At 47.0% G+C, this 230,686-nt stretch carries 181 protein-coding genes and 1 tRNA gene (1 of these 182 cut by a window edge); 81 read left to right on the top strand and 101 right to left on the bottom strand.

All coding sequences use genetic code 11. The features are described 5' to 3' along the window. From ACLHR0_RS28115 to ACLHR0_RS28100, 4 genes are all read left to right on the top strand, one after another. Positions 1-120, top strand: the final stretch of a protein-coding gene (locus tag ACLHR0_RS28115) for a CoA-binding protein (RefSeq protein ID WP_436491111.1). It extends 258 nt beyond the left edge of the window; the window shows 120 of its 378 coding nt (coding positions 259-378); its start codon lies off the left edge, out of view; its stop codon occupies positions 118-120. A 205-nt stretch (positions 121-325) separates the two neighbouring features. Beyond that, positions 326-799: a ribonuclease H-like YkuK family protein gene (locus ACLHR0_RS28110; RefSeq protein ID WP_079470056.1), complete on the top strand. Its 474-nt coding sequence runs from the start codon at positions 326-328 to the stop codon at positions 797-799. A gap of 153 nt (positions 800-952) precedes the next feature. Further along, a complete protein-coding gene (locus ACLHR0_RS28105; RefSeq protein ID WP_436491109.1) occupies positions 953-1,426 on the top strand; it encodes a hypothetical protein in 474 nt (157 codons plus the stop codon). A 37-nt stretch (positions 1,427-1,463) separates the two neighbouring features. Then, on the top strand, positions 1,464-1,838 hold the full coding sequence (locus ACLHR0_RS28100; RefSeq protein ID WP_436491107.1) for a hypothetical protein: 375 nt from the start codon (positions 1,464-1,466) through the stop codon (positions 1,836-1,838). 63 nt (positions 1,839-1,901) lie between these two features. Here ACLHR0_RS28100 and ACLHR0_RS28095 read toward each other — a convergent pair whose 3' ends face one another. The 5 genes from ACLHR0_RS28095 to yihA form a co-directional block, all read right to left on the bottom strand. Continuing rightward, positions 1,902-3,461, bottom strand: a complete 1,560-nt coding sequence (locus ACLHR0_RS28095) for a SusD/RagB family nutrient-binding outer membrane lipoprotein (RefSeq protein WP_436491105.1) — start codon at positions 3,459-3,461, stop codon at positions 1,902-1,904. A 26-nt stretch (positions 3,462-3,487) separates the two neighbouring features. Continuing rightward, complete coding sequence (locus ACLHR0_RS28090; protein ID WP_436491103.1) at positions 3,488-6,838, bottom strand: SusC/RagA family TonB-linked outer membrane protein; 3,351 nt, start codon at positions 6,836-6,838, stop codon at positions 3,488-3,490. Between the two features lie 19 nt (positions 6,839-6,857). Next, positions 6,858-7,835: a FecR family protein gene (locus ACLHR0_RS28085; protein ID WP_436491101.1), complete on the bottom strand. Its 978-nt coding sequence runs from the start codon at positions 7,833-7,835 to the stop codon at positions 6,858-6,860. 73 nt (positions 7,836-7,908) lie between these two features. Beyond that, the gene (locus ACLHR0_RS28080; protein ID WP_429044620.1) at positions 7,909-8,496 is read right to left on the bottom strand and encodes an RNA polymerase sigma-70 factor; all 588 of its coding nucleotides are present in this window, start codon (positions 8,494-8,496) and stop codon (positions 7,909-7,911) included. Positions 8,497-8,613: 117 nt separating this feature from the next. Beyond that, positions 8,614-9,222, bottom strand: a complete 609-nt coding sequence (gene yihA / locus ACLHR0_RS28075; RefSeq protein ID WP_429044616.1) for a ribosome biogenesis GTP-binding protein YihA/YsxC — start codon at positions 9,220-9,222, stop codon at positions 8,614-8,616. A gap of 86 nt (positions 9,223-9,308) precedes the next feature. Here yihA and ubiE point away from each other — a divergent pair, with 86 nt between their 5' ends. From ubiE to ACLHR0_RS28050, 5 genes are all read left to right on the top strand, one after another. Beyond that, the gene (gene ubiE / locus ACLHR0_RS28070; RefSeq protein ID WP_370910931.1) at positions 9,309-10,055 is read left to right on the top strand and encodes a bifunctional demethylmenaquinone methyltransferase/2-methoxy-6-polyprenyl-1,4-benzoquinol methylase UbiE; all 747 of its coding nucleotides are present in this window, start codon (positions 9,309-9,311) and stop codon (positions 10,053-10,055) included. Beyond that, positions 10,028-10,726, top strand: coding sequence for a porin family protein (locus tag ACLHR0_RS28065; RefSeq protein ID WP_429044613.1), 699 nt, complete (start codon positions 10,028-10,030; stop codon positions 10,724-10,726). The genes ubiE and ACLHR0_RS28065 overlap by 28 nt, the downstream gene beginning before the upstream one ends. Before the next feature lie 66 nt (positions 10,727-10,792). Next, positions 10,793-12,136, top strand: a complete 1,344-nt coding sequence (locus ACLHR0_RS28060) for a dihydroorotase (protein ID WP_436491097.1) — start codon at positions 10,793-10,795, stop codon at positions 12,134-12,136. Positions 12,137-12,260: 124 nt separating this feature from the next. After that, on the top strand, positions 12,261-13,589 hold the full coding sequence (locus tag ACLHR0_RS28055; RefSeq protein ID WP_429044610.1) for a MutS-related protein: 1,329 nt from the start codon (positions 12,261-12,263) through the stop codon (positions 13,587-13,589). Positions 13,590-13,676: 87 nt separating this feature from the next. Next, a complete protein-coding gene (locus ACLHR0_RS28050; protein ID WP_436491095.1) occupies positions 13,677-15,215 on the top strand; it encodes a YifB family Mg chelatase-like AAA ATPase in 1,539 nt (512 codons plus the stop codon). 55 nt (positions 15,216-15,270) lie between these two features. On the opposite strand, the gene ACLHR0_RS28045 is transcribed toward ACLHR0_RS28050, so the two are convergent. Next, positions 15,271-17,397, bottom strand: coding sequence for an elongation factor G (locus tag ACLHR0_RS28045; protein WP_436491093.1), 2,127 nt, complete (start codon positions 17,395-17,397; stop codon positions 15,271-15,273). Between the two features lie 150 nt (positions 17,398-17,547). Here ACLHR0_RS28045 and ACLHR0_RS28040 point away from each other — a divergent pair, with 150 nt between their 5' ends. From ACLHR0_RS28040 to ACLHR0_RS28030, 3 genes are all read left to right on the top strand, one after another. After that, entirely contained in the window at positions 17,548-19,323 is a 1,776-nt protein-coding gene (locus tag ACLHR0_RS28040; protein ID WP_370910938.1) for an ABC transporter ATP-binding protein, read from the top strand. A gap of 44 nt (positions 19,324-19,367) precedes the next feature. Next, complete coding sequence (locus ACLHR0_RS28035; RefSeq protein ID WP_429044601.1) at positions 19,368-19,805, top strand: DUF983 domain-containing protein; 438 nt, start codon at positions 19,368-19,370, stop codon at positions 19,803-19,805. 436 nt (positions 19,806-20,241) lie between these two features. After that, positions 20,242-20,721 carry a hypothetical protein gene (locus ACLHR0_RS28030; RefSeq protein WP_370910940.1) on the top strand — a complete coding sequence of 160 codons (480 nt, stop codon included), beginning with the start codon at positions 20,242-20,244 and terminating at the stop codon, positions 20,719-20,721. 14 nt (positions 20,722-20,735) lie between these two features. Here ACLHR0_RS28030 and ACLHR0_RS28025 read toward each other — a convergent pair whose 3' ends face one another. From ACLHR0_RS28025 to ACLHR0_RS28010, 4 genes are all read right to left on the bottom strand, one after another. Beyond that, positions 20,736-23,192 carry a TonB-dependent receptor gene (locus ACLHR0_RS28025; protein ID WP_436491090.1) on the bottom strand — a complete coding sequence of 819 codons (2,457 nt, stop codon included), beginning with the start codon at positions 23,190-23,192 and terminating at the stop codon, positions 20,736-20,738. Between the two features lie 72 nt (positions 23,193-23,264). Next, positions 23,265-23,621 carry a hypothetical protein gene (locus ACLHR0_RS28020; RefSeq protein WP_429044594.1) on the bottom strand — a complete coding sequence of 119 codons (357 nt, stop codon included), beginning with the start codon at positions 23,619-23,621 and terminating at the stop codon, positions 23,265-23,267. 43 nt (positions 23,622-23,664) lie between these two features. Continuing rightward, a complete protein-coding gene (locus ACLHR0_RS28015; RefSeq protein WP_429044591.1) occupies positions 23,665-25,248 on the bottom strand; it encodes a DUF1501 domain-containing protein in 1,584 nt (527 codons plus the stop codon). 18 nt (positions 25,249-25,266) lie between these two features. Beyond that, positions 25,267-26,901 (bottom strand): DUF1800 domain-containing protein, encoded by a 1,635-nt coding sequence (locus ACLHR0_RS28010; RefSeq protein WP_429044588.1) that lies wholly within the window; start codon positions 26,899-26,901, stop codon positions 25,267-25,269. A gap of 708 nt (positions 26,902-27,609) precedes the next feature. On the opposite strand from ACLHR0_RS28010, the gene ACLHR0_RS28005 reads away from it, so the two are divergent. Next, positions 27,610-27,828 carry a hypothetical protein gene (locus ACLHR0_RS28005; RefSeq protein WP_436491087.1) on the top strand — a complete coding sequence of 73 codons (219 nt, stop codon included), beginning with the start codon at positions 27,610-27,612 and terminating at the stop codon, positions 27,826-27,828. A gap of 58 nt (positions 27,829-27,886) precedes the next feature. Here the strand turns inward: ACLHR0_RS28005 and ACLHR0_RS28000 are convergent, their stop codons facing one another. Next, on the bottom strand, positions 27,887-29,065 hold the full coding sequence (locus tag ACLHR0_RS28000; protein WP_429044583.1) for a thiolase family protein: 1,179 nt from the start codon (positions 29,063-29,065) through the stop codon (positions 27,887-27,889). Between the two features lie 157 nt (positions 29,066-29,222). On the opposite strand from ACLHR0_RS28000, the gene ACLHR0_RS27995 reads away from it, so the two are divergent. Then, positions 29,223-29,296, top strand: a tRNA-Lys gene (locus ACLHR0_RS27995). 82 nt (positions 29,297-29,378) lie between these two features. Here the strand turns inward: ACLHR0_RS27995 and ACLHR0_RS27990 are convergent. Continuing rightward, complete coding sequence (locus ACLHR0_RS27990; protein WP_370910951.1) at positions 29,379-29,729, bottom strand: winged helix-turn-helix transcriptional regulator; 351 nt, start codon at positions 29,727-29,729, stop codon at positions 29,379-29,381. A 107-nt stretch (positions 29,730-29,836) separates the two neighbouring features. On the opposite strand from ACLHR0_RS27990, the gene ACLHR0_RS27985 reads away from it, so the two are divergent. Further along, positions 29,837-30,607, top strand: a complete 771-nt coding sequence (locus ACLHR0_RS27985; RefSeq protein WP_429044580.1) for an SDR family oxidoreductase — start codon at positions 29,837-29,839, stop codon at positions 30,605-30,607. 71 nt (positions 30,608-30,678) lie between these two features. Here ACLHR0_RS27985 and ACLHR0_RS27980 read toward each other — a convergent pair whose 3' ends face one another. Continuing rightward, on the bottom strand, positions 30,679-31,128 hold the full coding sequence (locus ACLHR0_RS27980; RefSeq protein ID WP_436491084.1) for an SRPBCC family protein: 450 nt from the start codon (positions 31,126-31,128) through the stop codon (positions 30,679-30,681). 281 nt (positions 31,129-31,409) lie between these two features. Between ACLHR0_RS27980 and ACLHR0_RS27975 the strand changes: the two genes are divergently transcribed. From ACLHR0_RS27975 to ACLHR0_RS27965, 3 genes are read left to right on the top strand one after another with little or no spacing between them, the layout of a single operon-like run. Further along, positions 31,410-32,381, top strand: coding sequence for an aldo/keto reductase (locus ACLHR0_RS27975; protein WP_436491082.1), 972 nt, complete (start codon positions 31,410-31,412; stop codon positions 32,379-32,381). Positions 32,382-32,423: 42 nt separating this feature from the next. Further along, the gene (locus ACLHR0_RS27970; RefSeq protein WP_429044572.1) at positions 32,424-33,236 is read left to right on the top strand and encodes a helix-turn-helix domain-containing protein; all 813 of its coding nucleotides are present in this window, start codon (positions 32,424-32,426) and stop codon (positions 33,234-33,236) included. 17 nt (positions 33,237-33,253) lie between these two features. After that, complete coding sequence (locus tag ACLHR0_RS27965) at positions 33,254-33,664, top strand: SRPBCC family protein (protein WP_436491080.1); 411 nt, start codon at positions 33,254-33,256, stop codon at positions 33,662-33,664. Between the two features lie 45 nt (positions 33,665-33,709). On the opposite strand, the gene ACLHR0_RS27960 is transcribed toward ACLHR0_RS27965, so the two are convergent. The 3 genes from ACLHR0_RS27960 to ACLHR0_RS27950 are packed head-to-tail and all read right to left on the bottom strand — an operon-like array spanning position 33,710 to position 35,327. Further along, positions 33,710-34,429 carry a hypothetical protein gene (locus ACLHR0_RS27960; protein ID WP_436491078.1) on the bottom strand — a complete coding sequence of 240 codons (720 nt, stop codon included), beginning with the start codon at positions 34,427-34,429 and terminating at the stop codon, positions 33,710-33,712. A gap of 1 nt (position 34,430) precedes the next feature. Beyond that, positions 34,431-34,931, bottom strand: a complete 501-nt coding sequence (locus ACLHR0_RS27955) for a hypothetical protein (protein ID WP_436491076.1) — start codon at positions 34,929-34,931, stop codon at positions 34,431-34,433. 9 nt (positions 34,932-34,940) lie between these two features. Further along, positions 34,941-35,327 carry a hypothetical protein gene (locus ACLHR0_RS27950; RefSeq protein ID WP_436491074.1) on the bottom strand — a complete coding sequence of 129 codons (387 nt, stop codon included), beginning with the start codon at positions 35,325-35,327 and terminating at the stop codon, positions 34,941-34,943. Between the two features lie 187 nt (positions 35,328-35,514). On the opposite strand from ACLHR0_RS27950, the gene ACLHR0_RS27945 reads away from it, so the two are divergent. Further along, complete coding sequence (locus tag ACLHR0_RS27945; RefSeq protein WP_436491072.1) at positions 35,515-37,470, top strand: sensor histidine kinase; 1,956 nt, start codon at positions 35,515-35,517, stop codon at positions 37,468-37,470. After that, a complete protein-coding gene (locus tag ACLHR0_RS27940; protein ID WP_436491070.1) occupies positions 37,451-38,086 on the top strand; it encodes a response regulator in 636 nt (211 codons plus the stop codon). The genes ACLHR0_RS27945 and ACLHR0_RS27940 overlap by 20 nt, the downstream gene beginning before the upstream one ends. A 71-nt stretch (positions 38,087-38,157) precedes the next feature. On the opposite strand, the gene ACLHR0_RS27935 is transcribed toward ACLHR0_RS27940, so the two are convergent. The 7 genes from ACLHR0_RS27935 to ACLHR0_RS27905 all read right to left on the bottom strand — a co-directional run bounded on the left by ACLHR0_RS27935 (position 38,158) and on the right by ACLHR0_RS27905 (position 49,840). Beyond that, positions 38,158-38,709, bottom strand: coding sequence for a ferritin (locus ACLHR0_RS27935; protein ID WP_370910957.1), 552 nt, complete (start codon positions 38,707-38,709; stop codon positions 38,158-38,160). Positions 38,710-38,928: 219 nt separating this feature from the next. Next, complete coding sequence (locus ACLHR0_RS27930) at positions 38,929-39,666, bottom strand: protein phosphatase 2C domain-containing protein (protein WP_436491067.1); 738 nt, start codon at positions 39,664-39,666, stop codon at positions 38,929-38,931. A gap of 87 nt (positions 39,667-39,753) precedes the next feature. Further along, positions 39,754-41,055 carry a RagB/SusD family nutrient uptake outer membrane protein gene (locus tag ACLHR0_RS27925; protein ID WP_436491065.1) on the bottom strand — a complete coding sequence of 434 codons (1,302 nt, stop codon included), beginning with the start codon at positions 41,053-41,055 and terminating at the stop codon, positions 39,754-39,756. A 19-nt stretch (positions 41,056-41,074) separates the two neighbouring features. After that, the gene (locus ACLHR0_RS27920; protein ID WP_429044547.1) at positions 41,075-44,227 is read right to left on the bottom strand and encodes a SusC/RagA family TonB-linked outer membrane protein; all 3,153 of its coding nucleotides are present in this window, start codon (positions 44,225-44,227) and stop codon (positions 41,075-41,077) included. Positions 44,228-44,395: 168 nt separating this feature from the next. After that, positions 44,396-46,882, bottom strand: coding sequence for a glycoside hydrolase family 9 protein (locus ACLHR0_RS27915; protein ID WP_436491063.1), 2,487 nt, complete (start codon positions 46,880-46,882; stop codon positions 44,396-44,398). A gap of 65 nt (positions 46,883-46,947) precedes the next feature. Continuing rightward, positions 46,948-49,332, bottom strand: coding sequence for an ABC transporter permease (locus tag ACLHR0_RS27910; RefSeq protein WP_436491061.1), 2,385 nt, complete (start codon positions 49,330-49,332; stop codon positions 46,948-46,950). A gap of 139 nt (positions 49,333-49,471) precedes the next feature. Further along, complete coding sequence (locus ACLHR0_RS27905) at positions 49,472-49,840, bottom strand: hypothetical protein (RefSeq protein ID WP_370910963.1); 369 nt, start codon at positions 49,838-49,840, stop codon at positions 49,472-49,474. A 58-nt stretch (positions 49,841-49,898) separates the two neighbouring features. Between ACLHR0_RS27905 and ACLHR0_RS27900 the strand changes: the two genes are divergently transcribed. Further along, positions 49,899-50,294 (top strand): SRPBCC domain-containing protein, encoded by a 396-nt coding sequence (locus ACLHR0_RS27900; protein ID WP_079469530.1) that lies wholly within the window; start codon positions 49,899-49,901, stop codon positions 50,292-50,294. Positions 50,295-50,350: 56 nt separating this feature from the next. On the opposite strand, the gene ACLHR0_RS27895 is transcribed toward ACLHR0_RS27900, so the two are convergent. After that, positions 50,351-50,989, bottom strand: coding sequence for an SMI1/KNR4 family protein (locus tag ACLHR0_RS27895; protein WP_429044533.1), 639 nt, complete (start codon positions 50,987-50,989; stop codon positions 50,351-50,353). Positions 50,990-51,028: 39 nt separating this feature from the next. Further along, complete coding sequence (locus ACLHR0_RS27890; RefSeq protein ID WP_429061769.1) at positions 51,029-51,856, bottom strand: metallophosphoesterase family protein; 828 nt, start codon at positions 51,854-51,856, stop codon at positions 51,029-51,031. A 212-nt stretch (positions 51,857-52,068) separates the two neighbouring features. Here ACLHR0_RS27890 and ACLHR0_RS27885 point away from each other — a divergent pair, with 212 nt between their 5' ends. After that, entirely contained in the window at positions 52,069-53,586 is a 1,518-nt protein-coding gene (locus tag ACLHR0_RS27885; RefSeq protein WP_436491057.1) for a malate:quinone oxidoreductase, read from the top strand. 211 nt (positions 53,587-53,797) lie between these two features. Further along, complete coding sequence (locus ACLHR0_RS27880; protein ID WP_436491055.1) at positions 53,798-55,159, top strand: alpha-L-fucosidase; 1,362 nt, start codon at positions 53,798-53,800, stop codon at positions 55,157-55,159. A gap of 236 nt (positions 55,160-55,395) precedes the next feature. Here the strand turns inward: ACLHR0_RS27880 and ACLHR0_RS27875 are convergent, their stop codons facing one another. After that, complete coding sequence (locus ACLHR0_RS27875) at positions 55,396-55,791, bottom strand: DUF1634 domain-containing protein (RefSeq protein ID WP_436491053.1); 396 nt, start codon at positions 55,789-55,791, stop codon at positions 55,396-55,398. A 3-nt stretch (positions 55,792-55,794) separates the two neighbouring features. Continuing rightward, positions 55,795-56,631 (bottom strand): sulfite exporter TauE/SafE family protein, encoded by an 837-nt coding sequence (locus ACLHR0_RS27870; RefSeq protein ID WP_436491051.1) that lies wholly within the window; start codon positions 56,629-56,631, stop codon positions 55,795-55,797. A 144-nt stretch (positions 56,632-56,775) separates the two neighbouring features. On the opposite strand from ACLHR0_RS27870, the gene ACLHR0_RS27865 reads away from it, so the two are divergent. Further along, positions 56,776-57,612 (top strand): CvfB family protein, encoded by an 837-nt coding sequence (locus tag ACLHR0_RS27865; RefSeq protein ID WP_370910970.1) that lies wholly within the window; start codon positions 56,776-56,778, stop codon positions 57,610-57,612. A 45-nt stretch (positions 57,613-57,657) separates the two neighbouring features. Here ACLHR0_RS27865 and ACLHR0_RS27860 read toward each other — a convergent pair whose 3' ends face one another. The 15 genes from ACLHR0_RS27860 to ACLHR0_RS27790 form a co-directional block, all read right to left on the bottom strand. Beyond that, on the bottom strand, positions 57,658-59,115 hold the full coding sequence (locus ACLHR0_RS27860; protein ID WP_436491049.1) for an ATP-binding protein: 1,458 nt from the start codon (positions 59,113-59,115) through the stop codon (positions 57,658-57,660). 51 nt (positions 59,116-59,166) lie between these two features. Further along, positions 59,167-60,588, bottom strand: a complete 1,422-nt coding sequence (locus ACLHR0_RS27855) for a DHA2 family efflux MFS transporter permease subunit (protein WP_436491047.1) — start codon at positions 60,586-60,588, stop codon at positions 59,167-59,169. Continuing rightward, the gene (locus tag ACLHR0_RS27850; RefSeq protein WP_370910973.1) at positions 60,585-60,932 is read right to left on the bottom strand and encodes a hypothetical protein; all 348 of its coding nucleotides are present in this window, start codon (positions 60,930-60,932) and stop codon (positions 60,585-60,587) included. The genes ACLHR0_RS27855 and ACLHR0_RS27850 overlap by 4 nt, the downstream gene beginning before the upstream one ends. Then, entirely contained in the window at positions 60,925-61,881 is a 957-nt protein-coding gene (locus tag ACLHR0_RS27845) for a DnaJ C-terminal domain-containing protein (RefSeq protein WP_429044511.1), read from the bottom strand. Before ACLHR0_RS27845 ends, ACLHR0_RS27850 begins: the two co-directional genes overlap by 8 nt. A gap of 167 nt (positions 61,882-62,048) precedes the next feature. Next, on the bottom strand, positions 62,049-63,281 hold the full coding sequence (locus tag ACLHR0_RS27840; protein WP_436491044.1) for a DcaP family trimeric outer membrane transporter: 1,233 nt from the start codon (positions 63,279-63,281) through the stop codon (positions 62,049-62,051). 25 nt (positions 63,282-63,306) lie between these two features. Further along, positions 63,307-65,010: an aspartate-alanine antiporter gene (gene aspT / locus ACLHR0_RS27835; RefSeq protein WP_436491042.1), complete on the bottom strand. Its 1,704-nt coding sequence runs from the start codon at positions 65,008-65,010 to the stop codon at positions 63,307-63,309. 232 nt (positions 65,011-65,242) lie between these two features. Continuing rightward, a complete protein-coding gene (locus ACLHR0_RS27830) occupies positions 65,243-65,581 on the bottom strand; it encodes a DUF6686 family protein (protein ID WP_429044502.1) in 339 nt (112 codons plus the stop codon). Positions 65,582-66,020: 439 nt separating this feature from the next. Then, positions 66,021-67,613, bottom strand: coding sequence for a RagB/SusD family nutrient uptake outer membrane protein (locus ACLHR0_RS27825; protein WP_436491039.1), 1,593 nt, complete (start codon positions 67,611-67,613; stop codon positions 66,021-66,023). Positions 67,614-67,637: 24 nt separating this feature from the next. Then, positions 67,638-70,853 carry a SusC/RagA family TonB-linked outer membrane protein gene (locus ACLHR0_RS27820; RefSeq protein ID WP_436491037.1) on the bottom strand — a complete coding sequence of 1,072 codons (3,216 nt, stop codon included), beginning with the start codon at positions 70,851-70,853 and terminating at the stop codon, positions 67,638-67,640. A 36-nt stretch (positions 70,854-70,889) separates the two neighbouring features. Further along, entirely contained in the window at positions 70,890-71,837 is a 948-nt protein-coding gene (locus ACLHR0_RS27815) for a FecR family protein (protein ID WP_436491035.1), read from the bottom strand. 90 nt (positions 71,838-71,927) lie between these two features. Further along, complete coding sequence (locus ACLHR0_RS27810; RefSeq protein WP_370910981.1) at positions 71,928-72,482, bottom strand: RNA polymerase sigma factor; 555 nt, start codon at positions 72,480-72,482, stop codon at positions 71,928-71,930. A gap of 177 nt (positions 72,483-72,659) precedes the next feature. Continuing rightward, positions 72,660-73,511, bottom strand: a complete 852-nt coding sequence (locus ACLHR0_RS27805; protein ID WP_436491032.1) for a DUF4249 domain-containing protein — start codon at positions 73,509-73,511, stop codon at positions 72,660-72,662. 10 nt (positions 73,512-73,521) lie between these two features. Next, positions 73,522-76,164, bottom strand: coding sequence for a carboxypeptidase-like regulatory domain-containing protein (locus ACLHR0_RS27800; RefSeq protein ID WP_436491030.1), 2,643 nt, complete (start codon positions 76,162-76,164; stop codon positions 73,522-73,524). Positions 76,165-76,214: 50 nt separating this feature from the next. Beyond that, the gene (locus ACLHR0_RS27795; protein ID WP_436491028.1) at positions 76,215-77,192 is read right to left on the bottom strand and encodes a FecR domain-containing protein; all 978 of its coding nucleotides are present in this window, start codon (positions 77,190-77,192) and stop codon (positions 76,215-76,217) included. A gap of 98 nt (positions 77,193-77,290) precedes the next feature. After that, positions 77,291-77,821, bottom strand: coding sequence for an RNA polymerase sigma-70 factor (locus ACLHR0_RS27790; RefSeq protein WP_370910985.1), 531 nt, complete (start codon positions 77,819-77,821; stop codon positions 77,291-77,293). A gap of 85 nt (positions 77,822-77,906) precedes the next feature. Here ACLHR0_RS27790 and ACLHR0_RS27785 point away from each other — a divergent pair, with 85 nt between their 5' ends. Then, complete coding sequence (locus ACLHR0_RS27785) at positions 77,907-78,965, top strand: quinone-dependent dihydroorotate dehydrogenase (protein WP_436491025.1); 1,059 nt, start codon at positions 77,907-77,909, stop codon at positions 78,963-78,965. Here the strand turns inward: ACLHR0_RS27785 and ACLHR0_RS27780 are convergent. The 3 genes from ACLHR0_RS27780 to dnaB form a co-directional block, all read right to left on the bottom strand. Then, positions 78,942-79,646 carry a 16S rRNA (uracil(1498)-N(3))-methyltransferase gene (locus ACLHR0_RS27780; protein ID WP_436491024.1) on the bottom strand — a complete coding sequence of 235 codons (705 nt, stop codon included), beginning with the start codon at positions 79,644-79,646 and terminating at the stop codon, positions 78,942-78,944. The genes ACLHR0_RS27785 and ACLHR0_RS27780 overlap by 24 nt on opposite strands. A gap of 53 nt (positions 79,647-79,699) precedes the next feature. Beyond that, the gene (locus ACLHR0_RS27775) at positions 79,700-81,058 is read right to left on the bottom strand and encodes an MATE family efflux transporter (RefSeq protein ID WP_436491023.1); all 1,359 of its coding nucleotides are present in this window, start codon (positions 81,056-81,058) and stop codon (positions 79,700-79,702) included. Between the two features lie 267 nt (positions 81,059-81,325). Next, positions 81,326-82,894, bottom strand: coding sequence for a replicative DNA helicase (dnaB, locus tag ACLHR0_RS27770; RefSeq protein WP_429044472.1), 1,569 nt, complete (start codon positions 82,892-82,894; stop codon positions 81,326-81,328). Between the two features lie 472 nt (positions 82,895-83,366). On the opposite strand from dnaB, the gene pheT reads away from it, so the two are divergent. From pheT to ACLHR0_RS27735, 7 genes are all read left to right on the top strand, one after another. Next, on the top strand, positions 83,367-85,796 hold the full coding sequence (gene pheT / locus ACLHR0_RS27765) for a phenylalanine--tRNA ligase subunit beta (protein ID WP_436491021.1): 2,430 nt from the start codon (positions 83,367-83,369) through the stop codon (positions 85,794-85,796). A gap of 9 nt (positions 85,797-85,805) precedes the next feature. After that, entirely contained in the window at positions 85,806-86,114 is a 309-nt protein-coding gene (locus ACLHR0_RS27760; RefSeq protein ID WP_079469556.1) for a hypothetical protein, read from the top strand. Positions 86,115-86,131: 17 nt separating this feature from the next. Then, positions 86,132-86,425: a cell division protein ZapA gene (locus tag ACLHR0_RS27755; RefSeq protein WP_142683921.1), complete on the top strand. Its 294-nt coding sequence runs from the start codon at positions 86,132-86,134 to the stop codon at positions 86,423-86,425. A 171-nt stretch (positions 86,426-86,596) separates the two neighbouring features. After that, positions 86,597-88,162, top strand: coding sequence for a ribonuclease Y (gene rny / locus ACLHR0_RS27750; protein WP_370910991.1), 1,566 nt, complete (start codon positions 86,597-86,599; stop codon positions 88,160-88,162). A 126-nt stretch (positions 88,163-88,288) separates the two neighbouring features. Further along, positions 88,289-88,900 (top strand): 3-keto-disaccharide hydrolase, encoded by a 612-nt coding sequence (locus ACLHR0_RS27745; protein WP_429044463.1) that lies wholly within the window; start codon positions 88,289-88,291, stop codon positions 88,898-88,900. 12 nt (positions 88,901-88,912) lie between these two features. After that, the gene (locus ACLHR0_RS27740; protein ID WP_436491018.1) at positions 88,913-89,701 is read left to right on the top strand and encodes an SDR family oxidoreductase; all 789 of its coding nucleotides are present in this window, start codon (positions 88,913-88,915) and stop codon (positions 89,699-89,701) included. A gap of 23 nt (positions 89,702-89,724) precedes the next feature. Beyond that, the gene (locus ACLHR0_RS27735; RefSeq protein WP_436491016.1) at positions 89,725-90,546 is read left to right on the top strand and encodes a purine-nucleoside phosphorylase; all 822 of its coding nucleotides are present in this window, start codon (positions 89,725-89,727) and stop codon (positions 90,544-90,546) included. Between the two features lie 89 nt (positions 90,547-90,635). On the opposite strand, the gene scpB is transcribed toward ACLHR0_RS27735, so the two are convergent. The 3 genes from scpB to ACLHR0_RS27720 form a co-directional block, all read right to left on the bottom strand. Continuing rightward, positions 90,636-91,865, bottom strand: coding sequence for an SMC-Scp complex subunit ScpB (scpB, locus tag ACLHR0_RS27730; protein ID WP_436491015.1), 1,230 nt, complete (start codon positions 91,863-91,865; stop codon positions 90,636-90,638). Positions 91,866-91,981: 116 nt separating this feature from the next. After that, positions 91,982-92,866: an ATP synthase F1 subunit gamma gene (gene atpG, locus ACLHR0_RS27725; RefSeq protein ID WP_429044454.1), complete on the bottom strand. Its 885-nt coding sequence runs from the start codon at positions 92,864-92,866 to the stop codon at positions 91,982-91,984. A gap of 168 nt (positions 92,867-93,034) precedes the next feature. Then, complete coding sequence (locus tag ACLHR0_RS27720; RefSeq protein ID WP_079469564.1) at positions 93,035-93,616, bottom strand: DJ-1/PfpI family protein; 582 nt, start codon at positions 93,614-93,616, stop codon at positions 93,035-93,037. 218 nt (positions 93,617-93,834) lie between these two features. Between ACLHR0_RS27720 and ACLHR0_RS27715 the strand changes: the two genes are divergently transcribed. Then, positions 93,835-94,353, top strand: coding sequence for a hypothetical protein (locus ACLHR0_RS27715; protein WP_436491014.1), 519 nt, complete (start codon positions 93,835-93,837; stop codon positions 94,351-94,353). A 77-nt stretch (positions 94,354-94,430) separates the two neighbouring features. Here ACLHR0_RS27715 and ACLHR0_RS27710 read toward each other — a convergent pair whose 3' ends face one another. The 7 genes from ACLHR0_RS27710 to ACLHR0_RS27680 all read right to left on the bottom strand — a co-directional run bounded on the left by ACLHR0_RS27710 (position 94,431) and on the right by ACLHR0_RS27680 (position 107,784). Continuing rightward, positions 94,431-95,939: a TlpA family protein disulfide reductase gene (locus tag ACLHR0_RS27710; protein ID WP_436491012.1), complete on the bottom strand. Its 1,509-nt coding sequence runs from the start codon at positions 95,937-95,939 to the stop codon at positions 94,431-94,433. 9 nt (positions 95,940-95,948) lie between these two features. Then, the gene (locus ACLHR0_RS27705; RefSeq protein ID WP_436491010.1) at positions 95,949-97,298 is read right to left on the bottom strand and encodes a RagB/SusD family nutrient uptake outer membrane protein; all 1,350 of its coding nucleotides are present in this window, start codon (positions 97,296-97,298) and stop codon (positions 95,949-95,951) included. 10 nt (positions 97,299-97,308) lie between these two features. After that, on the bottom strand, positions 97,309-100,860 hold the full coding sequence (locus ACLHR0_RS27700; RefSeq protein ID WP_436491008.1) for a SusC/RagA family TonB-linked outer membrane protein: 3,552 nt from the start codon (positions 100,858-100,860) through the stop codon (positions 97,309-97,311). 277 nt (positions 100,861-101,137) lie between these two features. Next, the gene (locus tag ACLHR0_RS27695; protein WP_429044442.1) at positions 101,138-102,301 is read right to left on the bottom strand and encodes a FecR family protein; all 1,164 of its coding nucleotides are present in this window, start codon (positions 102,299-102,301) and stop codon (positions 101,138-101,140) included. Between the two features lie 103 nt (positions 102,302-102,404). After that, complete coding sequence (locus tag ACLHR0_RS27690) at positions 102,405-102,992, bottom strand: RNA polymerase sigma factor (RefSeq protein WP_429061800.1); 588 nt, start codon at positions 102,990-102,992, stop codon at positions 102,405-102,407. A 129-nt stretch (positions 102,993-103,121) separates the two neighbouring features. Beyond that, positions 103,122-104,735 (bottom strand): RagB/SusD family nutrient uptake outer membrane protein, encoded by a 1,614-nt coding sequence (locus tag ACLHR0_RS27685; protein WP_436491006.1) that lies wholly within the window; start codon positions 104,733-104,735, stop codon positions 103,122-103,124. A 40-nt stretch (positions 104,736-104,775) separates the two neighbouring features. After that, positions 104,776-107,784, bottom strand: coding sequence for a SusC/RagA family TonB-linked outer membrane protein (locus ACLHR0_RS27680; RefSeq protein ID WP_429044435.1), 3,009 nt, complete (start codon positions 107,782-107,784; stop codon positions 104,776-104,778). A gap of 262 nt (positions 107,785-108,046) precedes the next feature. On the opposite strand from ACLHR0_RS27680, the gene ACLHR0_RS27675 reads away from it, so the two are divergent. From ACLHR0_RS27675 to ACLHR0_RS27665, 3 genes are all read left to right on the top strand, one after another. Then, positions 108,047-109,414, top strand: a complete 1,368-nt coding sequence (locus ACLHR0_RS27675; protein ID WP_429044432.1) for a 3-keto-disaccharide hydrolase — start codon at positions 108,047-108,049, stop codon at positions 109,412-109,414. Positions 109,415-109,528: 114 nt separating this feature from the next. Continuing rightward, positions 109,529-111,319, top strand: a complete 1,791-nt coding sequence (locus tag ACLHR0_RS27670) for a DUF885 domain-containing protein (protein WP_436491004.1) — start codon at positions 109,529-109,531, stop codon at positions 111,317-111,319. A gap of 360 nt (positions 111,320-111,679) precedes the next feature. Next, positions 111,680-112,036: an MmcQ/YjbR family DNA-binding protein gene (locus tag ACLHR0_RS27665; protein ID WP_370911006.1), complete on the top strand. Its 357-nt coding sequence runs from the start codon at positions 111,680-111,682 to the stop codon at positions 112,034-112,036. Here ACLHR0_RS27665 and ACLHR0_RS27660 read toward each other — a convergent pair whose 3' ends face one another. From ACLHR0_RS27660 to ACLHR0_RS27640, 5 genes are all read right to left on the bottom strand, one after another. Further along, positions 112,037-112,819 carry a sulfite exporter TauE/SafE family protein gene (locus ACLHR0_RS27660; RefSeq protein WP_429061803.1) on the bottom strand — a complete coding sequence of 261 codons (783 nt, stop codon included), beginning with the start codon at positions 112,817-112,819 and terminating at the stop codon, positions 112,037-112,039. A 274-nt stretch (positions 112,820-113,093) separates the two neighbouring features. Continuing rightward, the gene (locus ACLHR0_RS27655; protein ID WP_436491002.1) at positions 113,094-114,431 is read right to left on the bottom strand and encodes a Gfo/Idh/MocA family protein; all 1,338 of its coding nucleotides are present in this window, start codon (positions 114,429-114,431) and stop codon (positions 113,094-113,096) included. Positions 114,432-114,919: 488 nt separating this feature from the next. Then, the gene (locus tag ACLHR0_RS27650) at positions 114,920-116,287 is read right to left on the bottom strand and encodes an alkaline phosphatase family protein (RefSeq protein WP_436491000.1); all 1,368 of its coding nucleotides are present in this window, start codon (positions 116,285-116,287) and stop codon (positions 114,920-114,922) included. 127 nt (positions 116,288-116,414) lie between these two features. Beyond that, positions 116,415-117,626 (bottom strand): metabolite traffic protein EboE, encoded by a 1,212-nt coding sequence (gene eboE / locus ACLHR0_RS27645; RefSeq protein ID WP_436490998.1) that lies wholly within the window; start codon positions 117,624-117,626, stop codon positions 116,415-116,417. Next, on the bottom strand, positions 117,626-118,780 hold the full coding sequence (locus ACLHR0_RS27640) for a 3-dehydroquinate synthase (protein ID WP_436490996.1): 1,155 nt from the start codon (positions 118,778-118,780) through the stop codon (positions 117,626-117,628). Before ACLHR0_RS27640 ends, eboE begins: the two co-directional genes overlap by 1 nt. Before the next feature lie 606 nt (positions 118,781-119,386). On the opposite strand from ACLHR0_RS27640, the gene ACLHR0_RS27635 reads away from it, so the two are divergent. Next, positions 119,387-121,375, top strand: coding sequence for a tetratricopeptide repeat protein (locus ACLHR0_RS27635; protein ID WP_436490994.1), 1,989 nt, complete (start codon positions 119,387-119,389; stop codon positions 121,373-121,375). 12 nt (positions 121,376-121,387) lie between these two features. Continuing rightward, the gene (locus tag ACLHR0_RS27630) at positions 121,388-122,026 is read left to right on the top strand and encodes a response regulator (RefSeq protein ID WP_370911013.1); all 639 of its coding nucleotides are present in this window, start codon (positions 121,388-121,390) and stop codon (positions 122,024-122,026) included. Between the two features lie 57 nt (positions 122,027-122,083). Here ACLHR0_RS27630 and eboC read toward each other — a convergent pair whose 3' ends face one another. From eboC to ACLHR0_RS27600, 6 genes are all read right to left on the bottom strand, one after another. After that, positions 122,084-122,962, bottom strand: coding sequence for a UbiA-like protein EboC (gene eboC / locus ACLHR0_RS27625; RefSeq protein WP_429061813.1), 879 nt, complete (start codon positions 122,960-122,962; stop codon positions 122,084-122,086). A 96-nt stretch (positions 122,963-123,058) separates the two neighbouring features. Then, positions 123,059-124,045 (bottom strand): TatD family hydrolase, encoded by a 987-nt coding sequence (locus tag ACLHR0_RS27620; protein ID WP_089892383.1) that lies wholly within the window; start codon positions 124,043-124,045, stop codon positions 123,059-123,061. A 21-nt stretch (positions 124,046-124,066) separates the two neighbouring features. Then, positions 124,067-124,966 carry an EboA domain-containing protein gene (locus ACLHR0_RS27615; RefSeq protein ID WP_436490991.1) on the bottom strand — a complete coding sequence of 300 codons (900 nt, stop codon included), beginning with the start codon at positions 124,964-124,966 and terminating at the stop codon, positions 124,067-124,069. A gap of 436 nt (positions 124,967-125,402) precedes the next feature. Then, positions 125,403-126,938, bottom strand: a complete 1,536-nt coding sequence (locus tag ACLHR0_RS27610; protein ID WP_436490989.1) for an FG-GAP-like repeat-containing protein — start codon at positions 126,936-126,938, stop codon at positions 125,403-125,405. A gap of 111 nt (positions 126,939-127,049) precedes the next feature. Then, a complete protein-coding gene (locus ACLHR0_RS27605) occupies positions 127,050-128,828 on the bottom strand; it encodes a RagB/SusD family nutrient uptake outer membrane protein (RefSeq protein WP_436490987.1) in 1,779 nt (592 codons plus the stop codon). A gap of 32 nt (positions 128,829-128,860) precedes the next feature. Next, positions 128,861-132,097 (bottom strand): SusC/RagA family TonB-linked outer membrane protein, encoded by a 3,237-nt coding sequence (locus ACLHR0_RS27600; protein ID WP_436490985.1) that lies wholly within the window; start codon positions 132,095-132,097, stop codon positions 128,861-128,863. A gap of 602 nt (positions 132,098-132,699) precedes the next feature. Between ACLHR0_RS27600 and ACLHR0_RS27595 the strand changes: the two genes are divergently transcribed. Beyond that, positions 132,700-133,074, top strand: a complete 375-nt coding sequence (locus ACLHR0_RS27595) for a transmembrane 220 family protein (RefSeq protein ID WP_370911020.1) — start codon at positions 132,700-132,702, stop codon at positions 133,072-133,074. A 230-nt stretch (positions 133,075-133,304) separates the two neighbouring features. On the opposite strand, the gene ACLHR0_RS27590 is transcribed toward ACLHR0_RS27595, so the two are convergent. Further along, on the bottom strand, positions 133,305-135,542 hold the full coding sequence (locus ACLHR0_RS27590) for an alpha-L-rhamnosidase C-terminal domain-containing protein (RefSeq protein ID WP_436490982.1): 2,238 nt from the start codon (positions 135,540-135,542) through the stop codon (positions 133,305-133,307). Between the two features lie 136 nt (positions 135,543-135,678). Between ACLHR0_RS27590 and ACLHR0_RS27585 the strand changes: the two genes are divergently transcribed. From ACLHR0_RS27585 to ACLHR0_RS27565, 5 genes are all read left to right on the top strand, one after another. Continuing rightward, a complete protein-coding gene (locus tag ACLHR0_RS27585) occupies positions 135,679-136,218 on the top strand; it encodes a DinB family protein (RefSeq protein WP_436490980.1) in 540 nt (179 codons plus the stop codon). Positions 136,219-136,285: 67 nt separating this feature from the next. Continuing rightward, complete coding sequence (locus tag ACLHR0_RS27580) at positions 136,286-137,026, top strand: 3-oxoacyl-ACP reductase family protein (RefSeq protein ID WP_370911023.1); 741 nt, start codon at positions 136,286-136,288, stop codon at positions 137,024-137,026. Between the two features lie 286 nt (positions 137,027-137,312). Continuing rightward, complete coding sequence (locus ACLHR0_RS27575; protein WP_429044384.1) at positions 137,313-137,765, top strand: MarR family winged helix-turn-helix transcriptional regulator; 453 nt, start codon at positions 137,313-137,315, stop codon at positions 137,763-137,765. A 61-nt stretch (positions 137,766-137,826) separates the two neighbouring features. Beyond that, positions 137,827-138,261 carry a DoxX family protein gene (locus ACLHR0_RS27570; RefSeq protein WP_370911025.1) on the top strand — a complete coding sequence of 145 codons (435 nt, stop codon included), beginning with the start codon at positions 137,827-137,829 and terminating at the stop codon, positions 138,259-138,261. Between the two features lie 30 nt (positions 138,262-138,291). Then, positions 138,292-138,879, top strand: coding sequence for a YceI family protein (locus ACLHR0_RS27565; protein ID WP_370911026.1), 588 nt, complete (start codon positions 138,292-138,294; stop codon positions 138,877-138,879). Positions 138,880-138,949: 70 nt separating this feature from the next. Here ACLHR0_RS27565 and ACLHR0_RS27560 read toward each other — a convergent pair whose 3' ends face one another. From ACLHR0_RS27560 to ACLHR0_RS27545, 4 genes are all read right to left on the bottom strand, one after another. After that, positions 138,950-139,474 (bottom strand): hypothetical protein, encoded by a 525-nt coding sequence (locus tag ACLHR0_RS27560; RefSeq protein WP_436490977.1) that lies wholly within the window; start codon positions 139,472-139,474, stop codon positions 138,950-138,952. Beyond that, the gene (locus ACLHR0_RS27555; RefSeq protein ID WP_436490975.1) at positions 139,471-139,935 is read right to left on the bottom strand and encodes a hypothetical protein; all 465 of its coding nucleotides are present in this window, start codon (positions 139,933-139,935) and stop codon (positions 139,471-139,473) included. The genes ACLHR0_RS27560 and ACLHR0_RS27555 overlap by 4 nt, the downstream gene beginning before the upstream one ends. A 100-nt stretch (positions 139,936-140,035) precedes the next feature. After that, positions 140,036-141,319, bottom strand: a complete 1,284-nt coding sequence (locus ACLHR0_RS27550) for a DEAD/DEAH box helicase (protein ID WP_429044374.1) — start codon at positions 141,317-141,319, stop codon at positions 140,036-140,038. A gap of 120 nt (positions 141,320-141,439) precedes the next feature. After that, positions 141,440-141,964: a YceI family protein gene (locus tag ACLHR0_RS27545; protein ID WP_370911031.1), complete on the bottom strand. Its 525-nt coding sequence runs from the start codon at positions 141,962-141,964 to the stop codon at positions 141,440-141,442. A 160-nt stretch (positions 141,965-142,124) separates the two neighbouring features. Between ACLHR0_RS27545 and ACLHR0_RS27540 the strand changes: the two genes are divergently transcribed. Continuing rightward, complete coding sequence (locus ACLHR0_RS27540; RefSeq protein ID WP_436490973.1) at positions 142,125-142,880, top strand: DUF4184 family protein; 756 nt, start codon at positions 142,125-142,127, stop codon at positions 142,878-142,880. Here the strand turns inward: ACLHR0_RS27540 and ACLHR0_RS27535 are convergent. Next, positions 142,856-143,530, bottom strand: coding sequence for an SMI1/KNR4 family protein (locus ACLHR0_RS27535; protein WP_436490971.1), 675 nt, complete (start codon positions 143,528-143,530; stop codon positions 142,856-142,858). The genes ACLHR0_RS27540 and ACLHR0_RS27535 overlap by 25 nt on opposite strands. A 36-nt stretch (positions 143,531-143,566) precedes the next feature. Here ACLHR0_RS27535 and ACLHR0_RS27530 point away from each other — a divergent pair, with 36 nt between their 5' ends. The 9 genes from ACLHR0_RS27530 (at position 143,567) to ACLHR0_RS27490 (ending at position 158,568) form a co-directional block, all read left to right on the top strand. Next, a complete protein-coding gene (locus tag ACLHR0_RS27530; RefSeq protein WP_429061824.1) occupies positions 143,567-144,097 on the top strand; it encodes a DUF1697 domain-containing protein in 531 nt (176 codons plus the stop codon). Positions 144,098-144,169: 72 nt separating this feature from the next. Further along, positions 144,170-144,646, top strand: coding sequence for an RNA polymerase sigma factor (locus tag ACLHR0_RS27525; RefSeq protein ID WP_370911035.1), 477 nt, complete (start codon positions 144,170-144,172; stop codon positions 144,644-144,646). A gap of 4 nt (positions 144,647-144,650) precedes the next feature. Beyond that, the gene (locus ACLHR0_RS27520; protein ID WP_436490968.1) at positions 144,651-145,181 is read left to right on the top strand and encodes a hypothetical protein; all 531 of its coding nucleotides are present in this window, start codon (positions 144,651-144,653) and stop codon (positions 145,179-145,181) included. A 61-nt stretch (positions 145,182-145,242) separates the two neighbouring features. Continuing rightward, complete coding sequence (locus ACLHR0_RS27515; RefSeq protein WP_436490966.1) at positions 145,243-149,292, top strand: hybrid sensor histidine kinase/response regulator; 4,050 nt, start codon at positions 145,243-145,245, stop codon at positions 149,290-149,292. Between the two features lie 223 nt (positions 149,293-149,515). Continuing rightward, a complete protein-coding gene (locus ACLHR0_RS27510) occupies positions 149,516-152,638 on the top strand; it encodes a SusC/RagA family TonB-linked outer membrane protein (RefSeq protein WP_436490964.1) in 3,123 nt (1,040 codons plus the stop codon). Positions 152,639-152,656: 18 nt separating this feature from the next. Beyond that, a complete protein-coding gene (locus tag ACLHR0_RS27505) occupies positions 152,657-154,330 on the top strand; it encodes a RagB/SusD family nutrient uptake outer membrane protein (RefSeq protein ID WP_436490962.1) in 1,674 nt (557 codons plus the stop codon). Between the two features lie 121 nt (positions 154,331-154,451). After that, positions 154,452-155,978, top strand: a complete 1,527-nt coding sequence (locus tag ACLHR0_RS27500) for a glycoside hydrolase (RefSeq protein WP_436490961.1) — start codon at positions 154,452-154,454, stop codon at positions 155,976-155,978. A 3-nt stretch (positions 155,979-155,981) separates the two neighbouring features. Next, positions 155,982-157,787 (top strand): beta-galactosidase, encoded by a 1,806-nt coding sequence (locus ACLHR0_RS27495; RefSeq protein WP_436490960.1) that lies wholly within the window; start codon positions 155,982-155,984, stop codon positions 157,785-157,787. 97 nt (positions 157,788-157,884) lie between these two features. Further along, complete coding sequence (locus tag ACLHR0_RS27490; RefSeq protein WP_436490958.1) at positions 157,885-158,568, top strand: hypothetical protein; 684 nt, start codon at positions 157,885-157,887, stop codon at positions 158,566-158,568. On the opposite strand, the gene ACLHR0_RS27485 is transcribed toward ACLHR0_RS27490, so the two are convergent. Next, entirely contained in the window at positions 158,546-161,068 is a 2,523-nt protein-coding gene (locus ACLHR0_RS27485) for a TonB-dependent receptor plug domain-containing protein (RefSeq protein WP_436490956.1), read from the bottom strand. The genes ACLHR0_RS27490 and ACLHR0_RS27485 overlap by 23 nt on opposite strands. Positions 161,069-161,078: 10 nt before the next feature. Continuing rightward, positions 161,079-161,993 carry an SAM hydrolase/SAM-dependent halogenase family protein gene (locus tag ACLHR0_RS27480; RefSeq protein WP_436490954.1) on the bottom strand — a complete coding sequence of 305 codons (915 nt, stop codon included), beginning with the start codon at positions 161,991-161,993 and terminating at the stop codon, positions 161,079-161,081. Positions 161,994-162,081: 88 nt separating this feature from the next. On the opposite strand from ACLHR0_RS27480, the gene ACLHR0_RS27475 reads away from it, so the two are divergent. The 3 genes from ACLHR0_RS27475 (at position 162,082) to ACLHR0_RS27465 (ending at position 164,710) form a co-directional block, all read left to right on the top strand. Beyond that, complete coding sequence (locus tag ACLHR0_RS27475; RefSeq protein ID WP_436490952.1) at positions 162,082-162,903, top strand: DUF6597 domain-containing transcriptional factor; 822 nt, start codon at positions 162,082-162,084, stop codon at positions 162,901-162,903. Between the two features lie 61 nt (positions 162,904-162,964). Further along, positions 162,965-163,507: a GNAT family N-acetyltransferase gene (locus ACLHR0_RS27470; protein WP_429044340.1), complete on the top strand. Its 543-nt coding sequence runs from the start codon at positions 162,965-162,967 to the stop codon at positions 163,505-163,507. Positions 163,508-163,612: 105 nt separating this feature from the next. Then, on the top strand, positions 163,613-164,710 hold the full coding sequence (locus ACLHR0_RS27465; RefSeq protein ID WP_436490950.1) for an acyltransferase family protein: 1,098 nt from the start codon (positions 163,613-163,615) through the stop codon (positions 164,708-164,710). Between the two features lie 11 nt (positions 164,711-164,721). Here the strand turns inward: ACLHR0_RS27465 and ACLHR0_RS27460 are convergent, their stop codons facing one another. Beyond that, positions 164,722-165,618 carry an alpha/beta hydrolase gene (locus ACLHR0_RS27460; protein WP_429061841.1) on the bottom strand — a complete coding sequence of 299 codons (897 nt, stop codon included), beginning with the start codon at positions 165,616-165,618 and terminating at the stop codon, positions 164,722-164,724. Between the two features lie 291 nt (positions 165,619-165,909). Here ACLHR0_RS27460 and ACLHR0_RS27455 point away from each other — a divergent pair, with 291 nt between their 5' ends. The 6 genes from ACLHR0_RS27455 (at position 165,910) to ACLHR0_RS27430 (ending at position 169,435) form a co-directional block, all read left to right on the top strand. Further along, entirely contained in the window at positions 165,910-166,383 is a 474-nt protein-coding gene (locus ACLHR0_RS27455) for a carboxymuconolactone decarboxylase family protein (protein ID WP_436490947.1), read from the top strand. 36 nt (positions 166,384-166,419) lie between these two features. Further along, on the top strand, positions 166,420-166,758 hold the full coding sequence (locus ACLHR0_RS27450; RefSeq protein ID WP_429044330.1) for a YciI family protein: 339 nt from the start codon (positions 166,420-166,422) through the stop codon (positions 166,756-166,758). 61 nt (positions 166,759-166,819) lie between these two features. Beyond that, on the top strand, positions 166,820-168,070 hold the full coding sequence (locus tag ACLHR0_RS27445; protein ID WP_436490945.1) for an RNA polymerase sigma factor: 1,251 nt from the start codon (positions 166,820-166,822) through the stop codon (positions 168,068-168,070). After that, positions 168,054-168,635 (top strand): Crp/Fnr family transcriptional regulator, encoded by a 582-nt coding sequence (locus ACLHR0_RS27440; RefSeq protein ID WP_370911052.1) that lies wholly within the window; start codon positions 168,054-168,056, stop codon positions 168,633-168,635. The genes ACLHR0_RS27445 and ACLHR0_RS27440 overlap by 17 nt, the downstream gene beginning before the upstream one ends. 76 nt (positions 168,636-168,711) lie before the next feature. After that, a complete protein-coding gene (locus ACLHR0_RS27435) occupies positions 168,712-169,119 on the top strand; it encodes a DUF4267 domain-containing protein (protein ID WP_436490943.1) in 408 nt (135 codons plus the stop codon). After that, on the top strand, positions 169,109-169,435 hold the full coding sequence (locus ACLHR0_RS27430; RefSeq protein ID WP_429044318.1) for a hypothetical protein: 327 nt from the start codon (positions 169,109-169,111) through the stop codon (positions 169,433-169,435). Before ACLHR0_RS27435 ends, ACLHR0_RS27430 begins: the two co-directional genes overlap by 11 nt. Positions 169,436-169,487: 52 nt before the next feature. On the opposite strand, the gene ACLHR0_RS27425 is transcribed toward ACLHR0_RS27430, so the two are convergent. The 4 genes from ACLHR0_RS27425 to ACLHR0_RS27410 form a co-directional block, all read right to left on the bottom strand. Next, positions 169,488-171,242, bottom strand: coding sequence for a SusD/RagB family nutrient-binding outer membrane lipoprotein (locus ACLHR0_RS27425; RefSeq protein WP_370911055.1), 1,755 nt, complete (start codon positions 171,240-171,242; stop codon positions 169,488-169,490). A 17-nt stretch (positions 171,243-171,259) separates the two neighbouring features. Further along, positions 171,260-174,808: a SusC/RagA family TonB-linked outer membrane protein gene (locus ACLHR0_RS27420; protein ID WP_370911056.1), complete on the bottom strand. Its 3,549-nt coding sequence runs from the start codon at positions 174,806-174,808 to the stop codon at positions 171,260-171,262. Positions 174,809-175,123: 315 nt separating this feature from the next. Beyond that, positions 175,124-176,275: a FecR family protein gene (locus tag ACLHR0_RS27415; protein WP_436490940.1), complete on the bottom strand. Its 1,152-nt coding sequence runs from the start codon at positions 176,273-176,275 to the stop codon at positions 175,124-175,126. Between the two features lie 72 nt (positions 176,276-176,347). Continuing rightward, complete coding sequence (locus ACLHR0_RS27410; protein ID WP_429044305.1) at positions 176,348-176,935, bottom strand: RNA polymerase sigma-70 factor; 588 nt, start codon at positions 176,933-176,935, stop codon at positions 176,348-176,350. A gap of 210 nt (positions 176,936-177,145) precedes the next feature. Between ACLHR0_RS27410 and ACLHR0_RS27405 the strand changes: the two genes are divergently transcribed. The 5 genes from ACLHR0_RS27405 to ACLHR0_RS27385 all read left to right on the top strand — a co-directional run bounded on the left by ACLHR0_RS27405 (position 177,146) and on the right by ACLHR0_RS27385 (position 184,588). After that, positions 177,146-178,111: a phosphatidylinositol-specific phospholipase C gene (locus tag ACLHR0_RS27405; RefSeq protein WP_436490938.1), complete on the top strand. Its 966-nt coding sequence runs from the start codon at positions 177,146-177,148 to the stop codon at positions 178,109-178,111. A 194-nt stretch (positions 178,112-178,305) separates the two neighbouring features. Further along, positions 178,306-179,058, top strand: a complete 753-nt coding sequence (locus ACLHR0_RS27400) for a CHAP domain-containing protein (RefSeq protein ID WP_429061847.1) — start codon at positions 178,306-178,308, stop codon at positions 179,056-179,058. A gap of 176 nt (positions 179,059-179,234) precedes the next feature. After that, positions 179,235-182,063, top strand: coding sequence for a S8 family serine peptidase (locus tag ACLHR0_RS27395; RefSeq protein ID WP_436490936.1), 2,829 nt, complete (start codon positions 179,235-179,237; stop codon positions 182,061-182,063). Positions 182,064-182,071: 8 nt separating this feature from the next. Continuing rightward, positions 182,072-183,742, top strand: a complete 1,671-nt coding sequence (locus tag ACLHR0_RS27390) for a hypothetical protein (protein ID WP_436490935.1) — start codon at positions 182,072-182,074, stop codon at positions 183,740-183,742. A 189-nt stretch (positions 183,743-183,931) separates the two neighbouring features. Then, positions 183,932-184,588, top strand: a complete 657-nt coding sequence (locus ACLHR0_RS27385; protein WP_429044294.1) for a GIY-YIG nuclease family protein — start codon at positions 183,932-183,934, stop codon at positions 184,586-184,588. Between the two features lie 10 nt (positions 184,589-184,598). Here the strand turns inward: ACLHR0_RS27385 and ACLHR0_RS27380 are convergent, their stop codons facing one another. Beyond that, positions 184,599-186,236 (bottom strand): serine hydrolase, encoded by a 1,638-nt coding sequence (locus ACLHR0_RS27380; protein ID WP_436490933.1) that lies wholly within the window; start codon positions 186,234-186,236, stop codon positions 184,599-184,601. Positions 186,237-186,328: 92 nt separating this feature from the next. Beyond that, complete coding sequence (locus tag ACLHR0_RS27375; protein WP_436490931.1) at positions 186,329-186,670, bottom strand: DUF6249 domain-containing protein; 342 nt, start codon at positions 186,668-186,670, stop codon at positions 186,329-186,331. 104 nt (positions 186,671-186,774) lie between these two features. Between ACLHR0_RS27375 and ACLHR0_RS27370 the strand changes: the two genes are divergently transcribed. From ACLHR0_RS27370 to ACLHR0_RS27355, 4 genes are all read left to right on the top strand, one after another. After that, entirely contained in the window at positions 186,775-187,362 is a 588-nt protein-coding gene (locus tag ACLHR0_RS27370; RefSeq protein ID WP_436490930.1) for an RNA polymerase sigma factor, read from the top strand. Next, entirely contained in the window at positions 187,359-187,679 is a 321-nt protein-coding gene (locus tag ACLHR0_RS27365; RefSeq protein ID WP_436490928.1) for a hypothetical protein, read from the top strand. The genes ACLHR0_RS27370 and ACLHR0_RS27365 overlap by 4 nt, the downstream gene beginning before the upstream one ends. Positions 187,680-188,027: 348 nt before the next feature. Continuing rightward, positions 188,028-188,900: an alpha/beta fold hydrolase gene (locus ACLHR0_RS27360; protein ID WP_436490926.1), complete on the top strand. Its 873-nt coding sequence runs from the start codon at positions 188,028-188,030 to the stop codon at positions 188,898-188,900. Positions 188,901-188,917: 17 nt separating this feature from the next. Then, the gene (locus ACLHR0_RS27355; RefSeq protein ID WP_436490925.1) at positions 188,918-189,046 is read left to right on the top strand and encodes a hypothetical protein; all 129 of its coding nucleotides are present in this window, start codon (positions 188,918-188,920) and stop codon (positions 189,044-189,046) included. Positions 189,047-189,197: 151 nt separating this feature from the next. Here ACLHR0_RS27355 and ACLHR0_RS27350 read toward each other — a convergent pair whose 3' ends face one another. Continuing rightward, positions 189,198-194,780, bottom strand: a complete 5,583-nt coding sequence (locus ACLHR0_RS27350) for an alpha-2-macroglobulin family protein (protein ID WP_436490923.1) — start codon at positions 194,778-194,780, stop codon at positions 189,198-189,200. 272 nt (positions 194,781-195,052) lie between these two features. Beyond that, positions 195,053-196,543: an ATP-binding cassette domain-containing protein gene (locus tag ACLHR0_RS27345; protein WP_436490921.1), complete on the bottom strand. Its 1,491-nt coding sequence runs from the start codon at positions 196,541-196,543 to the stop codon at positions 195,053-195,055. Positions 196,544-196,619: 76 nt separating this feature from the next. Here ACLHR0_RS27345 and ACLHR0_RS27340 point away from each other — a divergent pair, with 76 nt between their 5' ends. Beyond that, positions 196,620-197,081 carry a GNAT family N-acetyltransferase gene (locus ACLHR0_RS27340; RefSeq protein WP_436490919.1) on the top strand — a complete coding sequence of 154 codons (462 nt, stop codon included), beginning with the start codon at positions 196,620-196,622 and terminating at the stop codon, positions 197,079-197,081. Between the two features lie 227 nt (positions 197,082-197,308). Here ACLHR0_RS27340 and ACLHR0_RS27335 read toward each other — a convergent pair whose 3' ends face one another. From ACLHR0_RS27335 to ACLHR0_RS27315, 5 genes are all read right to left on the bottom strand, one after another. After that, complete coding sequence (locus ACLHR0_RS27335) at positions 197,309-198,136, bottom strand: DUF6048 family protein (RefSeq protein WP_436490917.1); 828 nt, start codon at positions 198,134-198,136, stop codon at positions 197,309-197,311. Beyond that, positions 198,099-198,575, bottom strand: coding sequence for a DUF6452 family protein (locus ACLHR0_RS27330; RefSeq protein WP_436490915.1), 477 nt, complete (start codon positions 198,573-198,575; stop codon positions 198,099-198,101). Before ACLHR0_RS27330 ends, ACLHR0_RS27335 begins: the two co-directional genes overlap by 38 nt. Positions 198,576-198,599: 24 nt before the next feature. Next, the gene (gene uvrA / locus ACLHR0_RS27325; RefSeq protein ID WP_436490913.1) at positions 198,600-201,479 is read right to left on the bottom strand and encodes an excinuclease ABC subunit UvrA; all 2,880 of its coding nucleotides are present in this window, start codon (positions 201,477-201,479) and stop codon (positions 198,600-198,602) included. A 380-nt stretch (positions 201,480-201,859) separates the two neighbouring features. After that, positions 201,860-203,122 carry a beta-ketoacyl-ACP synthase II gene (gene fabF, locus ACLHR0_RS27320; protein ID WP_429044265.1) on the bottom strand — a complete coding sequence of 421 codons (1,263 nt, stop codon included), beginning with the start codon at positions 203,120-203,122 and terminating at the stop codon, positions 201,860-201,862. A gap of 261 nt (positions 203,123-203,383) precedes the next feature. Next, positions 203,384-204,457: a fatty acid desaturase family protein gene (locus tag ACLHR0_RS27315; RefSeq protein ID WP_370911077.1), complete on the bottom strand. Its 1,074-nt coding sequence runs from the start codon at positions 204,455-204,457 to the stop codon at positions 203,384-203,386. 271 nt (positions 204,458-204,728) lie between these two features. Between ACLHR0_RS27315 and ACLHR0_RS27310 the strand changes: the two genes are divergently transcribed. The 4 genes from ACLHR0_RS27310 (at position 204,729) to ACLHR0_RS27295 (ending at position 211,600) form a co-directional block, all read left to right on the top strand. Next, complete coding sequence (locus tag ACLHR0_RS27310; RefSeq protein ID WP_370911078.1) at positions 204,729-205,745, top strand: LacI family DNA-binding transcriptional regulator; 1,017 nt, start codon at positions 204,729-204,731, stop codon at positions 205,743-205,745. A gap of 221 nt (positions 205,746-205,966) precedes the next feature. After that, a complete protein-coding gene (locus tag ACLHR0_RS27305; protein WP_436490910.1) occupies positions 205,967-208,261 on the top strand; it encodes a GH92 family glycosyl hydrolase in 2,295 nt (764 codons plus the stop codon). Between the two features lie 243 nt (positions 208,262-208,504). Beyond that, the gene (locus tag ACLHR0_RS27300; protein ID WP_436490908.1) at positions 208,505-210,787 is read left to right on the top strand and encodes a GH92 family glycosyl hydrolase; all 2,283 of its coding nucleotides are present in this window, start codon (positions 208,505-208,507) and stop codon (positions 210,785-210,787) included. A gap of 96 nt (positions 210,788-210,883) precedes the next feature. Continuing rightward, complete coding sequence (locus ACLHR0_RS27295) at positions 210,884-211,600, top strand: GNAT family N-acetyltransferase (RefSeq protein ID WP_436490906.1); 717 nt, start codon at positions 210,884-210,886, stop codon at positions 211,598-211,600. A gap of 68 nt (positions 211,601-211,668) precedes the next feature. Here ACLHR0_RS27295 and ACLHR0_RS27290 read toward each other — a convergent pair whose 3' ends face one another. The 8 genes from ACLHR0_RS27290 to ACLHR0_RS27255 form a co-directional block, all read right to left on the bottom strand. Next, positions 211,669-215,082 carry a ThuA domain-containing protein gene (locus tag ACLHR0_RS27290; protein WP_436490904.1) on the bottom strand — a complete coding sequence of 1,138 codons (3,414 nt, stop codon included), beginning with the start codon at positions 215,080-215,082 and terminating at the stop codon, positions 211,669-211,671. A gap of 9 nt (positions 215,083-215,091) precedes the next feature. Further along, a complete protein-coding gene (locus tag ACLHR0_RS27285) occupies positions 215,092-215,835 on the bottom strand; it encodes a ThuA domain-containing protein (RefSeq protein WP_436490903.1) in 744 nt (247 codons plus the stop codon). Positions 215,836-215,968: 133 nt separating this feature from the next. Beyond that, positions 215,969-216,691 carry a 3-keto-disaccharide hydrolase gene (locus ACLHR0_RS27280; protein ID WP_429044246.1) on the bottom strand — a complete coding sequence of 241 codons (723 nt, stop codon included), beginning with the start codon at positions 216,689-216,691 and terminating at the stop codon, positions 215,969-215,971. A gap of 29 nt (positions 216,692-216,720) precedes the next feature. Continuing rightward, positions 216,721-217,134, bottom strand: coding sequence for a c-type cytochrome (locus ACLHR0_RS27275; RefSeq protein ID WP_370911085.1), 414 nt, complete (start codon positions 217,132-217,134; stop codon positions 216,721-216,723). A 54-nt stretch (positions 217,135-217,188) separates the two neighbouring features. Then, positions 217,189-218,244 carry a sugar phosphate isomerase/epimerase family protein gene (locus ACLHR0_RS27270; protein WP_370911086.1) on the bottom strand — a complete coding sequence of 352 codons (1,056 nt, stop codon included), beginning with the start codon at positions 218,242-218,244 and terminating at the stop codon, positions 217,189-217,191. Between the two features lie 3 nt (positions 218,245-218,247). Next, on the bottom strand, positions 218,248-219,411 hold the full coding sequence (locus ACLHR0_RS27265) for a Gfo/Idh/MocA family protein (protein ID WP_429044241.1): 1,164 nt from the start codon (positions 219,409-219,411) through the stop codon (positions 218,248-218,250). A 23-nt stretch (positions 219,412-219,434) separates the two neighbouring features. Then, positions 219,435-220,718 carry an MFS transporter gene (locus ACLHR0_RS27260; RefSeq protein ID WP_370911088.1) on the bottom strand — a complete coding sequence of 428 codons (1,284 nt, stop codon included), beginning with the start codon at positions 220,716-220,718 and terminating at the stop codon, positions 219,435-219,437. 359 nt (positions 220,719-221,077) lie between these two features. Beyond that, positions 221,078-221,260 (bottom strand): hypothetical protein, encoded by a 183-nt coding sequence (locus ACLHR0_RS27255; RefSeq protein WP_429044238.1) that lies wholly within the window; start codon positions 221,258-221,260, stop codon positions 221,078-221,080. A 443-nt stretch (positions 221,261-221,703) separates the two neighbouring features. Between ACLHR0_RS27255 and secA the strand changes: the two genes are divergently transcribed. The 4 genes from secA to ACLHR0_RS27235 all read left to right on the top strand — a co-directional run bounded on the left by secA (position 221,704) and on the right by ACLHR0_RS27235 (position 227,409). After that, positions 221,704-225,027, top strand: coding sequence for a preprotein translocase subunit SecA (secA, locus tag ACLHR0_RS27250; RefSeq protein ID WP_429044233.1), 3,324 nt, complete (start codon positions 221,704-221,706; stop codon positions 225,025-225,027). An 86-nt stretch (positions 225,028-225,113) separates the two neighbouring features. Further along, a complete protein-coding gene (deoC, locus tag ACLHR0_RS27245) occupies positions 225,114-225,779 on the top strand; it encodes a deoxyribose-phosphate aldolase (protein WP_370911090.1) in 666 nt (221 codons plus the stop codon). 30 nt (positions 225,780-225,809) lie between these two features. After that, complete coding sequence (locus tag ACLHR0_RS27240) at positions 225,810-226,250, top strand: SPOR domain-containing protein (RefSeq protein ID WP_436490899.1); 441 nt, start codon at positions 225,810-225,812, stop codon at positions 226,248-226,250. Further along, on the top strand, positions 226,234-227,409 hold the full coding sequence (locus ACLHR0_RS27235; RefSeq protein ID WP_429044228.1) for a M20 metallopeptidase family protein: 1,176 nt from the start codon (positions 226,234-226,236) through the stop codon (positions 227,407-227,409). The genes ACLHR0_RS27240 and ACLHR0_RS27235 overlap by 17 nt, the downstream gene beginning before the upstream one ends. A 143-nt stretch (positions 227,410-227,552) precedes the next feature. On the opposite strand, the gene ACLHR0_RS27230 is transcribed toward ACLHR0_RS27235, so the two are convergent. The 5 genes from ACLHR0_RS27230 to ACLHR0_RS27210 form a co-directional block, all read right to left on the bottom strand. Continuing rightward, positions 227,553-228,212 carry a hypothetical protein gene (locus ACLHR0_RS27230; protein WP_436490897.1) on the bottom strand — a complete coding sequence of 220 codons (660 nt, stop codon included), beginning with the start codon at positions 228,210-228,212 and terminating at the stop codon, positions 227,553-227,555. Between the two features lies 1 nt (position 228,213). Then, positions 228,214-228,585 carry a GntR family transcriptional regulator gene (locus ACLHR0_RS27225; protein ID WP_429044223.1) on the bottom strand — a complete coding sequence of 124 codons (372 nt, stop codon included), beginning with the start codon at positions 228,583-228,585 and terminating at the stop codon, positions 228,214-228,216. 12 nt (positions 228,586-228,597) lie between these two features. Continuing rightward, positions 228,598-229,413: a hypothetical protein gene (locus ACLHR0_RS27220; protein WP_436490895.1), complete on the bottom strand. Its 816-nt coding sequence runs from the start codon at positions 229,411-229,413 to the stop codon at positions 228,598-228,600. 7 nt (positions 229,414-229,420) lie between these two features. Continuing rightward, a complete protein-coding gene (locus ACLHR0_RS27215; RefSeq protein ID WP_429044218.1) occupies positions 229,421-230,254 on the bottom strand; it encodes an ATP-binding cassette domain-containing protein in 834 nt (277 codons plus the stop codon). Between the two features lie 341 nt (positions 230,255-230,595). Further along, on the bottom strand, positions 230,596-230,686 hold a 91-nt coding region (locus ACLHR0_RS27210), incomplete at its 5' end, for an IS3 family transposase (protein ID WP_436491133.1).

Here is a 230,686-nt window from a genome sequence, read left to right as displayed (position 1 = left end):
CGCCGTATCATCTTTAACCCGGGAGCAGAAAATCCCGAACTGGAAGATATTGCCAGGGAGCATAATATTCAGCCGGTGGAAGCATGTACCCTTGTAATGCTTAGTACGGGGCAGTTCTAGCCGTTTTATTTTCTGAATCTTCTTATTTTTTTAATGTACAGCTGTTGGCTATTGCTAACAGCTTTTTCGTATATTCGTAAATATTGCTGTTATTCCCCAATGAACGCATCCCATATTGTTGACCCAATTAGCGCATGGAATTACTTCAGCAGGCAGGCATTATAGCATAACCCAAATACGCATGTTCACCCTTAATTATACATGTATGCAATGGAGAAGATTTAATGGAGAGGTTATCCACCTTCCGGTAAAGGAAGAAGTAAGACAAGCCATCGTTCGTGAAACCGCAAAGGGGTTTCGCCTGAAAGTGTGCATTGGTACTGATTCCCAGGTAAAAGGAGTAGATACGGAATTCGCTACGGTGATAGTATTCCTGCGGGAAGGCCACGGCGGATTTATGTTTATTCACAATGAAAAAACAAAAGACCGCTATTCTATCAAAGAGCGCATGCTGGTAGAAGTAGCGAAGAGTATTGAAATTGCGTATGAATTGTGTGACCTGTTTACAGAATATGATGTAGACATGGAAGTGCATGCAGACATCAATACGAACCCTCAGTTCAAAAGCAACCTGGCCTTGCGGGAAGCAATGGGCTATATCCTGGGTATGGGCTTTGCCTTTAAAGCCAAACCGGAAGCCTTTGCCAGCAGCAGTTGCGCTAATAAAATAGTGAACTAAGGCGCCTCTTTTTTTTGTACCTCTCTCAGATTTTTTATGACGTGTCGCCACGTCAGGTGGCATTTTCTCCCCTTATCGAGCTATACAATCCCTCCTTCTGTTGTAACTTTTTCCTGGTTTCTACGCTATACATTCAGTAAAACAGCCTCCTATATGACACTACCAAAATCATTGGCAGCCATACTGTTGCTGGCGTGCCTCTGCGTTCTTTCCTGTAAAAAAGATAAAGTGGAAGCTCCCGATACTACGTCGTTGTTTGTGTATGACGCAGGCTCGAGCATTCCCAACGCCGAATTCAAAACGCTACAGATCACTGCAGATGGCAGCTATATTATTACTCAAAAAAATAGTGAAAAAAGTACAAGGAAATTACCAAATAACGTGCAAGACAGCCTGAAACCTTATCTCACCAACTTTCCCCGGGCAGCTATAAAAGCCGATCCTAATACTTACTCATCACGTGGGGCAGCAGATGGCATCTTCCGGGCATTTATATATGTACAAAAAAATCCAACAGACACTACCGCCATTTATTTAGATATACCCGGTGGTCCCGCTCCCGCCTACTTCGCGGAATTTGAGAGAAAGATCAATCAAACGATTATCAATAATAAAGTATTTAACTGATCATCCATCTATAAATCATTGAACCAATCACCCCGTTATGAGAACTTATTATTCCCTCCTTGTCCTGTTTTTAATAACTGCTTTTTCTGCCTGTAAAAAGAAAGATGCTCCACTGCTTACTTCTATAGAAGGGAGATGGCGGCTGGCAAAGGTAGAAGGATGTTTCAGCGGACAGGGTGCGCCTGTTACCAATAAGCAGGAAATAATATTCAAGGGTAAACAATACGAATTATTTGTTGATGGTGTAAGAGAAACCGCCGATACGTTTCACCTTAAACAGGTTAACAATCAAAATGTGCTGACAATAGGGAAAAGCAATGAATTCTTTGTCACTTTTACGAGCGATGCAATAATTCTGACCGGTAACATTTCTGATGCCTGCACCATGACTTACGGCAAGGTAGCCTATTAATACAGCAATTATTATTAAGCAGGGGGATGAAAACGAATATCGCTTTCATCCCCGCTTTATACTTTAATCCTTCAATAACCACATCACGCTATTCACATTATCACTGCCGCTAAACTGCCGCTGTATGGCCTCGTTGAGGTTCGCATTGTTATAACTCAGTTCATTATCAGGATAAAGCCATCTTACCGGAAACTGCGTAGCAGGCGTATTCAGGTTGGTGGTAGTATTCAATTTGAATACGGGATAACCTGTTCTCCGTTGCTCATACCACGCATTATAATTGGAGCCCTGCAGGAACCCCGCGAGATACTTTTGTGTAATAATCTGCGATAACTGTTGCTGCATGCTGCCAGTGAGTACCACCGATGCTACATACGACTGAATATAACTATCATCCATTTTCATGTTGTGGTGATAATCTTCTATGTCCGGTGTATAGGCGGCGGTGAATTTCATGGAATTGGTAATACCTGCAGCATAATAACTTTGCGCCGGCGTGCCGGTGATCCATCCCCGCAGGGCTGCTTCTGCCAATACAAACTGTAATTCCGAGTAGCTGAAAACGCTTACCGGTTCTGCATTCACCATGTTTACATAACGGCTGTTCAGGTCGGAATAATCTTTTGACAGGCGTATAGATTGCAGTGCAGGGAATGCATCAGAAGGCTCCGCACCTACATAAGCGTCATAATCATCCGCTGTTTTACCGGCTGCAATTTTTACCGGTGAGGGCTTTGCATAGTAAAACAAACGACGATCGTGCAATGTTTTCAGCGGATCTATCAGCGTGGCTGACAACATGGTGTAATTTGACTTTACAAAAGAGTTGCCGGAGCCCGCCGGCACATCGGACCAAGGGTAATTCTGGCCTGCTGCTGCCGTATAGGTAAGAGCAAAATTATCAGCATAAGAACGCATTAAAGGCCTGTTGGCAACTATCTCTTTAAACCGCTCCACTACTTTCAGATCCGCATCGCCTGTTTTCCTGTACAGGTTCATCAGCACGTGCAGTTCAAAACTGTTGGTCAGCCGGCGCCAGTTATCCACTTTGCCGTTATACACCGGATCACCGCTAAAATCTTTCCCTGCTGCAAAAAGAAGATTGGCGCTATCCAATTCATTGAGTATGCCGAGAAATACTGCCTTCTGCGTATCGTAGCCAGGTTGGATAACGTTTTCTGATTCTCCTTTCACCGCCTGTGAGTAGGGAATATCGCCTACCTGTATAGTGCTTTGAAAAAATTGCCAGGCTCTTATAAAATGTCCCAGTGCATTGTATGATTTCCGGAGTTCTTCATCAGGTGCATAGCCTATCATGGGCGGCACATTACGCAATAATGCGATCCTGTTAAAACTGGCTCTTCCGAATTTATTATACTGGAAATTTTCCTGTCCTTCTCCCCAGGTAAGATATTTACCCAGCAGATAAGGTTGCATAAAACTTTTGGCGGTACTGATATCCGACCTGGTAATACTCAGGATCATATTGGTGGCCAGCATGGCGGAACTCACCTGTGTAGTTTTATTTGGGTTGGTATTGATTTTATCAAATTTTGAGCAGCCTGTTACCATTGCGGCAGTAAGAGATACGGATAATATATATTTCAGTGATTTGTGTTTCATGAGATTTTCTTTGATGGTGAAAGATATCAGAACCCTACTTTGAAATTAACTCCCACCATCCGTTGAGATGGTGAATTCAGGTTTTCATCATCCACATCGGGATCTGAAAATTTGAAGTTTGTAAACAGGAACAGGTTCTGTGCAGTTAAAGAAACAGATGCATTTTTTATACCGCTCTTTGCCAGCATGGTGACAGGAAACCGGTATCCGACAGATATTTCACGCACCTTTACAAATGTTTTCTTTTGTATGCCGTAATCGCCTCCCCTGAAATTTTGCGCGTAGTTTTGGTAAGATACTTCTGTATCATTCACCGCATACTTGCGGGTATCGCTGGTGATGTTGCCAAAGTTGTCGTAGGAAACACTTCCGGAGAGTACTTTTACGCCTTGTCCTACATAATTGGTGAGGCCGTTCACTACTTCATCGTAGCGGTATTGGTTATCAGATTCGGGATTGGTACCGGAATCCCACATCTTATCGTAGATATAGTTATACATCACCCCGCCAACGCGGCCATCGATATTAAGTGATGCTGTAAAATTTTTATAGGAGAAGGTATTGATAAAACCAAAACTGAAACTGGGATCACTGTAACCATATTTTTTTTGGTAATCGCTTTCCACGGGATAGCCGTTGTTGTGGATTACATTGCCATCGGGGTCTCTCAGCCAATAGTAATCTGTATAGGTATCGAGTCTTTCTTTTTTCTTCACCCAGGGATTTTGCGCAGAGTACACCGGATCGAGGTTTACATAGTAGCGGTGCTGGTTAGACCAGTTGATGGTGGATCCCCATTGGAAATTCTTTTTCTTTAATACCGTTCCGCCGAGCGTAATTTCCAGTCCTTTTCTTACATAGGTTTCGGCAGTATTTACCAGGGTATTCAGGAATCCGGAGGAGCCGGGAATAGATACAGAAGTTTGCTGGTTGTAATAGTATTTATTGAAGTAAGCGACGTCGATATTCAAACGTTTTTTGAACAGGTAGGCGGCAGTACCAATTTCCCAGGTACGCTGTGAACTTGGCAGCAGGTTAACGCCCAGCAGGTTACTGGGGTAGCTCGCGGAGTTTGCGCCGTTCCACGCGCCGGTAGTGGTAGTATAGAGACGGTTGATATCATATACGCCTGCGGGTGTTTTAAAGGTAGCCCAGGAGCCGCGTATTTTCCACATATCTGTAAATGCAGGCATTTTGAATAATTCGGACAATACTACACTGGAACCGATGGAAGGATAAAAATACGCCCTGTTTTCTTCCGGTTGTGCGGAGTTCCAGTCGTTACGGCCGGTAGCATCAATAAACACGGTATTTCTCCAGCTTACAGCAGCCCTTCCATACAAACTGTTTACCTGTCTGCTGCTATAGGCAGGTGTGAATGTAGGCGGTTCTACGGAGCCATTAAGCGAAAAGAAAGTAGGGCTTGTTAACCCGTTTTTGGTGGAAGCTTTCAGTCCTTCGTCTACCCAATAATAAATTGTTCCGCCCACCATTGCTTCGAAGTTCCAATCGCCTGCTTTTTTATTGTAGCTGAGCATGGCGTCGTCGTTGGTACTCCAGCCCCAGGTGTTGTTGATGCTGTACAATCCCCTGGCATTCCATCCGCCGCGGGTGGAGTAGATATTAGCCGTTGGATTGGTAAAGGTTTCTTTATTATGATACACATCATAGCCGATACGCACCAACAGGCTAAGGTCAGGGGAAAATTTATAGTTAGCGGTGAGACTTGCGTTAGTGGTATTTTGCTGGATCGCATTTAATTTTTCGTAGGCAATCAGGTAGGGATTATCATACCAGTTGGTGTACATCCAGTTTTGTGTTTGATTGGGTGTTTTCCAGTAGTCGCGGTACTGGCGGATATCGTATTCGGGACCGGTCCACATGGTTAGCTGGTAAATGTATCCCTGGTTACCATAGCCGGTGCCCCATACCTGTGGCGCCATTCTTTTGCTTACGCCCATGTGCCCTTCGAGGCTGAATTTCTCTGTCGCCTTGAGCTCACCGCCCAGGGTGAAGTTGTACATATTCAGTTTCGCATTAGGAAACTGTCCTTTGTTATAAATATGGTTCAGGGAAGCGCGGAAACTACCGTATTTCCCACTTTGTGATACGTTGATATTATTATTGGTGATTACGCCCAGTTCCATAAAATTCTTCAGGTTATTTTTTCCTACCGAATTCAGTGGCCGGTTATCCTCAAACTGTTTGGTGACCGGGTTCCAGTCCCTTGCAGTGTTGCCTGCATCCAGCCGGGGGCCCCATACATAATCGTTGTCAATTTTTCCGTTTTGTCCACGGCCGTACGAAGTTTGTGTTTTTGGAATGGCCAGAAAACCGCTCTGGATCATGGTGTTGCTGTTCACGTTTACAGACAGGGCTTCGCCGGTTCCTTTTTTAGTGGTGATGAGGATCACGCCGCCGGCAGCCCTGGAGCCGTACAATGCGGATGCAGTAGGACCTTTCAGGATATCCAGGCTTTCAATATCATCGGTAGGGATATCGCGTAACGACATGTTGCCATACGGCACCCCATCTACCACCAGCAAGGTACCTTCCCCTCTTAACTCAATAGCGGGTTTAGCAAAAAACTCGGTGGAGTTTTTAATAACCAGACCGGATACCTGGCCGGTGAGGGAAGTGGCCAGGTCCACTCCTTTTACCGTTTGTACGGCCTCGCCTTTTACTCTTTGTACCGCGTATCCCAGGGCTTTTTCCTGGCGTTTGATACCGAGGGCGGTTACTACCACCTGGTCGATGCTGATGGCCTGATCGATGAGAACGATGTTAATGGTTTGTTCCCCTTTAATGGTGTATTCTTTTGGTGTGTAGCCGATGAAGCTGAATAAAAGAACATCGCCATCTTTTACGTTATCGAGGGCGAAGTTCCCGTCTTTGTCCGTCATCGTAGCCTTGGAGGAGCCTTTCACCTGGATAATCACGCCTGGTAAGGCATTACCGGTGGAGTCCTTTACAGATCCCCTGATGTTTTGCTGTGGTGCAATGTTGCCGGCGGCAGCCATCACAGACCGGGTATTAGCAGCATCTTCTGCTTTTACCACGTAAAGCTTTCCATTGATTTTGCGGCATACCAATCCTAATGGTGCGATACATTTATTGAGGTTGTTCTCAATGTTATCTGCCTGAAAAATGTCCGTATTCTGCAGGAGGATATTTTTCCCTTTCAGCAGGTTGGTGTTGTAACTGAAGCGGACATCGAACTTTGCTTCCAGTTCATTGATCACCGAAATAAGCGGCACAGTGGTTACCTTGTTTTCGCGGGTTGCTGCTTTTAGTATCTGTGCTTTTGACCATTGCAAACAGCATAGCAAAGCGGTAACCATTACCAGTTGGAAACTGATTGATTTAAATTTTTTCATAACTGAATTTTGGTTGTCTCTAAAGGATTTTTTTGTTGTTCACCCGAATAGTCTTGTGTTGTAAAGTAAATTGTAAATTAAAGGATTCTTCTATCGTAATAATGGCCTGCTGCAGGTTATCGGACGGGAGATAGCCTGTAAACAGCAGTTCCCCGGTTCTTTCCTGGTCAAATACTATTTCATAATCATATTGTTCCCCAAGTTTTTGCATCACTATTTTCAGTGGTTCACTTTTGAATGCGAGCAGGTTGTATTTCCAGGATGTCTGGAACAAGGTATCTACCTTTTGCCTGGTGAGCATTTTAGTGACCGCATTATAGCTGGCCATTTCGCCGGGACTGAGCAACAGGACGCCGGCGCCGGCGTTGACTTTCACGCGTCCTTCGTTCAGCACTACCACTGCGTTTCCATTTGCCGTATTTACATTAAAGGCAGTGCCCAGTACGTTTACATCCACGCCGTTTTCCGTGTGCACAACAAAGGGCATTGCTGCCTGGTGAATCACTGTAAAAAAAGCTTCTCCTTTCAGCCATGCTTCCCTGGGCTGATTTTTACGGGGAGATGTGTTTACGGTGAGGCTGCTGCGTTGATTGAGACTGATCACCGTACCATCTTCCAGCCGGAAGGTTTGCACCTGGCGGGTGTTGTTTACAAAATGGCGTTTATCATTTTTATCTCTGTAAAAAAATAACAACAGGGTAGCCAGGCCAATGAGTGGTACCAGGGCTGCCGCCACTCTGAAGCCGGTTCTTTTCCATAACGGGATCACCGGTTTGGACGGTGTATGTTGCAGGATGGCAGCAAAAACCTGACCGGCCCTATCCGCCGGCATTGCGGGCCAGTTTTGCTGCAGCAACAACTCTTCCACCGCAGGTAAATACTCCGGCGATGGGTGGTCCTGTAACCAGGCGAGGAGCTCCAAACGCTCTTCCTGTGTACATTTCCTTTCCGTTAATTTAATAAAGAGAGCAGTGATCCGTTCCTTATTTTCTTCCATTGTTCCTGGTTGACATAACAATAGTACGATCGGGCGGATTTAAAAGACGACCGGACTTAAAAATATTTTTTTCTCAGCGAAGGATATGGCAAAAGGCGGCAATAATAACAGAGATATCGGCATGTTGATAAAGGTAGTGCCTTACAAAGCGGGAAGCCTTTACGAGCTGGTCTCTCACGGTGTTGACAGAGATGCCCAGCTGATCGGCTATTTCCTGGTTGGAACAGCCCTGTACTTTGCTCATTCTGAAAATCAGCTGCCGTTGTGCAGGTAACTGGGCGATGGCATTCATTTTAATGGTTTCCAGCTGCCGGGTGTAGAGCATGTCGTCCATAGCGCCGGTATCTTCTGTATACATCTGCAGAAAATATTCGCGGAATTTCTGATCATGCACCGCCTTTCTCAGGTAGTCGAATACATAGTTTCGGGTGGTGGTGTACAGGTAGGCTTTGAGAGATAATCCGGGATTCAGGGTATCTCTTTTTACCCATATCTTCATAAATACTTCCTGAACGGCGTCGGATGCTACTTCCGGCAGGCCGCAGAGTTTCAGGGTGTAGCCATAAATATGATCCCGGTATTTTTCATACAGTACCCTGAACGCTTCCTCATCCTGCGCTATTATCTTTTTACACAGTATTTCATCTGTTGCATCCAGCATTCCAACAAGTATTTGGGTAAAAAAATGCCATCACTGATTAAGATAAACAAATAAAAATAAAAAATTACCCCAGATTACTGAGGTAATAATAGTGTGCAGAAAAGATGATGCAGCGGATCAGGCGATGGCCCGGAATTGTGCGTTGAGTTCATCGATATAGTTGAGGATGGCATCCCGGCCGGATTTCTTTACGGTAGATGTAACGAAGTTGGGGGGCAGGAACTGCCAGGTTTCCCTCATTTTATTGAGAAAAGATTTTACGTTTTTGCTGACTTCTGCCTGGGTACTTTTATCTGCTTTGGTGAATACCAGGCTGAAAGGGATATTCCATTCTCCCAGTTTGGTAATAAAATCGATGTCGATTTTCTGTGGCTGATGGCGGCTGTCGATGAGTACAAATACGCTGACGAGGTTGGGCCGTTTGCGCAGGTAATTTTCGATCATCTGTTCCCATTGGCGGCGTTGCGACAGGCTTCTTTTAGCGAATCCGTAGCCGGGCAGATCCACGAGGTACCAGGCGTTATTGATGGCAAAATGATTAATCAGCTGTGTTTTACCGGGGGTTCCCGACGTTTTGGCTAATTTTTCATTATTAGCCAGAATATTGATCAAAGAAGACTTACCTACGTTCGACCGGCCGATGAATGCGTATTCAGGCCATATGGGATTGGGGCATTTTTCCCAATCGGGACTACTGATAAGATATTCTGCTGACTTAATAACCATAATGATATTGCTTTGTTCCATTAAAAATCCCGTATCCCTGTTTTTGCATACTGTCACATGACTACATTTCTTTAACTTTGCGCACTATGTCAGAAAATGCAAATGTTCAGAAGATCGTTCCCTTTGAAGGGTCAAAATTAAGCAAGAAGGAGCAGATAGCGACCATGTTTGATGATATTGCTTACCGCTACGACTTTCTTAATCACTTTATGTCGCTGGGGATCGACATTATATGGCGTAAAAAAGCCCTGGGGTATTTGAAATCGCTTCAGCCCAAACTCATGTTGGACGTGGCTACCGGCACGGGCGACTTTGCTATTATGGCGGAAAAGCGTCTTCATCCCGACAAAATTGTGGGCATTGATATTTCTGAAGGGATGTTGAGTCATGGCCGTGAAAAGATCCTGAAAGCGGGGTTAGGCGATAAAATTACCCTGCAAACGGGCGATAGTGAGACAATAAGTTTTCCCGACCAAACGTTTGATGCCATAACGGTGGCATTCGGTGTGCGTAATTTTGAGCACCTGGAAAAGGGGCTGTCTGAGATGTATCGTGTGTTGAAGCCCGGAGGCAAGTTGGTGATACTAGAGTTTTCGAATCCCACAGTTTTTCCTATTAAACAATTATATAATTCGTATTTTCGTTATATCACACCGCTGATCGGGAAATGGATAGCTAAAAGCCAGGCGGCTTATAGTTATCTGCCGGAATCTGTGAAAGCGTTTCCGCAGGGTGAAGCAATGCGAACTATTTTAACCAATACCCGTTTCCAGGCCGTTACATGCAAAACGCTAACATTCGGCATATGTTCCATTTACTGCGCTACGCGCTGATATTCATTGTATTCGGGGTGCTTCCTGCAAGGGCGCAAACCCAGATGAATATGTTGGAACACGATGCAAAACCCTATTACTTTGGTATTACGCTGGCGGCAAACCAGTCGTATTTCAAACTGGAGCATTCTCCTGCCTTCCTGGCCGATGATTCTATTATGGTAGCGGAACCGCTGAAAACCATGGGATTCAACCTGGGACTGCTGGCCAATGCCAGGCTCAGTGAGCATTTTGACCTTCGCTTTAACCCGCAGCTCATTTTTGCATCCAAAAACCTTTACTACCGCGAAACTTATCCCAAGCCACAGGATACTGACAAGAAGATTGAGTCGATATTACTGAGCTTCCCGCTACAGATTAAATTTAAATCGGACCGCATCGGCAATATGCGCGTTTATACCATTGCGGGCCTTAAATATGACTATGACTTGGCCTCCAACGCACGTCTGCGCAGAGCAGAGGACCTGGTAAAGATCAAAAAGAGCGACTACGGTTACGAAGCCGGCGCTGGCTTTGAGTTCTATTTCGAGAGCTTCATCTTTGCCCCGGAGTTTAAGATCAGCAATGGTTTTGGCAATGTGCATGTGAAAGACCCTAACCTGCGATATTCCAATGTGGTGGAAAAATTACAGTCGAGGATGATTGTGTTTTCGATTCACCTGGAAGGGTAACCGGAGAGATTGCCTCCCAACCACACCGATTAACCATCATTACGCTGATTTTTTTACCTTTGCGCCATGCAAAATTACCTCATCAGGAATATAGCCGTGGTAAACGAAGGGCGCACCACGGTACAGGATGTATGGATCAAAGACCACCGCATTGAAAAAATAGCGCCTAATATCACTATCAGCGGTAATTACACGGAAATTAACGGGGAAGGCAAGCACCTGCTGCCAGGTGTTATAGACGACCAGGTACACTTCCGGGAGCCCGGCTTAACCCACAAAGCCACCATTTATTCCGAAGCACGCGCTGCGGTAGCCGGCGGTACCACCAGTTTTATGGAAATGCCCAATACCAAACCGGCCGCGCTCACCCAGGAACTACTCGAAGACAAATACACCATTGCACAACATCATTCACTGGCCAATTACTCCTTCTTTATGGGGGCTGCCAATGATAATGTGGAAGAAATACTGAAAACAAACGCCAAAAAAGAAAGCGTTTGCGGCGTGAAAATATTCATGGGATCTTCTACCGGGAATATGCTGGTAGATAATTATCTCACCCTGGAAACGGTGTTTTCCAACAGCGAACTGCTGATTGCCACCCATTGCGAAGATGAAAAGATTATCCGCGCCAATATGGAGGCTTTTCAACGGGAAAAAGGAGATCGCCTCACCGCTGCGGATCATCCGCTGATACGCGATGTGGAAGCCTGTTTTGAATCATCCCTGGTAGCCATACAGTTTGCGCAGAAACACAATGCCCGCCTGCATATCCTGCACATCTCCACAGCGAGGGAGCTTCAGCTGTTCAGCAATATGCTGCCGCTGGCAGAAAAAAGGATTACGGCGGAAGTGTGTGTACACCATCTCCACTTCACTGCCGATGACTACGCACAATACGGCAACCTGATCAAATGCAACCCGGCCATTAAAGCGCCGGAAAACAAAGCCGCACTCTGGCAGGGACTCCTGGACGACCGGCTGGATATCATTGCCACCGACCATGCACCGCATACCTGGGAAGAAAAACAACTGCCTTACCTGCAGGCGCCGTCCGGTGTTCCACTGGTGCAACACAGCCTCCTGCTAATGCTGGAATATGCAAAGAAGGGAAACATCACCCTGGAAAAAGTAGTGGAAAAGATGAGCCATGCTCCTGCTATCTGTTTCCAGATAAAGGAAAGAGGATTTTTGAGAGAAGGGTATTATGCCGACTGCGTAATCGTAGACCTGCAGCACCAGACGAACGTAAATAAAGAAAACATATATTATAAATGCGCCTGGAGCCCGTTTGAAGGCCATACCTTCCCTGCGGCCGTTACGCATACCTTTGTAAGCGGACACCTCGCTTATGCGGATGGCGTTTTTAATGAGAACATATTGGGTCAGCGACTGGCTTTCAGCCGGTAGTTTTTGCCTCCGTAAATGCAGCGGCAGCCGCTGCATTTACGGAAATGCCGGTACGGCCTTTCAATTCTTATGGAATTTTTCTATCCTTGCATCTTCCACCGTATATTCACCAAAAAGATGCTGCATGCAACTGGACAAAACATCCTACTACGACCTGTCTATCTTTAACCGCGACGAAGAATTTTCCCTGTTCCACCGCCTCGATTTTACTACCACTGCAGGCGGCCGTGAATACCTGCGGCAGCTATACAGCAATCCTTTATCCGATATCAACACTATTAAGAACCGGCAGCGTGCATTGCAATATATACTGGAACAGGAAAGCAACTGGCCTTCCATTATTTCCAACGGTACCATTGTAGTGGTGGAGAATTACATGGATGCCCAGATCGAACCTATTTCCAGCACAGAAGGACTTGCCTTATATCTTCATGCAGCACTCAACAAAACGCTGTATGCGCCTGATTATGGCTATATCAAATTTTCGTTTACACAACTGGTGATATTACTGAAAGGATTTCGTTCGTTTATCAACGTTTTCAATTCAAACGAGACCCCAACAGTGCTGAAAGTGTTGCTGGACAGGGCGCAACAGCTACTTGCCAAAAAAGAATTCTATGAAATTTTAAAGGCAGATGAAGAGGGAAAACTGAACTTTGTGGAGATCCTCCGTTATGATAATTATATCCGGAAGCGACACAGAAAAGTAATCCAGGAGCTGGTAACCCTTTACCAGCAGCTGGATGCGTACTATGCGATGGCCAAAGCCATGAAGCACTATAACCTGCAGTTCCCGGTTTTCTCCGGCGGCACCACACCTGTTATTAAAGCCACACAACTCTATCATATCATCCTTCCTGAGCCGGTGGCTTATGATGTAAAACTGGATGAAGCAGCTCATTTCATGTTCCTTACCGGCGCTAATATGGCCGGCAAAACCACCTTTATCAAAGCCGTGGGCGTAGCCGTATTCCTGGCACATATAGGCATGGGCGTGCCCGCTGAAAATATGGAGCTGAGCTTCTTTCACGGCATCTTCAGTAACATCCAGGTACAGGATAATATTTTTAAGGGAGAAAGTTATTTCTATAGCGAAGTACAGCGTATTAAAAACACTATCCTGCAAATCAGCAATGGTAAAAACTGGCTGGTGCTGATCGACGAAATGTTTAAAGGCACCAATGTGGAAGATGCCAGAAACTGCTCGCTGGCAGTGATCCGGGGATTTTTGAAAAGTACCAACTGCCTGTTTATCCTTTCTACTCACCTTTATGAAGTGGCGGATGAACTGAGCACAGAAAAACGTATCCAGTTTAAATATTTTGAATCTACCGTTATTGATGACGACCTGCATTTCACCTACCTGCTCAAAGATGGAATTGCCAAAGAAAAAATAGGTTACCTGATCCTGAAAAGAGAGAAGGTGCTGGATCTGCTTACGCAGATAAAATAAAAAAGGAAAGCATTTAACTGCGGGCGATGTAACGATGTTTCCAGCAGTTAAATGCTTATATTCGTATCTGTTAACCCAGATATCGATATGATTGTTAAAACCTACGGCAGCGCCATCCTCGGCGTAAATGCCATCACCATTACCATAGAGGTAAATGTATCTTCCAAAGGCAACAAATTATTTATAGTAGGACTACCAGATAATGCGGTAAAGGAAAGCGAACGGCGTATTGAATCCACTATTCAGTGCATGGGCCTGCGTATGCCCAGAACGCGCACAGTGGTAAATATGGCGCCCGCCGCTATCCGCAAGGCCGGCGCTGCGTATGACCTGCCCATTGCCGCGGGTATTATTGCTGCCTCCGGACAGGCCTCTCCCGTTCATCTTGAGCATTACCTGATGATGGGCGAGTTGTCGCTGGATGGTACCATTCAACCGATCAAAGGTGCGCTGCCAATAGCCATGCAGGCACTGAAAGATGGTTTCAGCGGCTTTATACTGCCCAAACAGAATGCGCTGGAAGCCGCCATGGTTAGTGGTTTAAAAGTGTATGGCATTGCTCATATTTCGGAGGCCATTAATTTTTTAAATGACCCGGATTGCCTCATACCTGTAACGGCTGTCCGTGACGAATTTTACGCCACGCAGGACCATTGGGGTATTGATTTCAGCGAAGTAAAAGGGCAACAACATATTAAACGTGCCCTTGAAATAGCCGCCGCGGGTGGGCATAATGCCATATTGATTGGTCCGCCGGGAGCAGGAAAAACTATGCTGGCAAAACGTTTGCCCACCATCCTTCCACCGCTCACATTGCAGGAGGCGCTGGAAACCACTAAAATCCATTCTGTGGCAGGGAAGCTCCCCGAGCACACTTCGCTGATCACGCACCGCCCGTTCCGCTCTCCGCATCATACCATCAGTGATGCGGCATTGGTGGGTGGTGGCAGCATTCCCCAGCCGGGAGAAATTTCATTGGCGCATCACGGCGTATTATTCCTGGACGAACTGCCGGAGTTTAAACGCAAGGTGCTGGAGGTGATGCGGCAGCCGGTAGAAGAAAGAAGAGTGACTATTTCCCGTGCCAGAACAGCCATCGACTTTCCAGCCAGCTTTATGTTGCTGGCGTCTATGAATCCCTGTCCGTGCGGGTATTTCAACCATCCGGAAAAAGAATGTTCCTGTGCGCCCGGGCAGGTACAGGAATACCTGAATAAGGTATCCGGTCCGCTGCTGGATCGTATAGACCTGCACGTAGAAGTAACGCCGGTAAAATTTGCGGACCTGTCGTCCTCCAGTGCGACGGAGAAAAGTACGTATATACGTAACCGTGTGATTGCTGCGAGGGCGATCCAGGCAAAGCGGTTTGCTGGTCATGACGGCGTGTATTGTAATGCACAAATGCATAGCCGGTTGCTGGCCACGGTATGCGTTATCAGTGATAAATGCCGGGAGCAGCTGGGGCAGGCGATGCAAAAACTAAAGCTCTCCGCACGTGCATACGACCGGATACTGAAAGTAAGCAGAACGATAGCCGATCTGGAAGGCAGTCACAGTGTAGAACCTGCACATATGGCGGAGGCCATACAGTTCAGGAGCCTCGACAGGGAAAACTGGGGGAACTGAGCATCGGGCAATGGCCGCTGCCAGCGGTAACGATGGTGGCGCACACATTATCCCGTTAAACGCCCAGGTCTTCCTTGTAACTTTCGCTCAGCTTACGCTGCATCTCTGCAGGAACGGGTGCATATTCCGCAAACTGGGATTTCAGCTTGGCTTTGCCCTGGGTAACATTGCGCAGTGCAGCAAACAGTTTATCTATTTCTGCCTGTGGGGTGCGTGCTTTGATCACCTGGTAACCATTCAGTGTATCCATTCCCGTTATGATGCTGCGATGTGTTTGCAGTTCGCTCATTATGTCGCCCATCATAACATCGGGGGCTACGGCTTCCAGGTCGTACACCGGTTCCAGCAACTGCGGGGCGGCCTGGTGGAATGCTTCGCGAAAAGCCATCATACCGGCTATTTTAAAGGAGATGTCGTTACTGTCTACCGGATGCATTTTACCATCGTATACGCTTACACGTATATCGCGTACATATGATCCGGTTAGCGGGCCTTCCTGCATTTTTTCCATCACTCCTTTGAGGATAGATGGCAGGAAACGGTTGTCGATAGCGCCGCCTACGATACAATTGTTGAATACCAGTTTGCCGCCCCAGTTCAGCGCTATTTCTTCCGAATCGCGCACGGTGTGTTCCTTGTAGGGCGGCATACCCTCGTACCAGGGTTCTATTTTCATGTATACCTCTCCAAACTGGCCGGCACCACCGGATTGTTTTTTATGGCGATAGGAAGCCTGGGCAGGCTTTTGGATGGTTTCGCGGTAAGGTATTTTGGCGGCGTGAAAAGCCACCTGCATTTTATAAATATTTTCAAGGCGCCATTTGGTCACCAGCAAGTGCAGTTCTCCCTGCCCGTGGAGGATCACCTGTTTTAGTTCGCGGTTGAACTCCACTAGGAGGGTTGGATCTTCCATGTGTATTTCCGCAAGCACTTCGCTGAGTTTTTCATCGTCGCCTTTATTTTTTGCTTCAATGGCCACCCTCACTTTAGGGGCGGGAAAATCGATGGGAACAATTTGCCCGGGGAAATTCTTTTCAGCCAGTGTATGATTGGTGAGGGTACTTTTCATTTTAAGCGTGCAACCGATATCCCCGGCCTGCAGGCGTTCTATGTTATTGCGGTTCTTTCCGTCTGCGATAAACAGCTGGCTGATACGCTCGGTAGTATTGCCCTGTTCGTTGATAAGCTCCATACCGCCTTTTACTTCTCCCGACATTACCTTAAAATAAGTGAGCCTGCCGATATGCGGCTCCTGTAAGGTTTTAAAAACAAATAATCCTGCCGGACCAGCAGGATTACAGGGAACAGGTTTACCTCCGGTAATAACTTCGGCAGGCATTTCCGCTGCACTGGGGGCTACATTATCGATAAATCCCATGAGGCGGCCGCTGCCCATATTATTTTTGGCGGATAAACAGAAGAGGGGGAATACGTGGTGATTGAGCATGCCTATTTTGATGCCTTGCCGGAGTTCATCTTCATCCAGGCTTCCTTTTTCAAAATACAGTTCCATGAGGGTATCGTCGTTTTCTGCTGCTTTTTCCACGAGTTCGTTGTGCAGCTGGTCGGCTCTTTCCTTTTCGCTGTCGGGGATGGGGAGTTTTTCGGGTTTGCCGCCTTTTTCGGGAAAGCGGTACATGGTCATTTTCAGGAGATCGATGATCGCATTGAATCCGGGGCCGGCATTTACGGGGTACTGCATAATAGTAACAGGCTGACCGAATACCCGGGAGGCGTCTTCCACGGTTTTATTAAAATTGGCCAGTTCAGCATCCAGCTGGTTAACGGCCAATATGGTGGGTTTCCGGTATTTGTCCACATAATCCCATACCAGTTCTGTACCTACTTCCACTCCATACTGGGCATTGAGCAGGAGAACAGCAGTGTCGGATACGCGGATGGCTGCAATTACTTCCCCGATAAAATCTTCCAGTCCGGGTGTGTCTATAATATTTATCTTATAATCTTTCCATTCGGTGTGCAACAGGGTGGCATATACGGAGTTTCCCCGTTCGTGCTCAATATCGTGGTAGTCGGACACGGTATTTTTCTCTTCAATTGAGCCTCGTTTACTGATGATGCCGGCTTCAAATAACATGGTTTCGGAGAGGGTAGTTTTGCCGCTTTTGGGTGCACCTAACAGTACGATGTTTTTGATGTGTTTTTCATCATACGTCTTCATATGTGGAGATTTATTTAGATAATAGATACTCACCTGTGTCTTTACAAAGAACTTACTATTAAGTTAACGTTTTTTGACTAAAATAGCCAGTACTTTTCCCCGGAATATGTGACAACATACAGTAACTTTGCACCTCAGGAAAACGGACATATGAAACTATTACTGCATTATTTGAAGAGATATAAATGGTTGGTCGTATTAGCAATGGCTCTGGCCAGTATTAACCAGCTTTTCTCACTGATGGACCCTATGATCTTCGGATGGATCATTGACAGGTTCGCTTCTCATCCAAAAACTTTTAAGGGTGGCACTATATTCCGGCCGGAGAACGAGTACCTCACAGGGGTACTGCTGCTGGTTGGCGCTGCGATAGGCGTTGCAATGGTATCCAGGATTGCTAAGGCTTTCCAGGACTATTTTGTGAACGTAATTGTTCAGAAATTCGGCGCCCAGGTATATACGGATGGCTTGAAACACTCACTCCGGCTGCCATACCAGCAGTTTGAAGACCAGCGCAGCGGTGAAACGCTGGCTATTCTCCAGAAAGTGCGGGTAGACTGTGAAAAATTCATCACCGCCTTTGTGAACGTGCTTTTTGTATCGCTGATAGGTGTATTGTTTGTGATGGTATACGCCACCACCGTACACTGGAGCCTTCCATTCGTATATCTGACCGGCTGTATTTTACTGACTATCCTGATGAGTTTACTGAGCAGGAAAATTAAGGTGATACAGAAGACGATCGTAAAAGAAACCACCGCGCTGGCAGGATCAACGACAGAATCGCTCCGGAACATTGAACTGGTAAAGAGTTTGGGCCTCTCCAACCAGGAAATCAGGCGTTTAAACTCCACTACCATGAAGATCCTGTTGCTGGAACTGAAAAAAGTGCGGAGCATCCGCAGTATCAGTTTTGTACAGGGTACTTTTGTGAACCTGATGCGTTCTGCTATCCTGTTCCTGCTGCTGTTCTACATTTACCGCGATGTAGTGAGCATCGGGCAGCTGATGACCTTACAACTGTATTCCTTCTTCATTTTCGGACCATTACAGGAACTTGGTAACATTATCCTGAATTACCGCGAAGCGCAGGTATCGCTGCTGAATTTCCAGAGCATCCTGAATACGCCGGTAGAGGAAATGCCCGCTAATCCCATCAGGGTAACGCATATTGATGAACTGCAATTCAAGCAGGTAGGATTCAAGCACCTGACTGCAGCCACCAAAGCACTTGATAAGGTGAACTTCTCCGTAAATGTGGGGGAAACCATTGCGTTTGTAGGACCATCTGGCTCCGGTAAAACCACGCTGGTAAAGCTGCTGGTAGGATTATACAAACCAAATGAAGGGCATATCTACTACAATGGTATTGATGCCAATGAAGTAGATATGGAAGACCTGCGTCACCAGGTAGGTTTTGTGACACAGGATACCCAGCTGTTTTCAGGTACCATCCGTGAAAACCTGCTGTTTGTAAATCCGGGCGCCACTGATGCGGACGTAATGGAAGCACTGGATAAAGCTTCGTGTTATTCTTTACTGGCCAGGGCCGACAAGGGCCTTGAAACGGTAATCGGCGAGGGCGGTATTAAAATTTCCGGTGGGGAAAAACAACGTTTATCCATAGCCAGGGCGTTGTTGCGCAGACCGCGTTTACTTGTATTTGACGAGGCAACCTCCGCGCTGGACTCTATTACAGAAGAAGAAATTACTAAAACCGTACGTGAAGTAACGGCCAGCAAACAGCATATTACCGTGATGATTGCACACCGTTTAAGCACTATTATGCATGCCGACCGTATTTACGTGCTGGAAAAAGGACAGATCGTGGAAATGGGTAAACATGCAGACCTGGTAGCTGAAAAAGGACTTTACTATGCGATGTGGAGACAACAGATCGGCGAGCGCAAAACGGAAGCGGTGTAAGCTGCCACTTTCAGTTGCTGAAAGTAATTGATTAATTTTGCAGCATGAGTACACAACAGCCCAGGCGCCCTAACTATTTTGTCAGCATGCTGACTATGAAATGCCCGAGATGCAGGAAAGGAGATATGTTCAGAGATCAGAATCCGTTTCACGTGAGGTTTTCGAAGATCTTTAATATGTATGATCACTGCCCTGTATGCGGACAAAAATATGAGTTGGAAACTGGCTTCTGGTTTGGAACGGGCTATGTTAGTTATGCTTTATCGGTGGCATTCAGTGTGTTTAACCTGATCTGGTTCTGGTTATTTTTTGGATTAACCTGGAGAGATAACAGCATTTTTATCTGGCTTGCCGTGAATGGGGTCCTGCTGGTACTTATACAACCATGGCTGATGCGGCTATCCAGGGCTATTTATCTTTATTTCTTTGTGTATTATGATGACGATACAGAGAAACTGGAAAAGCCGACACATCAACATTAAAAAAAATAACTGAAAAAAATATGGGGCTGTAAAAACAGCCCCTTTCTTTTTCAACCAAAATCTGAACCAATGGTGGTCAGAAAAGTCTTAATAACAAAAACCAATTTTTGAAAACTGAGGGGACTGTTCCTCCTGGCAGGACATTCAATCTGACACTTACATAATTAACGATCCTCTAAACTACAAAATCTATCAATATTTCAATTAAATATTTACATCAATGGTAAAACCACCGTGTATTTATACTGAAAAAACGATTTTACTTATCAAGCCCGTCAGGACCGGGTTTACATCCCCCGCAGCAAATTAATATAAATTAGAAAATATCATAACGTTATTATTAAAAATAATGTATAAGTAAGCCTTATATATTAAGCGGGGTCATGATGAGTTCCGTAAAAATTTAATAGCTTTATCTTTCAAACAGTTACTTATCGTGCAAAGAACCTTATTACTGCTCCCTGTTTTACTACTTGGCTGCAAACAGCCGGCTACCAAAACCCCGCAGGAAGCAACTCCGGCCAATGTTACCGGAACCCAAACAATACCCGTCCCTTTTAGCCTTATAAGTGGAAATATAAACAGCGACAGCGCTGTGTTTGAGGCAGCAGGCATTACGGCTTCCATCGCCAATTCGGGAACGGGCATGCAAACCATCCATATTACGCGGGAAGGCAAACGGCTGATCAACTACATGCGGGCAATTGATTCTGCTGCTGCAACCATACCGGTGCCTCAACTGATGATAACGGGAACGGATACTGCGGTTGGATTTAATACCGAACCCGCGGCCAACCGGAAGATCTTCTTCAAAATAAAAAATAACAGGGCTACCTATACTAAAATGGGAAACGCTCCGGCAGGACCGGCGCCTGACACCATAAAAAAAGCCCCTGCTGACGCAGGAGCTCTTTAAAAGAAACCTTAACACTATTTGAAATCAATCGGAATTGCAAGCTTCACACTGAAATTCCGGCCAACGTTATATACGCCTGATCTGCCCGTTACTTCATTGATGGGTGCATACTTCAACCTGCTCAGGTGATTCTGGTAAGCCACATCTGTTAAGTTATTGACAGCGAAATGCAGGGAGAACAAAGTTTTATTCTTCTTATTTACAAAATCACTGCCTAACCCTGCGTTAAACAAAGTATAACCGGAAGTAGGCGTTTCTGTTTCGTAAGCTGAAAACACATCGTTCTGCGCAAAGTTCAGGTCCATCTGCACACCGATATAAGCATTATGCAACGGACTTTTTCCCACTTTTTTAAATCTTCCTTTTAATTCAGACAGCCAGTGTGCCGCCGGAATATTAGGCAGGTATTTCGTAGAGTCGCTGCTGTTAGCAGTAGTAGCCCTTACGTACGAGAAAGTATTCTCAAAATGGAGCCAGTCGATCGGATGCGGGTGAATATCCACCATCAGCTCTCCGCCATACAGGTTGGCATCTGTTTGCTGGTATTTAAATGCCGCATATCCTTCGTCATTATCCGTTGCCGGAATAGAGTCTGTACCGGCTGCATTAAACAGTTTGCGGGAGAATATGAAGTTATTGATATGATTGTAAAACAGGCTGGCCGACAGGGAAACGTGCTGAGTATTGAAATCCACTCCTGCATCTACCTGTGTGCTTACTTCCGGTTTCAGGTCCTGGTTACCATATTCGTATTTGATGGTTCCTTCATGCACGCCGTTAGCAGACAATTCTGCCACATTAGGCGCACGGAAACCTCTTGCTGCATTGAGCTTCAGCACTACCTGTTCACTGGCTTCATAGCTGAGGCCCACGCTACCGGATACGTTATTGAAGTTGCGTTTGAATGCATCAAATTTTGAATCTCCTGTATTGGATGGTTTGCCATCTGCATCCAGGAACAGTGATTTGGCGTTCATGGAACGGTTATCAAAACGCAGTCCGCCGCTCAGTGTGAGTTTATTAAAAGTTTTGCTTGTTACCGCGAAAGCGCCAAAGTCGAACAGATCGTATGCAGGGATCAGGAATTCTTCTCCCTTGTTCTGATTTGTTTGTTGCATGCCATTCACCCCTACAGTTGTTTGCCAGCCGCTCATTTCAGGCAGGTAATATTTCAGCGCGTAGTTGAAAGTTTGCAGGTGCAGGTACAATTCCGGTGTGGAAGGTTCCAGCACGTTACCGAATTCGCGGCGTTGGTTCAGCTGATAACCCAGCGTAAGACCAATGCGGCCACCATTATGCAGATACAGGTTGTTGTCCCATACTATTTTCTGATGGTTGATCTGTTGCTTGGGTACCGTCATGCTGTACGATTTATTATCGCTGCTGGTGGCGGGTACTTCTTCTTCTGTGCCGTTGTTGTTGATGAGTTTCAGGAAATCGCCGTTGCTGTTGCGGTCACCTTCCACCAGCCCGAGGTGCTGGTTAAAGGACGTGAAGCTCAGGTGAGAGTAGCCCCATTGTTTATTGATCCCGATATTAGCGCCGAAGTTGGTGTTATTAAAGCGGGAATTAAATACGTAATCGTCGTATTTATTCTTGTAGTCGTGCGCTTGTTTCTGTGTTACGAAAGCGCCCCAGCTAAAGCCGTTGTTATTACCGGCAATGTCGGCATGATAGGCCATCAGTCCGTTGTTGGTCTGATAGTTGGCTTCCACGTTGCCTTTAATTTTTCCCAGGGGCAGCGGTGCAGGCGGCACAATGTTCACCACACCGGCCAGTGCATCTGAGCCGTAGATGAGGGAGGCAGGGCCTTTCAGCACTTCAATCCTGCTTACATTGTAATCGTCGATTTCAATTCCATGTTCATCGCCCCATTGCTGGCCTTCCTGGCGTACGCCGTCGCCTACCACCACTACGCGGTTGTAGCCAAGGCCACGGATAAAGGGTTTGGAGATGGCCGGGCCGGTAGAAAGTTGTGTAACACCGGGCACTTTGGCAATAGCGTCTATAATGTTGGTAGAAATATTATCGTCGAGATAGTCGCGGCGGATTACGCTGATGGGCGTTGGTGTTTTCCTCGCAGATGTTGCCAGGTTGGCGCCGGTGATTACGATTTCATTTTTTTCTATCAGTGTTTCCCCGAGTTCAAAATCCCGGGTAGTAGCGCCGGAAATAGCTACAGGAGCACTGAATGCGGCGTAACCGATGTAGTGTACATCTACTACATACTTTCCTTTTGGAAGATTTTTGATGATATAGTTTCCCTGTGCATCAGCGGCAGCGCCAACGCGGAGATCCGGCAGGTAAACAGTAGCGCCGGGTAACGGTGTATGGGTTAATTTATCCACCACTTTACCGGTTAATGAATTTGAGTATTCCCCTTCTTCGGGGTTAGTGCCGGCATAGGCAGCAGGTAACGCCAGTAACATTACACTCCAAAGGCCGAGTATAAATACACGCAAATAATGCATATCTGAAAAATATAGAATCAGTAATTAAGAATAAACAACATGTACCGATGGTTCACGTTGCAAAAAAAGAAGTTATGCCAGCTGTGCGGGCGGCGCTCTGGGAGTAAGATTAAAATAAGGGACGTGCGTGGTTTCCGGTAACGTAAGCGGAGAAAATACCCAGATTACTTTTTGGACCGGTGCTATATATAAAGTAACAAATGACTCATAAGGTTCTACCCCTATCTGCAGAAAATCACAGTGCCGGTGATGTTCAGATATCGTGAGGCCATCGTGTTGATGGAGGGGATCTGTTGTATCGTGGTGACCTGCAAATTCGTGTATAAATTCCCTTGGGATGGTATTTAGAGAAAATACACCCAGGAGAATAATCGCTAATATTTTATGCAGATAGCTCTTGTACACGGAGGCAAAGGTAGCAAAATCCATCTATTTGCAACAGCGTTGCACGAATATTAATGAAATTATAAGGTCAGTTTACTTTCAGCATAGGTCTTACCTGTTGTACCGGGCCGTTCTGGAAGCGGGCGTAGTAAATACCATTGGGCAGGCTATGCGCATCGAAGGTGAACGTATAGGTGCCGGGCGTATGTACTTTATTGACCGGTACGCTGATGAGGCGGCCGGTGGTATCAAAGATCTGGACCAATGTATTGCCGCTGCCGGTGATATAGGTAATAGTGGTATAATTTGAAAATGGATTGGGAGAGTTGGTAATCAGCTTCTTATCATCTGTATTCAGGTCGGGCAGACCGGTGATGGTACCACAGGCCACGCCGCTGATAAGGGGCAGGCGCTGGTAGTCTTCCCGGAGAATAGTTTTCAGCACGGTTTGATCCACGCAGAACCATTGTTCCAGGATAGATGCATAAATAGAGCGGAAATCGTACTGCATGGGGATGTTATCAATTACAGAAGAAGCGTCCGGCAGTGCGGGTGAATTTCCGAGCACACCCTGGTTCACGTAATCTCCGAAAATGATAATGGGAGCGGCAGCGCCGTGATCCGTACCCATACTGTAGTTCGATTTGATGCGGCGGCCGAATTCGGAGAAGGTCATGCCCACTACCCTGCGGGAAGCGTGCAATCCTTTCAGGTCGTCCATAAAGGCTTTGATGGCATCGGAAACGCCACCGAGCAGGTTAGCGTGACCTCCTTTGGTGGTATCACCACCTTCTGTTTGGTTGGCATGCGTGTCAAAGCCGCCGGTGCTTACCATGTAGAGCTTTGTTTTCAGTCCGCCGGCTACCAGGCGGGCAACGATTTTCAGTTGTTCCGCGAGGCTGTTATTGGCCGGGTAAGCGCCCTGTGAGGTCACTTTTTTCGCGGCTGCGGTGATGGCCTTTTCGTAGCTATTGGTTTGTTTGGCGATGAGGCGAATATATTCCAGTTCTTTTCCCCATTTGGTATTGGGAACAGGATCTGTTACACCATCGATCAGGTTATAGAAATCCGTAGCGCTGGTGATAGCGATGCCCATGCTGGCGTTGGGGCCCTGGAAGGCGGGCGATACGATAGAACCTATCTGTACAGCCAGCGGATCGGGCGCCTTATCGTTGGGATATCCATCCGGGAAACCTTCAAATTGTGTATCCAGGTAGCGTCCTGCCCAGCCGGTGGTGAGCACTTCGTTGGAATTAGACCCTGTGAGCCAGATATCGGTAGCGCGGAAGTGTGAGAAATTGGGAGAAGGGTATCCGACACTTTGAACGATACTTACTTTTCCGTCGTTATACAATTTCTGTATGCCTGTCATGGCGGGATGCAGGCCTGATTTAATATAATTATCGAGGCGGAGTACTTTTCCTTCCTGGATAGCGATATTGGAACGTGCGGCCTGGTATTTACCGTATACATCCAGTGGGATGACCATGTTGAGGCCATCATTACCGCCGGTCATCTGGATCATAACCAGTACGTGATCATTATCTGCCGAGGCGGTGCTCAGTGCGTCCAGCATCGGGGATGAACCGAAAGCTTTGATAGAAAAGCCATTGATTAAAGTTGGCAGGATAGCAGCTGGCGCTGTATATTTCAGGAAGTCTCTTCTTTTCATAAAAAGGTTTTTCTGCTATCAGGATAATTGATATTCAGACAGGTCCATAATGTATTTATACAGGGCCTGGAGGCGGCTTTCCACATTATCTTTCAGGGTGGCATCCGAAGGCGAGGCTTTCCATGCGTTCCAGGCCTGCGTCCAGTAGTAGTTGCTATCAGGGCTTTGGTCGCTCAGGAGGATTTTATTTTTCAGAAATCCTTTAAGGTTATCGGAAACGCCTACACGATAAAGTATATCCAGGGAATCGTTGACCAGTGCCACGGGGTCTTCCGGGTGAGGAAGGCGGCTGGCAAAAGCGAGTGTGTCTATACGGACGCCGTTATAACCGTTGCTGCTGACGAGGCCATCGCTGAAGCGGTTACGTTTGGGCAGTGTATCTGTATTGATCCACAGTTCATGAAACGAAGGGGCCTGGTAGTATGCGTCCCATCCGGCTACCAATGGGGGATCTCCGAAGTTTTGCAGCATCGAAGCGGCCCTGTCGTGGACCACAGCCCATGCTTTATATTGATTGGTATAATCCGAAGGGAAGGTGATGCCATATTCGCGGCAGATACCGATGCAGAAGTCGGCGGGACTTTTAATCAGGCAGGCCATGTTCAGCGGATCAAAGAAATGTTCGCTGGTGAACAGTGCGTTGAGCGTGACTTTAATATCATAGCCGCTGCTGCGGAAAATATCTGCCAGTGGTGTAATTACATTCTGTTCCGTGGCGGCATCAATATCATAATACACAAAGAAGCGGTATAGTTTACGGCAGATAAATTTTGCGACTTCCGGTTGCAGGAAGATGATCGTGAGGAGTTCATCCAGTTCTTTAGCGCCATCCTGGCCTGTTTTACCAGAGATAACTTTATTGAGATAGAATCCTGAAAATTCTTTGTTGGTAAGATCGTGTTGTGTGGTATCGAATAAGCTGACGATGTTGGTTCTATCTACCCGGAAGCCGGTGAGTACACGGGCGGTGGCCCTTACATCATCTTCTGTATAATGGGAATCGGGGCCTTTTCCTACGGTAAAAAGTTCGTGCAGTTCGCGTGCATAATTTTCATCCGCGGCGCCCTTGGAGTTGAGGTATCCGTTGAGATACACCAGCATGGCCGGATCCAGGGTTATTGCCTTTGTAAGATCTTTAAAATTACCGAGGGCATGTTTACGCAGGGTAAGGTTATATTGGTAGATAAACCGGCTATCGCCAACCATGCCAGTTTCTGTAACGAAATGATTGTGCCAGAAGAGCACCATCTTTTCGTGTATGCTTGCCTGTTGGTTAATCATCTGGCCTGTCCACCATGCTTTATAGGAGTCAATTCTCTTTCTTTCCAGCATTTCATCACCGAGGGGAGCTTTTACCCATGTGGCACCGGGCGTAACGCCGGTGTCATCGATACCGTAGTTGTTAACGGGAGGAGCAGGATCTGGCTGCGCGGTGAGCAATGTATCTACTGCCTGCTGCATACTGAGGCTGCTGAAGGCATTGACGTTTGCGGGTGTAACCCCGAACAGGGTGCGTTTCAGCAGGTGAATGCGTTGTAAAGTATCCCAGGCGCCGGTATACGGAGTAATGCCGGTGGCGGTACGGGCGACAGTAGTGGCAGTCCGCTGTTGCTGGCGGTCAGGTGATAAGGTTAGGAATTGTCTGCGATCCATAAGGCGATATGGTTGATGGCTTAGGGGCCGATTATAGCGCCAAATTAACAAAAAGTTTAATCTAATTAAAAAGAAAGTGAGATTATATTAATAAGAAGTTTCACAATGATATTTTTTATATCATATTGATATCTAAATTATCATTTTAATATCTATCTAATTACTTTGATATCAATTTGTTACAAAATATTTTATTTGCCCGATGCACCAAAATCTACTACATTTGAAAATGTATGTTTAATACCTTAATAGCCAAAAGAGAGCTGCCCGTTCCTGGAAAGAAAGACAGCTCCTTTGGTTTTTGTCTTACAAACAAAAAAATTTACGATGGATTTTTTTAGAAATCCGGCGATTGGCCGGTTGTTACATCAATCAGTTTTCCCTTCACCTCTTCTTCCTTCCTCTTCATCTGACTATTTTAACAGCTGTTAGTACCCGCTATTAAATGATTGCATCTCCACATCTTTTTTACCGGTACGCCGGTAATGGATGTTTTATGTTCAAAATGAAAATCTATCTATCAAAAATTCGCCGCTCATATCAATTCAACACTTTTAAGATCAGTGATTTACACATTACGATACAAATATAGTTAATAATTGTTACAGTGGCACATTTTTGTAACATTTTTAATCCTAATCCATGCAATTATATAATAAGCGGGTAATCAGAATAATCCGTAAATCGCTAAAACTAACGCAGCAGGAAATGAGCAATTTGTTAGGTGTATCGCGCGCCTGCTTTGTGACCTATGAGAATGGAAGAGCAAAGGGAAAGCGTTCTTTTTTTTATGAGAGAATGATGTCCGAATTTGGCATTGACCTGCGACAGCCGGCCGATTCGCGTCGTATTGTATTTGTAGACGCCAGTAAGATTCCACAACCGGTATACTGGTATTTAAGTGAACTGGAAATAACAGGAGAATAAAAAAAGAAAGGAGCCAATGGCTCCTTTTTTAGTATAAAGGTGAGTTGACCGGTATTTATCAGTTGATATTTTCTATGATACCTGCAATGCCTTGTCCCCCGCCAACGCAGGCGGTAACAATGCCATATTTTTTATTCAGCCGTTTTAAATCGCCCAACAACTGCACGGTTAATTTTGCGCCGGTACATCCCAGTGGATGCCCTAACGCAATAGCGCCGCCATTGATATTCACAATATCCGGGTTGATGCCCAGTTCGCGGATAACCGCAATAGACTGTGAAGCAAATGCCTCGTTCAATTCAACCAGGTCGATATCCTGCAACGATTTCCCCACACGTTGCAACACCTTTGGTATGGCGGCCACAGGTCCTACTCCCATGATACGCGGATGCACTCCTGCAGAAACACAACCCACCAAACGCCCGATAGGCTTCAGTCCCAACTCATTCACCATCCGCTCGCTCATTACCACCACGAAGGCAGCACCGTCGGAAGTTTGTGAGGAATTACCTGCTGTAACGGAACCTCCCGCGGCGAAAACAGGTTTCAACTTTGCCAGCGCTTCCAGGGAAGTATCGGCACGCGGCCCTTCATCGGTATCCACGATGTAGGAACGTTTTTGTTTCTTTCCTTTTTCATCTACATATACTTCTTCTACTGAAACAGGGAGTATGCCCGGCTTGAAATAGCCGTTCTGAATAGCGTTCAGCGCTTTCTGATGTGATTTATAAGAGAACTCATCCTGGTCCTGGCGGCTTACCTTAAATTCATTAGCCACTGCTTCAGCGGTGAGTCCCATTCCAATATAATAATCGGGATTAGTGCTGGCCACGGTGTAATTGGGGACTGTTTTCCAGCCGGCTACCGGCACCAGGCTCATACTTTCGGTACCACCTGCAATGATACAATCGGCCATACCGGTTTGTATTTTCGCGGTGGCAATCGCAATTGTTTCCAGGCCGGAGGCACAGTAGCGGTTCACCGTCATTCCCGGCACATCAATGCCCAGGGCTCTAACTGAAATCATACGGCCAATCTGTAAACCCTGTTCTGCCTCCGGTACCGCGTTTCCCACAATGAGATCGTCGACCCGCTTAGGATCCAGCTGTGGCAAGGATTTCAGCAATCCCGTGATTACGTCTACAGCCAGGTCATCAGGTCTGTAAAAGCGAAATCCGCCTCTTTTGGATTTTCCCACCGCAGTGCGGTATCCGGCTACTATGTACGCTTCTTGCATGAAAAAAAATTTATAATGAGCTAACGGTTAGATTATCAACATAATGGATATTTATCCACATTTCGTCCTTCTTATCAAATTTAATTAAATAAAGTACACAAATATTCAGAAGATCCGTTAAATTTGCGCTCACGTTTTTTAACAAAGACGGTGGAAAGACTCCCTAGCTCAGTTGGTTAGAGCTACTGACTCTTAATCAGTAGGTCCTGGGTTCGAGCCCCAGGGGGGTCACGAAAAATGAACAAAGAAGCCTTCAAGTCGCAAGATTTGAAGGCTTCTTTGTTCATTCAACTTAACAGCCCCGCAATCCTACCTATCTGCCAATTATCGTCTTCCTATGCTCCATCCCCCAATCGGAAAGATTATTAATCACTGTCTGCAGCGTTTTACCGTATTTTGTAAGTTCATACTGAACGGTTACAGGCTGTGTATCCAAAACGGTTCGTTTTACCAGTTTATTGATCTCTAACTCTTTCAATTCCTTGCTCAACATCTTGTTGGAGATGCCATTTACATCATTCAAAATATCAGAAAACCGTCTTTTATTGTAATAGCAAAGAGCCGTAATAATAGATATTTTCCATTTTCCATTCAGCACATCCATTGCATCATGGACCGCCATGATTTCTTTCCTGAATTCTTGTTGAAATTCGTTGTCACCCATATGTTACCTGGTTACTCAAAAGTTACTGTTACTTTTTGTTACTTAATATCAAATATAAACAATCACTCCTTAGTTTTGTGGTGTAACCAATAAAAGAATCAAAGAAGATGGGAAAATTAAAGAACAAAGTAACAGTAGTTACAGGGGGTAATAGCGGAATAGGGTTCGGCATTGCGGAAGCCTTCCAACAGGAAGGTGCTGTGGGTGCAATCACAGGAAGGAACCAGGCAACCATTGAAGCTGCGGTTAAAACGCTGGGCGAGGGTTTCATAGGTATCAAAGGGGATGTAACAAACCTGGATGACCTGGAACATGTATTCGAGGAAACGTTTAACAGGTTTGGAAAAATTGATACGCTGGTGGTCAACGCAGGCGGGGTTGTAGATGGCAGCCCTATGGCAGCCGTTGCCGATGTTACGGAAGACAACTATGACCAGTACATGAACTTAAATCTGAAGAGTGTTTACTTCACTGTTCAGAAATCACTCCCCTACCTGAATGACGGAGCCTCTGTTATTCTTATTGCCTCCAGTGCTGCACACCGGGCCGCACCAGGCATGACGATATATGGAGCCGCAAAAGCTGCAGTTATATCATTAGCCAAGGGCTTGTCGCTGGATTTATTATCAAGAAATATCAGGGTAAATGCACTTTCGCCGGGTTCTATTGACACGCCGGTATTTGGTAAAATAGTGCCGCAGGAACAGGTAGAGCAGGTTAAACAAATCTGGAGAGATCTGACTCCTGCAGGGCGGCAAGGCCTTCCATCCGATATAGGAAAGGCGGCAGTATTTTTAGCATCGGATGATTCCTCTTTTATCGTCGGTACCGAGCTTCTTTCAGATGGCGGGATGACAAATATCAGCCTGATGAAATAATGCTTAGCAACAAAAAAAAGCCGCATAAATCATGAAATTTACGCGGCTTTTGTTTTCCGTCCGGAATATAATCAGGCATCCGGTATATTAGGTTCTACCAGTTTCGCTAATTTTTCCAGAGATTCCTGCCAGCCCAAGTAGCACATTTCTACGGGTATAGCGGCAGGTATTCCTTCCTGCGTAATTTTTATTTCTGTACCCACCATTGTTTTGTTAAGCCATACGGTAGTGATCATTTCGCCGGGCAGGTTGGGATCGTCAAATTTATCAGTGTACTTCAAAAATTCATTGGGTTTGATTTCCAGATAGGTTCCGCCGAATGAATGGCCATTGCCGGTGGTGAAATTCTGGAATGACATCTTAAAAGAACCACCTGTCTCCGCCTTCATTTCATGTACGGTACACAAAAATCCGTAAGGAGGCAGCCAGGAGGCGATTGCCAGGGCGTCAGTAAATGCGCGGAATACTTTTTCCGGAGATGTTTTAAGAACTCTGTGCAGTGAAACTGTATTGTTTGACATAAGATATATTTTGTTCCTACTCATCTGGCTTTTCGGTCCCGCCCGTTTTTTGTGGTTGCTGCTCCACTTTTATTTATGTTGTTTGATTACTTCGTTAAAACAAAGATGATAAGAAATGAGGATTCGGGCAGGGGGAGTATACGACAATCCAGAGGGTTATTTGCGACCTGAACATCTCCCCGAAAAGGTGAGCCATACAGACAAGTAAATTGAGCCATAAAAGCAAGTGGTGGTAGCCTGCAAAGCCGATCTTTGTGCTGTTAATCAATAAAACAGCAATCATGACAACAATAACAAAGATGCCCTTAGGCAAAAATGGACCACTCGTGTCTAAACTCGGATTAGGCTGTATGCGGATGTCGTCCGTTTGGGGCAGCAAGGCAAATGATGAAAGCGAGAGTATTGCTACCATTCAGAGTGCATTGGACAACGGCATTAATTTTCTGAATACAGGAGACTTTTACGGCAGCGGCCACAACGAGCTCCTGGTAGGCAAAGCCATCAAAGGCAGACGCGACGACGCCTTCATAAGTGTGAAATTTGGCGCTATCTTCTACGGCAATCAAATGCTTGGACTTGACCTGCGCCCCATAGCCATCAAGAATTTCATTAACTACTCCCTGGTACGTTTAGGTGTAGATACCATAGATCTTTATCAACCTTGCAGACTCGATAACAGTGTTCCGGTAGAAGATGTGATTGGAACTGTAGCCGACCTGATCAAAGAAGGAAAAGTGCGTTATCTGGGCGTTTCTGAAATCACTGCAGATCAACTCCGCAAGGCGAATAGTGTTCACCCGGTAACAGCATTGGAAATAGGTTACTCATTGGCAGACCGCCAGATAGAAAACGACCTGCTTCCTGCCGCAAAAGAGTTAGGTATAGGAGTGGTGGCGTTTGCCAATACTGCTGAAGGACTACTCACCGGCGAAATGAAAGCGCCTCTTCCGGCCAATGACTACCATCTTCACTTCTCGCGTTTCCAGGGAGAGAACCTGATAAAGAATTTGGAGAAAATCGATCTATTGAAGCAGATGGCAAAGGATAAAGGATACACACCAACCCAACTGGCGATTGCCTGGGTAAATGCGCAGGGTGATCATATCATGCCATTAGTAAGCATGAGCAGGAGATCACGGCTACCGGAAAACATACAGGCCATGGATATCAGGTTCACCGCCGATGAATTAAACACGCTTAATACCCATTTTTCGCAAGGAGCAATACTTGGAGGTACCTACCTCCAGCGATAGTGAAATGACACATACACCCCGCCTGTTTTATATCTTTACATCATGATGAATCCAACTGAAATAATCCCGGGAGTCATCTTTTTCTCTTACCACTCCGCCATGAGAAAGGAGAAGATTGCATTCCTGGAACATAACACGCTGGTATTGCAGGTTTTAGGCCGGTTCACATTGGAAACTGCCACTCAAAAGATCTCCATGGAGGCCGGGGAAATGTTGCTGATACGAAAAAATCAACTGGGAGAAATTACCAAGATGCCTTTGGATGGCCAGGATTATCAAACCATTGTGATTCGCCTGACGGAAGACTTGCTCAGGAAAATCGCGCTGGAGGAACAAATAGAGGTAGCGCAAAAATATACAGAAGCTTCCAATCTTCTGATCCCGGGGAACGATTTTTTGCATGCTTTCTTTCAATCCCTGATGCCCTATGTTCGTCACCCGGAAAAGAAAATAACGAATGAAGTAGGCATGCTTAAAGTGAAAGAAGCCGTGTATCTCCTCCTGGATATCATGCCCGGACTCAGAGAGTTCCTGTTCGACTTTTCGGAACCTTATAAGATGGATCTGGAAAAATTTATGCTCACCAATTTTCATTACAACGTTCCCATTGAGAAATTTGCACACCTCACGGGAAGGAGTCTTGCGGGGTTCAAACGTGACTTTCAAAAAATATTCGGCATGGCGCCCCGCCGGTGGTTATTGGAAATGCGGCTAAAGGAAGCCCTGCATCTCATAGAAAAAAAGAATAAAAAACCATCCGGGATTTATCTTGACCTGGGATTTGAAAGCCTCTCTCATTTTTCTCATTCTTTTAAAAAGAAATTTGGGAAGGCACCCACCGAATGGTTAATTTAAAGCCGTAAACATAACATATGAACAGACCGGTTATTACAAAGACGATCGAAATAAACGCATCCCCAAAAAAAGTATGGCGCGTTTTCACAGATCCTAAGGTAACGAGGCAAATGGGCGTTGAATATGTTTCTGAATGGAAAGCTGGCAGTTCTTTTGGATGGAAAGGGAAAGACAGCAGCCTTTATACGAACGGAGTAATCCTTGAATTGGAACCGGAAAAATTACTGAAGCATAATTTATTTGACCTCAAAGATAAAAGCAGGTTGCTTTCCGTGATAACGTATGAATTTACAAAAAATGGAGATGGAACCATTCTTTCAGCAAGAGAGGAAATCAATTATGAAATTACGGATTACCTGCTTAAAGAAGCAAATGAAGGTTGGGATGCAGCGCTTCAATTGGTAAAATATGTAGCCGAGAAATTATAACTTAAAAGAAAAGCCTACACAAGTTGGCTTTTCTTTTAAATTACTTTACTTCATTTTAAATTTTGTTTTCAGAAACTGATCAAGATCCGTTACATAGCCATCGAAGAATGATTCCAGGCGCTTCTTATTGCCGGGGTTTACAACTTTGCCATCCGGATCAAAAATACTGTCGGGATAAGCCAGTTTATAATTGATTTTACGTGAAGTTGCCTTACCCAAAAGGCCGCCATGCGGAGCCACGGCACTTTGCGTACGGCCGTCGGTGGGCTGTATAAATTTATACTCATTGAAAGGCACATCTTCCTCAGATACTACATCGTCGCCCGGACTGATACGCAGCTTTGCATCAAAAACAGAAGCGTATATCTTTGAATTGCTTCCGGGACGGATGGAAATATATCCTTCTTCAGGTATCGCAAACAGGAAAATAAGCCCGGTAAGATCAGCAAAACAATTTTGCTTGTTGCCGATCGTGGCAAAATCACGATATACAACAACAGATCCATTATTAAGCACTGTATCAATTTTCAGGGCAGGTCTGTTTTTCAGGTATTCCAGTATGCCCTCCAAAAGCTGCTGCCGGTTTTTGCCCCCATAAGGAAGTTTTACGTCGTACTGGTTATTAAGTGGCCTTATTCTTCCATAGTCCATTCCATTGAACACGCCCTTCTCAATAGCTACTTCAAAGTATTTACCTTGTGAGAACCCCGAAAAGTTTATGGCCAGCAAACTGGCCGCGAGTATTGTCTTGAATACGTAATTCATATCAAAAATAGTTACCTGACCGCGAGCTGTTTATTTTATAGTCCACTTTTGTAACGACCCCGTTTTTATCTACAAATACAGTGGTAGTTTCCACATACTGACTGGCCCAGCGCGTATCTTTAGACTGCACTGTTTCTGAGTTTACAGCCTGTCCGAAAACATTGTAACCCGTTATCGTATATCCGGGGGTATAGCTGCCTCCCCCATAGTTAGACATCTTTTCATATACCACTACCTGGCCCCCATCTGCATCAGGGAAGGCTTTTGCGGGAGCACCCCATTTTTTATAAATATCTGACAGCCTGGCCCCTACCCATGAATTCTTCCAGTTTTCCCGGTTATAAATACCTCTTTGAAAATCAGCGTAATACTTATCATCCTGATAACGCTGTCCCAGCGCCTCTTTCGTCCGTTTGTCCAGTTTCGACTGCGCATAAGAACCGGCTGCAGAGAAAATGAGCGTCAGCACAATGATGATGGATGTATTTTTCAGGAGCCGCATGAAAAAGTATTAAAATTTGTAATTGAGGGTAACCGTTAATACCGTACCTGGATTGGATGATGCTTCCTTTTTCAATTGGCCATCTACATAAATCCCTACCTTCAATGTGGAGGCATTGCTGGTGCCTATTCCATTCATAACGATATTGGCATTGTACGCGCCTGCCGGTGCCGTAAGCTCAGGACTGCTCCAGGAGGTACCACTAAGGTTAGTAGCACTGTGGGCGTCCGCATCGACCCCATAGGCGGCCCTGTCGACTGTGCCACCTCCTGAAGTTTCGGCTTTAAATACTACTTTGTGTGTCGTTGGGGAATTGTTATCATCCTTATCTTTGGAACAGGACGTGGTGAGCATTGCTACGAACAGGATACTTGCAATGGATAATTTTCTGTACATATGCTATGGTTTGAAATGATATTCTTTGAATTTAACCCGGTTTTTATGTCAGTACGCAGAACAAAATTACTTATGAAAACAAGGGCGTCCTATACCGTGAAATGGTCATTTTGCGTATAGCTGTTTTCAGTCATTCTCTTCCCGTATCTTTATTATGACGATAATATGTAACAACTTGCAAATTGTTATGAAATCATTTACACTCGTACTTATTCTTCTGTTGTCGGCAGTCCGGAGTTATGCGCAGCAGGCTCCCGGAAAATTTGACAAGGATAGTCTTGCCCATATCCTTGAACAAGCGGTAAACGATAGCATCAAAGCCCGTGTAAGCTTTCGTTTGTCGGATGAATGGGAAGAGACGGACACTACGCTCTCGAAAAAATATATGCAGTCAGGTAAAAGATTTAGCAAGGGTTATCCATTTCTGCAGGGCGTGACACTGTTTTACGAAGCCAGGAGACTTACCGCCGCGGCGCCGGATTCTGCTGCCAAGATGTTCATGCAGGCGGAAAACATCCTGAAGAAATTTCCGGGCAAAGATGCATTGCTTTTCCGTTCCATGTGCTGGCATGATTACGCGCGGGTATTCCACTTCGAAAAAGATGATCCGGAAACTTATGTAAACCTGCTTGTAAACCGGGCCATCCCGCTGGCCCAAAAAGCCGGCGACCAACTGTACCTGGGAAAGAATTACCTGGATCTGGCTTATGGATTTAAAAACCTGAAAGAATACGCCAAAGCTAAAGCCTATCTGCAACTCTCGATTGAAACGTTACGGAATCAGCAAGGAAATATAAAATACCTGGCTACTGCCTATCATACCTTATCCGAGAATTATTCGTTATCGGGTGATTCCGCGAAAGCCGCTTTGTACCTTGATAGCATGCGGGTGTTACTGGCTCCCTACCCCGAAGCAAATGAGTGGCTGGATTATTATGCCGGAGAAAGTATGCGGCTTACCATCGCGGAAAAATTTGAGCAGTCCCTTGCAGTTGCAGAGAAAGGTATTGCATTGGCCAGGCAACTGCACCAGCCTTATCCTGAACAACGGTTATTGTTACAGAAATTCTATGCATTATACAATAAGAAAGATCTGCAGCAGGCCCGCAGCGTAGCCCTCGATCTGTACAGTAAACAACCATTTATGAACAATTCAGCCAACCGGCTTTTATTGTTCTATGGCCTCGTAGTAACCAATGAAGATCTGAAAAATATTCCGGAGGCCTTCCAGTGGTTGAAACGTTATAGTTACCTGAGCGACAGCGTTGCGCAAAGCAACCTGGAGACAAAAATAAATGCCCTGGAAATAAAATTCAGGAATGCAGAACATCAACGGAAAATTACGGAACTGAACGCGTCCAACGACAAGGCAAACTTCGCATTAAAACGAACTATCCTGCTAAGCTGGTCGTTAGGATTGGTAAGTATTCTTTTATTTATGATCTTACTACTGGCTTACTTCTTTTATAAAAATAAAAAGAGAACTGCCATCCAGCAGGAACAAATAAAGGTTTCGCATGCCATGCTGCTGGGTCAGGAAGAAGAACGCAAACGGGTGGCACGGGATCTTCACGACAGCCTGGGAGGACTATTGGCTTCCACAAAAATCAATCTTTCCAAAATTGCCGGCGCCGTCAATACCAGTAACCGCCCTGAACTGGAAGGCATCATCGCACAGATGGATACATCAGTGACAGAGTTAAGACGCATTGCTCATAATATGATGCCCGAAATGCTGTTACGACTGGGTCTTGAAGCCGCATTGAAAGATCTTTGCGATTCATTTTCCTCTGAAAAAACAACCATCCGCTTCCTGAGTTTCGGGATTCAGACAAATATCCCGCAGGGAGAACAGCTGATCATTTATCGCATTGCACAGGAATTACTCACCAATGCAGTAAAACACGCCGCAGCAAAAAGTATCCTGTTACAATGCAATCAACGGGATAATAAGTTTTTTATTACTGTTGAAGATGACGGCACCGGTTTCAATGAAGATATGCTGCATGAAAATAAAGGAATGGGCTTCATTAGTATTAAAACCCGTGTAGCGTATCTGAATGGTACAATAGACATCGTTTCCAGAGGAAATCAACCAGGTACTTCCATAAATATTGAAGTGTATGTTGCAACCAAAATATAAGCTGGCCATTCTTGATGATCATCCGGTGGTACTTCAGGGGCTCGTGAATGTTCTTGCCGGGGAAGCGGCATTCGAAATTGCAGGTACGTTTACCCATGCCAGGGATTTCCTACAGTTTTTCAATACCAACCCCGTTCATGTGGTGCTCCTTGATATTATACTCCCGGATGGAAACGGAATGGATATCTGTAAGGAAATTAAAAGAACAGCTCCCGATACCATTGTCCTGGCGCTGAGTAATCATGATCAACGCAGCGCCATTATGAAAATGCTTGAAAACGGCGCAAGTGGTTACCTGCTCAAAAATGCATCTGTAGAGGAATTGGTGCGCTGCATCCATGAAGCCCTGCAACATCAGATCGTATTCAGCAATGCCATCAAAGAAATTATTGCCCGGCCCGGAGGGCAGGCCACAAAAGACGTTCCGGCGATTACTACCAGGGAACTTGAAATCCTGAAACTTATTGCTTCCGGTATCACCACCAGGCGCATTGCAGAAATGCTTTTCCTAAGCAAATTCACCGTTGAAAATCATCGTAAAAATCTGCTTCAGAAATTCCAGGTAAAAAATGTAGCCGGGCTTATCAGCGCTGCAAGCCAACAGGGGCTACTTTAGTTAGCGTGCAATAATTAAAAAGGAGGGATTGCCAATGCAACCCCTCCTTTTTATCATTATGAATAGCTCTGCTATGGATTCTCTACTGTTTTTGTTTCTGCCAGTTCCGCCTCATCCGGTTCTTTTTCCAGATCCCTATCCAGTGCATACAATGCTTCACCGGTTGCCTTTTCTCCACCTGCCACTTTGATCTTATCCAACAGGTTCAGCGCCAGGGTCTCTTCTTCCGTTTGTTCCTTCACAAACCACTGCAGGAAATTCCATGAAGCCCAGTCGCCTTCGTCAAAACTCATCTTCACCAATTTATAGATTCCCGTTGTGTTATTAACCTCCTGCTGAAATACCTGCTCAAAACAGTTTTGTACGCTGACAGGATTTGCAGGCGGTTGCGGAATAGCGGCTATCTCCACTTTACCACCTCTTTCCAGGATATATTCCAGGAATTTCATCATATGGTTACGCTCCTCGTTGGCATGGCGGAAGAGGAAATTGGCAATCCCATTATATCCTTCACTTGCAGCCCAGGATCCATAAGACAAATATATCTGTGCTGCAAACGCTTCCTGGGTCATTTGATTATTAAGTCCTGCTTGTAAGCTGGCTGAAAGCCTGTTCTTGTTCATGATAGTAATTTTTAGGATTTCGCTACGAAAGGCCAAATCAAAAACTACACCACAACGATGTTGCTTTGCTCCTGTGTTTGCTTCATTTGCCGGAAAACGCCATCTCTGTATGGGATTGGCAATCAGCAGGCGGTTGGTGGGTTTAGTTCAGTAAAATATAATGGGACATCTTTCTCTTTATATCCACGGGGAAAAATATGGACGTAATGCGGTATAAGATTATTTTATCATCCTTATCACTGCCAGATCATCTGTATGATTCAATCCAAACTTGTGCTCAATCGCTTTTAATTTCATATTCAGCATTTCTTCATTGCCTCTCCCGGTTTGATCATTTAACAGAAAATCTACCGGATTTATTACCTCGGAATTTTCCGGCGCTGCCACCCTGGTAAATGTTTCTAAACCATCGGTAGCAATGCTGATATCGATGAGTTCATGTAAAAATATTTTCTGCAGCTGACATTCATACCAATGATCAAAATCTTCCGACAGATGATAGCCCAGGTAATCAGGCTTGTTATCCTGATCAAAGGTAATAACGGCGCCGTTAATGTTCACTATACCATCTCCTACTACTAAAACCAAACCTTTATCTGCTTTGGTATCTGCCAACAAAATAATCAATGTGGTTAACAACTCTTCTCTCTCCAGTTGTATTTGATTTTTGATAACTTTTAATTCTGAGAATAATTCTTTTAAGATGATTTTCAGATAGTCATCCAATGACATTTCGGGGTATTCTTTGGAATAAAACGATTTATAGCTTAGCGATTTACAGATTTTTCTCAACAGCTTACCTACCAGTGAAGAAATCAGATAGCTATCCTTTCCCATTGTACAGCCGTCCATAACGGCACAAATGATCTTATTGCTATCGATATGATCGAAGAAGAGATAGTCTTCACAGTGGTTAACATGATAGGCGCCTATCTGAAGGGTTGTATATATTTCCATACTTAAACATCAAGATAACAACTTTGTCCCCCATTTCAAAACGTTTTACAGGTTGCCGCCACCCGCGGCAACCTGTAAAACATTTCATCAAAATGCAGGATCGTCCGGCGTATTCGGATTGTCATTCCGTTCTACAAACGGATATGGAAAATAACTCCGCTTCCGTTCCAACACTGGTCTTCCAAACCGGCGGCTGTCCTCCAGTTCCTGGGCCCCCATAAACAATTCTATTCTCCGGTGCTTATAGATCAACGTCAGCAATTCCGCTTCAGTGACCGCCACTACCGGCGGCAATGCCGCACCAACACCGAACGCATCTTCAGATGCCTTCTTGGTAACAACTTTGTTCAGGTAAAGCAAGCCGTTCACAATGTCATGCTGACGGGCATAAGCTTCTGCTTTAATAAGCAGCATTTCTCCCGGCAGATAGATGGGCACTGCTGTTAAACTACTTCTGAAAAAGCCGTTGATATTAAACTTCGGCTTGGCTGGCCGGGCAATATAAAACGGCACCCGCTGGTCAGCCAGATCCGGCTGTATAGGCACCGGCAATCCCATCGTAGAGTCAACAACGTTATAGATGTTGTTGGTAGCCGTTACCAGCGAAAAGATGGGGTTGTTGATCTGTGGATTAAAAGAAAGCGTAGACTGTACACCCAGGTTTACTTTATCAGCTGCACTTATTGCCGCCGGGTAGTCACCTGCGTAGAGGGCGTACCTTGCTTTCAGTGCATACAGGGTATTAATGATATCCACATTCTGGGGGATATTGGCCAAAAAGCTAGTTCCTATAGGCGTAGCCGTTATAGTGCTGATCGCGTTGTCCAGGGCGGCTACTGCCATTACATAACCCTGCTTGGCCGGAACAAATTTCACCCCACCGGATGACACAGGGGTACCGGTATTTTCCGGTACCTGCTCCCAGAAATTCGCCTGCACGCCCAGGGCGAGGGCCTTAAAAATAGTGGTATAACCAATAAGGCCACTGGCAAAGCTTTTATCGGCAACAACAACGCCGGTACGGCGTAAAATGCTATCGGCTTCATACCTGATCTTATTAGATACATTCCACATACCAGTAACTACCACGTTGGTGGTCAGGATTTTATTCCCTCCTGCGGCGATCTGCCCTTCATCTGCGTTACCCGGGTTGGTTACAAAGGTTTCTCCCAATAGCAAACTGCCGGAAGTAACCGTGGTGTATAACAACCCTGTGCGATCTTTTGCATACCATGCCTGCAGGCCCACTGCTGCATTCGCCAACGTAGCGGGCGAGCTGTAAGCCTGTTCTGATGAAGGTCCCGATGGATCCTGGTAATCTTTCTTACAGGCGGTGAAAATGCAGAACAAAGCGATGGCGAGGATACTATATTGCATATATCGTTTCATAATAGCTCTTTTTTTGTGATTAAAATTTTGCGCGGATAGCCAGGTTATAACTCCGGGGCACCGGCACGGCGCCAAAATCAATTCCGCGCAATACGGTACTTTGTCCTGCCGCATTTAATTCCGGATCGTATCCTTTGTAGTTGTCCCAGGAAATCAAATTCCTGCCGCCAACACTTATCGTTAAATCACTGAGTCCTTTCAGCTTGCCAAAGCTATAGCTGAAGGCAACTTCCCTCAGCTTCACAAAGGAGCCGTCATCAATTCTCCATTCCTGTATATTGTAATTGCCCGCTACAAAACCGCGTGGAAGCAACCCGAGATCCTCCTGTTCAGCTACCTTTCCGTTATCAACACCTTGCCTGGTTCGCCAGTCGGCATTGAATACATCGCCACCCTGCACAGCGTCTATCTGTATATGAAGACCCAGTTTTTTATACTGGAAATCATTGGTAAGTGTGCCGGTCCAATCGGGGTTAGGATCACCTATTTTTTTATTCAATGCCGTAACGCCTGTTGTTGGCGGCAACCCGGTAGCCGGATCACGTGCAACCGTATACGTTAGTGGTGAATTTTGTTTGCCTGCTTCCGTAACCGGTATGCCGGCAGGTGTTTTCAGGAGATTACCACTTTCGTCCCTGGCGAAGAAGGTACCATAGAAAAAGCCGATCGGCTCTCCATTGGCAATGCCCACAGGAGCGCCGCCTACAGTGTTATAGAGGATCAGCGATTGTCCGATATCCACCGCTTTATTGCGGTTACGGTTATAGATAGCAGTCAGGTTCCAGTTGAAATTAGTCGTCTTCACCGGCATTACATTCAACACTACTTCCACACCGGTGTTTTCCAGTGTACCGATATTATCCTGGTAAAAAGAGTAGCCTTTGGTGGGGGCCACTGCGCGGCTGATTAACAGGTTTTCAACACGTTTCTTATAATAGTTAACGGATAAGCCTATACGATTATTCCAGAACGCCAGGTCCGTACCTACTTCCAGTTCCTTTTGCTTCTCCGGTTTCACATCCGGGTTTGTATAGGTGGAGGGCGACTGGAAAGCAGCGGCGCCTATAAAGGCTGTGGCAGCATAGGTATTGTAACGGCCATATGCGGGGATACCGGTTAAGTTACCGGATTCGCCGTAGGCCGCTCTTAATTTCAACAGGTTCCACCATCCGGCCACGGATGATTTTTCCCAGAAATCTGTGCCGGATATCACATAGCTACCACTGAGTTTAGCATATAACTGGTTCCTTTCATCTACCCCAAATACGGATGATCCATCCACACGCAGGGCGCCGGTAAGAAACAGCTGGTTGCGGTATTTAAAATTCTGCTGGATATATTCTCCGGAAACAGATAACTCCGTCCGTTGATCTGCACCGGGAATAATAGTAGTGGCCTTATCTGCTGTTTGCACAAAAGGAGGCAGCCCTCTTCCCTGTTCCAGGGTGTAGTGCATGCGCTGGTATTGCACAGAGTAGCCCACCTGTGTTACCGAACTGAGTTTATCATTGATATCCCAGTTATAGGTAGCATTGAGGTCGTGGTTGATCAGAAAGGAATTATTATTACCGGCGCTGGCATAACCATTCTGCGCAGGGTCCAGGGTAGGACCGCCGCCGTAAAAACCAGGACTTACAAAGTAAGCGAATGCGGGCATGAAGGTGGTGCCTTCCTGGTTATAGTTGTCGATACCGAGCCGGTAATCTACCGTAAGGTTCTTGATTGGCCGCAGCTTGACGCCGGCGCCGGCAATCACCCTGCCTACATGTTGCTGCTGTTTAAAATCCTCCATGATAGACACGGGGTTTACGCGGCCGCGTTCTCCTACTTTCATCAGCTGACCTAAGGCGTTACGCTTTTGTATATCATAGTAGTTACCGATGATGGTTACGCCATTCATAGGAGAATAGAAGGTATTGCCATCAGGTTTTTCATTTGCTTTGCTGTAAACATAGTTCAAACTGGCATTGAAGCTTATCCAGCTGGCCAGCTCCTGATCGAGGTTTAAGCGGAAACTGAACCGGCTGAAATCTGTTTTATTGATAATTCCCTGGTTATAAAAGTAACTGCCGGATGCGTAGTATTTTGTTTTGTCTTTGCCACCGGCCACGGATATATTATTATCCGTTCCTACGCCGGTGCGGAAAATATAATCCTGGTAGTCGTACCTGTTTACCGGTGTTTTACTCACGATAGCAGGAGTCAGGATGTTTTGTGTGGAATCGTCCGGAGATCCGCCAAACTTTACCGGGGCCTGATTCACGTCCAGTTTTTTACGCAGTTGATTCACGGAAAAACTGGTGGAAAAATTAACCACCGGTGCTCCGGCGCTGCCTCTTTTAGTGAAGATCTGTACAACACCGGCGTTGGCGCGGGAACCATAGATGGCTGCCGCAGCAGCGCCATTCAGTACTTCTATGCGTTCAATATCTGCCGGGTTAATATCAGAGATACGGCTTTGCCCTACGTTACCTACGAAGTTATTGCCTGCGCCACCTGCCGGATCGGTTGTTCCTCCAACGCCGTAGCTCGGATCAGCATTGGTTACACGCGTAGTAGAGTTATCAATGATTACCCCGTCGATGATATACAAAGGTTCTGTAGAACCTGATATGGTACTGATACCACGGAGTTTTACAGAGATGCCGCCTGCCGGATCCCCGGAGTTCTGGGAAATCTGTGCACCGGCAGTTTTACCCTGCAGGGCTGCCAGCACGTTACCCGAGCCGCTTTTACTCAGTTCATCAGCTTTCACCGTGCTGATATAGTTACCCAGCTGCCGGCGCGTGGTTCCTTCGGAGGTACCGGTTACCACGATCTCATCCAGTTTGGACACTTCTGCCGACAGTTGAATGTTTTGCGTATAGGTGGTGTTGCCGGCGCTTATTACCAGCACCCGCTCACCGGGTGCGAAGCCAATACCTGAATAACCCAGTGTGTAATTGCCGGGCGGCAGGTTGCCGCTGATGGTATAACGTCCGTCCACATCTGTTTTGGCGCCCAGTTTTGAATTCTTCACTACTACCGTGATGCCGGGAATAGGAGATTGCTGGTTATCCGTTACCTGGCCTGAAATTTTTACCTGGGCATAGGTAGCAACGGCCAGCACGTTCATGAACAGGAATAGCAAAAAGGACCGGCCTTTAGCCATCTTCAATAGAAACAAGCTCATAGAAAAAATTTAGCGGGTTTAAGTTTGGTCGATTACAGTCATGGGTAGCATACTAACTACCGTTTCTAATTTTGGTTGTCTTTGTTTTGATTCAATTCTCGCATTTATGTGTTTATCAATACTTTAAGTTCGCTAAAAATTGGCAGGTCACCAAAAGGACCATTAATGTTATTGCAGCACCTGTGCCAGCGGATTGAAATGATATCCCCGCTGCTTCAGCGCCGTGATCAATGCCCCCAGCTGTTTGTAAAATTTATCTGTTCTGCGGGGATCCGTGCCTATATGCAGCAGCAACAGGAAGCCATTCAAACCGCCGGGACGGTTTGCTTCATATTGCAGAATGGATTGATAAATTTCTGCTGAGGTACGGTATTGCTTTCCCAGCGCCGGATAGGTATAGTCTGCATTGGAACGGGTGCCTGGTGTAAAGTTAATCAGCTGCAAACCCGCTGTGGCAGTCCATACAGCGATGCTGTCATTGTACCATTCATACGCAGGCAAAAACCAGGGGGCAGCTTCTTTTAAAATTCCTGCTGCTGCCATTTTTTTATAATTGGCCTGTAGGTCGTCGAGGAACTGTGTTTTTGTAACCAGCAAACTATCCCTGTTTTGCCAGTCGCAATACAACAGGTGCTGATCGCCGTGCGCTCCTAAGTAATGCCCGTCTGCTTTCAGCTGCCGGATGAGCGCCTGGTTAGCGGGTTGCTGATAAAATCTGCCGGTGAAAAAGAATGCCGCTTTTACATGCTGTTGCTGCAATGTGTTGCGGATTACCTGCGCGCCGTCCGCATATTCATCTCCTGTGAAAACAAGTGTCAATTGTTTTTTGCTGCTATCTCCGCGGATTAATCCACCATGATCGTATTGCCGCTTCCCGGCCTCTTCCTGTGCTTTTGCTGCCAGCAGGTACACCAGGGAAGCCGTGCCATCCATGGTGGGCTCATTGGTGCTGTAATCGCCAACATCATCGTGATACACGGCGAGGTCACTTTGAAACATAGCATATTCATCGGGGTTCGACAACCGGATGCCGATGAGATTTTTGTAGATGTTGGTATACACAGGTCCGTCTACCAGTCCGCCATCTACCGGGTAGTGGCCAACAGCGGAGAAGGCGGCGTGCGGATCAGCAGGTGTATCGCCGTTTGCAGGCAACCCGTATACCATGCTGGTGCCCCAGGGGTTACAGCCAAAAAGCCAGTCGATGTTTGCCTGCTCCAGGGCAGCAAAAGTATTTTTATGACTGAGTTGCCGGTACCAGTAACACTGGATGGCAAAGGCGGTAGTCAGGTTATTACTGCACCAGATAAATGGTATACCGCGATAAAAAGCATTATGCTTTGCTTTGTTCCACACCCGCTGGATACCGGTTTCATAATAACTGGTGAGACGCTCCTTTTCTGCACGGTTGCTTTGCTGGGCCAACGCATAATGCCCCAGGTTGATGAACGGATACCACTGGTAATGATGAGCGGTATCGGCGCCCAGCCATGGCGTTACTTCTTCCTGCGCGGCATAGCCGGTGGCCGCCTGTTGGTATTCCGTTTCTTTTGTGATCTGGTACAGTTGTGCAGCGGCCAGCTCCATGTCATCGGTCCAGTTATCTTCTGCATAAATGTAGGGCGATAGTACCGACGCCGTTTGACATACGCCGGGTTGTTTTCTTCCCATTTTCCAGGCAGACAAAGCCCGGGTTTTCAGCAGCTGCGCATAGGCAGGCGCAGTTGTTTTCAGCAGATCATATCCCAGCGCGAAAGTGCTGGAAAACTTTCCTGCCGTAGAAGCTACGCCGGTGCTTTTGTTTTTGTATTTACCTAAACCTTGCGGTTCTCCTGTGCAAAAATATACGGGTCGTTCAAAGCCTTTGCCATAAAAGTTATCTTCACCGGGCAGGCGAAGACCATGATGATCGCGGTCGTCGGCTAACTGATTAAACATCACGTTATCCGACGGATGCATTTTCAACAGCCAGTCGAGGCCCCATTTTGCTTCGTCCAGCACATCGCTGATATGATTGCTGCCCGGCAGGCCATTGGCTGAGTAGCTATCTCCAAAAACACCCGGAAAATCGCGGTAAGCTGCCAGCAGGTGAAAGGCTGCATTGGCAGAAGTAGTTACATACTGGAGGTAATCGGTGGCATCATGCCAACCACCGGTTACGTCGATATGCGTACTGTCTGGCATAGGACCGTACATGGTGTAGCCGTCGTGCGTGTGACAGGAATCTTTGAGCGTGGGATTGAACCCGCTTCGCTGCTGCCGCATATAACGCAGCAAAAAGTCTGGCGTACGCGCGTACACGTTATCGCCTATACGAAATTCAGGAGAAATGATACTATCTGTTTTCAGGTAATATTTCCCGGGAGATGAATACGCGGAGAAGTCCAGCCGATAGGTTTGATCAAACGGGCCGTAGGCGCCGAAAGGTGTACCTGTACCGGCTGTAAAAACAACTTTACCGGTAACCGCCGACACCAGTTGAAAGGTGCGTGGCTGCATGCTTCCTTTGCCGCCCCAAACGGCTACTTTAACGCCACCGGGAAGATAGCCGAGCTGGTTGATGCGTATCCATGCGGCAGGCGCCTGTGCATGGCTACAGGCAGCTACGCACAATAAGAATAACAGGTATGCCGCAAACAGCCGGACGTTTTTCATTATTCAAAAGCGGGTTGAGGATATTCAATAAAAATACCTTTTTTACCGCACAGGGAAAAGAAAAATTATTCTGCCCGCAGGCTCTTCACCGGGTTCGACAGTGCTGCTTTTGCGGCCTGGTAGCTTACGGTGAGCAGCGCTATCAGTAAGGCTCCCAACATGGTGAACACAAATATCTGCCATACTATGGTGGTGTGGTATTCGTACTGCAGCAACCATCTGTCCAGGCAATACCAGGCTACCGGAATCGCAAGGCAACAGGAAATACTGACCAGTATCACAAAATCTTTCGACAACATTTTCCACAACTGGAATACAGAGGCGCCCATTATTTTACGGATACCTATCTCTTTAGTACGTTGCTCTGCGAGGTAAGAAGCAAGGCCAAACAAACCCAAACAACTGATCATGATAGCAAGTATAGCGAAGAAGGTGGATAGTTGCCCGATGCGTTCTTCTTCACTGAATTTCTTTGCGTATTCTTCGTCGGCAAATTTATATTCAAATGGTGCAGCCGGGTTATATTTCTGCATTACTTGCTGTATCACTGCCATCGCTTTACCAGTGGTCACGTCCGGGTTGATCCGGATGTTTACAAAATTGCCGGGTTCACTCAAAAGGTAATAAATAGCCGGTCTTACTTCTTCATAAGGAGAAGCCATGATCATATTATGCACCACGCCGAGTACATGATACTCGAGGCTATCCTTACGTATAATTTCACCTACAGCATTATCAAATCCCATGTACTTGGCAGCTGCTTCATTCAAAATTATTCCCATAGAATCGGAAGCAAATTGCTCGGAGAAGTCCCGGCCTGCAATAAACTGCCAGTCAACTGTTTTGCCATAACCCATTCTGCCGCCAATTACAGCAAAACCGTCTTCCTGGTCAGATCGCTGTCCTCTCCACTTGTAACCGCCGGCGCCGGCCCATATGTCGGTGAGTGGCCCCTGCGACTCCGATACAGCGGTGACCATACCCGAACCTTCCAATTCATTCTTGATGATCTTATAGTTCCTATAGATCTCCGGGGTGGTCATTTGTATGGAAAGCAGGCCGTTACGGGTATATCCTACAGGACGGTTTTTCGCAAACTGAATCTGCCGGTAAATAACAATGGTGCCGATAATTAAAATAATGGATACGGTGAACTGTACTACGATCAGCGCTTTACGGGGCACAGCAGCAAAGCGGCCGGCGCGGAAAGTGCCTTTCAATACTTTTAGTGGCTGAAACGAGGATAGATACAGCGCGGGGTAGCTGCCTGCCAGTAAGCCGGTGAGCAAACTAAATCCCAGGCCAATGAGCCAGAACACCGGACTGCCCCATAATACCCCAATATGTTTGTTGGCAACCTGGTTAAACCAGGGCAGCACTATTAACACAATCAATATGGATAACACAAAAGAGAAGAATGCCACCAGCACCGATTCACTTAAGAACTGCCAGATCAGCTGCCGGCGCATAGAACCAATGGCCTTACGGATGCCTACTTCTTTTGCCCGCTTTTCAGACCGCGCGGTGCTCAGGTTCATAAAGTTGATACAGGCCAGCATTAACACAAACAAGCCTATCAGGCCAAATAACTTCACATAACGTATTTGCCCGCCGGTATTCACGCCATTTTCAAAAGAAGAATACAGATGCCACTTACGCATCGGGTGCAGGAATAATTCCTCTTTCAGGCCAGGCTCGAGGGTTAAATGCGGTGTTGCTACCTGGCTTATTTTTGCTGATACTTTGTCCATATCCGCGTTATCTGCCAACTGCACAAACAGTTTCGTCATGTTGAAGTCCCACTTGTCTCTCGCGTCGCCTATCCAGGTCCAGTTATTTATAAACAGCGACCATGGCGCAATATAGTCAGTGCTACTGAAAGAAGTATTTTCGGGCAGGTCTTCATATACACCCGTTACTTTCAGCACGAGGTTACGGTTGTTATCCATCTTCACCAGCTGGTCCATTGGATCTTTGTCGCCAAACAAAGCTGTTGCTAACCGGGCAGACAGGAGTACGGATGCTTGTTCTTTCAGGCCACTATAGGTGCCTTTCAGCATTTTCAGGGAAAGCATTTCAGGGCCGCCGGGTTCTGAAAAAATGCCGGTCCGGGTAAATTTTTTTTCTCCTGCAGCAATGGTATGTGTGCCATCTGCCATAATTACCACCTGCTTAAAATCGTCGGGATAGGAGGTCCGCAAAGCGGCTGCCAGGGGAATGGGGGTTGAATTAAAAGCGCCCGCCTCGTCGCCCTTCGACATCCGTTGCCATACCTGGGCAATACGATCGTAATTAGCGTGGTACTTATCGTACGACAATTCATTCCAGATCCATAGTCCTATGAGCATGGTTACCGCCATGCCGGCAGATAAGCCGAAGATGTTGATAAAGGAGGTGCCCCTGTTCTTCAACAGGTTCCTGAAAGCTATTTTCAAATAATTCCTGATCATGGCAAGGCGGATTTGATGGACGCCCTTAAAGACACAAGAAGACCGCCATAGTTGCATGGCCTTATCCACAAAGGGTTACAAGGGAAGTATTCGTCTTCTTTTGTCCGGAAATGGACGGTAAATGCCCGGAAATGAACAATCAGGAAGGTTGCTGGAGAATCACGCACACGTCTTCTGTATCTCTCAGGGCAAATTCCAGTGCTCCCCAGGGTTGGAGTTTGATCTCCGGTAAATTGGGGTGTAGTAACTCAGGGTGACTTCCTTTCACCAGTGCATATGCTGCTTCTATGTCATCGGTTTCGAGTCGTATTTCCGGCCTGTCCTTGATCGCCCATTCATGACTTTCAATCAGGTGAATCACCAGGTTGTCCCGCTTGATGATGCAAAACGGCTGTTCCCCGCTGTCATCACGGTATGCCACAGAAAAGCCCAGCGTATCCACAAATAGCTGCAAACCCACATTCATATCCGAATAAAAGATATTCGGGATCAGTTTGGTTAGTTGCATATGCTCAATTTTTATAGAAAAGTAAATAATAATTCATCAATTCAGTAGCTTTGAAACCATGAAAGATTACAAAAAACATTTTATACTCGCGGCCCCGCCTGAAGAAGTATATGCGGCACTCACCAATCCCGCCACCATTCAGCTGTGGACAGGCGAAGTAGCTGAAATGTCGACAGAGCCGGGTTCTGAATTCGCTTTATGGGAAGGAAGTATTGTGGGTAAAAACCTGGAATTTGAGCAGGACAAAAAGATTGTGCAGCAATGGTATTTTATGGACGATGAAGAGGAAGAAGAGGAAAATCCATCCATTGTCACCATCAAACTGCATCCATCTCCAAAAGGAACAGATGTGGAGTTGAAGCATGTGAATATTCCGGACGAAGCTTATGAAGATATTATTGCCGGCTGGAATGAGCAGTATTTCGGCTCGCTGATAGATTTTTATAAAGATTAAAATAAGCGGGGCCGGCTAAAAATGTGATTTTATCCCCAACATTTTTAGCCGGTTTGTTATCCTCTTGTCTGGTAAGGGAAGCTGCTGTCCAGCCATTCAAAGCTCATTTCTTTCTCTACAATTTCGTGCAGGGCCACATTGGTCAATCTTCCAAAATCATATACTGCCTCTATAATACCTGCCTGGCGTGGTGTGAGGTAAGGTGCATGTGTGCGCAGGAAGTTGCGGCAGTTTTCTTTCATGTTACCATGTGCAATCAGCGAAGGATTCCTGGGATCCAGGTCTGTTACTGCTTCCAGCATTTGTAAAAAAATAAAGTCCTGCAGGTTTTTAGCCAGGATGCAGGCTTCATTGGAATCATGAAACACCTGTACAATGGGCACATCGTCGCCGTTTTGCAGGTTGAAGTAAAAGGCGAACCAATCGCCGGCGCCGCTCATGGCAAAGGGAACGAACTGGTGTACAGGATCTGCAAAGAGCAGCCCTTCGTCCATTTCTTCATCCACCGTAGGCAGGGCCATTATTTCGAGATCGTTGGCGTATAGCAGTAAAGGCGGTGCAGTTTTAATAGCAGGGTATACTTTATCCAGCCAGTCTTCCCCAAACTCACCCCAGTTCAGCATACCATCCTTATATAATTGTTTATAGAGCGTAGGATAGGTAAATCCGTAGTCTTTTTCAAGTTCCTCCAGCATAGATTTTCTTTTAGCATCCCGATTGGACCGGCAAAATAGCTAAACTTTCGGAAAAACCCTTTCGTTCTGTCTTTTCAGCGGGTTCATAATAAAAGAGAGCAGGCTGCCGTCTTCCTTTAACTCCACTACCCGGAAACCGTGATAGCCAACTCCCCAGCTGCCGCCTACGTGACCATCGAACAGGAATGGGATGGGGCAGTTATCGAGCATTTTTACGCTGTCCTGATCATGGTCATGCCCGTTGAAGATGGCCCTGATATTCGGATACTTCCGGATGAGCTGTTGAAAATCCTGGCAATCCAGCCCGTTATCTGTCCATTTTACCGGGGTAATATGTAAGAAGATGAATATATTTTGAGCGGTTTTATATTGTTCGAGCTTTTGCGTGAACCAATCAACATCGGGGCAGATGTATTTTCCTTTCTCATCGGCGGTATTACCGAGGAGAATAACATGGTTACCCATTACCATATCGTGGTTGAGCGGCATTCCCCAGGCCTGTTCCCAGGCAGCAGCCGGCACCATGTCGTGGTTACCATGGGTAACCAGCAACTTGGGATGCAATTGCTTCAATTTGGCGGCTGCAGGCAGCAACAGGGCGGGATCGTTGTGGATAATATCTCCGTTGAGCGTAAAAAACTCGCAGGGATACTGGTGCTGGTATTGGTTAAAAGCGGTTTGCAGATCCAGGAAATACTGGTCGTAATTGGTTTTAGGCTCGCCGTAATGCCAGTCGGACCCGACCGCAAAGCGGAAAACGGTTTTACTGTCGAAGTGCCGGGGCGTTACGGCCTTTACTATTTTACCGCAGGCAGAAATCACTACTGCTGCGGATACTCCTTTTAAAAACAGGCGTCTGTTCATCATAAAATAAAAATAAACTTTCCGGGCAGTCAATTATTTCATTGCCAAATGCTTAACCAAAATATAAATTTATATATACGCAACGAGAAATTCAAAACTTTCAATCCGTTCAGAAAGAATTGTAATAGTATTGTTAAAGTGTAGTAAACAATCAATTTATTCTCCCTGCATAAGTGTTTTGATTGTAACTTTGCACCTCGAATAAAAATGGGGTTATGTTTAGAAGCAAGAGTACAGCTGGAACAGGTCCGGATGTGGTTTTAATCGGCGCCGGGATCATGAGCGCAACACTTGGAATGCTCCTGAAAGAGCTGGAACCTGAGTTAACCATTGCAATTTTTGAACGACTGGATGTGGCAGCTGCAGAAAGTTCCGATGCATGGAACAATGCGGGCACAGGACACTCTGCATTTTGCGAGTTGAACTACACGCCACAGAAACAGGATGGATCAGTAGACATTAAAAAAGCGGTGAACATTGCAGAGCAATTTGAAGTATCCCGCCAGTTCTGGTCCTACCTGGTAGAAAATAACATCATTTCCAATCCGCACAATTTTATACAGGCTGTTCCCCACATGAGTTTTGTTTGGGGAGAAGAGAATGTGGATTACCTCAGAAAGCGCTACAATGCCCTGCAACAGTGCCATCTGTTTAAAACGATGGAGTATTCTGAAGATCCGGAAAAGCTGAAAAACTGGATGCCCCTGGTAATGAAAGGCCGCGATGCCTCCCAGAAAGTAGCGGCTACCCACATGGAAATGGGTACAGACGTGAACTTTGGCGCATTAACCCGTGCCCTGTTTAATCATCTCGCAAAAATGGATGGTGTAAGCATGCACTTTAACCATGATGTGCGTGACTTTAAAAAGGAAGACGACGGCAGCTGGACCATCAAGGTAAAAAACCGTGGTACACGTGAAAGACAATCCATCAACACTAAATTCGTATTCATTGGCGCCGGCGGCGGTTCCCTGCCGTTGCTGGAGAAGTCGGACATTCCGGAAGGAAAAGGTTTCGGCGGTTTCCCGGTAAGCGGACAATGGCTGCGTTGCAATAATCCTGAAATAATTGAACAGCACCGTGCAAAAGTATATGGCAAAGCCTCTGTAGGCGCGCCTCCTATGTCGGTTCCGCATCTCGATACCCGCATGATAGATGGACAAAGAGCCTTGCTGTTTGGCCCTTATGCCGGGTTCTCCACCAAGTTCCTGAAAAATGGTTCTTTCATGGACCTCCCTTTATCCATCAAAGCCAACAACATTGTACCCATGGTGTCTGCTGGTTTGGATAATATTCCGCTGACCAAATACCTGATTGCACAGGTAAGACAGAAGCCGGAAGACCGGCTGGAGGCGTTAAGGGAATACTTCCCCGAAGCTAAAATGGAAGACTGGGAACTTGAAATTGCCGGACAACGTGTACAGGTGATTAAAAAAGATCCTGAACATGGCGGTATCCTGGAATTTGGTACCGAAGTGGTAAGTGCTGCTGATGGCTCCATTGCAGCGCTGCTGGGCGCTTCTCCCGGTGCATCTACTGCAGTATCCATCATGCTGAACCTGCTGAAACGTTGCTTTAACGAAGACGTTGAAACCGAAGCATGGCAGATCAAACTGAAGAAAATGATCCCGTCCTACGGACAGTCGCTCCTGAATAACCCTGCCCTCTGCGATGAGCTGCGTACCTGGACTACCCAGGTGCTGGAACTCGACGAAATGGAAATGGCGCAATAATATTCCTCCAATAGTTGGATATTTTATTCCTTCTCCCGGAATAAAATATCCAACTAAAAAAATACCAGTTTCCGGTAAAATCAGCCCATTCCGGACCAGTTTTTTTATAGACATTTATGTGAATTGAATAAAGATCAGCGCGATAAGCGCTTATTTTTAAACCCTTTTTGCAATCGTTTGCATAACCGACAATACTTTCCACATGACGTTTATGAAAAAACTCACGCTATTCCTGATGGTGCTGTTACCCGCAGCTTCTCTTCATGCACAGCACACACTTACCCGTGACCAGCGCATGCAATGGTGGCGCGAAGCCCGCTTTGGCATGTTTATCCATTGGGGCGACTACGCCGTACTGGCCGGCAACTATAAAGGCCACCAGGTAGGCCGCGGCGGCGAATGGATCATGAACCGCGGCAAAATACCGGTACTGGAATACCAGCAATACGCCAAACAATTCAATCCCGTTAAATACGACGCCGACGCCTGGGTAAAAACAGCCCGGGATGCAGGCATGAAGTATATCGTCATCACCGCCAAGCACCACGACGGCTTTGCTATGTTCAAATCTGCCGCCAGCAAATGGAATATTGTGGATGCCACTCCTTATGGTAAAGATGTACTGAAGCCGCTGGCTGCCGCCTGCAAGAAATACGGTATCAAACTCGGCTTCTATTATTCCCAGGCGCAGGACTGGAACAACCCCGGTGGCGCCGCGGCCCGCAAAGTGGCCACCGAAGGCTGGCCCAACCCTGATTCCGCCAAAATAGATGCTTATACCCAGGCGCACACCGGCCACTGGGACCCATTGCAAACCTCCGCTACCATGTCGGACTACATCACTAAAGTAGCCGTGCCCCAGGTAAAGGAACTCCTCACCAACTACGGCGAAGTAGCCGTGCTGTGGTGGGACACCCCTACCAATATGACTGATGAATACGCACAACAACTACAGGAGGTGCTGAAGCTGCAACCCAATATCATTACAAACGATCGCTTAAGAAGACCCAACTTCCCGGGCGATTATAAAACACCGGAGCAAAAGATCCCCAACCAGTCGGAGCTGGATGGCAGGGATTGGGAAACCTGCATGACCATGAACGGCACCTGGGGATATAAAGACTACGACCCAAAATGGAAAAGCACGGAAACGCTTATACGAAACCTGGCAGACATCGCCTCCAAAAACGGCAACTACCTCCTCAACGTAGGCCCTGATGCGCTGGGACAATTCCCCGAGGGCAGTCTTACCGCGCTGAAAGGAATTGGCCAATGGATGAAAGTAAATGGCGCCTCCATATACGGCACACAAGGCAGCCCGCTGCCACCCCTGGAATGGGGCCGCTGCACCCAAAAAATAAAAGGAGCCACCACCACGCTATACCTGCACGTTTTCAACTGGCCAACCGATGGCAAACTGCATGTTCCTGGTATAAAAGGAAAAGTAAACAGCGCCCGCCTGCTGGCAAACGGCCAGCAGCTCTCCACCACCGGCAACGCAGAGGACCTCGTCATCTCCGTTCCTGCAACACCATCGGACCCTATTGACGCGGTAATTGCGGTAACCCTGTAGCGAAGGTTGTCTTTCTCAGGATTACGCTGATTATACTGATTTTTGGGATTTTGTTTTTTTTGATTTTGTTTTTGATTTTTAAAGATCAGGGAAGACAGCAGCGGATATTTTGCTTTTATCTTCCCTAATCTTTAAAAATATTCGCTGATATCTCCCCCAATCCTTTATAAAATCCCAAAAAACAAAATCCAAAAAATCAGTATAATCAGCGTAATCCTGAGAAAGACAAAATCCGCTCACCCCGCTAACCCGCCCAGCATGCTGAATAGGATGATACCCAGTACCAGGAGTGTGATGCCTACGTACAGGTAGTCCTTCTCTATTAAAAAGGCTATAACGGAAAAGGCTATACGGATGATAGGCGTGGCAATTAATAATACGATGCCCAGCTGGATGATGTTCATGCCTTTATTTTCCATTACACCCTGCCAGATGCCGGGCAGGGTGGTTAAACCTTCTCTTACACCGGTAAAGTCGCCATAGGAGGGGTGTTCATGGCCATGACGGACGAGGTAAATGACACCACCGATAAATACGATGATGCTGGAAACAATTACGCCTATACGCAGTTGTTTGCCGATGAGCTGTTGGATATCCTTATCCCGGAAATACTTTGCGAGTGCCTGTTTCATCGTTTATAATTTTCCGGTTATCCCATTATAGATCATCTGTAAAGCGAGCAATCCGATTACTACGCTAAAGACTATACGCAACCCTTTTACATTGGCGCGTGTGAGCAAACGGGAGCCCGCAAAGGCGCCTGCCAGCACTCCCAGTACTACCGGCATACACAGGCCCGGAGAAATATATCCCCGTTGCAGATATACCACTGCACTGGCAGCAGCGGTAACACCGATCATAAAGTTACTGGTGGTGGTAGACACCTTAAAAGGAATACGCATAATATTGTCCATTGCCATCACTTTCAGCGCGCCGGAGCCGATGCCCAGCAATCCGGACATGATGCCGGCGAAGGTCATCATAAAATAGCCCCCTGGTACATGATGCACTTTGTAATTGACCATCTCACCGTCGGAGGGATAGCTTCCGTTGAGCCGCAGCTGCTCCGCTGCTTTGCTGTCGCTATGCCCTGCCGGAAACTCCATTTTCTTGCGAAAAGACATTACGGACGAGAAAATGAGGACCAGTCCGAAAATAATGGCTACGATATTGGTGGGCATATATACGGCTATCAGTGCGCCCACAACGGCGCCCGTGGTTGTGGCTATTTCCAGGAACATGCCCAGCCGGATATTGGTAATGCCCTCCTTTACATAAGCAGCCGCTGAGCCGGAAGAAGTGGCAATGGAGGCTACCAAAGCGGTACCAATGGCATACCGGATATCGGTATGAAATACCAGTGTTAGTAACGGGATGATCACAACGCCCCCGCCTAAGCCGGTCAGCGATCCCAGCAGCCCAGCCAAAAAGGCCCCGCCGAGGAGGATCAGGGTGAATAATAAAATCGTCATAAGATAGTTTGGTTGGTTTAAGACCGGATACCGGGGAATTACCAATACTGCCCGGTATCTGATGCTTACAAAAGTAAGCAGAATATGATTCTCGCAATCCGGCAATCTATAAGTAACTTGCAGCCTGACAATTAATCGTTTTTTATGATAAAGGTGGGTGAATACAACCTGTTAAGGGTGAAAAAAGAAGCTGATTTTGGTGTGTACCTCGAAGGCGTAGAACAGGAGATCCTGTTACCCACAAGGTTTGTACCCGACGGTACCCGTGTAGGCGATGAACTGGAAGTATTTCTTTACCATGATTCCGAAAACCGCCTGATTGCCACTACCCAGCGCCCCTACGGGATTGCAGGGGATATTGTGATGCTGAAAGCGGTGAGCGTTACCAAACAGGGCGCTTTCCTGGACTGGGGGCTGATGAAAGACTTGTTTGTGGCCTCTTCCCAACAGCTTACCCGCATGGCGCCTGGACAGGAATACCTGGTAAAAATATATATCGATGAGCTGACCGGCCGCCTTGCTGCCACAGAGAAGATTGACCGTTACCTCAGCAATGAAAACCTCACCGTACAGGAAAAAGACCAGGTAAACCTGGTGATTTACCGCCGTACCGACATCGGTTACGTGGTGATCATCAACAACCTGCATACCGGTATCCTGCATCACAACGAAATATTCCGGACCATTGAAATCGGTGACAAATTACCGGGCTTCATCCGCCAGATCAAGGACGATAAAATAGATGTGATCCTGGGTAAACCCGGATTTAATAAAGTAGAAGACGAGTCAGAGAAAATTATGCGGTTACTGCAGGAAAACAATGGCTATCTGCCGTATCATGATAAATCGACACCGGAAGAGATACAGGAGTTTTTTGGGATGAGCAAGAAAACATTCAAAATGACCATTGGCAACCTGTACAAACAACGGAAGATCGTGTTTACACAAACAGGCATCAAAGCAGAAGAAGAGGATAAATAATATCATCGGCCGGTAAGTGCTGTAAGGCATTTACCGGCCGGTAGTCTATTCACTCTGGCTTTCTCCGTCAATAGGAAAACTAATCAGGAAAGTAGTCCCTTCTCCCAATATACTATCTACTGCAATCGTACCCTTATGCTGAAGTATAATATTCTGGGTAGCCGTTAATCCCAATCCCGTTCCCTTTGTTTTGTTGGTAAAAAAGGGCTCAAAAAGTTTCGCCAGGTTCTGCGGGGAAATACCACTACCGTTATCGGTTATACGAATAAATACTTTCTCCGCGTCTTTCCATGTATTGATGGTAAGTTTTCCTTCCCCGGCTTTCATGGCTTCAATGCCATTGATAATAATGTTCAGAAAAGCGATGAGGATCTTGTCTTCATCTGCCAGGATCATACAATCAGGCTGGCACATTTCCTTTACCACGTTAACGTTGCTTAACTGCAACCTGTCGTCCGCAAGATGCAGCGCTTTTTCCACCAGCATATTCAGTCCCAGTGGCAGCATATTCAGCTCCGACATCCGGGTGGACTGCAGTAATTCAGTGACCAGATGGTTGATACGATGGCAGTTGCGCTCCATAATATCCAGGTATAAGGTCGCATCTTCTGTTTCGGCCACCGGCTCCGTTTTAAGCTGGGAAACCGCCAGCAGGATATTTGTCAGCGGGTTACGGACTTCATGCGCTATCAGGCGGGCAATGCGCCCGGTAATCGCGAATTTTTCCTGTTGCTGCTTTTCCCTTTCCTTCCGTTTACGGGCGGTGATATCCTGGATAATGCACAGGTATAGCTGCTTTTTTTCATCCAGCAGCGAAGCGTTGATCATTACATCGAGCTGTTGACCCAATTTGCTGCGGAATACATATTCCTTTTGCACCACACCTTCATCGCTGCACAACTGGTCGAGGAAAGCGTTGATCACTCCTTCTTCCGCAAACAGGCCCTGGAGATGGCTGCTATACAGTTCCGCTTCCTCATACTTTAATACATTAAGTGCAGCCGGGTTAGCCGCCACAATTTTATGCTCACAGTCTGCCAGCAGGATGAGATCATTGGATTTTTCGAAGATGCTGAAATAGCGTTTTTCACTTTTCTCAATGGCCAGGAGGTGGCTGAATTTATCGAGGGTGTAACGAATGGCCCTCTCCAGCAAGGCTGCGTTGATCTCGCTTTTTACCAGGTAATCAGACGCACCGGCCAGCATGGCTTCCTTATCTATATGGTAATCGCCCTTCCCCGTAAATAAAATAACGGGGGCTTTATATCCCAGGTTGCGGAAATGATGCAACACATCAATACCTGTATGAGCGCCAAGGCGATAATCTACCAGGTAAAGATCGTGTGCGCGTGCTTCAATTGCCAACAACCCTTCTTTGTAGGAAGAAACCCACTGCAAAACGTATTGATCGGGCGAAATATCCTGTAGTAAAGAGTTTACAAGGAAAAAATCATCTTCGTCGTCGTCGATCATCAATATGTGCTTCTTACCATTTGTTATCATAAATGCCGGAAAAGTTAACCTATCCTCACCAATAATCATGCACTAAAAAAGTCAGGTGTCAATGTGGACATCTGCATCTTTTAATACCACATTCCGGCGGGGAAGGAACCAGGCGGGTATGAGGGTTATCAACAGGATAAAAAGGGAAATATGAAAACCCTGCTTCAGTGCCAGGTGATGGGCATAATGGCCTTCCTGTCCGGCCAGTACATGTTTATTGTAGGCAGCCTGGGTTACAATGGCCAGCACTGCGATGCCTATGGCGCCGCCCACCTGTTGCATCAGGGTGCTGATAGATGAGGCCATTGTTACTTCGCTTGGCCGTACTGCGCTTAATGTTGCGGCATTCAGTGGGGCGAGTAAAAGCCCCATGCCCAGCCCTCTCACCGTCATGGTGATGATCACGCCGGAAATAGTACTGCCTTTGTCCAACAGGGCAAACAGGTACATAGATACCGCCAGTAACACAATCCCCAGCATGGATATCTCCCGGGAGCCGTGTTTATCGGACCAGCGCCCTGCAAAAGGCATCATCGCCGCCATAAATACGGAATTGGGGAGTATCAGCAACCCCGACATACCTTCTGAAAAACCCATCTGTTCCTGTAGCAGGAACGGCATCAGGAATAAGCCGCCGAACAGCGCAGCCGACCTCGAAATAGTTACGAGGATACAACTCACAAAAGAATAATTGGCAAAAAGATCCAGGTTAATGATCGGCTCTTTTTTATGTTTGTCTATCCAGATAAAAACAGCAAACGCAATCAGGGCCACACCCAGTGTAGCCAGTATTTCGGGAGAAGTGATCCCTACTACTTCTGCCCGTGCCACACCATATTGCAGGCAAACCAGGAATATGGTGAGCATTACAAAACCGGTAAGATCAAATGGCAGTTTCAGTTTCGGCTGCTTCCGCAGTACATCCAGGTAACGGAAGGCGAGGATCACCGTAAGGATACCGATGGGAAGATTGATATAAAATATGGAAGGCCACCCGAACTTTTCAGTGAGTATACCTCCCAGCGTGGGCCCCATGGCAGGGCCCACCAGGTTACCGAGTCCCCACCATCCCAGCACTGTACCGCGCACCCTCGCCGGGAACACGTAGGAAATAATAGCCATAGAGGTAGGCGCCATAGCGCCGCCTCCCAGCGCCTGTATCACCCGGGCGGTAAGCAGGCTGTCCAGGCTGGTGGACAAGGCGCACATTAAAGATCCCAGCGTAAAAAGGGAGATGGCGCCAATATAGAGATTGAAAAAGCCAATCCTGTTTTTCAGCCAGTTGGTGAGTGGCATCAATACGGAAAAACTGAGCATGTATACGGTAATCACCCATTCAATCTCGTCGAGCGTACAGTTAAACTGCCTGCTCATAACGGGAAGGGATATATTAACAATACTGGAGTCTATCCCTGCCATAGTGGTGCCCATGATCACTACTATGAGGATGCCTGTCCGGTTGATATCTCTCATACCCGGTCTTTCATCATAAATATCAGCTGGGCTTTCGCCACAAAAGGATTCAGCGGATTACAGTTGATCATGAACAGGTAAGTAGCCAGTTCCGATAACTGCCAGTCGGTAGTAAGTTCCCCATCACGGAAGCAGTATACTTTCTTGAAATTATAGTCCACCGGGATGTTCAGGGCGGCACACGCATGCATGGCCCGGTCGAGCGGCTCCTGTTCCATGCCCGACTGGCCATATCCCATTTCCTGCATAATTTCGCTGGCGGTATACAGCAGGCGTGGGTTATTGAGTTGTGAAATCCGTTCTGTGGAAATCACTTCTTCCAGATAATCAAAAAGTTTAAGCATGGCCATTCTCATTTAATTGTGAAAGTTGCTGAAACAATTCTTTTTCCTTGTCGGAGAGGTTTGCCGGTATATGTACCATTGCTTTGATGTATAGATCCCCGGCTGTTCCGCTGTTGTCGTAAGCGGGCATCCCCTTGCCTTTTAAACGAAAAACCTTGCCGCTGTCTGTTCCGGCCGGAATATTCATATTCAGGGAAGCGCCCGGTGTGTTTACGGTCAGCTTTCCTCCCAATACGGCAGTATACAAAGGCACTGCCAGATCTGTATAAATATCTTTCCCTTTCAGCTCGTATTGCGGGTTTGGCGCCAGTTGCACGGTAATGAGCAGGTCGCCGTTCTCCCCGCCTTTGCGGCCGGGGTTCCCTTTTCCCTTTAACCGGATCACCTGGCCTTCGTACAGTCCCGGCTTCAGCTTGATATTAAGCCTGCTGCCACCCACTTCTACCTGGCGGGTAGCACCGGTATAAGCATCCTCCAGGGATACTTCCATGGTTGCCTGCACATCGCGGCCCCTGCCAGGGCCCTGCTGCTGCCGGCGGCCACCGCCAGCGCCTGAAAACCGGCTGCCAAAAAGCTGTTCAAAGAAATCGGAGAAGTTACCTTCACCGCCGCCGAACATATCATCCATATCCCCGCTGCCATAAGAGTAGGTGCGACGCTGTCCGCCGCCACCACCGTACTGCGACCAATCGTAGTCTTCCGGCCGGCCTCCGTGCTGCTCGTAATACTTGTAGTTTTCGCCAAACTGGTCGTACTTCTTACGCTTTTCAGCGTCACTCAGCACCTCATAGGCTTCATTGATCTCTTTGAATTTATCTTCAGCGGCTTTATCATCGGGATTCTTGTCCGGATGATACTTTACCGCCAGTTTACGGTAGGCTTTCTTAATCTGTTCAGCTGTTGCCGTTTTCTCTATCCCCAAAATCTTATAATAATCCTTTACGTCCATAGCTCTAAAACATGTTAAGGTGATAACTTGTTTTATGAATTTACGAATTAACGGGGAAAAATAACAGGTAAACAGCCACAGCATAGCCAGCAGGGACTTACGCCGCCGTCCGGCAGGGCGGGCAGCAGGAGAAGCGCAACTTTAGCGTTCTATTTTTATGCAGATGATCAGAATTTGAAGAATGCGCTGAACTGAGCGCGGATATCATCGCCGGAATGATCATCCGTATTCACCCTTTTCCCATACAGTACTTCACCGGCTATTTTAAAGAAAGAAGTGAAATAGTAAGTGGTATTAAAAGAACCATAGTGCGTTGCTTTCAGTGTGCCTACAGGCATATCGAGATCCGGCGTGTTCAGTTGCAGGTAACCATACCCGAGAGTAGATCCGAGACTTTTTGTCCAGAAATGATCGAAGTACAGCCAGGTAGCCAGCATGCTGATGTTACTGATACTTTTATCATCTGCCGTTGCGTATCCGTCGTATCCCTGCCCGCTGATATCTTCGCTGTATTTTGCATAGCCGCTGCCATAAGCGAACTGGAATTTCACATCATCGTTTTTAGCGAGATTAATATTTCCGGAGATATTAAAGGCGCCGCCTATACTTGTTTTCGTATCTGCGTCACTGTTCTTGTAATCGATCGGGTGCAGCAGGCCGGAGAGCCGTACATGGCTGGCATTCTTTTTTCCAAAGTTTTTCTGAAAAGCGGCTGTTACATCCGGGTAGATAGTTTTGCTGCTCCAGGTGGAAGGAATGGAAATATCGCCACCGGGTTGTTCTGCGGAAACGGAGAAAGTCATTGATTCAGATATGGCCTGTGTAAAGCGCAGCTGTACCTGGCGTGTCCATACATAGGAATTTGGCCCCCAGTAATCCATGATGTTAGGCCAGTTATCACCATCCATAAAGTTGCTCCAATACTGACCGAAGATCCATTTGCCGTGTTGAATATAAGCATGGCGCAATCTTGGCGCACCGGATAAATTACCCCAGAGATCAAATTCCAGCACGGCTTTGAGGGTGCGCCCTTTGGCGTCCGGAACACCAAAGGCGGAAAAAGCAAAACGGGACTGCCGGATGGTAAAAGCCGTGTTGCCATCACTCAACGTGGGCACCGTGATAGTAGATGGCTGCATGGCATGTATGTTGCCGATTTCGCTGAAGTCGTGGATAAAATCCGCCTGCACGTATCCGCTAAACTGCAGCCGGATGCCCTTTACATCCGTAAAAAGAAAGCCCTGCGTTTTCCCGCCCTCAATCATGTTACGGGTAAGTCCCTTTCCGTTTTCAGCAGTATCTGTTTGTGCATGTGTCTGCGCCGCCCACAAAAGAATGGATATAACGTAAACGACCAAACGTAAATAACTGGTAGGGGTGTCTGTCACGGTGTATCTCATTTATGATGAATAGTTATTCACAACATCAGGTCATCAGCAGCACAATCACCACGCCCCAGATAATGAGCAGCGTATTGCCCACCGCGTATGTAATGGTATAGCCCAGAGCCGGCAGGTTGCTTTGTACTTCTTCCTGGATAGCGGAAAGTGCAGCGGTAGTGGTTCTGGCGCCTGCAGTACAACCAAGCACTAATGCCGGATGAAATTTAAAAATATACTTAGCCATCAACACCCCGGATAACAACGGGATAGCTGTAGCTGCAATACCTACTAAAAAAAGTCCCCACCCTACTTCTTTGAAACCCGCTACAAAGCTGGGACCTGCGGTGATGCCCACCACTGCAATGAAAGTATTTAAACCCACATTGTTCATCACCCACAATGCCGGCTCCGGGATTCTGCCAAAGGCAGGATGCTGTGAACGTAACCAGCCAAAAACCAGTCCTGCTATGAGCGCGCCGCCACTTGTACTCAGGCTGAGCGGCACCCCTCCTACATGAATGCTCATGGCGCCAACAAGCCCCCCTAACACAATACCAAGGCCCACAAAAATCATATCAGTTTTATCAGTCGGAATATCCGCGTAACCGATTTCTTTGGCCGCTTTATCCATATCTTTTTTGTAGCCTACCAGTTCCACATGATCCCCTTTTTCCAGTACGGCCTCCGGATATACTGGCATGGCGATTCCTGCGCGCCTGATGCTCTGCACTGGGATACCGTGCATGTAATCCATGGCACGTAAGGCTTTCACTGTTTTCCCAACTACGTTTTTATTCATCACAAATACCTGTACATTTTCCACGGGGAAGTTCAACAATTCCATATCTACTATTTCTTTACCGATACCCTGTTCTTCTCCGAGGATAAATTCCCTGCGGCCGCTGAGTACAATTTCATCACCGGGATTAATTACATAATCCGGCGTGGCTTCCACCAGCTTCTTGTCTTTCCGGCGAATGCGTTCTACAAACAGACGGTGATTGCGTTGCAGCAATTCCCCTTCCAGTTGCTGTATTGATTTGCCTGCGGCAATGGATGATGCATCAATTAAATAGGCGCGGAATGTAACCGGGATAAAAGCAGAGCGCATGCCGGGATCCTGTGTGGGATCACCGGCGCCCATTGTTTTTTCCAGCTCTTTGCATGCAGCTCTTACCTTTTCAATTCCGCCCATCATCATGGGAGCAATACTGGATAGTAACCACGCCGAACCTGCTGTTCCGAAGATATAGGTTACTGCATAACATACCGGCATGGCGTTGATCCATGCAGCTTTTTGTTCGGCAGACACATTTAACTGGTTAATGGTATCAGAGGCCACTCCCATAGTAGCGGAAATGGTTTGTGAACCGGAGATCAGACCGGCGGCCTGCCCTACGTTATAGCCGCAGGCAAGCGCCAGCAACCACGGCGCCACCAGGCAAACAACACACATAAGTACAGCAAACAATACCTGCGGCAGCCCATCTTTTTTCAAACCACGAAAAAATTGTGGTCCCACACTATAGCCTACTGCAAACAGGAACATGAGGAAAAAGACCGACTTCACATTGGCAGATACCTGTATGTCCATCTGCCCTACAATTACTCCGGTTAACAAAACACCGGTTACGGATCCTAACGAAAATTTCCCTACCCGTATGCTACCTATAAAAAATCCTGCGGACAAAGTAAGAAATACGGCCAGTTCAGGATATTCCTGGAATGCATGCTGTAACCAACTCATTTATATATGGATTATGAGAAGAAGAATATGGTCATCATTCAATTGTAATAGGTAACACAAGTCGTTTCACATTTGTTCACATAAAATCAATTTTGATCATGGCTGAACAAGTGGCCATCCCGGTTGTTAAACAACAGCGCGTGCTGTCATATTCCGTCTGAAGGCGGAATATGACAGCACGCGCTGATCCGGGATTATATACATTTCAAAAAAGAAGGGGCGGCATTTATCATTAGCCGGCAGACTGGCATCCGGAGGATGTTTCCAGGATATCATAGGCATCAATCAATGCCTGTACTTCCGCTGTTATATTTGCCAGCGCAGTTATTTCAGCAGGGGTTACCAACATCATCACATGATCCGCCGGCAGGGGCAAACAAATCATCTTTTCATTTTCTGATGTGTGATAGTGTTCATCCGATAGCCGGTTGACCATCTTTTTGAAGCACTCAAATTCGGTGATATCAAGGTTAACAACCGTTGTACCAAAGGCTAACTGAATGCCTTTGCAATGCGGGCAGCGGATCACATATCCTGCAGCGCCGTGGTATAATGTCTGGTAATTACACATGGGCCTATGGGTTTGTGCCTCCAGCGACCGGGTTACGGCCGCTGTCAGGACTTAATTCATCACTCTTTACCTTTGAAAAATGGTGGTGGCAAACAACGGATGTATGGACTATGTATAGTTAATGACTCCGGGGTATTATTTATATCTCACAAAAATACAGCAGGAAATCGGGGAGTAATGATCGGATCAGGAAAACGACTTACGCAAAAGGGAAAAGATCGCCTTCGGCGATGCGGATTTTGTCTTGGCTCAGGATTACGCTGATTTTACTGATTAGCTGGATTTTTACTTTTGGATTTTTTTGGATTTTTAGATAATAATTAAGGGAGATAAAAGCGATATCCGCTTCTATCTCCCTTAATCCTTTATAAAATCAAAAAAGTAAAAATCCAGCTAATCAGTAAAATCAGCGTAATCCTGAGCCAAGACAAAATCCGCGCTAGTAGCCGGGATTCTGCACCAGCTTTGGATTCAGCGTGATTTCATCTACAGGTATGGGGTAAATGCGGTGCTGGGTATTTACATCTGATTTAAAACCCCAGGTGCCTTCAAATACGCCAAAACGGATCATATCATTCCTGCGCCATGCTTCCCAGGCTAATTCCCGCGCGCGTTCTTCCAGCAAACCGCTGAGGTTGATACCGCTTACCGATGGGGCATGCGCCCGGGTGCGGATTTTGTTCACCAATACATCTGCATCCTGTAATTCGCCTTTCACTGCTGTGGGAGCAGCACCCCTCAGGATGGCTTCCGCCTTCATAAGCATCACATCTGCCAGCCTGAAAACGGGCACATCATTATTGGAGTTACGTTCTGAAGGTTCAGTATTTTTATCAGGGTAATACTTAATGGAACGCACACCGGCCGCTTTTGCCAGTTCATCATTCCCGATATCCATGGTAGTATCTACACGTAAGGTCATTGTTTTAGAGAACGTAAGCTGCCATTTGATTTCCTTCTTAGGTTCCGAGCCGGCATACTTATCATCTAATCCTTTGTTGGTGGTGGTAATCAGGATAGGCGAGCCGTCGGAATTAACCTGCGGTCCTTCCAGCCAGGTATTATTGCGGACATCCCCTGTTAAGTTGAATTTTTCGTAGAAGGAACCGATGGTGCTCATTGCAATACTTGGACGGAAAGGTAATGAGTACTTTGCCACCAGGTTTGGATGTAATCCGAAACGGGAAAACTGGTTGCCTTTGATCACATATCCATCATAAGGAATCGCAAAAATGGTTTCCATAATAGCAGGACCGTTATCAGGCATAAAAATGCTGGCGTAGTTGGCATCCAGCTCATATTTGCCGTTGGTCAGGATACTATCAGCCATTACTACCACGTCGTTATACCTGGGCTTCCCGGTGTATACCATTGAATTCAGGTACATTTTTTCCAGCAGTGTAAAGGCAAACCATACAGTAGGCTTCGAATAGGTAATTTGCCCACGTTCCCTTCTCAGCAATGGTAACACTTCTTTCAGTTCCTTTTCTATGAAATTAAATACCTCTTCGCGTGATGATTGTTCTGGCGGCGTTGGATTACCAAATGTGGTGATGATGGGTACTTTGCCGTACAGGTCCATCAGGTAAAAGTAATACAGCGCGCGCATCGCCCTGGCCTCCGCCATTGCCTGCGGCTTGGAATCGCTGTCGGGTGCTTTTTCAAAAAGCGCGAGAATACGGTTGCAGGTGTTCACGCCGCCGAAAGCCCAGCTCCACACATTTTTCACGGTGGTGTGATCCTTCGTCCAGGAATGCCTGTGCAACTGCGCGTACACGCCTCCATCCACGTAGTTACCACCGCGGGCTGGGATAATGGCTTCATCGGTAGAGAGTTCCTGCATCCGCCAGTAGTCAACGGCGTAGCCTCCGCTCAGTTGTGTATAAATGGGGCCGGATGCGGCAATAAAGCCATCGGGTGTGGTTGGAAAATTTTCCTTTACATATTCAGATTCCACATTTACATCCAGCTTCGTACATGCTGAAAGTAAAGTAAAACTGATTGCTAGTCCTGTGATAAAAATATTTTTCATGTCGCTATTTTTAACCGTCAGTTTTTAGAATGTTGCGTTTAAGCCAAAGAGGAAAGAACGTGTCTTTGGATAAAAATTGCTGTTGTCAATTCCCGGTGTAAGTCCGCCCATATTGATTTCCGGATCAATACCTGAATAATCGGTAATGATAAACAGGTTATTACCGGAAACGTATAAACGCAGTTTCCTGATATACTTATTCTGCATAGGAACCGTGTAGCCAATAGTAGCATTATCGAGCCGGAGATAAGCGCCATTTTCCAGGTAGCGGGAAGAGATGTAAGGTGCATTTACATCGCTGGGCGACTCTTGTTTGGAATACTGCGGGATATTGATAATACCCGCTTCATAAGGTGCATTCAGGTTAGCCAGGGTAGCGTTCAGTATCTTGTTTCCGGATACGCCGCGCAGAAAAATATTGGCATCAAAATTACGCCAGGTAAAGCTGTTGCTCCAGCCATAGGTAAAGGCCGGCTGTGCGTCTCCGGTATAAACCCGGTCGGTGGAAGTAGGGCCGGTAACCAGGTTGCCTTTGGCGTCGCGGAATTGTGAAAGACCGGCAGCGTTTTTATCCACGTATTGCCAGAGGTAGAACGAACCCAGTGCATATCCGCCTTCCACGCGCTGTGATTTATTGCCTGATTGTCCCCTGCCGCCAAGTTCTGCGGTTTCAATATATTTCACAGAAAAAATATCATTGGAGAGGGAGAGTACCCGGTTCTTATTGTGTGCAATATTGGCGGAGGTAGTCCAGTTGAAATGAGCCGTTTTCACAGGTACCGCATTCACCTGGAATTCAACACCCTTATTGCTCATAGAGCCTACGTTCGCCAGCATGGTAGATACAAAATACTGTGTGGCGGGTACATTGTAGGAGTAGATCAAATCAGTGGTACGTTTATCATAGTAATCCACTGCGAAGCCGAGGCGTCCTCTCAGCGTGGTGAAATCCACGCCTATATTAGCCATGCCGGTGCGTTCCCATCTGAGGTTGGGGTTATCGTTCTGTACGGGTCCGATAGCGTTGATCAGCCTGCCGTTGTTATAAAATTTACCGGTGATATCATACCGGAGCGTGGCGATCAACGGATCGAAGCCCAGCGAGTTACCGGTAACACCATAGCCTGCACGCAGTTTAAGATCTTCTATCCAGGATACGCCGGAGAGGAAGCTTTCCTTATTGATTTTCCAGGCGGCGGATACGGCCGGGAAATAACCCCAGCGGTTGTTTGCGCCGAAGGCAGAAGAACCGTCCCTTCTTACAGAGGCCATCAGCAGGTACTTTCCGTCAAACTGGTAATTGGCTCTTGCATAAAAGGAGATGAAGCGCAGGGTTTGAATGCGGGTGGCACCAAAATTAGGCTGGAAGGCGCCATCGGGACTTCCCAGGCCCAGGTTATCGCCTTGGGTGGCGTCTGATACAAAACCCTGGTTGGAGGTCTGGAATCCGTCGCCGCGGCGGTCTTCCTGCCAGGAGTAGCCGGCCAGCAAACGCAGGTCGTGTTTACCAAAAAGCACGTCGTAATTGAAATAGGTTTCCAGTACTTTCCGTGTATTCGTATAGGCGCTGCGGGTAGCTCTTCCGTTAACGCCCTGTGCCAGGCCGGAAGCGCGGTTGTTATAAATGTCCCGGTTGATCTGCTCATCCTGCATAGATACATTCAGCGTATAACGCAAACCCGGCAAAAGATTGAGCTCCGCACGGGCATTCCCCAACATGATCTTGTTTTTGGTGCGGTCGCTGTTGTTATTAAGGAGTGATAAGGGATTCAGGTAGTTGCGTGTACGGGAGAAATCTTCTTTATAAGTACCATCCGGGTTAAAGATATTCACGGTAGGCATATAGTTCAGCATGTTCATAAACACCAGTTCCGGGATCTGGTTTTGTGTGCTTACGCTGTTACTGATCGACAGGTTCAGTTTCAACAGGTCGTTGAACGCGCGTTGTTCCAGGTTTGCTCTTACGTTTAGCCGTTCCAGTGATGATTTTTGCATGATACCATTATTCTGCAGGTAGTTCACGCTTCCGTCGAATACGGTTTTCTCATTGCCGCCGCCAAAGGAAATGTTATGGCTGTGCGACAGGCCATTGCGGGTTACGAGTTTCTGCCAGTCGTTATCAGCGTTATCATCATAAGCCGGTGTAATACTTTTACCGTTGTCTTCCAGGTATTTCGTGAGGTCGGCGCTGGACATCATATCGATGGAATTGGAGATGCGCTCGCTGGCTACGTAGGCATTGTAGCTGATCCAGCTTTGACCGGGTTTTGCGCGGCGGGTGGTGATCATAATCACCCCGTTGGCTGCGCGTGCACCATAAATAGCAGTAGATGCCGCATCTTTCAATACATCCATTGATACGATATCTGACGGAGATACCAGCTGGATATTAGCGCCGGGTACACCATCAATAACATAGAAAGGCTGTTGTGCTTCACCATCGCGGAAAGTGGACGGGCCGCGGAGGATCACTGCGGGTGTAGCGTTTGGATCACCGCTGCGGGTAATATTCAGGCCGGGTACTTTTCCCTGTAACAGCTGTTCCGGGGAACTGAATACACCGGTATTAAAGTTTTCAGCGCCTACATGGGATACGGCGCCGGTAAGATCGCCTTTGGTGGTTGATCCGTAACCTACTACTACCACGCTGCTTAACAGGCTGGCATCGGTCTTCAGTTTAATCGCCAACCGTTGCTGCCCGTTTAACACCAGGCGGGTGGATTTATATCCCAGGGAAGTAAATAACAGGGTATCGCCGGCGTTATCAGCCTGCAAGGAAAAAGCACCGTTAGCATCCGTGATGCTGCCTTGTGTATTTCCTTTTACCAGTACGCTGACGCCGGGTAAACCCACGCCGGTTTCTTCGTCGGTGACTTTACCGGTGACCGTTGTTTTGTTCTTTTCTTTTTTAATGATGTATACGCCTTCTGTAGCGGAGAAGTGGAACCCGCTTCCTTTCAGTAAAACGCGTAATACTTCTTCTATGGGCTGTGAACGGAAGTCCTGTGTTTTCACCGTCAGGTTCTTCAATAAAGCTGCATCGTATACAATGTCAGCGCCGCTTTGTTTTTGCAGCATTTTCAGTGCGTCGGCAAGCGGGCCTGCGGTAATATGCAGTTCCTGCACGACGGTTGTTTTTTGCTGGGACATGACGCTGCCGCATAGCGACAGCATAAGCGCTACAAGAAATATCTGTTTCACAGAGCTCCTTGTACGCAAGTGGGTACTACGTACATTCATAACCGGTGTTTTAGTTTCAGTTCAGGGAATAAATATTTATTGATATATGTTGTAATTTCCTGCGCCGGCAGGTATTATTTTCAGCTGATGATCCGTAAGATCTTCCAGTACATTTATGATCTGCGTAATTGTTAAGTGCATGTTGAGCGATCCGCTGATTTGCCTGCCGGGCGCGCTCTTAACGTGGAACTTCACCGGGTAATAATTCTCCAGTAACATCAATGCATCCATAACGGGCATATTATCGAACACTATTTTATCCTGCTTCCAGCCATTTATATCTGGTGAGGATACAGACAACCGGGAAGAAGTATAATTATTTCTGTTAACCTGCAGTAGTTGATTGGCTGTTAAGATATCCATTACCTGGCCGCCTTTGTTAACGCTCACTTTCCCGGTATTCACCCCTATTTCCAGCAGCTGCCGGGGATAGGCCCTGATGTGAAACGAAGTGCCCAGCACCTGCACCTGCAGGCTGTCGGTGATTACGCTGAAAGGTTGTCCCGGAGCCTGGGCTATATCAAAAAAGGCTTCCCCTGATACCAGTTGTACCTGCCTGCTATCCGTAAAATGGTCCGGGTATTTCAGTACGCTATTGGCGCCCAGCCAGATCCGGCTGCTGTCGGGCAATAACAGCACTTTCTTTTCACCGATGGCCGTACGCAGTTCCAGCCAGGCGATCTTTTGGGACGACCGGTAACTCATCATCCACCAGCTGCCTATGCCCACCATCAGCAATACCGCCGCCGCTGCGGCCAGTTTCTTCCAGACAGGATATATGGCAGCCGGCTCGCCGGTACGTTGCTTTATGACCTTTAAAATGCTGCGGCGCAGCCGTTCCCGGCTACGGGCATCCTGTTCCGTTCCCGGACCGGCGTCTTCTGCCAGTGCATCCAGCCAGTGGGTAAGCAATTGCTCCTCCTCTGGAGTGGCTTTGCCTTCCAGGTATTTACCGATGAGTGCATTTATTTTTGATCGGATCAAGGTGTGGTGTTTATGACTAAGTTGCACAAACCACCCTTTTTAACTATCCGGAATCCCGGCTTAACGTTAAGGTAACATGGAGAGGGAAAATCAGAGGAACATTAACAGGCGGTTCAGCAATGGGCGGGCTTTCTTGTAGGCGTTTCCGAGCTGGTTACGTACCGTTTGCTCGGCCGTGCCATGCATCATGGCTATTTCGCGGATGCTCAGCTCATCGAAGTGGTACCATTCAAATACCTGCCTTTCTTTTTCCGGTAAATGCTGGAGGTCTTGCTGGAGCTGGTTCAGAATATCTTTATGGATCAGGGAGTTAAGGGTAAGTTCGGACCGCAGCTCACTATGGGTAATAAATTTTTCGAGGTGCTTTTCTTTTAATCCGTCGTCGCGGAACTTACGCAGGATTTGCTTCCTTACCGCGCTAAACAGGTAGTAACGGATATGAGTATGCAGCTCCAGCTGCTGCCGGCGCTCCCATATACTGGCAAACAAATCCTGTATGATATCCCGTGCATCTTCTTCACTACCCGTAACCTTTGCTGCGTAGGCATACAGCTCTTCCCAGTATGTATTGAAAATCAACTCAAAAAGCTTAAAGTCACCAGCACGTAACCGGTGAATAAGATCAATGGGGAATTGTTCAGGCATATAAATATATATATCCTAAAAATAGAGCAGGTTTTTAAGATAAAAAACGGGATAACAAAAATATAGCGAAGTATTAATATAGCGCCGTAAAACGGCTTAAAGCATGCCCGTTTCTTTAAATGGCAGCGTCTTCACTGTGATATTATCTTATTTAGCTATGTTATATCACCGCGGGGATCACTGTATTTTAAAGGTCATCTTCCTGGTATTGATGCCGCCAACAATGCCATAGCCATTGGTTACATTGGTAAATACCCTTACATGAGACCCCAGGGATATCCCTGCATCTTTTTGGGCGGCGAGAGTATTGAAGTACTGGTAGGTAGTATGGGTCAGCGCACTTACCTCTACAGTCATTTCACCTGCATTCATGATGGGATCTGCTGTTTGTAAAACGAAGTTCACGGGTTTACCATTAAAGCGCTCATCATTCATGATCAGGCTGTTATAATTATCCTGGGAAAAATAGTCAACCAGGTTATTATTAAAGGCAGGGTCCAGCCTGAAAAGCAGGAAGGCGCCCTTTCCGGTGGAGGCATCGGTCATATAAATGCGGATCCGGTAATAATCCGCGGAGGCTGGCTGGTCTTTCAATGTGAACTGCACCCGGCTGCTGCTGCGCTGCGCGGTGGCATTGTATGCCACCGGGGCCTGCGGGAGTGTATCCGTAGCCGTTACCGCCTGTAACCCCGCCGCTGCCACGGCCACTTTGTATCGTTGTCCGAGCACCGCTTTCTGGCCAGACACATAGTAGGAAAGTCCTTTTATCGTTTGTACCTGCAACGGCATCACGGATGATTCATTTGTGGTAAGCGTTACGGTGGCGCCGGGAATATCCTTATACACGCCATCGTTATACACGTTGGAGGGCACGCTGCGCGTTACCCGGATATAAACCACACTATCCGGTTGTATCAGCGTGTTCACCACTATTTTATCGCCTTCATAAGGCAACTTAATTTCTTCCCGCTTTTCACATGCGCTCAATAGCATGGATAACCCGATCGTACCTACGAAAAAATATTTCATACTCATCTCTTTAAAACTTAACCGAATAAGTAATACTGGGTAATATAGGCAGGATGCTTACCCTGGACAGGTACCGCTTTTGCGCTGCCGCATCTTCACTGATATAATAGAAGTAAGGATTCTTCTGGTTATAGGCGTTAAACACACTCAGGTTCCAGCTCCGGATCCAGTACTTTTTTTGCTTACTCCAGGTAACACCCACATCGAGCCGGTGAACAGCCGCGCCCCGGTAATTGTTCCGGTTGTCGAAACGATCAATACTGCTATTACCGGTACCCGGCTCCCAGGGAGAGGAGCCCTCCGTTCCGGCATACGTGGATACCGGCAAAGTAAACGGCGTTCCACTGTTAAAATGCCAGGAGGCAGAAAGCTCCCATTGTTTTCCCAGTTGCTGTACCAGCACCAGTTCAATATCATGCCGGCGATCATATTTATAGGGATAGATATGCCCGTTATTCACGCCGGGAAACCGGCGGGTAGACCAGGCCAATGTATATGCCAGCCATCCCGTAGTGCTTCCTTTTTTCTTCTGCAACATTAATTCCGTACCATAGCTCCAGCCTTTACCCACGGTTACATTTTCATCCCACCGGGTAGCGGCAGTAGTAATGATACCGTTGGTTTCCCGAGTTTCAATCATGTTGTGCATGGATTTGAAATAACCCTCCAGTGAAAATTCATACTTCAGGTTAGCGGAAGTTTTAGCTACGCCGGCAGCCAATTGCCGCGAAAACATAGGCGCTACATGTTGCGTGGATGGCACCCATATGTCTGTAGGCAAGGTAGTTCCATCGCCGGACAACAGGTGGATATACTGGTTCATATGCGTAAACGCCGCTTTTACCGCCCAGTTGCGGGGCAGCACGTAACGCAATCCCAGCCTGGGTTGCAGGGAGTAATAAAAACGGCCTTCCACCAAAAACGCAGATGCGTGCAAGCCTATGCTGGCAAAAAAATCAGGCCGGATCTGCCAGTCATCTTCCGCATACAACGACAATTCATAGCCCGTTACTTTCAACGATGCATCCGCCGTATCCAATGGTATCACCTGGCTGTCCCTGTCTTCGAAACTGGAGTTGCCGGGTTTAAATTTATGTATGGTAGTGATGGCGCCAAATCGAATAGAATGGCGGGGATCCGGGCGGTAGTCAAAATCTATCCTGCCACCGTTATTCTCCATCCTCGAGTTGTATTTCCCGTATACATCCGCCTTTTCACCGGAAGCGGCCAACATATACCTATGCTCAATTTCTGTAAAAAATTCGTATTGCGAATAGTTCAGGGTTACATTGGAAAACAGCTTGGGATTATAGATATGGTTCCAGCGTATGGCGCCAATGGTATTACCCCATCCAAGCCGGAACCGGATGCTTTCAGCAATGTACTTCGACGGACTGCTGAGGCGGGACGTATCAGGCACCGTCTGTTTCAGCAACAGGTTATCTTCTCCCTTATAAAAACTAAAAAATAGCCGGTCTTTGGATGAAAAAATATGATTCACTTTTGCATTCACATCAAAAAAGAATGCCTTAAAATCTCCATCGGGGCCCAGTGTATTATCTGATTTGAAAGCTGCATTGAGCAGCAGATCCGGGTAAGAACGGCGGGCGGAAAACATGAAGGATGTTTTGTCTTTTACGATGGGTCCCTCGATATTAAATTTAGCCGCAATGAACCCGATGGACGCATCTCCATGAAAATTCTTCATATCCCCTTCTTTCATCGAAATATCCACCACAGAAGATATCCTGCCGCCGAAGCGTGCCGGGAAAGCGCCTTTATACAGGTCGGTTGTTTTTACCACGTTGGCATTCAGCATAGAGTATACGCCGAAGAAATGGGAGAAATTAAATACCGGCGTGCCGTCTATCAGCACGAGATTCTGATCAGGGCCACCGCCTCTTACATATAAGCCGCCGGCGCCGTCGGTACCACCGCTTACGCCCGGAAGCGATTGCAGGGCGCGCATTACATCCACTTCACCGAGTAACCGCGGCATTGCCTGCAAATCAGACGTACTAAGATGCACCCTGCTCATCTGCGTTTGCTCCTGGAGCTTACTGCCCTCCTTTGCGCTGATCACCACCTCTTTTAAGCTGCCCAGGGGTTGCAGGTGGATGTTGATCAGCTGGTCGCCCTTAGCTTTTACCTTTTGCAGATAAGGCTTGTAGCCAATGTAAGAAATCAGCAGGCTGTTGGTGTCTTTCACCGTAGTTAAACTATAAAAACCATACTGATTGGCAGTAGTGCCCTGTTTGAGCGCAGGTGAATAAACAGTGGCTCCAATCAGGTTTTCACCACTGACCGCATCTTTGATATAACCACTGATGGTGCGGCTGCTGCGTTGCGCGGGCGATAGCACGATCTGATCGCCTACACGGGTGAAACGGATATCATCGGGAGAAAATAATTCGTCCAGTAATTTTTTAAGACGTTGCTGATGGGCGGTTAACGTAACCTTCCGGGACAAGTTGACAAGTTCCCTGCTATATGAAAAATGAATACCATATTCTTTTTCCAGTAATCCACATACTGCCTCCAGGGGCAGATCCTTTGCTACTATTGTTACTCTTGTTTGCCAGTCCCACCCGAAAACCTGTAAGGGGAAACTACATATTAATATTCCCGTCAGCAGTTTTAAGGCTAACGACATAGTATATCTGAATTGAAAGTGTGACTACAGCTTTAGTTGACGGCTAAAACCTATTTTAATTTGTATTGACGGTCGTTTACTTTTTCGTATGATGCGTTCAGCATAAGTGCCAGCGATTTCATCACCTCTTCTGTTGATTCATCTGTAAAGCTGGCCCGTACCGGCAGTTTCAGCAGGTCGGTGTCCATTACTTCTATTTTAACATCATACACCTCTGTGATCGTATGCAGTACTTCTTCAAGCGGGGTATTGTTGAACGACAACGACCGTTTACCCATATCAGTTACATGGGAAGCGATCCGGAAAGCGGGCTTGTCGTTATCCTTTTGTAATAACATACCATCGGTGAGCACTACGCTGTCTTTTTTATCATGATTAATCACCATTACCTTACCGTTGCTCACATGTACTTTCAGCGTGGCTTCGCCGGGTTGATAATTGATCATAAACCGGGTACCCAGCACTTTTACTTCGTTATGCCCAAGTATGATCACAAAAGGGTTTTCCGCACTGCCATTTATATCAAAACTGGCCTTACCGCTGAAGGTTACTTTCCGGTTGCGGTCATTAAAGCCCCTGGCCACTTCCATTTTTGCACCTGCTGATAATTCAATCTTACTTCCGTCGCTGAGCACCGCGCTTACCGGGCCGGAATATACCTGGTCCGGCTGATTACGGGTGAGAAACCACAACCCGGCGCCCAATGCAACCAGCAGTACAGCGGCAATTTTCAGCCAGGTAAAGCGGGGTTTGGACCTGATGGCAATCAATGCCGGCTTATCATCCATTTTTTCCTGGATTTGCGCCCAGGCGCTACCGGTATCTGCCGCCACTGTTTTTTCGTTGGCCGCAGCAGTATCCAGTACTTTCCCCAGCGATACCAGCAGGGCCATATTACCGGGGTCCGTTTCCCTCCATGCTTCTACCCACGCACGCTCTTCCTCATCCGCTTCATTCAGCAGATACTTGCAGAGCAAGGTATACAGCGCCTCATCGGGCAGTGCCTCGTTAGGAAAAGATGGTGTCATCAGTTGTTGTAAGTTTTTACAGTCGTCGCCCTTCGGGCGGTAATATATTAAGAAGACGCACGCGAAATACAGATGCCCCTATGCGCCCGGAAATATTTTTAGAACAGGAATCCTGTCAGTAACGGCAGGTACTCCTTCAACTCCTGGTGGAGGATCTTCAGGGCCTTGCCCATCTGATTTTCCACCGTTTTTACGGAAATATTCATCGCTTCCGCTATTTCTGCATATTTCATATGCTGCTGGCGGCTGAGGATAAACACTTCGCGGCAGCGCTCCGGCAACTTTTCCAAGGCCACCCGGTACAACCGCTCCAGCTCCTTCACTTCTTCCCCCGCGCCAACCGTTGTTTCTGTTATTTTCCCATACCCATTCTCCTTTTCCGAGCGCACAACATCCTTTCGCCACTGGCTGATGGCGGTATTACGGATGGCAGAAAACAAATATGCTTTTACCGGGCCTGTAATAGTGATAGTGTCCCTTTTTTCCCACAACCGCAGGAATACCTGTTGTACTATTTCCTCCGCTACATGGGTATCCCCGGTATAGTGAGTGGCAAAGGCCAGGCAATGAGCATGGTTTTCCTTAAATAATGCTTCAAATGTTTGGAGCTCCAGCATGATGAAGGGCAAATATAGGAAGGATTTTCACTTACGCGAATTTTGTCTTACCCCAAACTACACAAAATTCGCCCCCTGTCTTGCTCCCAATCGCGTAATGCTTATCTTTGTTCCCGCAATGTACAATCTGATTAAAAATTTCCTTTTCCGCTATCCGCCGGAAAGTATTCACCACAGCGTTATGCGTGGTATGAAAACAATTTATTCGCTGCCACTTGGCAAGAATATCCTGAACGCCTTTTGCGGAGTAAAAACCCCGGGCCTGGAACGCGAAATATTCGGACTTACCTTTTCTAATCCCGTGGGCTTAGCGGCAGGTTTCGATAAAGATGCAAAGTACATTGATGAATTGGCCTGCCTGGGTTTTGGTTTTGTGGAGATAGGTACCGTAACGCCGCTCCCACAGCCGGGTAATGAACTCCCGCGGTTATTCCGCCTGCCGGAAGATAAAGCCCTCATTAACCGCATGGGCTTTAATAACGAAGGAGCTGTGGCTGCCGCAAAAAGACTGCAACGCAAAAGATCCAATATTATAGTAGGTGGGAACATCGGGAAAAATAAAGTGACCCCGAATGAAGAAGCTGTCAGCGATTATGAAAAGTGTTTTCATGCGCTGTATGATGTGGTAGACTATTTCGTGGTAAATGTAAGCTCTCCCAACACACCAAACCTCCGTGCCTTGCAGGAGAAAGAGCCGTTGAAACAACTGCTGCATCACCTGCAGGTATTGAATGCACAGAAAGTAAAACCGAAACCTATCTTACTTAAGATAGCACCCGACCTCACTACCGAGCAACTGGATGACATTATTGAAATAATAAAAGAAACAAAACTCGCCGGCATTGTAGCCACCAATACTACTATCAGCCGGGCAGGATTAAAAACACCGGCAGCGGAAGTAAATGATATCGGCGCCGGTGGACTCAGCGGTTTACCTGTAAAAAAGAAAGCCACAGAAGTAATCCGCTATATCCACACGCATAGCCAGGGCAGGATTCCCATTATCGCTGTGGGCGGTATTTTCACCGCGGAAGATGCGCAGGAAAAACTGGATGCCGGCGCATCGCTGGTGCAGGTGTATACCGGGTTCATTTATGAGGGCCCAACGATCGTGAAAAAGATCTGTGCGGGCTTACGCCCAACTGGCATTCATTAGTGTTACCGCCACCATACCGGCCGTTTCCGTACGCAGGCGGGTATCTCCCAGCGATACGGGTATATAGCCTTCGTCCAGCGCCAGCTTTATTTCTTCCGGTGTAAAATCACCTTCAGGGCCTATCAGTATAATGGTATCCTTTGCAGGCTGCATCACTTGCTGCAACGGGGTTTTCTGCTCCGGCAAACAATGCGCAATCAGCCGCTGCGGATCTTTATTATTTTTCACCAGCTTTTCAAAAGCCTGTGGTTCCTGCAATTCCGGTAAGTAAAACTGCTGCGATTGCAGCATAGCCGACACCAGGATATTCTGCAATCTCTCCGCCTTCATCTTTTCTTTCTCCGTACGCTGGCTTACCAGCGGGATAATCGTTTGAATGCCTATCTCTGTGGCTTTTTCCAGGAACCATTCTATCCGGGAGGCATTTTTTGTAAAGGAGATAGCGATCCGCAATGCCCGCGCAGGCGCCGGCATCGTTTCAGAAGAAACAATCTTTACTACACATTTCTTGCGGTTATCATCGGTGATCACCGCGGTAATTTTGTGCCCGCGTCCATCTGCCAGCAACACCTCATCGCCCTTTTCATGCCGAAGCACCTGGATACAATATTTGGAAGTATCCTCATTCATGGTATACACTGCGGCATCCTGCTGTATTTCCGGCGCGTAAAAAACTGACATATATTTTTGATTATCCTGATGTGCGAAGATAGTATACGGAGATGATATGGGTTTTATCCGGCAGATGATATCCGTAGTTTCCTGGTTTTAACCTGGAAACGCACAAACAACAGCACAGAAGCCACTAGTAAGCCCAGCAGCAACGCCCACCACACGCCTTCCACGCCATAATCCAATTTGATACCCAACAGGTAACCCAAAGGAATCCCCAGCACCCAGTAAGCCAGCAATGTTATCACGGTAGGAATACGCACGTCGCCGAGGCCGCGCAAAATACCAAGTCCCACCACCTGCATACCATCAAACAACTGGAAGAAAGCCGCAATGATCAGCAGGTGGGAAGCTATCTGGATTACCTGCGGGTCCTGGATATAAAATGACGGCAACAGCTGATTACCCAGCGTAAACAACAGGGCAGCGGCTCCCATCAGCAGCAGCACCATATGATAACTGGCGATGGCGGATAAACGCAGCGCCCCGAAATCTTTCTTCCCAAAATTATTCCCGCTTTTGATACCCGCTGCCGCAGAGATACCGCTGGCCATCATGTAGGTCATGGCAGCAAGACTCAACGCTATCTGGTGCGCCGCCAGTTCTGCCGCTCCCATCCAGCCTACCATCACAGCCGCGCCACTGAAGGCGCTTACTTCAAACAGGTATTGCAGCGCCACCGGCGTACCGATGCCCAGGATCTTTTTAATGGCGGCTGCCTTCAGGTTCTTAAACCCGAACGATTGCAGGTATGGTTTGAAGCGGGGCGCACGCAGCACATAAAACGCCATCGTAATTCCCATAATAAGGCGGTCGGTAAAAGTGGCTATCCCCACGCCGATCACACCCATCCTGGGCAATCCGAACAGGCCGTACACCAACGTAATCCCTATCAGGATATTCAGCACATTCCCGATGATACTGATATTCATAGCCTGGCGGGTAAACCCAAGCCCTTCGGCAAACTGCTTGAAGGAAAGGAACAGCATCAGCGGAATAAAGGAAAATCCCAGGAAACGCAGAAAGGGCCGGGCCTGATCTGCCACATCCCCTTCCTGGTGCAGGAAAGATAAATGGGCGCTGCCAAAATAAATAACGGCAGACAGCAACACACCCACCACCATATTGATAATAAGACTATGACTCAGTAAATGCCCGATGGCGCCTTTGTTGCCACGCCCGTTTTCCTGTGCAATCAACGGGGTTAGTCCGTACGACATACCAATACCGGCCACCATAAATACGGAAAACAAACCATTGCCCAGGGATACTGCTGCCAGCGGCACCTTCCCGGTATGACCAATGATAATACTATCTGATAATGCTACTAACGTGTGCCCCAGCTGGGAAATAACTACGGGGTAAGCTAAACTGAAATTGTCTTTGTAATGACCTTTGTACTTTAAATACAGTTGTTTCATTGATTGTTCTGTTATGCGGATTTTGTCTTTACCAGGATTACGCTGATTATACTGATTACCTGGATTTTATTTTTTGGGATTTTTTAAGGATTTGGGTAGATGTAAGCGGAATATATCGCTTGTATCTACCCAAATCCTTAAAAAATCCCAAAAAATAAAATCCAGGTAATCAGTATAATCAGCGTAATCCTGAGTAAGACAACCTCCGCGTATAAAAAAAGCCGGCGATCATTTCGATGCCGGCTTTTAGCAATATCTTTTTATGCGCTAAAATGGTGCATCTTCAAATCCTTCATCGAAGTTCATGTCGTTCATTTTGGACCCCTTCTGTATGTACAGCTTCGCTTCATCGTTGCCGCCGCCACCTTGTTGCGGACGGTTCATGCCTGCGTAGGGATTGCCGCCACCGGGGTTCTCCAGGCTGCCATCATCTTCAAAGCGCTGATATTCCAGTACGGCTCTCAATTTGATGGTATCCAGCTGACCATTACGGTGCTTGGCTATACGAACGTGGGTTTCACCTTTATTGGATTCGCCCATTTCATTGGTGTTGATTTCATAATATTCAGGACGGTACAGGAACATTACCATGTCCGCATCCTGCTCGATGGCTCCGGATTCACGGAGATCACTCAGCTGCGGCATCTTGTTACCGTCTTTACGTTTTTCCACATCACGGCTCAACTGCGAGAGGGCGATTACCGGTACCTGTAGCTCTTTTGCCAGTCCTTTCAGGTCGCGGGAAATTTTACTGATTTCCTGCTCACGGTTGGAACCTTTACCATCGCTGCTGCCGCTCATGAGCTGGAGGTAGTCGATGATGATAACGCCTACGCCGTGGTTATGTACCAGCCTGCGGCATTTGGCGCGCAGTTCAAAGATGTTGAGGGCCGGGGTATCATCAATGAAGATGGGAGCTTTTGCCAGGCGTTCGATACCATGGGTCATCAGCTTCTTCATTTCATATTCTTCCAGCTTACCGCGGGAAATTTTTTCCAGCTTTATTTCTGACTCGGCCGAGAGGATACGTTGTACAATCTGGCCGGACGACATTTCCAAAGAAAATACTGCTGCTCCTTTCGGGAAGCGGGGGTGGAGGGCCGCGTTACGCGCGAGGTTCAGCGCAAAGGCGGTTTTACCCACAGATGGACGGGCAGCGATGATGATCAGATCCGTGGACTGCCAGCCATAGGTTACTTTGTCCAGTGAAGGGAACCCTGACGGTACCCCGGTAATATCATCTCCTTTATTCCGCAGGTCCTCGATGCGTTTCATGGTGTTCACCAGTACGCGGTCGATGGAATCGTAGTTTTTACGGAGGTGATTATTTGTTACTTCAAATAGCTTTGATTCGGCGCTGTCGAGCAGGTCAAACACATCCGCAGTGTCTTCATAAGACTCTGTGAGGATTTCCCCCGAAATGCGGATCAGCTCCCGCTGGATAAATTTCTGGAGGATGATGCGGGCATGCGCTTCGATATTTGCAGAAGACACCACCATGTTGGTGAGCTTCATCACGGTAAATGGTCCGCCGATTTGTTCCAGTGAGCCCATCGATTTCAGCTCTTCTGTTACGGTGAGGATATCCACCGGCATCGACTTACCCGCCAGGCGGGTCATGGCACTAAAAATAATCTGGTGAGCTTCTACATAGAAACACTCCCCTTTCAATATCTCGATAACGGTGTCAAATGCACCTTTTTCCAGCATTACGGCTCCCAAAACAGCTTCTTCCAATTCTTTAGCCTGTGGTGGTATCTTGCCATACACCAAGGATGACACATCAATGGACGGTTTTCTGCGCACATTGCGGTCCTTCTTAAGATTGAGATCCATTTATGGTTAGTGTATTAAAAAAAGTTAATAAAAGGTTACTGTCAATGGGCCTTTCCTGTTGTTTTTACAATCGATATCTGCATTTTCCCGCATTCTATAGGGGTCATAGCTACGTTAAGAAATTGTAAACTTTTTCAAGCCGTACAAACTAAGGTAAAGGCATTTTTCCGATTAATACCCTCTCCTTAGTTATTAAATTTATTAAGCCTCATACACAGGTTATCCACAAGCAAAATGTCAGTTATCCACTGACAGCGCCATGGTTATCCACCAAAACACAGGAAATTCCCTGGCAAAGGTCCGATTATTCACACACATTGTGTAAAAAGATTTTCCACATCCTGCAAAAATACAGCACTGTAGCGGTTTTGGGCTATTTTTAATTTCAAAGAATCAAAGCAGATAAGCCGCAAAGCCCGAAAATCAATTCTAGTTGTTAACTTTACGCCACTTATATAAACCGAGCAGATAAATGACGATTTCATACAACTGGCTATGTGATTATTTACCGGTGAAGCCTACACCGGAGGAACTGTCTACCATTTTAACCAGAATAGGCCTGGAGGTAGAAAGCCTGGAGAAATTTGAAGCAGTAAAGGGAAGTCTGGCTGGATTAGTAATCGGAGAAGTACTGACGGCAGAAAAACACCCCAACGCAGACAAGCTGAAACTCACCACCGTTAACATTGGCAACGGCGAGCCCCTGCACATCGTTTGCGGCGCTCCCAACGTGGCGCCCGGACAAAAAGTAGTAGTGGCGCCCATCGGCACCACCATTTACCCGCTGAGCGGCGAACCGCTGACCATGAAAAAAGCAAAGATCCGTGGAGAAGAAAGCCAGGGAATGATTTGCGCGGAAGACGAAATCGGGCTGGGTAGCAGTCACGACGGCATCCTGGTGCTGGACGCCTCCCTGCAGCCAGGCACTCCTGCCAGTAAAGTCTTTAAACCCGCACAGGATTGCATCTTCGAAATAGGTCTTACCCCCAACCGCATGGACGCCATGAGCCATATTGGTGTGGCCAAAGATGTTTGCGCATTCCTTAATAATTTAGAACATACGCATAAATACCAGGTACAGCTGCCTGAAATAAAGGCCCTGCCCAAAGCAGATGCTCCTTTAGCCATCAGCGTTACCATCGAAAATACAGATGCCTGCCCCCGGTACAGCGGTATTTCAATCACCGGCGTACAGGTGGCGCCATCCCCCGAATGGCTGAAAGCCAGGCTCACCGCCATTGGCGTTCGTCCTATCAATAACATTGTGGATATCACCAATTTCATCCTGCATGAAACCGGTCAGCCACTGCACGCATTTGATGCGGCAGCGGTAAAAGGCAATGCCATCGTGGTGAAGAACCTCCCGCAGGGAACGCCCTTTGTTACATTGGATGAGAAGGAAAGAAAACTGGATGCCACCGACCTGATGATCTGCAACGGCGCCGGCGAAGGCATGTGCATAGCAGGCGTATTCGGCGGATTGCACTCCGGCGTAACCGATACCACCCACAACATTTTCCTGGAAAGCGCCTTTTTCAGCGCCGGTGGCATCCGTACCACGTCGTTCCGTCATGGGTTACGCACCGATGCGGCCACCCGTTTTGAAAAAGGAGTGGATATCTCTAACGTTGTGTTCGCCCTGCAACGCGCCGCAGACCTGATCTGTGAGCTCAGCGGCGGAAAAGCAGCTTCTGAGATCATCGATGTATATCCGGCTGTAAAAGTAAAAACGCAGGTGGAAACTACGTATAGCTATATCCGTAAACTCAGCGGCGGCAACTATCCCGGCGATAAGATCAAAAACATCCTGCGCAGCCTGGGCTTCGATATCCTGTCGGAAACCACCGAAGGCCTCCGGGTAGCCGTGCCCTTTAGCAAACCGGATATCAGCCTGCCGGCCGACCTGGTGGAAGAGGTAATGCGCATCGATGGCCTCGATAATATAGAAATACCGGCTAAAATAGCGATTTCGCCTGCGCTCTCCGCCCAACCGGACGCTGAAAGGGTTAAGGAGAAGATTGCAGACTATCTCGCCGGCAACGGGTTCAACGAAATATTCACGAACTCCATCACTAACAGTAAATACTATACGCCGGAAGTACTGGAGCATGCGGTGAAGATGATGAACAGTCTTACCGTGGAACTGGACATCATGCGCCCGTCCATGCTGGAAACCGGCCTGGAAAGCATTGCTCATAACCTGAACCGCAAAAACGAAGACCTCCTGTTCTTCGAATTTGGTAAAACCTACCAGGTGCTGGAAAAAGGCTATGGCGAAAATAATCACCTGGTATTATATCTCACCGGTAAAAAAACAGCGGAAACCTGGATGCACAAATCCAGCCCGGTAGACTTTTACTTCCTGAAGGGTTTTGTGATCAATATCCTGCAGCAACTGGGTTATAAGCAGTTCACCTGGGTGGAAAGCACCGAAGCGGGCCTGCAGCCATCCTGGGATATCAAGGTAAAAAACCAGGTGGTGGTGACACTGGGAGGCGTTCCCACAGCTAAACTGAAGCAGTTTGATATCCGTCAGCCTGTATGGTTTGCTACCTTCAACTGGGATAAAATACTGGGACTCTTGCAAAAAAGTGATAACTTTTACAAGGAAATTCCGAAATTCCAGGCCGTTAGAAGGGATCTGGCACTGGTGCTCGACAAACAGGTTAAGTTTGCCGCCGTGGAAACAGCCGCACGCAGCGTGAAATCGGGCCTGTTACAACAGGTAAATCTGTTCGATGTATTTGAGAGCGAAAAACTGGGTACTGATAAGAAGTCTTACGCCGTGAGCTTTACCTTCCTGGACGCTCAGAAAACACTGACAGATAAAGAAATTGACAGTGTAATGGACAAACTTATCAAAACGTTTGAAACGCAGTTACAGGCGGAGATAAGAAAATAAGTAAATGAAATGGTGCTCGAGCAATACATTCAACGTGTAGAAGAAAAATTGCACCTGCTGGTAAAAAAGCTCCAGCAGGTGCAGGCTGAGAATGCATTGCTGAAAGAAGAAGTGAGCATACAGCAACGGGAGCTGCAACAGCAGCAACAGGCGGTACAGGGACTGGAGGAAAGACTGCAACTGATGAAAATTGCATCTACCGCCCAGGGAGGTACCACCATAGCAGCAGAAGACGAAGCGTTCAAAAAAGAGATCCGGGGCAAAATCAATGATTACATTAAAGAAATTGACCGTTGTATCGCTTTGCTGAACAGCTGAATTAAAAATCATACATCATGGAGCAACTCATTCCTGTTAATATTATCGTAGCAGACCGCTCTTACCGGATCAAGATAAAACCGGAAGAAGAAGCGGAAGTACGTCGTATTATGAAAGAAGTGAATGAGAAGATCGTCGATTTTAAAACTGCCTATGCAGGGAAAGACCTGCAGGACTATATCGCTATGGCCCTTATCATGTACGCCACGCATCCTGTAACCAGCGGCGGTAAAGCCCAGGCTAGTACTGCGCCTTTTTTGCAGGAGAAGCTGGAAAAGCTGGAGGAAATTATCAACCAGGCATTGGGTTGATCACGTTACCCATTGCTTAACAATGAATTAGCTAATTGGCTAATTATCACGTATCAAACACGCTTTAACTGCTATTTTTTTGTATTTTCGCGGGTCAGTTCTCGCCCCTGTCGTGTTTTAGCAGCGATATGGGTATGAGGATACTACATAAATCAAGTATAAATAATTCATATGGATGTTACACTTATCACGACAATAGCTGCAGTAGTGGCATTGATCATTGGGATTGTGCTAGGTAAGGTGATTTTTGCCAAAAATACGCAGCATAAGATAGACGAAGCTGAACTACAGGCTAAAAAAATCATTGCAGATGCGCAGATCAGTGCAGAAAATCTTAAAAAAGACAGACTGCTGGAAGCCAAAGAAAAATACCTGCAACTAAAAAGCGAATACGAAAAAGACGTATTGCAGCGCAACCAGAAACTGGGAGAATCGGAAAACCGCATCAAACAGAAGGAACAGGCATTAAACCTGAAAAACGAGCAAATCCAGAAGCAATTAAATGAAAATGAGGCGATCAAGGAAACCCTGAACCGCCAGATGGAACTGGTAACCATCAAACGTACCGAACTGGAAAAACACCAGGAAGAGCACATCCGCCGCCTCGAAAAAGTGGCTGGCTTAACCGCAGACGAAGCGAAACACCAGTTGGTAGAGAGTTTGAAAGAAGAAGCCCGCTCACAGGCCCTCTCTCATATCCAGGAAATCATTGAAGACGCTAAATTAAAAGCGAACAAGGAAGCAAAGAAAATCATTATCCAATCCATTCAACGTACTGCCGCAGAGCAAACCATTGAAAATACCATCACGGTATTTACCCTGGAAAGCGATGAAATCAAAGGCCAGATCATTGGCCGTGAAGGTCGTAACATCCGCGCCATTGAAGCGGCGACCGGTGTGGACCTGATTGTAGACGATACCCCTGAAGCCATCGTATTATCTTCCTTCGACCCGTTACGCCGTGAAATTGCCCGTTTATCCCTGCAACGCCTTGTTCAGGACGGACGTATCCACCCTGCACGTATCGAGGAAGTAGTAGAAAAAACCAAGAAACAACTGGAAGAACAGGTAATGGATATCGGTGAAAGAACCGTTATTGAACTGGGTATCCACGGCCTCCATAAAGAACTGGTACGCCTGGTAGGTAAGATGCGTTTCCGCTCTTCCTACGGCCAGAACCTGCTGATGCACTCCAAAGAAACCGCTAACCTTTGTGCGGTAATGGCAGCTGAACTGGGACTGAACCCTAAACTGGCCAAACGCGCCGGCTTACTGCACGATATCGGTAAAGTACCGGATGAAGAAACTGAACTGAGCCACGCCCTGCTCGGCGCCAAGCTCGCTGAAAAATACGGCGAACATGCCGCCGTGGTAAATGCTATCGGCGCCCACCACGATGAAATGGAAATGCAATATGTTATTTCTCCCATCGTTCAGGCCTGTGATGCTATCAGTGGTGCACGCCCCGGCGCACGCCGCGAAATCATGCAGAGCTACCTGCAACGTATTAAAGACCTGGAAAACCTGGCGCTTGCCCACGATGGTGTGGAAAAAGCCTATGCTATCCAGGCTGGCAGGGAACTGCGTATCATCGTAGAAAGTGATAAAGTTTCCGATGGAGACGCAGATCGCTTATCCTTTGAAATTGCCAATAAAATACAAACAGAAATGCAATATCCCGGCCAGATTAAAGTAACGGTAATCCGTGAAAAAAGAGCAGTGAATATAGCAAGATAGTTTTCTGATTTAATAATTCAGGAATTTGAACTTATATTGGAGTCCTCCGGTTTTACCGGGGGACTTTTTTTATAGATCAATGACTGATCTTCATTCACCTGAAAATCACTAAATCTTAGCAGTGTTATGAAAAAAACCTTTTTCAATTGTTTACTGGGAACCGCCCTGTTATTGGGCTCCGGCAGTGCATTCGCACAAAAAGCACAGTCTTTATTCAATGGTAAAAACCTCGATGGCTGGAAAGTATATGGTACAGAGAAGTGGTACGTGGAAAACGGAGAACTGATCTGCGAAAGCGGCCCGGATAAAGAATACGGCTACCTGGCCACCGATGGGCAGTACAAGGACTTTGAGCTGACCGTACAATTCAAACAGGAAGCCAATGGCAACAGCGGCGTGTTCTTCCACTCTTCATTAGATGGCACCAAAATCACCGGCTGGCAGGCAGAAGTAGCGCCGCCAGATATGCATACCGGCGGTATCTACGAATCTTATGGCCGTGGATGGCTCATTCAGCCCGATAAAGAGAAAGAAAAGTTCCTGAAAATGGGCGAATGGAATACCATGAAAGTAAAGGTGCAGGGCGATAATGTAACCACCTGGCTCAATGGTCATGAAATGATCACCCTGAAAGATGACAAGATTGGCGCGGCCAATGGCCAGATAGCCCTCCAAATTCATTCCGGCGGCGGTATCAAGGTAAGATGGAAAAACATCAAACTGGTGCCTTTAAAGTAAATACACCGTTGAATGTACTTTACGGATAAAGTAATATTAATTACAGGCGCCAGCTCGGGTATAGGCCACGAGCTGGCGCTTTTGCTGGCAAAGGAAAAAGCCCGGCTGATACTCGCAGCAAGGAATCAGCCCGCCCTGGAAGCAGTACGCAACCAATGCCTGCTGTACACACCCCATTGCGAAATATTGCTGATGGACGTAACCGATGAAGTCCAGGTAAATGAAGGCGCCCAACGCGCCCTTCAGTTTTTTGGGAAGATAGATATCCTTGTGAATAATGCCGGCGTTACGCAACGGTCCAAACTGATAGATACCTCCATAGCGGCTATCCGCCAACTGATGGAAGTGAATTTCTTTGGCGCGGTGATGCTCACCAAAGCCCTGCTGCCACATTTCAAAGAACAGGGCAGCGGCCAGATCGTGGTGATCAGCAGCATGGCCGGCCTTATGGGCTATCCCTGGCGCTCCGGCTATAACGCCGCCAAACACGCCCTGCAGGGATACTTCGAAACACTGCAAACCGAACAACCCATCCCCCGGTTATATACCACCATTGTTTGCCCGGGCCGCATACACACGCCCATTACCTATTCCGCCATCACTGCCAACGGCGAGCCTTACGGGAAAATGGACCCCGGCCAGGCGAATGGCATACCGGTTGACCGCTGCGCGCAGCAGATCCTCAGGGCCATGCATAAACGAAAAAAAATAGTGCTCATCGCCCGGGAAGAAAAGCTCCTGCTATGGATTAAAAGATATTTTCCACCACTGTTTTACGTGATTGCGCGCAAAGGGAATTAATTTGCAGCAAATTCAACAAACGTATGGACCTGTTACTGCAACAAATAGCTGCGGCTACCACCTATCTGCAATCCTTTTCCTTTGAACAGCCGCGTGTAGGCGTAGTATTGGGCACAGGCCTCGGGGAACTGGTAAATCATATTAAAATAGCCCATTCCATTCCCTACCAGCAAATCCCTCATTTCCCTGAATCTACCGTAGAATCACATAAAGGCCACCTGATCCTCGGGCATATCGGCGATACACCGGTGATCGCCATGCAGGGCCGCTTTCATTACTATGAAGGCTATACGATGCAACAGATCACGTTCCCCATCAGGGTGATGAAAGCGCTGGGCATCCAGCAGCTGCTGCTCAGCAATGCCGCCGGTGGCATGAATCCGGATTTTAAGAAAGGCGACCTCGTATTGCTGGATGATCATATCAATATGCAACCAGAAAACCCGCTGCGGGGGCTCAACTCACCGGCATACGGTCCACGCTTCCCGGATATGAGCTGCCCGTACCACCCGGAACTGGGCAACAAATTACAGGCGGCTGCCGCCTCACTGGGCACCACGTTAAAAAAGGGTATATACGTATCCGTTATGGGTCCCAATCTTGAAACACGGGCGGAATACCGCTTCCTCCGCATGATAGGCGCAGACCTGGTGGGAATGAGCACCGTGCCGGAAGTAATTGTGGCCAATCAGCTGCAATTGCCTTGTGCTGCGGTTTCCGTGGTAACGGATGAATGCGACCCGGATAACCTGCACGCCGTTTCCATAGAAGAAATTATTGCCGTAGCGGGTAAGGCGGATAAATTGCTGAGCGGACTTTTTGCGGGGGTGATTGCGGGATTGTAGCGTAGGTTGTCTTTCTCAGGATTACGCTGATTATACTGATTACTTTGAGTTTTTAAATAAAACAGCGGCTTCGATGAGCCGCTGTTTCTTTATTTTTTTCCGGAATTGTCGTTTTTTTCGTCATTATCGTCGTCTTCATCATCGTCGTCGTCTTCATCGTCTTCCTCTTCTTCCTCTTCTTCCTCCTCATCTTCCACACCGGGTCCGCTGACCACCAGCAGCTTCTCGCCTAAAATGGCATCTTCCATCATATCATCCGGATCTTTATCGCCATCGTCCTCATCATCATCTTCTTCAGTATCTTCTTCTTTCTCCTCTTCCACATCATCTTCTTTTTCTTCTTCTCCGGAGATGACATCTTCCACGATACCATCAGGATCTTCATTCTCTTCGTCGGGGCTATGAGTAGCGGTATCCTTTACGGCATAAGGGTCTTCGTCTTCTTCCTCCCCATCCTCTTCGGTGGTGCTGGTGTCGCTTTCACCTTCTTCTCCGCCGCTGAGTTCTTCATTTACTTCTTCAATAATATCATCAAAACGAACAATTTCATCGTCAGGTTCTACTTCCTCATCTTCTGAGGCGGGCGGCTCTTCTTCGGCGTCCGGGGCGGGGGGCGCCAGGTGATCCAGCTGGTGATCGGGGTCCAGGAGTTCTCCGTCTTCCGACACCATCAGGGAATGGACTGTTTCCGCTTCGGCGGTATGGGTGTTATGTTCTCCCCGGCCGAGGGTAGCGGTATCGTCGGTGATAAGAGTAGGTTGCACCATTTCCTCATCAAATAATTCTTTCAGTTTAGGCAAATCAGCTACGGAGCTGATGCCGAAGTAATCCATAAAGGAGCGGGAAACGGCGTACAGCAGCGGTTTACCGGGTTGGTCTTCGCTGCGGCCGGTAATCACGATCAGTTCCTTTTCCAGGAGTTTCTGGATAGAATAATCGGTGCTTACCCCGCGGATATATTCAATTTCGCCTTTGGAAATCGGCTGCCGGTAGGCGATGATGGCCAGGGTTTCCAGGGCGGCAGTGGAAAGGCGTTTCAGGAATTTATCCCCGTTAAGCTGCGCCACTGTCTGGTAATACTCTTTTTTGGTGAGGAACTGGTAGCCTCCCCCGCTGCTACGTACTTCGAAAGCATAAAATTCAGAGTTGTATTTCTCCCTGATCGCCTCCATAGCGGCTTCCACCTGATCCAGGTTGGTACGGTCTTCCAGAAAAGCCAGTGCATTGTTGAGCAGATCCACTATTTCCAGCAAAGGTAACGGCCGGTCGGCGGCGAAAATTAATGCTTCCACGTGCGGGATGATCTGTGATATTTCCATACGTTAACAGGAGATGTGGATTTACAAAAAAGGTCAAAGACCGAAAATACAGTCTTTGACCCTAATCTGAAAATATTAATTCAGTTGTTGACTTAGTGTTAATAACCCCTCTATCCTTAGTTCGCCAATGCAGCCGCACCACTCACGATTTCTGTGAGCTCGGTGGTAATAGCAGCCTGACGGGCACGGTTGTAAGAGATCTTCAGGGAACGGAGCAATTCGCTGGCGTTTTCTGTAGCCTTATCCATCGCGGTCATACGGGCGCCATGCTCGGAAGCGTGGGAATCCAGGATGGCTTTGAAGAACTGGGTGTTCAGGATCTTAGGCATCAGTTCAGCAATCAGGGTATCTTTTTCAGGTTCAAAGATGAAGTCCGCTTTCAGACCACTCTTTTCCTTATTTTCTACTTTCGCGATTGGCAGGAACTGCTCTGCTACAAAGATCTGCGTAGCAGCATTTTTGAATTCGCTGTAAACGATTTCAACGGCATCGTAAGTACCATCGGTAAAACCCTGCAGCGCTACTGCTGCCGCTTCTTTCACATGATCAAAAGTAAGACTGCCAAAAAGCTGCCAGAACTTATCATTTACTTTGTAACCGTTCTGTACAAAGTGATCATATCCTTTTTTACCAATTGGTAAGATTTCTACCTGGCCCTGTTCAAACTGTTCAGCATACTTTTCGCGGATCACACGTTTAGCTGTTTTGATCAGGTTGGAGTTAAAGGCGCCGCACAAACCCCTGTCTGAAGTGATGACCACAACCAGTACTTTTTCAACCTGACGCTGAGCTGCCAGTGGTGTATCGATATTGCCTTCGCTGTTGGAAACAATATTCTGCAACATTTCCTGGAGCTTTACGGCATACGGACGCATCAGCATGATGGCATCCTGTGCACGTCTTAATTTAGCAGCACTTACCATTTTCATGGCTTTGGTGATCTGCTGACCAGATTGAATAGATTTGATTCGGTTACGAACTTCTTTAAGCTGTCCGGACATATATAAAAATCAATTACGAATTACGAATTATCAATGACCAATGCAGGGATAGCCTCCTGAATTTGGCTGCAAAGGTAAGCAATGGCCGTTTAATTTGAAAATCCGTGGAAAGATAATTTAAACTTTCTTTCCTCTTCTGATAATCAACTATTTATACATACCTATCGGTTACAGGGTGATGCTGGTTCCCAGTACCTGAAGAAACGCTGCAATCCACTGCGGATGAGCCGGCCATGCGGGCGCCGTTACCAGCTTGCCATCTACCACCGCCTCGTAAACATTTACAGATACATAAGTACCTCCGGAAGCGGTTACTTCCGGCGCTACTGCCGGGTAAGCCGTCAGTTTCTTTCCACGTACCACGTCGGCAGCCGTCAGGATCTGGATACCATGACAAACAGCCGCCACCGGTTTATCTTCCAGGAAAAAATGCCTCACCAGCTCCAGCACATTTTTATTCAGCCGCAGGTATTCCGGGGCACGGCCGCCGGCTATTACCAGCGCATCGTAATCAGCACCGGCCACATCGTTAAAAGTGGCATTCAACACAAACCCATGACCCGGCTTTTCACTGTAAGTCTGGTCTCCTTCAAAATCATGGATGGCCGTTTTGATTTTATCTCCTGCCGCTTTATCCGGACAAACCGCATGTACATCATGACCAATCATCTGCAGCATCTGGAACGGAACCATTGTTTCATAATCTTCTGCGTAATCTCCTGTCAGTAATAATATCTTTTTCTGTGCCATAGAATTGAAAGTTTTATTGCGTTAAAAAAGGCTGATGAAGATACGCATTTAGCTTTTAGCAAAAATGCAGCAAACGATCATGGTGTGATCTCCTGCTGCATTTTTTTACTCCCGTAATAATTTTTGTTTAAATTCGGCTATGAATTTATAATTCAAGCCATTAAAGTTTTCATGTTAAGCTCATCATTACCCTATATCAAAGCAAATTCCAGATAGAAATGAAACAATTAACCTATTTTCTTACAAAGAAATTTTATCTGCCACTGTTATTTCTGGGTGCCGTAAGTTTCGGACCAGGGTGTCAGAAAGCAAAACACGCCGATCCCTGTGAAGACGTACTGAGCGAAGGCATGCCTACCCAGGTGGGGATAATGTTTATAGATGGACAAACAGGAGAGAATATTCTTTTGTCAAAAAATATTGATACTGCCACTATAACAATTACCCCGGAGCCGGCAGATCTTCCTTCAGAACGGGGAGTGATAGAAAAACGATCAGGAGCGCCTATGTATGGATCACTGATTTTTCATATTGCTGATACAAAAAAGGGCGCATTCAAATATAAAATAAACATTCCCTCTGTAGGAAGTGCTACCCTGTCTTATATTAATAAGGAAATAAAATCAGACAGTAAATGTAAACCGTTTTATATCAGTGTAACTGATCCTGTAATTGAGGACCATCAGTTTACAGTTTCCCGCACCACCTCCCGGCTGATATTTAAAATAACGCTTTAATTTTCATTTCATCATAACCGGTAACTGCTACTCATAAAATACAGTAGCAGATACCGGTTTATTTTATCTGCCGGCATTTATCCTTCCGCCAGCAATTTATCCAACAATGCCTGTAGCGCAGGATTGGACGGCCGCAGCGCATCAGCACTCACAATCTTCCCATCGGGCCCGATCAGTATAAAACGCGGAATGGCATTGATATTGAATTTCTGGATGAAATCAGATTGAAAATCTTTATCCGCCAGCAGCTGTATGCCTTTCAGGTTTCCTTTCTGCACAAAATCTATCCATTTTTGTTTGTCTGCACTTTTGTCTACCGACAGGCTTACAAACCGGATCTTTTTGTGTTCATACAGCGCTTCTATTTTCGACAAATGCGGGATTTCCATTTTACACGGACCACACCACGTTGCCCACACATCTATATAAACATACTCACCGCGTAAATCTTTCAGGGAAACTTTTTTGCCATTAACATCTTCATAAGAAAAATCGGGAGCAGGCGTATTGTCGCTGTAAGTATTGGCATTGCGGTAAATTTCCCGGATCTCTTTCAGGTAAGCAGGGTGCTTTGCACTAGCCACGTAACTGTTATACAAACTATCCCGCACCGGTTTATCCTTCAGCATTTTTAATGCATTCCGGGTGCCTGTATAAGTGTAATACCGGAGCATAAAAGAATCACTTATTTCACCCTTTGAAATATACAATCCCATCAGGGTCCGTATATTATTATCTTCTACAGATGCTTCAAATAGATGCCTGTACTTGTAGTACTGGATAGTAGAAAGATACTGATCCAGCACCTGTCTGTACCAGGCGGATTGTTGAAACAATGCAGCATCATTCTTATCCCAGTCGCTCATTGTCAGTTTATCCAGCTGCGCACGTTCTGTGCTGTCAAGCCTTTTCACATGCATGGCGCGGCCTGCTTCCTGCATGAGCCGCTGGTATGCTGTATCTTTCCTGTTACCGGTTTCCATCAGTTTATAAAATGCCTCCTGTTTCTTCAGGTCTGTTCCGTAATACAGGCTGTAATGGGCTAACACATATTTACCGTAGTAGGCCAGATCCTTACCGGCCATCTCCCGGAAAAATACGCTGGAGGATTGGTCAAACAAATGTTGTCCATCTTTCACGAAAGCATCCATCTTCCCGATAAATTCCGGAACAGGGGTATACAAAGCTTCCTGCCCAAGCATATGTTCGGGGTCGGTGGCTACATATTTGGATAATGCTTTCCGTGCGTCTGCAGTGGCATTGTTTTCAAAGCTGCCCTTGCCGCTGAAGCGGTAGGTACTATCCGGCGCCAGTGCCATCTGAAGCTGGTAGCCAGGCTCCAGGTATACCTGCCCCACGCCGGTGAGGGAATAAAATCCCTTTGCAGGCAGGGCTACTTTTGAATGAAAGGTGCCGTCTCCATTTACAGGAATCAGCAGGTCGGCGCCGGCCATATTTTTCAGGTGCAGCGGTGTGGTAATATCGTTGCCACTCAATTTTCCTGAAAGCGTAGTAGTCGTTTTCTGCGCAGCAGCGGTTGTAAACAGCAGTGTGCAGGATATCAGTGCGGGAATAATATTTTTCATATAAGATGATTAACGGTCATTTAATTGCATGTCTGGATTAAATTGTTGTACACGGGCGGGGATCTGGAAAACATACTTCTTGCTGCCTGGTTCCAGCGTGGCTTTCAAAGCGCCGGTGCTGTGCACGCTGCGCTCTACCAATGGCATCCGCCCTTCGCGGTCGAGGCGTTTCATATCCATCCAGCGTTGCCCGCGGAAAGCCAGTTCCCTTCTGCGTTCCTGCAACACTTTCGTTAACGCGTCTTCCTTTCCGGTAGCAGTCAGCGGCGTATAAGCGTCTGTTTTAAACCGGTATTTCCGCAGCTCATTCACGATGTTCATGGCGGCCTCGATTTGATTATCACGCGCCAGCATTTCTGCTTTTGTCAGGTACATTTCCTGGAACGTTGTGCCAAAATTGGCATAGCCGTTTGTGCCGGAAAAGTAATAGTCATCAGGAAAGTCGTCAAACGCATAAGTAAGCAACAGTTTCCGGAGATCACCGGGTTCGTATAAATCACTCAGCGCGTGTTGCATGCCCATCATAGAAGGGATCGTATAATCCAACGAACCGCGTTGCCATAGTACTTCCGGGCTCAGGTCCGTTTCCGGGAATGAGTAAGGATCTTCGTAATCATTATAATTAACCATGCTGTGCGGCGCCGTTAATGCCAGGTCGGTATACTTTTTCGTTTTTTCATAATCCTGCATGTAGAGATAGATCCTCGACAGCAAACTATACGCAGCGTACTTTGTGGGCCGGTACTTGTTGAGATTGGTGAGCGGCAGCGATGCGATGGCATCCGTTACATTGGTAAGGATCGTATCCAGTGTTGTTTGTACAGAAGACCGCGGCGGCGTTTTATCGGTCACATTCGTGCTTCTTACCAATGGTAAACCCGGATCATTGGCAGCGGTGGCCGGATTATAGGCTTTTGCAAACAGCGTCAGCAACATGAAGTAACAATCTGCACGGATCACCAGCGCTTCCGCCAGTGTGGAAGCACGGGCTGCCGGTGTACCATCTGTGGTAGCCATTACATTATTGATGATTACATTGGCATTGTAAATAGTGTTATACAGATCGCCCCACGCTGCGGGATTCTCTTTTTCATTCTGGTCAATGCCAGGGCGCCAGTAATAAGCATTGGCTGGCGGTACTGTGCTCAGGTCATCAAATTCCTCGTAATAATCGTCTGTACAATACAACAATGCAGGCGGAAAAGTAAGCGTCATTGACCTGGAATTCAGCATCAGTTGGTAGTCGCTCAGCTTCTCCGGAATTACGATCCCTTTTGGCTTCACTTCCAGGAACTTATCACAGCCGGAAAAAGCAGCGATGGCAAGTAAAAGGATAAAGACAATATTGATTGATCTCATAGATGAATGATTAGAAGTTAGTAAAAAGGGAAATGCTGTAAAGTGGCCGTTGCGGCAATTGGCGCACCCCACTGGTCCGGTCTATCGCTTCCGGATCAATGTCGTTCCCGCTAAACGTATAGTAGAACAGGTTCTGGCCCTGTAACCGGATCTGCGTTTGACTAAGTCCCATCCGTTTTATAAAATTAAACTTCGGGTTATAGGTAATGATCAGGTCACGCAACCGGATATAATCCGCCCGGCGTACGAACTGCGATGCATACTGGTAACCGTAACGGGCATACGAAGAAAAATAGAATGGATCCTGTGCAGCACCTGGTGTAAACCCGGGAATATTGGTATGCAGTTCATCTCCGGCTTTTTTCCAGTAATTGGCAGATCCTTCCAGTAATGATGTGCTGTAAGTACTCAGGTTTACAGGATTGGGCTGTTCTACCCGCATCACATGACCACCATAATACATGAAGAGAAATGACAGGTCAAAAGCGCCTACGGAGAACTGGTTATTCAGGCCCAGTACATATTTGGGAGTGGTAGTACCGTTGTAGATCAGGTCCTCAAATGCTACATCTACCTTTGCATTACCATAAAAATACAGGATATGCTGGCCTCCTTTCCGGTCATACACAAATGGTTTGCCCATGTTCGTTAGTCCGCCGTAATTATAGCTGAATAACGCATCCATCGGGTAACCCTGCCGGTTAATACGGCTACTGGTTATATCCTCTGTACTTTCATATTCACTGGCTTTTACCGCCAGTACTTTATTATTGTTTAATGAAGCGGTAAGACTTGTACGCCACCCGAACCGGCGGTTTTGTACATTCACGGTGGAAATCAGCAGATCCACGCCGCTATTCCGGATAGTAGCGGTATTGGCATTGTACTGGTTAAAACCGCTGGTGGGATCAGCATCGTATTGTCCGAACACATCTCCCGTTCTTTTATAATAATAATCCACAGAACCAAACAGGCGGTTGTTAAAGAATCCGTAGTCCAGGCGCAGGTTATAAGTGCGGGTGGTTTCCCAGCGCAATGACTGGTTCTCGGGTGTTATCACATAAAAGGATGGTTGGGGAACCACAAACACATTGTTCAGCTGCGAAGCCAGGATCAGGAAGGGGCCGTTGTTACTCACCGGCACATTACCATTGAAACCCGTAGTAGCATTCAGCTTCAGCTCACTGATCCAGGTGTTGTCTTTCAGAAAATCTTCCATGTGCAACCGCCAGGCGGCGCCGGCTGACCATAACGGACGATATTTATATTTGGGGTCCACACCAAACAGGTTGGACTGGTCGATACGGTAACTACCGGTAACAATATATTTACTGTTGTAGATATAGGTGCCTTGTGCATAGTAGGAAAGAAAGCGCCGGTCGGCACTGGTTTCATTGACATAATCCCTCATGGCAAGAGCGCCGCCGAACTGGGTTACATCCGGGAAGGCAGAATTGATATAAAGGCTCGCACGTTGCAGGTTAACGGGTCTGCTGATCAGCGATTGTCCGTCATACCCGAAGTAACTGTTAAGATAGCTGTCGTTAGTGGTTTTTCGCTGTTCTACGCCCAGGATACCCGACATTTCATGCCGGCTGTTGGCAGAACGTTTATCAAAATTCAGTTGTGCACGCAGTGTGTAGTTGATGGCTTTCTGATCTGTCCTCCGGAGAATATTACCCTGCGGAATGTCGATGAACATAGGTTTTCCACTGGGGTCTTTGGTGGCTTTAAGGTTCAGCAGCCTGCGTACGGTGTAAGATTGTTCATCCAGGAAGTTGTCCTGGATCCCTTGCTGCCGTTCATAATTACCGCCTACTTCGGCAGACATCCAGTCTGTGATCTTTCCTTCCAGGCGGGCTTGCACCCGAAACGCATTTGTGTTGACCTTAGTTGTATTGGCAGTGAGTTCCCGGTAAGGATAATAAAGCTGGTCATACAATCCCAGGGCGATCAGCCGGTTGTTCCTTGCGCGGTTTACACCAAAGTTGAGATAGTCCCTGTTCACTCCCTGAGCTACCGGCAGCGGGGTACCGTTGGCATCAGCCAGTTTTTCATACGGATAAAAATCATTCATGGGAGCGGTAGTACCTTTCTTCGATTCCGCATGCGAATACACGCCGCGAAAATCCATCTTCAGCCGGTTGGAAAGCTGGTAGGTATTGGCAAAATTCAGGATCAGCTGGTTGTTCTTCGATCCCACATTCACCGGTTGCTCCGCAATGTAATTCACCCCCAGCAGGTAAGTGCTTTTTTCATTTCCGCCGCTTACATCCAGGTTAAGATTGGTGGCCTGCCGTGTACGGAAGTAGAGGTCTTCGTATTCCCGTGTATTATCATAGCTCCCCAGCGAATCCAGTTTCTGCCTTGCTACCTCCGGGCTAATGCGTTTTTGCTGCTCGTCGAAGAGGATGGCAATGGCAGGAGCCATAGGCCGGTCATAAGCGGTATAGCCGATTTCATTCGGATTGGCACGTTTAAACTGTGCTTCCTGTAAGGTCACAAATTCCTTTGCCCCGGCAAACTTCAGGTAGCCAAAATCGGGCGACTGCTGCAACGCAGTGGTCGCGCGCAAACTAAATTTTGCCTTACCGGATTTCCCCCGCCTGGTTTCTACCACAATTACACCGTTGGAAGCGCGCACGCCATAAATGGCCGCGGCGGCGGCATCCCGCAGTACGGAAATAGAAACGATATCAATAGGATTGATAGTGTTAAGGTCTATTTCTGTTGGAAAGCCATCCACCACTATCAACGGCTTCTTTACCGCATCAAAGGTAGAAACGCCGCGGATAGATAACTCGCCGGACTGACTGTTATACACTAAACCAGGGACCTTGCCTTCCAGGCTTTCCAGGAAGTTACCGGTAACGGCTACACGCTGATCGTATTCTTTTTGCGTTATCACAGAAGCGGCGCCGGTCAGCTGATATTTAGGAATCTTTTTATATCCCGTGGAAATGGTTACGTTTTCCAGGTTCCGCACATCTGCCTGAAGGGCGATGCGGATATCGCTGCGGCCATTCACGGCAACTTCCTGCGGGGTATAGCCGATCATCTTTACCATCAGTGTTGCGCCGTCTTCTATATCGGCAGTGATCAGGAAAGCGCCGTCATCATCGGTAACGGTACCACGGGTAGTACCTTTCAACAGCACGGTCACACCAGGCAGGGGTTCCCCCTTTTCATTGACCACCGTTCCTTTTAACAGGACTGGCCGGGCAGCCGCCAGGCTGGTTTGTGCGGGGTTCGACGCCTGCTGCGGCCGGGGCCTCCCGGTTACAAGGATGGTATTGTTCCGGATCACATATTTCAGCGGTTGCTCCCTGAACGCAAGGTCCAGGAACGTTTCCAGTTGCATGTTATGCGCATCTACCGTCACCTTTCTGGCATCTTTCAACAGGTCAGCATTATACACCACCAGGTACCCGGTTTGCTCCCTGATGACGGAAAACGCTTTCTCAAGCGGTACATTTTTTCCGGAAAAGGTGATCTGTTGCGCATAGCTGCCCGCGGTTACATGCAGGAATGCAGCTGTAAGAAGAAGCATGGTCAGTTTCATGACTTTCAGTATTGGGATCCCCGTTCGGTAAAGGGATCCTTCGATTTTAGTTGACAACCGGGCGCTGCACATAGCTGGTGCTCCAGGGGCATGCGGACGTCGCATACCTTTCCCGGACCGGTTACAAAGAGCATTTAATTGCATAGCTTTGCAATGGTTTAGTTGATAAATAAGCAGTCTTGTGGGACTTGTTTTCTCAGTTAAGCCAATCTTTAACCGGAAGTGCTTCGAACCGCTTCCGGTTTTTTTGTGGCATATGACCTGGTTGATAAAAAAATTAAGGCATGACCGTCAGTTTTCTTCCCGATAATTTAAAATGAACCCCTGATTCCTGCAGGAATTCCAGCACGTCTTTCAGTTCAAGGTCCCGTCCCATTTCACCACCGAAAGTAATGGCCGGGATATTTTTTTCATATACTACTTCTACATCATACCAACGGGCGATTTGCCGCATTACCACTTCCAGCGGGGCTCGCTGGAAATTGAAGATGCCGTTTTTCCAGGCAATTGCCTGACTGGTATTGGCATGCGCATCTACCGTAATGGATCCGGCTACCACCGCCTGTTCACCGGGTAACAATACCTTGCTGGCGGTAGCGGATTTTACGAGTATCTTTCCCTGCAGCAGGGTAGCCCGTAATGCCGATTCATCCGTATAGGCGTTCACGTTAAAGCTGGTGCCCAGTACCTGGATGGCCGTGCCGTTGTCTGTTTCCACGGTAAAAGGTTTGCGGGCATCAGCGGCCACTTCCAAGTAGGCTTCTCCCGTAATCATCACATTCCTTTCTCCTGCGGGAAAAGCAACCGGATACCGGATAGAAGATGCGGCATTGAGCCAAACGGTGGTACCATCCGGCAGTATTACCTGGAACTGGCGGCCCCTTGGCGTAGCCACCGTGTTGTAGGCAAGTGAAGCGGATGAAGATCCATTCCGGCTGTTGTACAACAACTGTCCGTTCCGGAGCTGTACGTCGGTGCTTCCCTGCTGCGTGATCACGCCGTTTTTCAGGCTGTCCAGTACCACCTGCGAACCATCCGCAAGAGTAAGTATGGCGCCTTCCCTGCCTGGATGGATGATGTTGTTGGAGCGTTGCGCTATTTCCATATGTGCTTTCGGACGGGTAAGGAAATAAAGGCCCGTACCCAGCAATAATAAAACCGCTGCCGCCGCCCACCAGGTGCGCATGCCCACCACTCCTGCACGCGGGAGCGGAGCAGTGCGACGGTTCGCTTCTTCCAATATGTAACTAAATACTACCTGTTTATCTGCCGGCATTTCACCAGGGTAGCTACTTTTTTGCAACACCGCTTCTATTGCGGCTTCCTGCATATCTACGTCTCTTTCTTCCAGCACCCATTGCCGGAAGCGCTGCAATTCCTCTGTGGTAATGCTATCGTCCAGGAATTTTTGTACAAGGTGCTGAAATTCGGATGGCGACATAATGATGCGTTGTTAAAATGGTAATAGTACCTGCAACCCGAAGGTCATTCCAGGTAAAGACAACCAGATAAGCAGGGGTAAGACGTTTGGAAAAAAATATTTTTTATCTGTAGAGGAAAAAGATCACGATTCCCAGTTTACCGGCATTTTTGCCAAGATGCCTGCGAATCGCCAGGAGGCAGCGGACCATATAGGTTTTGGAAGAAACAACGGAAATATTCATGCGGCGGGCAATCTCTTCATGCGTTAACCCTTCCTGCCGGCTTAGCAGGAATACCGTTTGCATTTGTGGCGGCAGGTTTTTAATGGCCTGATGAACAGATGTTTCCAGCTCCTTATATTCTATCCGTTCCTGCGGCGTTAAATTATTGTCCCTGAAATAAGCATGCAGCATCTCCCCGTTCTCTACCGGCAGCACCTTTTTCTTTAGCTCATTGCGGATTACATTCCTGGCCACTGTAAACAGCCAGGCATCAAAGCGATCTACACCGGCCAGTTTTAACCGGTTCATCCATATCCGGATAAAGATTTCCTGTGTGAGGTCCTGCGCCAGTTCTGCTGATTTCGTAAAATGCAGCGCATTCATATACATCCTGTCCGAGTACCGGTCAAATAATACCCGGTACGCCTGCTCGTCTCCGGCAGCTACCTGCCGGAGCAGTTCCCGCTCGTTGTCTGAATTATTGGACATCCTGAAATATGCTACCCTCCTCAGCTATTGGTTGATTTCTGCTAAAAGTAGCAAAAAAGGTCAAAAAAGGGGCTGACCAATTTTACCTGGCCAGCCCCTTTTTGATTTTTTTTTAAAAAGAAAGAAGTATTAATATCCCGGGTTCTGCGGGAACTCATTCACTGTTCTATCGATCTGGTCCTGCGGAATAGGCCGCAGCATATGTGTAAGCTTGATGTTACTACGTGCTTCGTCGTTATGCAGCTTCACCCTTTCCACCAGTTTATGGGTGCGGGTGAGGTCAAACCAGCGCAATTGTTCACCTACCAGTTCCCGGCCTCTTTCATCCAGGATAAAATCGATGGTCATGTCTGCGGCGGTTACGGTCATCGCATCACGGTTAGCCTGTGTTTCGGCAGGTGTAGCGCCAATACGTGCAGATCTCCAGCGAACCACATTTACGAGGTCGGCGGCTTCCTGTTTTTTGCCATCCATCATCAGCGCTTCTGCTTCTATCAGGTAAGCTTCGGCAAGACGCATGGCGATAAAGGGTCTTACGCCGGAAGCCTGGTTATCCGGACGGAGCGCATCGGCAAATTTATTCAAAGAAGGATACAGCTTTTCAGTGTACAATCTTGGCGGCACCAGCATATAAGGTTTGGTGGCAATCACTGCGTCGGGTACGTCATAACCAGGCAGGAACACCGCGGTATCGCCCATTTTCAGGTTGTCAACCGGTGCATTGGTTCTCCACAGGGTGGTGTAGAATTTTTCATAACGTACATCGTGTACCCTGTCTTTATACAGTGTGTCGATCAGGAACTTTGTAGGTCTGAAACGCTTCCAGGGCGTGCCATTGGCCAAATCGCGCTTCATTCCTTTCAGCACATCGTACTGCATCAGGAAAAAGCGGCAGGCGTTGTTATCAGCGTAACCATACAGCGGGTCGGTGGTATACTGCGCTGCCCAGATAGTTTCATCGTTGTTTTCTTTTCCCTGTGCCCATACCTGTCCAACGTCGGTGAGTAATTTGAAACCATAGTTTTTAATGACCATGTCGGCGTATTTGGCGGCATTGGCATAGTCTCCTGCTTTTGCCTGCGGAGAGGAGGCGCGGGTCAGGTAAACCCTTGCCAGCAGGTGCTCTGCGGCGGGCTTGGTGGCACGGCCCCATTCTGCCTGTGTAGCCGGCAATTCAGCTTCTGCTGCAAGCAGGTCGTTGATCACGGCATCGTAGATGGCAGATACGGAGTCGCGGTGAGCTTCTCTTATAATTTCCGCATTTTCGTGCAGGCGTAAGGGTACGGCGCCAAACATCTGCATGAGTACAAAATGATAATGCGCCCGGCAGAACAGCGCTTCTGCCACGCCTTTTTTCTTTGTTGCTTCCTCGAGGTCGGGGACCTTGTCGGCCCGGTCTACCACCACGTTACAGGTGTTGATGGTTTGATAGAAACTGTTCCACACTTCCCTGATATGATCGTAGCGGGAATCCAACTGTGAAGTATACTGACTTGTAAATTTGAAGTTACCGTCGGAACCGTTGGTGATAATATCGGTACCGGTTTCCGTAAGCGTCATACCGCGTTCCGTGCTGTAGAAGTTGCGCATAGACACGTAAGAGCCATTCACGGCTGTTTGAAAGCCGGCTTTAGTATTATAGAAATCATCTGTTACGTTGGTGACAATCTCTTCATCCAGCATTTTATTGCAGGAGGCGGTACCAACGGCCAGCAGTATGATGAGAGGAACTATATATTTCATAACGTTTTCTTTTAAAGATGTTTAATCAGGATCCGTTGATTTAAAATTTGGCATTTATTCCGAACTGCAGCATCCAGGTGGCTGGTGCATCGATGCCGATCACATTTACGTCTTCAGGATCAACTCCTTTCCAGGTTTGGCGGTAAGGCGCCAGGATCATGGGATTTTTCACTCCTACGTTTACCCGGAGATCCTGCATGCGCATATGTTTCACCACTGCGTCCGAGAAGGCGTAGCTGAGTGTTATGCTCCTGATCTTAAAGAAGGAACCATCAAAGTAGCTCAGCGACTGGTAGTTGCTGGGTCTTTCCTGGTTGGCATTAGGCCGCGGGAAATCGTTGGTAGGATTGGCCGGTGTGTTATAGTCGATATTCAGGTTATTATAACGGCCAAACAGGGTGTTATAGTTCTGGTAGAAATCACTTTTGATCATGCTTCCCATACGGGCAAAGGCCACGATGGATAATTCAAATCCTTTATAGGAGAAGCGCTGGGTGGTACCTGCAGACCATTTAGGCTGCGGGGAGCCCAGGATCTGGCGGTCGTTCTTAGCATCAATGAGGGTATCTTTATTTACATCTTCCAGCCTGATTTCTCCTGGCTTCAGGTTGTAAAGTTTAGCCAGCTGGGCATCCTTTTCCTGCCATACGCCGACCTTCTTAAAATCATAGTATACATAGGTAGGCTGACCCACAAACCAGGCGTTTCCAATATCGGCTGTTCTGCCATCGCCGAGCGACAGGATCTTGGACCTGTTCAGGAACATGTTGGCGTCCATTTTCCAGCTGAACCCATTAGGGTTGTCGATAATGGTGGCGCCTATTCCGAATTCAAAACCGCGGTTCTGGGAAGTACCGAGGTTCATCAGCACTTCATTAAACCCATTGCTGAACGGGAGCGATTGTGGCATGAGCAGGTCGGTAGTGCGTTGGTTGTACCACTCCACCACACCGGTGATACGGCCGTTGAGGAATCCGAAATCAATACCAATATCGGTAGAGGTGGTAGATTCCCAGGTGAGATTAGGATTACGCAGATCGAGCGGTACAAAGCCCAGTACGCCTTTATTTCCGAAGGAATAAGGAATCCTGCTCAGGTTACCCTGTGTAGCATATGGATTAATACCGGTGTTACCGATACGGCCAAAGCTGGCGCGCAGTTTCAGGTTATCCAGGACTTTCTGTTCTTTCAGCCACTTTTCACTTACCATGTTCCAGGCTGCTGCAATGGAGGGGAAATAACCCCATTTTTTGCCGGGTGCAAACCTGGAAGATCCATCCGCGCGAAGGGTGAGGGTCAGGAGATAGCGATCATCATACCCGTAGTTCAAACGGCCCATATAGGAAAGGATGGTCCAGGAACTAAGGCTGCTGGTTACGCCGGTTACGTTGAGCGACTGACCCAGGTTGTAATATTGTTGTGTTTCTACCGGGATACCTCTCACGTTGGTAGTAGAAATATCTACATTCTGACGTTGCACGCTGTACAAACCGGTGAAGCCGATATTATGTTTTTTGATTTCTTTGTTGTAGGTAACGATGTTTTCAATGGTATACGCCATGGTAGCAGCGTTTCCTTTGGTAGCTGTAGCGTCGCCACCGCCGATCAGCAGGTTGGTATTGTTTTTACCCTGGAAAAGACCATAGTTATAGTTCTGCACATCCGGACCTACGTTGAGGCGGTATTTCAGACCATCTATGATTTCCACTTCTGCGAACAGGCTGGTGAAGATGCGGAAACGTTTCATTAATTCAACGCGGTTGCCGGGTACATAATCCAGTAACGGGTTAGGCTGCTGGCTATCGCCGGTGGGATAGGTGATCAGCTTTCCATTGTCGTCGTACGGAGCGGCGATGGGCAGCATTTTCAGGGCATTGTCTATCCCGTTGTAGGTTTCGCCGTTACGTTCACTGTAAGCGCCCAACAGGGTAGCTCCCACGCGAACGCGGTCGCCGATCATCTGGTCGATGCCCACATTGAAATTATAACGCTCGTAGTCCTGCAGTTTCAGTACGCCCTGGTCTTTGAAGTAGCCCAATCCCACGGTGTATTTTGTTCTTTCCGTACCGCCGGCTACGCTGAGGCCGTGATTGGTTTGATATCCGGGAGAGATCATCAGGTCCTGCCAGTCTACGTTTGTGCCTTTCTGGATATTCGCGTATTCAACGGTATTAAATATTTTCTTGTCGGAGGCATCGGGGTTGGCATCATCGTATTTACCGATGGTGCGGTTAGCTTCCCGGCGCATTTCTATGAAGCGGTTAGCGTCCATCATATCGGATTCGCCGAGCTGTTGTACATAACCGTAGGAGCCGGTATAGGAAACCACGGGTTTTCCTTCCTTGCCTTTCTGGGTAGTAATGAGTACTACGCCATTAGCGCCCCTGGAGCCATAGATAGCCGTTGCAGAGGCATCTTTCAAAATATCCATCGATTGTATTACTCCCGTACCGATATCGCTGAGTGTACCGGCGTAAGGGATCCCGTCTACTACATAGAGGGGGTCATTGCCGGCTCTGAGGGAGCGGCTGCCGCGGATACGCACAGTGGGTTCATCACCGGGTTTGCTGCTGTTGTTGAGTACTTCCACACCGGGAGCGCGGCCCTGTAGGGCTTGCTGCGGGTTGGTTACCGGTACGTCCTGGATAGCTTTGGTACCTACGGAGGAAATGGAACCTGTTACATCTTTTTTCTTCTGCTGGCCATATCCCACCACCACAATTTCTTCCAGTTTTTTGCGGTCTTCTGTTAAAACTACGGAAACGATTGCACGACCTTTTACAGGTTCTTCATAGGTGTTAAATCCGATGTAGGTAAATACGAGTACTGCGTTGGCGGCATCTGTAACTTTGAGCCGGAAATGTCCCTGGGCATCTGACTGGGTGCCTGCATTTTTCCCTTTGATAGAAACGGTTACGCCTACCAGTGGTTGCTTCTGGGCGTCGAGAACATTACCTTCTATGGTAATTGGGGTGCCTTGTGCCTGGGTGAGTTGGTAGAATAGCAAACATGCTATCATACAGATAAGACGTGAAAAAACTTTTTTCATAACGTAGTTTATAATGATTGTAGATAAAGAGTATTACTTTTTCGATTTTGGCTGTTGCTACGTGGATACTTTCGGAACCAAAATAAGATATTTTTACATTGCTGCAATCGTTTGCATGAATATTTTTATTTCTAATTCTGTAAAACCCCATATTGGTCAGATTATCATGTGGTTAAAAAATAAAAAATAAGATTAAAGTTTTGCAATCGGTTGTAAAAATCATTTTCATTGTTTATTTTGGTCACCTTATTCCGTTTAAGTTATGAAAAAGACGATCCTTTTATTTGGCACCCTGCTGTGTATGTATGGTGGCCTTTTCGCTCAGAAAGCCCAGTGGCAGCAGCTTTTCAATGGTAAAGATCTGAAAGGCTGGAAACAACTGGGGGGTGAAGCAAAATATAATGTGCAGAATGGCGAGATCGTGGGCACCACGGTGATGAATACGCCTAACTCTTTCCTTGCTACTGAGAAAGAGTACGGCGACTTTATCCTGGAGCTGGAATTCAAGCTGGGCAAGGAATTCAATTCCGGGATCCAGTTCCGCAGTCAAAGCAGGCCTGACTACCAGAATGGCCGTGTATTTGGCTACCAGATGGAGATTGACCCATCCGACCGTAAATGGAGCGGTGGTATTTATGAAGAAGGCCGCAGAGGCTGGCAGTACCCGATGGAACTGAACCCTGCCGGTCAGAATGCCTTTAAAAAAGACGGCTGGAACAAATACCGCATCGAGTGCCGCGGCAATGAAATGCGTACCTGGGTGAATGGCGTGCCTACTGCCCACCTGGTAGATACCGCATTACCAAAGGGTTTCATCGCTTTACAGGTGCATAGCATCGGCAAAAATGCGGCAGACGACAACAAAAATATCTACTGGAAAAATGTAAGGCTGATAGAAAACCCGGCTGCTTCCCAGTATTCTCCCTACGACAACATCTACGTTGTTAATAATGTGGATAACACTATTTCCGGCCAGGAAAAGAAAAACGGCTACCAGCTGTTGTGGGACGGAAAAACCAGCAAAGGCTGGAGGGGCGTGTATAAAAAGAATTTCCCCACTGCCGGCTGGACCATGCAGAATGGTGTGCTCACCATTGGTAATTCTACGGGAGATGAAGAAGGCAGCGGCGGCGACATTATTACGGAGAAACAATACGGTGCTTTTGAACTGGAATTTACCTTCAAACTCACGCCGGGCGCCAATAGCGGGGTAAAATACTTCGTGAGCGAGTCCTACGAAACAGGAGGCAAGTCGGCTATCGGGCTGGAGTACCAGGTACTGGACGACGAAAAGCACCCGGATGCCAAATTAGGACGCGATGGAAACCGTACTTTAGCAAGTCTTTACGACCTCATGACAAGAAAACAGGAAAAACGTGCCATCAACCCTATTGGAGAATGGAACAAAGGTCGTATTATTGTGTATCCAAATAATCACGTAGAACACTGGTTAAATGGATTTAAAGTGTTGGAATACGAGCGTGGCTCCCAGGCCTTCAAGGATCTGGTGGCGATCAGCAAGTATAAAAGCTGGAAGAATTTTGGTCTGTGGCCTGAAGGGCACATCCTTTTACAGGACCATGGTAATGAGGTTTCTTTCAAAAGTATTCGTATAAAAATTCTTAAATAATATTTTTTACCTTTTTTTTCATTGTTCACTGTTCTAAATAAGCATTCCGATTCTTCGGAATGCTTTTTTTCTTGGATAAAACGGTAAATTACTACCTGTTCACAACCCATCAATATGAAAATGTTACAACGAAAAGGCTACCTCCTCCTGTCGGGGGCTTTGCTGGCCGCGGCTTGTCAGCAACCGGGCAGTCATAGTAATCCGCAGGCCACGCAGGACTCCCTGCGTCAACTGGCCACGCGGTACTACAATGAAAGCATGGCCCTGAACCCGTTGCAGGCTACCCAGAACGGGGAAAACCAATACAACGACCAGTTGCCGATAGATATCAGTGAAGGCTACCGCGTAAAAGCCGATTCTTTCTATGCCAGCTACCAGCAGGCAATCAAAGGCATTGATACAGCGGTACTCTCCGGCAACGACCGTATTACCTATGACATGTTGCAACGGGAGTTCAGCATCAACCGCGAGGGGCTTACCTTTCACGATCACCTGATGCCAGTGCAGCAGTTCACCTGCCTACCCATCACACTGGCGCAACTGGGTTCCGGTTCTTCCGCCCAACCTTTTAAAACGCTAAAGGACTACCATAACTTCATGCATCGTATGGAGCGCTTTGCCATATGGACCGACACCGCCATCGCCAATATGCGCAGGGGAATGGCCACCGGCTATGTATTGCCGCAAAGCCTGGTGGTGAAAGTGATTCCGCAGGTAACAGACCTGGCAAAAAAAGATACTGCCAACAACGTATTCTATTCGCCGCTGAAAACGATCCCGGATTCGCTGGATGCAGCCACCAAAGCAACCCTGGTGAAAGAGTACAGCGCGGCCATTGAAACACACATCCTGCCTTCTTTTGCAAAGCTGCGCGACTTCATGCAGCAGGAATACCTCCCTAAGGCCCGCACCAGCAGCGGCATTGGCGCTATTCCTGATGGTAAGGCGTATTATGCTTTCCTGATAAAAAGCTGGACGACCACCGACCTTACCCCCGAAGAAATTTTTGCTTTGGGAGAAAAAGAAGTAGCACGGATCCGCGGTGAAATGGAAGCAGTGAAGAACAGCACTGGCTTCAAAGGCGATCTGCCGGCCTTTTTTGCATCGGTGCGTACTGATAAGAAGCTGCGCATCTTTAAAACACCTGCTGCTGTCCTGGATTCTTTCAAAGCCATCGAGGACAAGATCATGCCGGGTGTAAAAAAGATGTACGGTCATCTTCCCAAAACAAAATTTGAAATCCGCCAAACCGAAGCTTACCGGGCTGCTTCCGCTTCCGCAGAGTATATGCAGGGCAGCGCCGATGGTACAAGACCGGGCGTATTTTACGTGCCTATCCTTGATGCAGCGGACTTTTCATATACCGGTATGGAATGCCTTTTTTTACACGAGGCCATTCCAGGTCATCATTTCCAGATTTCCCTGCAACAGGAAAACGACTCCCTGCCTAAGTTCCGCCGTTTCTCGTGGATTGGCGCCTATGGCGAAGGTTATGCCCTGTATTGTGAAAGTTTAGGAAAAGAACTGGGATTATACACCGATCCATATATGTACTTTGGCCGTTTAACAGATGAAATACACCGGGCTATTCGTTTAGTCGTGGATGTTGGTTTGCATACCAAAGGCTGGACCCGTGAGCAGGCCATCAAGTATATGATGGATAATGAGCCGGTATCCACACAGGAAGCTACCGCTGAAATTGAGCGGTACATGGCCATTCCCGGCCAGGCGCTTTCCTATAAGATCGGGGAACTGAAGATCCGCGGACTGCGGAACCAGTATACAAAGTCGCTCGGCAGCCGGTTCAGCTTATCATCTTTTCATGATGAGTTGCTGAAAGATGGTTGTGTGCCACTGTCGGTGCTGGAACAAAAAATGGCGCGCTGGGCAGCTGCCCAACCTTAATAAAGGCTTATCCATATTGACTTTCGGCTTGTATTACACCCCTGGGGGTGATAGTACAAGCCGAAACTTTTTTGCCTGGAAGGGATTAAATTTCGATTAAGAAAAAAAACGATGTTCCCTTGAAATACCCGCTGGTACGGGGCAAAGGAATTTCCTGCCGGAAGGAAAGTTCATTTTAACATTCAGGATTGGTTTTTATTTCCTATTTTTATAGGGCAGTTTCATTCACTATTTACAGCTTAGATTTACGTTAACCACACATACTTCATATTTTAATATGTTAGTCTGTGCATGTAAACTATTGACACATGTCGTCCTTAAAAAACGGCCCTAAATAATATTCTTTTAAAACCTGCTGCTATGTTTGATCATACCCTTGATCTGTGCCGGTCACTTCCGGCTGTCATCACTGAACAAAAGTGGGACAACGAATTGCGCTTTTACGTAGGCGAAAAATTATTCTGCATGATATCCCTGGAGCCGCCTCACCGGGTATCGTTTAAGTGCAGTCAATCGCAGTTTCATGAATTGATTTCGAGACCTGGTATTGTACCGGCCCCTCACCTGGCGCGGTATCACTGGGTGCAGCTGAAACAGGAAGATATGCTGCCGGCTACCGAGCTGGAAACATTCCTGCAGAATGCCTACGAAATTATCGTGAGCAGCCTGCCCCCTTATGAGCAGGAAGCCATCCATAAGATGAAGGCGCATGCCTGATTACTTCCAGATAGTAAAGAAGATATCGTATACCCCAAATACGATAAGGGTAAGTGCAAATAATTTTTCGAGGACGGGCGTTTTCATTTTCACCGCCGTTTTGGCTCCCAGCCAGGAAGCAGGGAATGCAGTAAGCGACAGCAGCAGCGCTATATTCCAGTCTATATGACCCAGCCACCAGTGCGTTAAAGCGCCGGGTATGGATAAAACAGCCGATAACACTACCGCACAGGCCAGCGCCTGTTTAATGGGCATTTTTAATTTCTTTATAAAGAAAGAGCTGAACAATATCCCACCGGCATTTGCCAGCAGCCCTGATAAAAACCCGATAAACAAAGCGGCTACCACTAATTTACCCGCCGGCACATCTTCACTTACTACGGTTAATTCACCAGTTGATTTACTGCGCAGAAAGGAATACATGAGCGACATACCTGTGGCCATGATAAAGAGGGCTGTCATGATCATCAGCGTTTTGCCGGGCAGGTAACTGCTGAGCCAAGACCCAATGACAGTGGCCGGGACACCGAAAGCAGCCCCCAGCAGGATCACCCGTTTATTAAACAGTTTCTCCTTACTGTATACTGCCGTGGCAGATAAAGTACTGGTGATAGATGCCGGCAGCGGCGATGCCAGTGCAAAAAACGGGTTTACGCCTGCAAAGATCTGCAGGGCTGGTGTGCTGATGGCACTGCCCCCTTTCCCTAATAAACCGGACAAATAGCCTACTACTAAGCCTATCAGCAATACTGACAGGTACTGAGATTGTTGTAAAAACTCCATTCAAATCATCCCTCCGGGGAACGCGCAACTTTTGTGGTTGGTGTGGTTGGTTATAAAAATTACAGGTAGGTCAAAAGTAGGGGATCATTATTAATTACAACGATAACTAAAAGTTATGGGGGATAACAAGATATTATATTTATTGTTAGCCTATAAACCCAATAGGAGAAAGGGTTTATAACTTCGTAAAGATAGGAATTCCGGGTAATAGTACAAGCATTTTTTTACAAATTTTGTGCTTGCAGCACTATTACCCGGAACCCGTTTTACTGATTTATGCTTTCGGTGTCCAGCCTTTTTCATACTCCCTTTCCCACATTTTCATGGCTTCCTTATCGTTCAGGATATGGCCATTGGAAGGATCGGTATGAAGGATGCGGCCGGTGCGTTGCGCTATATTGCCTAGCAGGCAAAGCAGCGTACTGCGGTAACCGATATTGATTTCGGAGTTGAGGGTAGCGTTGCCGCGGATACTTTCCAGGAAGTTGTTGATATGCACAGCGTCATAAAACTCACCGGCGGGACTAACGGTATTGGTTACACTCTGGTTAGGATTGGCGGCCTGTTTTACTTCTTTGATCACTTTACCTTTGGTGTCGATCAGTTTGTAGCTGTCGCCGCCGGAATTATACAGGCTTCCGTTTTCGCCAAACAGGGTAAATCCGCGGCCGCTGCCTTCCAGGTTAAACGGGCTACAGCTGCGGCCTTCCCAGGCGATGGCTTTATTGCCTTCAAACTCGAAGTTCAGGGTTTGGGTATCCGGTGTTTCCCAGTCATCCTTGGCATAAGCATACCGCCCACCGGCAGAAGTGACTTTGGTAGGGAATTCCACATCCATAAACCAGCGGAGGCAATCCAATTCGTGGGTAGCGTTGTTGCAGGTTTCGGAGGTACCCCAATGCCAGCGCCAGTGCCAGTTGTAGTGTACAATGTTATCCAGGTAATCGCGGCGGGGAGCGGGTCCCTGCCACAGGTCCCAGTTGAGCGTACCTGGAACCGGGATCTTTTTCCCAATACCAATGGGTTCGCGGTTATTTACATACCACCCGCGGCCATAATACACTTTTCCCAATACGTTTTGCTCTTTCACTTCTTTTACTGCCTGCTGGAGATTAGGCCAGGAGCGGCGCTGGTTTCCCATCTGCACGAGGCGGTTGTGCTTTTTTGCCGCTGCCAGCAGTATTTCGCCTTCGCCCGGATTGTGTGCACAGGGTTTTTCCACGTACACATGCTTACCTGCCGCCGTGGCCATGATGGCCGCAGGAGCGTGCCAGTGGTCGGGCGTTGCCACGATGAGTGCATCAAAATCTTTCCGTTCCAGTAGTTTCCGGATGTCCTTAATTACTTCCGGTTTGCGGTCCTGAGCGCCCGCAATGGCCTTGAGCCCTTTGGCGATGGCGCCGTCTTCCACATCGCAGACATAGCCTATTTCAGCTCCGGGCAGTTTCGCTGCACACTGTGCCAGCCAGTTGCCCCTGGAATTAACACCCATTACGCCCAGTACCAATTTGTTGCTGGGGGCATTTTTTCCAAATACGGGGAAATTGAGGATGGTTAATCCTGCTCCCAATCCGGCCATGCTACCGGTTTTGAGAAAATCTCTTCTTTCCATAACGGTGATATTATTTATTCGTTTCAATCGGTTGCATGAATGTAGAAAAATAAATCAGTGATGGGGGAGTTTTTTTGATGAACGCGCGAACGCAAGTTTTGTCTTGAGCACTGATTACGCTGATTATACTGATTTAGTTTTTTGGATTTTTTGGAGATTTTTGGATTTTTTAGACGGTTTTTGGGAGATTTTTAAAGATAGAGCATGAATAGGCGTATGATACCTCTGATATGAAGCAAAGTTAGATAGGCGATGCTTTGGATATGCTTTGGAGATGCTTTGGTGATACTTAGGACATGGAGTAAATGTGCTCTTGATGCGGAGGTGAGGTGGACTTGATCGGTAACTGATTGTTTATCATTGGGTTATAGGCGGTTTTTTGAAGCTGCTTAGAACAGCCCTGTAGTCGTAACCAGATGGTTATGAATAAGTTAATACAACCGGAGGATTATTTACCTGCCGGCTGATTACTGGTCATTGCGGAGCCGTTATTTGCCTGTCAGCTGGTTCCAGATAACCCCGTACACGTCTGTTGCCTGTAGCTGCGACTTGGGAGCGGGTTGGGAACTGATGACCACCGGGTGATAGGCAGGGTTTTCTTCGATCCTGCCGTGAGAGCCTTTGATAAGGGTTGCATCGAGCGGGATGACGTTCATCAGGTAGCGGAAACCCAGTTTCTTTTTGAGCAATTTTCCTGCCGCTTTCAGCTTAATGAGCGGGTCTGCGGGGTCCATGAACATCTCTACAGGATCATAACCCGGTTTACGGAATATATCTACAATTCGGGCGAAATCGGGGGCTTTGTTGTCATCCATCCAATAGTAGTACGTGAACCAGCTGTTGGCATCGGCTACGGCAATGAGTTCGCCGCTGCGGCTGTGATGGAGATGATGTTGCCGTTTGCCTTCCCGGTCCAGCACCAGTTGTACACCCGGCACCTTTTCCAGGATGGAGCGTACTTTTTTATAACAGGAAGGATCATTGATATAGATATGCGCGATCTGGTGATCTGCTACTGCGAATGCTTTGGAGGCGCCTGCATCCAGCAGTTCGAGGCCATTTTCCACACGCAGGGCCAGCAGCCCTTCTGCCCTCAGAATCCTGTTAAGATGCACGGGGTTATTCACATTGGTAATGCCGTATTCCGACAGTACAATCGGATCACAATTCTTCTGCTGATAATAAGTAATCAGCTGTTTGCATACCGCATCAATTTCTGCCAGTTCCTTTGCATTTTTTACCGGGTCCTGTCCGAATTTCTGCAGGCAGTAATCGAGATGGGGAAGGTAAATAAAAGTAAGGGTAGGATCGTATAGTTTATCCGTGAGGATAGACGCATCAGCGATCCATTGGCTTGATTTTATGCTGGCGGTGGGACCCCAGTAATTAAACAGGGGGAACTTGCCGAGTTGTTCGGTGAGATAATCCCGGAGTGTAGATGGAGAAGTATAGCAATCGGGCACTTTACGGCCATCGGAAAGATAGTTGGGACGGGGTGTCAGTGAGTAGTCCACGTTCGCGTACATGTTGTACCACCAGCACATTTGTGAACAGGTAAAAGATGGATCCAGTTTGCGGGCACGGTCCCATATTTTGGGAGCGTCTACCAGCCGGTTGGATTGTTTCCAGAACTTAACTTCCGCATCGGTTCTGTCGTACCAGCCATTGCCTACTATTCCATGCTCACTGGGCCATTCGCCGGTAAGGTACGTGCTCTGTACAGCCGTAGTCACCGCAGGTAACATAGGCATTACGGTGGCCAGGTGCCGCTGTTGTGTATAGGCCTTTAAAAAAGGCAGGTACTCCAGCAAAGAAGAGGAGAGCCCTACTACATCAATTACTACTGTCTTTCTCATATATTCAATCGCCGTTACAATTCCGGCATAAAGCTATAATACCGGGGGGACAATTCCAAGATTGCGTGTTGCCGCCGGGGCTACCGGTGTTTATCCGGTGGCGCCGCGCGGCACTATGCAAAGATACTTATAACTGTTCCCTTATCCAGTTCAGCTCACGGGAAACGGATAAAGACATCTTCTGTTTAAGGGCGGGTGGTAACACGTCCCAGGTATATGTTTCCGCCTCCATGTGCTGTGTAAAAGGATGTTCCCTTTGTATGGCCAGTACTTGTTTTATATCTTCCTGCGTGGATTGCAATACACCGAATTTATCGAGGAACACAGGTACATGAAAATGGGAGCGCCATTCTGTAACGGCTGCATTATTTTCATCTGCCAGCGCTTCCGGTAAGTCGGGATAATGAATAAAAGTGCCGTCCTTTCTTTTCGCGATCACCTGGTGCAGATATACCGGTTCATCGAATTTACGGAAGGCGTCTGTTACTTCGTTGCGTGCGGTGGTATCTGCGGGCATATCGGCTTTCAGCGCCGCGCTGATCTGCAGTTTGCCGATCTTCAAACCATGATGCTGCATGCGTTCGATGACCCGCTGGGGTGCTTCGTATACAAGTGCAAAATGGCAAACATCGTAACACAGCTGAATATGCGTTTTGATGATATCGGCTGCTGCCTGGTCATCTTCTATATTAAATTTCTCTTTGATAAACGGGATGCCGGCAGGCAGTAAATTTTCGAAGTACCAGTTAATATACTCGCTGGTATTTTCCATCATGCCATCGGGTTCCGGCTCAATATCGAGGTGCATCAAAGGGCCGCCGCTGCGACGTGTGCGCACCAGCTGTTCCAGCACCAGCAACATATTCAGCGTAGCGCTTTCTGTGTAAGAATTCTTGTCTTCTTCGCAGCGGTTGCACCAGTGTTTATATCCGAGCGGATTGGTGGAAATACCTCCTTCCATACCTTCGGGCAGCAATGCTGCCAGGATCCTGAACAGGCGGATGGTATAGGCTACGCGGTCAGCGCTGGTCCAGTCGGGCGCATGTACCTGGTCTTTTACCACTACGTTGTGAAAGCCGCCATAAGGAAAACCGTTCATCGTAAACACATAGCAATCCTCTTCCCGGAGCCATTGCTGAAATGCCTTCAAGGGCGCTTCCTTGCTCAGTTCCAGGCTGGCGGTATTAGCCAGTCGCAATCCTATTCCAAAAGGTTTATCTGGTGATACCTGTTGTTTAATGGCAGGTATAAATTTTTTGAGTTGCGCAAAGTGGTCGTCCCAGTTTTCGCCGGGATGAATATTTGTGCAGTAGGTAAGATGTCCTGCAGCTGTTTTCATTACTGATTATTTTTGCAGATAGCTACTGCTTTATATAATAAGTTAAGGTCCATTTCATGCACTTCTTCTCCTTTTCCTACTGCGCGCAGCAGGGAAATTGTTAAGCGGCCACCGAGATGTTCACGGAATTCTTCCAGTCCTGCTACCACCGGGGAAGGCTTACCATCCTGCATTTCCAGCAAAGGATGCCATACCGGCAGTTTCATATTTTTTAATACCGTGAGAATGCGGTGCATATCTTTTTCGGAGAGCCATCCTAACAGGAACGAGTATACGCTGTCGACCGCAATACCGATAGATACTGCTTCACCATGACGTAATTCAAAGTTGGTGAGTTGCTCCAGTTTATGTGCGCTCCAGTGACCGAAGTCCAGCGGGCGGGAGGAGCCGCTTTCAAACGGATCGCCGGCGCCGCCGATATGTTGGATATGCAGTTCTGCGCAGCGGTAAATAAGTTCGTGCATAGCGGCCATATCACCGCCGGTTAGCGTCACTGCATTTTCTTCTATGCGGTTAAAGAAAGCGGCATCCTTAATAAGGGCTACTTTCACGGCTTCCACCATGCCGGAGCGCCAGTCGCGCGGGTCCAGGGTGGTTAAAAATACCGGGTCGTTGAACACGGCTGCGGGCGGCGCAAAGGAACCGAGGAAATTTTTCTTCCCCTTATAGTTTACGCCGTTTTTCACGCCAACGCCGGAATCGTTTTGCGACAGTACGGTCGTTGGAATCCTGATATGTTTCACACCGCGGTGTGAAATTGCGGCGGCAAACCCCACGAGATCCAGCAGGGAACCGCCGCCGATGCCTATCACATAGGAGTGGCGGTCGATGCTATATTTATCGATGGCATCGACCAGGCTGAAAAGCAGGGGCAGATCATTTTTCACGCCTTCGCCCCCGGCGATGGTGATGATTTCAGGGGCCAGCTGAAAGCCGCGCACCTGTTGAAAGTACTGATTGATCTGTTGGGTTAGTTCCGGGTGATGCGTTGCAACGCCACCATCCAGTATAACGAGTAATTTCTTAACGTATGCACTCTCCGCTTTTGATTCCAGGAAGGTAGCTAAACAGGTGTTGGCAGGATCGAATAAATTACTGCTAAAGAAAACACCGTAAGAGAAGTTGACATTGAAGTTTTGTTGAATATATTCCATGGCTAAATCCGCATCATCTGACTAAAAAAAACTATAGCCTTTAAAAGTACATAGAAAAACGTGATTTTTTACAAAGAAAAAGGCCCCGGGAACGGAGCCTGTTTTTTTGGGGTTAGTCTGTAGAATCAATTTATCGGTATGCAAAGAAATCTGTTTTACCCGGTTTTAGCTACGGTATAAACCATTATTTTATAAATTGCGTAGTTCTACTTATGTGCGCAGGGCACCCGCCAATGCCTTACCAGCAGGCAATCTACGTAGTTCTCCCGATCTCCTGATCCGCTCCTGCTTCCGTTCATCCCATACGCTGTTGCGTATTAAAACAGAAATACTGAACTTTAGGCCGCTGTAGAAATGAACGACGGTTTCACAGTCTGAGAATTAAATTGTTTGACCAAAAAAACATGGGACGCCCATGTTGTTAACCCTGTAACATCGGTTGTATTTCACATCTTTTGTTGCATGCTGAGCATTTGTCAACGCACTGCGCGATGGCGGGTAATAGCTTTCCGGCTGTTATCCGCCGGGGCATTCATTGTGCGTGATAACCGGTAACCTTGAATTATTAACAATAACAGCCTTCCGGGCTGTAAAAGTGAATCAGAAATGCTGAGAATATTACTTTTTGTTTGTTGTATTTCGATGGGCAGCGGCGGGGTGCTGCAGGCATCCCCGTTTCCTGCGGATGACAGTGTGTTGCAAACGATTAACCGGCAGCCGGCAGGTGCAAACCAGGTACAGGCGCTGATTGACTATGGCTGCCGGCTTTTTCCTTACCAGCTTGATAAGTCGGCTGCCGTCTTCATGCGTGCCTTGCGGATCAGCAGGCAATTGGGGTACCATAAAGGGGTAGCCGATTTTGCGTGTTACTATATGTATATCCAGGATATGCGGGGGCAGTATTTGCAGTCGCTGTACATGCTGAAGCAGGCGGTGATCATTTATGCTTCCCTAAAAGATACGCTTAGCCAGGTGAGGGCCATCAGCTATTGCGGGATGGAATACCAGCAGATGGCGAATTTCCCGGCAGCTGCGGCGGCTTACCTGGAAGCGCTGAAACTGGCCGATGCGGCGAAAGACAGTGCCAGCACGGGCATGATCATGAACTATTTATCGGATGTTTTTATTTCCCTGGGAGATTATAAGAAGGGGTTTAATTATGCGGTGCAGGCTTATGATCATGGGCGCCGGCTGGGCAGCAATTCGCGCATGGCGGCGGCCCTGCTCAACCTTGGAGAAAGTAAAAGCCGGGAGGGGAACTATACGGCTGCCGGCAGGTATTTCAACCGGGCGCTGGAGCTTGGTAAAAAAGCTGGCGACCAGCTGCTGGTACTGAATGCGCTTACTGCAACCGGGCGGGTATATACGGATCTTTCGCAACATGAGCAATCCTTGCGAACCTTTGAAAAAGCGCTGCTTATTTCCACTGATGATCCCGGGCTTGAAAACCGGATGCAGTTATACATGGGATATGCCAATGCCCTTTACCGGAGCGGGAAGCACCCCGCTGCCGGTATCTATCTACAGAAAACAATTACCCTGGCCAGGCAATATTATGCGGGCGATGAACTAAGGCGGGCTTACCTGGCGGCATCCGACAATGAAGCCGCGCAGCAGCATTACCAGCGGGCCTTTCAACTGCGGAAGGCTTATGAGCAGCTGAATGATTCACTGGTAGGGAATGCCACCAGGCTGAATGTACAGCAGCTGGAAATGCAGTACCAGTCTGAGAAAAAAGACAGGGACCTGGCGGAGAAAAAATTAGAGCTGATCCGGAAAGACCTGCTGTTACAGCGGAAGAACAGGTGGCTTGGTTTCATCTTTGCCGGCGTAATACTGATCCTGGTTGGTTCTTTCCTGATATGGCAGAAACTACTGCACCGGCACCGTTTACAAAAACAGCAGCTTCAAACGCTGGAAGTAGAAAAAACCGTACAGGTGCTGGAGGCGATGATGCAAGGCGAGGAAAAAGAGCGCACGCGCTTGTCGAAAGACCTGCACGACGGCGTTGGCGGGCTGTTATCCGCCGTGAAAATGCATTTCTGGGCGCTCAAATATGAACGTACTTTTCTGCAGCAGGACAAAGGCTTTAACCATGCGCTCAGCATGCTGGACGACGCCATTGGTGAAGTCCGGAAAACTGCCCATAACCTGATGCCTGAAATCCTTTCCAGGATGGGGCTTGCGGGTGCGCTGGAATTATTCTGCCATAATGTGAGTCACTCCCGGAAGCTGCAGATCACGTTCTATACTTCCGGCGACATGCAGCGGTTCAGGGGCAACTTTGAATTATCGGTATACCGGATTGTGCAGGAGCTGATCAACAATGTGATTAAGCATGCCCATGCTACCGAAGCCCTGGTTCAACTTACGCAACATGACCAGTTGCTTACCATTACCGTAGAGGACAATGGCGTTGGCTTTGAAGATATCGCGAAAAGCACGACCGGTATGGGATTAAAGAATCTTCATACGCGGATCAAATCATTAAACGGACACCTAACGCTGACGGCTATACCGGGTTGCGGCACAACGGCATATATAGAATTTAATATTGCCATTATGCAGCTGATGGAAGTGCAGTCATCGTTTTAATTTAAAAAGAAGATGAGTATCAAACTGGCTATCACGGATGATCACCTGCTGGTGATCAGTGGCATCAAGGCGATGCTTACGCCTTACCCGCACATTTCCGTTGTTTATGAAAGCAACCGGCCGGGCGCGCTGATGGAGGCTTTACCCGGTATACAACCCGACGTGTTATTACTGGATATCCAGATGCCTGAAATAGATGGCATAGCGCTTTGCAAGCAGGTGAAGAAAAAGCATCCGTCTGTAAAAGTGATTGCGATCAGCAGTTTTATGGAATCGCATTATGTGAAGCAAATGCTGCGTAATGGCGCCGCCGGCTACCTGTTAAAAGGCACTGATCCGGAAACGCTTATCCGCGCTATTGAGGAGGTGCATGCCGGCGGGCAGTTTCTCGACGACCTAATCAGGAATCAGATAGTGAATGAAGCCATTACCGGTCAAAAGCGCATTAATTACGAGATTCCGCTTACGCGCAGGGAAAAGGAAATACTGAAACTGATTGCGGACGAATATTCCAACCAGGAGATTGCAGACCTGTTGTTTATCAGTTTGCGTACGGTGGAAACACACCGGTTAAATCTTACGCAGAAGCTTGCGGTGAAGAATACCGCCGGGCTGGTAAAAGAAGCGATGAAGCGGGGAATAGCGGAATAGCTATCACCGGAATAATGGTGCCGGTACCCGGCTTGTGGCCGGACACCGGTAATGTGATCAGGTGACGGCAAATATTTTGCCCAGTACCAGGGATATCGGTAACAATAATATTACGGCAATTGCGAATGGTATAGTAGCAAAAGCGGCCACCCAGGCGGCATTCATGGCAATCAGTGCGATGATTCCTCCTTTCACTGCCTTTCCTATATTTGGCCCCGAAGGGTTTTTCATGGCTTTGAAAAGCGGCACATTGATCATAATAATAAACAGCGCGATAAAAGGCAGTGCCAGCCAGAAGCGGTGGTGCATATATGCCAGGATACCCATTGTAATATATACCAGTGCATAACATACAGCGGTAAAGCGCAGGCTTTTCACGCTTCCACCATGTACTTCTCCCCTGCTGATGTTGGTAACAGCGGCGATATAGAGAATGGGGATGAATCCCATCCACCAGTATATTTCCAGCATTTCCGGTACAATACTGATGCCCAGCAGGAGGTTAAGTCCGCGGCAAAGTCCCATGTTGAGGGGGCCGAGGAAGGAATGATGTTTCCCCCATTTATCATAAACGAGTGCGCTGGCAGCTACGCCGATGGCGAGCCAGCCGGCATAGCCGGTAAGGCGGCCTACGGAAAAAGCGGCCAGGATACCTACCAGGAGCAGGTAGCTGCCGAGGATAATGGCCTGTGTTTTTGAGATTACCCCGCTTGGGATGGGCCTTTCCGGCCGCTCTGTACTATCCAGTGTGGCATCAAATACATCATTGAATACCACGCCACCACCATAGAGCCCCATGGTAGCGAGGCACAGGCATACCACCGGCAGCGTAAGATCCAGTGTAACAGTACTGAACGTAACATTTATAAAATAGGCCGACACAGCGACGCCTGCCAATATATCTGCTATTGCAGTTACGATGTTGGCTGGTCGCATCAGGCGTAGGTATCCAAATAATTTGCTAACAATATAACTCACCGCGTAATTAGGTTTTCATGGTTCATTGCCAGCAGGGACGAAGCTGTCAGGCCGTTACCGGATGATGGTTGTGTTTTTATCAATTCGAGGCTGCTGTCCTCCACGTAGTATAGAGCTTCCGTTAAATTTCTCACTTTGATCAATATTTGCTGCTACATCAAAATCTGCTTCATTAATCTGGCCGCTCTGCGCAAAGGCTTTTACAGCATTGGTGTAAGTTACCAAATGAATGTCATTCAAGTCAATACCACTTTCGTGCATTAAAGCGGCGGTTTTGGGAACTGCCAGGGGATCGCTGATTCCCCAGTCGGCAGCGGAATTCACCATAATACGTTCACTTCCATACTGTTTAACCACGGCTACCATGCGTTCATTCCCCATTTTAGTGAATGGATAGATGGTAAACGCAGCCCAGAAGCCACGATCGAGCACTTCTTTGACTGTTTCCTCGTTATTATGGTCTACAATGATCATGTGAGGCTCCAAACCATGTTCCAGTGCAATATCCATACTGCGCTGGGTTCCTTTTTTCTTATCGCGGTGGGGGGTGTGAATTTGTACGGGGAGCCCTGCTTCTTTGGCCAGTTCCAGCTGGGCGCGGTAATATTTTTCTTCCAGGGGGGTTTGGTCATCGAAACCGATTTCGCCCACGCCTACTACGCCTTCTTTATAAATAAACTGCGGTAATATTTCCATTACTGCTTCTGCGAGCTTTTCGTTATTGGCTTCTTTGGAGTTGAGGCCAATGGTGCAATAGTGTTTGATGCCGAACTGGGAAGCGCGGAAACGCTCCCATCCCAGGAGGCTGCTGAAATAATCGCGGAAGGTATCTACGCCGGTGCGTGGTTGTCCTAACCAGAAAGCGGGTTCAATGATGGCTACTACGCCTGCATCGGCCATTGCCTGGTAGTCGTCGGTAGTACGGGCGGTCATGTGCACATGCGGATCAAAGAAGCGCATGCCTTTTATTTTATTAAGATAAGCGGGGCTATAGGTGAGTGGTTGAAGATCTTTTTCTGTTAAGTCATGAATTCCGCACATATCTGATCAGTTTTAATTTAATTATTTAATTATTTTTTGTGCCAGGGTATCCCAGGAGATAGTACCGGCGTGTATTTCTGCCTGCAGTGCCGGGTCTGTGGCCAGCAATGCTTTAGCGGGTTCGTAATGGCATTGGGCACAAACGAGTGCAGCGGCTTCTTTTTCAGCGCTGTTGACGGAGTGCCAGATGCGGGTAATGTCGGCAAAGTTACCTTCGTTTACAAAATTCACCAGCAGCCGCCACTGCATGGGATCGAGCGTTCTGCCGGCGGCCCATCTTTCATGGGCAAAGTCCACGAGAATGCCGGCCAGTGCAGCATTGGCTCTTTCATCCAGCCCGGTGATCCGGTGTAATGGTTTATCGGTAAAGATGGCTTTCATGACCAGCTGGTTCCAGGCGGGTTCCGGGAGATATTCGGCCGGGTAAGGATTGTGCAGCATAATGGCTTCCTGTACAATACCAATATTGGACCTGATCCCTTCCGACGTGCGGGCGATCCATTCTTCCGGCCAGGGCAACAGCGGGAGTCCGCTGTATAAAGCTGCCAGCTCATTCATTTCCGCGCCATTGAAGAGGTTTTCCAGCACCTCCAGGTATATGGCTTTGTTTGTTACCGGCAACCGGAGCAGCCACCATACCCGTACGAGGCGGTCTAACGTCCATCCATGTACGAATAATGACGGCCGCAGCGCTTGCAACTGTTCATTTTCCGTTGCGGAAAGATGGATCAATTCTTTACCTGTGAAGCGCGGAATAGCTGTGAAAGTTTGATTAAACTGCGGGATGGCACCGGTTTGCTGTTGTAGCTGCAAACGTTGTTGCAGCCAGGTATTCGCTTTTTCGTTTCCGTTGTTCCTGATGATCGTTCCAAGCAGCGTGCTCACTTTATCCTGATCGTATACATATTCAGCCACTGACATATCCTGTTTAAAATAATAATGCTGATTTCCCAATAAAATTAACCAGTAATAATGGGATTTTAAGAATCCGGCCACTTTTTTATGATAGATGGCAAAAAAAGAAGATTAAACCGTTCACATCAATGGTTGAACGATGGGATATGCCCCAAAATAAAAGAGAGGCATTACTGCCTCTCCTTCCGCCATTCTAAAACCTGATTATACATCAGGATATCTTTAGCCACGGTGCCTCTGACGACAGGCACAGCGCAATAAGGTATATGTTGGGAAAACGTTGATCAAGAACGATGGCACTTTAAAGATCTGTAATATATGAGTGCTCTTCCTATAAATTCAGATCCGGCAATAAAGCAAAAATCCATGCAGCAATAAATACGGCCGTAAGATACATATTTCTCCTTTCATTCCAAATAAACAAGTGATTTTTACGTTCCGTTTAATGCACAGCATTGTTCTGCAATACTATAAACGGCTGATACTCTTTCCAGTCAGGCTTATAATCATCAAGTATAATAAAACCCTGCGCATAGTTTCCTAGTACAATATCCTGATCGCCATCGTGATCATAATCTTTCACATCCATGCAGATCCACCTTCCTTCCTTCTCCAGTGGCGGTGAATGGGGAATAAACGTAAGTGGTTTATTTCCACCTTCAAAGAAAATAAATTTCTCTTCCGGGCGGTGTTTAAAATCAGCAAAAAAGGCGATGGAAGCAATATCCAGTTTACCATCACCGTTAAAATCCGCTGCCACTGCCTTTGTACAGCCATTCACCGGGTAATGCCATGCTTCTGTATACTTGTTATTTCCGTCATTCAGGTAGACGAATAATCCGTGATAAGGTTTAAGCACCATAGAAAAATCTGCATTGTCACCGCAGGTATATAAAATATCCAGCCTTCCATCTCCGTTAAAATCTGCCAGTTGAAACCCGGTAGAACCATTAACAGGAGGGAATTTCAGCAGGTTGGTAGATACAAAGCCACCTTTCCTGTCGTTTTCAAATAACCAGATCCCTTCATCACCAGCGGCGAACAATACCATAAAGTCCGTATAGCCGTCGTGGTTAAAATCGCCGGTTTCTGCATGGATAGCGCCGGGCACTTCCCATATGGGAAATTGCTGGTACTTGTGGTCTGGTAACTGTTTCAGCCAGTACAGGCCTCCCTGGTTATGTCCGAATGCGCATACCAGCAGGTCTGGCAGACCATCTTTATCAAAATCTGCCTGCAGGGTTTGTACCGGTCGTTTGAGGAAAGCCATGAGGTCGTGCTGCCTGCTTTCCGCGTCGTTGGGCCGGATGCTGGTAATAATGCCGGCAGGCGCGTCCAATGCGCGCATGTTGCCTATTTCTGTGAGTATGGCCTGTTGTTGTCCTGCAGTATCTTTTACAAAAAGTATATCAACAGCAGGGGAAGGTAAATTCCGGATGTTAACGACTTGTAAATTTTCGTCCCACTGTGTGAGTGTGTTGGTGAGACCATCGCTGGTCATGAGGTGGCCATTGTCCGGATTAAAGGCCACCATGGTGGTAGCTACGGGGACGGTATCTTTCAGTGCCGGGTGTTTCAGGGTAAAGAAGGACCAGTCGCGTTGCAACGGCTGCGGTATTTTTTCTGCCGGCAGTTTATCCGGGGCGGTATGTTCATAGTATGCCACCAGCAGTTCCCAATCCTGGATTGAAATAAGCCCTGGCTTTTCGCCGGGCATTGGCGGGTAATAAGAATGCTCTCCCCACACTTTAATGCCCAATTTGGGGGCCATAGCGGGCAATACATGCTTTGTCCAGGTTTCCTTATCCAAAAGGTCGGAAGACACCGGCAAATGGCAGCCGGAGCAATATTTATCTGCCAGGGCTTTTCCTTTTTCTTCCGGGGTAGGGGTATCACAGCTGCTGATGATGACAAGGCAATTGGTGATTAAAAATAAAACGGCGAGACAATACCGGTTCCTCATTGGTTGGTTGGTCATCAGTGAATATTTTAACGGGCATTGTAAAGTACTAAAATGTTATATAAAAACGAATGCAGCGAAAAAGATCGCTGCATTCGTTTTGTTTAAAAAGGGCGACAGATATAGCTATTAATAATTCGGGTTCTGATCGAGTACTCTTACTCCGCCCACCATTGTCAGATCGATCTGGCGTTGCGGGATGGGGAAATATTCATTTTTCCCTTTGGTGAAATGTCCGCCTTTCAGGTCGTTGGTGATGGCTGATTCGTATTGGATGAAGGCATTCAGCGCCACATCGGCAATGCCCCAGCGAACGAGATCGAAGAAGCGGTGGCCTTCTGTAGCCAGTTCCAGTTTGCGTTCAAAATAGATGGCTTTTAATGCCTGGTCCTTACTTGTAAAAGCAGCCGTGTACCTGCCTATTTTATAATTAGCTGCCATTACCGCAGGATCGAAACCTAACATTGGTTTTGTTGGGTCTTTGTATTTATGCAGCCAGTTTTCAGGGTGATTGATCATCCTGTCGCGGATCTGGTTTACCAGCGCGGTAGCGCCGCCGAGGTCGCCGGTTTGGGCATGGCATTCAGCGGCCATGAGGATAACGTCGGCAAAGCGGATCAGCAGTACGTTGATAGCAGATCCGGGCGCCCAGGAGTGTGCATCTTTGTATTTGTCCTGGTTAAACTGCCAGTACACCATTTTCTTTGGTGCATATGGACCGGCATAAGCTTGATCTCTGATCCAGTTGGCACCAGGGTGGTTACCCCAATCGTGATAAGGCAGTCCTCGGCGGCCAACAGTCCAGTCAAGGCGTGGATCCAGTGTACCTGTTTCCGGTGTGAATGGAGCGCTGGATAACGTATCCTGATCATTCTTTACCGGGTTTGCGTTCCAGTTATCCAGGTTAGGCAACCCGGTAGCGGGGTCTGTACGATATGAGTTTACAAGGTCCTGGGTAGGCTGATAGAATCCGCAGCAGCCGAAGGGGCTGTTGTACGGGAAGTTCAGCATTTCTCCCTGGTTTGCGTTTGCGATGGTGTTGGTACCATCATTTGCGGTCATTTGAATAGCAAATACGGACTCTGAGTTATTCTTTTTGGCGGCATCGAAGTTATCTTCGAATGCGTTGGTGAGTGCGTATTTAAGGCCATTGGAAGTAACGCCGGAGGCGATTGCCTGGTCGAACAGCGGCATTGCTTCTGTATACTTTTTCTGATAGAGATAAGTTTTGGCCAGGTAGATCTGTGCGGCCCATTTATTTGCTCTTGCCACGTCGCTTTGTGTTGGCGGCAGATTATCTGTTGCAAATTTAAAATCGGCTTCAATAAAAGGCCAGATATCCTTGTCATTCTTGATACGGACTTCCAACGTGGTATCTGTGATATATGGTACTTTATTGAACAATTTTTTCAGTTCAAAATAATAGTGACCACGAAGGAAACGGGCTTCTGCTTCCACTTGTGTTTTTTCGGCGGCACTCATATCTGTTGCCTTTGGAAGTGCTACCAGTACTGCATTGGAACGGATCACCCCTTCATAAACAGCTCTCCACTTGGTATTAAAGAAACCGTTGCTGGGATCTACCGTAAATTTTGCGATGGGATCGATACCTGGCTGGTCACCACTGAAGCTGCCTTTGTGTGCATCGCCACCGGCTACGCTGCCATAGATCCAGTTGGTAGGAGACGCTTCCCAGGGGCCGCCGCCGCCGAGTGCTGCCTGGGCGGTTTGCTGTCCGTCGAGTGAGGCATAGGCGCCTACGAGTAAATAACCGATACCGGATTTATTCGCTACAATTTCATCACTAAGGGAGCCGAGTGGTCCCCGTTCGAGGAAGCTCTTTTTACAAGCACTGATTCCTACTGCTGCCAACGCAAGAATTACACTTAAATATCGTAATGTTTTCATTTTTCTCAATTTTACTTTTCAGGAAAAAATTATCAGAATGTTACATTCACACCAAGCAGGTACTGACGCTGATTAGGATATGCTCCTTCATCCACACCAAAATTGCTGGTACCACCGGTAATTTCAGGATCTATACCTGAGTATTTTGTAATGGTAAACAGGTTTGCAGCCTGGCCATATACCCTGAATTTTGTAATACCCACTCTCTGGAGTATGTTACTGGGTATGGTGTATCCCAGCATGATATTTTTCGCACGCAGGTAAGAACCATTCTCAACAAAATAGGAGTTCGGCACATTGGAGGTACTGAAGGATGGAGATGTTTCCTGGATAGGTGCTGTTGCGTTCTGACGGGTTGGCAACCAGGAATCATACAGGGCGGTTTTGCTTTTCGCACCTTCGAAGGAAGGATAGAAGTCGGTCCACCATTTCACCTGGTTCCAGATCTTGTTGCCTTGTACTCCATACACGAACATGCTGAAATCCCATGCTTTATAAGTGAGGTTGATATTGAGGCCGTAGCTGAACTTCGGATTAGGGTTACCGAGGTAAGTACGGTCTGCTTCTGTGATCCTGCCGTCGCCATTCACATCTGCATATTTGAAACGGCCTGGTTTTGTATCTGTCTGGTATACCAGTGAATTGTCGTTATACTGTTTCCTGGTAGCTTCGTTTGCAGCATCTATCTGTGCCTGGCTGTTCCAGAATCCATCTACTTTATAACCAAAAAATTCGCTGATGGACTGGCCCACAGCATTACGGATAATGAATGTACCGTTAAACCGGCGTTGTTCCTGGTCGAAGTAAGGAGCAGCGTCTGATATTTTAACGATTTCATTATTATAGGTAGTGATGTTACCGTTCACTTCCAGCTTGAGGTCTTTAGTAAGATTCAGGTTGGCGGTAGCAGAAAAGTCGAATCCTTTATTTTTCATTTGTGCCACGTTCACATAAGGAGCGTTAGCTATACCATAAACACCGGGTAATTCGGGGTTATACAGCAGGTCTTTTACATCTTTACGGTAGTAGTCTGCGGTAACTTCCAGTGCGCCTTTGAACAGGGTCGCGTCGATACCGATGTTAGCGTTTACGTTACTTTCCCATTTTGCATTGGGGTTACCGATACGTGTGCGGTAGAAGCCCTGCATGATGGAGTTACCGGTGCCTTTCAGGTCATAGAAGGAGTTTCCTTTTTCAAATCCGTAAGCGGTGAAGGAGTTCTGAGGATCTACGTTGATCTGGTTACCCATGATACCATATCCTCCGCGGATTTTCAGATCTGAGATCCAGCTGACACCTTTCATGAATCCTTCCTGCGACATACGCCAGGCGGCGCTTACAGCGGGGAAGTTACCATACCTGTTGGATGAACCGAACCGGGAAGATCCGTCACGGCGAATCAGGGCGCCCAGGAGGTAACGGTCTTTATAAGAATAGTCTACCCTTGCGAACAGTGAGAATAGTCCATCAGAGAAACGGCCGCTATAATTGGTTGGCGTACCGCTACCTGTGCTAAGGTTGGTGAAGTCGGGATCAAAAGTAAAATAATCGAGGTTGCTTCCACCAACGGTGCGTCCCTGGTTATCGAATGCCTCTGTACCCAGCAGTACTTTCAGGTCATGTACCTGGTTAAAGTTCTGATGGTAAGTGAGGGTGTTGGTCCAGGTCCAGTCGTAACCATTTCCTGCGTTTTCTGTGTACGAGTTCACCTTATTGTTCTCGGCGTTTTCGTATTCAGGCAGCGTAAAGCTGTGGTTATTGAATGAATAGATTTCACCGCCAAAGCTGGTGCGGAGGGTGAAATGTTTCAGGATGTCTGCTTCTGCAAACACGTTACCCAACAGGCGGTTGGCCAGTGTTTTGGTAGTACCGAAGCGGTCCTGGATGGCTACGGGGTTACGGGCATTACCCAAACCTTTACCGAAGCTGCCTGCATAGTTGCCCTTGATGTCGTGTACCGGGATGATAGGCATTTCGCGGAAAGCCATACCGATACCGCTACCTTCTGTAAGTGCGCCGATCTGCGGGTTATTGATCAGGGAATATTCCATATTCTGCCCTACACGGATATGATCCGTAACGTTATAAGTGCTGTTAGCACGAACTGCATAACGTTTGTTATAGGTATTGGTTAATGTACCCTGCTGGTTAAAGTAATAGAAAGAGAAAAAGTAGCTGCCGATATCGCCGCCACCTGCTACTGATATATTGTGGCTGGTGATAGGCGCCGGGTTAAATATTTCGTGGAACCAGTCGGTACCTGACTTGTTGGCTTTTACGATACGGTGAAAAGCATCTACATCACTGGCTACCTTGTAGTTTGGATTTACGAAATAAGTAGATGGATCTGTGCCGGGATCTCCTTCCATTGCGCCCTGCGGTGCGATATAATCCGGCAGGCGTGGTGTGGCACCGGAACCATATTGTTCATCTTTGTATACCGGATTGGGCGTTGTGTTGGCGATGGCCATCCATTTCAGGTTTGCCTGTTCCTGCGGGCTGAGGATATTCCATACATTGCCGCCTTTGGGACGCTGTGTTCCATAATACCCATCATAAGAAACCTTTACTTTTCCGGTTCCTCTTTTGGTGGTGATAATGATAACGCCGTTGGCTGCACGGGCACCGTAGATAGAGGCAGCGCCTGCATCTTTCAGTACCTGCATGGTTTGCACATCGTTGGGGTTTATGTCTGTGATGTTAGAGATGGGTACTCCATCTACTACATACAGTGGTGTATTATTTCCGAAGGTATTTACGCCACGGATCTTCACTTGTGGTTCCTGGCCGGGCTGACCGGAGCCGAGGATGGTAACGCCGGAAACCTGTCCCTGTAGCTGGTTAGCTATCTGGGAAGTGGGTTGTTTGGTGAGATTTTCCACTTTTACAATGGACACTGCACCGGTAAGGTCTTTCTTTTTCTGGCTGGCATAACCGGTTACTACTACTTCTTCCAGTGATCCTACTTTCTCGGTGAGAGAAACGTTTACTGGTCCGGTTCCCACTACTGTTTCCTGCGGATCATATCCCACAAAGGAGAATACAAGTGTTTCGCCTGATTTGGCCATAAGGGAAAATGCACCGGAGGGATCTGTGGCAGTACCCCGGTTGGTACCTTTCACAAACACCGTAACGCCTGGCAGCGCATTGCCGGAGGCTTTGTCTGTTACTTTACCCGAGATTTTTGTTTGTGCTGATACAGTGTTGCCGGCCAATAGCAACAAGAGGCCGCATAGAACGGCGAGTGCCTGGTAAAATTGCTTTTTCATAACGTGATTTAAGGGAAACGTTTAAGAAAAAAAATTGTTAGTAAATAAGGATTCCTATCTATTCTATATATGTCACCTTATTGAACAGTCACAACTTTGCATACAGATTCCTTACCCGCTGCATTTATTTTTTGCGGCAGGTCAATTTTCAATAAATACAAAGCATTAGTTTTTCATCACTGTGCATGATGCGCTACACGGTGTCAAAAAAGAAACAAGTGTCTGTTCAACAGTTAAACGATAACTACTAGTGAATGATGAATTATACTATAAAACAAACACTGATAATCAAGCTGATTCAGGTCATTTGACTTTGTTTAATTGTTTAATCCGATACGATAACTTAATTAATAATAATGTGAGAATCTTTTGCTCTAGTAACAAACATTTCTAATCTCAGATTTTGGTTCTCACGTGGAACGATGTAATGAACCGAATATATAACATTATTTTAGCCCAAACAAGTAGTCTTTTAACATTTTCTTTAAAAGTGACAAAATTGCAGACTGTCATTCCACTATTCCACACTGCCGGGATAAAATAATACAAGGAATATAGTTTTGAAATTCTTTTGTGTATGTTTAAGTCCTAATTTTTGTGTCATGAAAATATTGAATATTGTGTTTTGCCTGATGTTCGTTTTGTTTGCAGGTTTACAGTACAATGATCCCGATCCTTATATATGGATGCCCATTTATCTTTATTCTGCCTTGTTTTGCTGGTTTGCCGCCCGTAACCGCTTTTACCCGAAGTGGTACATTGCTGGTATACTGGTATACCTGGCTTATGCCATTTATAAGTTTTTTGATCAGAACGGGGTGGAGGACTGGTTCACCAAACACAACGCAGAGAACCTTGCCGAAACCATGAAAGCAACCAAGCCCTGGATTGAAGAAACACGCGAATTCTTTGGATTGTTCATTTGTATCGGCGCATTGGGGATAAATTATTTTTACTCGCGAAGAAAACGCGCGTAACGCGGATGTTGTCTTGGCTCAGGATTACGCTGATTTTACTGATTAGCTGGATTTTTACTTTTGGATTTTTTTGATTTCTTAGATTTTTTAATAATAATTAAGGGAGATAGAAGCGAAAATATCCGCTTTTATCTCCCTTATTATTAATCTGAAAATCCAAAAAAATCCAAAAGTAAAAATCCAGCTAATCAGTAAAATCAGCGTAATCCTGAGCCAAGACAAAATCCGCGTTACAAAGCGATTTCCTGCGGCCCACCGTGCAGCGTGATCTCCTTTCCGCGCCAGCGGAATTTGCCAGTGATACCGAACGGGACCCTAACGGTGCCGGTTACACGATTATTTTTAAATGCAAGGTCTACTTCTATTAAGCCATCAGGATGTACCATAGTGGCTTTTACCTGCGGCGAGGCGCCGGGATCCGGCGCTATTAATACGGTTCTGAAGCCATAGGAGGAGGATTGGATACCGGCCGTAATGCCCAGCAGGAAAAGATTGGCCACTGAGGCCGTTGCCTGGTAAGCGGCTGCATTGTTCTGTTCCAGCAGCACGGTGAGCGGCTGCAGTTCTGCCGGGAAGGTTTCTGTGATGCCGGTTTCCTGCATTGCTTTGAAGATGTAATACTTTTCACGCAGCGATTCGCCTGGCGCCGGCTTTTCTGCTAATAACCGCTGCATCACGTTTTTTACCTGCCGGGGTGGCACCGCCTGTGCCAGTACAGCCAGGGCATTGGTATAGCGCGAAAAAGTTTTCTTTGCGGCGGTTTCCGCGTACAACCCTTTCCCCGCATCATAACATTGCTGATACCATACTTCCCTTGCTTTATCTGCCGTGCGGGTATAGGCGAGAGAGTCTGCCGGCTTGTCGCAATAGCCCGCAATAACAGCTGCCTGCCGCAGGGCATACAGGTACTGACCTGTGGCGGGCGACAACGCCACGCTATCGTTGTAAGGCATAGTGCCGGGTAAACCGGTAACGGGGTCCTGGTAGCGATCCACCCAATCGAGGATACTGCGTACTCCCGGGAAACATTGTTTCGTCAGTTCTTTATCTGCTTTATAGCACAAATAATCGTGGATAGCGCCTATCCATACCAGCGCATCTGTTACCGATACCAGCCGGTCGTCCGACGGATAACGGGAACGGACAAGGCCCTCTGGAATGCGCGACTGGTCTGTTTGTACCAGCGCATTTCTGAGCAGTTGATCATCTCCCGAAAAAAAACTGATGGCAAGCCCCTGTATGCGGGCATCCTGTATATACTGAAGCTGCTCATTGAACGGATCATTGTACAGGTTATCCTGCGCGCCTGTGAGTGCAGCCCTTTTACCAGCGGCCCAGAGCGAATCCGCTGCCGCGCCGGCGGTGAAGGTTGATTTATCATTCAGCAGGTACTGTGTATATACGTTATAATAGTCGTGTAATGTAACAGGCGATTTGCCGGTTTCAATATCCAGTTGCACATACCGGAAGCTGCGATACCCGGAAGAGATGAACTTACGGCGGGCGCCGCCATCGGGATGAATAACATCCTGTATCACGGTGCTGCTGGTATACGCCGGCTGATAAGTAATTTTGATAGCAGCATCCAGTCCGCCGCTGATCAGCATTTCAGGGAAGCCGATGGTTTGTTGTCCTGCGTCCAGCAGCAGCCTTACTTTTCGTTTAGCCGGAATCGTTAATGGCGCGGTGCCTTTCAGCAGGGCTGCTTCTGCAGTAATTCCCTGTTGTGAAGTAATGCCGGCGAACGACTGCCGTTCCTGGTACAAGCGGCCTATGGGAGATGGTGCAAGCAGCGGCCAGTTATCCGCGCTATTGCCTTGCAGTGCTACGCCATGCCCTGCTGCTGCGGATTCCCAGTCACTGTCGTTATATGCAGGCTGTTCCCAGCCCCAGGGATGGTATTGCGCAATTATGCTATCGCCCGGGAAGGCGCCGTAGAAAGCGTTACCGGTGGTTTTTACGGCAGCCGGATGTACCGACTCATCTTCCATTACTTTCCACGAAGCAGAACCGGTGTTGATAATAGCGGCTTCGCGTGGTGTATGTCCCTGTATGACCAGGCCGGTGCTATTGGTGAACTGGCCGCGCGGCTTACAGGGGCCGAAGTTGATCACTTCTGCGGCAATTACGTTGACTCCATATTTCAGGTAAGGGCTGATATCTATTGTTTCATAGTACCAGTTGGCAGCGTCGGAGCGTGCAGGTCCCATTCCGGCAAAGCGTCCATTTACATACAAACGGTAACGGTTATCCGCAGAAAGGTGGATGATAAAGGGACCGGAATAATTGAGCAGCTGGAACTGCTTCCTGAAAAGATACACCCCATAGGCGGCCGGGGTGGCATTATTGCCGGAAATCCACCTGGCGTCCCATTGAAAGGGGCTATCAGGGCTCTTCTCCTGCGCGTGCAGGGTGGTGGCAAATCCGATGAGCGCCTGCAGCAGCAGGCCCCGTAACAGATATTTCATAGAAAGAGATTGTAGGTAGTCAGGATATATTACTTACAAATATATTAAATATATTATTAAGATGATATAATAAGGGGAAACGGTCTGCTGCCAGGGGAAAATGTTCGTATATTCAGTTTCCTTTAAAACTCACCAGATGAAAAAAAATGCCATCCACCCTGACTCGGGATATTACTCCACCTATACTAACCTGGTACCAGACGTAGATATCAAAACTGCCCTGGAGCAGTCGTTACACGCACTGAATGAACTTGATGCCGCGCAGCTGGAGCCATTGGGGAACTATGCCTATGGTCCCGGCAAATGGACTATAAAGAATGTACTTCAGCATATTACGGATACCGAGCGGGTGTTTTCTTTCCGCGCCCTGTTATTTGCCCGGAAAGATGCCCAGATACCGCCCACGATGGAACAGGACGACTACGCAGCGAATGCAGAAATAGATGAGCGGAGCGTATCAGAAATCCTTGCGGAACTGAAAGCCGTACGTGCGGCCAGCATTATGCAGTTCAATAATTTCTCTGAAGCGGCGCTGTTACGGACAGGGATGTGCTGGAAAACGGAAATGTCGGTACTTGCCCTGGGCTTTGCCATTGCCGGGCATCAGACACACCACCTGAATATACTCCGTGAGAAGTACCTCCAGCCCAATTCTAACATGAAGGTTAGTAGTTAACAATTAGTACTCCTCTTCTTTACACCGGTTAGCCGGGCTAGTTTTGCCAGCATAAAATCATTTATTTATGAAACGTCTGGAGAATAAGATAGCCCTGGTAACAGGAGGTAGTCGTGGTATGGGCGCCGCCATTGTAAAGCGTTTAGCCGGAGAGGGCGCCACCGTGGTGTTCACCTATGTAAAGGGCGCAGCGCCGGCAGCAGCGCTGGTGGAAGAATTAACCGCAAAAGGACAGCAAGCTACTGCTGTGGCAGCAGACAGCGCTGATGTGAATGCAGTGCTGGCCGCTGTGGAGCATACGGTTAATAGTTATGGCCGTATAGACATACTCGTTAATAACGCCGGTACCGCCGTAATGAAACCGTTTTCCGATTATACGCTGGAAGACTATGAGCATACCATGGCAGTAAACACCCGTGCCGTATTTGTAGCCACACAGGCAGCCACGCGGCATATGGGCAGCGGCGGCAGGATCATTACTATTGGCAGTTGCATGGCCGACCGTGTGGTTGGTCCGCAGGGTACCCTGTACAGCATGAGCAAATCTGCACTTACCGCTTTCAACAAAGGATTGGCGCGCGACCTGGGTTCCAGGGGTATTACCACCAACCTGGTACAACCTGGACCAGTAGATACCGATATGAATCCGGCCGATGGCCCTCATGCCGATTATCAACGCCAGCACATTGCACTGGGTCATTACGGTACGGCCACTGATGTAGCCGGCCTGGTGAGCTTCCTGGCAGGTCCTGAAAGCGGTTTTATCAACGGTTCCGCGCTGACGATCGATGGCGGGCTGAATAGCTAGTCCAGCGGATTTTGTCTTGGCTCAGGATTACGCTGATTTTACTGATTACCTGGATTTTTACATTTGGATTTATAAAGGATTAAGGGAGATAGCAGCGGTGATATTCGCTGCTATCTCCCTTACTTATTATATTATTAATCTGAAAATCCAAAAAAATCCCAAAGTAAAAATCCAGGTAATCAGTAAAATCAGCGTAATCCTGAGCCAAGACAAAATCCGCATAAAATTTGGCAATATGAAAAATACACTTACCTTTGTTGTATAAACAACAGTTGTAAATGTAATTATGAAACTGGAAGAGGAACTGAAGCAAACCCGATTTAAGGACGAATACCAAAAAGCTATTCTCAATATCATCTTTACTGGTAACTGGCTGGAGGTGGGCGCTTCTCATATGCTAAAGCAGTATGATTTGTCCAGCCAGCAATACAATGTATTACGTATACTTCGTGGAAGCAGTCCTAATCCGTTGAACCTGCTGGATATCCAGGAGCGGATGATGGATAAGATGAGTAATGCCACCCGGCTGGTAGAAAAGTTACGCCAGAAGGGATTATTAACGCGGCAGCAGTGCGACAGCAACCGCCGGAAAGTGGAAATTGAGATCACTGACAAAGGACTGGCTTTATTAAAGGAACTGGATCCGGTGATAGAAAATAACCACCAGGAAGTGACCATGAAACTGACCAAAGAAGAGGTGAATACCCTCAACAATTTGCTGGATAAACTACGTAGTTGATTTTTTTTGCCCTAATACTTGTATATACAATAAAAGTTCAAACGCTAATAATTATACCCTTATGTTTAAAAGATTACTTCGCACAGACGATCACCTCACTTCCTTTATTATCCGTATTACCGTAGCACTGGTAATGTTGCCACACGGCGCACAAAAACTACTTGGCATGTTTGGCGGTTATGGATTCAAGGCCACTATGGGTTACTTCACTTCACAGGGTACTCCTTCTATCCTTGCTTTCCTGGTAATATTTACCGAAAGCATCGGTTCACTGTTAATCCTTTTTGGATTCACCACCAGGATATGGGCAGCCATGCTAACTATTATCATGCTGGTAGCTACGAACATACATTCTGCTAATGGCTTTTTTATGAACTGGGGCGGCACGCAGGCAGGTGAAGGCTTTGAGTATCATTTACTCGTAATTGGAATCAACATTGCATTGATCATCAAGGGCGCCGGACGCTGGTCCGTTGACCGTCAGCTTTCTAAATAAATAACTATCACACTCAATAAAAAAACAATCATGAAGAAAAGTTTCTTTTTTACTACCCTCCTGGTATTAGCCAGCATCGCCACCTTTGCCCAGGTAAAATGGAATGCAGATCCTGCACATACCAGCATCATCTTTGGCGTAAAACACTTAGGCCTGAGCTACGTACAAGGTCATTTCACCAAATTCAATGGCACCATTGAAACGGCCGACAGCACCAACTTTCAGAATGCAAAAGTAGATTTCACGGTAGATGCCACCAGCATTTCCACTGGCGTAGATCAACGTGATGGCCACCTGAAAACAGATGATTTCTTCAACGTTGCGGAATATCCTTCTATTACCCTGAAAAGCGTTTCCTTAAAGAAAGTGACAGGCGATAAATATGTTTTGCTGGCAGATCTCACCATCCGCAATACAACAAAACGTGTAACCTTCGACGTTACATACAACGGTGTGATTAAAGATCCGTGGGGTTTGAGAAGAGCAGGGTTCACTGCTAAGACTACCATCAATCGCCTTGATTTTGGAGTAAAGTATGCAGACAAATTACCTTCCGGTGTATGGGCAGTAGCACCTACTGTTGACATCACTGTAAACGTAGAGGCAGTAAAGCAATAGTTACAGATTTAGATAGTGTTTTTGAGTAGCGGTCCCGGTGTAAGCCGGGACCGTTTTTTAGTTGATGATACTAAATATGGACATTCAGTTTATTCTGTACAAACTGCTTTTCCTTCTTCCTGATAGATTTATCTGTTTTAATAAAATGTTCTTTTTTCTTTTCCACTAGCCGATACCAGTAATCGGCGGGAATGGCCCGGTTAGAGTGCAATTCCAATCTTACTGTCACATAATCAGGCGGATCCCTTTTCAAATTGATTAACTGGCTCAACAAGGTTTCATCAATACTGATTTCTTCTGCAAATACCTTCCGTTTCTTCTCTAACAAGCCAACATATTCACCAAGGAAATATCCGAATGACAAATCAGGATTAAAAGTATTGCCATTTATATAATCTTCGAGCTGAAAACGCAGACTTAATAAGCCGCTGATAAGCTTATCCTTATCTGTTGCAGCCGCCCGTCTTTTTTCCCTGGCCATTGCCAGCTGTACTGCCGCTTCCTTTCTTTGCTTTTCAGAGAGCTTAACCGGGAAGACAAAAGAAGATGCCAACTCATCTGGAGATTTTTCGTTTCTTGATTTCTTCTGTCTCATAAAGTATATTTTGCAACAATGTTATTTAATGCGTCCATATCGAGATAAAGTTGCCAGCCGGCATCGAGCATACCATATTTTTTCATATAGTGTTTTTTCAATGCAGTTTTTGGAACCAGCGAAACACAAGCATAAGGTCCATACTTAGCGAGTGCTGTGCGGCCGGCAAAGGCTATCATACAACCCGCAATTCCTTCATACGGGCCATTTTTTCCTACATATTGTCTGGAAACTTCCAATAATTTTATTTCTACCCGTTCTTCCACGGCATAACATATCAAACATACCAATCCCAGAATGTTATGATCTGGCAAAACCAGTTTATAAACTTCGCCACCCTTAACCACCTTCTTCCAATCAAATAAAAACCGTTCCCGTGATATCGTTTTAAAATCTTCTTTTTCAATCAATTGAATCAAAACATCTATAGATATCCCGGATGATTTTTCTATGATCTTCATCCTTGAAATTACAGAAAAATTGACAAAATATGCCAACTTAAGCTCAGAAAAAAAGCTATTCCTTCCGGAATAGCTTTTTTCTGAGCTTTTTAAGATCGTTTTATTTCTTCTTCGCTTTTTTCTTCACATTCGCCGCCGCTCTCTTCTTCACTTTTTTCTGCACTTCCTCCATTTCCTTGTTGTGCTCATCCAGCAGGAGTTGCCAGTTGTCATTGGGAATATCTTCAGAGAAGCTGATGGTTTCGCGGTAATCGTCCTTATTGATCTTCATTTCAGTGATTTCCTTACCGAGGAATTTCTGAATTTCATCCAGGATCGGTTTCTCTTCTGTGCTGCAGAAGGAAACGGCCTGACCTTTCTGCACACCACGGCCGGTACGGCCTACACGGTGTACATAATTTTCCGGGACATCAGGCAGGTCGTAGTTTACCACATAGTCGACATTGGGGATATCGATGCCGCGGGCGTTTACATCTGTGGTAACGAGTACTTTTATATCGCCATTTTTGAACTCTGCCATTACATCGAGCCGGTCGCCCTGCTCTTTGCCACCGTGCATGGTGAGGGATTTGATCCCGATACGTGCCATAGCGGCCATTACGCGTTCTGCCCGTACTTTGGTACGAACAAATACAAGGATTTTGCTTTCAGGAAATTCCTTGATCAGTCTTTCCAGGAAGAAACGTTTATCATCCATTTCCACAAAGGCTACTGCGTGGCTCACATTTTTGGCAACGGGATCTTTGGGAGATATTTGTATGCGGATGGGATTATTTACGACAGAATATGCCAGGTCCTTAATGTCTTTATTCAGCGTAGCGGAGAAAAACAGGGTCTGGTGTTCGCGGGGAATGTGTTTGATTACATCGCGGATATCACGGATAAAGCCCAAATCAAGCATATGATCGGCTTCATCGAGTACCAGGGTTTGCACCTGGCTCAGGTCAATATGTCCCTGGTTAATCTGGTCAAACATCCGGCCGGGAGTGGCAATGAGTACATCCACGCCCTTTTCCAGCACCCTGATCTGGGGAGCTTGCTCAACCCCGCCTACAAGGGCCAGGATGCTGAGTTCTGTATATTGGGCGATAGATTGGAAAACTTCTGCTATCTGGATGGCGAGTTCCCGTGTGGGCACCATTACCAGGCACTTCACTTCGTACTTATTTTTCCGGGAGCGGCGGTCCTGCTGTTGCAGGCGGTGCAGGATAGGGATGGCAAAAGCCGCTGTTTTACCGGTACCGGTTTGTGCGATCGCCATTACATCATCCCCGTTGAGGATGGAAGGAATGGCCTTAAACTGTATATCTGTAGGCTTTTTAAAGCCCATTTCTTCTAAACTTTCCTTTATTTCTGAGGAGATATTATATTGTTCAAATTTCATGTGACATCATTGGAAAGCACAAAGATAGCCAATAGCTGTTAGCTTTCCTTTTTTAACAAAATGGCGTGGAGAAGAAGGGAAATCCCTTCTTCTCCACGCCATTATACGTTGCAGGGAAAGCTATTCTTTCACCAGTTGTATTTCCATGTTGAGTTTCACTTCGTCGCTGAGCACAATCCCCCCGGCTTCGGTGGTGGCATTCCAGCGCAGACCATAGTCGGCCCTGTGCAGGCGGCCCTTGAGTGCAAAACCGGCTTTGGTCTGACCGTAAGGATCTACGGTTACGCCCGCATGCACCACATCCAGTTCAATAGGATGTGTTTCGCCTTTAATAGTGAGATCGCCGAGCAGTTTGTATTTCTCGTCATCAATTTTCTTCACTTTCTTAGAAACGAAGCTGATCTTGGGGTGATTGGAGGCGTCAAAAAATTCGCCGTTGCGCAGGTGCTCATCCCGTTGATGGTTTTGCGTGTCAATACTATCTGCTGCCGCTTCGAAAGAGATCGTAGCATCACGAAAATCATCGCTCTCTGTTTGAATTTTCCCGGTAAACCGTGTAAAATATCCACTCACGTTCGTAATCATGAGATGCTTAACTTTGAATCCTATTTCGCTGTGTGATTCATCAATTTTCCAGTTTGTCATAGCACATTGTTTTTTATGTTTTCAAAGACTCAATAAAAATAAGTGTAAATCACAGCAATGACGTTGGACATTTTACCGGAAATGGTGGACGATTATAACATTAACATTTCCTTACCAGATTTATTAAAATTCAATTAAATTTATTAGACAATTCCCGAAAATGCCATTTACGATATCACATGCAGCGATAGTTGTCCCCTTTGTAAATACCTCCCGCAAATACCTGTCAGCAACCGGTTTAATCATCGGCAGTATGGTACCCGACTTTCTTTACTTCATTTTACTGAATCCGTACTTCAGTGGCGGACATCAGTGGTGGGGAATTTTCGTATATGATATACCGTTAGCCCTACTGCTCGCGTATGTTTATCATCTTATCGTAAAACCGGTAGTGCTTCCTTACCTGCCGGCGTGGGCCAGCGACCGACTGCATCTGTTCAGGCCGTTTAACTGGGATACCTACTTCCGCGAACATTACGGCGTAGTGATCTATTCTGTTATACTGGGCATACTCACGCATTTCTTCCTCGATGCGTTTACGCATGAAGAAGGCGGATTTGTGTCATACATATCTTTTTTACAAAAAGATGTAACGGTATGGCATCATCCCATGAAAATGTGGTACCTGATGCAATACCTCAGTTCTGTAGCAGGGCTGTTGGTGATGTTATATTTCTTTCTGAAACTTCCGCGGGTGAATAATCTCCCGAAAGTATCACTGCAGCTGAAAGCACGCTTCTGGATTACCGTGGCCGTAATAAGCGGATTAATGTTACTGGTGAATGAGTACTTTCATCATATCGACTGTAAAGGCATGGATTACCTGGCCACCGCGCTGGGCGGCGTTTTCTACGGCATCCTGTTTACCGTGGGATGGTATTGGTGGGTTACTTATTCATCACGGTCTATGCGGTAACTCCATTCCATGTGGAGCGTATCCATAATAGCTTTATACTTTTCTTTCCGGCTGGTACCAATATACGCACCATTCGCCTGCCCGTTCTGCTCGGTGGTAAGCACAAGGATATCTTCATAATCATTGGTAAAGAAACGTAGCAGCTGGTTAGAAATACCGGTTTGCTCCTGCCAGTTTGTAGTAACGGCGGCGATGTGTTCCGGCGTGAGGTCTTCTTCCAGGTCAGTGAAGGCCGTGTATGGAAGTCCACCCAGCGCGCCATTCCACCAGGCCATCGATAACAGGAAATGTTCCGTTGTATCGGCGTCGGTAAACCACTCCTGCCGGGCACTGTCGTAGGTACCAAATACCGGCGGATCCGGCAACGCGAGATCTGCTTTGGCAATGCCCCACAGTACCACCGCCTGATTCTCTTCATAAAAAATCAGGTGATCATCTTCCGAAAAACCAATTTCTCCCAGGGAAGTTAAACGGTTAAAACTATCGTTCACCATTTTGTTTTTACCTATAGCAAGATAGTATTGCCGCAATGCTGCCGGTAATTGAAGCTGTAAGCGGGCTTCCAGCGCGGCTATTTCTGCGGCTGTATAACCGTGATTGGCATCTTCCGGTAAGTTGTATAATTTGTGGATGATTTGTAGATAGTGCATGATAAAACAAACATACAAAGTAAAGTTGAAAACCACATGGCCAGATACGTTGCATTTTTAAGAGCAGTAAACGTTGGGAAACGAACCGTTAAAATGGAAGATCTGCGCCGGCAGCTGGATACCGCAGGCTTCAAAAATGTAAGCACCTATATCCAGAGTGGCAATGTGATGTTTGAATCCGGCAGCAATAATGCGGCGGCGCTGTCTGCAAAAATAGAAAAGCTGCTGCTCACTACTTATGGTTTTGAAGTGCCCACTATTATCCGGTCGGTGCCCGAACTGGAAAACGTGGTGAAACTCACCCCGTTCCCCGGCGTTATCCCGGATAAAACCACGCAGGTGTACATCACCTTCCTTTCTGCCGACGCCGGCGCACATGCCGCATCCGTGATCGCCTCGCTGCAGTCGGCCGCGGAAACCCTGCATATGAACGGCCGCGAAGTGTATACCCTTATACGGAAAGACCTGGAAACCAAACCCCTCGATGTCATTACGCGACTGGAAAAAAAGCTCGGGCTTCCCTGTACTACCCGCAACTGGGCTACGGTGAACAAGGTGATCTGGTAACGGATCAATAATTTCTTTGTGAAAGTGTAAGTTTTTTCCGCATCCTGCAACTAACCCTGATAAATACCCTGCATGGACAAACCCGCATTTCTCGATACCATACAGCAGCACCAGGGCATCCTGCATAAGTTGTGCCGCCTGTACCGCGATAGCCGGGAAGACAGGGAAGACCTGTTCCAGGAGATGATCTACCAGCTTTGGAAATCATATCCTTCTTTTGAAGGCAATGCCCGCATCAGCACCTGGATTTACCGGGTGGCACTCAATACCGCGCTGGCCGACTTCCGCCGGAAGAAACCCGATATTACCTATACCGATAGTTTGCCGGAACTGCCCGACAGCGCTAACAATGCGGCGGCATCAGTACAACAGGAACAGCTTTTTGCCGCACTCAAACAACTGAGTGATGCAGAAAAAGCCATCATTGCACTGTATCTCGGTGATATGAGCTACCAGGAAATTGCAGATATTATTGGCATAGATGAAAATTATGTGGGCGTAAAACTTAACAGGATTAAAAGCAAGATCAAAAATATTCTAAAATTATAAACACATGGATCCTTTAAAATCAGCATGGGACAACGCTCCCACCCCTGACCGGGACATTTCCGCTATCATTGGCAAACACACTTCTCCCGTATTAAAAGATATTAGAAAACAGGTGATACTGGAAGCCATCGGATACAGTATTTTCCTGATCGTATACTATGATTTTTTTGACGGCGACAAAAAACCATATTACCTGAACCTGCTGTTGGTGGTATCGGTATTATGTATGCTGGCACAAAGTGTTACAGGGTATGTATTGGCCCGCAGTCCTGCGGTGGAATACAACCTGCTGGAGAGCATGCGAAAAAAATTGTACAATATCAGGAAGTACGCGCTGATTACCATCTTCACAAAAATCCTTGCCTTTGCGGGCATCTTTGCATTCTTTCTTGCCAGCATTCGCTGGACGCAGCAAAAGTACCTGACATTGATCCCGCTCGTTATCATTGTTGGTGTACAGGCCTATTTCCAGTGGAAAATATGGAAAGGAAGAATTTACCGGGTAAAGCAAACAGTAGAAGAGTTAAATCAGTAAGAAGATTGATGGTGGTAATCTCTGGCAGAAATAATAGCTTTATGGCTGTTAAAATGAGCCTATGCACCATGTGAGGAAATTTTGTTTTATTTTATTACTGTTAGGAATGGTAACGGGAGATAGCTTCGCTATTGGTTACCCCATCAGATACCTGGGTATAGAGGACGGTCTTTCCAACAATGCCGTTACCAGTGTATACCAGGACCACAAAGGCTTTATGTGGTTTGGTACTTACGACGGACTAAACAGGTTTGACGGCTATAAATTCAGGATCTACCGGAATAAAATTAATGACAGCAGTTCCCTCGTGGATAATGGTGTATACACCCTGGCCGATGACATCCATCACCAGTTATGGGTAGGCGGGCGAAGAGGCGTTTGTGTTTTCAACCCGGTGAGCGAAAAATTCACACTGCCGCGCTACCTGCCCCTTCACAGCAACACTTCCCGGATCATCAGCGAAAATACGCATACCATAAAATCAGATGAAACCGGCAATATTTTAATCGGCACCGAAAAAAGCGGGTTATTGCTGTTTAACAGCCGGCAATCTGCCGGTAAACAGATTCCCTTAACAATGTACCACGGCGATGTTACCGATTATGAAGTAACCGCCATTGAATTCAGCGGAACTGCAGCCTGGGTATTTGTACAACATGTAGGTTTGTGCAAATATGATATTGCGAGACAGCAGTTGACCATCATCAACAGGGATATCAGCAGGGGCAATTGCCTTACGGCAGATGGAGCCGGCAACATCTGGCTGGGTACAGATGCCGGGGTATTCCGCTACGTTCCTGCCACCGGCAAATATTCAGAAAATGTACTACCCGTAAACAGCAAGATCGTTAGCCTGTACATCGATAAGGACGGGACCATGTGGAGCGCCTCGGATGGTAATGGTATTTACCTGGTGAATACCGCCAACAGTACCGCCAAATCCTTTACCACCGCTGACGAACAACAACTGAGCAGCAATGCCGTGTATTCCATTTATGAAGACCGTCAGGGCCGCAAATGGATTGGCACCCTGCGTGGCGGCATCAACATTGTAGAACCCAAACGCAACCCGTTTGAATTTAATATGCCCAACAGGGACCCGGTGGCCCGCGTAGTGGACAATTTTATCTTCTCTTTTTGTGAAGACAACCACAAAAATATCTGGATAGGTACTGATGGCGGAGGGCTTAAATACTGGAACAGGGAAAACAATACCTGGACCACCTATAAACATACCGGCAACAGTAATACGGATATCAGCAGCAACTTTATTACCTCCATTATCCAGGACGCCCGGCAGAACCTGTGGATTTCCACCTGGTTTGGCGGCGTAAACAGGTATAACGCTGCCACCGGCACTTTTGAACACTTTGTATGTTTTAATCCTTACACCCGCACTGCCGAAAACAATGTGTGGACCGTGTATGAAGACCGGCAGCAACAACTTTGGGCCAGCACCACCAACAACGGCACCCTGTACCTGTTTAACCGGCAGCAAAACCGTTTTGAACTTTTCGACAGCAGTCTGGTAAACCTGCAATGCCTGGCAGAAGACAGGGATGGCCAGCTGTGGGGAGGCAATTATTCCACCCTTATCCGGATAGACCGTGACCGGAAACAGCACCGGCGTTTCAACATTGGCTACACGGTGCGCTCCATCCACCAGGACCAGAACGGAACGTTTTGGGTGGGCACCGATGGTGGCGGATTATTGAACTTTGACCGCAAAAACGGAAATTATACACGATTTACCACCTCAGAAGGACTTCCCAGTAACTCTATACTGCGGATGCTGGAAGATAAAACCGGCAATCTTTGGCTTAGCACATTTAATGGTTTATCGCGGTTTGACCCGAAGAAAAAGAGTTTCCGCAACTTCTCTGCTTCCGATGGACTGCAGAGCAACCAGTTCAGTTTTAATGCCGCCCTGAAATTACAATCCGGGGAATTCCTGTTTGGTGGCATCAAAGGATTCAATATTTTTTACCCGGATAGTATTTATTCTCAAACCACAATTCCCCCGGTTTTATTAACCGCCGTGAGAATTAATAATACTTCCGTGACGGAGCTGGATCAATATGTATCCAAACGAAGCCAGGAAGAGATCCGGGAAATTACCGTGCCTTATGATAAGGCCACCATTGCATTTGACTTTGTAGCACTGGAATATACCTTACCGGATAAAATCAGCTATGCGTACCGCCTGCAGGGGTGGGATAATAACTGGAACTATGTGGGGCAAACCAGAACCGCCAACTATACGCATCTGCAGGAAGGCAGCTATGTTTTTGAGATCAAAGCCAGCAATGCCGACGGCGTGTGGAGCAATGCCATTCACACGGTATCAGTGGTGGTATTGCCGCCCTGGTACCGGACCTGGTGGGCTTATCTCCTGTACATTAGCAGCATTATGGCCGCTATTTATGCCTACACCCGGTATAAGGCGCGGGAAGAAAGGCTGAAATATGAGATCAAGCTGGCGCATCTTGAAAATGAAAAAGAAAAAGAGTTGAATGAGAAGAAATTATCCTTCTTCACCAATATTTCCCATGAGTTCCGGACGCCGCTCACGCTGATCATTACCCCGCTGAAGGAACTCCTGCAAAATAAAGAATATCCTGATCTCAGCGTGGTATACCGCAATGCCCGGCGTCTGCTTAGCCTGGTGGACCAGCTCCTGTTGTTCCGCAAAGCCGACCGGGAGGGCGATCAGCTGAACATCTCCCGGCTGGATATTGTGCACTTGTGCAACGAAGTATACCAGTGCTTTTCCCAGCAGGCCAGGATGAAACAGATCGACTACCGTTTTGAATGCCGGGATACGCAACTGGAAATATATGGCGATAGTGAGAAACTGGAAATCGCTGTATTTAATCTTCTTTCCAATGCGTTTAAATTCACCCCCGAAAACGGCAGTATCATTTTTGAAGTAACCAGTGATGACGCACGGGTTACGATTGTCATAAAAGACAGTGGCTGTGGTATTGAAGGAAGCGCCGGTAACCGGATCTTCGAAAAATTCCAGCGGGCGCAGGACCGGAAGGAGTCGCTGCAAACAGGCTTTGGTATTGGCCTTTACCTGGTAAAGCGTTTCATCGACAGTCATCATGGCAGTATTGCCTACCAAAGTGAGGTCAACAAAGGCACCGCTTTCCATATCACCCTGAAAAAGGGAAGCGGACATTTTGCCGGTGTGCTGCTAAGGGAAAATGCACCTCAGAAATCTGCTTTCCTCGAAGAACTCACCACTGTTGCGGCCTTGCCTCAACCGGAAGTTCCCGAGGCAGAAGGGACGACTACCACGATTACCGAAAAGAAATCGATCCTGCTGATTGATGATCATGATGAAATACGGCAATATCTCCGGCAGCTATTCAAAGACAAATTTATTGTATATGAAGCTGACAATGGTACCAGCGGGTTTGCCGCGGTTCAGAAATTTATGCCCGACCTGGTGATCAGCGACATCCAGATGCAGGGTATGGACGGGGTGGAGCTATGCAGTAAAATCAAACAAACGGACACTGTAAGTCATATCCCTGTGATCCTGCTTACCGGGTCTTCCGCATCGGATACACGGCTCCGCGGCCTGGAAGGCGGGGCAGATGATTATATTACCAAGCCATTTGACAAGGACCTGCTGATGGCCAAGGTGAATAACATCATCAAGAACCGAAACCTGCTGCAGCAGTACTTCTTCGACCGCATCACCCTCAAAAACAGCAATATTAAGGTACCTGCCGAATACCAGGACTTCCTGAAACGGTGCATAGAGATCATTGAAGACAACCTCGAAAACGAGGAGTTCTCCATTAAAAAGTTCACCCTGGAAATCGGGATGAGCCACTCCAGTTTGTATAAAAAGGTAAAATCCATTTCCGGTCAAACCATCAATTCCTTTATCCGGTCCATCCGCCTCCGGAAGGCAGCCGTTTTGCTGCTCAAGGAAAACTACACCATTACGCAGGCAGCCATGCAGGTGGGCATTGGTGATGTCAAATATTTCCGTGAACAGTTTGTAAAACTGTTTGGGATGAACCCTTCCGATTATGTAAAAAAATACCGCCATTCCTTTAACCGGGACTTCAATGTCACCGAAACAGAGGGGTAAATCCCTATAAATAGCCGTGGTTGGCGCTTTCGATATCTTCCGGGCAAGACGCCCGGGGGAAATACCCCTGTAATATTTTACGATTTTACCCCCTTTTTTAAATGATTTACCCCCTCTATGATGTCTGCCCGGCATAGTACATTGCGGGTATCATGAAAAGATGCGCACATCTTCCATGCAACCAAAATGGGTATTCCACTCTTCCAATTTAAATTATTGCGTTATGAAACAACTTCAATCCGGAACGGACCATCAGGTGTTTGTCCTATTACGGCGCCAACCTTTCTTTCAACTTATGCTGGCAATCACCTTATTATTGATGGGAATGAACGTGCAGGCACAACAAACCCCCATTACGGGAAAAGTAACCGATGCCAGTGAGCCTGTTCCCGGTGTTACAGTACGTGTAAAAAATAAAGCTACTGGTACGCTGACAGATGCGGAGGGCAAATTTTCCCTTAACGCCGCACCGGGTGATACCCTGATATTTAACCACATCGCCTATGAAGCGATGACGGTGCCTGTAAAGAACCTGTCTCCCTTAAAAATAGCATTGACATCCCTGAGCAAAAGTGTAAATGAAGTAGTGGTAGTGGGATATGGCACTCAAAAGAAAGCTACGCTGACCGGATCTATTTCCGTGGTAAAAGGAGCTGATATTTTGCAGAGTCCACAGCCGAACGTGTCCAATGCTCTCACCGGCCGCTTTTCCGGGGTTATTGCCAACAACCGCTCCGGCGAGCCGGGAAAGGATGGTTCCCGCATTACTATCCGCGGACTAGCCACTACCGGCAACAATGATGTGCTGATGGTAGTAGATGGCGTACCCGGACAAATAGGTGGTTTGGAACGGCTGGACCCCAATGATATTGAAAGCATATCGATATTGAAGGATGCATCTGCCGCGGTATATGGTAGCAGGGCCGCCAACGGCGTAATGCTGATCACTACTAAACGGGGTAAAACCGGCAAACCGGTGATCAATTACAGCTTTAACCAGGGATTTTCATCTCCCAGCCGCTTGCCCAAAATGGCCGATGCTGCCACTTATGCGCAGATCAGGAATGAAATCCAATATTATAATAATCCTGCTGGTGGTATGAACCAGTTTTATACTGACGAGCAACTCCAGAAATTCCGTGACGGGTCAGACCCGGTGAATTTCCCGAATACCGACTGGCAGGAAGCTACTTTAAAGAAAGTGGCCACCCAAAACCAACATAGTCTTTCCGTAAATGGTGGCAGTGAAAATGTGCGTTATTATGTTTCACTTGGCATGATCAGCCAGGATGGATTGTATAAAAGCGGGGTGACCAAATATAACCAGTATAATTTCCGGTCAAATATTGATGCAGATGTAACGAAGAGATTAAAGGTAAGCCTGTATTTATCGGGCAGGGAGGAAGACCGCCTTTACCCTACTACCAGTGCAGATGACATTTTCCGGGGTATTTACCGTGCTTATCCTACCGTGTTGGACAGGTATCCGAACGGATTGCCTACCACCGGTATTGAAAACAATAACCCGGTGATGCAGGTAACTGACGCCGGTGGTACTGCGCGCAATCCTACACAGGTATTTAATGGTATCCTGAAAGGATCGTATGCCATACCGGGTGTAGAAGGGTTGTCGCTGGACGGATACTTATCGGCTGATAAATCCTGGAGTTCCAATAAAAGCTTCGCCACTCCTTATAAGGAATACACTTATAACCAGACTACACAATCGTACGATAAAACAGTGGTAGGCGGTTCCAACGGACTGGCTTCACTTGCCCAGCAGCAGCGGAACATGACGCTGATCACCAGCAATATTAAGCTGAACTTTGCCCGTCGTTTTGGCCAGCATAATATCACGGCCCTTGTTGGCTATGAGCAAAGCAAAACTGACCAGGATACCTTAGGTGCGATCCGCTTGAACTTCCCAACGCCGCAAACGCCTGAGATGTCGCAGGGAGGATCTGCTGCCACGGATAAAAACAATTCCGGCACCAGTTACAGTTTTACGAGAAAAAGTTATTTCGGCAGAATTGCCTATGACTATATGGAAAAATACCTGCTGGAAGTACAGGCCCGTTACGACGGTTCTTCTATTTTCCCGAAAGGCGAGCAGTATGGCTTTTTCCCTTCCGTATCTGCCGGCTGGCGCGTTTCAAAAGAAGAGTGGTTTAAAAACGTAAGTTTTATTAATGATCTGAAGCTGCGCGGCTCTTATGGTACCCTGGGAAATGACAATGTGGGTTTATTCCAGTATTTCGATAACTACTCCATCGTAAACCAATACGTAACCGGTGGCCAGATCCTTTCTGGCATTGATCTTACCAAACTGGGCAACCCGTATATCACCTGGGAGATTGCGCGGAAAATGGACCTGGGTTTTAATATGGCTTTCCTGCAACATTTCAACCTGGAGTTCATTTACTTCCAGCAGAAGCGTTCCAAGATCCTTACCCAACGGAATGCGTCGCTGCCGCAGACTTCCGGCATTGTGAATCCATTCGATCCTGCTTTCCCGCTGGTACCTGCTGAAAATATCGGTAAGGTAAACAGCAATGGTATAGAAGCGACCCTGGGTTACGACAACACTACCAGCGGCGGTTTTCACTATAACATTTCCGGTAACATCACCTATGCAAAGAACGAAATCAAATTTATAGATGAAGCCCCCGGCACACTGTCTTATCAACGGAAAACCGGTGGTCCTATGAACAATTACCTGCTGTATGACGTGATCGGTATATTCCGGACTGCGGATGACCTGAATAAGAACGTACACCTGTCGGGTGCGCAACTGGGAGACCTGATCTACCGCGATGTGAATAATGACGGACAAATTAATGCAGATGACCAGGTAAGAACAAAGTATGGCAACATTCCTGAAATCACCTATGGTATTATACTTGGCGGTGATTACAAAGGATTTGATTTGTCGGTGTTATTAGCCGGACAGTCGCATGTAAGTCAATATGTATTACCTGAATCCGGTACCATTGGTAACTATTACAGCAGCTGGGCAGATAACCGCTGGAGTCCCACCAATACCGGCGGCTCGTATCCAAGAGTAGATGAACGCGCTTCTAATTCTGTAAATGGCGGCCGTTTCCAAAATAATTTCTGGCTCAACAACGCTGCTTTCCTGCGGTTGAAAAATGTATCGCTCGGTTATACGTTCAAATCGGACATTCTGTCCCGCATAAATATTGGCAGTCTGAGAGTGTATGCCAACGCATTTAACCTTTTCACCATTACCAAGGTAAAAGACTACGATCCTGAAGGAAATAATGAAAGGGGACAGTTTTACCCACAGCAGCGGATCATCAATGTGGGTGTAAATGTTAGATTCTAAACCAGAAAAAAAGCAGTCATGAAAACAACACACTTTATATACAGTTTAACTTTAGTTGCCGCAGGATTATTTTCCTCCTGCAAACAGGACTTTCTGAATATTACGCCTACCGACCGTATCCTGGCCGACGCCGTACTGGGCGATTCCGCTTTGTTTCAGAATTACGTGATCAACCGGTACACGAGCATCAAATTACAGGATAAAGAAGGAGAAGGTACTAATCCGGGTTTTGGCAGAGGCTTTGAATACGGCCTTTGGAGCTCTATCACCGACGAATCCATTTATAACAATGACGATAATACCTGGGTGATCCAACAAGGGCAGATTGCACCGGAAAATACCGGCATTGCAGGTACTATCTGGGGAAGAAGCTATCGCAGTATCCGGGAATGTAATTACGCACTGAATAACATTGACAGCGTGGAAATGAGCGCCTCTCTCCGTAAAAAGCTGACCGCAGAGTTGCGCTTTATCCGGGCGTTCCGGTACCATGACCTGATCCGCAACTATGGCGGCGTGGTGCTGATGGGTGATAAAGAGTACCAGCTCACCAGCGACCTTACAGATCCGGCTTTATTTAAAAGGGCCACCCTGCAGGAATCCATGAATTATGCCGTGAGCGAACTCACTGCCGCAGCAGCAGACCTGCCGGTTGACAACGACGGCAGCTGGCAGACCGGCAGGGCTACCCAGGCCGTTGCCATGGCGCTGAAAGCACGCTTATTATTATATGCAGCAAGTCCGTTGTACAACGTTGGCACCTGGCAAGCCGCCGCCGATGCTGCCAAAGCAGTGATGAACCTGTCGAAGTTTTCCCTGGCAGCAGACTACAGCCAGTTGTTCCTGAAAGCAGATAATAATGAAATCATTTTTGCACGGCAATACGCCGTAGGCGCCCGCCACGTGTGCCTGGAAATATCCAACGGACCAAACGGTTACGGCGGATGGGCAGGTAATACGCCGCTGCAGAACATGGTAGATGCTTATGAAATGAAAAATGGTAAACTGATCACCGATCCAACATCCGGCTATAACGCCCAACAGCCGTATGCGAACAGGGATGCCCGTTTTTACGCCACTATCCTTTATAATGGCGCACCATACAGGGGATCTACGGTACAACCATTTTCTCCCGGTGGAAAAGATGGAAAGGATGGCCCTTCCAACTGGAACTCCACTAAAACTGGCTACTATCTTAAAAAATTCATGGACGATAAAAACCCGATCGATAATCCCTGGGACGTAGCCGGATTACAGCCCTGGATCTATTTACGTTATGCAGAAGTATTGCTGAACTATGCAGAGGCACAAAATGAAGCAGCAGGGCCTGATGCCAGCGTATACGCCGCGGTTAACCAGATCCGGCAGCGTGCCAGTGTACAGCAACCGGTGCTTCCGGTTGGCCTGAGTAAAGACCAGATGCGCGAGGCTATTCATCATGAAAGACAGGTAGAACTGGCATTTGAGGAACATCGCTTTTATGATGTACGGCGCTGGAGAACAGCTATTGTAACAGAAAATGTTCCTGCTTACGGCATCAACATCAGCGTTAATAACAGTGGCGTATATACGTATACTAGAAAAGTAGCGCTTGCCGGCCGGTTGTTCGCTGAAAAAAATTACTGGCTGCCGATTCCGAGAACAGAAATTCTGTCTTCCAATGGCCTGTTGGAGCAGAACAAGGGTTATTAAACACTCATCCGCTTCACACAAAGCTGCTATGTTAGCCTGCCGGTTATCATAATTGAAAAATATTTAACGGGCATTTTGCTATTTTCCGGCGGCTTTGTGTGAAGCAAAGCGTTTTAGGAACATGAAAAAAATCATTTGCTCACTGCCGCTGTGCTTTGCGCTACATACTGCATTATCGCAACAAAGCAACAGTAACGTTATCCAGGTAAACATCGACCTACATAAAACGGCGCAAACGATCCGCAACTTCGCGGCTTCGGATGCGTGGGCGGGTCAGTTTACCGGCAACTGGCCGGATAGCAAACGTAACCAGATAGCCGACTGGCTGTTTAGCACCGATACCACCGCCAACGGCCAGCCCAAAGGCATTGGCCTGTCGATGTGGCGTTTTAACATCGGCGCCGGCAGTGCGGAACAAGGCGATAACAGTGGCATCAAAGACGAATGGCGCCGCGCGGAATCCTTTCTGCAGGCGGATCATACCTACAACTGGAAGAAACAATCCGGCCAGTTGTGGTTTTTACAGGCGGCAAAACAACGCGGCGTTACGGATTTCCTGGGTTTCCTGAATAGCCCGCCGGCAGCGTTTACCAGCAACGGCAAAGCCTTTGCTGACAAGGGACAATGCAATCTCTCCCCGGATAAGTACGCTGCTGCCGCTGTTTTCCTGAAAGAGGTAGTGCAGGGAATACGTGTAGCCACGGGCGTTAGTATTAACTATATCAGCCCGGTAAATGAACCGCAGTGGGACTGGAGCGATGGCGGACAGGAAGGCTGCCCTTATAATAATGAACAGATTGCCGGCTTTACCAAAGCCATCAGTAAAACTTTCAGCGAAGCAAAACTGCCGGTTAACATACTGATTACAGAAGCAGGAAAAATCAATTACCTCTATGCCCCGGAAGACAAACCGGACAAAGGCTCACAGATAAATGCCTTCTTTGATCCGCAGAGCCGGACTTACGTGGGCAACCTCCTTAATGTATACAAAGGCATCGCCGCACATAGTTATTTCACTACTTCCCCGGAAGACACGGCCACCACTATACGAAAACGGCTGCATACCGCCCTGAACGGGCTGGAATTCTGGCAATCGGAATATTGCATACTGGGAGATAACGCGGGAGAAATAAATGGCGCCGGTGTAGACCTGGGCATGGATGCAGCGCTTTATATGGCGCGTGTAATCCACTCCGATCTTACTATTGCAAATGCCGCTGCCTGGCAATGGTGGCTGGCCATTTCGCCGTATAATTATAAAGACGGATTGATTTATATCGATAAAAATAAAACAGACGGGCAACTGCGTGATACCAAAATGATGTGGGTATTAGGTAACTACAGCCGGTTTATAAGACCCGGCGCTACCAGGGTGCAGGCCGTTATGAGCGATAGCGCAGCGTCGAAAAATCTCTATCTGTCTGCTTATAAAAACAAAGATAATACCCTCCGGATAGTAGTTATTAACAACGGCAGCACTGCCGCCAACGCCAACATACACTGCAGGGAGCTAAAAGCAGGCAGTATGCGCAGCTATACCACCAGCGCAAAGGAAAACCTAAAGCCAGGCTATATTTCCGGTAACATTATTCACATTCCGCCACAGTCAGTAGTTACATTGACAGGTAACCTAAGCAATAAACAGTAGATAATGAAAAAACTAAGCGTTGTAATTTTAATGGTATTGTGCAGCATACAGTTGTTTGCACAACACACTTTCCAGCTCGGCGACTCCGCCTTCCTGCTGGACGGCAAACCTTTCCAGATGATTTCAGGAGAGATCCATTACCTGCGCGTGCCGCGTGAAAGCTGGCGTGACCGCCTGAAAATGGCAAAGGCAATGGGACTGAATACCGTAGGCACCTATGTGTTCTGGAACATGCACGAGCCAGAAAAAGGACATTATGATTTTTCCGGCAACAACGATGTAGCCGCCTTTGTAAAAATAGCACAGGAAGAAGGGTTGTGGGTGGTGTTACGCCCTAGTCCGTATGCCTGCGCCGAATGGGAATTTGGCGGATATCCATACTGGCTGCAGAACATAAAGGGTCTCGAAGTACGTAGTAAAGAACCGCAATACCTCGCCGCTTATAATAATTACATCAAGGCAGTTGGAAAACAACTATCGGGCTTGCAGATAAATCACGGCGGCAACATCCTGATGGTGCAGATAGAAAATGAATATGGTTCTTATTCCAATGATAAAAGCTACCTCGACATTAACCGGAAGATGTTTATTGACGCAGGTTTCGACGGGCTGCTTTACACCTGCGATCCCGCAGCCGATGTAGCCAAAGGGCATTTGCCTGGTTTGCTGCCGGCTGTAAACGGCATCGATGATCCGCAAAAAGTAAAGCAGCTGGTGAGAGAAAACCACAATGGCAAAGGGCCGTTTTATATTGCAGAATGGTACCCTGCCTGGTTTGATTCCTGGGGACAAAAGCACCATACCATTCCTTATGAAAACTTCCTCGACCGCCTGGATCGTGTACTCGCAGCCGGCATTTCCATTAACATGTACATGTTTCACGGTGGCACTACCCGTGGCTATATGAATGGCGCAAACTATAATGATAAGAGCCCTTATGAGCCGCAGATCAGCAGTTACGACTATGATGCACCACTGGATGAAGCAGGAAATGCCACGCCAAAATTCATGAAGTTTCGCGAAGTGATAGCCAGGCATCTGCCGGCAGGTGTAACTTTACCGGAAGTTCCCGCAAAGAAACCGGTGATCACCACCCCACAGATCACCTTTGAACGCAGCGCAGCAGTTTTCAGCAAATTGCCAGCGGCCATTAAAAGCGTAGATCCGTTAACGTTTGAAGACCTTAACCAGGCTTATGGATTTGTGCTGTATCGCACTACCGTTCCCGGTGGGCATAGTGGCCTGCTGAAAATAAAAGATCTACGTGATTACGGTATTGTGTTCGTGAACGGCAAAAGAGTGGCTATACTGGACCGCCGTTTGGCGCAGGACAGTGTGGAGGTAATGCTTCCAGCCGGTACTGTTACCCTGGATATCCTGGTAGAAAATCTTGGGCGTATCAATTTTGGCCCCTATCTTCTTAAAAATAAAAAAGGTATTGCCGGCCAGGTATTATTTAATGGCCAGGCTATTCATCAGTGGCTGCAATTTAAACTGCCCTTTGATGTTCAGCCGGCTGTAAAGCCTTCCGCTGCCGGTACGGACGCACCGGTGTTGAAAGAAGGCAGCTTTACGCTTTCCTCTACCGGCGACACCTACCTGGATATGACGCAGTGGGGTAAAGGAGCCGTATGGATCAATGGACACCACCTGGGCAGATACTGGCAGGTAGGCCCGCAACAAACCTTGTATGTACCTGCTGAATGGCTGAAAAAAGGCAGCAATAAAATTACTGTGCTGGAACTGATCAAGCCCGCTGCAAACACCTTGCAGGGCATCGATCATCCGATACTGGACGTATTACAATAACACAAGAGAAGTTTGTAAAAAGCTATTGGGGCGGGTTTCCGTTTCAATAGCTTTTTACTTTACCTTTATACGGTACCTCTAATCCCACTGCTGCCGTATGAAAAAAATTGTTCTGTTAGCAATTGCCTGTATGGCCGGGTTACCGGTTTTCTCTCAACGCTTTGTACACGGCATAGGGTTTTCCACATTTATTGATCATACGTCCAGGTACGGCAGCATCGCCAGCTTCGGCCTTTCCTATGCCATCCGTTATAATGTGATGGAAACAGATAAGATGACTGTTTCGGTGGGCATTCCATTATCAGTTGGCGGGTCGGGGGAATCTGACAGCAACATGGAATCGTATTATGATGCGGAAGGTAATATTGTGTATTACTACACCCGCAATGAGGATGATGGTCCCAGGACAAAGCCCAGGGGTATGGTGGATATCCCGCTAATCATTAACCTGAACTTCGCCGGATTTTCGTCTCTGGATAATAAAAACTCCGTAGGTTTCTTTGTGGGAGGCGGACTGGCCTACCATTACGGTCCTGTAAATGTAAAGTACAAAGACCGTAACGGCGGCAGCTTTACAGATTCTACTACCCAGCATGCTGTGGGGCCGATAGGTAACCTGGGGATGCGGATCGGGCTTGGCAAAAAGAAGAACGGCGCTATTGAAATCAGGGGCTCCTATATGAAGAGCTTAACAAAGCGACAGCCCGACATTTACGGCATCAGCTTATTATATATACTTCCTAAAACAGGCAAATACGCTAATTCCGGCGGTTTATATTAATTCCCACCCTTGCAAAATAAAATGATCCGAGTGTGCCCATCTGCACCGACGCATATTTAAACACGCCGAAATAACTGTTGCCATATACCTGTTCGTCCGGGAAAACATCGAGGATGTTATTGGCGCCCACTGTTATGGTAACGGGTTTCAGGTTATAGCTGAAAGACAGGTCCGTTACTACTTTTCCTTTGTGCACCTGCACTTCTCCAAAGGGGAAACTGTTGCGGGATACTTCTCCGAAATATACATTGCGCAGTAACACACTGAATTTTTTATAACCATAGGTAAGCGATAAATTAGCCTTTACGCGTGGTGTACCATCCGTGATAAGAATACTGTCGTTGGGAGAAAAGAAGATCTGTTCCTGTCCTTTTAAACCGTCGGGAATATGCAGGTTGCCGGTGATCTTATTTTTATTGTAGTTGAATCCCAACGAAGCATTGAAACTATGGGAACCGGAACGGAGATTATAGTCGGCTACCACATCGATGCCCGCGGTACGGGTATCAATACCATTGCTGAAAAAGCGTGCAGAACTGGCGCCCAGCGGATTGATAATCTGCTGGATGGCATCCACCGGATCGCCGTTGGCATCGAAGCCGAAGCTGCCGGTTAACACGATCCTGTTTTTGATGTTGGTAAGATAACCATCTACAGAGATGCTGAAATTATGGGCGGCCTGTGCGGTAAAGCCCAGGCTGTAGTTTACAGATGTTTCCTGTTTCAGCTTTGGGATACCCAATGCTTTTGCCACGGCGCTCTGGTTGGTAAAGAAACCGGATTGACCGAGCGTGTTATCCGGTAAGATATCCGTGCTCACATAACTGAAATACTGCTGATGCAGGGAGGGCGCCCGGAAACCATTGCTCACGGCGCCACGCACGTTGAGCACATCAGAAATCTTATACCTCGTCGCAAATTTACCACTCAGCGCTGTTCCGAAATCGCTGTAGTGTTCCAGTCGCGCTGCCGCGCTGATCAGCCACCTGGAGGTAACATCCAGTTCACCATCTATATAAACACCGGTGTTATTCCTGTTTTTATGGATGGCATTATCCGGTGAAAACCCGGTAAACGACTGCGATCCGCCTGCCAGCCCGGAGGGGTTAGACACGGTACCATCCGGGTTTTCCACTAATGCGTAATTTTTCCAGGAGGCTTCTTCCCCGGTGCGGATGCGGTAATCATCTACCCTGAACTCTGCGCCAAAGGCCAGGTTAAAGCCGGCAGCCACGCCTGCAAATCGACGGCTGAAATCCAGGTTGGTAGTGTTCTGTAAAAATTCATGTCCGCCGGCTTTGAAGCTGGTGGGAGATGCATTCTGCAACGAGGCATTTACGGTATGATCTACCTCATAGTCGAAACGGTTATCGCCTAGTGTATTGCTCAGGTCGGCCTGCCATTCACCAAATTTATGTTTTAGTCCTACGGCGATGGAACGGTCGTGGATACGTGAATCAGTAGTAGGCTGAAACCCATCCGGATAAATCGTATATACGTTTACGGTAGGATCGCTTGGTAAGCGTCTGAAGCCGAAGCCTTCGCCCTGGCGGTAACTGTAGCCGCCAAAAGAATAGAATTCACTTTTGCTGTTGTTAAAAGGAAGCGATAAATTATAGAATACGCCGCCATTCTTTATTTGTGCATCGCCGATCTGGAAATTAAAATCATCTCTTTTTAGTCCTTTCTGCTTCAGCATATCGTCGTCGTATTTCCGGGAAGCGGCGGGATCATTGGTAAAGTCGTACGCGAAATAATTGTCGAGAGACGACTGATCGAAGATGATCAGGTTATTATTTTGTGCGCGGGTAGTTTTACCTCTCTGGTAAGCTTCCCCGGTGATATTGATATAACCGCCCTGTTTGCCGAGACCAGCGCCGTAGTTGAGGCTCAGCTGACCAAGGCCACCATCGCCGCGGGAGGTAACGCCGCCGGTTAATGCAGCAAACAGCTGCTGCGTGTTTTGCTTCAGGATGATATTAATCACGCCTGCAATGGCATCGGAGCCGTATTGCGCAGAGGCGCCGTCGCGCAGCACTTCTATGCGTTCGATGGCAGCAGCAGGGATGGCATTGAGATCTGTTCCTACAGAACCATTACCAACGGTGCCCTGGTTATTGACCAGCGAGGTTGTATGGCGGCGTTTGCCGTTAATCAATACCAGCAGCTGATCGGGGCCGAGCCCGCGGATGCTGGCGGGATCAATATGCTCGCTTCCATCTGAAGAGGATTGCCGGTTGGAGTTAAAAGACGGGGAAATATATTGCAGGATCTGGTTCAGATCATTTTGCGGTGTGAGTATTTGTATTTTGGAGAGATGAAAAACATCTACGGGCGCCACGGTGTTTAGTCGTGTGCGGCCACTGCTGCGGGTACCTACTGTTACCACTTCATTCAAAGTACGTATAGCCGGGGCCGGTATAGTATCTGCTGCGTTTTGCGCAGTGGCGGCGCTGCTGATCAATACAAGCATAAAGGCAGGGTATAAAGATCTTATCATCAGTAGCGATTTATTTTTTAGGAGATAAAGTTACTTCCACGCTCCACTCACTACCGCTTCCGATGTGATAGGCAGCGGCAAAGTTGCCCTGGTTGAGGGCAAAAGACAGTTGCAGTAAGCTGTTCAGGTAGCTCAATGGTTTTCCTTCCGGTACGGCGCCAAAAGTTTGACTGTACGGCGCCGCTGTTTGATGTACTTTTTTCCCGTTATGGAGAAATGTTACCTGCAGTACATCGCCGTATTGAGGATGCAGCTGGTTGAGGAGATCGGCGGTGATGTTGGTCCACACATTACCATATTGCACATCCAGGATGGAGATGTTGCCTTTCAGTTTTCCGCCTTCCAGCACGGCCGCCTGGTAAGGTATTTTTACTACCTCTTTGGGCAATACCGGTCCTACCTCTTCAAAGGTGATAGCGCCTGCTGCCAGTCGCGCGCCGGTATAGGCATATACATCCCTGCCGTGGAAAGTGTAGGATTTCTGCGAATCCTTGCGGCGGTTCACGGCCTCATTGATTTCACGTATTTCCGCGATGCCTTCGGAGGCCGCAATGAGGGTGAGGGTGCCGTTGTCTGGTGTTACAATAAAGTGACCATTGTTTGTTTTGAGCACTACCGATTTACGGCTGGTGCCTACGCCGGGGTCTATTACCGATACGAACACGGTACCTGTGGGCCAGTAGGGAACTGTTTGTTCCAGCCGGTAGGCGGCTTCCCATATATTGTATGCGGGTATTTCGTGGGTGAGGTCATATAGTTTCAGGTCGGGCGATACGCCGGAGGCTACTCCTTTCATGGCAGAAACGGCGCCATCTTTCAAACCGAAATCCGACTGGAAAACAACTATTTTATTTTGTGCAAATCCAATGCTGGTAGCTAATAATAATGCCAGGCTGGCGATGAAACGGTGTGTTGCAATGTTCATGGGGGAATGTAATTAGTCTACAAATCTAGTAGATTATTATGAAATCATTAAAAATTATTACCTTGAATATAATTCATCTGCTATTAAAATGAAGTACCAGGAATTACCACCGCCGGCATATCTTAAAAACCACGTCCGTTATTTCTGGACGCTGGAGAGTAATGATGTTGCCCACGTGCCTAAAATTTTCGGGCCAATGGCAGATGGTTGTCCCGGTTTAATTTTCCAGCAGTCGGACAGCGGTACCTTTTACCAGGAAAACAAAGAGTTGCCTGATTTGTTGTTGTACGGCCAAACCACGAAATATACGGAGCTGCATGTAACCGGCACTATCTGTTCCATTGGGGTGTGCTGTTATCCGCATGCGTTGAAATCTGTTTTTGGTTTGAATGCCGATGAGTTAACCAATTCCTGTTTAGACCTTGATATACTGTCGGCTAGCAGGGATTTTTACCTGGCAGAAAGGCTTGGCAACACGCCTTCATTAACAGAGAAGATAGCCGTTATTGCTGCCTTTTTATTTAAGCAGATAAATGAAAACAGCACGCCTGCCGATGAGGTGACGCACTTCGCCTTATCGCAGATCATTGCATCCGGCGGCAGTATTCCGTTAAAGGACTTACAGCAGCAGTTGCAGTTAACGGAAAGAAGTTTCGAGCGCCGGTTTAAACAGGGCGTTGGCATCTCTCCGAAATTATTTTCCCGGATATGCCGTTTTCAAAATTCCCTGAAGCAATTAAAAAGCAACAACTACAGCAAGTTGTCTGATATTGCCTTTGAGCATGATTATGCTGACCAATCCCATTACATCAGGGCCTTCAAAGAGTTTGCAGGCTTCTCTCCTTACCAGTACCAGAAAAAATCGACTGAAGCAGAAGCAGGAAGTAATTTCCTGTTGATGACCAGGTAAGTACTCCCAATTTTTGTTCTTATAGATAGTTCCTTTAAATTGGGCGGCAAATGACACGTGTATGGAGATTTTCGCATCTACCCCCCGGTTGATTTTAAGGGAACTGATACCTGCTGATGCCGCCGGCATGTTTGAACTGGATTCAGATGAAGCGGTACATTTATACCTGGGTAACAAACCCGTAAGCACCATAGCAGAATCGCGGGAGGCCATTCAGTTTATCCGGCAGCAATACCGGGAGAACGGTATTGGCAGATGGGCGGTGATAGAAAAAGACACCAACCAGTTTGTGGGATGGGCGGGATTAAAACTGATAAAAGAACCTACCAACGGCCATGTTAACTACTACGACCTCGGCTATCGTTTTATAAAAAAATACTGGGGAAAGGGATATGCTACGGAATGTGCGCGGGCCTGCCTGGAATATGGCTTTAACCGGCTCGGGCTGGAAAATATTTATGCCATTGCCGATGTAAACAACGATGCGTCGAAGCGCGTTTTAGAGAAGGTGGGCCTGAGCCTGGACGGCACTTTTCACGACGGCGAAACGATGCTTAACTGGTTTACAATCAGCCGGGAAGCATGGAACAGATCGCGTAACTGACAGGAGGATACTGACTGAAGTGTAATTACAGCAGCCCGGTTTAACTTGCTTTACACAAAAGTGACCGGTGTTGCCATCCTTTACCCTCAATCAGTATCCCTTTTTATGAAGATTAACAGCATACAGTTATTAAGGGCAGTAGCAGTTATCCTCGTGGTACATGTACACGCCATCGACTTACAGGAAGCATTCACCGTTTCCCATCAGCAAAAATTTTATTTCCTCGAAAACTTTGGTGCTATTGGCGTAGATCTCTTTTTTGGGATATCGGGGTTTATCATTAGTTATGTAGCCAGTAACTATTTTGGTGCGCGTGACGGGGTGGACTTCCTGAAGAAGCGGTTCCTGCGGATCAACCCTATTTATTATGTAGCCAGTGTGTGTTACATGGTATTCTTTTGTTTTTTTGACCAGATGTACCCCATCACGGCTATCCTTTACGGGTGGAGGGATACGATCTTTATGCTGCCTGTATTGAACTCGCAGAAGTGGCTGGCGCCTATCCTGGTGGTGGGCTGGTCGCTGAGTTTTGAGTGGTGGTTCTATTTCCTTTTCTTCTTCCTGATCCTGTTCCGTACAAAATACAAAACCTTATTGCTGTTACTTGTTATTCCTGCGCTTGTGGCGGTGGGCCAGTTGCTGAAGCCAGCTGATTTCCGGCTGATATTTTACACTAACCCTATCATGCTGGAGTTTCTCTTTGGGGTGATCATTTTCTGGTTGTACCGGCATGTAAAAGTGGCTGCCGGCGTAGCCGGGCTGTTGCTCCTGCTGGGCGTGGGCGGTTATATTTATAACATTGTGTATGGCTTTGGAAATATTTCTGAACTGGGCAGTGTGACCGGTGGCACCGGCAGTTTGAAAAGGGTGTTATTGTGGGGTTTGCCCAGTGCGTGTATCCTGGCGGGTTGTATTTTCCTGGAGAAGCAGGGTGTATGGACAAAGCTGTGGAATAACAAATGGGGTTTACTGATAGGCGATGCTTCTTATTCTATTTACCTGACCCACTATACTTTTTATTATTTCATCGCGCAGATATATGCCGCCACCGGCTACTTCCTGAATGCCGATCTTTCCGTTATCGTACATATGGTGCTGGCGGTGGCGGTAGGGGTTTTCTTCTACTACAAGGTAGAGCGGCCGCTGATAAAGCTGCTGCATTCCAGGCCCGCTGCGCGACCTGTTCATACGGCTATGCCATGATTTATATCAGATCAGGGGGTGTTGGGAATCCAGCCCCCTCTTTTCATCCACCACACCATGGGGTCCAGCCATTCGTTTACGGGTAACCGTTGGGTGAAGCCGTGGTTGCCGGTGGGATAGAGATGCAGTTCAGCGGGAATGCCTCCTCTCAGCATGGCCTGGTAAAAGGCGATGCTGTTATTTACATTCACCACGGCATCATCGCTGGTATGCGTGATATAGGCCGGTGGTGTATTATTGTTCACCCACTCTTCGTTGGAAAAGAAGGCAATTTTTTCTTTGGAAGGATCATTTCCTATCAGGTTGATGCTTGATCCCTGGTGTGCCAGGTCCTTGTTCATGCTTATTACGGGGTATACGAGGATCATGAAATCCGGGCGCAGATCGGTGTTTTCCTTATTGGGCACATAGCTCCTGGCGCTGTGGGTGCCCAGCGTGGAGGCCACGTGTCCGCCGGCGGAATAGCCTGCAATCCCAATTTTATGCGGGTCCAGCCCCCATTCCGCGGCATTCATGCGTACCAGTTTAATGGCCTGCTGTGCGTCCTGAAGCGGTCCTATGCTTTTATCGCGCATGGTGGCATCTGAGGGCAGCCGGTATTTTACCACGAAGGCGGTGACTCCTTTTGTAATGAATGCTTCTGCGATTTTGGTGCCTTCCTCTGCGAAGGCCAGGAAGGCGTATGCACCGCCGGGGAAGATGATCACTGCCGCCCCGTTGGGCTTTTCCGGCTTATAGATGGTGATGGTGGGGGCATCTGCCGGTGCAGTTTTCCCGATACTGTTGGGAATGGAATCTTTGTACAAAGGTCTTATTTCCTGGGCCTTTACGGATATAGCGGTAAATGGCAGCACAAAAACAAGGAGGGCCAGCATTTTCCCGATGCGGGGATAATTGTGTTGAATCATCCGTCAAAAGAAAAAATTCCGGCCCGCCGGAGTGTTTTACAATTGTAAAAACGAGGTGATTAACAAATGACTCACCGGAATGGTAGCGTGGTAGTTTGCGTGTTTTTCTGCAAAGGCATAAGAAAAATGGGGACCAATGGTTCTTCTTTACCGGACACATGCTTGAATATCCTTTACCCATCTGCCTAAAAAATATTTTAAAAAAATTTCCGGAAGATGTCCAATTTCCTTTTTCCCGATCCTTATTGGTGTATAAACGAACAAATTCATCACCAATAAAAATTTAAAACCATGAAACAGAGAATCAATCTGCTGACAAAAGGAGCTAACGCAGTAAAAGCATTATATGGCGTAGGTGCATATCTTGCAAAATCATCCATTGAAAAATCCCTGCAGCATTTAATTTATTTCCGGGTATCCCAGATGAATGGCTGCGCATTTTGCCTGGATATGCACTCCAAAGATGCACGTGCAGAAGGGGAAACGGAGCAGCGCATTTATATGCTGGCGGGCTGGAAAGAAGCTACTGTGTATACCGACCGTGAGCGGGCTGCCTTTGCCTGGGCAGAAGCAGTTACCAGGCTTACCAACGGCGATGTGCCCGATGAAGTATATGACGTAGTTCGTCAGCAGTTTTCAGAGGAAGAGATTGTAGACCTGACCATAGCAGTTACTACCATTAACAGCTATAACCGTCTTAATGTAGCTTTCCGTACCTCAGCAGGAAGTTATACGCCGGGGATGTTTGCCGCCAAAGCAAATTAATTCATATATTTCATCCGTGATTTAAATTATAAAAAGATGAAAGAATTCTTATTGTTATTTCGCCAGTCGGAATATGCGTACCGCGAATTATCGCCGGATGACTTCCAGTCGCTGATGAAGAAGTGGCAGGATTGGGCGGGCGGTATTGCTGCACAGGGCAAACTGGTGAGTAACGGCCGTCGCCTTTCTACGGAAGGGAAAGTATTAAAACCAGGAGGCGTTATTACCGATGGTCCGTTTGTGGAAATCAGGGAACGGCTTGGCGGCTTCTTGGTAGTGCAGGCCGATACGCTGGAAGAAGCTACTACATTGGCTCATGGCTGCCCGGTGCTGGATGCCCAGGGCTGTGTGGAAGTAAGGGAAATAGTTTCGTAACCAGTATCAGGGGAAATAAAGAAAACCACTCTTTCGTTAGAGTGGTTTTTACTGTTTTAGTATGGAAAAGGAACACGAATCACTGAAGCATTTATTTAAGCAGGAATTCTCAAAGATGGTAGCTGTGATCAGCAAACTTTTTGGGTTGCAGCATATTGAGATAGCAGAAGATATTGTGAGTGAAACATTTTTACTCGCGTCGGAAACATGGGGCGTGAAAGGACTCCCTCCCAATCCTGCTGCCTGGCTTTATACCGTAGCCAAACAAAAAGCCATACATCATTTCAGAAGAAATAAAATATTCGACAAAAAAGTACTGCCTGAAATAGTGGCCAGACAGGAACTGGTGGATGATGCCGAAGCGCTGAGTTTCTCGCAGGAGAATATCAAAGACAGCCAGCTGCAAATGCTTTTCGCCATCTGTAATCCGTCTATTGCCAGCGAAGCGCAGATAGGGCTGGCGCTGCGCATCCTTTGCGGTTTCGGGATAGATGAAATTGCAGAAGCTTTTTTGTCCAATAAAGAAACCATTAATAAAAGATTGTTCCGGGCGAAAGAAAAACTGCGCGAAGAAAAGATCAGGATGGAGTTGCCCCCGGAAAATGAAATTCCGCAGCGGCTGGATAATGTCTTGCATATTATCTACCTGCTTTTCAGTGAAGGATATTACTCCCAGACACAGAACCAGATCCTGCAACAGGATCTTTGCCTGGAAGCGCTCCGCCTGGGATTAATGCTGACGGCTTACGACAAAACCAACCGGCCCAAAACAAATGCGCTCATTGCCCTCATGTGTTTCCACGCTTCCCGCTTCAATGCCAGGCAGGCCGGCGAAGGCGAGGTGGTGCTGTATGAAGCGCAAAACGAAGCGCTGTGGGACCAGGCATTGATCAACCAGGGCATTTATTTCCTGCAGCTTTCTGCTGAAGGCAATGAGATCAGTTCCTATCACCTGGAAGCCAGGATCGCTTACTGGCATTGCATGAAAGAGGATACGCCGGAAAAATGGGAAGAGATCCTGCAGCTATACAACGCGCTGCTGATGATCAATTACTCCCCCAGTGTAGCACTAAACCGTACTTTTGCCCTGTATAAAGCAAACGGGCAGCAGGAAGCGCTGGCAGAAGCAGAAAAGTTGAAGCTGGAGAATAATCATTTCTATTATGTGCTGCTGGGAGAACTGTATAAGAATATTGACAATGATAAAGCGAAAGCGAGCTTTCATAGAGCCTGGCAGTTGGCAAAAACAGACACCGAAAAACAAGGCATACAGGTACAAATAAACCGGCTTACCGATGAGCATACACACTAATCTGATCAGGGCTATGGAACATTTCATCCGTATGGATGAAGCCGAGAAGCTATTCATTTCCTCGTTGTTTGTGAGCCGGGAATACCAGAAGAATGATTATTTTCTGCGGGAAGGACAGGTTTGCCGGGAAGCGGGTTTTATTGAGAAGGGATTGATCCGGTACTACAGCATCAAAGATTCCGGGGAGGAGCTGACATTTGACTTTGGAAAGGAAAATGAATTTACCTGTAATTACGAAAGTTTTCTCGATCATTCTGCTTCGCAGCGCAGCATCCAGTGTATTGAGCCAACCACAATACTGGCGATTTCCTATGAAAATCTTCAATTGCTTTACAGCAAAATAAAAGAAGGGGAAAAATTTGGCCGGTTGATTTGTGAGTACCTGTATTTGAATGCCATAAAAAAAATCACTTCTATTTATAGCGATCAGCCGGAGCAACGTTATCTGCAATTCGTCAACAACTATCCCGACCTGCAGCAGCGCATCCCGCAGTATTATATTTCTTCCTTTGTAGGCGTAAAGCCTCCGTCTTTAAGCCGGATCAGGAAAAGGCTGGCGATGTAGATTTATTAACCTGGGTGAACGAACCCGCGGAAAGCTGTTTTTACCTTTGTTGCATCATCATAAAATAATGCGACAAATGAAAAACACATCTGAAAAAATCGCCTTTTACGCCACCGTATCTATGGGGATATTGCTGGTATTTATCGGGCTTCGCTTCCTCCTCTCCCCGCTGGTGGCGGAAGCTGCTTTTGGCATCCACGTACCTGTAAACGGTAATTTCTCTTTTCATTATATCAAAGGCATCCGCGATCTGTTTACCGGCATTGCTATACTTGGCGTACTATGGACCGGCGAGCGCCGTGCATTGGGAGTGCTATTGCTGGCAGGAGCCATTATCCCGGTGGTGGATTTCAGCCTGGTGTTGCAAAATCCCGTATATGAAACCGGCAAACTGATTCCGCACGTGGTAGCTATTGTAATGGCGCTGGTGCTGGGAGGTTATTATCTTTCTTCCACCGCCCAAAAAACATCCCATGCTCTTTAATATTGTGTTGCTTCTGCACTTCGGATGCTTTTTAGGATATCTCGCTATATTGGTGGCGCAGCGGACCGATTACCATACAAAAGTGCGCGACCATAAAGGACTGATACTGGGCATTGTGCTGCTGGTAACCGGTATCATACTGGTGGCGCTGAAATATCCGCATGTCAATTATTACAAAGTGATACCCAAAACCGGCCTGTTCGCAGTGGTAACGTTCATCAATATACGTTTCACAAACAAAGTATTTACAAAGCCGGCTTACTATGCGTTACTGGCGTCAACGCTGGCAGCCGCCTGCATAGCGGTATGGCATTAAAAAAGGGAGCTAACCAATATGGTCAGCTCCCCATCGACATCATTGCTCTCTGCTATTGATAATTATAATTATCCCAGTAAGGATTTTTTGCTCTTGCTGCAGCAGGCACCCAGAAAATCGGGCTGGTTAAATTATTTTCTCCTGCTACTTTCTTGAAGTTATCCGGGTTATTGGTCAGCTCAATAGTTGGATAACGTACTCTTTCAGGCATTGGTTTCCATACGGAAGTATGCCAGGTGAAGGGTTCCAACTTCGGGTGACGGGTCCTTCTCAGTTCTGCCCACAGTTCGTAAGGCTGGTAGAGGTTCAGGTGAATATACTTTTGCTGCATCAGGATTTCCATTTTGTCGTCCAGTGTAGCGGCCAGTGTAAATTTGGCTTTAACCACATCGCCCCATGCGCTCACTACTGCTGCAGATGGTTTCGTAGGGTATACCATGGCTGTTTGCTGAGGTGTCATCTGAGTTTTAGCGTAGCTGCTCAGTTGATTAATGGTGTACCAGAAATCTATCGAGTGTGTTACTTCGTCTTTAATGTGTTCTTCAGCGGATTTGCCGGTATTCGCTAATCCTTTCAGCGCTATTTCCGCCAGCAGCAGATCCAGCTCTCCCAATGAACTCATATAAACCGGCATCTTCGCATTCTGGTGGAAGGTAGCATGGTTGTAAGTAGATTTGGCATTGGTAGAAAAAGTAGAAGCGATATTATCTGCATACGGATAATACCTTTCTCCGCTGTTATACAATGCAGATTGTTCTTCAATATTAGCAGATACACCACGGTAATCCAGGTATTTGGTAGGCATAGCCAGCACGGGCAGGCGCGGATCATCAATCCCTTCCTGGTAAGCAGGTGTGCCGTAGTTCATCCTTTTCATGATGATGTTCGGGATAAAGGAGGCGAAGGTATTTTCATACACCCCACGAATCCATGTTCCGCCACCGGTGGGATCAATATCAAACCAGTAGAACCAGTAAAGATCCGTTTGTGGCAAAGGCTTAGCCAGTGCTGCCTGGATCAGCGGTTTGGCATATGCTTCTTCCACTCCGGCGATTCTTACCAGCAATTTCAGGCGGGTAAAATTGATCAGGGATACCCACTTATTGATATCACCGTGGAAGGCTATATCCTGCTCCGTAAATACGGTTTTGGCATCAGCCGACATCTGTGAATAGGCAGCGGGCAGTTCATCCACAATAGCTCCCAGTTCCTGTATGATAGACTGGTAGATCTCTTTTGGATCATCATATTTAGGGAAGAGGTATTTAGGTTCTTTTTTTGCTCCCTGGAAAGCATCTGAATAAGGAACCGAATTAAAGAAATCTACCAGCTTGGCGCTTTGGTAACATTTTATAAAGCTAACCAGTTTCAGGTATACATCTCCATCCTGTTTCAATTGCCCGGTACGTGCATTCACAGAATCCCTGATCACTTCATAATTCTTCAACCGGGTATAACTGTGTTGAAAGAAAGATTGCCCGTTGATGGGAGAATCATCAAATCCGTTACCGGTGGTTAAATCATTGTATGTGGAGAACCAGTCGTAGCGATAAGATACAAACCGTTGCACCACTTGCTCATAGCCGGTGATACTGGTACCTCCGTTGAGCAGGTAATACCACTCGCCGTAGTCCTGTGCAAATATTTTATTATTTGTAAGCACGCCGGTAAATAAGCCGGGCACCACATCTATAGTACTACCGGTGGAGAGCTTGTCTTTGTCGTAGAACCGGTCTTCCAGGTCTTTTTTACAAGCTCCCAGGACGGAAGCAGAAAGCAGGAAAATATATAAGTAAGCTTTTTTCATTTTTTTCAGTTTATACATTAGAAAGCAACATTTAACCCCAGGGAGTAAGTCCTTTGGGAAGGGTAGATGGTATTTTCCACGAAAACATCTGCACCCAGCGCTCCTTCCGGATCAATATTGGGAATAGATTTGTAGAGATAGAACAGGTTACGGGCAGCTGCGGTGACAGTGAGCCTTTGCATTCTTATCCTTTTGGAAATTTCCGCGGGTAATGTATAGGAAAGCGCTACTTCCCTCACTTTGATGTAATTGTTTTTGAATACGCGATCCGGTGGGAAAGAGGTAGCCAGGTCGTTTGCATAGCTTCCATAATAAGAAGAAGCACTGGTGATGATATCATTGGTTACATACTTCCCATTATCATCAATTTTCACACCAGGCAGGACCAGACCATCGTGATACACCTTACCATCCGCAGACTGAGCAGGCGCTGGCTGTGAATGCTGCCACGGCACGTTCTGTTCGTTAGAATTAATATAATAGGCCAAACCGCCGTTTTCTTCATCGCGGTATTTCATGGTATTTTCTAACTGCCCAACACCTGTTAAACGGTTGTTGGTGTAGCTGAAAATAGTACCGCCGTATTTGTAATCCAGCCCGATACGGAAGTTGAAGTTCTTATACTGGAAGTCGGAAATAAACCCGCCGTATACTTTTGGCATTACATTGCCGGCTACGGTTGATTTCTGATCATCGAGTATATAGATACCCTGGTTGTTGACTACTTTATTGCCAGCTTCATCACGTTTATAATCGTTCATTACAATTTCACCATACGGGCGACCTTCATCTGCATGAATAGATGCAGCAGCGCCATTAATCAGGTTACTGAAAGGATAATTGGTAACGCCCGGATACAGGTCTATTACTTTTGATGCCTGGCTGGCGGCATTCAGGGTGAGGCTCCAGCGGTAGTTTTTACCTACCAGTGGTACGCCTGTTAATGCCAGTTCAAAACCCCAGGCCTTTACATCACCCGCATTCACGATCAGACCAGTGGAACTGGAGGCTGAAGAAATAGGTAAGCTGATGATCTGGTTGTAGCGGTGGTTGGTATAGAAAGAGAAATCGAGGATCACCCTATCCTGTGGCAGGAAGGTGTTGTTGATCCCAATTTCAAATTCCCTTTTACGCTCTGGTTTCAGGGCGCCCGGTAACAATTTGTCGGGAGGAGAAACGGAGTTGGCGCCTGTACTTGGCAGACGAGTGTATCCATACAGGTTATTGGCGAAATAACGGGTAGTGCCGTTACCTACATCCGCCCAGGACAATCTCAGCTGTCCACTGTTTACGCCGGCAAGCCGGTAACGTTCTGTATAATTCCAGGTAAGTGCAGCGCCCGGATAAAAATACTTGTTGTTTTCCGGAGGAAGAGTAGAGTTCCAGTCCTGGCGACCCTGCAATTCCAATGTAAATTCATTCTTCCAGGACAGTGCTGCTGAGGCCAGCAAGCTATATAATACGTCAGAACCTCTTGTATAGTTTCTGAGCAGGTGTGCATTGTCGGCACTGGGTGTTCCCAGCTGATTGGAGAAAGAATACCAATCGGGGAAGGTAAGTCCACCAACGGTGCTGGTGGCCAGGTAATCCACATTACGCAGGCGGTACACACCGCCTCCAAATGCGAACAAACGGAGATCGTTGTTCAGGAATGATTTATTATAGTTCAGTAACGCCTGGTAAGTTTGGGTGGTAGCGTTTTCCTTTGCTACGCCAAAACTTCCTTTGTCTACCGTGGGAAGCAACCTGGTTATACTTACCTCTGTATTATAATTGGTATTATCATAATCCAACCCCGCCTGTCCTACGAGGAAAATATTCTTCGTAAAGTTTAATGTTACTTTGGCAGAGGTAATCATGTGGATGTTTTCATCCTTGTAGCGGTTCTTTTTGTTATTCCAGATATAGTTGCCAAGTAAGTTAAAGGCATCGGATACACGTGCATTGGAAAGATCCCTTTTATAGCCGGTGGCATCTGTATAATAAGGATATACCAGGTTATAATCATAATCAACCGGGTATCCCCATGCTACCGGTCCATCGTTCTGGGAACGGCGGTTTTGGGTAGAGATGCTGTAAATGTTGGAGATCACTTCAAAGGAAGCCAGTTCGGATGCTTTGATATTACCATTGAAGCTAAAGGAGTTCCTTTTCTGCCAGGAATTATCACCGGCAATATCCTGGTAATTATAGTTGGTATAAGAAGCCCTGATACTACCCTTTTCATTACTGCCTGCAATTGCTACGTTGGCAGAAGTAGAGTGACCGTTCTGGAAGAGTGACATAAAGTTATTCGCATGCGGCGAATTCTTCACCATGGAACTATCGTAGAACATCACATTGGCACCATCGAAAGCAGGACCGAAGCTGAAGCGCTTATTGGGCAGCATCCTGGTTTTTACGCCATTGATGGTTTCATAGGTCGTATCATAAAGGTTGTCACCCAGCCCATATTTGGTTTGCAGCTTCAGGTAAGATACCGGTTGTTCTATGGTGTGTTGTATGTTACCGGTCATACCAAATCCTTTCACATTACGGCCGTTTTTGGTAGTAATGATCATTACACCGTTGGCGGCATCGCTACCATACAATACAGTCGCTTTAGCGCCTTTCAGGATATCGATTGATTCGATATCGTCCGGGTTAATATCATTGATACCGGCGCCATAGTCGAATCCCTGCCCCACGTCACCGCCTATCTGTGTTTTACGGTCGCTCAGGATTACGCCGTCTACCACAAACAGGGGTCTTACGTTCTGATCGGGGTTCATACTGGCTGCGCCGCGGATGTTAATCCTAACGCCGCCCTGCGGACCGGATGCGCCAACGTTTACGCCTACACCGGCTGCTTTACCATACAGGGCAAGGAATGGGTTCATGGTTGAACCGGCCTTGGTAAGTTCATCGCCTTTAATGGTGCTGATCGCGTATCCGAGTGTTCCCTTCGGGCGTTTGATACCGAGAGCGGTAACCACCATTTCATTCAACCCGCTGGAGGCAATGGAAAGTGTTACGTTCAGGAATGTGGAGGTGCCGAGGGTAACTGATTTTGATTCATATCCTACAGAGGTGAATACCAGTACTACATTGCCTTCCGGCACATCAAGACTGAACCGGCCCTGTACATCTGTGGTGGCACCGTTTTTAGTGCCTTTGATGAGAATGGTGACGCCGGGGATGGGTGTTCCGGTGCTGTCTTTTACCGTACCGCTTATTTTACGGAGTACTACTTCCGGTATGGCGATGAAGGGAGTGGCATTTTCCAGCCTGATATCTTTCTCTTTTACAGCGATGATTTTGCCGATCACTTCATAACTGAAGGGTTGGTTTCTGAAAAGCAGTGCCAGTACGTCTTCCAGCGAACCATTCCGGATGGAGATATCTACCGGCTTACTTTTCGTGAGCATAGCATCTTCATACCAGAACTTATAGCCGGATTGCTTTTTTATTTCTTCAAATACCTTTTGGATCGGTGCGTTCTTTTGCGACAAGGTTATCTGTTGCGACAGAGATTTGGCGCTGATCTGCAAACAAACTACCGTTAAGAGGATAGCCGTAATCTTCATTTGCTTAATCAGTTGTTTTTTTATCCTCAGATGGGCACCTGATTTTCTGAATGTCAGGACGCGATCTTTGATGGTTGATAATAGCCCAGGTACAAAGACGGGCTTTGCATGACAATTAGATTGCATACATTTGTGGTGTTTGGGTTGAGATAAATCTTGATTTCTGATAAGTATTGATGTCAGGTACCAGACCCAGGCTCTTTTCCAGGGGCGGGTGAGATCGCTCCTGGTTTTTTATGCCGGTTCTTACCACACGTCATTCAGGGACCTTTGTTCATGGTAATAGCAATTTGGTTGATATAATGAATAAGATACTTACGGCATAACGATCAGCCTGCGTTGTTCCATTTTAAAATGGATCCTGCTGATTTCCAGTAATCGCAATAATTCTGACAAGTTCGCGTCTCTCGGAATATCTCCTGTGAAGCTGCGGACGGGTATTGCGCCGCTATATACTACTTCCACATCGTACCATCTTTCCACCTGCCGCATGATTGTTTTGATGTCTGCACTTTTAAAAGAAGTAAGTCCGTTTTTCCATGCTACCGCCAGGCTTACGTCAGCATTTTCTATTACTTTCATTTTGCCGTTTGGTTCCAGCAGTGATTGTTCTCCCGGCTTTAATACACTGGAAGCATTTGCCTGGCTTACCTTTACGGCGCCTTCCAGCAGGGTAGTTCTCATGGCTGCTTCATCGGCGTAAGCCATTACATTGAAGCTGGTGCCCAATACCGCGATACTGGCGTTATTAACGGATACAAAAAATGGCTGGCTGGCATTCCTGGCTACTTCAAAGTAGGCTTCCCCGTTTAGTTCCACCCGGCGTTCCTTTCCAACAAAGGCAGTTGGAAATTTCAGGGAAGAGGCGGCATTCAGCCACACTTTTGAGCCATCCGGCAGTTCCAGCTGATACTGTCCCCCTTTGGGGGTTTTTAATATGTTATAGGCTATACTATTAGCAGCTGTCTGCTTGTTTTGGTCGTATTTCAGCATTCCCGGGCTCACATGTAAATTCACATTCCCTTGTTTCGCCAGTGTGCCCTTCAGTGAGCTATCCAGCGCTATCACATTCCCGTTTGCCAGTGTGAGCATGGCTTTTGTTCCGCCCGGTTTCACATCTTTTTTTATATTTTCTGTTACCACAGCTGGTAACTTATCTGCTTTCCGTGTTTTGGTGACCAGCAGCAAGATGCTGGTGGCGACGATCAATAATAATACAGCAGCGGCCCAACGCTGCCAGTAAACCCATTTAAGCGGCTGCCGCGCCGGTTCCTGGTTCAGCTGGGGCGAGGGAAAAAACATTTCATCTTCCTCACCGGACTGTATCCAGGCTTCTTCGATCAGCAATTCCAGCTGCGTTTGATTATCTGCCGCATTTAAAAAATCACTTAACTCGGATTGTTCCGCCTGGGTGATTGTTTTACCCGCATATCGGCTAAGCAGGTAGCGCAACCTGGTATTATCCATCAGCATAGATTGATTCTACCCTATAAGACAGCAACAAGTATAAAAAAGAGGTAATGGTGTAAGAAAAAAAATTTACCCCCTGAAAGGTGTGGCCAGAATAAGCATCAGCAAATTGATTTCCGGATGGGTCATTGCATAACTCCGGATGGAACGCAGGGCCAGTACCATGTGCTTCTTAACTGTTTCCAGTGAGATGGCCATGCGCTCGGCAATTTCAGCCTGGCGGAGACCTTCATCCCGGCTTAAAAGATATACTTTCTGACGCTGGGCCGGCAGTTCTGAAATGGCCTGGTCTATGATGCGGCGGTAATTCCGGATAACAGTATCATCTTCCTGGTCGTGGGTAGCCGCTATACTGGTTTCCCATGCCTGTTTCCTGGCCAGTTCCCGGCCAAGCTTTTTCAGGAAGGATATGCTATAGTTCCTGGCTACTGCATACAGGTAAGGATGAAAATGTTCTACCTGCCTTAACTTCTCCCGTTTTTCCCAAATCCGGATAAATATTTCCTGTACAATCTCTTCGGCCAGCGGTTTGGACCCCGTCAGCTGCATAACAAATGCTCCCAGCCTGTTTTGGTAGGTATGAAATAAATGTGCAAAGGCAGCCTCATCGCCCTGCGACACCCTGAATAGTAAATCTGGTTCACTATTTAATTGCACGGTATTCAAAATAAATGTAAGTGCTTCCCCCGAAGCTAATCTGGTTGATATAACGTAAAGGTATGCATTCCTGTGCTGATAAAAAATCACACCTTTCGACCACCTGCCGGAAATGTTAATTCCACATCACGGATTGTTAACCAACAATTAATTTCCACTGCAATGAACCAAACAGTATTCTCCTGTATTTTTAATATAAATACTTCCATTATGAACCTGAAAACCCTTTTGGTGGCCCTGGCCATCCTTTCTCTTTTTGGCTGTAAAAAAGACCTGGCAATTCCTGATGCTGCAGCCGGCGGTGAAGCAATGACAAAAAACGCTGTAACCGGCGCTTTAAGCGTAACTCTTACCGGCTGGATGAGCGCCATTGCAGACAATACCAGTCTCACGGCCCTGTCTATTCCCGGCACACACGACAGCGGCGCCCGTGTGGAACCGGTTAGCGGCACCGCCAAATGTCAAAACCTCAGCATCCGCGAACAACTGGATGCCGGTACACGCTTCCTTGATATCCGTTGCCGGCACATCGGCGATGCTTTCGCCATTCACCACGGTTCTATTTACCAGAACCTCAATTTTACGGACGTACTTACCGCCTGTTATGATTTCCTGGCAGCAAATCCTTCAGAAACGATTGTAATGTGCGTAAAAGAAGAGTATGATCCTACCAACAACACCCGCTCCTTTGAGCAAACTTTCGACAGCTATACGCAGCTGCAACCTTCCAAATGGTATCTAAGCGATGCGGTTCCCAACCTCGGCCAGGTAAGGGGCAAAATTGTGCTGCTGAGGAGATTTGGCGCCACCAGTACCCCAAAAGGTATTGAAGCCACCAACTGGGCCGATAATACCACGTTTTCTATCAATAACACCAACTCCTCCCTGCGGGTGCAGGACCAGTATGTAGTACCCGATAATAACGCGAAATGGACAGGCATTACCAACCTGCTCACAGAGGCAAAGAACGGCAGCCAGTCGGTACTATATATCAATTTCACCAGTGGGTATAAATCCCTGATCTTTGGTATTCCCAGCATTACTACCGTTTCAAATGCCATTAATCCACAGATCAACACTTACTTTACCAGTAACACGCATGGCAGATATGGTATTATCCCGATGGATTTTGCAGCGGCCGACCGGAACACGCTGATCATTAATACCAATTTCTAAAGATATATGGTCAATAAATGAAAGGAGGCCGCTTCATCGGGGATGAAGCGGCCTCCTTTTTCCCGGTTTTTAAAATGCCGGGAAGTTGTTATCTTTAGATAACTCCAAAAAAGATTCATCAGACAGCTATCCCATAACAGTATAAAACCATTGTGAAATAATATTCTTACCCCAAATTTTAAAAATCAATTGTTATGAATTACCCCAACAAAGTAATTAAGGCTGGCGAAACAAACAGCCAGATTGTAAAAGCCATTCAACAAAGACTGATTGAACTCGGTATCGGTACTCTACAGGGCACAGGCACCTTTGGCCCTAAAACTGTGTCTGCCGTAAAACAATTCCAGGCGCTGCACCGCGACCGGTTTGGTAATCCGCTTATTGTGGATGGTGAAGTGGGCGCCATTACCTGGGAAGTATTGTTTGACGATGGTGTACCGGAAGAAACAAATGCGCCCAATACGCTACTTGCCAAAGCGATTGAAGTTGCCGAAAGCCAGATTGGCGTGATGGAAGTACCTCCTGGCAGCAACCGGGGACCACAGGTAGAAGCCTATCTGGCCAGTACCAATACCCCTCCCGGCAACTACTGGTGCGCGGCCTTTGTGTACTGGTGCTTCAAAAAAGCCGCAGCAGACCTGGGTATTGCTAATCCCGTTGTTAAAACTGCCGGCTGCCTGGACCACTGGAACAAAACAAAAGCGCTGAAAATCACCACCGCAAAGGCTATCAACAACCCCTCCCTGATAGTTCCGGGCAGCATCTTCATTAAAAGCCATGGTGGCGGCTTCGGTCATACCGGTATTGTAACCGCTGTAAATGGTGGCTTTATTGAAACCATTGAAGGCAATAGCAACCCCAACGGCAGCAGTAACGGGATTGGCGTGTTCCGTATTAAATTCCGGAAGATAAATTCCATTGAAAAAGGGTTCATTATTTACGGATAAATCTCCTGCTTCCGGGCCGCCAACCTGTTGCCCGGAAGTATTACTTCATTACAAATGCCGCTCTTTTCATTTTATAATAAAAAAGATATTTCAAATGACCTTTTATTCCCTTCTTTTTTGATTAAATTCATTAGCGAAAACCTAAGTGTACTACCCCAAATAAACACCCTCAATAAATGATACCTCATTGGAAAGTTATCCAGGAAGTAGCAAATCGTTTTGGTGACCGTCAGCCACAGTTTGAAGCTGCCGAAAGAAAGCTGTGTGCCTTACGGGAAGCCAATCAGCCTTTAGTACAACTGGAAGATAATCCCACACGGGTGCAATATCGTGTGGCCCGCGAAAACACGCCCCTGGTGGCAACTGCGCTGGAGCGGATTACAGGCACGGCCGACTTCCAGGACAAATATGTACTGGACAGGTTATCTGAAATGTCGAGGGCCGTGTGCCGTATCCTGAAAGGCGGGACGCCCATTGGCACCGGTTTCCTCGTAACAGAAGACATCCTGCTAACCAACCACCATGTGATTGAATCGGCTGATGATGCAGAAGACATGATTGCAGAATTCAACTATGAAGTGGACGCTACTACAAAAGCGCTGAAAAGAAGCGCTTCCTTCAAACTGGATGCCCGCAAGTTTTTTATGACATCGAGCCTGGAAGTAAGTAAAACTACGCTGAACAGCGGTCTCGATTTCACCCTGATAGGTGTAAGCCTGACCGGCACTTTCGGTGAATTACTGTCGCAGTTTCCGCCTATCCGTCTTGACGGCAACCTCGGCAAAATCATTAAAGGCGAATCCTGTGTAATTGTGCAGCACCCCAACGGCCTGCCTAAAAAAGTGGTACTGAAAGATATCCGCTTCTTCTCTGAAACAGGTACCCGCCTGGTATATGAATCGGATACACTCCCCGGTAGCAGCGGCTCCCCGGTGTTCGGAATGGGTACCTGCGAGATCATTGCCCTCCATCACAGCGGGCTTTCCCGCACGGATGATCAAAACCGCGTACTTACCCGGAGTGGGCAACTGGCCACCCCTGAAACACCGGACGACGAGATTGACTGGATCGGCAATGAAGGAATTAAAGTGAGTGTAATTGTCAGCGCCGTGCGGGAAGCCACGTTAAGTCCGGATATGGAAAAGGGCCGCCGCGCTTTATTAAAAGATACCGACAATATTGCACCGCAGCTGAAGCAGGCCTTACCCGACCAGGCCAGCGTCCGTAGCGGTGTAAACAATGTAGTAACAGCTGCCACTATGAGCAATAACAGCGCTCCATCCAATGTTCCCGATATTCCTTCATCTCCCAAAGAAAATACTATGGATGTTCCTTCATCTGCCAATATTAGTACTCCCACCGCATTTATAATCTCTGCATTGAATAAACCGGAAACGGTGTCGCAGATAGAAGCGGTATTATCTGTAAAATATCCGCCGGGCATTAAGCTGTCGTTGCTTACACCCGCCACCGCCGTTGCCGGCAAAGAAGAGTTGTTTACGTTTACCACCAACTTCAGTGGCAACGCACATGAAGAAGCCGGAAAACTGGCACAGGTACCAGGCATCTTTTATGCAGAAGCAGATCTGCCTTTATACCTGAATGCCGATACCGTTAATATTATCAGGAAGGGTGGCGGTCCTGCCGAATCCGGCTTTCTGTTTGACGACGGTTATGGCACGCCCAACGAAGATGCTTTCCTGAAAAATTATACGGTAACGGCTGTGAGCAAATTTGTTGCCGGCCGGAAAGCAGAAGAGTACCGGCGTTGGAACTGGTACGCCACCGGGTTCGATAAGATACTGCTGACACAACAAACACCTGCATCGCCTCATGAAAAAGGCATCCGTGTCGTACAGTTTGACACCGGTTATACCGACCATTCCAAAGTAGCCGGTGCATTTGACACCGACAACGATTATAACTTCCTCGATAATACCAATGACGCGCTGGACTTGCGCACCATTTCGCTGGGAAAGCAACCCGGTCATGGCACCCGTACCGGCAGCCTGTTAATTGGCCACGACTTTTCACCTGCGGCAGGTAACGGCAACTGCGGCTTACTGGCTCCCGATAATTACAAACTGGTTCCCTTTCGTATAGCCGAAACAGTAGTCATCATCAACAGGCAGCAGCAACTGGCAGCAGCATTGGATGCAGCCATTGCCCAGGGTTTTGATATCATTACCATGAGCATGGGCATTCCCCCTACGCTCACCACTGCACGGCTGGCAAAAAAGGCATATGAAAGTGGCGTTATCTGGTGCTGTGCAGCCGGTAACAGCGTGCAGGCGGTAGTAGCGCCCGCTGTGTTCCCCGGCACTATTGCGGTGGCAGCATCCAATCCGCTGGACAGGGAATGGACCGGATCTTCGAGAGGAGATACAGTAGATATTACTGCGCCGGGAGAAGATGTGCTGGTACCCATCTGGCAGGCGGCAGGCGACCACCTGGAAGGTTTTGCATATGGCGATGGCACCAGCTACGCCACACCGCATGTTGCCGCCGCAGCAGCCTACTGGTTGGCAAAATACCAGGACCAGCTCAGGGCGCCGGAATATGCCGGCTGGAAAAGAGTAGAAGCTTTCCGCCAGGCGCTGAAAGACTCTGCCCGCAAAAGCGATCAACTACCCACGAAAGGTTTTGGAAGTGGTATTCTCAACGCAGAAAAACTTCTAAACACTCCCCCTAAACCTGCCGGCAAATTAAACAACCAATACAACGGCTGGAACGAAAGCGCTTTCCTGAACTCGCTGCAGGGCTATGGCGAAATAGTAAAAACTTACTGGAACAAACTTCACAATGCCATTTTTGGTACGAGAAGAGGCAACCAGGAATCGCTCACCGCTATTTCCACTCCAATGTCCGACAGCGCGCGGATGCTGGAAAGCGCCACCTTTGGAAAAAGCAGAAGCGCCTATGAAAGCACCACTCCTGCCACCTATCCGGATCTGCTTCAACGGTTTAACACCGTTCAGTCTATTATTGAAAATGCCGCTAAATAAGTGACCCCATGACAAACAAGATATTCGACTTTCATTTTCATCTGCTGTTTAAACATTATCTCAGCAATGGTACCCCTATAAATGAGCAGGTGAAAACCACCGGCCTGGCCAGTTTGCTGAACGATCTTTTCGGCGGACCGTTTAATAGCCAGTCGTCACCCGACCAGGTGAAAGACAGCCAGCTCTATCTGGGAGTGGCTTCTATTATCAGCCTGGAACATGCTTTTGCCCGTAGAATTTTGCATGTGCTCGGCATCGACTTCTCCCATATATTACCTTTAAACAAAGACATCGTAAATAAAACCAGGGATGGTAAAACCAGCTACTACGCCGAGTTTCAGCAACAGGTAAAAATGTACCTGGATAGTAAGGCCATCCTGGAACAGGCGCCCTATCATATAAAATATACGGGGAGGAAAGATTGGGAAGGTAAAACGGCGCAACAAATAGCAGATGTGCTGAAAGATGATAGCACACAACGCTACCTCATCTTTTCTATAGAAGGCGGTCATAATTTATCCGACGTACCTATCCGGGGCGCTGCGTTATCCAGGACGCCGGAGCTAAACCTGAAAGATATCCAGGATAACAGCGAACTGGATTTTATCAGTATTAATCTCTGTCACCTCAGTTATATCCCGGAGCAGCCGCTGGGCGGGTTTGCGCAGGGACTTAACAAGCAGGCGCAAATAGCTTTCAGCAGCGAGGACTTCATGCCTAAAGCCGGTCTCGGGCTTACACAGCTGGGAAAAAAGGTAATACGCCAGGCGCTGCTGCATGAAAAGAGACCGGTGCTCATCGATCTGAAACATATGAGCGTATACACGCGGTTTCATTATTACCGTTACCGCGAATCGCTGATCAATGAATCGCCAGCCGTCAACAGGCTGCCGATCATCACCTCTCACACTGGTTTCACATTCACTTCATTGAATAACTATCTCGCTAAAAAACAATTCAGATCCACCACTGGTCAGCAGGATGGCGTATTGGTGAGTATAGTGGAATCGGAAAACCGGAAAATCGGAAAAACAAACGACAGCATTAATAGCGGTCTTTATGGCAATCCCTGGACTATCAATTTATTCGATGAAGAAATTATAGAGATCATGAGCTCGCGGGGAATGATCGGTATCAGTCTTGACCAGCGCATCCTGGGTGCAGAAAAAATGGTTGACAGTAACCGGCCTGAATATTTTGATCCCGAATACATTGCCCGGGAAGAATGGGAAAAGCTTTTCAGGGATGGTCAACTTCCAGGCGCAGAGAAATTATTTGATTTCCTGAGCATTCCTTCGAGGGCGGAGCGGCACCTGATGCTGTTGTGTCTTCACATTATTTATGCCGTAAGGATCGGGAATGCCGGCATGGGATGGGAGCCTGGTACTTCACCGTGGGATCATATCTGTATTGGCTCTGATTTCGATGGACTGATTAATCCTATCAACCGGATAGATAATATCCTGAAATTATCCGACCTGGCTGCCGGGTTAAAAAAATATTTACCCGTTGCCGATAAATATCTGAATACGGGAGATGGTATCAATGCGCGCTCACTTCGCTACAATCCTGCAGACGGATCACTGGATATGAATTACCTGGAGGAAGTGATTGGGAAGTTTATGTATACCAATGGGCTGAATTTTACCGCGAGGTACCTGAGTAACTGGCAGGAATAGCGCCGATTTCAAATATCTGTATCGTAGTATAAGATCATTGTTTAACAACCACACTGCGCACAGGTGATGCTCCTCTATGCGCCGCATACACTTCATATTATAATTTAAGATGATTATTCCATTTTGTATATAAGAATCATAGTCGTAAATTGATAACATAATTATCACCAGCAAGCGCGAAATCACCTCATGGAGCAAGTACAAATTGGTAAGTGTGTGTACATTCTGAACACGGGTAAAAACCTGTATAAGATCGGTAAAACGCAGGACCTGCATAAGCGTCTGGCGGCTTATCATACACACCTGCCCGTAATGTTCCGTGTTATCAGGCAATATGCAGCGTTGAATATGACAGACCTGGAAGAGAGTCTGCATATTGTTTTTCAGCATAAACGTGTAAAAGGCGAATGGTTTGAGCTCAGCAAGAGCGACCTCATCATCTGCGATAATATTGCCCGGAACTATGCTTTGCAGGCCTTACAGAAGCAGCACCGGAAGTATACTGACATTGCTTTCAGCGATAATCCCCTGTTACAGGTAATGGAAGCCAATGAAAAATACCTGCAGGATTATTCCAGGATTGCTGATGACATTAAGCTGGGACTTAATAATGACGAGGTATTTGAGCTTCATGAAGGCACAGTGAATAAATCCATTATTGAAACGGTGAGGCGATTAATGCGGTACCGTACTCCCAATTCAGAATTCCTTGGCAAATGGCTGCGGGTAGTAAACGAGCTGAGTGATGGCGTTAGTGAAAGTACTATTCTCCAAAAATACAAAGGCCAGATCAGCCGTTCCACTATACAAATGATCAAAAGAATTTTACGTAATCAGTTGTATTGAGACCGGCGGCTCATTCCACTTTCTCTGCGACAGCTACACCATTTTGAATTTTTGTTAATCCGGTAACGGTTCCATTTTTATCCAGGATGAACACCAGCTGCGCATCTAAATTTCTTGCAAAAAACCCGCAGGTGTCATAGGGAACTATTTCCTGCCTGATTTGCCTGCGACCGGGGCCTGTGCCATATAACCGGTTACCATCCCGGGTAATGGCAAGAATAAAGTTATCCGGAAACTGATATTTCCCAATATATCTTTTCAGCGCTTCAGGGGGAATATTTATCGCGTACAGGTTGTTCAGTTTAATACCTGTCCGGATGAATGTAACCGCTTTCCCTGCCGTTTCAGAAACGAGCCCGCCGACACTTCCGTCTTTCTTCTTCAAAAATTCTATGATGACCAGGTTGTTCTCAAAATAAAATTTGTCATTCCCAAAGGGGATCAGCTGTTCTTTCGGTCCTCCTTTTACAAAGTACAGGAGTCGTCCATCTTCATAAGATACGGTTCTTTGTCCCTCTGTTGCTGATTCATAGATGGCTGCATATGATTTAAGTTGCGCTATGGGCAACCCGATTTCGTTGGTGTGATAAGGTTTACCGATAGCGATGCCCGCAATTTTTGATCCGATGACTTCAGGGTTATTGTTTTCACAGTTGGTAAAAACAGCCACAAATACTTTCTCCTGCGGAAGATAAACAGCGAATGTTGAGAATCCATTGATCAGGCCATCGTGTTTAATATCCAGGCTTCCCTGGATATTTCCCAGCCACCAACCGTATCCGTAACCAGTGGAATTTCCATTGTTCAGTTGATGGGAGGTATGTGCTTTTTCCAGGCTTTTTCTACTGATCACTTTCCCATCCATCAGGGCTTTATTCCAGATGTACAGATCTTCAACGGTAGAAAGAATGGAACCTGCTGAATAGGGTTGTGTCATACTTAGGAAATCGGCATTTTTATATGCGTCGTTGTCTTTCTGATAGCCACTGATGCGGCGGGGAATTATAGACGCAGTATTGTCGTAGCCGGAATTTTTCATTCCTAAAGGTTTAAAGAAATTTTCACTGATATATGCTTCATAGGGCATACCCGAAATGCGTTCAATAATATAGCCCAACAGCACATATCCGTTATTATTATAGCGGAAACTTTCGCCGGGCAAAAAGTCTGACGGCTGGTATTTAAAGGAATCAATCAGCGCCTGCAGAGTAAAATCGCGCTTTCTTGTTTCAGCTGTCCATGCGCCTGCACCGGTATTTATTCCCGAAGTGTGCGTAAGCAGCTGTTCAATGGTAACATCCGGCACAGGATAATCACTGATAAATTTAGTGATCTCATCCTGCAACGATAATTTTCTTTCCTCTGCCAGCTTTAAAATTGCGCAGGCGGTAAATTGTTTGGTAATAGAACCTATCCGGAATACATGATCAGACTTCAATTGTACATTCAGCTCCAGATTAGCTTTCCCAAATGCTTTTTTGTAAACAATTTTATTTGCTTTAGCCACCAGCACGGCAGCTCCCGGGCCTGCGGATGGAAACGTCCGGGCTAACATGGCATCCAGCTCTTTTTCCAGGTGCTGACCAAAGGATATAAGTGGCAGATATATCAACATGGAATACAGCGCTATTATCAATAATTTTCTCATGGTGTTTATGTTTAATCCTTAAAAAAGAGCAAAGGCTTCCCCTAGCGGGTTTAACCCGCCAGTTCTGGCTGCAATAAATGAAGCAGGAAGTATTACTTTTTCTTATCTATGCTCTTTAGTACAAAATAGGAGATTATCAAACTAATTCCCAAAAACAGGAATATGGTAGCCGGCAGTATAAAATCTCGTATTCCATCAATATTTAATGATCTCAAAAAAGTTCCGAGTACAACTCCCAGGGATATGCCAATACTCACAATGCCAAGAAGCAATATAAATAACAGGTAGTTGGTACCTCCTTTAAAATAGTCAGGAGGGAGTCCTTTTTCAATAATGGTCATTCGCTCTTTATACCTTGTTGTGAAATAGTAATAACTTATCCCGAAAACGACAAGTGCAAGCGAAATGATTAAAGATGCGGACGTTATTTGCATGACTATATTTTTAGATATTTTTGAGTTCCTAATAATAAGACTGCTAAAAAGCCAAAGTGGTCACAATGTGACCACTTTGCCCCCCAGGTAGTCTAAATCATGAGATGGCAACCCACAGAGAAAATAAACAGGAAAATGAAATATGGAATAAAGCCATAAATGGCGATATAAATAGTATTGCCGATTTGGTAAATACCTATAAGGACTTTTCTTTTACAATTGCAAAATCTGTTGTTACCAATAATGAGGACGCGGAAGAGGTAGTACAGGATGCTTTTATGAAGGCATTTGCAGCGCTGGGTAAGTTCAAACAGGCGTCCAGATTTTCTACCTGGCTATACCGTATTGTTTATAATACGGCGTTGACAAAACTTAAAAACAGGAAAACGCCTACTGTCAGTATAGACCAACAACCCGAAACCGAACAGGATGAGGCTACAGAAAATCATGGATGGAATCTGGTAAAGGACGCGGAAAGAAAAAGATACGTCACCTTAGCGCTTAACAGGCTATCGAAGGAAGACCGGCTGGTGCTGATCCTCCACTATATCGAGGAAAAGAATATTGCTGAAATCTGTGAGATCCTTGGCGCCGGAAAGTCTGCCATAAAGATGCGTTTATTAAGAGGAAGGAAACAGCTGGAAGCCGAATTAGGGTTATTGTTAAACCATGAAACAAGAAATTTACTATGAAAAATAATAATGTGTCAGAAGATAAGCTCCCGGCTATCCTGAAAGAAGACGGCATAGAAAAGCCGTCGGAATTCTTCTCCCATCGTTTAATGCAGGCCATTGTACAGCAACAAAAGGAAAAAGCAGCTGCAGTTTTTAAACCTGTCAATTGGATAGGAAAATTCATTTTGGGTATCCTCCTATCATTTAACCTCCTGTTACTTTATTATTTGAACCCCTTACGGGAGCAATCTGTACTATTCATTGCCATAGCTGCGTTCTTAGCGGGTACATGGGGCGTAATTGCGGTGATGAAGAGATTCCGGGTATCAAGTTAAACTATCTGTGTCTGATGAATTAGGGGATATGCGTACCGCAGCCCCTCCCTGGAGTTGATGGCTATGCAATCCCTGGCTGCTGGTTGATATCTGAGCCATGATTATTCGTGAAATTATCTGCGGAAGCCGGCGCGATCAGTTTAAAAAGTCAGATTACATTGTTTGCCCGTTTTTCTCTACTCAATTGTTTTTTAAATATATTTTGTACTAATTGGTAAAGTATATATCTTTACGGCAGCAAATTACTTCTATATGACACACTTCACGCAATAATCATAAACAAACACCCACCACAAACGATATTTTTTTAACTAATAATGTACCAAATAGTACAAAAACAACATTCAGATGCAAACACTCACTACTACCCCCGTTCTCCACAAAACAGTTACTGTCAATCATCTCAATATTTTCTACCGCGAAGCCGGTCCGGCAGACGCGCCCGTGATATTGCTGCTCCACGGCTTTCCATCCACCTCGCACATGTACCGTGATCTGATCCATGACCTGGCCGGCAGGTATCATGTAATAGCCCCGGATTACCCGGGATTTGGTCAAAGCAGTATTCCCCCGCAATCAGCATTCGATTATACCTTCGATAACCTGGCCCTGGTAATAGAACAGTTTATCGACAAGCTGGGATTAACAAAATTCAGCTGGTACCTGCAGGACTATGGCGGTCCCGTTGCCTTCCGCATCATTAGTAAAAGACCAGAACTGGTGGAAGCGCTGATCATTCAAAACGCTAATGTATATAACGAAGGATTGGGCCCGGATGTACAGGAAATTGGCGCATTGCAGCAGGCCGGAGATGAGAAAGCATTACTGGCAGCTATTGTGCATAAATTAAGCCTGGAAAAAATCAAGGAAGAACATCTCCTGGGCGCGGCCAACCCCGAAAGTGTGAGCCCCGACAGTTATGAACTGGCACATGCCTATATGTCGAGGCCCGGCGTGGAAGCAGTACAGGTAGCCTTGTTTCAGAATTATGGCACCAACTTCCCCAGGTACCCTGAATGGCAGCAATACCTGCGTACCCACCAGCCACGCCTGCTGGTAGTATGGGGCAAACACGACCGCATCTTTACCTGGCCCGGCGCAGAAGCTTATAAAAAAGACGTACCCAATGCAGAAGTTCACTTACTGGAAGGCAGCCACTTCGCACTGGAAGAATACCATGAGGAAATAGCTGCCCTGATACATGATTTCTTAAAAAGATAATTACTAAAAAATATTTTATGTCGCACAAAAAAATTGCCATCAACGGATTTGAAGAGTACACAGCGACATCATCGGCAGCCGCTACGGCTCCCTCTTTGATGCCACTCAAACAAAAGTTTTACCTGCAGGGGAGCAACAGATTGTAAGAGTGGTGAGTTGGTACGATAATGAGATGAGTTATGTATCACAGTTGGCTCGTACCGTCATCTATTTTGCCCGGTTACAACAGTAGTAATTTGCTCATAAAAAATGCGTCCCGGAAATCCCGGAACGCATTTTTTATGAGCATCTCTTTTTCTACTTCACTACCTCTACCCACTTGCCTGGTGCGAAAGCATGTATGGTATTATCATACATCGCCTCGCAAGAGGTTGCCGGCAGATAATACCTGCCGAGATAGGCAGCGTTCAGCAAAACATTATAAGTACGTTTCTTGCTTTCTTCTATATTGAAATAAGTGTATACCCGGTCGTCACGTATATCCATATACGTAGCTGGTGAAGAATGGAACGCGCTGTCGTTTTCCATCAAACGGGTGTTTATTATTTCCCAGCCGGAAGGGAAGACCTGCGACAGGGCCATTTGTTCGTAGTACCCTCTTTTACCAGGGTTATTGACGGTAACGGTGGCCATAAAATCGCTTCCCTGGCGCAATGTAGCCGGGTCTAGCGGTTTGCCATCGCGGGTACTGAAGCTTACCTGCATGCCCAATATATCCGGGTTATTGGTAGCCACGGGTTCCTGACCAGCATCCGGCTGGCCCTGGAGGATAAGGCGCACGTACAACACATTTTGCCCGTTATTCTGGATGCTGATATTGCCCGCACTGCCGTTGACCGCAACAGGTATTTGCGTAACAAAAGATTGCCCGTTTACACTGCCTTTGGTACCGTTAATAGTATACGCAAAACTCATCTTGCTGCCGCCCTTGTTGTTGCCGCAATATTTGGCAACGGCAATCAGTGAATAAGCAGTTGTTTGTGTGCTGTACCACTGATCGTTTTGCGATAGTTGCGCAGCAATTTGTTTCACGAGTTCATTAGCGCGGTTACGTTGTCCCATGATGGTGAGCGTTTCCAGGATCATAGCTTTGTCGCGCAGATCAGAACCAAAGGTGCCGCCCAACTGTGTATACGCTTTCACCTCGGTGGTAAGTCCCTGGATAAGGGAATTGGCTACTTCCGGCTGACCGGAAAGCTTATAAGCCGCAGCAAGCCGCCATTTGGCCGGAACGGACAGATATTTGAATTCTTTTAACCGGTTCATTGCACCCAGTTCCGGTGATTTGGCCAGTGCCAGCAGGTACAGGCGGTACGACTGTGTAAGATCTCCACCATAGAAATTAAGGGTGCTGGGCGCCCAGGTACCGGCCTTATTACGCTGGTACTTCTTCCACTGATCCAATAATCCCGCTGGCAACGTATAACCTTGTGCCTGTGCTTCTATAAGGAAATGACCGCCATAGTTGGTACCCCACTCATCAGAGTTTCCTTCACCCGGCCAGTAGCTGAAACCACCGTCGGAAGTCTGGAAACTTTTCAGCCTGTTGATACCCGCTTTCACGTTACGGTCTACTTCTGCCCGCTGACTTTCTTTCAGATCCATCAACTGGTTCAGCACCAGTTGCGGGAATACGCCCGAAGTGGTTTGTTCAATACAGCCATGTGGATACTCTATCAGGAATCGCAGGCGTTTGCCCAGGTTGAGCGACGGAATGGTAGATACTTCCAGCACACCGGAGTTGGTGCCTGTCATGCCCACCGGGCTGAAAGCAGATTGCCAGCTCTTATTTCCCTCCAGCGTATTTTCAATAATGTTGGTGATCACCGGGTTGGGATTACGAACATTCAGCTCAATGTTTTCTTCTGCCTTTTCTGCACCACTGGTGGCTGTTACTTTTATTTTAGCTACGCCCGTTTGCGGACGCACTTTTACGTCGAAGTATACAATTTGTTCCCCAGGTTGAGAGAAGGTCACCGTTTTAGTTTGTTCACCTACAACTTCCAGTAATGAGCTGGTAGATAAACTAACGTTCACGTTGCGGATATTAGGCTCCAGGCCAAACACGGTTACCGGTACCTGGATGGTTTCTGACGGACCAAGTACACGTGGTGCGGTGGTGAGCAGCATCAAAGGTTTCTTTACTGCTACCGCTTTTTCAGCAAAGCCATAGGCGCCGTCCTGCCCGGCTACCACCATTGCTTTTACTGATCCTATGTATGGCGGCAGCTTAAATTTATGTGTTTGTTTTTGTCCTGTTTTCAGGTAGAAGGGACCCATGTATTTTACCACGGGCTTAAAGCGGTTGGCTTTAGCGCCACCGGCATTTTTATCCAATCCTTCATCACCGCCTATACTCAGGATACGGTCCATATCCGCTCCCCAGGCGCCTATTACGTAGTCGAACAGATCCCAGGTTTTTACGCCGAGTGCTTCCCTTGCATAAAATGCATTATGAGGGTCTGGTGTTTTGAAACGGGTAAGATCGAGCAGGCCTTCATCTACAATAGCGATGGTATAGGTCATTGGCTTCCCATTACCTTCACTTACGGTGATGCTGGCTTCTGTTTCGGGTTTCAGCTTGTCGGCCATGGTGATTACCGGTTTCAGGATAGTGCCCGGATCCTCAATGGAAATCGGAATAGTCCCATACATACGGATTGGCAAATCGTTGAGGGTTTGTGCATGTGGTTGCAGCAAACTAACGTTCACGTATATATTGGGCGTCATCGATTTTTCTGCCTTGAATTTAAAAGTAGTCTGTCCCTGTTTGGTAGTGATCCAGTATGTTTTCAGCACTTTGCTGCCGGATTCAATGCTTACCAGTCCGCGGCCGCCTTCACTGCTTGGAATGGTGAGGTTAATATCATCGCCGGTTTTGTAGGTTTGTTTATCGGAGGTAAACACCAGCATGGAGGCCTCAGCAGGATTATCCTTCTGCATCCTTTCCGCCCAGCCGGGCCAGTCGATATACACCGCCTTACCTGCGGTATGACCGCTTTGCAGGTCTTTTACCCTGATCAGGTACCGGCCCCAGTCCGGCGAGTTTACGCGCAGTTCCCATTTACCTTTACCATTCTGCAGGGTAACGGTTTCTTTACTGAGTAACTGGTTATAGCTGTCTTGTGTGAAGTTGGAATAGTCGTCCTGTTCACCTTCATCCCACCACCATCTCCATTTGATCTTGTATAATTCTACCTGCACTTCACGGCTGCCGGTAGTGAGATTGCCATTGCCGTCTACATCTACCAGGTCGATCGAATGTGGGCGGTCGGTAAGCAGCATGCCGGTAGTCCGGTCGCCTGCAGGAATGCGTATGCCGGCGTAGGAAGTGAAAGGATTATAAGGCATGGAGAAGTGGTCGATACTGAAATCTCCTCCCGGTTCAAATACTTTTACTTCAAAGTTAGCTTTCAGCTGGCCTGGCGCTACCTTACCCAGTTGAATATCTGCGTTCACGGGAGCGCTGCCGCTTTCACTCAGCGGGCCTTCAAAGATGGTTTTGTTCTCTGCCTCGAAATGGGTTACCGGGTCATCGAAAGCGTAGTCCCCGAATTTAGGGAAGCTAGTGCTTTGCTGTACCAGCGACACATCTACTTTGGCTTTCAGATGCTGTGCAGTGGCGCCAAACAGCCACATGGCAGATAAGTTGCCTGTAGCGCTGCCTTTCGACAAGGAAGTGATACTGCCGAAATCCATTTTTATTTTGAGGCGGTTAGGCTTCACCGTTTCAATGCGTACATTTTTCTGGAAGGTGGCGCCGCCTACTTTTACTTTTGCCACCCAGTTGCCGGTTGGATCATCCGGTGCAGTAGCGGTAGCAAAGCTGTAGAAGCCATTTAGTCCTTCATGTTGATTGATCCGCTTGTAGAGTTGTCCTTTAGGATTATATAATTCCAGCGAAACAGGATGGTCTGCCGGTAATTTCTCTCCTTTATCTTCCAAAATAAAAGTAAGATAAACGGAATCACCGGGACGCCATACGCCACGTTCGCCATAGAGGAAGCCTTTGATACCGTTTTGTACTTCTTCTCCTTTCACATCAAACCGGCTTAATGGAAGCGAGCCGCCATCGTCGAGTTTAAGGTAACCTCTCTCATTTTCTTTTTTGGCGATGAGCAGGTAGGGTTTGCGTTTCAGATCAAAGGAGGCAAGTCCTTCCCCATCACTTTTAGTTTTGAAGATGACCTGGTTTTGATAGTCAAGTAATTCCAGCTCCACTCCGATGAGCGGTTTGGTGTCGCGTATATCGGTTACAGCCACCAGCATGCTGTTATCGTTTCCTCTTTTGGCGATGAGACCGATGTTGGAAGCAATCACGTTGCGGGATGCCCATTTATCTTTGCTGTAGTAGGAGTTGGAGCAGGCATCATTGCGGCGGTCCCAGTTATAGCCATATGGATAGTAGCTGTCATACCGTTGCCAGAATGAGTCATCATCATCAATTTTTTCTCCGCCATAATATTCTTCTTCTCCTTCCTCATCGGAAGACGCATTGTCACCATCCTTGGTAGTATCTGCGGAGCAGGCAGTCATAGCGTATGATTTCCGGAAGCCGATAGTAATGCGGTAAATGGCGCCGGGTTCGGTGCGCAGCATTTTATCCAGGTCCAGGAAGAAGCGGTTCTTCTTATGCAGGTTTACAGATTTATCTCCATCGAGACGGATAGTTTTCTCTACTACGGGCTTGCCTACACGACGGAGCTCCTGGCTGCCGTCGAGGTCATTCCGCTGAAGATATTGCGGCACATTATTCTCGTAGATTTTTATAATGGAAACGTCCACGGCATTGAGGTTCACCGCTTCAAACGGCATCACCAGCTTATTACTTTCCGGGAGAATTACGCCTTTGCCGGGAATGCTCACGCTGGGTAAAGTATTTTCAAAGTTAACGTTGGCGCTGAAGGTTTTACCTAAGCGTTTATCCGTGATGTTTATAACGCCTTCATTTACGATGACGTTATAGCTTCCTTCCAGCCGCACCGGTGCATATACGCTTACTTCGCTGCCATCAATGGTGTAACGCAGGTCGCTTTGACCGCTGATGCCGATCAATCCTTCCAAGGTCTGGGCCATACTTACGGGGTCCGAAAACTGTACCAGGAGATGTTGCTCCGGATCTGAGAGCGCTTTTACATTCAATACTTTAAAGTCGCCGATAGCCGGAACTTCGATGGTATTTTTCCCGGTATTATCCACTTTCAACGATCCGCCGTTCCAGCTCAGTTCCATGTTACGGGCAATGTTAGCCCGTGCAATGTTGGCAATGGTGAAGCGGGAAGTACGTTCTGCGGCATTGTGTTGCCAGGTAATAGGTAAGCCTTTACCGGCGTATTGTGCGGTGAGTATTTTTTCAATCGCCTGCGGGTCTTCCACATCCGCTGTATAAATAGCGCCGGTGCAGGTCATGCGGTCGAGCGTATTATTAGTGCTGGCTTTCAGCCCGAAATTCTCAATAGAGAATGATGGCTTGATGATCTTGAATTCAAAATCAAACGATTTGAGTTCCTTGGGCACTTCCAGTATTTTGCCAAGTTTAAAGTTGGCTTCATACGTTTTACCGGGTTGCAGGTTTTCATCCGGTCTGAATTCGATAGTGGTGGCATCAATCCAGTAAGCCTTTCCTTTGATGGAAGGGGAAAACTCAAATACTTCCTTTTCCAGGGGTTCGTTCTGAGTATGGGTTACATTGGTTTGTGAGGTGAGGTGAACACGGATGGCGCTTTGTTTGGAAATGATCCCCGCGGTATATGCCTCAATGTACCGGGCAAATTCGGGGTTCATTTCTTTCTTCGCCGTACGGCAACCATTGATCACAAACAGGGCGGCCAGGAATAAAAACAATGCTGCTACAGCGGTAAGCCTTTTTGTTGGGTGCATCGGGAAAGCAGATTAGGTGATTAACTATTAGGTGCGAATGTCGGGAATTTTCTTTAAACGCGGATTTTGTCTTTCTCAGGATTACACTGATTTTACTGATTAGCTGGATTTTTACTTTTGGATTTTTTTTGATTTTCTTACTGATTAATATAACTAAGGGAGATAAGAGCGATATATCCGCTTCCATCTCCCTTAATCCTTTATAAAATCCAAAAGTAAAAATCCAGCTAATCAGTAAAATCAGCGTAATCCTGAGAAAGACAACATCCGCACTACACCATTTCACCCTTGTTCAACCGGATGAACTTATCTACACACGAAGGCAGTTCATCTTCGTAGTGGGTAACGAAGATGAGTGTCACCGGCATGTGTTCACACAACTGTTCTATTACTTTTTTGAAATGTAGCTTTTGTTGGGTATCCAGTCCCTGGCAGGGTTCATCAAAGATCAGCAGGGGTGGATTTTTAACCAGGGCGCGTGCCAGCAGGGTTAAGCGCTGGGCGCTTTCAGGCACCTGTTTGAACGGTGCCTTTTCATGTTCCGCTATATTGAGAACGCTCATCCAGTCGCGGGCCACCTGTTGCTGTTCAGCGGTAGCTGGCCTGGTGCTGCCGATTACATCGGAGAAGCCGGAACATACTACCTGGAGGCAGTTATCACGGGAGGTAAAATACTGGTGTAATTCAGGGGAAACGAAGCCGATTTTTTTCTTGATATCCCAGATGCTTTCGCCGCTGCCCCGCTTCCGGTCGAACAACCAGAGCTTATTGGCATATGCCTGCGGATTATCCCCATTCACAAGACTCAGCAGCGTAGATTTGCCGGCGCCGTTGGGACCAAGCAGCGCCCATTTTTCGTTTGGTTTTACCGTCCAGTTGATGCCATTCAGGATGGTGTTTTCACCGTATTTAATATGGATGTCTTCCATCCGGACAATAGTGTCGAACTGTTGCTGCTGACTGTTATGCACCAGCGCGGCTATTTTATGGGCTTCCATTTCCGGCAGCGCTATTGCTGTTGCTGCGGGCAGCGGCAGCTGTATAAATTCACTGCGTGTATACTTACCTGTTATACCGCCATTTTCCAGGGTAAGGACATGTGTAATATGCTCAGGAATTTCATGGGGGGCGGTGGCCAGCAATACAGTGGCGCCACCGGCAATGATTTCATTGATCATGTTGCTGAAATCTTTCCTGGCCTGCACATCCAGCCCGATGTAGGGATTATCCAGCATGAGCAGTTGCGGCTGTTGGATGAGGGCACGTGCAATCATTACCCGGCGGGTTTCGCCATTGGATAATTTGATGAGCCGTTTTTCCAGCAGCGGCGCAATGCGGAGAGGCTGGAGTAATGCCGGCACTTCAGTGAGTTCCAGGTATTCCATTACAGTAGGGGAATTATCGGCGTCCATGCTGTTGAAGCGTTGCTGATAATAAAAGTCCGTGGTAGTATTGGAGAGATTCCGGAAAGTGTGGTGATGCCCTACCAGGGCTACCAGGTTACGGTAATTAAACCAGGGATCTGTGACGGTATGTTGCCGGCACCACTCGTCGTAAAAGTGGTAATGGATACTGCCATTGATGATATTAAATTTACCAAGAATGGTATTCAGCAGGGCTGTTTTACCGGAACCGCTGGGTCCTGTAATGGCCCACTGCTCTCCTTTGTTGATCTGCCAGGTGAGGGTATTGAATAATGTTTTATCAAGATACCTCACCGTAATGTGTTCCAGCGAAAGGAACGGTGTTTGCTGTTCTGCCATAGTTTGAACGATTGGGCTCAATATTCTTCTATCGGATATAAAATTAATCCGATTATTGAAAGCTTCCACTAAATTTATGGCAAAGTTTGAGGGTATGATCTGGAATACAAAATCATTTGAGGAGTTAACTACTGCCGAACTCTATGCTATCCTGCATTTGCGTAGTGAAGTATTTGTGGTGGAGCAAAACTGCGCCTACCAGGACCTGGACTATTCCGACCAGAAAGGACTGCATTTAATGGGAACAGATGAAGAGGGCCGGTTGCTGGCATATACCCGTATTTTTCCACCGGGAATCAAATTTAAGGAGGCATCTATCGGCAGGGTAATTACATCCCCGCTGGCCCGCGGCAAAGGTGCGGGAAGGGAACTGATGGAGCGCTCTATTGCAGCATTGCAGAAGCATTATGGCGTGATTCCTATCCGGATAGGGGCACAGCAATATTTGCAACGGTTTTATACTTCGCTGGGATTTGAGCAAACCAGCGATACTTATATGGAAGATGGGATTCCTCACATTGAAATGCTAAGGGGATGATCGCCGCGGATGTTGTCTTTCTCAGGATTACGCTGATTATACTGATTACCTGGATTTTTACTTTTTGATTTTATAAAGGATTAAGGGAGATAGAAGCGGATATTCGCTCTTATCTCCCTTAATTATTATTTTAGGAAAATCTAAAAATCTAAAAAAAATCCAAAAGTAAAAATCCAGGTAATCAGTATAATCAGCGTAATCCTGAGAAAGACAACCTCCGCACCGCGTTATCGCTTAGGTATTTTCTTCTTCTTCACTTCTTTATCGGGCGCGTGTTCTTTTATCCGGTAGAAGGGGATAGCGTATGAAATGGTGTATTGCACATCAAAAACTGATCTTTTAGAACCATTACCAAAACCGGGAATGACGAGTGGCGTCATGTTATCGGTTTTTACGTTGTTAACCAGGATGCGTTCCCGGATGTTCCAGCCCATGAAAAAGTTCTTGAGCACTTCTACTTTCAATCCTACCAGGAGCTCCACCCAATGGGCATTTACTGCGGTTTTGGGGACGCTGCCCGTGAGATTATCGCCCCAATAGGTATTTTTAATGGAGTAGGTGGGAACCGAATAATTAAAATGAGAGAATCCATAACGGAAGCCCACATAGAACATATTCTTTTCGGAAACATATTGTCTTTTCAGAAAATTATAATCAACGCCCAGGGTAACAAACATACCATTCCCTTTATAGGTATAATTGGTATCGCTGTACGGGGTATTGGCATATCCGGCTTCAAAGGCAGCGTAAAGATTACTGTTGATACGAGCATCTGCCACGGCAGTTACTTCTTTTCTGTAAGGATAATAGATAGCAGAAACGATACGGCTAAGATCCACTCCTATCCGCACTGCACCCGGAATAAACCAGGAGCTGTCTTTATGCGCCAACACCACCGCTTTTGCTGAATCAGCCAGCACTTTATGAGTGGTATCAGCTTTAACAGCTTTGGGCAGCGTATCCGTTTTAGCGGCGGCCGGCTTGTTTTGTGCCGTGGCAGCAACGCTGAGCAGGATACTAGTCAAAAAAGAAATACAAAGTAAGATGCGTGTCATTACTGCTAGTTACGGACTTATTATTAATTACGACAGAATCGATGGTATGCATGGTGGTGATAACAGTATCTATATTAAAATAGGTACCAAAACCACATCCGGGAGAAATAAAATGCTGTTGCCGCGTATACCTGATCTTTAAAGTATCAGGCACAAAGCTGGAATCCACTTTCACGTAAAAGAGGCTGCTGTCTGCTATCGGTGATAGCTGGAAGAACAGGTCGCCCAATGCCTGGCTCCTGTAAATGGTATCTCTGCCAAATGCATATGCGGTTACTTTCGGCATAACAGTGTCTGATAATCTGTCATTGAGTTTGCGCATAAGATGCGTATGGTAATCATTCCGTAAAGTCTGATCGCATACTTTCGTTTCATTTTCACAGGCAATGATGCCCGCAAAAATGAAACAGGTGAGTAATATCTGGTAGATGCTTTTCATTGCTTGTTTACAGTTGGCAAGATATTAAATTCCCAGCTCCTTTTTGAGGAATCTGGCGGTATGACTTTCTTTGCAGGTACTTACCTGTTCGGGAGTGCCGGTACATAAGATGGTGCCGCCGCCGCCGCCGCCTTCCGGCCCCAGGTCTACAATGTAGTCCGCCATTTTAATAACATCCAGGTTATGTTCAATGACCAGTACGGTGTTGCCCCTGTCGACCAATTTGTACAGTACTTTTAACAGCAGCTGTATGTCCTGGAAATGCAGTCCCGTTGTTGGTTCATCGAGTATATAAATAGTCTTGCCGGTATCTTTCTTGGATAGTTCGGTAGCCAGTTTTACCCGCTGCGCCTCGCCTCCGGAAAGGGTTACGGCAGATTGTCCGAGCGTAATGTATCCGAGTCCCACATCCTGCAGCGTCTTTATTTTGCGGTAGATCCATGGTACCGGCTGGAAAAATTCCACAGCTTCGTCTACTGTCATGTCCAGCACATCGGAAATGGATTTGCCTTTATAGCGGATTTCCAGCGTTTCACGGTTATACCGGCGACCGTTACATTTTTCGCAATGCACATATACATCCGGCAGGAAGTTCATTTCGATCACGCGCATGCCGCCGCCTTCACAAACATCACAGCGACCGGTTTTTACATTAAATGAGAAACGGCCGGCATTATATCCCCGGATCTTAGCCTCCGGCACGGAAGCAAAGAGGGTCCTGATGTCGGTGAAAAAACCGCAATAGGTAGCCGGGTTGCTGCGCGGGGTACGGCCTATGGGTGACTGATCAATTTCAATCACTTTATCTATAAACTCCAGTCCCTTGATGCTTTTGTAAGGCATGGGCACCATCTTGGAATCGTAAGCATGTTTAGAAAGAATGGGATACAGCGTTTCATTGATCAGGGTAGATTTACCGCTGCCGGAAACGCCGGTAACACAAATGAAAGTGCCCAGGGGCAGTTTCAGGTTTACATTCTTCAGGTTATTGCCGGTAGCGCCTTTCAGCTCGAGGAAATTACCATTGCCTTTGCGGCGTTGTTCGGGTACTTCCGGGGTGGCGTTACCATTCAGGTATCCCGCGGTGGGTGTATTGAGTTTAAGTATTTGTTTAGGCGTACCCTGTGCAATGATCTGGCCACCGTGAACACCGGCGCCGGGTCCGATATCTACCAGGTGATCCGCATGGAGCATAATGTCTTTGTCGTGTTCCACTACAATAACGGTATTGCCCATGTCTTTCAGGTTGCGAAGGGCATCTATCAGCTGCATGTTATCGCGCTGATGTAAACCGATACTGGGTTCATCCAGGATATAGGTGATGCCCATGAGTTGGGATCCTATCTGTGTGGCGAGGCGGATACGTTGCGATTCGCCGCCGCTGAGGCTCCGGGTGGGGCGGTTCAGCGTAAGGTAATTTAATCCTACGTTCAGCAGGAACCCGAGCCTTTCACGGATCTCTTTCAGGATATCCTTGGCAATTGCATTTTGTTTTTTCTCAAGACGGGTTTCGATATTTCCAAACCAGGCCAGGAGCTTATCCAGGTCCATGTTACCGAGTTCGGAGATATTTTTTTCATCAATCTTGAAAAACAGGCTTTCCTTTTTGAGACGGGCGCCGTTACATTCAGGGCAGGTGCTTAGCTTCATGAAACCTTCTGCCCAGCTGCGTACATGATCGGAGGAGGTGTCGTTAAAATAACGGCGAACCATGTTTACTACTCCTTCGTATTCAGTGACGTATTCGGTGCTGCCATTGCTTTCTCCAAATTCCAGGTCTACTTCCAGTTTGCCGTTTTCATCACCAAACAACAATACGTTGAGGGCTTTTTGCGGGATGCTGGAAATAGGGGCTGTTAAGGAAAATTTATACTTTTTGGCGAGTTGTTGTACCTGTTTAAAGGTAAAGGTATCGCGTGCTTCACCTAATGGTTTTAGTCCACCGTCGGTGATGGATATGTTGTAATCCGGGATTACTTCGTCCATATCTATCTGGTAGATGGTGCCAAGACCTTTACAGCGGGGGCAGGCGCCATAGGGGGAGTTAAAGGAGAAGGTGTTGGGGCTGGGTTCTTCGTAGGAAAGGCCGGTTTCCTCACACATCAGTTGTTTGCTGTACTGGCTCACTTTATTGGTATCGTGGTCCATGATAAACAGCAATCCTTTTCCCATGGTGAGCGCCTTTTGTACGCTCTGGCTGATACGGGTGCGCGCATCTTCCTGAACCTGGATACGGTCTATCACGAGTTCAATGTCGTGGATCTTGTAGCGGTCCACCTGCATTCTTTCTTTCAGATCTTCTATTTCCCCGTCGATCCGCACTTTGAGGTAGCCTTGTTTACGTACCTGTTCAAACAGTTCCCGGTAGTGGCCTTTTCGTCCACGTACAAGCGGGGCGAGGATGGCCAGCTTTTTATTTTTATAATGTTTGAAAACATGCGCCAATATTTCCTCTTCTGAGAAGCGGGTCATGGGTTTGTTGGTATTGTAGGAGTAGGCGGTTCCGGCGCGTGCATAGAGCAGGCGGAGGAAATCGTAAATCTCCGTGATAGTACCAACGGTAGACCGTGGATTTTTATTGGTCGTTTTCTGTTCTATAGAAATAACGGGAGAAAGTCCGGTGATTTTATCCACATCGGGCCTTTCCATATCGCCGATAAACTGGCGGGCATAAGCGGAAAAGCTTTCCATGTAACGGCGTTGTCCTTCTGCATAGATGGTATCAAATGCCAGTGATGATTTTCCACTGCCACTGATGCCGGTGATCACTACCAGTTTATTTTTGGGCAACTGCAGGTCCAGGTTTTTCAGGTTATGCTCCCGGGCGCCAAAAATGGCTATTTGTTCATCTGCCGGGGCTTGCGCAACGGAAGTATCGGGTACATTCTCTTTTTTCTTTGCCATAATATTAAACTACTAAGCTACGGCATAATTGCGAATTTTCGGTTCTGTAATGCTAAGAATTTTAGCGAAGTGAGGGGAGGGCGCCTTCGGCGCCTGTAAATTGTCTTGGAGCAGGATTTTGGGATTAACTGTGATGGCACTGATTTTCCCACTTTTTGTTATTAATTTAATTAAGGGAGATGTAAGCGGATAATTACTAATTGTAATTACACGGATTTCCTGATTATTAACAAGGTCGTTAACAGATTCGGGGAGATAAAAGCGGATCTATCCGCTTTTATCTCCCCGAAATATTTACAACAAGAAGTGGGAAAATCAGTGCCATCACAGTTAATCCCAAAATCCTGCTCAAGACAATTTACAGGCGCCGAAGGCGCCGCCTACGCCTTATATTTTTTGAATATTACAATCGCGTTGTGTCCGCCAAAACCGAAAGTATTGCTCATGGCTACGTTCACCGTACGTTGCTGTGCCTTACCGAGGGTGAGGTTCAGGTTGGTAGGGATGCCTTCACCCAACACGGAAGTGTTGATGGTGGGTGGAATGATATCTTCCTGTGTGGCTTTGATACAAGCGATGGCTTCAATAGCGCCGGCCGCTCCGAGCAGGTGACCTGTCATGGATTTGGTAGCGCTGATATTAAGTTTTTGCACATGGTCACCAAAAGCGGTAACAATGGCTTTTAATTCGCTGAGATCTCCTACTGGTGTGGAGGTAGTGTGTGAGTTGATATAATCCACATCGGTAGTCGCGATGTCGGCATCTTCCAGGGCCTGTTCCATACCTAAGCGTGCGCCCATGCCTTCCGGATGGGTGGCTGTGAGGTGGTAGGCATCGCAGGTCATGGCGCCGCCAATCATTTCTCCATAAATGGTAGCACCTCTGGCGATAGCGTGTTCATATTCTTCCAGGATAATAGCGCCTGCGCCTTCACCCATTACAAATCCGTCGCGTTCTATATCGAACGGGCGGGAAGCGTGGGCTGCATCTTCGTTGCGGGTGGATAAAGCTTTAAGGGCATTGAATCCGGCAATACCGGCGCGGGTTACAGGAGCTTCAGAGCCACCTGCCACAATTGCGTTGGCTTTACCCAGGCGGATGTAGTTAAAAGCATCTACCAGGGCGCTGGTAGAGGAAGCGCATGCAGAAACTGTACAGAAGTTGATCCCCATGAAACCGTATTTCATAGCTATCTGGCCTGCTGCAATGTCACATATCAATTTAGGGATAAAGAAAGGATTGAATTTAGGTACAAAGTTGGCCTGTGTAAATTCAACGATCTGTTCTTCGAACGTAAGCATCCCGCCATTGCCTGATGCCCAGATCACCCCAATTTTAGTTTTGTCGATGTTGGCATTATCGAGGCCGGCATCCTGTACTGCTTCCTGTGCAGCCGCCATAGCGTACTGGGTGAAGCAATCCATTTTGCGGGCTTCTTTCTTTTCCATATATTTTTCCACCTCAAACCCCTTGACTTCACAGGCGAATTTTGTTTTAAACTCTGTGGTGTCAAATTTAGTGATGGGGCCGGCGCCACTAACGCCTGCCTTCATATTGTTCCAAAAAGTATTTACATCATTCCCGATAGGTGTCAATGCTCCCAATCCGGTAACCACAACCCTTTTCAGTGTAACAGTACGCATATTTTTTACTTTAATAAAAAAAGTTAGAGCGCAAATTTAGTTACTTATTGTTATGATTAAGCATATTCATTAAGATAATATAATATAACTTTTTGGAATTTACGATGAAGCGCTGTGCAGACGCGGGTTCGTGCGCATGAGGGCGCAGGATCTGACAGTTCCCTTACTCTTTTCCCGGCATTTTTATCTTAAAAATGTGAGAATGCAAGGGAATTGTAACCTTAAAAAAGAAAACCCTCCCGTAAATAGACAGTAATATTATCAGGCTGCAGCCACAGCTGCCGGTACAGGCAGTGCGGTAATTTTACGGGTACGCTGCTTCAGAAAGCAAATGATTTCAGCATCTGTCTGGAAGCGGTCGCCGATATTCACAAAGTGTTTTGCCAGCAGGTCGTAACGTTTGCCCATAAGGAAAGCCCATACATGCAGGAAATGGATGCCATCAAATACGATAGCTTCGTTGCTGATGTATTCGTCCAGGGTTTTAGTGAAGTATACGGGATGCTCTGTCCAATGCATGTTTGGTTTTACGTGATGACTGATATGATAGCCATCGTTCCAGCATTTATGGTTATACTTTGTATTGATACAGGTGATGCTGTTTTTATAGGAATTATCCGGTTCCTCGGGGCAGATAAAAGCATGTTGCGCCCAGTTGCCCACCATCATGATTACGCGGGAAATCATAAAGGGTAATATGAATACCACGAAAGTAGCAGGGAAGTTGATAAACGATAAACCAACGCAGGCGCCGAGAAATAATACTTCTCCCCTTACCAGTTTTACCATCAGTTTACTTCTTTTTCTCTGTAAATGATAGCGGGCGGTGTCATAAACACCGAAAGTGATAAAGCTTCCCAGGTAAGAAAGAAATCCACGGAGGGAGTCGCGCTGGTAGATCATGGTGCAGCTATCATCGTCGGGCATATTATTTTCCGGATGATGCATGCCAATATGATGAGAATAATAGCCTTCCGGCGTTTGGCCGAACAACGGACCGATGGCCCAGGGCAGATAATTATTCCAGAACTGGTATTTTTTTTCAAAGAAAGCACGGTGGCTGGTGCAATGCAGCATCAGGCCAAAAGGCCCTTTGAAAGTAAAGTTATTCAGGAACTGGTAAGCAATAGCAGCGCCCCACCAAACCCAGTTATTTATTCCGGGAATATACATGAGGATAGCCAGCGGCCAGAGGGTGAAAGTAATTTTCAGTGTCAGGTACACAAAGGGAAGGTCGCGTTCATCCCTGATCCAGCTTTTGAAAAGACGGTCAAGTGCAGTTTCATGTATAGGCTTGATGTAAACCGGGTCAGTAAGTTGAGAAAGTTGCTTCATATGCTCAGTGTATTTTTTACTACAGTTGTAATAATGTTGGCCAGGAGCCGGTAGATTATTATAACGTTCCCACGGAAGATATATTATGCCGTACGGGGCTACTGAAGATAACCATTTTTTTCTTCCCTGGTAGTAATTACAGGTATTTTTGTAATTTCCGTTTCAATGTGTATCTGTCAGAGGGTAACATACCCTGTAATATGTAATAGATGGATGTGTGGGAATGTCCAGGTAATTCCATTTTCATATATGCCAAAACCAATCACTATACATGAAGCGATTAACCCTTAAGGATGTTGCAAAAATGGCCGGAGTAGCGCCTTCCACGGTATCTTTCGTTTTAAACGGAAAGGGGAAGCAAATGCGTATCCGCGACGAGGTAGCCACCAGGATCATGCAGGTGGCGGAAAAATCCGGGTATGAGCCTCACCGTATGGCGGTGAACCTCCGCACCGGGCAATCCAAGACCCTGGGTCTGATTGTGGAAAGTATTTCCGGAAGTTTTTTTGCAAGTCTTGCTAAAACAATTGAAACGGAAGCAGAGCGCAAAGGATACAATGTGGTGTATTGCAGCACCGAAAACAATGCGCAGAAAGGCGGGGAGTTAATCCGTATGCTTGGCCGGCAAATGGTAGACGGTTACCTGATTACGCCTGCACCAGGTATGGAAAAAGAAATCCAGCAACTGGTGCACCAGCATAAGCCGGTAGTGCTGATGGACAGCTATTTTCCATCTATCAAAACGCCCTATGTGCTGATCAATAACTTTGACGGTGTGCAGCAGGGGATGAAACACCTGATAGGTAAAGGCCTCACCAAAATAGGCTTTGTGATGGTGGACGTGAAACTGATACAACTGGAGGAGCGCCTGCGGGGCTATACCACGGCACTGAAAGAACATAAGATCCCCGTAAAGAAAAAACATATCCTGCAGTTGCAGTACCACCGGCAGCGGGAAGACTCGCTGAATGAGCTGCAGGCCTTTATAGAAGCTAACCCGGAGCTGGACGCCATCTTTTTCTCCACCAACTACCTGGGTATCCTGGGACTGGAAGTAATCGCCAGGATGGGATTGAAGATGCCCGATGATATTGCCGTGCTCTGTTTCGACGATCACGATATCTTCCGTTTATATCCTCCCGGTATATCGGTGATAGAACAGCCGATAGAAGGCATTGCCAAAACGGCCATAGACCTGCTTATGCATCAGCTGGACAAAAACAGCGGGCCAATGAAGAAAACGGCGATAGAATTGCCCGGAAAGTTCATCCTGCGGGGATCGGCATAATTGCCGGTACCGCTCGTAAAAAAACCATTAAATACTTGCAAATGCTGGAAAAATATTTATACTTTTAGAACCGGCTATTGTCGTTTAAGAGAAAAGGATTCGATGAATCTTTTTTTTCTGTACCTGTGCTAAATCGATTTTGTAAAAATTTCACGGTATCTTCACACAACGGAGTGTGATATTGGCCTAAGGATCATTTTTGTTGTATATAATATCTAATCATGAAAAAAGTTGGACTGTTAGCAGCCGCTTTATTATGCCTGCATGGTGCACACAGCCAAACGGTAAATAAAGTTGCTGAGCCGGCGGACTGGGTAAATACCCTGATGGGCACCGATTCCAAAGTGAGCTTATCAAACGGGAACACCTATCCTGCCATTGCCCTGCCCTGGGGTATGAACTTCTGGATGCCACAAACCAATACCATGGGGAATGGCTGGGCATATCAATATACCGCTGATAAAATCAGGGGATTCAAGCAAACACACCAACCTTCACCCTGGATCAACGACTATGGCCAGTTTGCCATTATGCCCGTTACCGGCACCGTGAAGTTTGATCAAAACAAACGTGCGAGCTGGTTTTCTCATAAATCAGAAGTAGCGAAACCATACTATTACAGCGTATACCTGGCCGACCCGGATGTTACCACGGAAATTACGCCCACGGAAAGAGCCGCCCAGCTGCGTTTTACCTACCCCGCTACCGACAGCGCTTTTATCGTGGTAGACGCATTCGACAAAGGTTCCTATATTAAAATATTGCCGGACGAAAAGAAGATCATTGGATATACCACCAAAAACAGCGGTGGCGTACCTTCCAATTTCAAAAACTACTTCGTTATCAAATTTGATAAACCATTTACGGTAGCCGATATCTGGCATGACTCGGTACTGGTGAAAGGCCAGCTGGAACTGCAGGCAGATCATACCGGCGCCGTGGTTGGTTTTAAAACAAAGAAAGGAGAGAAGGTGGGAATTAAAACCGCGTCTTCCTTTATCAGTTTTGAACAGGCAGAATTAAACCTGCAACGCGAAATCGGCCAGGATAACTTTGACGCTACCTGTAAAAAAGCAAAAGACAGCTGGAACCAGGAACTCGGCAGATTGGCCATAGAAGGCGGTACCAGCGAACAGGTAAGCACCTTCTACTCCTCCCTGTACCGTACCATGCTCTTCCCGCGCAAGTTCTATGAAATCAATGCAAAGAACGAAATCGTACACTATAGCCCGTTCAATGGCCAGGTATTACCAGGCTACATGTTCACCGATAACGGGTTCTGGGACACTTTCCGCGCAGTACATCCTTTCTTTACCCTGATGTATCCTACGCTCAGCTCGCATATCATGGAAGGACTATCCAACGCTTACAATGAAAGCGGCTGGTTACCTGAGTGGGCAAGTCCCGGTCACCGCGATTGCATGGTGGGTTCCAACTCTGCATCCCTGATCGCTGACGCTTATTTAAAAGGTATCCGCGGATACGACATCAATAACCTGTACAAAGCGATTCTGAAAAACACGGAAAACGAAGGTCCGCTCAGCTCTGTAGGCCGCCTGGGCGTTAAATATTACAACACACTCGGCTACGTGCCTTACGATGTGGAAGTAAATGAAAACGCTGCACGTACACTGGAATATGCTTACGACGATTTCACCATCTATCAGCTGGCAAAAGCACTCAACCGTCCGAAGAACGAAATCGACCGTTTTGAAAAACGTTCCCAGAACTACCGTAATCTCTTTGATCCGGAAACAAAACTGATGCGTGGAAAAAACAAGGATGGCAAATTCCAGACGCCGTTCAATCCATTCAAATGGGGAGATGCCTTTACAGAAGGAAACAGCTGGCACTATACCTGGTCTGTATTCCACGATGTGCAAGGCCTGGCCAAACTAATGGGCGGCCGTGAAATGTTTGCCAAAATGCTGGATTCCGTTTTCAATATGCCGCCGGTATTTGATGAAAGCTACTATGGCACCGTTATCCACGAAATACGCGAAATGCAGATCATGAACATGGGACAGTATGCACACGGCAACCAACCCATTCAGCACATGATCTATTTATATAATTATGCAGGCCAGCCCTGGAAAACACAATACTGGATCCGCCAGGTAATGAGCCGTTTGTACAAAGCCACCCCGGATGGATACTGTGGTGATGAAGACAACGGTCAAACCAGCGCCTGGTACGTGTTCTCGGCCATGGGCTTCTATCCTGTTTGTCCGGGTACCCAACAATATGTACTGGGTACGCCACTCTTCTCCAAACTGACCATGACTTTCGAAGATGGTAAGAAAATGGTGATCAATGCTCCGGGCAACAGCGACACGAACCTGTATGTGCAAAAGGCCTCCCTTAACGGGCAGCCTTATACGAAGAACTGGATCAGCCACCAGGACCTGCAGAAAGGCGGTACCCTGGAATTTAACATGGGCGCTACTCCTGAGAAATCAAGAGGAACCGATCCGGCGGCTTATCCTTATTCCTATTCAGCAACAGCGAATAAGTAATATATACCGCCTGTAAACGATTTTCATTGTTCACTGAAATATTTCATCCCGACTCTTCGGGATGTACCAAATTTCTTACGCGAAGGTTGTCTTACTCAGGATTACGCTGATTTTGTTGATTTTTCTCTTTTGATTTTTTTTGATTTTAAAAGATTTTCTTTCAAATTATTAAAAAAAAATTCAGTGAAATCAACAAAATCAGCGTAATCCTGAATAAGACAACCTCCGCTAAAATCAACCGCTATGAGGAAACTACTTTTACCTTTACTCTTCTTTCCATCCCTGTGCGCAATGGCACAGGAGAATGTAATACAATATGTGAAGCCGATTACCGGCACACAGCGGATGGGCCACACCTATCCGGGCGCTACGGTGCCTTTTGGTATGGTGCAGCTTAGTCCTGAAACCGATACCATTCCTTACGAAATGAATGGGAAGTATAACCCCGATGTATATAAGTATTGCGCGGGTTATCAGTATGAAGATAAAACGATTGTTGGCTTCAGTCATACCCACTTCAGCGGTACCGGCCATTCCGACCTGGGTGATTTTCTCATCATGCCTACCGTGGGCGCACTGCAATTAAACCCCGGCACGGCAGATCATCCTGAAAGTGGCTACAGATCTAAATTTTCCCATAGCACGGAAATAGCGGAGCCTGCTTACTATAAAGTGAAACTGGAAGATGATAACATCCTCGCAGAACTTACCGCCAGCAACCGCGTGGGATTTCACCAGTATACTTTTCCCGGTGCCGGCCAGGCGCATATCATCCTGGATATGATGTCCGGTATTTACAACTACGACAATAAAAACGTGTGGACCTTTATCCGGGTAGAAAATGATACCCTGATCACCGGGTTCCGCCAAACTAACGGTTGGGCACGTACGAGAATAGAATATTTTGCCATGACCTTCTCGAAACCCTTTGTTCAGTACGGGCATCAGAATTATGCCAAAGATGTGTACAAAGGCTTCTGGAGAAAGTTTGACCAGTCGAAGAACTTCCCGGAAATGGCAGGAAAACAGATCCGCGCCTATTTCGACTTTAAAACAACACCCGGTGAAAAGGTCAAAATTAAATTTGCTTTATCTCCGGTCAGTACCGAGGGCGCACTGAAAAACCTGCGGGCGGAAATTCCGGGTTGGGATTTCGACCAGGTAAAACGCGATGGACAGGCACTTTGGACCAAAGAGCTGAATAAAATTCATATTGAATCAAAAAGCCGGGAAGAGAAAGAAAACTTCTATACCGCCATGTACCATGCCTTCATCAACCCTACCACTTACATGGATGTGGATGGACAATACCGCGGACTGGATATGAACATTCATACCGCAAACGGGTATACGAACTATACTACCTTTTCACTCTGGGATACCTACCGGGCATTGCACCCGCTGTTTAATGTGATCCAGCCTAAACGGAATGCCGATATGATCCAGTCGATGCTGAATCACTATGAACAAAGTGCACAACACATGCTGCCTATCTGGTCACATTATGCCAATGAAAACTGGTGCATGATCGGCTATCACAGCGTGTCCGTTATTGCTGATGCCATCATGAAAGGCAACGCTCCGTTTGATGTGAACAAAGCACTGGATGCATGCGTAACGACGGCGCGTCACCGCACTTACGACGGATTGGAATATTATATCGACAGGGGTTATGTACCGGAAGATAAAAACGGTTCTTCCGTTTCCAAAACCCTTGAGTATGCATATGACGATTGGTGTATTGCACAGGTAGCTAAGAAATTAGGGCGGACAGATCTCTATGAAGAATTTATTAAACGTTCGCTGAATTATAAGAATGTATACGATTCCAACACCGGTTTCATGCGTCCAAAACTGAACGACGGTACCTTTAAAGCTAACTTTGATGCGCTGCAAACGCACGACCAGGGCTTTATTGAGGGGAACGCCTGGAACTATAGTTTATATGTGCCTCACTACCCCGATGAAATGATTGCCATGATGGGTGGTAAGAAACAATTTACCATTCACCTCGATTCCCTGTTTACCATGGAATTGCCCGATAAATTTTTTGCTGAAACAGAAGATATCACCCGCGACGGTATTATCGGTAACTACGTTCATGGCAACGAGCCTTCGCATCATGTGGCCTACCTGTATAACTGGACCGGCTATCCGTGGAAAACACAGGAGCGTGTACGCATGATCCTGAAAAAGATGTACCACCCGGGGCCTGATGGTCTTGGCGGTAATGATGACTGCGGACAAATGAGCGCCTGGTACATTTTTACCACACTGGGCTTCTACCCGGTTTGTCCTGGTTCCGACCAGTATTCACTGGGCAGCCCGGCTATTGATAAGGCAACGCTGCAGCTGGAAAACGGCAAAACCTTTGTAGTAGATGTAAAAAATCAGGGTGATAAAAATGTGTATGTACAAAAGGTATTGCTCAACGGCACGCCGTTGAACCGTTTGTATATCACCCATGCGGATATCATGAACGGCGGCACCATCACTTTTTATATGAGCGCCAAACCAAAGAAATAACAAGAGTGCCCAATCAGACAACTGGCTGTTTCCGATTACGGAAGCAGCCTTTTTTATGCCACCATATTCCTATCTTGGCGGTAATAAATAACAAAAATGATTGCTATTGTTAAAGCAAATATCAACAACCTGATTGGTGTATGGCGTATAGCCAGCACCCCTTTCAACGCCTGTGTAGAAACGCCGGATTTCAGCTGGTGCAGTGTGCCTGGCCTGGAATGGCCCAATAAACTGTGGTTTAATGGAGATATTACGGAAGAAGTAATGCGAACGGCACTGGATAGTATTCCTTCCGGCAAAATGGTTATCCCTTATTGGAATGCTACCGGGGAAGAAATTATTATCGCGCAGGGAGGGATAAAGGGTTCTGAGCAGGCAGGGATGTCGTTGAAACTGGAACGGCCGTTCCGGAATGAGAACAGGCTGTTGTTCCGGGCAGTTAATACCCTTGCAGATGCTGCGTTGTGGGCGGGAATTTATCCACAGGCATTCGGATACAGCATTGATCAGAAAATCCTGGAAGCTACGTATAGCAATCTCCGTTATTATCTTGCCTTGCTGGACGGACAGCCGGTAGGCACTGCTATCCTCCATCTTGAAGATGGTATTGCCGGTATACATGGAGTGGGCGTGATTCCGGAAGCGAGAAGAAAAGGATTTGCCAATGAAATTATGGCGTTTGTACTGAATGAATCCCTGGCGCTGAATGCACGCTATGCCACGCTGCAGGCCTCACAAATGGGGAAAGGCATATACCTGGACATGGGATTTGAAGAACAGTTTGTTATCAGGAATTATGCGGTGCATAAGTGAATTTGTCTTATAAAAAGAAAGGGGAACTCTTATACAGAGCTCCCCTTTCTTTTTATAAAAAACTAGTGTTATGGATGCAGGGTAAATGACACGATACCCAACTGTACTGTTTGCGCCGCATCAATTGCTTTGTAGCGGAAATACAGGTTGTGTTTCTTGCCGTCTGTTACCGGGGTAAAGTTGAAGTTCACCTTGTTCGGAACTTTTGGTTGTGCACCCGGACCAATGGTCACTTCACCCAGACGGGTGCCGTTGGCATCATCCAGGAATGCTTCAACTATAAAGCCGGATTGTGGTGTTTCCTGTACCAGGTAAGCGAGTTCGATACCGCTTACACCCGTCAGATCCAGGTTGTTGTAAGTGGCCCATCCTGCTGTGTTAGAAGGAATAAGGAACTTCGTACCATTTACAGCGAATACCGCCATGCCATCTGCTTTGCTGAAATCTGCCGCCGCCAGTTTGGGGCTGATCAGTTCTGCAGAAGCAGTGCCGGTGATAGGCTTAATGCCAGGACCACCCTTATCGGTATAGCTGGCCAACAGGTACAACACACCGTTGTCTTTTGGTTCGCCGCCCAATGTAGGGTTGACGCTGCCGGTTACGGGCAGGGATGGTACCTTAGGTGCATTGCCACCGATGGAATAAATATATTCCACCAGTTGTTTTGCTTCACCCACAGAGATGCCTGGATGTGCAGACATGGCTGTTTCGCCCCATACGCCGCCACCGCCGTTGATGATCTTTTTAGCGAGCATTTCAGGTGCGGCAGGATCGTCCTTATACTTTTCTGTTATTTGCTTAAAAGAAGGCCCGATAGATTTTTCGTCCGGCTTGTGACAGGTTTTACAATCGGATACTTCCATGATATTTTTACCGGCAATAGCACCGGTAATGATCTGGTGTCCCTGTGGTTGCGCTGCTTTGTCACGACCTTCTACATAGTCCGCCTTTACAAAAATGTTATTGGCGTCCAGTTTACCATCTGCAGAATTGCCATCTTCCTTATCCGAGATATTAACCGCATACTGGATGGGTTTACCGGGGAAGTAGAACATCTGGTTACCGGTAATATTGATCTTTACATCAGGTGTTTCATTACCGGCGTAGAGGTCAATGGATTTGCTCTTTGTTTTGGCGCCTTTATCATCTGCCACTTCCACAAATACAGGATATTCACCTGCAGCGCTGTAGGTGTATTCTACACTCGGTTCAGTGGTTTCTTTCTTTGTGCCATTGCCGAAATTCCAGAGGTAGGTGAGTTTATCGCCATCAGGATCTTTGGATCCTTCTGCGGTTAATTTCACTTTAAATGGTAAGCCGCCGGTGGTGCGCGTAGCGTGTATATTAGCTACAGGTGCGCGGTTGCCGCCATTGAAATCAATGCGGGAAAGACCTGCATCTGCATTTTTGCTGAACCATCCGTTACCATATTCGAGGATATACAGGCGGCCGTCCGGACCCATTTCCATATCGATGGGTGCGTTCAGCTTGGTGTTAGGCATAAACTTTTCCATTTTGGAGAAGTCGCCGTTCTTATCCATGGTTACGGCCATTATCCATCCGCGGATCCAGTCGTAGATAAACAGTTTATCGTTATAGTAATCCGGGAAACGGGTTTCTTTCGGATAAAATTCGCTGTGATAAATGGGGCCTGCCTCTGCGTTACGGCCACCACTACCTACAATCGGGAACTCATCTGATTTCGCATAAGGATACCAGATGAAGGCGGGAGTAGCCGGTGGCAACTCTCTCAGACCGGTATTGTTGCGGGAATCATTGATCGGTTTCAGCGGATCAAAATAAGGACCGCTTTCACCTGTTTCATAATTATATTGACGGTAAGGTTTATTGTTGGCAATAAACATCGGGTAACCGAAGAAGCCGGGCTTTTTCGCCTGGTTTACTTCATCGTATCCTCTCGGCCCTCGCAGGGAGTCGTCGTTATTGGCATCCGGCCCTACTTCTCCCCAGTATACATATCCTGTTTTCTGGTCTACCGACATCCGGTAAGGGTTACGGGTACCCATTGCATAAATTTCAGGACGTGTGCCTTTTGTACCTTTCGGGAACAGGTTACCGTCCGGAATAGTATAGGAGCCATCTGCTTCTACTTTGATACGGATGATTTTTCCGCGGAGATCGTTGGTGTTCGCAGAACCGCGGCGGTCATCATACTGCAGGTGACCGGGACGGTCATCTGTAGGACCGTAGCCTTTGCTCACATATTGCTGTCCGGGTTCGTCAAACGGCGTGGTGTTGTCGCCTGTGGATAAGTACAGCAGTCCGCCTGGCCCGAATGCAATAGAACCGCCGGTATGGCAGCAGATATCACGCTGGGAGTAAAATTGCAGGATTACTTTTTCAGAAGACATATCCAGTTTGTTGTTTTCAAATTTGAAACGGGACAAACGGTTTACGGAAGTATCTACCGGTGAATACATCGCATAGATGTAGTGATTGTTTTTAAAGTCGGGATCTGCGGCAAGGCCGAGGAATCCTTCTTCTGCATTTACCTTTGGTACATCGGTGTGGTGATATACTTTGAGGAAACCTACCTGTGAAAGTTTCTTTTCTGCTGCATTGTAGAGCATCAGTTCCCCGCGGCGTTGCGCCACCAGGATATCCAGGTTAGGGAGTATAGCCATTTCCGTTGGTTCGAAGAACTCACCGGATACCAGCACATTTTTGGTAAAGCGGTCTTCTTCCGGTACACGCAGCGTTTTAGCGGCGCTGTAGTCAAGTACCTGGTTTTTACCAATGGCGTATTTGATACCGCCGGCGAGGTGTTTCAGGAACAGGCTGTCGGTATAAGATTCTTCCGTATGACCAAGACCGGTATAAAAAGCGCGGCCACCATCATAATCGTGATACCAGCTGATAGGGTGATTGCCGCCCATAGTACCGCCCTGGTACGACTTTTCGTCCAGTTTCAGCAGCACCGTAGTGGTGGTATCTACATTTTTATAATTATACCACTCGTCGGTATGTTCCCATTTTTCCGGGAGTCCTTCTGTAGCGGGAAAAGATTTTTCAATTACATCAACTATAGCTTTATGAACGCCCGGAGGATGGCTCTGGAACCATGCACCGGCGAGGTGGTTATACCAGCCCCATTCGTATTCGGTGTCGGCTGCGGCGTGTACGCCTACATAACCGCCACCTGCCTGGATATATCTTTCGAAATCGGCTTCCTGGTAGTTATTGAGCACATCACCGGTAGTGCTCAGGAAGATAACGGCGGCATATTGCGCCAGGGTATCTTCATTAAATTTAGCGGCGTTTTCTGTAGTGTCTACATCAAATCCGTTTTCCAACCCCAGTTTCTGAATGGCTTTAATACCAACAGGGATGGAGCTGTGACGGAAGCCGCTGGTTTTGGTAAATACCAGTACCCTGGGTTTACCGGGGCGTGATTTTTTACAGGCTGCGAGACCAACAACAACGAGTGCCAGCAGCAAAAAAATTCTGAGAGTATGTTTCATTATTACGGATTATTTTTTGGGTTTCCAGTTGCCGATGGCGTATTCAATGCCACCCAGCAAATGTTTCAGATATACGGGGTCCTGGTAAGCTTCTTTCACATGGCCCATTTCGGTATAAAAGGCGCGGCCTCCTTCAAAGTCGTGATACCAGCACATAGGATGGTTATCACCATTTTTGCCACCGGTATAGCTGGATTCATCAATTTTGATGAGCACATGTACGTCGGGGTTAAGATCTTTGAAATTGTACCATTCGTCTTTGCGGATCCATTCGTCCGGTAAATCTTTTGTAGCCGGATGATTATGGTCCACTACTTTGAGGGTAGCTGTTTGCTGGCTCGGATGACTCAGGAACCAGGCGCCTGCCAGTTTGTTATACCACGGCCAGCCGTACTCCGTATCTGTAGCTGCGTGGATACCCATCCATGCACCGCCTTTGTGGATATAGTTCTGAAAAGCCACCTGTTGAGCGTCGTCGAGCACGTCGCCGGTGGTGCAGCTGAAAATGACGGCTGCATACTTTTTCAGGTTGTCGGCAGTAAAGGCACTGGCATCTTCAGTAGTGTCTACTTCAAAGCCATTTTCCTTTCCGAGTTGCATAATAGCTATTTTGGAAGCGGGAATGCAATCGTGCCGGAAGCCTTTTGTTTTTGAGAACACGAGCACCCTTTTGGTCTTGTGTTTATGCTTTGCCTGCACGGAAATGGTGCCGGCGAGGAGCAAGAGTGTAATAAACGCGGTTAATGCTTTCATCTTATTTTACGTGGGAATGGAAATGAAAAAATTCAGAGAAGCAAAAAGCAAAAAGCTACTGAAGTATTGAGATAAGCGAGCGCCCATCTCCGCTTCAGTAGCTTTTTGCTTAATGCCTTTGCGCTATCGGAAATTAAAGAACTCTTATTTTGATATTACGGTACCATACATCATCGCCGTGATCCTGCAGGGCGATATGACCTTTCGCGTGTTTGCCGAACTCTTTCCAGTCGTGGAATTTGCTTTTTGCCACCAGTGCATCCCATTCAGGTGTGCCCATGGTAGTTTCAGCAGTTTTCACGCCATTGAGCCAGAGGGTCAGGTGACCATCTTTCTTCGTTAATTTGGCGGAATTCCATTCACCAACCGGTTTGGCTGGCCTGGTAGAAGCTTTGATGAGATCGTATAATTCACCCGCATTGTGTTTGGGGTTTTTACCATCGGGATGGCCGGCATCATCAATTACCTGCATTTCAGGACCGGAGAGGTAAGTTTGGCTTAAAGAAGGATCTTCATGAACGCTGAAGATAAGACCGCTGTTGCCGCCGGGAGAAATTTTCCATTCGTAACTCAGCTCATAGTTTTCGTATTCTGCGTCAGTAACGAGATCTCCGCCGGGTGCGCCATTCTTTTTGGCTTCCTGGTTCAGGCCAATCGCACCATCAGTTACGCCCCATGCGGGACTGGCTGTGGATTTCAGGTAAGTATGCCAGCCTTTGGTAGAAGTACCATCGAACAGGAGTACCCATCCTTGCTTCTTCTCCTTCGCTGACAGGGTATTTAATTTCTGGGCTTTTACTGCGGTGGTACCGAGAACGGCAGCTACCATCAGTGCACCCATGATTAATTTTTTCATTCAGGATGATTGAGTTTATGATAAATCAATTATTTGCCAATAGATAAGATATAGCTTACCATTTCTTTGGCATCTTCTTTTGAAATCTGTGGGTGTGGCAACATGGCTACTTCGCCCCAGTTACCTGAACCGCCTTTGATTACTTTATCGGCCAGTTTTTCCACATTCTCCGGTGTGTTAGGATACTTGCCTGCAATGTCTTTCAGGGCAGGTCCTACCACTTTCATTTCTTCTTTATGACATGTTTTACAATCGCTTTCAGCCATCAGTGTTTCGCCTTTGCTTACTGGTTTGTTGGCATTTGGCGAAACCATTGAATTATCTGCTGCTGGGCTTTCATGAGTGCTAACGCTGTCTGCGTTTTCTGCTTTTTTCTCACCACCTCCGCAAGCTGCAAAGAATAATACACTTAATACGAGCGGCGCCAGATATCTCTTTCTCATTTGTTGATTTTTTTATTTGGTTATTGTTTACTAACGATCGGTGGATTGGTTGGCTTACAAGCCTAATATTCTTTTATTGAAGGCATCATCTGTACCGCCTCCTGCAAAGTCATCAAATGCCTTTTCAGTGACACGGATTATATGATCCTTGATGAAGGGGGCGCCTTCTTTAGCGCCATCTTCCGGATGTTTAATACAACATTCCCACTCCATAACGGCCCAGCCGGCAAAATCGTATTGCGCCATTTTACTGAAGATGGATTTAAAGTCTACCTGGCCATCGCCCAGAGAGCGGAAACGGCCCGGACGATCGATCCATGCCTGGTATCCGCCGTAAACGCCGGAGCGGCCGGTGGCGTTGAACTCTGCATCTTTTACGTGAAAGGCTTTGATCCTTTCGTGGTAAATATCGATATATTCCAGATAATCGAGGCATTGCAGCAACAAGTGACTTGGATCGTACAGCAGGTTGGCGCGTGTATGGTTACCGGTGGCTTCCAGGAAGCGCTCAAAGGTGATACCATCGTGCAGGTCCTCTCCCGGGTGAATTTCATAGCAAACGTCTACACCGTTGGCATCAAATTCATTGAGGATCGGGAGCCAGCGTTTTGCCAGTTCAGCAAAACCTGTTTCCACCAATCCTGCCGGACGTTGTGGCCACGGGTACATCGCCGGAGCCCACAACAGGGCGCCGCTGAATGTGGCGTGGGCATTGAGGCCCAGGTTACGACTGGCTTTCGCAGCATACTTCAGCTGATTTACCGCCCACTCCGTGCGTGCCTGGATATTATTGTGATATTGTGCAGGCGCAAAGCCGTCGAACATCTCCGTAAAAGCAGGATTTACTGCTACCAACTGCCCCTGCAGGTGTGTGCTCAGTTCGGTGATTTCAAGCCCGGCTGCATTAACAATGCCCTTGATTTCATCTGCATAGGTTTTGCTTTCAGCAGCCTTTTGCAGGTCTATCAGGCGCGTTTCCCAGGTGGGGATCTGTACTCCTTTGAAACCAATGGAGGCGGCCCATTCACAGATAGATTTCAGATTATTGAAAGGCGCTTCTTCTCCCATGAACTGCGCCAGAAAAATACCAGGTCCTTTTATCGTTTTCATATGCTATATCTCGAAGTTAGTCCATTTAGCATCGCTTTGTGAAGAGCGTACTACGTTATCGATGAATGCCATACCGCGTACGCCTTCTTCTGTACCCGGGAAATCCAGTGATTCCGGGGATGGCTGAACACCATCGATCTTTGCAGATAGCGTTTGGGCGAAGTTGCGGTACAGGTTACCGAATGCTTCCAGGTATCCTTCCGGATGGCCGCCCGGCGTGCGGGTGTTGTGGGTCATGTAAGACGACTGGAAATTGTATCCGCCGCCTGCGCGGTAAATTTCGGTTGGTTTATCCAGCCATTTTACCAGGAGGGTATTAGGCTCGTGCTGTGCCCATTCGAGGCCACCCTTTTCGCCGTATACACGGATCTTCAGGGCGTTCTCTTCACCGGCTGCCACCTGCGATGCCATTAATACGCCGGCAGCGCCGTTGTCGAAGCGGAGCAATACTGCGCCGTCGTCGTCCAGCGCGCGGCCTGGAACCATAATGTTGAGATCAGCGCACAATTTTTCAATTTTAGCGCCGGTGATATATTCTGCCAGGTTTGCTGCGTGGGTACCGATGTCGCCCATACAGCCGCTTTTACCTGATTTTTTCGGATCTGTTCTCCAGGCTGCCTGTGCGTTGCCTTCTCTTTCACTGAGTTTGCTGAGCCATCCCTGCGGATATTCCACCCATACTTTGCGGATTTTGCCCAGCGCACCGTCTTTCACCATCTGCCTGGCTTGTTTTACCATAGGGTAGCCGGTGTAGGTATGTGTAAGTAAAAGCGTTAAACCGGTGGCTTCTACTTTTGCTTTTAATTGTTTGGCTTCATCGAGGGAAAACGTGATCGGTTTTTCGATAACTACGTTGAAACCCAGGTCCAGCGCCATCATGGCAGGTTCAAAATGGGCGAAGTTTGGCGTAACGATGGTTACGAAGTCCAGCCGCTTCTCTGCCGGCATTTTCGCTTCATTTTCCAGCATGGTTTTAAAATCGAGATAGGTGCGTTCCGGATCGAGGAACAACATTTTACCTGATTCCACTGCTACGTCGTTATTAATGCTGAGGGCGCCGGCAGTCAGCTCAATCAGTCCGTCCATATTGGCTGCAATACGGTGAATTGCACCAATGAAGGCATCCTTACCGCCTCCTATCATTCCCATTCTAAGTTTCCGTGTCATATTTACAATTATCGTTTTATAATTTATACTATTTGAACGTGTGCTTTTTCTACTTTTTTGCGGCTGCGCATGTAAAAGAAAAGTCCTGCGAAAGCCACTATCAGGATAACGGGTATTACTAGGGTGGCGTTAATGATTTCCGGACCGGCTACTGCGGTGGCCTGACTGAAAGCGGTAGCTTCAGCAGAACCGGGGGCAGCGGAGCGGTAAGCATCCAGGGATGCACCGGCAGGCAGTTGTTTTACGATGATACTATCATAGAACCCGCCCATAAAATACATGTATACAGATACGGCAAACATACCGGCGCCGCCCATCAGGTTCATGCCCAGTGCACCTGATTCGGGGATATTTTCTGATATAAAGCCCAGCATGGTTGGCCAGAAATAAGTAACGCCCATACCAAAGATAAAGGCCGCCACAAATACCATGTTGCCAGATACATGAGAAAGTAAATATAAGCCCAAAGCGGATAAAATCGCAGAAATAAGTAAAACGCCGGTAGGAGAAATTTTATGCACCACAGGGCCGGCGATGCCTCTTCCAAGTACCTGTACACCTGCAGTTAATGCCAGTATGAGGATGGAATTTTCGGTTACATTTTTCAGTAATACTTCAATCCACTGTCCGGTGAAAAGCTCTGTGATGGCAGTGCCAAACATCAGGATAAACATCACAATAAACAGGGGGCTTAATACAGATTTGTACATCTGCGCAGAAGATACGCCGGATGCCACTCTTTCTGTAACAGGAAACTCAAGCTTCATAAAAAGATAACCATAGATCAGGGTGGGGATCACCATAGTGGCTACCTGCAGCTGCCAGCTGAGGCCAATTTTGGTAAGTAAAAATACCAGCAGGGTACCCACTACGATACCGCCGGGGAACCACAGGTGAAAGTGATTCAGTTTGGTGGTTTTGTTGTCGGGGAAAATAGTGGCCACGAGCGGATTACACGCCGCTTCCACGGTACCGTTGGCCATCCCGATAAACAGGGTGGAGATGAACAGCGACCAGAAGCCGTTCGCAAATACCGTTAGCACAATACCCAGCAGGTGCAGGATAAAAGCTGCCAGCAGTAACCGTTTCATGCCTATGGCATCTACAATGAATCCTCCTATAATCACTGCCAGCGGGAATCCCCAGAAAGCAGTTCCCGCAATGATGCTCAATTGTTTGGTATCCAGGTGGAACTCAACGCCTAAGCGGCTTAATATTCCGGCACGGATGCCAAAGGATAATGATGTTACCAGTAGCGCCATACAGCTTGCTACGAACAATTTTTGCGGCTGAATTGCATTTGCCATAAACGTGGATATTTGTGTAAATAAGTTAAAACGGCTATTAAACCTTTAAATTTATAAAAAGTATTTTCATATTTCCATCTTTTTATATGGGCGATGGGCATTTTTTTTGAAAATTTTCTTTTCTGACGCTGACCAGCAATCCCAGCGGGGAGCTGGTCGCAGATCCCCCGTTTGGCTGGTCATATTTTATGATAAGCGGTTTGCGGGGAAAGTGCCGGAATGCCCCGGGTAACACGATAATAAGGCTAACAGTGGCATCAGCCGCAATTTCGTACAGGCGTTGGCGAAAGATATAACGGGAACATCCGGTTAGAAAGCCAGGGCTTAATGCGTTGCAAAATATCCTGCCGGATCTTAGCTTACAGCCACGGATATCCATGCACCACGCCGTGTACTGGTATTTTGGCAGATATAAGCCTGAGCCCTCCCGGCAGCAATACTGCCAATTTGGGCGCTGCGCTATAAACAAATAACCGGCAGCTGGCTGATTGGCTGCTTTCCTGCGACAGTCCTATATTGTACGAAGCCATTTTCCAGGGCATTGCCGGCCGTGGTTTGTTGTATTACTTCCGGAAATTGGCTTGGTATGAGATTTACTGCCCTTAAAAATGGCAGGACTGGTTAGTAAAAAGAATACAGGGTATCCGGCCGGAGTGGCTATACCACTAACTTTTTCCGCTGATATGAAAGATATGTTAATTGATAATGGCAAAATGCAAAATCCCTTCAAAATCCCCCTTGAATCACCGAATTTATTCCTACTTTTACAGGCCTTGCCGGGGCGGGCTGTAAAACTGACACCTTGACAGTTCGTCTTTAACAAGCACAATATTTGAGTAATCTGGATGCCGTCTATCCAACTGACGAAGCCCGCAGCCTTTGTGCCACAGGCTGATGAAGCAGAAATCTATCAACTGATACACGCTGCCTGGATGGGATCAGGTTACAATAAATAGAAATCGTAATTCGTAATTAAACATTTAACATGTTAGGTTTTTTATCAAAGCTATTTGGAGGGAATAAATCAGAAAGGGATATTAAATCCATCTCTCCGGTGGTGCAGCAGATTAATGAGGAGTACGAAAAACTACAGTCCCTGCCTATCGATGACCTCCGCCATAAAACGCAGGAATTCCGCGCACGTATCGCTGAGCATCTTGCCACTATCGATAAAGAAATAGCGGAAAAACAAGCCAGCGCAGATGAAGAGGAAGATGTAACTGTAAAGGACACGATATACCAGGAAATAGATATTCTTAAAAAAGACCGTGACAAGCAACTGGAAGTAGTACTGAAAGAATTATTACCCGCCGCTTTTGCAGTAGTAAAAGAAACTGCCCGCCGCTTTACCAATAACACCACGCTGACTGCTACCGCTACAAACCTGGATCGTCAGCTCGCTGTGAGAAAGGATTATGTGACCATTGAAGGCGATAAAGCCATCTGGAAAAACAGCTGGAGCGCAGCCGGCAGCATGGTTACCTGGAACATGGTACATTATGATGTACAGCTGATTGGTGGTACCGTACTGCACCAGGGTAAAATTGCCGAAATGGCAACAGGTGAAGGTAAAACCCTCGTATCTACACTCCCTGCTTATCTCAATGCGCTGGCAGGACAAGGCGTACATATCGTAACGGTGAATGATTACCTGGCACGTCGTGACTCCGAGTGGAACGGACCTCTTTTCGAATTCCTCGATATTACCGTAGACTGTATCGATAAGCATCAACCCAATACACCAGACCGCCGTAACGCTTACCTGGCGGACATTACGTATGGCACCAACAATGAATTCGGTTTTGACTACCTCCGTGATAACATGGTACACAACCCCGATGAAATGGTACAACGCAAACACCATTATGCCATGGTGGATGAGGTGGATAGTGTACTGGTAGATGATGCCCGTACTCCGCTGATCATTTCCGGCCCTATCCCCCGCGGTGAAGAGCAGGAATTCCACGCATTAAAACCACGTATCGAATACCTGGTGGAAATGCAAAAGAAAGCAACCAATCAATATCTGCAGGAAGCAAAGAAACTGATTGCAGAAGGTAAAGATGATCCTAAAACCGGTGGACTGGCCCTCATGCGCGCCTGGAGAGGCTTGCCAAAGAGCAGTGCACTGATCAAATATCTCAGCGAACCTGGTAACAGGGTATTATTACAAAAAGCTGAAAACTACTACCTGGCAGATCAGCAACGCGAAATGCCAAAAGTAGATGAAGGCCTGTTCTTCGCTATCGAAGAAAAACAAAACAGTGTAGATCTCACTGATAAAGGTATTCACCTGATCACCCAGGGCGGAGAAGATGCTAACTTCTTTATCCTCCCGGATGTGGGAACTGAACTGGCCGAAATTGAAAAGCTGCCGCTGACACCAGAAGAAAAACTGCAGCGTAAAGATGTACTGCTGCAGGACTTTGCCGCTAAATCAGACCGTATCCACTCCGTGCAGCAGCTGCTGAAAGCCTATACTTTATTTGATAAAGATGTGGAGTATGTGGTAATGGACGGTAAGGTAAAGATCGTGGATGAGCAAACCGGCCGTATCCTTGATGGACGCCGTTACTCAGACGGATTGCACCAGGCAATTGAAGCAAAGGAAAATGTAAAAGTGGAAGCTGCCACCCAAACATTTGCCACCATCACCCTGCAGAACTTCTTCCGTATGTATCATAAGCTGGCCGGTATGACCGGTACAGCATCCACTGAAGCCGGTGAGCTCTGGGAGATCTACAAACTGGATGTGGTAACCATTCCTACCAACGTTCCTATTTCCCGTGTAGATGCGGAAGATCTTGTATACAAAACAAAGAGAGACAAATACAAAGCAGTTATCGAAGAAATCAAGCAGCTGCAGACAAAAGGACGTCCTGTACTGGTAGGTACTACCTCTGTGGAAGTGTCTGAATTGCTGAGCAAAATGCTCACCTTCGAAAAAGTGCCGCATAATGTACTGAATGCGAAGCAACACGCCCGTGAAGCACAAATCGTTGCGGAAGCAGGTTTGCCCGGAGCAGTAACCATCGCCACCAACATGGCGGGTCGTGGTACGGATATCAAGCTCGGACCTGGCGTGAAAGAAGCCGGCGGGTTAGCCATCATTGGTACAGAAAGACATGAAAGCCGTCGTGTTGACCGCCAGCTGCGTGGTCGTGCCGGTCGTCAGGGTGATCCGGGAACTTCACAGTTCTTCGTTTCCCTGGAAGATGACCTGATGCGTATGTTCGGTTCAGAACGTATTGCCGGCCTGATGGACCGTATGGGCTATAAAGAAGGAGAAGTGATCCAGCACAGCATGATCACCCGTTCCATTGAAAGAGCGCAGAAGAAAGTAGAAGAAAATAACTTCGGTATCCGTAAGCGTTTGCTGGAGTATGATGATGTAATGAATAAACAGCGTACGGTGATCTACGCAAAACGTAATCACGCCCTGTTTGGCGAACGACTGGCAATAGACATCGATAACGCTTTCTACGATGTAGCGGAAAACATGGTGTCTACCCACAAAGCCAGCGGAGATTATGAAGCATTCAAGATGGATGCGATCATGAACTTCTCCATCGATACAAAAATTACCAGTGAAGAACTGGCCAAGACAGATATTCCTAACCTGGCCAACAAGCTGTATTTCGAAGGAAAAGATAACTATACACGTAAGGTAAATGATCTTATCAGTAATACTTTACCGGTAATAGAACGTATCTACCAGGAACAGGGCCACCAGATCGAAAATATCTCTATACCATTTACAGATGGTAAAAAAGGTATCAACGTACTGGCCAACCTGCAAAAGGTAGTGGAAACAAAGGGACATGAAACCATGAGCGCCCTGGAACGCAGCATCACCCTGGCTTTGATTGATGAGTCGTGGAAAGAGCACCTGCGTGCAATGGATGACCTGAAACAATCCGTACAGAGTGCCGTATACGAACAGAAGGATCCTTTGCTGATCTACAAATTTGAAGCATTCAACCTGTTCAAGGCGATGGATGGTGAAACCAGCCGCGATATCGTTTCCTTCCTGACCAAATGCGGTATCCCCGTAAGCAACCAGGAACAGGAAGCTGCTCCGGAAATCCGGGAAGGCCGGGAAGAAAAAACCGATATGAGCCGCATGCGTGCTTCTCATGAGGAACTGGCGGAAAACGGCAGTCACCAGAACAGCGCCCCTGAAATTCAAACGGCTGAAGAAGTAAAAGCAGAGCCTATCCGCCACCAGGGTCCACAAATAGGTCGCAATGATCTTTGCCCATGTGGTAGCGGTAAAAAATACAAACAATGCCACGGTAAGAACGCCTAAGCGCACCTGCCTGGAAATGATATCAGAACGGATTACGGCAACGTAATCCGTTTTGCATTAATTTCGCCTTGTAATCAAGTAAATGAATGATGGAGATTAACCGCTATATAGACCATACCGTATTGAAGCCCACCACCACGCTGGAAGACGTTAAACAGTTGTGCATGCAGTGTGTGGAGTACGATTTTGCAGCGGCCTGTGTGCCCCCGTTATATGTGAAGCTCGCCAAACAATTCCTGGGCGCTACCAATACCAAAATAGCCACGGTGATCGGCTTCCCTTTCGGTTATTCCGCTATTGAAGCCAAAGTAGCCGAAACAGTACTGGCTATTGTAGACGGCGCCGATGAACTGGATGTGGTGATCAATATCTCTGCTATCAAAAATAAAGATTGGGAATACCTGGAAAAAGAGATCGCCAATATCATGTACCTGGTGCGGGAAAAGAATAAAGTCATTAAGATCATCATTGAAAGTGGCATATTATTGGAAGAAGAAATTGTGCAGTGCTGCCAGCTGTATGCGAAATATGGCGTGGATTTTATGAAAACGTCTACAGGATATGCAGAAAGAGGCGCTACCGTAGAGGCAGTAAAGCTGATGCGGGCTAATTTGCCGGCTAACATACAAATAAAAGCTTCCGGAGGTATTCGTACCTTTGCTTTTGCGAAAGAGCTGATAGATGCCGGCGCTACCCGGATCGGGGCCAGTGCCAGTGTGAACATAGTAAAAGAAGGCAAGGAAGCCCAGTAACGATTATTCATAGTTAATTATACCGTATTCATGCAAAAGTTATTCATCCTGGTGTGCTGTCTGTTGGGGAATGGTGTGGCCATGGCGCAGGACAATGCAACCGCCGGCAACGGAAATGTGAGAGTGGTGAAAGATAGTCGTTTGGACGCGCTGATTAAAAAACAGATCTACATTAACACCCTGGCCATCCGCAACCAGTCCGGTTTCCGGGTACAGGTAATTTCTACCAACAAACGCGGCGATGCCAATGAAGCCAAAGCAAAAGTAATGCAGCTTTTTGGCGACTACCGCACCTATCTCGATTACCAGGCCCCGTATTTTAAAGTGCGCGTAGGCGATTTTAAAACCCGTGAGGAAGCATCTGAATTACGGGACAAATTATCCGACCTGTTTGCAGGTGGTGTATTTGTAGTACCCGCCATTATTAACGTGTCACTGGATAAAGAACTATCGAATGAAGAACCGTATTAAAGAGCTGGCAAAAGCATATGCCCCTGAATTTACTGCCATCAGGAGGCATCTGCATTCCCACCCCGAATTGTCTTTCCAGGAATTTGAAACCACTGCTTATATACAACAGCAGTTAACCGCGTTCGGTGTTCCTTTTAAGGCTGGTATTGCCGGTACCGGCATCATCGCGCTGATAGAAGGAAAGAACCCCGCCTCCAAAACCATCGCGCTGCGTGCTGATATAGATGCATTGCCCATCACTGAAGCCAACGATGTGCCCTATAAATCTACCAACGTGGGCGTAATGCATGCCTGCGGGCATGATGTACATACTTCGGTGGTACTGGGCGCTACCAAAATATTGAATGAATTAAAAGAGGAGTTTGAAGGCACCATTAAAGTGCTGTTTCAGCCGGGTGAAGAGAAACATCCCGGCGGCGCCAGCATCATGATTGAAGAAGGCGCTCTTGAAAATCCCCGCCCCGACGCCATCCTCGGATTGCATGTGCATCCTTCCATGGAAGCCGGTAAACTTGGATTTCATGCCGGTAAGTATATGGCTAGTGCAGATGAAATTTATATAACCATCAAAGGAAAAGGCGGCCATGCCGCGCAGCCACATCTTACGGTAGATACCATCCTGGTAGCCTCTCAACTGGTAGTAAGCTTACAGCAGATTATCTCCCGTAACAACAATCCTTTCTCCCCCTCTGTATTATCAATCTGTGCTTTCAATGGCGGATTTACTACCAATGTGATTCCCAGCGAAGTAAAGCTGATGGGTACTTTCAGGGCTATGGATGAAACCTGGCGTTTCAAAGCGCATGAGCTGATACGCAAACAGGCCACCGGTATTGCCGAAGCGATGGGCGCCGGAATTGATATTGAAATATTGGTAGGCTATCCTACTTTATATAATAATGAAGAAGTAACCACGAAAGCCCGTGGCTTTGCCACGGATTACCTGGGCGCCGAAGCAGTGGGGGATACCGAAATCAGGATGGGTGCGGAAGATTTCGCCTTTTATTCACAAGTGGTACCGGCGTGCTTCTTCCGGCTGGGTACCGGCAATACAGCCCGTGGTATTACTTCCGGTGTACATACGCCCACTTTTGATGTAGATGAACATGCGATCGAGATAGGTATCGGAACGATGGCCTACCTAGCTACGCAGTTTTAAAGAAAGATAACAACTTTAAAAAGATATAACAGCAACGTCCCGATAGAAATCGGGACGTTCATTTTTAACACAAAAACTTGTTATGTAATTTAAAACCGGCTGAAAAACCGGTTTGTGCATTGATAGAATTTATTGCTAAATCTTTAGTTAATCCGTTTTAAACTTTGTAAGGACCTGCCGGTTATATTCAGGTTGTCTAAACTATCCACGCTGAATTCTCCCGACTGATACGGTGCATAAAAATACAGTGAGCCATGTTTAGCCATCGTTACTTTCACCGAGTCCAGAATATTATCTTCATTTACTTCAAGCGTATTGTTTTCTCCTCCCGTAAAGGCAAAAGAATTGATTTTTGTATTGATCACAAAAGTCCGCAGACTTTTACCTGCATTGATTTCCAGCTTTGGCGATTTAACGTCCGAAATCGTCAGGCTGTAATCACTTTTGTTGTCGATATAGCCGATAGCAGGAGCATACAAGGTGATGTCACGCGCCTTATTGATCGCTACGTAAAGTGTGTCGCCCGACATATCATAAGTAGCGTTCTTATAGAATTCGAGACTGTATTCCGGCGATTCACGCACATAGATAGTAGCTTCGCCATTTGCAGTAGTGTTCTTCAGTACCAGCGCTTTGAAAGCAGGTACGGTCACTTTTGCATAATCCGGATCCTTTTGTGGCTGGTAGTTCTCTGTATTGGTGATGCCTTTATTGTAATTGGCTTTTAGTATAATGGCAGAAAACAGCATGAGTAACACTAGTACCCCTGAAAAACCTATTAGTAATTTATGGCTGATTTTCATGTTAGTTGAAATTTGATTTTTTGAATTTCTCAAAGTGAGGTTTCAGTTCATCGAGATCGAGATCGAGCAGGTACATACTGCGGAAGAAACTTGGCAATTCGTTCCGGATAAAAGCATCTTTTTTGAATTGCTTTATTTTCTTCACTGCATCTCCGCTGATAAAATAGCCGATCCCTCTTTTATTCTGAATAATTTCCTGTTGCTGCAGGAGCTCGCAGGTGCGCATCACTGTATTGGGATTTACTTCCAGCGAAACCGCCAGTTCCCTTACAGAAGGAATACGTTCTTCCGGCTGCCATTTGGTAAGCAATATCTGTTCGCAGATATAATCCGCGATCTGTATGTATATTGCCTGTGTATCTTTGAATTCCATTTCGCTAAGTTTTTAAATTTCTTGATCCTTCAACCGGAAATAAGCAATGGTCCAGAGTACAGGGGCTATCACAAATTTTATTATAAACAGGTAAGTGTTTTGCAGCCATTCTGGGATCAGGTATTGTGTAGTGTGCCATGAGGTGGGCCCGCCTTCCAGGCTCGAGACCAGCAGGAATGGTACCGATCTTTTCCAGAAGTCGTGCCCGAATCCGAAAATCAGGGTAACGATAACACAGTTAATAAGCCACAATGCAAATCCTAATACAAAAATCGATAACACTGTTTTGATAAAGCTGTACTTATGGAAGTAGGTGGCGCCGAGTAAAAATGCCGCGTGCAGAATAATATAGCCGTAATAGATATATACTTTTTCTTTGGGATCATCCAGGAACGCATAGTTGTTAACTATTCCCCTGCCAAATGCCGCCAGTTGTACGCTTTCAATAATTTTAAAGCTGAGGTAACAGCTGATATGATAAAACAACAGGTAGCCTATGCCGGTAACCAGGAACAATGTGATGAACTTTTCAAACTGCGAAGCAGGTAACATCAGGAAGTCTACGCCCTTTTCCTTGCTGCCCAGTTCATTAAAAGCCCTGCTGGTGAACAGCAATCCGCAAAAGAACATGCCGGCGTAATAAAAGCCTACAATGTCGCTCGTTTGGCGGAAAGGTTCGCGGGCCACCAGTATCGTTAAAAGCGCGATACCTGTCATCAGCCCGAATACGGCAAGCATGCCCATTCCGTAGAAGCGGTAATGATCGGTAAAGTGTTTTTGCAGGTATAACTGCATACGACGAACATTAAATACGTTGTTTGGTTGCATGTGTGGATCAGTTGAATATTTCCTGGATAGGTTTATGATTGGTGAGGATCGCGTTGAACAGCAGTTCCATATCTATTTTACTTTGTTCCTGGCCTGCGTTGCGGGTAATGATGGTATGTCCGCGCAGGTTGCTGTCGGCGAAGAGGACACCGGTTGTTTCCTCGATCCTGCTCACGGTTTTGAAGCTCAATTTGTCTGTCACTGTTTGTACATCTTCCCGGAAAATAATTTTGTGGTCATCAATGATCACGATGCTATCGATGAGATTATCCAGGTCGCGTACCTGGTGGGTGGAAATCACAATGCATTTTTCGTCGCTCACTGCGGCGGCAATCACTTTACGGAACTGGCTTTTGGAGGGGATATCCAGGCCATTGGTGGGTTCGTCCATGATCAGGGCTTTGGTGTTGGCGGCCAGGGCAAAACTGATCAGTACTTTTTTCTTTTGTCCGTACGACATTTCCGTCAGCTGCTGGTCTTTTGGAATTTCAAATTCCTTGAGATAGTTGTAAAACGCGGCCTCGTCGAAGTTGGGATAAAAAGGGGCGTAGGTATTTACATATCTTTTCACACTTACTTTTGGGAGATAGAATTCTTCCGGCACCAGGAATATCTCCCGGAGGAAGGCGGGTTGTCTTTTGGCAGATGGATAGCCCATCACCTCACAGGTGCCGCTGTCGGGGAATAGTAAGCCGGCCATTTGTTTGAGGAGCGTGGATTTGCCCGCACCGTTTTTTCCAAGCAAACCATAAATATGTCCTGCTTCCAGCCGTAGCTGTAAGTTTTCAAACAGGGGTTTGTTTTTCCGGTAGCTGAATGTCAGGGATTGGATGTTAATCATATCTTGTGGTTTAGTGTACTACTTAACTAGTACACTATAAAGATAAGGGTATATTCCGGAAATCAAAATAAATGCAGCGATTTTTTTTGCGGGCCGCTTTTGCCTTCGGCGAAGCGGAAATTGTCTTGGCTCAGGATTACGCTGATTATACTGATTAGCTGGATTTTTACTTTTTTGGATTTTTGGGATTTTATAAAGGATCAGGGGAGATAGAAGCGGATTTTGTGTTTCTCGCTGATTACGCTGATTTTTACTTTGGATTTTTTTCTGATTTTTAGATGTAATAATAAAGGGAGATAAAAGCGAATATGTACTGCTCCCCAAAGTTTAGACTTTTTTGATTAGGCGGCTTGAGTTCGATATTGTATTGGACTCAAGCCATTTAGTTTTAATTTGATTCTATCGTTATTATAATATTCTATATATTCTCGA

The sequence above is a fragment of the Chitinophaga sp. ARDCPP14 genome, from assembly GCF_051362515.1.
Taxonomy (GTDB): Bacteria; Bacteroidota; Bacteroidia; order Chitinophagales; family Chitinophagaceae; genus Chitinophaga.
The sequence above is the reverse complement of the archived record's forward strand: the minus strand, read 5'-3'. Positions and strand labels throughout refer to the sequence as shown.

What these genes read in the sequence shown, in the direction of transcription:
- ACLHR0_RS28000 (WP_429044583.1), bottom strand. Translation starts at nt 29,065, where the DNA reads ATGCAAGAAGCGTACATAGTAGCCGGATACCGCACTGCGGTGGGAAAA.
- ACLHR0_RS27940 (WP_436491070.1), top strand. Translation starts at nt 37,451, where the DNA reads ATGTTGCAACCAAAATATAAGCTGGCCATTCTTGATGATCATCCGGTG.
- ACLHR0_RS27710 (WP_436491012.1), bottom strand. Translation starts at nt 95,939, where the DNA reads ATGAAAAATATTATTCCCGCACTGATATCCTGCACACTGCTGTTTACA.
- ACLHR0_RS27980 (WP_436491084.1), bottom strand. Translation starts at nt 31,128, where the DNA reads ATGTCAAACAATACAGTTTCACTGCACAGAGTTCTTAAAACATCTCCG.
- ACLHR0_RS28005 (WP_436491087.1), top strand. Translation starts at nt 27,610, where the DNA reads ATGAGCAATTTGTTAGGTGTATCGCGCGCCTGCTTTGTGACCTATGAG.
- ACLHR0_RS28040 (WP_370910938.1), top strand. Translation starts at nt 17,548, where the DNA reads ATGAAACTATTACTGCATTATTTGAAGAGATATAAATGGTTGGTCGTA.
- ACLHR0_RS27665 (WP_370911006.1), top strand. Translation starts at nt 111,680, where the DNA reads ATGTTTGATCATACCCTTGATCTGTGCCGGTCACTTCCGGCTGTCATC.
- ACLHR0_RS27700 (WP_436491008.1), bottom strand. Translation starts at nt 100,860, where the DNA reads ATGAAACTGACCATGCTTCTTCTTACAGCTGCATTCCTGCATGTAACC.
- pheT (WP_436491021.1), top strand. Translation starts at nt 83,367, where the DNA reads ATGACGATTTCATACAACTGGCTATGTGATTATTTACCGGTGAAGCCT.
- ACLHR0_RS27955 (WP_436491076.1), bottom strand. Translation starts at nt 34,931, where the DNA reads ATGCGGCTCCTGAAAAATACATCCATCATCATTGTGCTGACGCTCATT.
- ACLHR0_RS27440 (WP_370911052.1), top strand. Translation starts at nt 168,054, where the DNA reads ATGAGCATACACACTAATCTGATCAGGGCTATGGAACATTTCATCCGT.
- ACLHR0_RS27605 (WP_436490987.1), bottom strand. Translation starts at nt 128,828, where the DNA reads ATGAAAACATTACGATATTTAAGTGTAATTCTTGCGTTGGCAGCAGTA.
- ACLHR0_RS27290 (WP_436490904.1), bottom strand. Translation starts at nt 215,082, where the DNA reads ATGAAACATACTCTCAGAATTTTTTTGCTGCTGGCACTCGTTGTTGTT.
- ACLHR0_RS27215 (WP_429044218.1), bottom strand. Translation starts at nt 230,254, where the DNA reads ATGATTAACATCCAATCCCTGACATTCAGCTACCGGAAAAACAAACCC.
- ACLHR0_RS27450 (WP_429044330.1), top strand. Translation starts at nt 166,420, where the DNA reads ATGAAAGAATTCTTATTGTTATTTCGCCAGTCGGAATATGCGTACCGC.
- ACLHR0_RS27445 (WP_436490945.1), top strand. Translation starts at nt 166,820, where the DNA reads ATGGAAAAGGAACACGAATCACTGAAGCATTTATTTAAGCAGGAATTC.
- ACLHR0_RS27400 (WP_429061847.1), top strand. Translation starts at nt 178,306, where the DNA reads ATGAATTACCCCAACAAAGTAATTAAGGCTGGCGAAACAAACAGCCAG.
- ACLHR0_RS28080 (WP_429044620.1), bottom strand. Translation starts at nt 8,496, where the DNA reads ATGCTGGATGCAACAGATGAAATACTGTGTAAAAAGATAATAGCGCAG.
- ACLHR0_RS27925 (WP_436491065.1), bottom strand. Translation starts at nt 41,055, where the DNA reads ATGAAACGATATATGCAATATAGTATCCTCGCCATCGCTTTGTTCTGC.
- ACLHR0_RS27475 (WP_436490952.1), top strand. Translation starts at nt 162,082, where the DNA reads ATGAAGTACCAGGAATTACCACCGCCGGCATATCTTAAAAACCACGTC.
- dnaB (WP_429044472.1), bottom strand. Translation starts at nt 82,894, where the DNA reads ATGGATCTCAATCTTAAGAAGGACCGCAATGTGCGCAGAAAACCGTCC.
- ACLHR0_RS27300 (WP_436490908.1), top strand. Translation starts at nt 208,505, where the DNA reads ATGAGGAAACTACTTTTACCTTTACTCTTCTTTCCATCCCTGTGCGCA.
- ACLHR0_RS27230 (WP_436490897.1), bottom strand. Translation starts at nt 228,212, where the DNA reads ATGAAAATCAGCCATAAATTACTAATAGGTTTTTCAGGGGTACTAGTG.
- ACLHR0_RS27935 (WP_370910957.1), bottom strand. Translation starts at nt 38,709, where the DNA reads ATGAACAAGAACAGGCTTTCAGCCAGCTTACAAGCAGGACTTAATAAT.
- ACLHR0_RS27630 (WP_370911013.1), top strand. Translation starts at nt 121,388, where the DNA reads ATGAGTATCAAACTGGCTATCACGGATGATCACCTGCTGGTGATCAGT.
- ACLHR0_RS27620 (WP_089892383.1), bottom strand. Translation starts at nt 124,045, where the DNA reads ATGTGCGGAATTCATGACTTAACAGAAAAAGATCTTCAACCACTCACC.
- ACLHR0_RS27370 (WP_436490930.1), top strand. Translation starts at nt 186,775, where the DNA reads ATGGCAACCCACAGAGAAAATAAACAGGAAAATGAAATATGGAATAAA.
- uvrA (WP_436490913.1), bottom strand. Translation starts at nt 201,479, where the DNA reads ATGGCAAAGAAAAAAGAGAATGTACCCGATACTTCCGTTGCGCAAGCC.
- ACLHR0_RS28020 (WP_429044594.1), bottom strand. Translation starts at nt 23,621, where the DNA reads ATGGATTTTGCTACCTTTGCCTCCGTGTACAAGAGCTATCTGCATAAA.
- ACLHR0_RS27585 (WP_436490980.1), top strand. Translation starts at nt 135,679, where the DNA reads ATGAAAAAAAATGCCATCCACCCTGACTCGGGATATTACTCCACCTAT.
- ACLHR0_RS28025 (WP_436491090.1), bottom strand. Translation starts at nt 23,192, where the DNA reads ATGCATTATTTGCGTGTATTTATACTCGGCCTTTGGAGTGTAATGTTA.
- ACLHR0_RS27760 (WP_079469556.1), top strand. Translation starts at nt 85,806, where the DNA reads ATGGTGCTCGAGCAATACATTCAACGTGTAGAAGAAAAATTGCACCTG.
- ACLHR0_RS27805 (WP_436491032.1), bottom strand. Translation starts at nt 73,511, where the DNA reads ATGAAATATTTTTTCGTAGGTACGATCGGGTTATCCATGCTATTGAGC.
- ACLHR0_RS27970 (WP_429044572.1), top strand. Translation starts at nt 32,424, where the DNA reads ATGATGAATCCAACTGAAATAATCCCGGGAGTCATCTTTTTCTCTTAC.
- eboE (WP_436490998.1), bottom strand. Translation starts at nt 117,626, where the DNA reads ATGAAAACAGCTGCAGGACATCTTACCTACTGCACAAATATTCATCCC.
- ACLHR0_RS28085 (WP_436491101.1), bottom strand. Translation starts at nt 7,835, where the DNA reads ATGGAAGAAAATAAGGAACGGATCACTGCTCTCTTTATTAAATTAACG.
- ACLHR0_RS27425 (WP_370911055.1), bottom strand. Translation starts at nt 171,242, where the DNA reads ATGAAAAAAGCTTACTTATATATTTTCCTGCTTTCTGCTTCCGTCCTG.
- ACLHR0_RS27825 (WP_436491039.1), bottom strand. Translation starts at nt 67,613, where the DNA reads ATGAAAAATATTTTTATCACAGGACTAGCAATCAGTTTTACTTTACTT.
- ACLHR0_RS28050 (WP_436491095.1), top strand. Translation starts at nt 13,677, where the DNA reads ATGATTGTTAAAACCTACGGCAGCGCCATCCTCGGCGTAAATGCCATC.
- ACLHR0_RS27680 (WP_429044435.1), bottom strand. Translation starts at nt 107,784, where the DNA reads ATGAAAAAAGTTTTTTCACGTCTTATCTGTATGATAGCATGTTTGCTA.
- ACLHR0_RS27610 (WP_436490989.1), bottom strand. Translation starts at nt 126,938, where the DNA reads ATGACCAACCAACCAATGAGGAACCGGTATTGTCTCGCCGTTTTATTT.
- ACLHR0_RS27615 (WP_436490991.1), bottom strand. Translation starts at nt 124,966, where the DNA reads ATGTCAGTGGCTGAATATGTATACGATCAGGATAAAGTGAGCACGCTG.
- ACLHR0_RS27405 (WP_436490938.1), top strand. Translation starts at nt 177,146, where the DNA reads ATGAACCTGAAAACCCTTTTGGTGGCCCTGGCCATCCTTTCTCTTTTT.
- ACLHR0_RS27340 (WP_436490919.1), top strand. Translation starts at nt 196,620, where the DNA reads ATGGCAAAGTTTGAGGGTATGATCTGGAATACAAAATCATTTGAGGAG.
- ACLHR0_RS27930 (WP_436491067.1), bottom strand. Translation starts at nt 39,666, where the DNA reads ATGGAAATATATACAACCCTTCAGATAGGCGCCTATCATGTTAACCAC.
- ACLHR0_RS27530 (WP_429061824.1), top strand. Translation starts at nt 143,567, where the DNA reads ATGGCCAGATACGTTGCATTTTTAAGAGCAGTAAACGTTGGGAAACGA.
- ACLHR0_RS28015 (WP_429044591.1), bottom strand. Translation starts at nt 25,248, where the DNA reads ATGAAAAGAAGAGACTTCCTGAAATATACAGCGCCAGCTGCTATCCTG.
- ACLHR0_RS27690 (WP_429061800.1), bottom strand. Translation starts at nt 102,992, where the DNA reads ATGTCCAATAATTCAGACAACGAGCGGGAACTGCTCCGGCAGGTAGCT.
- ACLHR0_RS27480 (WP_436490954.1), bottom strand. Translation starts at nt 161,993, where the DNA reads ATGAACATTGCAACACACCGTTTCATCGCCAGCCTGGCATTATTATTA.
- ACLHR0_RS28095 (WP_436491105.1), bottom strand. Translation starts at nt 3,461, where the DNA reads ATGAAACACAAATCACTGAAATATATATTATCCGTATCTCTTACTGCC.
- ACLHR0_RS27780 (WP_436491024.1), bottom strand. Translation starts at nt 79,646, where the DNA reads ATGTCAGTTTTTTACGCGCCGGAAATACAGCAGGATGCCGCAGTGTAT.
- ACLHR0_RS27240 (WP_436490899.1), top strand. Translation starts at nt 225,810, where the DNA reads ATGCAAAAGTTATTCATCCTGGTGTGCTGTCTGTTGGGGAATGGTGTG.
- ACLHR0_RS27345 (WP_436490921.1), bottom strand. Translation starts at nt 196,543, where the DNA reads ATGGCAGAACAGCAAACACCGTTCCTTTCGCTGGAACACATTACGGTG.
- ACLHR0_RS27895 (WP_429044533.1), bottom strand. Translation starts at nt 50,989, where the DNA reads ATGCTGGAGGAACTTGAAAAAGACTACGGATTTACCTATCCTACGCTC.
- yihA (WP_429044616.1), bottom strand. Translation starts at nt 9,222, where the DNA reads ATGGTTATTAAGTCAGCAGAATATCTTATCAGTAGTCCCGATTGGGAA.
- ACLHR0_RS27280 (WP_429044246.1), bottom strand. Translation starts at nt 216,691, where the DNA reads ATGAAAAAATTAATCATGGGTGCACTGATGGTAGCTGCCGTTCTCGGT.
- ACLHR0_RS28090 (WP_436491103.1), bottom strand. Translation starts at nt 6,838, where the DNA reads ATGAAAAAATTTAAATCAATCAGTTTCCAACTGGTAATGGTTACCGCT.
- ACLHR0_RS27510 (WP_436490964.1), top strand. Translation starts at nt 149,516, where the DNA reads ATGAAACAACTTCAATCCGGAACGGACCATCAGGTGTTTGTCCTATTA.
- ACLHR0_RS27265 (WP_429044241.1), bottom strand. Translation starts at nt 219,411, where the DNA reads ATGACACGGAAACTTAGAATGGGAATGATAGGAGGCGGTAAGGATGCC.
- ACLHR0_RS27840 (WP_436491044.1), bottom strand. Translation starts at nt 63,281, where the DNA reads ATGAGATACACCGTGACAGACACCCCTACCAGTTATTTACGTTTGGTC.
- ACLHR0_RS27565 (WP_370911026.1), top strand. Translation starts at nt 138,292, where the DNA reads ATGAAGAAAAGTTTCTTTTTTACTACCCTCCTGGTATTAGCCAGCATC.
- ACLHR0_RS27975 (WP_436491082.1), top strand. Translation starts at nt 31,410, where the DNA reads ATGACAACAATAACAAAGATGCCCTTAGGCAAAAATGGACCACTCGTG.
- ACLHR0_RS28100 (WP_436491107.1), top strand. Translation starts at nt 1,464, where the DNA reads ATGAGAACTTATTATTCCCTCCTTGTCCTGTTTTTAATAACTGCTTTT.
- ACLHR0_RS27865 (WP_370910970.1), top strand. Translation starts at nt 56,776, where the DNA reads ATGATAAAGGTGGGTGAATACAACCTGTTAAGGGTGAAAAAAGAAGCT.
- ACLHR0_RS27535 (WP_436490971.1), bottom strand. Translation starts at nt 143,530, where the DNA reads ATGCACTATCTACAAATCATCCACAAATTATACAACTTACCGGAAGAT.
- ACLHR0_RS27430 (WP_429044318.1), top strand. Translation starts at nt 169,109, where the DNA reads ATGCTCTTTAATATTGTGTTGCTTCTGCACTTCGGATGCTTTTTAGGA.
- ACLHR0_RS27600 (WP_436490985.1), bottom strand. Translation starts at nt 132,097, where the DNA reads ATGAAAAAGCAATTTTACCAGGCACTCGCCGTTCTATGCGGCCTCTTG.
- ACLHR0_RS27675 (WP_429044432.1), top strand. Translation starts at nt 108,047, where the DNA reads ATGAAAAAGACGATCCTTTTATTTGGCACCCTGCTGTGTATGTATGGT.
- ACLHR0_RS28055 (WP_429044610.1), top strand. Translation starts at nt 12,261, where the DNA reads ATGCAACTGGACAAAACATCCTACTACGACCTGTCTATCTTTAACCGC.
- ubiE (WP_370910931.1), top strand. Translation starts at nt 9,309, where the DNA reads ATGTCAGAAAATGCAAATGTTCAGAAGATCGTTCCCTTTGAAGGGTCA.
- ACLHR0_RS27775 (WP_436491023.1), bottom strand. Translation starts at nt 81,058, where the DNA reads ATGAAACAACTGTATTTAAAGTACAAAGGTCATTACAAAGACAATTTC.
- aspT (WP_436491042.1), bottom strand. Translation starts at nt 65,010, where the DNA reads ATGAGTTGGTTACAGCATGCATTCCAGGAATATCCTGAACTGGCCGTA.
- ACLHR0_RS27685 (WP_436491006.1), bottom strand. Translation starts at nt 104,735, where the DNA reads ATGAAATATATAGTTCCTCTCATCATACTGCTGGCCGTTGGTACCGCC.
- ACLHR0_RS27470 (WP_429044340.1), top strand. Translation starts at nt 162,965, where the DNA reads ATGGAGATTTTCGCATCTACCCCCCGGTTGATTTTAAGGGAACTGATA.
- ACLHR0_RS27635 (WP_436490994.1), top strand. Translation starts at nt 119,387, where the DNA reads ATGCTGAGAATATTACTTTTTGTTTGTTGTATTTCGATGGGCAGCGGC.
- ACLHR0_RS27575 (WP_429044384.1), top strand. Translation starts at nt 137,313, where the DNA reads ATGAAACTGGAAGAGGAACTGAAGCAAACCCGATTTAAGGACGAATAC.
- ACLHR0_RS27550 (WP_429044374.1), bottom strand. Translation starts at nt 141,319, where the DNA reads ATGAAATTTGAACAATATAATATCTCCTCAGAAATAAAGGAAAGTTTA.
- ACLHR0_RS27985 (WP_429044580.1), top strand. Translation starts at nt 29,837, where the DNA reads ATGGGAAAATTAAAGAACAAAGTAACAGTAGTTACAGGGGGTAATAGC.
- ACLHR0_RS27890 (WP_429061769.1), bottom strand. Translation starts at nt 51,856, where the DNA reads ATGATGAACAGACGCCTGTTTTTAAAAGGAGTATCCGCAGCAGTAGTG.
- ACLHR0_RS27460 (WP_429061841.1), bottom strand. Translation starts at nt 165,618, where the DNA reads ATGATTCAACACAATTATCCCCGCATCGGGAAAATGCTGGCCCTCCTT.
- ACLHR0_RS27420 (WP_370911056.1), bottom strand. Translation starts at nt 174,808, where the DNA reads ATGAAGATTACGGCTATCCTCTTAACGGTAGTTTGTTTGCAGATCAGC.
- ACLHR0_RS27365 (WP_436490928.1), top strand. Translation starts at nt 187,359, where the DNA reads ATGAAAAATAATAATGTGTCAGAAGATAAGCTCCCGGCTATCCTGAAA.
- ACLHR0_RS27720 (WP_079469564.1), bottom strand. Translation starts at nt 93,616, where the DNA reads ATGGCACAGAAAAAGATATTATTACTGACAGGAGATTACGCAGAAGAT.
- ACLHR0_RS27950 (WP_436491074.1), bottom strand. Translation starts at nt 35,327, where the DNA reads ATGTACAGAAAATTATCCATTGCAAGTATCCTGTTCGTAGCAATGCTC.
- ACLHR0_RS27295 (WP_436490906.1), top strand. Translation starts at nt 210,884, where the DNA reads ATGATTGCTATTGTTAAAGCAAATATCAACAACCTGATTGGTGTATGG.
- ACLHR0_RS27275 (WP_370911085.1), bottom strand. Translation starts at nt 217,134, where the DNA reads ATGAGAAAGAGATATCTGGCGCCGCTCGTATTAAGTGTATTATTCTTT.
- ACLHR0_RS28060 (WP_436491097.1), top strand. Translation starts at nt 10,793, where the DNA reads ATGCAAAATTACCTCATCAGGAATATAGCCGTGGTAAACGAAGGGCGC.
- ACLHR0_RS27455 (WP_436490947.1), top strand. Translation starts at nt 165,910, where the DNA reads ATGAAACAGAGAATCAATCTGCTGACAAAAGGAGCTAACGCAGTAAAA.
- ACLHR0_RS27870 (WP_436491051.1), bottom strand. Translation starts at nt 56,631, where the DNA reads ATGACGATTTTATTATTCACCCTGATCCTCCTCGGCGGGGCCTTTTTG.
- ACLHR0_RS27520 (WP_436490968.1), top strand. Translation starts at nt 144,651, where the DNA reads ATGGATCCTTTAAAATCAGCATGGGACAACGCTCCCACCCCTGACCGG.
- ACLHR0_RS27830 (WP_429044502.1), bottom strand. Translation starts at nt 65,581, where the DNA reads ATGTGTAATTACCAGACATTATACCACGGCGCTGCAGGATATGTGATC.
- ACLHR0_RS27515 (WP_436490966.1), top strand. Translation starts at nt 145,243, where the DNA reads ATGCACCATGTGAGGAAATTTTGTTTTATTTTATTACTGTTAGGAATG.
- ACLHR0_RS27745 (WP_429044463.1), top strand. Translation starts at nt 88,289, where the DNA reads ATGAAAAAAACCTTTTTCAATTGTTTACTGGGAACCGCCCTGTTATTG.
- ACLHR0_RS27335 (WP_436490917.1), bottom strand. Translation starts at nt 198,136, where the DNA reads ATGACACGCATCTTACTTTGTATTTCTTTTTTGACTAGTATCCTGCTC.
- ACLHR0_RS27540 (WP_436490973.1), top strand. Translation starts at nt 142,125, where the DNA reads ATGCCATTTACGATATCACATGCAGCGATAGTTGTCCCCTTTGTAAAT.
- ACLHR0_RS27695 (WP_429044442.1), bottom strand. Translation starts at nt 102,301, where the DNA reads ATGTCGCCATCCGAATTTCAGCACCTTGTACAAAAATTCCTGGACGAT.
- ACLHR0_RS27785 (WP_436491025.1), top strand. Translation starts at nt 77,907, where the DNA reads ATGCTTATCTTTGTTCCCGCAATGTACAATCTGATTAAAAATTTCCTT.
- ACLHR0_RS27990 (WP_370910951.1), bottom strand. Translation starts at nt 29,729, where the DNA reads ATGGGTGACAACGAATTTCAACAAGAATTCAGGAAAGAAATCATGGCG.
- eboC (WP_429061813.1), bottom strand. Translation starts at nt 122,962, where the DNA reads ATGCGACCAGCCAACATCGTAACTGCAATAGCAGATATATTGGCAGGC.
- ACLHR0_RS27810 (WP_370910981.1), bottom strand. Translation starts at nt 72,482, where the DNA reads ATGCCTGAACAATTCCCCATTGATCTTATTCACCGGTTACGTGCTGGT.
- ACLHR0_RS27555 (WP_436490975.1), bottom strand. Translation starts at nt 139,935, where the DNA reads ATGAAGATCATAGAAAAATCATCCGGGATATCTATAGATGTTTTGATT.
- ACLHR0_RS27880 (WP_436491055.1), top strand. Translation starts at nt 53,798, where the DNA reads ATGAAAAAACTCACGCTATTCCTGATGGTGCTGTTACCCGCAGCTTCT.
- ACLHR0_RS27705 (WP_436491010.1), bottom strand. Translation starts at nt 97,298, where the DNA reads ATGAGATCAATCAATATTGTCTTTATCCTTTTACTTGCCATCGCTGCT.
- ACLHR0_RS27330 (WP_436490915.1), bottom strand. Translation starts at nt 198,575, where the DNA reads ATGAAAAGCATCTACCAGATATTACTCACCTGTTTCATTTTTGCGGGC.
- ACLHR0_RS27905 (WP_370910963.1), bottom strand. Translation starts at nt 49,840, where the DNA reads ATGCAACTAACCAAACTGATCCCGAATATCTTTTATTCGGATATGAAT.
- ACLHR0_RS27255 (WP_429044238.1), bottom strand. Translation starts at nt 221,260, where the DNA reads ATGCCCTGGAAAATGGCTTCGTACAATATAGGACTGTCGCAGGAAAGC.
- ACLHR0_RS27305 (WP_436490910.1), top strand. Translation starts at nt 205,967, where the DNA reads ATGAAAAAAGTTGGACTGTTAGCAGCCGCTTTATTATGCCTGCATGGT.
- ACLHR0_RS27960 (WP_436491078.1), bottom strand. Translation starts at nt 34,429, where the DNA reads ATGAATTACGTATTCAAGACAATACTCGCGGCCAGTTTGCTGGCCATA.
- ACLHR0_RS28105 (WP_436491109.1), top strand. Translation starts at nt 953, where the DNA reads ATGACACTACCAAAATCATTGGCAGCCATACTGTTGCTGGCGTGCCTC.
- ACLHR0_RS27595 (WP_370911020.1), top strand. Translation starts at nt 132,700, where the DNA reads ATGAAAATATTGAATATTGTGTTTTGCCTGATGTTCGTTTTGTTTGCA.
- ACLHR0_RS27390 (WP_436490935.1), top strand. Translation starts at nt 182,072, where the DNA reads ATGACAAACAAGATATTCGACTTTCATTTTCATCTGCTGTTTAAACAT.
- ACLHR0_RS27545 (WP_370911031.1), bottom strand. Translation starts at nt 141,964, where the DNA reads ATGACAAACTGGAAAATTGATGAATCACACAGCGAAATAGGATTCAAA.
- ACLHR0_RS28110 (WP_079470056.1), top strand. Translation starts at nt 326, where the DNA reads ATGCAATGGAGAAGATTTAATGGAGAGGTTATCCACCTTCCGGTAAAG.
- fabF (WP_429044265.1), bottom strand. Translation starts at nt 203,122, where the DNA reads ATGCGTACTGTTACACTGAAAAGGGTTGTGGTTACCGGATTGGGAGCA.
- ACLHR0_RS27910 (WP_436491061.1), bottom strand. Translation starts at nt 49,332, where the DNA reads ATGATCAGGAATTATTTGAAAATAGCTTTCAGGAACCTGTTGAAGAAC.
- ACLHR0_RS27560 (WP_436490977.1), bottom strand. Translation starts at nt 139,474, where the DNA reads ATGAGACAGAAGAAATCAAGAAACGAAAAATCTCCAGATGAGTTGGCA.
- ACLHR0_RS27375 (WP_436490931.1), bottom strand. Translation starts at nt 186,670, where the DNA reads ATGCAAATAACGTCCGCATCTTTAATCATTTCGCTTGCACTTGTCGTT.
- ACLHR0_RS27945 (WP_436491072.1), top strand. Translation starts at nt 35,515, where the DNA reads ATGAAATCATTTACACTCGTACTTATTCTTCTGTTGTCGGCAGTCCGG.
- ACLHR0_RS27845 (WP_429044511.1), bottom strand. Translation starts at nt 61,881, where the DNA reads ATGGACGTAAAGGATTATTATAAGATTTTGGGGATAGAGAAAACGGCA.
- ACLHR0_RS27525 (WP_370911035.1), top strand. Translation starts at nt 144,170, where the DNA reads ATGGACAAACCCGCATTTCTCGATACCATACAGCAGCACCAGGGCATC.
- scpB (WP_436491015.1), bottom strand. Translation starts at nt 91,865, where the DNA reads ATGGAAATATCACAGATCATCCCGCACGTGGAAGCATTAATTTTCGCC.
- ACLHR0_RS27650 (WP_436491000.1), bottom strand. Translation starts at nt 116,287, where the DNA reads ATGAGAAAGACAGTAGTAATTGATGTAGTAGGGCTCTCCTCTTCTTTG.
- ACLHR0_RS27860 (WP_436491049.1), bottom strand. Translation starts at nt 59,115, where the DNA reads ATGATAACAAATGGTAAGAAGCACATATTGATGATCGACGACGACGAA.
- ACLHR0_RS27495 (WP_436490960.1), top strand. Translation starts at nt 155,982, where the DNA reads ATGAAAAAACTAAGCGTTGTAATTTTAATGGTATTGTGCAGCATACAG.
- ACLHR0_RS27260 (WP_370911088.1), bottom strand. Translation starts at nt 220,718, where the DNA reads ATGGCAAATGCAATTCAGCCGCAAAAATTGTTCGTAGCAAGCTGTATG.
- ACLHR0_RS27800 (WP_436491030.1), bottom strand. Translation starts at nt 76,164, where the DNA reads ATGTCGTTAGCCTTAAAACTGCTGACGGGAATATTAATATGTAGTTTC.
- ACLHR0_RS27270 (WP_370911086.1), bottom strand. Translation starts at nt 218,244, where the DNA reads ATGAAAACGATAAAAGGACCTGGTATTTTTCTGGCGCAGTTCATGGGA.
- ACLHR0_RS27900 (WP_079469530.1), top strand. Translation starts at nt 49,899, where the DNA reads ATGAAAGATTACAAAAAACATTTTATACTCGCGGCCCCGCCTGAAGAA.
- ACLHR0_RS27735 (WP_436491016.1), top strand. Translation starts at nt 89,725, where the DNA reads ATGGACCTGTTACTGCAACAAATAGCTGCGGCTACCACCTATCTGCAA.
- ACLHR0_RS27380 (WP_436490933.1), bottom strand. Translation starts at nt 186,236, where the DNA reads ATGAGAAAATTATTGATAATAGCGCTGTATTCCATGTTGATATATCTG.
- ACLHR0_RS27360 (WP_436490926.1), top strand. Translation starts at nt 188,028, where the DNA reads ATGCAAACACTCACTACTACCCCCGTTCTCCACAAAACAGTTACTGTC.
- ACLHR0_RS27505 (WP_436490962.1), top strand. Translation starts at nt 152,657, where the DNA reads ATGAAAACAACACACTTTATATACAGTTTAACTTTAGTTGCCGCAGGA.
- ACLHR0_RS27715 (WP_436491014.1), top strand. Translation starts at nt 93,835, where the DNA reads ATGAAACAATTAACCTATTTTCTTACAAAGAAATTTTATCTGCCACTG.
- ACLHR0_RS27485 (WP_436490956.1), bottom strand. Translation starts at nt 161,068, where the DNA reads ATGATAAGATCTTTATACCCTGCCTTTATGCTTGTATTGATCAGCAGC.
- rny (WP_370910991.1), top strand. Translation starts at nt 86,597, where the DNA reads ATGGATGTTACACTTATCACGACAATAGCTGCAGTAGTGGCATTGATC.
- ACLHR0_RS27850 (WP_370910973.1), bottom strand. Translation starts at nt 60,932, where the DNA reads ATGCTTAAACTTTTTGATTATCTGGAAGAAGTGATTTCCACAGAACGG.
- ACLHR0_RS28035 (WP_429044601.1), top strand. Translation starts at nt 19,368, where the DNA reads ATGAGTACACAACAGCCCAGGCGCCCTAACTATTTTGTCAGCATGCTG.
- ACLHR0_RS28065 (WP_429044613.1), top strand. Translation starts at nt 10,028, where the DNA reads ATGTTCCATTTACTGCGCTACGCGCTGATATTCATTGTATTCGGGGTG.
- ACLHR0_RS27350 (WP_436490923.1), bottom strand. Translation starts at nt 194,780, where the DNA reads ATGCACCCAACAAAAAGGCTTACCGCTGTAGCAGCATTGTTTTTATTC.
- ACLHR0_RS27435 (WP_436490943.1), top strand. Translation starts at nt 168,712, where the DNA reads ATGAAAAACACATCTGAAAAAATCGCCTTTTACGCCACCGTATCTATG.
- ACLHR0_RS27285 (WP_436490903.1), bottom strand. Translation starts at nt 215,835, where the DNA reads ATGAAAGCATTAACCGCGTTTATTACACTCTTGCTCCTCGCCGGCACC.
- ACLHR0_RS27590 (WP_436490982.1), bottom strand. Translation starts at nt 135,542, where the DNA reads ATGAAATATCTGTTACGGGGCCTGCTGCTGCAGGCGCTCATCGGATTT.
- ACLHR0_RS27670 (WP_436491004.1), top strand. Translation starts at nt 109,529, where the DNA reads ATGAAAATGTTACAACGAAAAGGCTACCTCCTCCTGTCGGGGGCTTTG.
- deoC (WP_370911090.1), top strand. Translation starts at nt 225,114, where the DNA reads ATGATGGAGATTAACCGCTATATAGACCATACCGTATTGAAGCCCACC.
- ACLHR0_RS27855 (WP_436491047.1), bottom strand. Translation starts at nt 60,588, where the DNA reads ATGAGAGATATCAACCGGACAGGCATCCTCATAGTAGTGATCATGGGC.
- ACLHR0_RS27640 (WP_436490996.1), bottom strand. Translation starts at nt 118,780, where the DNA reads ATGGAATATATTCAACAAAACTTCAATGTCAACTTCTCTTACGGTGTT.
- ACLHR0_RS27795 (WP_436491028.1), bottom strand. Translation starts at nt 77,192, where the DNA reads ATGACACCATCTTTTCCTAACGAGGCACTGCCCGATGAGGCGCTGTAT.
- ACLHR0_RS28010 (WP_429044588.1), bottom strand. Translation starts at nt 26,901, where the DNA reads ATGGATCGCAGACAATTCCTAACCTTATCACCTGACCGCCAGCAACAG.
- ACLHR0_RS27465 (WP_436490950.1), top strand. Translation starts at nt 163,613, where the DNA reads ATGAAGATTAACAGCATACAGTTATTAAGGGCAGTAGCAGTTATCCTC.
- ACLHR0_RS27355 (WP_436490925.1), top strand. Translation starts at nt 188,918, where the DNA reads ATGTCGCACAAAAAAATTGCCATCAACGGATTTGAAGAGTACACAGCG.
- ACLHR0_RS27740 (WP_436491018.1), top strand. Translation starts at nt 88,913, where the DNA reads ATGTACTTTACGGATAAAGTAATATTAATTACAGGCGCCAGCTCGGGT.
- ACLHR0_RS27755 (WP_142683921.1), top strand. Translation starts at nt 86,132, where the DNA reads ATGGAGCAACTCATTCCTGTTAATATTATCGTAGCAGACCGCTCTTAC.
- ACLHR0_RS27920 (WP_429044547.1), bottom strand. Translation starts at nt 44,227, where the DNA reads ATGAGCTTGTTTCTATTGAAGATGGCTAAAGGCCGGTCCTTTTTGCTA.
- ACLHR0_RS27235 (WP_429044228.1), top strand. Translation starts at nt 226,234, where the DNA reads ATGAAGAACCGTATTAAAGAGCTGGCAAAAGCATATGCCCCTGAATTT.
- ACLHR0_RS27580 (WP_370911023.1), top strand. Translation starts at nt 136,286, where the DNA reads ATGAAACGTCTGGAGAATAAGATAGCCCTGGTAACAGGAGGTAGTCGT.
- ACLHR0_RS27315 (WP_370911077.1), bottom strand. Translation starts at nt 204,457, where the DNA reads ATGAAGCAACTTTCTCAACTTACTGACCCGGTTTACATCAAGCCTATA.
- atpG (WP_429044454.1), bottom strand. Translation starts at nt 92,866, where the DNA reads ATGTCCGGACAGCTTAAAGAAGTTCGTAACCGAATCAAATCTATTCAA.
- secA (WP_429044233.1), top strand. Translation starts at nt 221,704, where the DNA reads ATGTTAGGTTTTTTATCAAAGCTATTTGGAGGGAATAAATCAGAAAGG.
- ACLHR0_RS27490 (WP_436490958.1), top strand. Translation starts at nt 157,885, where the DNA reads ATGAAAAAAATTGTTCTGTTAGCAATTGCCTGTATGGCCGGGTTACCG.
- ACLHR0_RS27415 (WP_436490940.1), bottom strand. Translation starts at nt 176,275, where the DNA reads ATGGATAATACCAGGTTGCGCTACCTGCTTAGCCGATATGCGGGTAAA.
- ACLHR0_RS27395 (WP_436490936.1), top strand. Translation starts at nt 179,235, where the DNA reads ATGATACCTCATTGGAAAGTTATCCAGGAAGTAGCAAATCGTTTTGGT.
- ACLHR0_RS27660 (WP_429061803.1), bottom strand. Translation starts at nt 112,819, where the DNA reads ATGGAGTTTTTACAACAATCTCAGTACCTGTCAGTATTGCTGATAGGC.
- ACLHR0_RS27885 (WP_436491057.1), top strand. Translation starts at nt 52,069, where the DNA reads ATGTTTAGAAGCAAGAGTACAGCTGGAACAGGTCCGGATGTGGTTTTA.
- ACLHR0_RS27385 (WP_429044294.1), top strand. Translation starts at nt 183,932, where the DNA reads ATGGAGCAAGTACAAATTGGTAAGTGTGTGTACATTCTGAACACGGGT.
- ACLHR0_RS27220 (WP_436490895.1), bottom strand. Translation starts at nt 229,413, where the DNA reads ATGCAACCAAACAACGTATTTAATGTTCGTCGTATGCAGTTATACCTG.
- ACLHR0_RS27915 (WP_436491063.1), bottom strand. Translation starts at nt 46,882, where the DNA reads ATGAAAAACGTCCGGCTGTTTGCGGCATACCTGTTATTCTTATTGTGC.
- ACLHR0_RS27875 (WP_436491053.1), bottom strand. Translation starts at nt 55,791, where the DNA reads ATGAAACAGGCACTCGCAAAGTATTTCCGGGATAAGGATATCCAACAG.
- ACLHR0_RS27310 (WP_370911078.1), top strand. Translation starts at nt 204,729, where the DNA reads ATGAAGCGATTAACCCTTAAGGATGTTGCAAAAATGGCCGGAGTAGCG.
- ACLHR0_RS27820 (WP_436491037.1), bottom strand. Translation starts at nt 70,853, where the DNA reads ATGAATGTACGTAGTACCCACTTGCGTACAAGGAGCTCTGTGAAACAG.
- ACLHR0_RS27570 (WP_370911025.1), top strand. Translation starts at nt 137,827, where the DNA reads ATGTTTAAAAGATTACTTCGCACAGACGATCACCTCACTTCCTTTATT.
- ACLHR0_RS27965 (WP_436491080.1), top strand. Translation starts at nt 33,254, where the DNA reads ATGAACAGACCGGTTATTACAAAGACGATCGAAATAAACGCATCCCCA.
- ACLHR0_RS27655 (WP_436491002.1), bottom strand. Translation starts at nt 114,431, where the DNA reads ATGGAAAGAAGAGATTTTCTCAAAACCGGTAGCATGGCCGGATTGGGA.
- ACLHR0_RS27500 (WP_436490961.1), top strand. Translation starts at nt 154,452, where the DNA reads ATGAAAAAAATCATTTGCTCACTGCCGCTGTGCTTTGCGCTACATACT.
- ACLHR0_RS28045 (WP_436491093.1), bottom strand. Translation starts at nt 17,397, where the DNA reads ATGAAGACGTATGATGAAAAACACATCAAAAACATCGTACTGTTAGGT.
- ACLHR0_RS27225 (WP_429044223.1), bottom strand. Translation starts at nt 228,585, where the DNA reads ATGGAATTCAAAGATACACAGGCAATATACATACAGATCGCGGATTAT.